The 230,686-nt window shown below is 60.1% G+C and carries 188 protein-coding genes, 3 tRNA genes, 2 rRNA genes and 1 pseudogene (1 of these 194 cut by a window edge); 85 read left to right on the top strand and 109 right to left on the bottom strand.

Annotated features, from left to right (window positions below; genetic code table 11):
• Positions 1-1,515, bottom strand: the 5' portion of a protein-coding gene (locus tag BUE92_RS15000; protein WP_019819976.1) for an OFA family MFS transporter. Its footprint begins 147 nt before the window's first position; 1,515 of the gene's 1,662 nt are visible here — the first part of the coding sequence; its start codon is at positions 1,513-1,515; the stop codon falls past the left edge of the window.
• A gap of 326 nt (positions 1,516-1,841) precedes the next feature.
• On the opposite strand from BUE92_RS15000, the gene BUE92_RS14995 reads away from it, so the two are divergent.
• The 5 genes from BUE92_RS14995 to BUE92_RS14975 all read left to right on the top strand — a co-directional run bounded on the left by BUE92_RS14995 (position 1,842) and on the right by BUE92_RS14975 (position 6,413).
• On the top strand, positions 1,842-4,058 hold the full coding sequence (locus tag BUE92_RS14995) for an AsmA family protein (RefSeq protein WP_073524624.1): 2,217 nt from the start codon (positions 1,842-1,844) through the stop codon (positions 4,056-4,058).
• Positions 4,055-5,122, top strand: coding sequence for an A/G-specific adenine glycosylase (mutY, locus tag BUE92_RS14990; RefSeq protein WP_073524623.1), 1,068 nt, complete (start codon positions 4,055-4,057; stop codon positions 5,120-5,122). Before BUE92_RS14995 ends, mutY begins: the two co-directional genes overlap by 4 nt.
• Positions 5,119-5,391, top strand: coding sequence for an oxidative damage protection protein (locus BUE92_RS14985; RefSeq protein WP_073524622.1), 273 nt, complete (start codon positions 5,119-5,121; stop codon positions 5,389-5,391). The genes mutY and BUE92_RS14985 overlap by 4 nt, the downstream gene beginning before the upstream one ends.
• Before the next feature lie 103 nt (positions 5,392-5,494).
• Positions 5,495-5,570 (top strand) — tRNA-Phe (locus BUE92_RS14980).
• A 171-nt stretch (positions 5,571-5,741) separates the two neighbouring features.
• The gene (locus tag BUE92_RS14975) at positions 5,742-6,413 is read left to right on the top strand and encodes a hypothetical protein (RefSeq protein WP_073524621.1); all 672 of its coding nucleotides are present in this window, start codon (positions 5,742-5,744) and stop codon (positions 6,411-6,413) included.
• Between the two features lie 36 nt (positions 6,414-6,449).
• On the opposite strand, the gene BUE92_RS14970 is transcribed toward BUE92_RS14975, so the two are convergent.
• Positions 6,450-8,057, bottom strand: coding sequence for an ArnT family glycosyltransferase (locus BUE92_RS14970; RefSeq protein WP_073524619.1), 1,608 nt, complete (start codon positions 8,055-8,057; stop codon positions 6,450-6,452).
• An 87-nt stretch (positions 8,058-8,144) separates the two neighbouring features.
• A complete protein-coding gene (locus BUE92_RS14965) occupies positions 8,145-9,110 on the bottom strand; it encodes an arsenic resistance protein (protein ID WP_073524618.1) in 966 nt (321 codons plus the stop codon).
• A 159-nt stretch (positions 9,111-9,269) separates the two neighbouring features.
• Between BUE92_RS14965 and BUE92_RS14960 the strand changes: the two genes are divergently transcribed.
• Positions 9,270-9,683 carry a hypothetical protein gene (locus tag BUE92_RS14960; protein ID WP_014716505.1) on the top strand — a complete coding sequence of 138 codons (414 nt, stop codon included), beginning with the start codon at positions 9,270-9,272 and terminating at the stop codon, positions 9,681-9,683.
• A 119-nt stretch (positions 9,684-9,802) separates the two neighbouring features.
• On the opposite strand, the gene gabP is transcribed toward BUE92_RS14960, so the two are convergent.
• Complete coding sequence (gene gabP / locus BUE92_RS14955) at positions 9,803-11,194, bottom strand: GABA permease (protein WP_034125525.1); 1,392 nt, start codon at positions 11,192-11,194, stop codon at positions 9,803-9,805.
• 555 nt (positions 11,195-11,749) lie between these two features.
• On the opposite strand from gabP, the gene BUE92_RS14950 reads away from it, so the two are divergent.
• The 11 genes from BUE92_RS14950 to BUE92_RS14900 all read left to right on the top strand — a co-directional run bounded on the left by BUE92_RS14950 (position 11,750) and on the right by BUE92_RS14900 (position 21,101).
• A complete protein-coding gene (locus BUE92_RS14950; protein ID WP_010213906.1) occupies positions 11,750-12,523 on the top strand; it encodes an ABC transporter ATP-binding protein in 774 nt (257 codons plus the stop codon).
• Between the two features lie 13 nt (positions 12,524-12,536).
• Entirely contained in the window at positions 12,537-13,289 is a 753-nt protein-coding gene (locus BUE92_RS14945) for an ABC transporter substrate-binding protein (protein WP_014716503.1), read from the top strand.
• A 75-nt stretch (positions 13,290-13,364) separates the two neighbouring features.
• A complete protein-coding gene (locus BUE92_RS14940) occupies positions 13,365-14,060 on the top strand; it encodes an ABC transporter permease (RefSeq protein ID WP_032878373.1) in 696 nt (231 codons plus the stop codon).
• 38 nt (positions 14,061-14,098) lie between these two features.
• Positions 14,099-14,788, top strand: coding sequence for an ABC transporter permease (locus tag BUE92_RS14935; RefSeq protein ID WP_032897644.1), 690 nt, complete (start codon positions 14,099-14,101; stop codon positions 14,786-14,788).
• Positions 14,769-15,956: a methyltransferase gene (locus BUE92_RS14930; protein WP_073524617.1), complete on the top strand. Its 1,188-nt coding sequence runs from the start codon at positions 14,769-14,771 to the stop codon at positions 15,954-15,956. The genes BUE92_RS14935 and BUE92_RS14930 overlap by 20 nt, the downstream gene beginning before the upstream one ends.
• A gap of 464 nt (positions 15,957-16,420) precedes the next feature.
• Positions 16,421-16,496, top strand: a tRNA-Thr gene (locus BUE92_RS14925).
• A 227-nt stretch (positions 16,497-16,723) separates the two neighbouring features.
• Positions 16,724-16,960 carry a colicin E3/pyocin S6 family cytotoxin gene (locus tag BUE92_RS14920; protein ID WP_018606357.1) on the top strand — a complete coding sequence of 79 codons (237 nt, stop codon included), beginning with the start codon at positions 16,724-16,726 and terminating at the stop codon, positions 16,958-16,960.
• 9 nt (positions 16,961-16,969) lie between these two features.
• On the top strand, positions 16,970-17,281 hold the full coding sequence (locus BUE92_RS14915) for a hypothetical protein (protein ID WP_073524616.1): 312 nt from the start codon (positions 16,970-16,972) through the stop codon (positions 17,279-17,281).
• Between the two features lie 17 nt (positions 17,282-17,298).
• Positions 17,299-18,207, top strand: coding sequence for an ImmA/IrrE family metallo-endopeptidase (locus BUE92_RS14910; RefSeq protein WP_073524615.1), 909 nt, complete (start codon positions 17,299-17,301; stop codon positions 18,205-18,207).
• Between the two features lie 62 nt (positions 18,208-18,269).
• Positions 18,270-18,521, top strand: a complete 252-nt coding sequence (locus BUE92_RS14905; protein ID WP_073525027.1) for a hypothetical protein — start codon at positions 18,270-18,272, stop codon at positions 18,519-18,521.
• A 207-nt stretch (positions 18,522-18,728) separates the two neighbouring features.
• Complete coding sequence (locus BUE92_RS14900) at positions 18,729-21,101, top strand: TOTE conflict system archaeo-eukaryotic primase domain-containing protein (RefSeq protein ID WP_073524614.1); 2,373 nt, start codon at positions 18,729-18,731, stop codon at positions 21,099-21,101.
• Between the two features lie 222 nt (positions 21,102-21,323).
• Here BUE92_RS14900 and BUE92_RS14895 read toward each other — a convergent pair whose 3' ends face one another.
• The 4 genes from BUE92_RS14895 to BUE92_RS14880 all read right to left on the bottom strand — a co-directional run bounded on the left by BUE92_RS14895 (position 21,324) and on the right by BUE92_RS14880 (position 25,115).
• Positions 21,324-22,217: a LysR family transcriptional regulator gene (locus BUE92_RS14895; protein WP_073524612.1), complete on the bottom strand. Its 894-nt coding sequence runs from the start codon at positions 22,215-22,217 to the stop codon at positions 21,324-21,326.
• Between the two features lie 84 nt (positions 22,218-22,301).
• On the bottom strand, positions 22,302-23,357 hold the full coding sequence (locus BUE92_RS14890; protein WP_073524610.1) for an alpha/beta hydrolase: 1,056 nt from the start codon (positions 23,355-23,357) through the stop codon (positions 22,302-22,304).
• 287 nt (positions 23,358-23,644) lie between these two features.
• On the bottom strand, positions 23,645-24,418 hold the full coding sequence (locus BUE92_RS14885) for a carboxymuconolactone decarboxylase family protein (RefSeq protein WP_073524608.1): 774 nt from the start codon (positions 24,416-24,418) through the stop codon (positions 23,645-23,647).
• A gap of 229 nt (positions 24,419-24,647) precedes the next feature.
• Complete coding sequence (locus tag BUE92_RS14880) at positions 24,648-25,115, bottom strand: (R)-mandelonitrile lyase (protein WP_073524606.1); 468 nt, start codon at positions 25,113-25,115, stop codon at positions 24,648-24,650.
• Between the two features lie 524 nt (positions 25,116-25,639).
• Between BUE92_RS14880 and BUE92_RS14875 the strand changes: the two genes are divergently transcribed.
• The 3 genes from BUE92_RS14875 to BUE92_RS14865 are packed head-to-tail and all read left to right on the top strand — an operon-like array spanning position 25,640 to position 28,977.
• A complete protein-coding gene (locus BUE92_RS14875; RefSeq protein ID WP_073524605.1) occupies positions 25,640-26,983 on the top strand; it encodes a CHASE2 domain-containing protein in 1,344 nt (447 codons plus the stop codon).
• Between the two features lie 37 nt (positions 26,984-27,020).
• Entirely contained in the window at positions 27,021-27,386 is a 366-nt protein-coding gene (locus BUE92_RS14870; protein WP_073524604.1) for a hypothetical protein, read from the top strand.
• A gap of 13 nt (positions 27,387-27,399) precedes the next feature.
• Positions 27,400-28,977 carry a M48 family metallopeptidase gene (locus BUE92_RS14865; protein ID WP_073524603.1) on the top strand — a complete coding sequence of 526 codons (1,578 nt, stop codon included), beginning with the start codon at positions 27,400-27,402 and terminating at the stop codon, positions 28,975-28,977.
• Positions 28,978-29,060: 83 nt separating this feature from the next.
• Here BUE92_RS14865 and BUE92_RS14860 read toward each other — a convergent pair whose 3' ends face one another.
• Positions 29,061-30,347 carry an OprD family porin gene (locus BUE92_RS14860; RefSeq protein ID WP_073524602.1) on the bottom strand — a complete coding sequence of 429 codons (1,287 nt, stop codon included), beginning with the start codon at positions 30,345-30,347 and terminating at the stop codon, positions 29,061-29,063.
• A gap of 407 nt (positions 30,348-30,754) precedes the next feature.
• On the opposite strand from BUE92_RS14860, the gene BUE92_RS14855 reads away from it, so the two are divergent.
• Positions 30,755-32,830, top strand: a complete 2,076-nt coding sequence (locus BUE92_RS14855) for a TonB-dependent receptor (protein ID WP_073524601.1) — start codon at positions 30,755-30,757, stop codon at positions 32,828-32,830.
• A 386-nt stretch (positions 32,831-33,216) separates the two neighbouring features.
• Here BUE92_RS14855 and BUE92_RS14850 read toward each other — a convergent pair whose 3' ends face one another.
• The 3 genes from BUE92_RS14850 to BUE92_RS14840 all read right to left on the bottom strand — a co-directional run bounded on the left by BUE92_RS14850 (position 33,217) and on the right by BUE92_RS14840 (position 37,805).
• A complete protein-coding gene (locus BUE92_RS14850; RefSeq protein ID WP_073524598.1) occupies positions 33,217-33,432 on the bottom strand; it encodes a hypothetical protein in 216 nt (71 codons plus the stop codon).
• Positions 33,433-33,667: 235 nt separating this feature from the next.
• Positions 33,668-34,774 carry an agmatine deiminase gene (gene aguA, locus BUE92_RS14845; protein ID WP_073524596.1) on the bottom strand — a complete coding sequence of 369 codons (1,107 nt, stop codon included), beginning with the start codon at positions 34,772-34,774 and terminating at the stop codon, positions 33,668-33,670.
• Between the two features lie 121 nt (positions 34,775-34,895).
• Complete coding sequence (locus BUE92_RS14840; RefSeq protein ID WP_073524594.1) at positions 34,896-37,805, bottom strand: aminotransferase; 2,910 nt, start codon at positions 37,803-37,805, stop codon at positions 34,896-34,898.
• Between the two features lie 151 nt (positions 37,806-37,956).
• Between BUE92_RS14840 and rfbB the strand changes: the two genes are divergently transcribed.
• From rfbB to BUE92_RS14805, 7 genes are read left to right on the top strand one after another with little or no spacing between them, the layout of a single operon-like run.
• Complete coding sequence (gene rfbB, locus BUE92_RS14835; protein WP_073524592.1) at positions 37,957-39,039, top strand: dTDP-glucose 4,6-dehydratase; 1,083 nt, start codon at positions 37,957-37,959, stop codon at positions 39,037-39,039.
• The gene (gene rfbA, locus BUE92_RS14830) at positions 39,036-39,911 is read left to right on the top strand and encodes a glucose-1-phosphate thymidylyltransferase RfbA (protein ID WP_003187717.1); all 876 of its coding nucleotides are present in this window, start codon (positions 39,036-39,038) and stop codon (positions 39,909-39,911) included. The genes rfbB and rfbA overlap by 4 nt, the downstream gene beginning before the upstream one ends.
• Positions 39,908-40,453: a dTDP-4-dehydrorhamnose 3,5-epimerase gene (gene rfbC, locus BUE92_RS14825; protein ID WP_047712353.1), complete on the top strand. Its 546-nt coding sequence runs from the start codon at positions 39,908-39,910 to the stop codon at positions 40,451-40,453. The genes rfbA and rfbC overlap by 4 nt, the downstream gene beginning before the upstream one ends.
• Positions 40,450-41,319: a dTDP-4-dehydrorhamnose reductase gene (gene rfbD, locus BUE92_RS14820; protein WP_073524589.1), complete on the top strand. Its 870-nt coding sequence runs from the start codon at positions 40,450-40,452 to the stop codon at positions 41,317-41,319. Before rfbC ends, rfbD begins: the two co-directional genes overlap by 4 nt.
• A gap of 34 nt (positions 41,320-41,353) precedes the next feature.
• Complete coding sequence (locus BUE92_RS14815; protein ID WP_073524587.1) at positions 41,354-43,162, top strand: sensor histidine kinase; 1,809 nt, start codon at positions 41,354-41,356, stop codon at positions 43,160-43,162.
• The gene (locus BUE92_RS14810) at positions 43,159-44,544 is read left to right on the top strand and encodes a sigma-54-dependent transcriptional regulator (protein WP_073524584.1); all 1,386 of its coding nucleotides are present in this window, start codon (positions 43,159-43,161) and stop codon (positions 44,542-44,544) included. Before BUE92_RS14815 ends, BUE92_RS14810 begins: the two co-directional genes overlap by 4 nt.
• A 26-nt stretch (positions 44,545-44,570) precedes the next feature.
• Positions 44,571-45,026: a thioesterase domain-containing protein gene (locus BUE92_RS14805; protein ID WP_034125508.1), complete on the top strand. Its 456-nt coding sequence runs from the start codon at positions 44,571-44,573 to the stop codon at positions 45,024-45,026.
• 105 nt (positions 45,027-45,131) lie between these two features.
• Here BUE92_RS14805 and cysQ read toward each other — a convergent pair whose 3' ends face one another.
• Together cysQ and nudE are read right to left on the bottom strand one after the other, a co-directional pair.
• Positions 45,132-45,968, bottom strand: a complete 837-nt coding sequence (gene cysQ, locus BUE92_RS14800; protein ID WP_073524582.1) for a 3'(2'),5'-bisphosphate nucleotidase CysQ — start codon at positions 45,966-45,968, stop codon at positions 45,132-45,134.
• Positions 45,965-46,531, bottom strand: a complete 567-nt coding sequence (nudE, locus tag BUE92_RS14795) for an ADP compounds hydrolase NudE (RefSeq protein WP_014716485.1) — start codon at positions 46,529-46,531, stop codon at positions 45,965-45,967. The genes cysQ and nudE overlap by 4 nt, the downstream gene beginning before the upstream one ends.
• An 87-nt stretch (positions 46,532-46,618) precedes the next feature.
• On the opposite strand from nudE, the gene yrfG reads away from it, so the two are divergent.
• Positions 46,619-47,284 carry a GMP/IMP nucleotidase gene (yrfG, locus tag BUE92_RS14790; protein ID WP_034125505.1) on the top strand — a complete coding sequence of 222 codons (666 nt, stop codon included), beginning with the start codon at positions 46,619-46,621 and terminating at the stop codon, positions 47,282-47,284.
• 127 nt (positions 47,285-47,411) lie between these two features.
• Here yrfG and lysM read toward each other — a convergent pair whose 3' ends face one another.
• On the bottom strand, positions 47,412-47,852 hold the full coding sequence (gene lysM / locus BUE92_RS14785; RefSeq protein ID WP_056782626.1) for a peptidoglycan-binding protein LysM: 441 nt from the start codon (positions 47,850-47,852) through the stop codon (positions 47,412-47,414).
• Positions 47,853-48,094: 242 nt separating this feature from the next.
• On the opposite strand from lysM, the gene fdhD reads away from it, so the two are divergent.
• From fdhD to BUE92_RS14770, 3 genes are all read left to right on the top strand, one after another.
• Positions 48,095-48,934 (top strand): formate dehydrogenase accessory sulfurtransferase FdhD, encoded by an 840-nt coding sequence (gene fdhD / locus BUE92_RS14780; protein ID WP_073524580.1) that lies wholly within the window; start codon positions 48,095-48,097, stop codon positions 48,932-48,934.
• Positions 48,931-51,279: an FdhF/YdeP family oxidoreductase gene (locus BUE92_RS14775; protein WP_073524577.1), complete on the top strand. Its 2,349-nt coding sequence runs from the start codon at positions 48,931-48,933 to the stop codon at positions 51,277-51,279. Before fdhD ends, BUE92_RS14775 begins: the two co-directional genes overlap by 4 nt.
• A gap of 348 nt (positions 51,280-51,627) precedes the next feature.
• Complete coding sequence (locus tag BUE92_RS14770) at positions 51,628-52,110, top strand: glycine zipper domain-containing protein (protein ID WP_034125502.1); 483 nt, start codon at positions 51,628-51,630, stop codon at positions 52,108-52,110.
• Positions 52,111-52,256: 146 nt separating this feature from the next.
• On the opposite strand, the gene BUE92_RS14765 is transcribed toward BUE92_RS14770, so the two are convergent.
• A complete protein-coding gene (locus BUE92_RS14765; protein WP_073524576.1) occupies positions 52,257-52,688 on the bottom strand; it encodes an acyl-CoA thioesterase in 432 nt (143 codons plus the stop codon).
• A gap of 12 nt (positions 52,689-52,700) precedes the next feature.
• Positions 52,701-54,638 (bottom strand): RecQ family ATP-dependent DNA helicase, encoded by a 1,938-nt coding sequence (locus BUE92_RS14760; protein ID WP_073524574.1) that lies wholly within the window; start codon positions 54,636-54,638, stop codon positions 52,701-52,703.
• A 264-nt stretch (positions 54,639-54,902) separates the two neighbouring features.
• On the opposite strand from BUE92_RS14760, the gene BUE92_RS27980 reads away from it, so the two are divergent.
• The 5 genes from BUE92_RS27980 to BUE92_RS14740 all read left to right on the top strand — a co-directional run bounded on the left by BUE92_RS27980 (position 54,903) and on the right by BUE92_RS14740 (position 58,280).
• A complete protein-coding gene (locus BUE92_RS27980; RefSeq protein ID WP_143169986.1) occupies positions 54,903-55,073 on the top strand; it encodes a YhfG family protein in 171 nt (56 codons plus the stop codon).
• A complete protein-coding gene (locus BUE92_RS14755) occupies positions 55,073-55,672 on the top strand; it encodes a Fic/DOC family protein (RefSeq protein ID WP_073524571.1) in 600 nt (199 codons plus the stop codon). Before BUE92_RS27980 ends, BUE92_RS14755 begins: the two co-directional genes overlap by 1 nt.
• Positions 55,673-55,831: 159 nt before the next feature.
• Positions 55,832-56,602, top strand: coding sequence for a hypothetical protein (locus tag BUE92_RS28920; protein ID WP_256673970.1), 771 nt, complete (start codon positions 55,832-55,834; stop codon positions 56,600-56,602).
• A gap of 277 nt (positions 56,603-56,879) precedes the next feature.
• Positions 56,880-57,236: a DUF1493 family protein gene (locus tag BUE92_RS14745; protein WP_073524569.1), complete on the top strand. Its 357-nt coding sequence runs from the start codon at positions 56,880-56,882 to the stop codon at positions 57,234-57,236.
• 180 nt (positions 57,237-57,416) lie between these two features.
• Positions 57,417-58,280 carry a DMT family transporter gene (locus BUE92_RS14740; protein WP_256673968.1) on the top strand — a complete coding sequence of 288 codons (864 nt, stop codon included), beginning with the start codon at positions 57,417-57,419 and terminating at the stop codon, positions 58,278-58,280.
• Positions 58,281-58,339: 59 nt separating this feature from the next.
• Here BUE92_RS14740 and BUE92_RS14735 read toward each other — a convergent pair whose 3' ends face one another.
• Together BUE92_RS14735 and hslO are read right to left on the bottom strand one after the other, a co-directional pair.
• Positions 58,340-59,881, bottom strand: a complete 1,542-nt coding sequence (locus tag BUE92_RS14735; protein WP_073524564.1) for a phosphoenolpyruvate carboxykinase — start codon at positions 59,879-59,881, stop codon at positions 58,340-58,342.
• A gap of 179 nt (positions 59,882-60,060) precedes the next feature.
• Complete coding sequence (gene hslO / locus BUE92_RS14730; RefSeq protein WP_073524561.1) at positions 60,061-60,963, bottom strand: Hsp33 family molecular chaperone HslO; 903 nt, start codon at positions 60,961-60,963, stop codon at positions 60,061-60,063.
• 124 nt (positions 60,964-61,087) lie between these two features.
• On the opposite strand from hslO, the gene BUE92_RS14725 reads away from it, so the two are divergent.
• Positions 61,088-61,891 carry a phosphatase PAP2 family protein gene (locus BUE92_RS14725; protein WP_073524559.1) on the top strand — a complete coding sequence of 268 codons (804 nt, stop codon included), beginning with the start codon at positions 61,088-61,090 and terminating at the stop codon, positions 61,889-61,891.
• Between the two features lie 136 nt (positions 61,892-62,027).
• Here the strand turns inward: BUE92_RS14725 and BUE92_RS14720 are convergent, their stop codons facing one another.
• Positions 62,028-62,435 carry an RNA-binding S4 domain-containing protein gene (locus BUE92_RS14720; RefSeq protein WP_073524558.1) on the bottom strand — a complete coding sequence of 136 codons (408 nt, stop codon included), beginning with the start codon at positions 62,433-62,435 and terminating at the stop codon, positions 62,028-62,030.
• Between the two features lie 116 nt (positions 62,436-62,551).
• Here BUE92_RS14720 and rimA point away from each other — a divergent pair, with 116 nt between their 5' ends.
• Genes rimA through rimK form a run of 3 tightly spaced genes read left to right on the top strand, consistent with a single transcriptional unit; the run spans position 62,552 to position 64,729 of the window.
• Entirely contained in the window at positions 62,552-63,331 is a 780-nt protein-coding gene (rimA, locus tag BUE92_RS14715; protein WP_073524557.1) for a S6 modification regulatory phosphodiesterase RimA, read from the top strand.
• A 13-nt stretch (positions 63,332-63,344) separates the two neighbouring features.
• Positions 63,345-63,827, top strand: a complete 483-nt coding sequence (rimB, locus tag BUE92_RS14710) for a retropepsin-like aspartic endopeptidase RimB (RefSeq protein ID WP_003187676.1) — start codon at positions 63,345-63,347, stop codon at positions 63,825-63,827.
• Positions 63,824-64,729: a 30S ribosomal protein S6--L-glutamate ligase gene (rimK, locus tag BUE92_RS14705; protein ID WP_003187674.1), complete on the top strand. Its 906-nt coding sequence runs from the start codon at positions 63,824-63,826 to the stop codon at positions 64,727-64,729. Before rimB ends, rimK begins: the two co-directional genes overlap by 4 nt.
• Before the next feature lie 140 nt (positions 64,730-64,869).
• On the opposite strand, the gene BUE92_RS14700 is transcribed toward rimK, so the two are convergent.
• Both BUE92_RS14700 and ompR read right to left on the bottom strand, forming a co-directional pair.
• Complete coding sequence (locus BUE92_RS14700) at positions 64,870-66,183, bottom strand: ATP-binding protein (RefSeq protein ID WP_003187671.1); 1,314 nt, start codon at positions 66,181-66,183, stop codon at positions 64,870-64,872.
• A gap of 117 nt (positions 66,184-66,300) precedes the next feature.
• The gene (gene ompR / locus BUE92_RS14695) at positions 66,301-67,041 is read right to left on the bottom strand and encodes an osmolarity response regulator transcription factor OmpR (RefSeq protein WP_003187669.1); all 741 of its coding nucleotides are present in this window, start codon (positions 67,039-67,041) and stop codon (positions 66,301-66,303) included.
• 356 nt (positions 67,042-67,397) lie between these two features.
• Between ompR and BUE92_RS14690 the strand changes: the two genes are divergently transcribed.
• The 7 genes from BUE92_RS14690 (at position 67,398) to tauD (ending at position 75,570) form a co-directional block, all read left to right on the top strand.
• Positions 67,398-69,722 (top strand): Tex family protein, encoded by a 2,325-nt coding sequence (locus BUE92_RS14690; RefSeq protein WP_073524556.1) that lies wholly within the window; start codon positions 67,398-67,400, stop codon positions 69,720-69,722.
• Positions 69,722-70,105: a PaaI family thioesterase gene (locus BUE92_RS14685; protein ID WP_014716471.1), complete on the top strand. Its 384-nt coding sequence runs from the start codon at positions 69,722-69,724 to the stop codon at positions 70,103-70,105. The genes BUE92_RS14690 and BUE92_RS14685 overlap by 1 nt, the downstream gene beginning before the upstream one ends.
• Before the next feature lie 214 nt (positions 70,106-70,319).
• Positions 70,320-71,903 (top strand): glutamate--cysteine ligase, encoded by a 1,584-nt coding sequence (gshA, locus tag BUE92_RS14680; RefSeq protein WP_073524553.1) that lies wholly within the window; start codon positions 70,320-70,322, stop codon positions 71,901-71,903.
• Between the two features lie 208 nt (positions 71,904-72,111).
• Positions 72,112-73,089 (top strand): taurine ABC transporter substrate-binding protein, encoded by a 978-nt coding sequence (tauA, locus tag BUE92_RS14675; RefSeq protein ID WP_073524551.1) that lies wholly within the window; start codon positions 72,112-72,114, stop codon positions 73,087-73,089.
• A 17-nt stretch (positions 73,090-73,106) separates the two neighbouring features.
• The gene (gene tauB, locus BUE92_RS14670; RefSeq protein WP_073524548.1) at positions 73,107-73,886 is read left to right on the top strand and encodes a taurine ABC transporter ATP-binding subunit; all 780 of its coding nucleotides are present in this window, start codon (positions 73,107-73,109) and stop codon (positions 73,884-73,886) included.
• A complete protein-coding gene (tauC, locus tag BUE92_RS14665) occupies positions 73,883-74,719 on the top strand; it encodes a taurine ABC transporter permease TauC (protein WP_073524546.1) in 837 nt (278 codons plus the stop codon). The genes tauB and tauC overlap by 4 nt, the downstream gene beginning before the upstream one ends.
• A 14-nt stretch (positions 74,720-74,733) precedes the next feature.
• A complete protein-coding gene (tauD, locus tag BUE92_RS14660; RefSeq protein ID WP_056782608.1) occupies positions 74,734-75,570 on the top strand; it encodes a taurine dioxygenase in 837 nt (278 codons plus the stop codon).
• Between the two features lie 127 nt (positions 75,571-75,697).
• Here the strand turns inward: tauD and mgrA are convergent, their stop codons facing one another.
• From mgrA to epsC, 3 genes are all read right to left on the bottom strand, one after another.
• The gene (gene mgrA, locus BUE92_RS14655; protein ID WP_073524544.1) at positions 75,698-76,735 is read right to left on the bottom strand and encodes an L-glyceraldehyde 3-phosphate reductase; all 1,038 of its coding nucleotides are present in this window, start codon (positions 76,733-76,735) and stop codon (positions 75,698-75,700) included.
• A 127-nt stretch (positions 76,736-76,862) separates the two neighbouring features.
• Positions 76,863-78,824 (bottom strand): choline transporter BetT, encoded by a 1,962-nt coding sequence (gene betT / locus BUE92_RS14650; protein ID WP_167514232.1) that lies wholly within the window; start codon positions 78,822-78,824, stop codon positions 76,863-76,865.
• 398 nt (positions 78,825-79,222) lie between these two features.
• Positions 79,223-80,149 (bottom strand): serine O-acetyltransferase EpsC, encoded by a 927-nt coding sequence (epsC, locus tag BUE92_RS14645; protein ID WP_014716464.1) that lies wholly within the window; start codon positions 80,147-80,149, stop codon positions 79,223-79,225.
• A gap of 166 nt (positions 80,150-80,315) precedes the next feature.
• Between epsC and BUE92_RS14640 the strand changes: the two genes are divergently transcribed.
• The 11 genes from BUE92_RS14640 (at position 80,316) to BUE92_RS14590 (ending at position 91,578) form a co-directional block, all read left to right on the top strand.
• Positions 80,316-81,311: a D-cysteine desulfhydrase gene (locus BUE92_RS14640; RefSeq protein ID WP_073524542.1), complete on the top strand. Its 996-nt coding sequence runs from the start codon at positions 80,316-80,318 to the stop codon at positions 81,309-81,311.
• 205 nt (positions 81,312-81,516) lie between these two features.
• Entirely contained in the window at positions 81,517-82,311 is a 795-nt protein-coding gene (gene tcyJ, locus BUE92_RS14635) for a cystine ABC transporter substrate-binding protein (protein ID WP_073524540.1), read from the top strand.
• Positions 82,311-82,976: a cystine ABC transporter permease gene (gene tcyL / locus BUE92_RS14630; protein ID WP_003187646.1), complete on the top strand. Its 666-nt coding sequence runs from the start codon at positions 82,311-82,313 to the stop codon at positions 82,974-82,976. The genes tcyJ and tcyL overlap by 1 nt, the downstream gene beginning before the upstream one ends.
• A gap of 3 nt (positions 82,977-82,979) precedes the next feature.
• Positions 82,980-83,726 carry an L-cystine ABC transporter ATP-binding protein TcyN gene (gene tcyN, locus BUE92_RS14625; protein ID WP_014716461.1) on the top strand — a complete coding sequence of 249 codons (747 nt, stop codon included), beginning with the start codon at positions 82,980-82,982 and terminating at the stop codon, positions 83,724-83,726.
• Positions 83,727-84,097: 371 nt separating this feature from the next.
• Entirely contained in the window at positions 84,098-84,886 is a 789-nt protein-coding gene (locus BUE92_RS14620) for a hypothetical protein (RefSeq protein WP_073524538.1), read from the top strand.
• Positions 84,887-85,071: 185 nt separating this feature from the next.
• Positions 85,072-86,313, top strand: coding sequence for an SfnB family sulfur acquisition oxidoreductase (locus tag BUE92_RS14615; RefSeq protein ID WP_073524536.1), 1,242 nt, complete (start codon positions 85,072-85,074; stop codon positions 86,311-86,313).
• A gap of 40 nt (positions 86,314-86,353) precedes the next feature.
• Positions 86,354-87,547, top strand: coding sequence for an SfnB family sulfur acquisition oxidoreductase (locus BUE92_RS14610; RefSeq protein ID WP_073524534.1), 1,194 nt, complete (start codon positions 86,354-86,356; stop codon positions 87,545-87,547).
• On the top strand, positions 87,547-88,908 hold the full coding sequence (locus tag BUE92_RS14605) for an LLM class flavin-dependent oxidoreductase (RefSeq protein WP_073524532.1): 1,362 nt from the start codon (positions 87,547-87,549) through the stop codon (positions 88,906-88,908). The genes BUE92_RS14610 and BUE92_RS14605 overlap by 1 nt, the downstream gene beginning before the upstream one ends.
• Positions 88,909-89,016: 108 nt before the next feature.
• Positions 89,017-89,832, top strand: coding sequence for a MetQ/NlpA family ABC transporter substrate-binding protein (locus BUE92_RS14600; RefSeq protein WP_073524529.1), 816 nt, complete (start codon positions 89,017-89,019; stop codon positions 89,830-89,832).
• Positions 89,829-90,944, top strand: a complete 1,116-nt coding sequence (locus BUE92_RS14595; RefSeq protein WP_073524527.1) for a methionine ABC transporter ATP-binding protein — start codon at positions 89,829-89,831, stop codon at positions 90,942-90,944. Before BUE92_RS14600 ends, BUE92_RS14595 begins: the two co-directional genes overlap by 4 nt.
• Positions 90,934-91,578: a methionine ABC transporter permease gene (locus BUE92_RS14590; protein WP_003187635.1), complete on the top strand. Its 645-nt coding sequence runs from the start codon at positions 90,934-90,936 to the stop codon at positions 91,576-91,578. The genes BUE92_RS14595 and BUE92_RS14590 overlap by 11 nt, the downstream gene beginning before the upstream one ends.
• Positions 91,579-91,580: 2 nt before the next feature.
• On the opposite strand, the gene BUE92_RS14585 is transcribed toward BUE92_RS14590, so the two are convergent.
• The gene (locus BUE92_RS14585; RefSeq protein WP_073524526.1) at positions 91,581-92,684 is read right to left on the bottom strand and encodes a hypothetical protein; all 1,104 of its coding nucleotides are present in this window, start codon (positions 92,682-92,684) and stop codon (positions 91,581-91,583) included.
• A gap of 176 nt (positions 92,685-92,860) precedes the next feature.
• Here BUE92_RS14585 and BUE92_RS14580 point away from each other — a divergent pair, with 176 nt between their 5' ends.
• Positions 92,861-93,487 (top strand): class I SAM-dependent methyltransferase, encoded by a 627-nt coding sequence (locus BUE92_RS14580; protein ID WP_073524525.1) that lies wholly within the window; start codon positions 92,861-92,863, stop codon positions 93,485-93,487.
• Between the two features lie 103 nt (positions 93,488-93,590).
• Here the strand turns inward: BUE92_RS14580 and BUE92_RS14575 are convergent, their stop codons facing one another.
• From BUE92_RS14575 to BUE92_RS14560, 4 genes are all read right to left on the bottom strand, one after another.
• On the bottom strand, positions 93,591-95,783 hold the full coding sequence (locus BUE92_RS14575) for a glycoside hydrolase (protein ID WP_073524524.1): 2,193 nt from the start codon (positions 95,781-95,783) through the stop codon (positions 93,591-93,593).
• Between the two features lie 218 nt (positions 95,784-96,001).
• The gene (locus BUE92_RS14570) at positions 96,002-99,064 is read right to left on the bottom strand and encodes an efflux RND transporter permease subunit (protein WP_073524523.1); all 3,063 of its coding nucleotides are present in this window, start codon (positions 99,062-99,064) and stop codon (positions 96,002-96,004) included.
• Entirely contained in the window at positions 99,061-100,131 is a 1,071-nt protein-coding gene (locus BUE92_RS14565) for an efflux RND transporter periplasmic adaptor subunit (RefSeq protein ID WP_073524522.1), read from the bottom strand. Before BUE92_RS14565 ends, BUE92_RS14570 begins: the two co-directional genes overlap by 4 nt.
• The gene (locus BUE92_RS14560) at positions 100,128-101,210 is read right to left on the bottom strand and encodes an efflux RND transporter periplasmic adaptor subunit (protein ID WP_073524521.1); all 1,083 of its coding nucleotides are present in this window, start codon (positions 101,208-101,210) and stop codon (positions 100,128-100,130) included. Before BUE92_RS14560 ends, BUE92_RS14565 begins: the two co-directional genes overlap by 4 nt.
• A gap of 121 nt (positions 101,211-101,331) precedes the next feature.
• Between BUE92_RS14560 and BUE92_RS14555 the strand changes: the two genes are divergently transcribed.
• A complete protein-coding gene (locus BUE92_RS14555; RefSeq protein ID WP_073525021.1) occupies positions 101,332-102,492 on the top strand; it encodes an AAA family ATPase in 1,161 nt (386 codons plus the stop codon).
• A gap of 109 nt (positions 102,493-102,601) precedes the next feature.
• On the opposite strand, the gene BUE92_RS14550 is transcribed toward BUE92_RS14555, so the two are convergent.
• From BUE92_RS14550 to BUE92_RS14500, 11 genes are all read right to left on the bottom strand, one after another.
• A complete protein-coding gene (locus tag BUE92_RS14550; protein WP_073524520.1) occupies positions 102,602-103,450 on the bottom strand; it encodes a transporter substrate-binding domain-containing protein in 849 nt (282 codons plus the stop codon).
• Positions 103,447-104,223 carry an amino acid ABC transporter ATP-binding protein gene (locus BUE92_RS14545; protein ID WP_073524519.1) on the bottom strand — a complete coding sequence of 259 codons (777 nt, stop codon included), beginning with the start codon at positions 104,221-104,223 and terminating at the stop codon, positions 103,447-103,449. The genes BUE92_RS14550 and BUE92_RS14545 overlap by 4 nt, the downstream gene beginning before the upstream one ends.
• Positions 104,220-104,879, bottom strand: coding sequence for an amino acid ABC transporter permease (locus tag BUE92_RS14540; protein WP_034125471.1), 660 nt, complete (start codon positions 104,877-104,879; stop codon positions 104,220-104,222). The genes BUE92_RS14545 and BUE92_RS14540 overlap by 4 nt, the downstream gene beginning before the upstream one ends.
• Complete coding sequence (locus BUE92_RS14535) at positions 104,860-105,525, bottom strand: amino acid ABC transporter permease (protein WP_003187615.1); 666 nt, start codon at positions 105,523-105,525, stop codon at positions 104,860-104,862. The genes BUE92_RS14540 and BUE92_RS14535 overlap by 20 nt, the downstream gene beginning before the upstream one ends.
• Before the next feature lie 235 nt (positions 105,526-105,760).
• Complete coding sequence (locus BUE92_RS14530; RefSeq protein WP_073524518.1) at positions 105,761-106,543, bottom strand: MetQ/NlpA family ABC transporter substrate-binding protein; 783 nt, start codon at positions 106,541-106,543, stop codon at positions 105,761-105,763.
• Between the two features lie 106 nt (positions 106,544-106,649).
• Positions 106,650-107,576 carry a sigma 54-interacting transcriptional regulator gene (locus BUE92_RS14525; protein WP_073524516.1) on the bottom strand — a complete coding sequence of 309 codons (927 nt, stop codon included), beginning with the start codon at positions 107,574-107,576 and terminating at the stop codon, positions 106,650-106,652.
• 47 nt (positions 107,577-107,623) lie between these two features.
• The gene (locus tag BUE92_RS14520) at positions 107,624-108,205 is read right to left on the bottom strand and encodes an alpha/beta hydrolase (protein WP_034125468.1); all 582 of its coding nucleotides are present in this window, start codon (positions 108,203-108,205) and stop codon (positions 107,624-107,626) included.
• Between the two features lie 300 nt (positions 108,206-108,505).
• Positions 108,506-108,907, bottom strand: a complete 402-nt coding sequence (locus BUE92_RS14515; RefSeq protein ID WP_073524514.1) for an ExbD/TolR family protein — start codon at positions 108,905-108,907, stop codon at positions 108,506-108,508.
• Positions 108,908-109,630 carry a MotA/TolQ/ExbB proton channel family protein gene (locus BUE92_RS14510; protein WP_143169984.1) on the bottom strand — a complete coding sequence of 241 codons (723 nt, stop codon included), beginning with the start codon at positions 109,628-109,630 and terminating at the stop codon, positions 108,908-108,910. It abuts the gene before it with no gap.
• Positions 109,631-109,655: 25 nt separating this feature from the next.
• The gene (locus BUE92_RS14505; RefSeq protein WP_073524509.1) at positions 109,656-110,468 is read right to left on the bottom strand and encodes an energy transducer TonB; all 813 of its coding nucleotides are present in this window, start codon (positions 110,466-110,468) and stop codon (positions 109,656-109,658) included.
• Positions 110,469-110,703: 235 nt separating this feature from the next.
• Positions 110,704-111,555 carry a LysR family transcriptional regulator gene (locus BUE92_RS14500; RefSeq protein ID WP_054920352.1) on the bottom strand — a complete coding sequence of 284 codons (852 nt, stop codon included), beginning with the start codon at positions 111,553-111,555 and terminating at the stop codon, positions 110,704-110,706.
• A 105-nt stretch (positions 111,556-111,660) separates the two neighbouring features.
• Here BUE92_RS14500 and BUE92_RS14495 point away from each other — a divergent pair, with 105 nt between their 5' ends.
• Complete coding sequence (locus BUE92_RS14495; protein ID WP_073524507.1) at positions 111,661-112,122, top strand: nucleoside deaminase; 462 nt, start codon at positions 111,661-111,663, stop codon at positions 112,120-112,122.
• Positions 112,109-113,296: a CynX/NimT family MFS transporter gene (locus BUE92_RS14490; protein WP_073524505.1), complete on the top strand. Its 1,188-nt coding sequence runs from the start codon at positions 112,109-112,111 to the stop codon at positions 113,294-113,296. The genes BUE92_RS14495 and BUE92_RS14490 overlap by 14 nt, the downstream gene beginning before the upstream one ends.
• Here BUE92_RS14490 and BUE92_RS14485 read toward each other — a convergent pair.
• Positions 113,267-115,582, bottom strand: coding sequence for a TonB-dependent receptor (locus BUE92_RS14485; protein ID WP_073524502.1), 2,316 nt, complete (start codon positions 115,580-115,582; stop codon positions 113,267-113,269). The genes BUE92_RS14490 and BUE92_RS14485 overlap by 30 nt on opposite strands.
• Positions 115,583-115,737: 155 nt before the next feature.
• On the opposite strand from BUE92_RS14485, the gene BUE92_RS14480 reads away from it, so the two are divergent.
• Together BUE92_RS14480 and BUE92_RS14470 are read left to right on the top strand one after the other, a co-directional pair.
• Entirely contained in the window at positions 115,738-116,682 is a 945-nt protein-coding gene (locus tag BUE92_RS14480) for a LysR family transcriptional regulator (protein WP_073524500.1), read from the top strand.
• A gap of 737 nt (positions 116,683-117,419) precedes the next feature.
• The gene (locus tag BUE92_RS14470) at positions 117,420-119,027 is read left to right on the top strand and encodes an alkaline phosphatase family protein (protein ID WP_073524498.1); all 1,608 of its coding nucleotides are present in this window, start codon (positions 117,420-117,422) and stop codon (positions 119,025-119,027) included.
• Between the two features lie 124 nt (positions 119,028-119,151).
• Here the strand turns inward: BUE92_RS14470 and BUE92_RS14465 are convergent, their stop codons facing one another.
• Positions 119,152-120,057 (bottom strand): TauD/TfdA dioxygenase family protein, encoded by a 906-nt coding sequence (locus BUE92_RS14465; RefSeq protein WP_072434701.1) that lies wholly within the window; start codon positions 120,055-120,057, stop codon positions 119,152-119,154.
• Between the two features lie 184 nt (positions 120,058-120,241).
• Here BUE92_RS14465 and BUE92_RS14460 point away from each other — a divergent pair, with 184 nt between their 5' ends.
• Positions 120,242-121,162 carry a LysR family transcriptional regulator gene (locus BUE92_RS14460; protein WP_073524496.1) on the top strand — a complete coding sequence of 307 codons (921 nt, stop codon included), beginning with the start codon at positions 120,242-120,244 and terminating at the stop codon, positions 121,160-121,162.
• A gap of 100 nt (positions 121,163-121,262) precedes the next feature.
• On the opposite strand, the gene BUE92_RS14455 is transcribed toward BUE92_RS14460, so the two are convergent.
• Positions 121,263-122,264 carry an ABC transporter substrate-binding protein gene (locus BUE92_RS14455; RefSeq protein ID WP_073524494.1) on the bottom strand — a complete coding sequence of 334 codons (1,002 nt, stop codon included), beginning with the start codon at positions 122,262-122,264 and terminating at the stop codon, positions 121,263-121,265.
• A 279-nt stretch (positions 122,265-122,543) separates the two neighbouring features.
• Here BUE92_RS14455 and BUE92_RS14450 point away from each other — a divergent pair, with 279 nt between their 5' ends.
• Both BUE92_RS14450 and BUE92_RS14445 read left to right on the top strand, forming a co-directional pair.
• The gene (locus tag BUE92_RS14450) at positions 122,544-124,142 is read left to right on the top strand and encodes an ABC transporter permease (RefSeq protein ID WP_073524493.1); all 1,599 of its coding nucleotides are present in this window, start codon (positions 122,544-122,546) and stop codon (positions 124,140-124,142) included.
• The gene (locus BUE92_RS14445; RefSeq protein ID WP_073524492.1) at positions 124,139-124,954 is read left to right on the top strand and encodes an ABC transporter ATP-binding protein; all 816 of its coding nucleotides are present in this window, start codon (positions 124,139-124,141) and stop codon (positions 124,952-124,954) included. The genes BUE92_RS14450 and BUE92_RS14445 overlap by 4 nt, the downstream gene beginning before the upstream one ends.
• Here BUE92_RS14445 and BUE92_RS14440 read toward each other — a convergent pair.
• Positions 124,941-126,014, bottom strand: coding sequence for a fatty acid desaturase (locus BUE92_RS14440; protein ID WP_073524491.1), 1,074 nt, complete (start codon positions 126,012-126,014; stop codon positions 124,941-124,943). The genes BUE92_RS14445 and BUE92_RS14440 overlap by 14 nt on opposite strands.
• A 101-nt stretch (positions 126,015-126,115) precedes the next feature.
• On the opposite strand from BUE92_RS14440, the gene BUE92_RS14435 reads away from it, so the two are divergent.
• The 3 genes from BUE92_RS14435 to uraH all read left to right on the top strand — a co-directional run bounded on the left by BUE92_RS14435 (position 126,116) and on the right by uraH (position 128,226).
• Positions 126,116-127,120: an AraC family transcriptional regulator gene (locus BUE92_RS14435; protein WP_073524490.1), complete on the top strand. Its 1,005-nt coding sequence runs from the start codon at positions 126,116-126,118 to the stop codon at positions 127,118-127,120.
• Between the two features lie 194 nt (positions 127,121-127,314).
• Positions 127,315-127,788 (top strand): GlcG/HbpS family heme-binding protein, encoded by a 474-nt coding sequence (locus tag BUE92_RS14430; RefSeq protein WP_073524489.1) that lies wholly within the window; start codon positions 127,315-127,317, stop codon positions 127,786-127,788.
• A gap of 27 nt (positions 127,789-127,815) precedes the next feature.
• Complete coding sequence (gene uraH, locus BUE92_RS14425; RefSeq protein WP_014716425.1) at positions 127,816-128,226, top strand: hydroxyisourate hydrolase; 411 nt, start codon at positions 127,816-127,818, stop codon at positions 128,224-128,226.
• Here the strand turns inward: uraH and BUE92_RS14420 are convergent.
• Positions 128,221-128,907 carry a Crp/Fnr family transcriptional regulator gene (locus tag BUE92_RS14420; RefSeq protein WP_073524488.1) on the bottom strand — a complete coding sequence of 229 codons (687 nt, stop codon included), beginning with the start codon at positions 128,905-128,907 and terminating at the stop codon, positions 128,221-128,223. The two genes, uraH and BUE92_RS14420, sit on opposite strands and share 6 nt — an antisense overlap.
• A gap of 83 nt (positions 128,908-128,990) precedes the next feature.
• Between BUE92_RS14420 and BUE92_RS14415 the strand changes: the two genes are divergently transcribed.
• Positions 128,991-129,518 carry an Mpo1 family 2-hydroxy fatty acid dioxygenase gene (locus BUE92_RS14415; RefSeq protein ID WP_073524487.1) on the top strand — a complete coding sequence of 176 codons (528 nt, stop codon included), beginning with the start codon at positions 128,991-128,993 and terminating at the stop codon, positions 129,516-129,518.
• Between the two features lie 107 nt (positions 129,519-129,625).
• Here BUE92_RS14415 and BUE92_RS14410 read toward each other — a convergent pair whose 3' ends face one another.
• The 6 genes from BUE92_RS14410 to dibA form a co-directional block, all read right to left on the bottom strand.
• Entirely contained in the window at positions 129,626-130,594 is a 969-nt protein-coding gene (locus BUE92_RS14410) for a sulfate/molybdate ABC transporter ATP-binding protein (protein ID WP_073524485.1), read from the bottom strand.
• 3 nt (positions 130,595-130,597) lie between these two features.
• Positions 130,598-131,470, bottom strand: a complete 873-nt coding sequence (cysW, locus tag BUE92_RS14405) for a sulfate ABC transporter permease subunit CysW (protein ID WP_073524484.1) — start codon at positions 131,468-131,470, stop codon at positions 130,598-130,600.
• Positions 131,471-131,483: 13 nt separating this feature from the next.
• Positions 131,484-132,302: a sulfate ABC transporter permease subunit CysT gene (cysT, locus tag BUE92_RS14400; RefSeq protein WP_003187564.1), complete on the bottom strand. Its 819-nt coding sequence runs from the start codon at positions 132,300-132,302 to the stop codon at positions 131,484-131,486.
• A gap of 179 nt (positions 132,303-132,481) precedes the next feature.
• A complete protein-coding gene (locus BUE92_RS14390) occupies positions 132,482-133,492 on the bottom strand; it encodes a sulfate ABC transporter substrate-binding protein (protein WP_073524482.1) in 1,011 nt (336 codons plus the stop codon).
• A 148-nt stretch (positions 133,493-133,640) separates the two neighbouring features.
• The gene (gene oscA / locus BUE92_RS14385) at positions 133,641-133,823 is read right to left on the bottom strand and encodes a sulfur starvation response protein OscA (protein ID WP_010565387.1); all 183 of its coding nucleotides are present in this window, start codon (positions 133,821-133,823) and stop codon (positions 133,641-133,643) included.
• 271 nt (positions 133,824-134,094) lie between these two features.
• Positions 134,095-136,008 (bottom strand): phosphodiesterase DibA, encoded by a 1,914-nt coding sequence (gene dibA, locus BUE92_RS14380; protein ID WP_073524481.1) that lies wholly within the window; start codon positions 136,006-136,008, stop codon positions 134,095-134,097.
• A gap of 166 nt (positions 136,009-136,174) precedes the next feature.
• Between dibA and desA the strand changes: the two genes are divergently transcribed.
• Positions 136,175-137,359: a delta-9 fatty acid desaturase DesA gene (gene desA, locus BUE92_RS14375; RefSeq protein WP_073524480.1), complete on the top strand. Its 1,185-nt coding sequence runs from the start codon at positions 136,175-136,177 to the stop codon at positions 137,357-137,359.
• A gap of 188 nt (positions 137,360-137,547) precedes the next feature.
• Complete coding sequence (locus BUE92_RS14370; protein WP_073524479.1) at positions 137,548-138,549, top strand: GGDEF domain-containing protein; 1,002 nt, start codon at positions 137,548-137,550, stop codon at positions 138,547-138,549.
• Between the two features lie 142 nt (positions 138,550-138,691).
• Here the strand turns inward: BUE92_RS14370 and BUE92_RS14365 are convergent, their stop codons facing one another.
• The 11 genes from BUE92_RS14365 to BUE92_RS14315 all read right to left on the bottom strand — a co-directional run bounded on the left by BUE92_RS14365 (position 138,692) and on the right by BUE92_RS14315 (position 147,395).
• Positions 138,692-139,894 carry an HDOD domain-containing protein gene (locus BUE92_RS14365; protein WP_073524477.1) on the bottom strand — a complete coding sequence of 401 codons (1,203 nt, stop codon included), beginning with the start codon at positions 139,892-139,894 and terminating at the stop codon, positions 138,692-138,694.
• A 214-nt stretch (positions 139,895-140,108) separates the two neighbouring features.
• Positions 140,109-141,386 (bottom strand): 4-aminobutyrate--2-oxoglutarate transaminase, encoded by a 1,278-nt coding sequence (gabT, locus tag BUE92_RS14360; RefSeq protein ID WP_056782565.1) that lies wholly within the window; start codon positions 141,384-141,386, stop codon positions 140,109-140,111.
• 177 nt (positions 141,387-141,563) lie between these two features.
• The gene (gene gabD / locus BUE92_RS14355; protein ID WP_003187552.1) at positions 141,564-143,006 is read right to left on the bottom strand and encodes an NADP-dependent succinate-semialdehyde dehydrogenase; all 1,443 of its coding nucleotides are present in this window, start codon (positions 143,004-143,006) and stop codon (positions 141,564-141,566) included.
• A 296-nt stretch (positions 143,007-143,302) separates the two neighbouring features.
• Positions 143,303-143,617, bottom strand: a complete 315-nt coding sequence (locus tag BUE92_RS14350) for a RebB family R body protein (protein ID WP_003187551.1) — start codon at positions 143,615-143,617, stop codon at positions 143,303-143,305.
• 50 nt (positions 143,618-143,667) lie between these two features.
• Positions 143,668-143,982 (bottom strand): RebB family R body protein, encoded by a 315-nt coding sequence (locus tag BUE92_RS14345; protein WP_073524476.1) that lies wholly within the window; start codon positions 143,980-143,982, stop codon positions 143,668-143,670.
• An 83-nt stretch (positions 143,983-144,065) separates the two neighbouring features.
• A complete protein-coding gene (locus tag BUE92_RS14340) occupies positions 144,066-144,377 on the bottom strand; it encodes a hypothetical protein (protein ID WP_073524475.1) in 312 nt (103 codons plus the stop codon).
• A 40-nt stretch (positions 144,378-144,417) separates the two neighbouring features.
• A complete protein-coding gene (locus BUE92_RS14335; protein WP_073524474.1) occupies positions 144,418-145,044 on the bottom strand; it encodes a hypothetical protein in 627 nt (208 codons plus the stop codon).
• Between the two features lie 82 nt (positions 145,045-145,126).
• Positions 145,127-145,699, bottom strand: coding sequence for a hypothetical protein (locus tag BUE92_RS14330; protein ID WP_073524473.1), 573 nt, complete (start codon positions 145,697-145,699; stop codon positions 145,127-145,129).
• A gap of 18 nt (positions 145,700-145,717) precedes the next feature.
• Positions 145,718-145,945, bottom strand: a complete 228-nt coding sequence (locus BUE92_RS14325; protein ID WP_003187543.1) for a RebB family R body protein — start codon at positions 145,943-145,945, stop codon at positions 145,718-145,720.
• 103 nt (positions 145,946-146,048) lie between these two features.
• Entirely contained in the window at positions 146,049-146,591 is a 543-nt protein-coding gene (locus tag BUE92_RS14320; protein WP_143169983.1) for an RNA polymerase sigma factor, read from the bottom strand.
• An 87-nt stretch (positions 146,592-146,678) separates the two neighbouring features.
• Complete coding sequence (locus tag BUE92_RS14315) at positions 146,679-147,395, bottom strand: Crp/Fnr family transcriptional regulator (RefSeq protein WP_073524471.1); 717 nt, start codon at positions 147,393-147,395, stop codon at positions 146,679-146,681.
• A 195-nt stretch (positions 147,396-147,590) separates the two neighbouring features.
• Here BUE92_RS14315 and BUE92_RS14310 point away from each other — a divergent pair.
• Positions 147,591-147,667 (top strand) — tRNA-Arg (locus tag BUE92_RS14310).
• 178 nt (positions 147,668-147,845) lie between these two features.
• On the opposite strand, the gene BUE92_RS14305 is transcribed toward BUE92_RS14310, so the two are convergent.
• From BUE92_RS14305 to BUE92_RS14290, 4 genes are all read right to left on the bottom strand, one after another.
• On the bottom strand, positions 147,846-148,469 hold the full coding sequence (locus BUE92_RS14305) for a LysE family translocator (RefSeq protein WP_073524469.1): 624 nt from the start codon (positions 148,467-148,469) through the stop codon (positions 147,846-147,848).
• A gap of 140 nt (positions 148,470-148,609) precedes the next feature.
• Positions 148,610-149,152 (bottom strand): hypothetical protein, encoded by a 543-nt coding sequence (locus tag BUE92_RS14300; protein ID WP_073524467.1) that lies wholly within the window; start codon positions 149,150-149,152, stop codon positions 148,610-148,612.
• Entirely contained in the window at positions 149,149-149,721 is a 573-nt protein-coding gene (locus BUE92_RS14295) for an RNA polymerase sigma factor (RefSeq protein WP_073524465.1), read from the bottom strand. The genes BUE92_RS14300 and BUE92_RS14295 overlap by 4 nt, the downstream gene beginning before the upstream one ends.
• A 181-nt stretch (positions 149,722-149,902) precedes the next feature.
• Positions 149,903-151,531, bottom strand: coding sequence for a vWA domain-containing protein (locus BUE92_RS14290; protein WP_073524463.1), 1,629 nt, complete (start codon positions 151,529-151,531; stop codon positions 149,903-149,905).
• 219 nt (positions 151,532-151,750) lie between these two features.
• Between BUE92_RS14290 and BUE92_RS14285 the strand changes: the two genes are divergently transcribed.
• A complete protein-coding gene (locus BUE92_RS14285; protein ID WP_073524460.1) occupies positions 151,751-152,674 on the top strand; it encodes a S1 family peptidase in 924 nt (307 codons plus the stop codon).
• 6 nt (positions 152,675-152,680) lie between these two features.
• Here the strand turns inward: BUE92_RS14285 and BUE92_RS14280 are convergent, their stop codons facing one another.
• The 4 genes from BUE92_RS14280 to BUE92_RS14265 form a co-directional block, all read right to left on the bottom strand.
• A complete protein-coding gene (locus BUE92_RS14280; protein ID WP_073524458.1) occupies positions 152,681-153,331 on the bottom strand; it encodes a DUF799 domain-containing protein in 651 nt (216 codons plus the stop codon).
• Complete coding sequence (locus BUE92_RS14275; RefSeq protein ID WP_073524455.1) at positions 153,328-153,690, bottom strand: DUF4810 domain-containing protein; 363 nt, start codon at positions 153,688-153,690, stop codon at positions 153,328-153,330. The genes BUE92_RS14280 and BUE92_RS14275 overlap by 4 nt, the downstream gene beginning before the upstream one ends.
• A 29-nt stretch (positions 153,691-153,719) precedes the next feature.
• Entirely contained in the window at positions 153,720-154,400 is a 681-nt protein-coding gene (locus BUE92_RS14270; protein WP_005783620.1) for a CsgG/HfaB family protein, read from the bottom strand.
• A 514-nt stretch (positions 154,401-154,914) separates the two neighbouring features.
• Positions 154,915-155,607: a hypothetical protein gene (locus BUE92_RS14265; RefSeq protein ID WP_073524453.1), complete on the bottom strand. Its 693-nt coding sequence runs from the start codon at positions 155,605-155,607 to the stop codon at positions 154,915-154,917.
• 254 nt (positions 155,608-155,861) lie between these two features.
• Between BUE92_RS14265 and BUE92_RS14255 the strand changes: the two genes are divergently transcribed.
• Positions 155,862-156,119, top strand: a complete 258-nt coding sequence (locus tag BUE92_RS14255; RefSeq protein ID WP_073525018.1) for a hypothetical protein — start codon at positions 155,862-155,864, stop codon at positions 156,117-156,119.
• 77 nt (positions 156,120-156,196) lie between these two features.
• Here the strand turns inward: BUE92_RS14255 and BUE92_RS14250 are convergent, their stop codons facing one another.
• The 24 genes and pseudogenes from BUE92_RS14250 to BUE92_RS14135 form a co-directional block, all read right to left on the bottom strand.
• On the bottom strand, positions 156,197-156,640 hold the full coding sequence (locus tag BUE92_RS14250; protein ID WP_073524448.1) for a hypothetical protein: 444 nt from the start codon (positions 156,638-156,640) through the stop codon (positions 156,197-156,199).
• Between the two features lie 111 nt (positions 156,641-156,751).
• The gene (comJ, locus tag BUE92_RS14245; RefSeq protein ID WP_073524446.1) at positions 156,752-157,225 is read right to left on the bottom strand and encodes a competence protein ComJ; all 474 of its coding nucleotides are present in this window, start codon (positions 157,223-157,225) and stop codon (positions 156,752-156,754) included.
• A 347-nt stretch (positions 157,226-157,572) separates the two neighbouring features.
• A complete protein-coding gene (locus BUE92_RS14240) occupies positions 157,573-158,241 on the bottom strand; it encodes a hypothetical protein (RefSeq protein ID WP_073524444.1) in 669 nt (222 codons plus the stop codon).
• 160 nt (positions 158,242-158,401) lie between these two features.
• Positions 158,402-158,788, bottom strand: a complete 387-nt coding sequence (locus tag BUE92_RS14235) for an SCO4402 family protein (RefSeq protein WP_081372188.1) — start codon at positions 158,786-158,788, stop codon at positions 158,402-158,404.
• On the bottom strand, positions 158,761-159,432 hold the full coding sequence (locus tag BUE92_RS28915; protein ID WP_256673966.1) for a hypothetical protein: 672 nt from the start codon (positions 159,430-159,432) through the stop codon (positions 158,761-158,763). The genes BUE92_RS14235 and BUE92_RS28915 overlap by 28 nt, the downstream gene beginning before the upstream one ends.
• A gap of 158 nt (positions 159,433-159,590) precedes the next feature.
• Positions 159,591-160,131 (bottom strand): annotated as a pseudogene (locus BUE92_RS28910) (DUF637 domain-containing protein); the annotation flags it as partial.
• Positions 160,132-160,296: 165 nt separating this feature from the next.
• Positions 160,297-160,878 carry an imm11 family protein gene (locus tag BUE92_RS14220; protein WP_256673965.1) on the bottom strand — a complete coding sequence of 194 codons (582 nt, stop codon included), beginning with the start codon at positions 160,876-160,878 and terminating at the stop codon, positions 160,297-160,299.
• A gap of 234 nt (positions 160,879-161,112) precedes the next feature.
• On the bottom strand, positions 161,113-161,469 hold the full coding sequence (locus tag BUE92_RS14215) for a hypothetical protein (RefSeq protein WP_073524436.1): 357 nt from the start codon (positions 161,467-161,469) through the stop codon (positions 161,113-161,115).
• Positions 161,470-161,607: 138 nt separating this feature from the next.
• Entirely contained in the window at positions 161,608-161,886 is a 279-nt protein-coding gene (locus BUE92_RS14210; RefSeq protein ID WP_073524433.1) for a hypothetical protein, read from the bottom strand.
• Positions 161,883-169,760, bottom strand: coding sequence for a two-partner secretion domain-containing protein (locus BUE92_RS14205; RefSeq protein ID WP_256673964.1), 7,878 nt, complete (start codon positions 169,758-169,760; stop codon positions 161,883-161,885). The genes BUE92_RS14210 and BUE92_RS14205 overlap by 4 nt, the downstream gene beginning before the upstream one ends.
• Positions 169,761-169,790: 30 nt before the next feature.
• Entirely contained in the window at positions 169,791-171,512 is a 1,722-nt protein-coding gene (locus BUE92_RS14200; RefSeq protein WP_073524431.1) for a ShlB/FhaC/HecB family hemolysin secretion/activation protein, read from the bottom strand.
• 473 nt (positions 171,513-171,985) lie between these two features.
• Positions 171,986-172,468 carry a poly-beta-1,6-N-acetyl-D-glucosamine biosynthesis protein PgaD gene (gene pgaD / locus BUE92_RS14195; protein ID WP_073524428.1) on the bottom strand — a complete coding sequence of 161 codons (483 nt, stop codon included), beginning with the start codon at positions 172,466-172,468 and terminating at the stop codon, positions 171,986-171,988.
• A gap of 2 nt (positions 172,469-172,470) precedes the next feature.
• Complete coding sequence (gene pgaC, locus BUE92_RS14190) at positions 172,471-173,811, bottom strand: poly-beta-1,6-N-acetyl-D-glucosamine synthase (protein ID WP_073524426.1); 1,341 nt, start codon at positions 173,809-173,811, stop codon at positions 172,471-172,473.
• A gap of 2 nt (positions 173,812-173,813) precedes the next feature.
• Positions 173,814-175,817, bottom strand: a complete 2,004-nt coding sequence (gene pgaB / locus BUE92_RS14185) for a poly-beta-1,6-N-acetyl-D-glucosamine N-deacetylase PgaB (protein ID WP_073524422.1) — start codon at positions 175,815-175,817, stop codon at positions 173,814-173,816.
• Between the two features lie 12 nt (positions 175,818-175,829).
• The gene (pgaA, locus tag BUE92_RS14180; protein WP_073524420.1) at positions 175,830-178,310 is read right to left on the bottom strand and encodes a poly-beta-1,6 N-acetyl-D-glucosamine export porin PgaA; all 2,481 of its coding nucleotides are present in this window, start codon (positions 178,308-178,310) and stop codon (positions 175,830-175,832) included.
• 303 nt (positions 178,311-178,613) lie between these two features.
• Positions 178,614-180,110: a YdgA family protein gene (locus BUE92_RS14175; protein WP_073524417.1), complete on the bottom strand. Its 1,497-nt coding sequence runs from the start codon at positions 180,108-180,110 to the stop codon at positions 178,614-178,616.
• Between the two features lie 252 nt (positions 180,111-180,362).
• Positions 180,363-180,995: a hypothetical protein gene (locus tag BUE92_RS14170; protein ID WP_019819550.1), complete on the bottom strand. Its 633-nt coding sequence runs from the start codon at positions 180,993-180,995 to the stop codon at positions 180,363-180,365.
• An 81-nt stretch (positions 180,996-181,076) separates the two neighbouring features.
• Positions 181,077-182,519: an efflux transporter outer membrane subunit gene (locus tag BUE92_RS14165; RefSeq protein WP_073524414.1), complete on the bottom strand. Its 1,443-nt coding sequence runs from the start codon at positions 182,517-182,519 to the stop codon at positions 181,077-181,079.
• Positions 182,516-183,406 carry an efflux RND transporter periplasmic adaptor subunit gene (locus BUE92_RS14160; protein ID WP_073524412.1) on the bottom strand — a complete coding sequence of 297 codons (891 nt, stop codon included), beginning with the start codon at positions 183,404-183,406 and terminating at the stop codon, positions 182,516-182,518. Before BUE92_RS14160 ends, BUE92_RS14165 begins: the two co-directional genes overlap by 4 nt.
• A complete protein-coding gene (locus BUE92_RS14155; protein ID WP_003187469.1) occupies positions 183,403-183,612 on the bottom strand; it encodes a DUF1656 domain-containing protein in 210 nt (69 codons plus the stop codon). Before BUE92_RS14155 ends, BUE92_RS14160 begins: the two co-directional genes overlap by 4 nt.
• The gene (locus BUE92_RS14150; protein WP_073524410.1) at positions 183,609-185,687 is read right to left on the bottom strand and encodes an FUSC family protein; all 2,079 of its coding nucleotides are present in this window, start codon (positions 185,685-185,687) and stop codon (positions 183,609-183,611) included. The genes BUE92_RS14155 and BUE92_RS14150 overlap by 4 nt, the downstream gene beginning before the upstream one ends.
• Positions 185,684-186,103, bottom strand: coding sequence for a MarR family winged helix-turn-helix transcriptional regulator (locus BUE92_RS14145; protein WP_034125424.1), 420 nt, complete (start codon positions 186,101-186,103; stop codon positions 185,684-185,686). The genes BUE92_RS14150 and BUE92_RS14145 overlap by 4 nt, the downstream gene beginning before the upstream one ends.
• 362 nt (positions 186,104-186,465) lie before the next feature.
• On the bottom strand, positions 186,466-186,732 hold the full coding sequence (locus tag BUE92_RS14140; protein WP_073524409.1) for a DUF2789 domain-containing protein: 267 nt from the start codon (positions 186,730-186,732) through the stop codon (positions 186,466-186,468).
• Between the two features lie 32 nt (positions 186,733-186,764).
• Positions 186,765-188,345, bottom strand: coding sequence for a glycosyltransferase family 39 protein (locus BUE92_RS14135; RefSeq protein ID WP_073524408.1), 1,581 nt, complete (start codon positions 188,343-188,345; stop codon positions 186,765-186,767).
• A gap of 193 nt (positions 188,346-188,538) precedes the next feature.
• Here BUE92_RS14135 and BUE92_RS14130 point away from each other — a divergent pair, with 193 nt between their 5' ends.
• Complete coding sequence (locus tag BUE92_RS14130; protein ID WP_073524407.1) at positions 188,539-190,701, top strand: outer membrane assembly lipoprotein YfiO; 2,163 nt, start codon at positions 188,539-188,541, stop codon at positions 190,699-190,701.
• Positions 190,698-191,402 (top strand): DUF3142 domain-containing protein, encoded by a 705-nt coding sequence (locus tag BUE92_RS14125; RefSeq protein WP_073525013.1) that lies wholly within the window; start codon positions 190,698-190,700, stop codon positions 191,400-191,402. The genes BUE92_RS14130 and BUE92_RS14125 overlap by 4 nt, the downstream gene beginning before the upstream one ends.
• Before the next feature lie 204 nt (positions 191,403-191,606).
• Here BUE92_RS14125 and BUE92_RS14120 read toward each other — a convergent pair whose 3' ends face one another.
• From BUE92_RS14120 to BUE92_RS14080, 9 genes are all read right to left on the bottom strand, one after another.
• On the bottom strand, positions 191,607-192,191 hold the full coding sequence (locus tag BUE92_RS14120) for a hypothetical protein (protein ID WP_073524404.1): 585 nt from the start codon (positions 192,189-192,191) through the stop codon (positions 191,607-191,609).
• A 105-nt stretch (positions 192,192-192,296) separates the two neighbouring features.
• Positions 192,297-193,739, bottom strand: a complete 1,443-nt coding sequence (locus BUE92_RS14115) for an efflux transporter outer membrane subunit (RefSeq protein WP_073524402.1) — start codon at positions 193,737-193,739, stop codon at positions 192,297-192,299.
• Complete coding sequence (locus tag BUE92_RS14110) at positions 193,736-194,794, bottom strand: HlyD family secretion protein (protein ID WP_073524399.1); 1,059 nt, start codon at positions 194,792-194,794, stop codon at positions 193,736-193,738. Before BUE92_RS14110 ends, BUE92_RS14115 begins: the two co-directional genes overlap by 4 nt.
• Before the next feature lie 15 nt (positions 194,795-194,809).
• Positions 194,810-196,345: an MFS transporter gene (locus tag BUE92_RS14105; RefSeq protein ID WP_073524397.1), complete on the bottom strand. Its 1,536-nt coding sequence runs from the start codon at positions 196,343-196,345 to the stop codon at positions 194,810-194,812.
• Positions 196,346-196,594: 249 nt separating this feature from the next.
• On the bottom strand, positions 196,595-197,515 hold the full coding sequence (locus BUE92_RS14100) for a LysR family transcriptional regulator (protein ID WP_073524396.1): 921 nt from the start codon (positions 197,513-197,515) through the stop codon (positions 196,595-196,597).
• Between the two features lie 60 nt (positions 197,516-197,575).
• Positions 197,576-198,448 (bottom strand): TauD/TfdA dioxygenase family protein, encoded by an 873-nt coding sequence (locus BUE92_RS14095; RefSeq protein WP_073524395.1) that lies wholly within the window; start codon positions 198,446-198,448, stop codon positions 197,576-197,578.
• Between the two features lie 215 nt (positions 198,449-198,663).
• The gene (locus BUE92_RS14090) at positions 198,664-200,028 is read right to left on the bottom strand and encodes an HlyD family type I secretion periplasmic adaptor subunit (protein WP_073524394.1); all 1,365 of its coding nucleotides are present in this window, start codon (positions 200,026-200,028) and stop codon (positions 198,664-198,666) included.
• Entirely contained in the window at positions 200,018-202,174 is a 2,157-nt protein-coding gene (locus tag BUE92_RS14085; protein WP_019819525.1) for a type I secretion system permease/ATPase, read from the bottom strand. Before BUE92_RS14085 ends, BUE92_RS14090 begins: the two co-directional genes overlap by 11 nt.
• A gap of 40 nt (positions 202,175-202,214) precedes the next feature.
• A complete protein-coding gene (locus tag BUE92_RS14080; RefSeq protein WP_073524393.1) occupies positions 202,215-203,570 on the bottom strand; it encodes a TolC family outer membrane protein in 1,356 nt (451 codons plus the stop codon).
• A gap of 337 nt (positions 203,571-203,907) precedes the next feature.
• Here BUE92_RS14080 and BUE92_RS14075 point away from each other — a divergent pair, with 337 nt between their 5' ends.
• Positions 203,908-218,445: a retention module-containing protein gene (locus tag BUE92_RS14075; protein WP_073524392.1), complete on the top strand. Its 14,538-nt coding sequence runs from the start codon at positions 203,908-203,910 to the stop codon at positions 218,443-218,445.
• A gap of 149 nt (positions 218,446-218,594) precedes the next feature.
• Positions 218,595-218,933 (top strand): tryptophan synthase subunit beta, encoded by a 339-nt coding sequence (locus BUE92_RS14070; RefSeq protein WP_073524391.1) that lies wholly within the window; start codon positions 218,595-218,597, stop codon positions 218,931-218,933.
• Positions 218,934-219,058: 125 nt separating this feature from the next.
• Here the strand turns inward: BUE92_RS14070 and lapD are convergent, their stop codons facing one another.
• Positions 219,059-221,005, bottom strand: a complete 1,947-nt coding sequence (lapD, locus tag BUE92_RS14065; protein WP_073524389.1) for a cyclic di-GMP receptor LapD — start codon at positions 221,003-221,005, stop codon at positions 219,059-219,061.
• A 14-nt stretch (positions 221,006-221,019) separates the two neighbouring features.
• A complete protein-coding gene (gene lapG / locus BUE92_RS14060; protein ID WP_371915188.1) occupies positions 221,020-221,643 on the bottom strand; it encodes a cysteine protease LapG in 624 nt (207 codons plus the stop codon).
• Positions 221,644-221,962: 319 nt separating this feature from the next.
• Between lapG and BUE92_RS14055 the strand changes: the two genes are divergently transcribed.
• The 4 genes from BUE92_RS14055 (at position 221,963) to BUE92_RS14040 (ending at position 228,126) form a co-directional block, all read left to right on the top strand.
• On the top strand, positions 221,963-222,673 hold the full coding sequence (locus BUE92_RS14055; RefSeq protein WP_073524385.1) for a GntR family transcriptional regulator: 711 nt from the start codon (positions 221,963-221,965) through the stop codon (positions 222,671-222,673).
• A 376-nt stretch (positions 222,674-223,049) separates the two neighbouring features.
• Positions 223,050-223,808: a DUF3050 domain-containing protein gene (locus tag BUE92_RS14050; protein WP_073524383.1), complete on the top strand. Its 759-nt coding sequence runs from the start codon at positions 223,050-223,052 to the stop codon at positions 223,806-223,808.
• On the top strand, positions 223,805-224,752 hold the full coding sequence (locus BUE92_RS14045; RefSeq protein ID WP_073524381.1) for a diiron oxygenase: 948 nt from the start codon (positions 223,805-223,807) through the stop codon (positions 224,750-224,752). The genes BUE92_RS14050 and BUE92_RS14045 overlap by 4 nt, the downstream gene beginning before the upstream one ends.
• The gene (locus BUE92_RS14040; RefSeq protein WP_073524379.1) at positions 224,749-228,126 is read left to right on the top strand and encodes an amino acid adenylation domain-containing protein; all 3,378 of its coding nucleotides are present in this window, start codon (positions 224,749-224,751) and stop codon (positions 228,124-228,126) included. The genes BUE92_RS14045 and BUE92_RS14040 overlap by 4 nt, the downstream gene beginning before the upstream one ends.
• A 62-nt stretch (positions 228,127-228,188) precedes the next feature.
• Here the strand turns inward: BUE92_RS14040 and BUE92_RS14035 are convergent, their stop codons facing one another.
• From BUE92_RS14035 to rrf (BUE92_RS14025), 3 genes are all read right to left on the bottom strand, one after another.
• Positions 228,189-230,069 (bottom strand): methyl-accepting chemotaxis protein, encoded by a 1,881-nt coding sequence (locus tag BUE92_RS14035; RefSeq protein ID WP_073524377.1) that lies wholly within the window; start codon positions 230,067-230,069, stop codon positions 228,189-228,191.
• Between the two features lie 274 nt (positions 230,070-230,343).
• A 5S ribosomal RNA gene (rrf, locus tag BUE92_RS14030) occupies positions 230,344-230,459 on the bottom strand.
• 109 nt (positions 230,460-230,568) lie between these two features.
• Positions 230,569-230,684, bottom strand: a 5S ribosomal RNA gene (rrf, locus tag BUE92_RS14025).
• Positions 230,685-230,686 lie beyond the last annotated feature (2 nt).

The following is a 230,686-nucleotide window of genomic DNA, read 5'->3' as shown; positions in this document are numbered from 1 at the left end:
GTCATGCCCCAGCGCCTGTTCGGCGGCAAGTTCCGCGTCGGTCATGAAGTACTTGTCGGCCACCGGGCGCACCAGCAGGTTGCAGATAAAGCCCAGCACCAGCAGGCCGGCGAGGATATACAACGTGATGTCGTAGGCCGCGGCGCGTTCAACGCCGATGCTCAACTGATATTCACGCAGGTAGTTCACCAGCACCGGACCCAACACGCCCGCAGCGGCCCAGGCGGTCAACAGGCGACCGTGGATCGCGCCTACCATCTGGGTGCCGAACAAGTCGGCCAGGTAGGCCGGAACCGTGGCAAAACCACCGCCGTACATTGACAGGATGATGCAGAACGCAGCCACGAACAGCGCCACGTTACCCAGGTGCCCCAGGTTCGGGATCAGCGCGTACAGGGCAAAGCCCAGGGCAAAGAACACGAAGTAGGTGTTTTTACGCCCCAGGTAGTCGGAGAACGACGCCCAGAAGAACCGGCCACCGATATTGAACAGGCTCAACAGGCCGGTAAAACCAGCGGCAATGGCTGCAATGGAGGCCAACTGGCCCGCATCCAATTGACCAAATGGCACATCGACACCCAGGAGCTTGCCGCCAAACACTTCCTGCAGCAGTGGCGAAGCCATGCCCAGAATGCCGATACCGGCCGATACGTTCAGGCACAGCACCAGCCATACCAGGCGGAACTGCGGGGTTTTCCACGCGACATTCACATGCACATGACGATGAGTGATCATCGCATTGCTGGCTTTTTTCGCCGGAGCGGTCCAGCCCTCAGGCTTCCAGCCGGTTGGCGGCACGCGATACAGCAGGGCGCCACCGATCATGAACACGAAGTAAATCGCCGCCATGACCACAAAGCTCTGCCATACGCCGACGCTGGTCGGTGAAGAGAAATGGCCCATCAGCGCCGCGGCCAAAGGTGCACCCACCATCGCGCCGCCGCCAAAACCCATGATCGCCATGCCGGTGGCCATGCCGCGCTTGTCCGGGAACCACTTGATCAAGGTCGAGACGGGCGAGATATAGCCCAGGCCCAGGCCAATACCGCCAATGACCCCGGAGCCGATCCACATCAGCCAGATCTGGTGGGTATAGATACCCAAGGCCGAGATCAGCAGGCCACCACACCAGCACAGCGCCGAGACAACCCCGGCCTTACGCGGCCCGGCGTGCTCCAGCCAACCGCCCCAGATTGCTGCGGAGCAGCCCAGGAAGATGAAGAACAGGGTGTAGATCCAGCCCAACATGGAGATGGGCCAGTCGCATTGGGACGAAAAGACTTGGGCGATAAAGCTCATGTCCGGCGCGCAGGCCACCGGCGCGGTGATACCCAGCGCCTTGGACAAGGGCAGCCAGAACACCGAGAAACCGTAGGCCATGCCGATGCACAAGTGGATGGCCAGTGCGGCCGGTGGAACCAGCCAGCGGTTGAAACCCGGCTTGGCGATGATGCGCTCCTTGGACAGGAACGCAGGCTGTGCGGCGGCATTGCCGGCCACAGTGCTAGTGCTCATTGGTGTTTCCCCCAGTTATTGGTATGCGTCCGTCAGGCGCTCTCTCCCTCGGCCTTGCACGCAAAGCGTGGCCGTTTTGTTGAGTGAAGCTCCCTTTTAGGCGCGACGTTAAGTCGCAGAAGGCGGACGAACGTGCAGAGATTAGCACCAGTGGATGACAGAAAAATCAAACTGCCACTACCTTTTTTGGATTATCTGTATTTTTCTGACGTCAAAATCCCATTTCCGCGCCGTTGGATACAATGTAACGATCCGTGAACTGACGCCGGCCTTCGGGCGTTATACTCTGCGGCTAAATTTTGAAATCGACATACAAGGACTCGCCCATGAAAGCGTTCGGCAAAATCCTGGGTCTGGTACTTCTCGGGCTGTTGCTGATCATTGTGGCGCTCGGCTTTGCCCTGACCCACCTTTTCGATCCCAACGACTACAAAGAAGAAATTCGCCAGATAGCCCGCGACAAGGCCCACATCGAGCTGACGCTCAATGGCGATATCGGCTGGAGCCTGTTCCCCTGGCTGGGCCTGGAGCTTCATGAAGCCAGCGTCGCAACCCTGACCGCACCGACTCAACCGTTTGCCGACTTGCAGATGCTCGGCCTGTCGGTGCGCGTGCTGCCGCTGCTGCGCCGCGAAGTGCAGATGAGCGATGTACGTGTCGAGGGCCTGAACCTGCGCCTGAACCGCGACAAACAAGGTCACGGCAACTGGGAAGACATCGGCAAGAACCTGCCCGACGAAACCACAGGCGCCCCCGCTCCCGCGCCGGTCGAACCGGTGGCTGAAACCAAGCCGGAAAAACCGCCGCAGCCGATCCGCCTGGACATCGACAGCCTGACCATCAACAACGCCCGCGTCGAATACACCGATGAACAGACCGGCAAGCAATTGAGTGCCGAAAGTATCCAGCTGAGTGCCGGTGCCATTCACGAAGGCGCCAGCATCCCGCTGAAACTCACGGCGTTCCTGGGTAGCAACCAGCCGCTGATGCGGGTCAAGACCGAGCTGAACGGCAACTTGCGCATCCAGCGCGCGCTCAAGCGTTATCAGTTCGAAGACATGCGCCTTAGTGGCGAGGCCACCGGTGAGCCGTTGCAAGGCAAAACCGTGAGCTTTTCTACCCAGGGCCAACTGTTGGTGGACCTGGCGGCCAACGTCGCCGAATGGACCAACCTGAAACTGGCGGCCAACCAACTGCGCGCCCTGGGCGAACTGAAGGCCAATGACCTGGACAAGACCCCGCAGATCAGCGGCGCCCTATCGGTTGCCCAGTTTGACCTGGCCAAGTTTCTTGAGAGCGTCGGCCACCCACTGCCTGCCATGGCCCCAGGCAGCCTGAGCAAGGTCGAGCTGGTGAGCCGCCTCAAGGGCACGCCCACCAGCGTCGCCCTGGAAGACCTGAACCTGAAGCTCGATGGCAGCACCTTCACCGGCCGCGTCGCCGTGGATGACTTCGCCAAGCAATCCCTGCGTGTGCAGCTCAAAGGCGATACCTTCAATGCCGACAATTACCTGCCGGCCAAATCCGAAGCTGCCAAAGGCGCAACTGCCGCACGCCAGGCCGAAGTACAGAGCAGCGAAGCCGGCGCCATGGCGGCAGGCGGCAACACGCCATTGCCGGAGGCGCCGACCAAAGGTGCCTGGAGCAACGACAAACTGCTGCCGCTGACGCGCCTGCGCAGCCTGGACGTGAATGCAGACCTGGCCTTTGGAGAGCTGACCCTGAGCCAGTTGCCCATTCAGAACGCGGTGCTCAAAGCCTCTGGCATTGACGGGCAACTCAAGCTCGACACCCTTAGCGGCGGTCTCTACAACGGCACGTTCCAGGCCAACGGCACACTCGACGTACGCCAGGACACGCCAGTGTTGGCCCTGCAAAGCCACATCAAGCAGGTGCCTGTTGAACGCATCCTGCAGGCCCAAGGGAAAAACCCGCCGGTCAAAGGCCAGCTCACCCTCGACAGTAACCTCAGCGGCAGTGGCAATAGCCAGAAGGCCCTGATCGACAGCCTCAACGGCACCACCAGCATCGTGATCAACAACGGTGTGCTGCTCAATGCCAACATCGAGCAGCAACTGTGTACCGGCATCGCCCTGCTCAACCGCAAGACCCTGAGCACCACACCAGGCGGCAAGGACACGCCCTTCCAGGAACTGCGCGGCAACCTCACGTTCCGTAACGGCGTGGCCAGCAACCCCGACCTGAAAGTGCGCATCCCTGGCCTGACGCTCAACGGCAACGGTGATGTGGATTTACGTGTGCTGGGCATGGACTACCGCGTCGGCATCATCGTCGAAGGCGACAAGCGCGAGGTGCCGGACCCGGCCTGCCAGGTCGGCGCCAACTTCCAGGGCATTGAAGTGCCGCTGCGCTGCCGTGGCCCGCTTGAGCTGGGCGCCAAGGCCTGCCGCCTGGACAAGGACGGCCTGGGCCAGGTCGCCCTCAAGGCGGCCGGTAATCGCCTCAACGAGAAGCTGGAAGAGAAGCTCGACAAGGTTAACCCCAAGCTCAAAGACGCATTGAAAGGCCTGTTCAACCGATGAGAAACGAGCAGTTTTCACAAGCGGTGCTGGACTGGTACGACCGCCATGGCCGCCACGACCTGCCTTGGCAACAGGGCATTACCCCTTACCGGGTGTGGGTGTCGGAGATCATGCTGCAACAGACCCAGGTCAGCACCGTGCTCAACTACTTCGACCGGTTCATGGCCTCCCTGCCGACCGTCGAAGCCCTGGCCACCGCGCCGGAAGATGAGGTGCTGCACCTGTGGACGGGCCTGGGCTACTACACCCGGGCGCGCAACCTGCAGAAGACCGCGAAGATAGTGGTGGCCGAATACGGCGGCGAATTCCCCCGCGACGTGGAAAAGCTCACCGAACTGCCGGGCATCGGCCTGTCCACCGCTGGCGCGATTGCCAGCCTGAGCATGGGCGTGCGCGCACCGATCCTCGACGGCAACGTCAAACGCGTGCTGGCGCGCTTTACCGCGCAAGAGGGCTACCCTGGCGAACCCAAGGTGGCCAAGCAGTTGTGGGCCACCGCAGAGCGCTTCACGCCCTTCGAGCGCGTCAACGCCTACACCCAGGCCATGATGGACATGGGCGCCACCCTGTGCACCCGCAGCAAACCCAGTTGCCTGCTGTGCCCGCTGGAAAAAGGCTGCGAAGCCCACATGCTGGGCCTGGAGACGCGCTACCCGATCCCCAAGCCGCGCAAGACCATCCCACAAAAGCGCACGCTGATGCCGATGCTGGCCAACGCCGAGGGCGCCATCCTGCTTTACCGTCGCCCGTCTACGGGCTTGTGGGGCGGCTTGTGGAGCTTGCCGGAGCTGGACGACCTGCAAGACCTGGATCACCTCGCCAACCAGCACGCGCTGGCGCTGGGCAAGCATCAGGAACTGCCTGGGTTGGTCCACACCTTCAGCCACTTCCAGCTGGCCATCGAACCCTGGCTGGTCCAGGTCGAGGAAACCGCCCATCACGTGGCCGAGGCCGACTGGCTCTGGTATAACCTCGCCACCCCGCCGCGCCTGGGCCTTGCCGCCCCGGTGAAAAAACTGCTGAAGCGCGCGGCCGACGTATTGAACGCAGGAGTTTCGTCATGACCCGCACCATCATGTGCCGCAAGTACAAAGAAGAACTGCCAGCCCTCGAACGTGCCCCTTTTCCGGGTGCCAAAGGCCAGGACATCTACGATAACGTCTCCGCCCAGGCCTGGGCCGACTGGCAAAAACACCAGACCCTGCTGATTAACGAAAAACGCCTGAACATGATGAACGCCGAAGACCGCAAATACCTGCAGGGCGAAATGGACAAGTTCTTTTCCGGCGAAGATTACGCCAAGGCCGAAGGCTACGTTCCACCTGCTCAATAATTGATCAAAAATCGGGGTTGGCACGTAAGCGACGGTAATAATTAAATATTTTTTGAAAACTTGCTTGACGCCCCCCTGAAAAACCCGTTTAATGCGCCCCGTTGCCCAGATAGCTCAGTCGGTAGAGCAGGGGATTGAAAATCCCCGTGTCGGCGGTTCGATTCCGTCTCTGGGCACCAAAATACCGAAAAACCCCAAGGAACAATGTGTTCCTTGGGGTTTTTTATTGCCTGCGATTTAATGCGACTCACGCATTACGGACACGATGTCGCAGCAGGACGATTGAGGGTTATTTTTGGCTGGACTCAATCGTTCAGCCTTTACCCAAATCTCAGTTGTAAGGTTTTTTCATGACCCGCTTCTTGCTTTGCACCCTATTAATACTGACCGCCCTGCTCAGTGGGTGTGCCACGCAGCTGGACGTAGCGATCAACGCAACGCCTGATCCCGACTATCACTTTGACCGCCAGGCAACCGTGCTGGTGACCTCCACTGGCGGCAGTGATGAAAACTCGCTCAATGCCCGCTACTACCTGCGCGACATGGTTCGCGCCATGCAGGACCAGGGCTTTCGCAATGTCTTCACCGACACCACCCTGCCCAAGAACCACGCGCCGATCAAAATGACCGTCACCCTGGATGTCGACAGCAAGCAGGTGACTTATCGCTACACCGCCACCGAATACGGGCAAGTGGCAAACAGCACCACCACCCAATGCAAGAAGAACAAGAAAAAGACCGACCAACTGACCTGTACCAGTACCCCAAACACTTCCTACGGCCCGGTAGGGACCTCGGAGCGCACCGGCTACACCACGCTCACCACCTTCCGGGTCACCGCTCGCGATGAAGTGAGCAGGCGTGCGGTCTACCTGCTACGGGCGTCGTCCTATAACGACGATTGCCAAGCCGCCAAGGTAGAAGCCTTTCTGGTACAGCAGGGTTTGCAGAATCTGAATTTTCAGGACCGCGTGCAGCGCAACTACACGGTCACGATGCCTGAAGGCTTCCGTTGCAAGTAATCAGCTGCTCGGCAGCCCCTTGGCTCAAGGGCCTCCTTACCTGAGCAAAAACACCATCAACGGATTGTCATTCAAGCGCCCCTGATAGCTCGGTGCCAGGTGCTCCACCGGCGAACCCTTCAACAACGCGGTCTCCTTGCGCGACACAATCACCCAGGAGGGCCGGGGCAGCGCCGCCAACTTCTCAAGTTCGTGACGCCCGACAAATAGCGGCTGTTCATCGTGATCCAGGTTCATCATGTAGCGCACCGCCCAGGTATCCCGGGCCAGGTCGACAAACACCAAGGGGCCTGGCTGCGCCTCCCGCAACGCCTCCACTTGGCTGACAAACCGCCGGGTGTCGAATTGCAGGTCCTTGGCCGGCTCTATCACCGTCACCAGCAACAGCCATTGCGCCGCCAGGGCGATCAGACTGAGCCACACCAACCGCCATGCTCGCTGCCAGGCAATCAACGCTGCGGCTTGCAGCACCACCAGCACGCCGATCATCAACGGCAAGGAAATCTCCGGCCAGTAGCCCTGTTTGTGCCAGGCGTGTCGACACACAAACAACACAACCACGCACAACGCCGGCAGCGCCGCGACGAGCCATTCATAGCAACGGCGCACGCCCACCAGCCAGCCTTGCGCATGAAGCAGCCCATAGGCAGCGACAGCCGCAAACATCGGCACCATCGGCAGAATGTAATAAGCGCGCTTGAAATGCGGTACCGACAGGCCGAGCAGAATCATCAAGCCGCAGCCCCCCAAGCGCACCAGCAATTGCAGGTGCTCATTGGCCCAACGCTCGGGCCAGCGATGGCGCAGCATCACCAGGGTCGCCAACGCCAGCGGTACCACCGGGAAGTAGCGGTACAAGCTCAGCTGGAAGTAAAAGTAAAACGGCTCACCCGACTCATCCAGACGCCCACCGACTTGCATCTTGAAGACTTCATCGGCAAAGGCATCGCCACCACTGAACCGCGCAAGCTTCATCAGCAGCCACCAGCACGCTGCGAGCAGCACCAGGCCGACAACGCCGTGGATCAGCACCTGCCGGACACGCTCCCCCGGCTTGCCCAACGCCCAATACACACACACCACCCCGCAGACTTCAATCAACCCCAGCGGCCCACGTATGGCGAAACCCAGGATGAACAGCGGGAACACCGCCAGTTGCCTCAGCCGTGACCCGAGGCGTTCGCCGGTGTGCAACAGGTAGAAACTGCTTACGCATAACAACGCGACCATCTGGTCCAGACAAACCGAGCGCGACTTTTCGAGCAGCTGGGCGGTGAGTAGCGTGAGCAGCACCGTCAGCAGCGACCAGGCACGGCTGTAGGGTGCCAGCAGGCGATACATCAGCGCGATCACCCCCGCCGACGCGAGCGCCGTGGGCAGCACATTCGCCAAGTGGTTCGGCGCGTCGAACAAGCGGGCGAATAGATAACTGAAGAAGGTCGCGGTGCCTGGGTAGTCCGCATAGGGCTGGCCGTAGGTGGTGGGGAAAAGACTCGCGCCGTGGTGATACATTTCCTGCATGAACAGCGCCCAACGCCCGTCAAAACCCTGGGGCTGCTGATCCCAGATGCCTCCTGTGAACAACAAGAGAGCAACCAGGAAAATACCCAGTGACTCCAGGCGAAAACGGTTGCGGTAATCCATCGGGTGACCTGTCAGGTGGGAAGCGCTGGCGTATGGTGCCGAACGCGCCCCTGAATGGCGCCTGAACAGACCTGCACATTCACGTGGTTACCGACTGGTGGGCCACACCACTGCCGGGATCAGGCGAACGTAGAGCAATTCGGCAACCAACTCGATCAGGGTCTGCAGGATCACCACCGTTGCGGCCAAACCGCGCACATCCTCCGGCAGGGCCAGCGCCAGTGGCAAAACCACCAGCGAATTACGCGTCGACGCACTGAACGTCACCGCCCGCGCCGTCACCGCTGGCAGTGCGAACAGCCGCGCAGCCCCAATGCCCATCAACGGCGCCAACAGTACAAACGCCACGTAGATTGGAATGACCGGCAACAACAAGTTGATATCTCGCACCACCGCAGTGATGTGCGAAGCGAGCACGACAAACAACACCAGCGCCATCGCCGGCACCGGCAACCACGCCCAGGCACTGTTCCAATGACTGATGGTGCTCGACCGCCGCGCAAGAGCGCTGGTGAGGACCGCCAGAAGCATCGGCACCACAATCAACCCCACGAACGCCTCGACAAAGGGCCCCGCCACTACCACCACGCTGGATTGCTCGCCCAACATCAGCCCCAGGTATACCGGCAACAGCAACAGTTGCAGCAACAGCAGCAGCGGGGTTGCCGCCAGCATCGACCGCGAATCGCCCTTGCCGATATGGGTAAACACCACCACGTAGTCGATACAGGGCGTCAGCAACACCAGCAGAGCGCCCACCAGCAACGCCGGGCGCTCCACCAGGCCGCGGGTCAACCCCCACACCAGCAAAGGCACCAGGATGAAATTGGCCAGCAGCAAGGCCGCCATGAAGCGCTTGTTGCCCAAGCCTTGGCGCAGCTCAAGAAAGGGGATCTGCAAAAACATCGCATACATCAGCACGGCGATGGCAGGTGTCACCCAAAGGCTGAGGCCCTGAGCTGACAAGGGCCAGAGCAGACCGAACGTGACCGCCACAAAGACAGCAACGAAGTAGATCGGGACCTGATGGTGTTCCAGGGTGTCACGGGTCATGGGCGGGCTCTGGTGGATCATTAGACTGTCAGCCTAAGTACCCGCGCAGATAAGGTCGAGCACTACAGCAATCATTGCCGCCCGAGAAACCCTTGGGATTTACCCCAACCTGCGCTTCAATACACCCTCTAGACCCCAGACCCCAAGGACGTCGAGCCCATGGCCTCGCCAAACAAGCAGCAAAAACGCGCCCACCGGGCAAAAGCCAAGGCCAAGCAAAACCGCACCCAGCGCGCCGTGGCACACAAGCCGGATGCCTTCGCGGGCGACGACAGCCGCATCGACCTTGAGTCGGTGGATTTGACTGAACTGTTCGTCGAAATGCGTACCGCCGGCGAGATCAGCCAGCAGGCGCTGTGTGCGGTGTTCCTGGCGCACCCGTTGCTGGCGTTGGTGCTGGAGCAGGAAGGCGAAGAGGAAGCGACCGACTTTATCCTGGCGGCGCTGATCGAGTATCGGCAGTGGGCGACGGACAGCGATGACGAAGCCGCGGCGTTAGCGTGGATTGAGTCGCCGCAGTTCCAGGCCGATTACGTGGCGGCGTCCCAGGCGCTGGCCAACGCCCCCGACTGACACAAAACAAAAATGTGGGAGCGGGCTTGCTCGCGAATGCGGTAGACCAGTCAATAATTGAGTGACTGTCAGAATGCATTCGCGAGCAAGCCCGCTCCCACAGTTTGAATAGCGGCGTATCAGTTAAGCGCCGCAGCCCCCACTCTTTGGGCCTTGCGACGGCTCGCCACCACCAACCCCGCCAACACCACCAGCAAGCTCAACACACCCGTCGCGATGATCTCGACCCGGTGCGCTTCCTGGAACAGCATGATGGTCAACGTACCGACGATAAACACCATCACCGCGTACGTCAGGCCTGGGAACAGCCACATCTTGAAGACGATCTTCTCGCCCGCCGCCGCACGCTTCTGGCGCATGCGCAGTTGCGACACGGCAATCACCAGGTACACCAGCAACGCGATGGCGCCGGAGCTGGCCAGCAGGAATTCGAACACCGCCGCCGGAGCGACATAGTTGGCGAATACCGCCAGGAATGCAGCGCCGGTAGACAGCAACACTGCCCAGTAAGGCGTGCCGCTCTTGTTGGTACGCTTGGCCACGGCCGGTGCGTCACCGCGACGGCCCAGGGAGAACAGCATGCGCGAGGCGGTGTACAGCGCTGAGTTGAGGCAGCTGGTCACGGCAACCAGCACCACCAGGTCGACAATCAGCTTGGCGTTCGGGATACCCATGCGCTCCAGCACGGTCTGGTAGGAACCTACGGCAGCCAGGGTCGGATCGTTCCAAGGCACCAGGGACACGACGATGAAGATCGACAACAGGTAGAACAAACCAATCCGCCAGATCACCGAGTTGGTGGCCTTGGTGATTTGCTGGCCCGGGTTCTTCGATTCGGCTGCAGCGATGGTGACAATCTCGGTGCCCATGAACGAGAACATGGTGGTCAGGATCGCCGCCAATACGGCGCCCATGCCGTTGGGCATGAACCCTTGGGTATCGAACAGGTGCGAAACACCGCTGACCTGGCTGGTGGGCAAGAAGCCGAAGATCGCGGCCAGGCCGAGGATCACAAAGCCCACGATCGCCACGACCTTGATCAGCGCAAACCAGAACTCGAACTCGCCGTAGTTCTTCACGCTGAACAAGTTGGTTGCGGTGAGCAGCAAGGTAATGACCAGGGTGAACACCCAGATCGCCACGTCGGGGAACCAGGCGTGCAGGATGGTCGCCGCCGCGTTGGCTTCCAGTGGAATCACCAGCACCCAGAACCACCAGTAGAGCCAGCCAATGGTGAAACCGGCCCAGTGGCCGATTGCCCGGTCGGCATAGGTAGAAAACGAACCGGTATCCGGTGACGCAACGGCCATCTCGGCCAGCATGCGCATCACCAAGACCACCAGCGTACCGGCGGCTGCATAGGCCAACAGTACAGCCGGGCCGGCAGCAGCGATCGCATGGCCGGAGCCGACAAACAAACCGGCGCCGATGACACCGGCAATCGACAGCATCGTGACGTGACGCGGTTTGAGCCCCTGTTCGAGGTCATTGGAGCTTTGCGTACTACTCATTGACACACCTTTGCGTGGAATTGCGAAAACGGTTCGCCCGGCTTGCAGCCTTTCTCGTGAAAAGAATCCAACAGGGCGTTCTTTATTTTTTACGCAAGATTTGCGCCAAAATATTTCAGAGCCACAGTTGACGGGGCCTGTAGGACAATTCGCCACCCATCGCAAGTCATTGAGAACAATGGCATTCCGCTATAGCGTTACCGTGCGACTCACATTCACGGCATTGCGACGCACCAAAAACACACACAAAAAGTACGTGACGCCCCATAACCGGGCTGATATGGACCGTTTGCCCGGTTAACCCTTCCAACACCCGGCCAAAGCTGGCACCATCGCGCCCTTTTTTACGCGAAGCCTGTGGATCTTTCCGGCTCAAACGTCTGTAGGTTGTTGATGGCGCGACACACTGCTGCGCCGATGCGACACCCTGCCGCAGACCACCGGTTAACCGTCCGCAGCGCTGTTGGCTGTCATCCAAACGCTATGCTAGCTTGGCGCCTCGCCAGGAAGGCGGCCCAACAGCGAAGATCGCAACGAACACAATGAGGACCGCACATGGCCGAGGCCACGCCCGCGCTTGAAATCCGCAACTTGCATAAACGCTATGGTGAGCTTGAGGTACTCAAAGGTATCTCGCTGACCGCTCGCGACGGCGATGTGATCTCGATCCTGGGTTCCTCCGGTTCCGGCAAGTCCACCTTCCTGCGCTGCATCAACCTGCTGGAAAACCCGCATCAGGGCCAGATCCTGGTGGCCGGCGAAGAACTCAAGCTCAAGGCCGCGAAAAACGGTGAGTTGATGGCTGCCGACGGCAAGCAGATCAACCGCCTGCGCAGCGAAATCGGTTTTGTGTTTCAAAACTTTAACCTGTGGCCGCACATGAGCATCCTCGACAACATCATCGAGGCCCCTCGCCGCGTGCTCGGCCAGAGCAAGGCCGAAGCGATAGAAGTGGCCGAGGCCCTGCTGGCCAAGGTCGGTATCGCCGACAAGCGCCACGCCTACCCTGCGCAACTCTCTGGCGGCCAACAACAACGCGCGGCGATTGCGCGTACGCTGGCGATGCAGCCAAAAGTCATCCTGTTCGACGAGCCGACTTCGGCGCTTGACCCGGAAATGGTCCAGGAAGTACTTAATGTGATCCGCGCACTGGCCGAAGAGGGCCGCACCATGCTGCTGGTCACCCACGAAATGGGCTTCGCCCGTCAGGTATCCAGCGAAGTGGTGTTTTTGCACCAGGGCCTGGTCGAAGAGCAAGGATCGCCACAGCAGGTATTTGAAAACCCGCTTTCGGCGCGCTGCAAACAATTCATGTCCAGCAACCGCTAACGGAGCAACATGCATGCAGACCTATAAGAAATTCCTTCTGGCCGCGGCCGTCTCGATGGCGTTCAGCGCCACGGCCATGGCAGAAACCTTGAAGATGGGGATCGAAGCGGCCTACCCGCCGTTCAACAATAAAGACGCCAGCGGCAACGTTGTCGGCTTCGACAAGGACATCGGCGACGCCCTGTGCGCCAAGATGAAAGTCGAGAAGTGCGAAGTGTATGTGTCCGACTGGGACGGCATCATCCCGGCCCTGAACGCCAAGAAGTTCGACTTCCTGGTGTCCTCGCTGTCGATCACCGACGAGCGCAAGCAAGCGGTTGACTTCACCGACCCGTACTACTCCAACAAGCTGCAGTTCATCGCGCCCAAAGCCACTGCGGATTTCAAGACCGACGCCACTTACCTCAAAGGCAAGGTGATCGGTGCACAGCGCGCAACGCTGGCCGGCACCTACCTGGAAGACAAGCTGCCGGACACCGAAGCCAAGCTCTACGACACTCAGGAAAACGCCTACCTCGACCTGACCTCCGGTCGCCTCGACGGCATCCTGGCTGACAAGTACGTGCAGTACGAATGGCTCAAGAGCAAAGACGGTTCGGCCTATGAATTCAAAGGCGACCCGGTGGTAGAAAGCGACAAGATCGGTATCGCCGTACGCAAGGGCGACCCGCTGCGCGAGCGCCTGAACAAAGCCCTGGCAGAGATCAAGGCAGACGGCACCTACAAAAAGATCAACGACAAGTACTTCCCGTTCAGCATCGAATGATCTGAAACGGCCTGCCCGGCGCGCTCCTGCGAGCGCGCTGGCTTTTAGCAATGCCTGCCGCGATATGAAAACACCATGAATTTCGATCTCTACGGATTCGGCCCGGCCCTCGCCGCCGGCGCGCTGATGACCGTCAAACTGGCGCTCACGGCCCTGTGCCTGGGGCTGGTGCTCGGCCTTGCCGGCGCCTTGGCCAAGACTTCCCCGTACAAGCCGCTGCAATGGCTGGGCGGTGCGTACTCAACCATCGTTCGCGGTATTCCCGAGCTGCTGTGGGTGCTGCTGATTTACTTCGGCACCGTCAACCTGATGCGTGCCCTCGGTGAGTTCTTCGGCAACCCAGACCTGTCGCTGAGTGCCTTCGCCGCCGGCGTCATCGCCCTGGGCCTGTGCTTCGGCGCCTACGCCACCGAGGTGTTCCGCGGCGCGATCCTCGCCATTCCCAAGGGCCACCGCGAAGCCGGCGTAGCGTTGGGGCTGTCGAAGTTTCGGATTTTCACCCGGCTGATCATGCCGCAGATGTGGCGCATCGCCCTGCCGGGCCTGGGTAACCTGTTCATGATCCTGATGAAAGACACCGCGCTGGTGTCGGTGATCGGCCTTGAAGAAATCATGCGCCACGCGCAAATCGGCGTGACCGTGACCAAGCAGCCCTTCACCTTCTTCATGGTCGCCGCGTTCATGTACCTGGGCCTGACCGTGCTGGCGATGATCAGCATGCACTTCCTGGAAAAACGCGCCGCCCGCGGCTTTGCAAGGAGCACCCAATGAGCGGCGACTACAGCTGGCTATCGCACTTTGACCTGGGCCTGAACTGGGCCGTGATCATCAAGTGGCTGCCGAAATTGGCCCAGGGCGCAACCCTGACCCTGGAGCTGGTGGCAATCGCGGTGATCGCTGGCCTGCTGCTGGCGATCCCACTGGGCATTGCCCGCTCTTCGCGCCGCTGGTACGTGAGCGCCCTGCCCTATGCCTACATTTTCTTCTTCCGTGGCACGCCGCTGCTGGTGCAGTTGTTCCTGGTGTATTACGGCCTGGCGCAGTTCGATGCCGTGCGCAACAGCTTCATGTGGCCGTACCTGCGAGACCCGTTCTGGTGCGCCACCGCCACCATGACCCTGCACACCGCCGCCTACATTGCCGAGATTCTGCGCGGCGCGATCCAGGCCATTCCGCCGGGCGAAATCGAAGCAGCGCGGGCATTGGGCATGTCCAAACCGAAAACGCTGTTCTACATCATCCTGCCCCGCGCCTCACGCATCGGCCTGCCGGCTTACAGCAACGAAGTGATCCTGATGCTCAAGGCCAGCGCCCTGGCCAGTACCGTGACCCTGCTGGAACTGACCGGCATGGCGCGCACCATCATTGCCCGCACTTACCTGCCGGTGGAGATTTTCTTCGCCGCGGGGTTGTTCTACCTGCTGATGGCCTACGTGCTGGTGCGCGGTTTCAAACTGCTGGAAAAGTGGCTGCGCGTCGATGCATGCCAAGGACGTTGAGGCACGCTTCCAGGCACTGGATGCATTCCTGACTGAACACCAAGGGCTGTGGCGACCACGGCCCTTTACCCAGTTGCAGTTGCCTTGGGAAACCGAGCATCCCGAGTTATCCCAGTGGCTGCGTCGGCGTTCGTTGGCCGAAGCTGAAGCCAGTCACAACCAACCCCATGAACTGCCGGCACCCGCCCCTTTTCCACAGCTGGCCGCTCACGCGCTGCGCCTGAGTGCTGTGGATAAGTTACCCGTCCACGCCCTTGACCCCGCTCGCCACCGCCTGAACGTGGATGTGCCCGGACGTAAGTGGCAACAGATCGAAGCCTTCGGCGCCGCGCTGACTTTTACCCAAACGCCAGCCCACTGGCTGGACTGGTGCGCCGGCAAAGGCCACCTAGGCCGCCGCCTGCTGCAACCCGGCCAACAGCTGACCTGCCTGGAATACGACCCCGCCCTGATCGCCTCCGGCCAAGCCTTGAGTGATCGCCACGGCCTGCCCGCAACCCATCACCTGCAAGACGTAATGGCGGATGTTGCCATCCAGCCCGAACACACCCCGGTCGCCCTGCATGCCTGCGGCGACCTGCATGTGCGCCTGCTGCAACTGGCCAGCGCCGCCGGCTGCAAACAACTGGCCCTGGCGCCCTGCTGCTACAACCGCATCACCGCCGACCATTATCAAGCCCTCTCCGCCGCCGGGCGCGCCTCCCCGCTGCAACTGTCGATTGATGACCTGGGCCTGCCCCTGAGCGAAACCGTCACCGCCGGCAACCGTGTACGCCAACAACGGGACACCTCCATGGCCCGCCGCCTGGGCTTTGACCAACTGCAACGGCAACTGCGTGGCTGCGACGACTACCTGCCAACACCTTCCGTGCCCGCCAGTTGGCTGGATAAACCCTTTGCCGACTATTGCCGCGAACTGGCAAACCTCAAGGGTTTATCTACAGGTGAACAGGACTGGCCAGCACTCGAAGCCCATGGCTGGCAGCGCTTGGCCGAAGTGCGAAACCTCGAGTTAGTGAGGGGTTTGTTTCGCCGCCCACTGGAAATGTGGCTGGTGCTAGACCGCGCACTGTTTTTGACCGAACAGGGTTACAACGTCCAAGTGGGCACCTTCTGCGAACCAGCACTCACCCCCCGCAACCTGATGGTGCTGGCCCAGCGCGAATAAGGGGCAAAAAATCCTACACATGCCCTGTGGATAACTCTGTTGATGAAATCTTTGCAAAGGCTGTAGCTATCGGCGTTAGACGCCAAAAGCCGTGCTGGTCATTTTTTGTTCACAAAATAAAACGCACACAAAACAGGCAGTTGCAGCGTGTTGAGAACGGCTGCACAAAATGGCTGTTTAGTGACAGCTGTTACCAACCGATTGTGCATAAGCATCTGGCGTTACGCTTATAAAGCGGACTTTAAGGGGGTATTTTTTACGTTTCAGCAGTTGGAAAACCTTGCTAGGCGTCGGATCGCTCAGGTGCGTGCGGTCCTTGGCCTGACGCCAAAGTGATGGCTTTTCACGCTGCGTCACCTTGTGGAAAACACGCTAATCGCAAGAAACCTTGGTTTTTTGCAAAAATAGTCAGAATTCAGGGGTTTACAGAACCTTTCCAATCGCTATAATCGTCGCCCTAACACGCCGGTATAGCTCAGTTGGTAGAGCAACTGACTTGTAATCAGTAGGTCCCGGGTTCGACTCCTGGTGCCGGCACCATACAAGGTTCCAGAGATTGCTTTCAATTCTCTGAAACCCCCGGAAAACCCGCCTTATGGCGGGTTTTTTCGTTTTGGCGATCCCCTGGCCCCTCACCTGCAGCTTGCGATTTCTTGAAACGAATCCGCGCTCCAGCCTGCCGCCCATGCCAAATCCAGCTACGGTATAGTCCCGTCCCTCCTTGGCGAAGATGCCAAGACCAGTTTTCAGGATTAAGGGAACGTCGGATGGGCGGCAAACCGAGGCCTGATCCTTCTATTGTCAGCGGTTTCAGAGTCGCGTATGTAGAGGGTGGCCGTAAGTATTACTTTGATGCCGTAGAGCAACGATACTACTCATGGGATTCGCTTCACGGCGAGTTTGAAGTCTTCGACCGACGTGGCTTTCACCTGGGTTCGGTCTGCCCGGAAACCGGGCTTGCTTTGAAACCTGCCGTACGCGGACGAAGGATCAAACCGAACTGAGAGGTTCATATGAATTTTGTAGAGCTTTGCCTTAAAGGCGATGTGCTGGAAGAAGAGATCGACCAATTCGTCGAGGACTGGCACGAGGGGCGTCAAGGCACCGACATGCAACTGCATGAATATCTGGGCATGAAGTGGGAAGAGTACCAACTGTGGTCAACCACCCCGTCGGTCTTACCTTTTGTGTTGACTGCCCACAAGTACGGCACCTCTCTCAAGAACCAGCTCGATCAAGACAAATTTGCGATTGCTGCGCGCGCGCGATCGGTCGCTGAAGCGACCAAAGTCGAAGCCTGGCTACGTAGCGTGGGCAAGATCTAGTGACACCAGAAGAGAAAATGGCCAGTCGCGTCCTGGCCATCCGCAAGCTGACACCGCCGTACGATCTAGAGCAGCTAGCCTCTGCCTATGGGGAGCTTGAGTACCTTGAACTGCCGTTCGGTGTGGACGGAATCACCATTGGCATTGGTGCTGCTACCAAGCCTCGCATCCTGATCAACTCGAGCGCTCCTGCTACCCGTCGAAAATTTACACTGGCCCATGAAATCGGGCACGTAGTTATCCCATGGCACACAGGCACAATCGTCTCCCACCTGGAGAACCGCGAAGTTGATGCTGCCTACAACCAAATGGAGACCGAAGCCAATCGCTTCGCCGCAGAGCTGCTGATGCCATCCGAATGGCTGCGTGAAACATTCAAAGCCGCATCCAGTGTGGAGCAGTACTTCCGCTCAGTCCTTACCCTCGCCGGGGCATCCAAAGAAGCAACACTCAATAAAATATTGCGCCCGCTTACTCAGCCAGTGATTTGCGTGCAAGTGGACAGCGCATCCAGAGTTCTCAACAGTCGAAGATCCCAAACGGCACCGTATCCTCCAGAACGAAATGCCGAAGTCGGCAGCGAAACCTTTCAGACAGACTGCCGTTTCGAAAGCTTTGAAATAGACGGCCAGCTTTACATGAGCTGGACCTTCATCGGCCGCGACATACGGGAAGTAGACACAAGGCCGTGGCGGGAAGTCTTCACCCACATCCTGAATGACACTGGCATGCAGGGATATTTGCAGAACATGAACGGCATTCTTGCTGCTGCTTACGGCAAAAACAAAACGCTCGACGAGGCAGAAATCTGCGGAGCCGTCATCCGAGCATTCAAAAAATATGAAATGTACGATGCGGTCACCGAGCACCATTTGTTTGAACAGTTTGTGATCAAACGGGTGAGGGAACTGAAGCTGCGGGGTTGAGTGATCAGACAGACGTAGAAAAGAGCGGGCAAAGCACTGTCGTTGACTGCAACCCATTCGATATGGAGATCTTCTTGGCTGGGGCACTGACTGGAGCACATGCCACACGCGAACGTCACATCCGCCAAACCAAGACTATTCAAGCAGCCATTTCTGAACGCTGGAACCGAGATAATCCATGGACATGGGAAAGAAAGCATCTCGTTTGGTTTTTGAACCACCACATGAACTCAAACTCGAAATCGACGCGCTACTACTACCTGCTGACCACAAACCTGATCACTCTGCGCCTAGGAAAATCCTGGAATTTTTAACGTTAACCGAATGCCAGCAATTGCGCGCTCTGCATCCCTAACTGGCAGATTGAGCCAGCCAACAAATTGATTGGGATTAGGGCGGGCCTCTTGAGCCGCTGAACCTAACCTCTGTTGTTTGATAACCTCTATGTTTTACTAATGGACTGAGGGTTGTAGCTCGAGGCTACAGGCTTCCCCTGAGACGTGACGTAGAGGCTGAAGGCGGTGATAGACGCTAGTCTGGTGGCGAAGCTAAGGGCTGAGAATGCAAGATTGGTTGCCTTGCTGGATGCTCATGGCATCGATTGGCGCTCGCCTGCTGAGCCAGTCAAGATAGCGATTGTCCAAGCAGAACAATCACAGCAACTCGATACTGAAGGGAAGCTTGCCCTATTTCGAAGCTTGTTTCGTGGTAGGACGGACGTTTATCCCATCCGCTGGGAAAGCAAGGCAGGCAAATCAGGATACGCACCCGCTTGCGCAAACGAATGGAGGCCTGGCGTTTGTGAGAAGCCCCGAATTAAATGTGGCGACTGCGGTAACCGCCAGCTGCTTCCGCTGACCGATGAGGTGGTCTATCGCCATCTGGCGGGCGAAGTGGTCGTTGGTATCTACCCCCTACTCTCTGATGACACTTGTTATTTTTTGGCGGTCGACTTCGATGAGGCCGAATGGCGTGATGATTCCAAAGCTTTTGTGCAGTCATGCCATGAGCTGAACGTCCCGGTGGAGCTGGAAATATCGCGCTCAGGCCAAGGGGCTCATGGCTGGATTTTCTTTGAGCGTAATGTTCCTGCCTGCGATGCGCGCCGCCTCGGTGCCGCAATCATCAGTCATGCCTGTGAGCGCACCCGGCAGTTGGCGCTCAGCTCCTATGATCGACTGTTTCCAAACCAGGACTATATGCCCAAAGGCGGCTTTGGAAATCTCATCGCGCTCCCTTTACAAAAACGGGCCAGGGCCCAAAACAATAGCGTTTTTGTAGACGACTCGCTTGAGCCTTATCCTGATCAATGGGCTTTCCTGGCATCGATTCAGCGCATGAGTCCAGAAGATATCCAGCCCGTTATTATCCAGGCGATGGGTAATCGGGACCCTCTAGGGGTCGCCTATGTCGATGACGAAGGTGATGCAGAACCTTGGAAAGGTTGTGAATCGAGATCACGTAAATTGACATGCCCGTTGCCTGCTGCTGTCAACATCACGCTGGCTAACTTAATTTACTTTGAAAAGTCGGAATTGCCACAGCCATTGGCAAACCAGCTTGTCCGGCTCGCTGCCTTTCAAAATCCTGAGTTCTACAAAGCTCAGGCCATGCGCATGTCAGTGTGGAACAAGCCAAGGATTATCGGCTGTGCCCAGAACTTCCCCAAACATATTGCGTTACCACGTGGCTGTTTGGATGCTGCGCTGGAGCTTTTAGAGGAAAACGGGGTTGCCCCTATTCTTAAAGACGAACGCTTCGCGGGCGACCCCATCGACGTGAGCTTTCTCGGGACCCTGCGTTCTGATCAAGAGGCTGCTGTCAGCGCAATGCTAAGTCATGACACCGGTATCCTCTGCGCACCGACAGCTTTCGGTAAAACGGTGAGTGCTGCAGCGTTGATTGCCGCACGTGGCATTAACACGTTGGTGCTTGTGCATCGGACGGAACTGTTAAGGCAGTGGCAAGAGCGCTTGCAGGCGTTCTTGGGAGTCGGGAGTGGTGTCGTTGGTACTCTTGGAGGCGGAAAAGCGAAGCTTACAGGCATCATCGACATTGCCGTAATGCAGTCGTTATCGCGAAAAGGCGAGATCAGCGATCAGGTAAAAAATTACGGCCAGATCATCGTTGATGAGTGTCATCACCTATCAGCAGTGTCATTCGAGGCACTACTGAGGAGCGCTACCGCGCGGTACGTACTGGGACTCACAGCAACCCCAGTGCGCCGAGATGGGCAGCAGCCCATTATTTTCATGCAGTGCGGACCGATCCGACATACTGCTGCTCGACCAGTGAGTGCGCCCCATGACCTCTCTGTCGTGCCTCGATTGCTGCCCAAACCAATAGTGGTCCCCGACGGCTTTGGGATTCAGGACGTTTTTCGGCGTCTCGCCGACGACTCTGAGCGGACAGCCAAAATCGTCTCGGAGATTGAGCTGGCGTACAACGAGGGTAGAAAAATTCTAGTGTTAACGGAGCGGACGGAACATGTGGATGCCCTTGAATTAGAATTGAAGCAGCGCGTGCATAACCTTTTCACGCTTCATGGGCGAGTGCCTAAGAAACAGCGAATTTCCCGTATGCATGAGCTTGAGTCCCTTCCCCCTGATGCTCCACGAGTGCTGTTGGCAACAGGAAAACTAGTAGGTGAAGGCTTCGATCATCCGCCGTTGGACACGCTGGTGCTGGCAATGCCCATTTCATGGAAGGGCGTCCTTCAGCAATATGCGGGGCGGTTGCATCGAACGCACGCCGATAAGACCGACGTGCGAGTGATCGACTTCGTTGACGAGGGTAATGTCGCGCTGCTGAGGATGTGGGATAAGCGCCAGGCGGGTTACAAAGCGATGGGCTACCACATGGCTGATTCCATGGCCACCATGGACCTACTCTAACTTTAACGTGGTTGACAGCTGCCCCCAGTGAACTAAAGCTCACCACACGGTAAACGTAGTTTTCAATCCCAGACGCCTACTTTTCTACCGTGGGAACCGAAGCCAACTTTTTCAACAGAATTGACCCATTGCAGCCGTTTTTATACGACTGCAATCGATCCGGATCATCTGCTCATTCGCGGGGTTGTGGGACGGGGTAGAAACTCCCTGGTGGACTATGGCTCATCGTTTATAGAGCAACGCTTCAACCACGACGCCAAATGCTGACGAACCCTCACGGCGATTCGGATAGTAAAGATGGTATCCCGCAAAAGGTTGGCACCAGTCCTCAAGGACTCGCAGCAGACTGCCGTCGGCCAGCTCCTTCGCGACCATGTCTTCTGGCAGAAATCCTAAACCGCATCCCGCCACAGCCGCACGCAGAATCGATACGCTGCTGTTGAAAGTCCATTGCCCCTCGACGCGCGCCTTGAGTTCGTGTCCGTCCTTCTCAAAATCCCATTGCATCAGGCTCCCATGGGTGGGTAGACGCAGATTGATGCAGTTGTGCGCAGCCAGATCTCTTGGTTCCCTGGGAATTTGTCTCTGTTTGAAATACACGGGAGACCCTACGACCGCAATGCGCAACGACGGGCCGATTGGCACGGCGATCATGTCTTTGGCAACCTGATCGCCCAGCCGCACGCCGGCATCGTAGCGCTGTGCGACGATGTCGGAGAGGGCGTAGTCGACGGTGATTTCGACCTTGATATCCGGGTAATCGGGAAGTACTTTCAAAAGCTTGGGCCAAAGAATGTTGTTCGCCGCATGTTCAGAGGCTTGGATCCGCACAGTGCCCGCCGGGGTGTCGCGAAACTCACTGACCGCCGCCAGTTCGAGTTCAATCTCGTCAAAGCGCGGTGCCATGGTTTGATACAAACGTTGACCGGCTTCGGTCGGGGAGACGCTGCGGGTAGTTCGGGTCAGCAGGCGAACCCCGAGCCGGGCTTCGAGTGCGCGCATGGTGTGGCTCAGAGCGGACTGCGAGACGCCCAACTGCGCCGCCGCACGGGTGAAACTGCCTTCGCGGGTAATGACTACGAAAGCTTGCAGATCGTTGAGATTGGCGCGAGACATTGATGAGAACCTCTCATGTGGGGGCGCGTGATTATTCCATGCAAGCATGGTTCCACCTGGATACGCCCCCCTCCGAAGGGCCCATCAAAGGGTTCGTGCGTAGAACTCAGTAAGCTTACCCATTGCCGCGTCGACATAACGCGGGACCCAGTAGGTTTCGATGTGGGTGGCACCTTCGATGATGAATAATTGCTTGTCCTTGGTGCCGGTGGCCTTGGGAAATGCATCCTGAGTCATGTAAAGGCTGTCAGCCTTGCTGCCGGCGATCATCAGCAATGGCTGATTGATCAACTCGATCTGGTTGGTCGCGTCAAAACGCATCAAGTCCAACAGGCTGCTGGTGGTGTACTTGAACGTTGAGTTCGGGTGCGCGTGGGTTTTCCAGTAATACTCGTAGCCCTGGCGGTACAGTTCGAAGGGCAGTTTGGCGATCTGCTCGTCGGTGAGGTTGGCGTCACCCGAGTAGAGCGCGGCGCCGCCGGCCGCTTCCTGGGCGCGCGCAGCGGAAGCCTGTTGCAAGCGTTGCTGAACAGTGTCTAGTTGCGAGTCGTTATAGCCGTTACGGCGCACCCGACCCGCGTTGAACATGCTGATGGTTGCCAGCGATTTGAAGCGCTTGTCGGTTTGCGCGGCGGCCAGCGAGTAGCCCCCACCGCCGCAGATGCCGAGCAAACCCATGCGTTTACCATCAACCCCCGCGTACTGAGTGATGAAGTCGGCCATGCCATGGATGTCTTCGATGCGATACGCCGGTTTGTCGATACTGCGCGGCTGTCCGCCGCTGGCACCTTGGAACGCGGCATCTGCGGTGATTGTGATGTAGCCCTGTTCAGCCAGTCGCTGGGCATACAAACCGGCGACTTGCTCTTTGACGCCGCCGTTCGGATGCGCCACCACCACGGTCGGATAGGCCTTGTTCGCATCGTAGTTGGCCGGAGTGTAAACGTTGGCGGCGATGTCCAGGCCATTGAGCTTGTAGCTGACCGGATGGATGCTGACCGTGCCCGGCTCGTTCTTGGTAATGGCACCGTCGTACGCCAGTGTGAACGGATTCTTTTTGTAATCCGCAGCAGCGGCTTCGCCCGCAGAGAGGCCAACCAGCGCTGACATAAGCGTGGCTTTCATAAGTGTGTTTTTCATTTGAAACTCCAGAACAATCAAAAGAGCGGCAGTTGGAAAATGGATGTGGGCTCTTGGTCAGTCCAGATGCTTTTTTTCAGAAACCCCGACACCAGGTCTGCGATCTGCACGTTGTTCAAATCGGACATGGGAAAGTGGATATTGCCCTTGATACCAATCTCCGGCATATGGAGGCGAAGCTGCCGTGCGGCTGGATCAGTAAAGGGCCAGAACCAATGGGCTGGCTCGCATACGCTGCCGGTAGTCTGAGCAGGGTGATGCTGAGTAAGCGTTTTGCATATTCCATGTTATTTCCCCGAAGCCGCCTGGGCCTGGGACAGCGCCGTTTTTGCTCGTTCGGCGGTCTGTGCATCGCCGTGTTTTTTCAACTGCTCGATGACTTGGCGCAACTGCAATGCGCTGATTCCGACGCGCAGGCTCACCAGCATGTGCGAGCGCAATTGCGATTCCACACCCGGCGTCGCTGCCAGCGCCCCGACGGTCGCCAGTTCGCGGCTTTGCCAGTCGAGATTGTCGCGCTCGAAGATGTCGCCAAACAGATGGGTTTGTAGAAACCGGTTAATCACCGGAGCGAACTCGAACACCGGGCCTTTGACTGGGGCACCGGAAATTTTTGTTTGATTCGCGGCGCCCACCGCCAGCAGGTCATCACCGACTGGAATCGCTCGGTTAGGCTCACGCCCCGGCGCATCGTCGATGCCGCGTTGTTTGCGCGCCTGCACCACGGTCATCAGTTCGTTCAAGGCATTAAGGCTGCGCGGGAAGCCTACGTAAGCGTAGAGCTGAACCAGAATTTCGCGGGTTTCGCTGATGGTCAGGCCGGCGTCGAGGCCTTGATTGAGGGCTGCATTGAGGTTGGGCATGTCGCTGGTAGCCATAAACGCTGCGATCAGAGGAATAGCCTGTTGTTGGCTCGACAGTGTTTCTGCGCTGGCTTGTGTGCTGGTCATGGTTTGCGATGCCTCGGCTGCATGGGTGATAACGCTGAACATCCCCCCAAGGCTCAGACAGAGCGCCATTAGCGCGGGATGGTAGCGGGTCTTGCTTATGTCAGTGGTCATCGTGAAAAGCTCCTTCCATTGCAGGTCACTGCGGTGTCGCTGGATCGTACGGAGGATGGTTGTGGCGATTAACCCCGATAATGCGCATGGGTTCCTGAGCAGAACTCATGAGTCGGCGTTGCAGCCATCACAGAAATCCCGGCGCGCCCCCGAAGAATCGAGGCCTCGAGGTCGCGTGGCCGATTGCCACGAACGTGTCGAGCGAGCAGCTTTGACGCATTTCGTAACTTCATTTACCGGCGTATTGCCCATCCGAGACCTGTTCCGACCAAGTAACGGTCTTGCCATCCTCGGCTTCAGCGATCGCGATATGGGTCATGCCGTTGCTGGCGGTAGCTCCATGCCAGTGGCGGGTATGTGGCGGGATCCAGACAATGTCGCCCGGCCGGATCTCCTGACGCGGGCCGCCCTCTTGCTGCACGTAGCCGACGCCAGCGGTGACGATCAGCGTTTGTCCCAGCGGATGGGTGTGCCACGCCGTGCGTGCGCCGGGTTCGAAGGTCACCGTGCCGCCGCCGATGCGCGCCGGCGGATCACCCTTGAACAGGCCATCCACGCGCGCCGTGCCGGTAAAGTTTTGCGCCAGACCCTGGATCGAGGGCTGGGAGCCGTTCGGTGTTACGCGGATTTCGCTGGCGGCCCGGGCTTCTGCGGCCATGAGTGATAAAGCAACAAGTGGTGCGAACAATCGGTTCATCGGATTAACTCCGGTCAGGTATTGAAGCGGCGCCGCACGCGGCCCCGCATTGGACGGACTCACTCTGGTCATTTTCAGCGCCAATTCCGGCAGGCGTTCGCCGTGCACATGCGTCTGCGCAGGTGTCGCGTGCTTACGCTCAGCGACGGCTTTCACCACGTCGACCAGCGCCAGATTGACAAGCCCAAGGCTGAGGCTTGGAGTGAACTGTTCCCGAGTGTGCGCTTGTGCACTTCGATCTCCCGTCGTTTGCGTTGGGAAACATTAAGTCAGCTAACGAGTGGGGACTAGACGGGTAGATCGGCAAGGGTTAATGAGGGGTGTTCATCAATCCCGCAAAACCGTCCCTCCCGTCGCGGCCATTCGGCGACCGGACCTGAGAACCCAACTTGATGCAGGTGCCTTTTTGCTAAAGGCGTTCCACGGGCCAAGCGCAACATGGCACTTAGCCACTTTTCCAATTGACACCCCCTCCCCACTCCGTTAAAAACCCCGCCTTGCTTGCGCTTTTTATCGAGACATGGATGTTGTCCAACCCCCCGCTGTTCAAATACCGCCGCTATTGGCTGGCGGCCATCATTGTGTTGCTGGCGATTCTTGATCCTTTCGGCCTGGCCAGTTCCAGCGACAAGGCGTCGGCGCAGTGGCTCAATCGTATGTTCGCCAGTCACTACCCGAGCCTTGGGCAGCAGCGGGTGGCGGTGGTGTTGGTCGATGATGCCTACCTGATGCGCAATAACAGCTCATGGCCCATGCCTTATGGCGAGCAGAGCAAGTTGTTCAAGCGCTTGCTGGCGTACAAGCCTCGGGCTGTGTTTGTGGATTTGCTTTACAGCCACGACCACTCGTTGGGCGACCCGACGCGGGGCAGTCAGTTGCTGGCGAATGTGTTTGAGCGTTATCAACGCCAAGGCATCCCGTTGTGGCTGGCCAATACTGGGTTGACTCGCGCAGAGGCGGGCCAGGCGAATACCCTGGCGCCGTTTATGCAGGTGAGCCAGCCGGCCCTGGTGATGTGGGAAGGCGTGGATGACAAGTATCCACTGGCGATGCGTACACAGGCAGGGCTGATGGAAACTCCTGCCCTGTCGCTGTATCGGGTGTTCTGTGCCACGCAGCACTGCAAGCAGCCGCCGGTGGATGTGCAAGCCGCTGCGCAGCGCCAACCCATCGCCGTGCAATGGGGGCTGAAGCTGGCGCCCGAACAGGCACGTATTGCCGATATCCGCCACTGCGCGCCGGCACGGCATTTTTTGCTGGATGGGGTGGCGCAGTTATTTCAGGCGGTGTTCTGGAAGCTCGACGACTCGGCCCAGGCGCGCTGCCCTTATACGCTGACGTTGTCGGCCAGTGACTTGGAGGTCAGCGACCCCGACGACCAGGCACTGGTCGCCGAGTTGCTGCGCGACCGCCTGGTGTTGGTGGGCGCCAATATCGCCTCGACAGGGGACCTGGTGGAGTCGCCGGTACACGGCCAACTCCCCGGCGTTTACCTGCACGCCATGGCGCTGGACAACCTGATCAACGCGGGCATGGACTACGACCATGAACCGGCCAATTTCCCCCACCTGCCGTTCAATTGGCTGGACCTGCTGGAGCTCGGGCTGTTGGCATTGATCGCCGTGCTCAAGGCGCTGCACGCCCGGCGCCTGGCGGGCCATCGCACTTGGAGCCGGTGGCGGCGCCAGGAAATCTGGTTCTTTACCTCGCCGTGCCCGTCGTGGCTGTTGGTGATGTCGATGTTGGCGGGGGTCAGTGTGTTGCTGAGCCTCAATGACATCACCCCGGTCAACGTGCTGGGCATTGTGTTGCTGTCGTTGGTGCTGTTCAGCGAGCGGATCGAAGCCTTCTTCGACCGCGGTCGCTGAGTGCACCGCTCTGCTATCTGACTCAAGGAAACCAAGGATGAACAGAAACCTCATCGTCTTGCTCGCCGCCCTCTTCACCCAGGGCGCCTGGGCAGAAACCCACAGTATCAAGGCGTTCCTCGCCGACCCGGTGACAGTGCTGGACGAGCAGGGCAAGCAACAACGTGAGCTGGCGAAAAAAGACGCGCCCACCCAGCCCCTGCCGGTGTTGCAGTACAACCAGGCGCTGGACCTGGTGCAGGTGGAACTGGCAGGCCAGAAGGTGTGGCTGGACACCATGGATTTGCGCATCGAGCCCCCGCTGAACGTCGTGGACCTGCCCTGCCAGGGCCTGACCAAAAGCCAGGCCAAGGACAGCCGCAACAACTCCACCATCGGTTTTGGTGCCGGCTGCAATCAATAAAAGGAGCGTTGCGGTGAAGGGATATCTAGTAGCAGCCAGCCTGTTGGCCAGTTCGGTGCTCAGTGGTTGCGCCACCTTGAAAGGCGCAGACCAGGCGTTTATGAACCTGGTGGGGCCCTCGACCCAGTCCCGGGTTCAGGGCCATTACGTGGATAACAGCGACGTACGCCAGTATTACAAGCTTGATCCACAGCGCCAGAGCCAGCAGCGTTTGAGCTACGACGGGCATGCGGTACCGGCCGCTGAAGCGCGCCAGCAGAACCTGGTGGATATCCCGATGCTGCAAGGCTACTTGCAGGGTATCGTCACGCGCTTGTCCAAGGGCTGGCCGGGGGAGTTGCCGCTGCTGCAGGTGAAGATCACCGACAGCTATGGGTTCGGGCCGTCGGCAGACCCCTACGGCAACCTGTTCGTGCCGCTGGGCATGCTGGACAACGTCGCCAGTGAAGATGAAATCGCCGCGATGCTGGGCCATGAAATGAGCCACGTATTGCTGCATCACCATGACCGCATGGCCGCTTTCCAACAGCAAAAAGAGATGTTCACGACGGTGGCCTCCACCGTTGCCTTGGCCACTATGGCGGCCGACACCGGCGTGGACCGCAGCAGCGGAACCATGAAGCTGTTCAGTAAAGACCCGGCCGGCACACAAAAGACCATCGGTAACACCGTCCTGTACACCGCCCTGGCCAATACCTTTTCCGATCAGGTATGGAGCACCGCCTGGGGCCGCAGCCAGGAAGACCAGGCCGACTTGCTGGGCACCGACTTGATGATCCGCGCCGGCTACGCGCCGCGAGCTGCCACCCATAGCCTGGAGCGCCTCAACGACTTCCAGGGCAAGCAGAAGCCCTTGCTCACGGGGTTCCTCACGGCGCGCAAGAATGCCATGCAGGATTCGCTGCAGCAGTTCAATCTCAACCAGTTCACCAAAGAGCTGGACGTGCTGGTCAAGGATGGCTTGACCACCGGCATCACCGCGACCAGCCAATACTTCAACCGCTCACATATGTCGGCCATGGACCGCGACACCGAGCTGCGCCAGTACTTGCAACGCGAATACCGCCAGGAACGCCGCGCCCGGGTCAACCCGCAAAGCTGGTCGAAAATGAAGAATACGCCCCAGGTGGCGAAGGCTTTGCAGGGCTATAAAGACGCGTACTTCGCGATTGATGCCCTGGAGAAAAACAAGGTGCCGGATGCTGACAGTTTCATCCGCAAGGCCCTGGCCTCGCCGGTAAAAGACCAGCCGAGCATTCGGCGCACCGCCTATACCGTGCGCCTGGCCCAGGGCAAAAACAGCGAAGCGGTGAAAGAGTTGCAGGCGATCAAGGACTGGTCCCTGGCAGGGCCTTCCACCTATGACTTGATGATCAGCTACCACCTCAAACGCGGTGACGGGCAATCGGCACTAGCGATGATCGACAAGGCAGAACGCAACCTGGGCTCGGAAGAACTGTTTATTACCGAGAAGCTGTTGGCCAACCAGCAACTGCAGAATGCGCAGCAGGTGCAAAGCGTGCTGCGCAAATGCGAGCAGTACCCGACGCGCAAAGAGAACTGCAAAAAGCTCGCACCGGTCAAAGCCTGACCCCCCCCCGCGAGCGGACAATAAAAAACCCCGAACCAGTCGGGGTTTTTTATCGCCTGGCATCAGGCACGACATTCGATCAATTAGAAAACGTTGATCGGGTAGTCGGCGAACAGACGGATTTCGTTACCGCCTACGTTGTAGTTGCTGGCGTTGTTGGAAACGCGCAACCACGAGGCACGGGCACGCAGGCTCAGGTCTTTGGCTGGGCCGCTCTGTACCACGTACTTGAACTGGTTCCAGATTTCACGCTCGGTGCCATCGCCACGGCCAGTGCCGTCGTCGATGTTGGTGCCGCGCACGTAGGCAATGTTGTAGGTCAGGCCCGGTACGCCGAAGGTGGCGAAGTCGATGCCATAACCTGCTTGCCAGGAGCGCTCGTCCTTGCCGTTGAAGTCGGACCAGTAGGAGTTCGCCAGCAGGATGGTATTGCCGCCGTCGCCAATGCCGCCAGCGTTGCGGTAGCCACCGTACAGGTAGCCGGTGTCACCGGTGCTGCGCTGGTGAGCGATGGTGAAGCTGTGCGCGCCCACGGCCCAGGTAGCGCCCAGGCTCCAGATCTTGTTGTCGCGAGCGTCCGCATCACCTTGGTTTTCCAGGGCGAAGCTGCGGTCCAGCTTGGTCTTGTAGCCGTTGAAGTCAAACGTCAGCGACTGTTGTTCTGGCAGGGCCAGCACGTAGTTGACGTTGACGTATTGCTTCTTCAGCACGTCCTGCATGTCGGAGGCGTACAGCGCGGCCGATAGGCTTTCGGTGAATTTGTAGCTACCACCGATGTAGTTGATGCTCTTCAAGCGGCCGCTGTCGCTGCCCTCGGCGCTCTTGCGAGCTTCCTTGGTGAAGTGACCGGCATCCAGTTGCAGGCCGGCGATCTCTTTGGAAACGATCGAGGTGCCCTCGTAGGTTTCCGACAGCAGGCGCGAGTTGTCGTATTGCAGGACCGGCACGGCCGGCATCTGCTGACCGTACTTGATCACGGTGTTGGAGATACGCGCCTTGACGGCTGCGCCGCCTTTGGCCAGGTCGTTGGCGGCTTCGCCGCTGTCACCTTGCTTGAAGAAGTCGATACCGCCAGCACCGCTGCGACCTTTACCACCGTCCAGACGGATAGCGTATTGGCCAATCACATCCACACCCACACCGACGGTGCCTTGGGTGAAGCCGGACTCGAACTTGCCGATGAAGCCTTGGCCCCATTCAGCTTTGTCCTGCTTGCCGTTTTTGTAGTCACGGCTGATGTAGGCGTTACGTGCTGCGATGTTCAGGTGGCTGTCTTCAACGAAACCCTTGGATTGCTCCTGGTCGTTTGCCATTGCTGTCGATGCGCTCAAAATCCCCAGAGCGATCAGACTCATCCGTTGCTTCAACATTTTCTTATATTCCTTATTACGGGTTGAGTACGCGCTGTGACACCAGGCTCCTGTTGCTTTTCTGGTGTCGACCTTGCCAGCAAAAAGAAGGCCCGCGGACGACTGAACTGCCGCGGGCCTTTTTTTATTGGATTTAGTCATGGTGGTTAGCCACAGGCGTTGGACGCAATCCTATGCGGGCGTTGAACTATGTGTCAATTTCGTGAATCGTCTGTATTTAGGCGATATTCGTCTAAGGGGCGAGCTAAAGCACTACGCTGAAAACGATTGAATGACCTATGTCACCCGTAGAAAACACATAAAGTAACAAATCTGACAGCGGACACGACAGGGAATAGCTAACACGCGCAAATGCAAAGCATTACCATTCGCGCAAATTTTCCTGCCCAATCTGTTGGATAACCCCCATGCCCACCCCTTGCCTGACGCCCATCGCCCTTGGGCTCTCCATGCTGCTGTCTGCCGGTTTTGCCTGTGCGACTACGGTATTGCCCGAGACCTCGATCAATGCCGAAGCAGACGAAGACGACCCACGGGTCAAGGAGACCAGCACCGCCACACGCACCGCGACGGCTGTTCGCTACGTGCCCCAGGCGATCGACTCAGTCAAAACCGAAAGCCTGCGTTCCTATGGCACCAACGACCTGGGCCAGGCGTTGAGCGGTATCCCCAACGTCAGCAGCGGCGCCGATACACGCTTCGACAGCCTGCGCATACGCGGTTTCGACGCCAGCAATGACTTCTATCTGGATGGCATTCGCGACGACAGCCAGTACGTACGTGATCTGCATAACATCGAGCGTATCGAAGTACTCAAGGGACCGGCCGCCGTGCTTTACGGGCGAGGCGGCCAGGGTGGGATCGTCAACCGGGTGAGCAAACTGCCCACCCCAGGGCAAAAGTCGAGCATCGAAGCCCAAGGCGGCAGCAACGATTTGCGCAGCCTGTATGCCGACCTGAGTACCGACCCCACCGATAACATCAGCCTGCGCCTGAACATGGGCAACCAGGACAACAACAGTTTCCGCGATGGCGTGAGCGGCAACCGCCAGTTGTTCGCGCCGTCGATGAGCTGGCAGCTCACTCCCGAGCTGAACTGGCTGGTGCAATACGAATACAGCCGCTACAACCGCACCCCAGACCGTGGCATCCCTGGCGTCAACGGGCGCCCGGCGGATGTGAGCCGCAGCACCACTTACTTTGATCACGGCGATTACATCGACGATAAGTCCCAGTCCCTGCGTTCCAGACTCGCCTACGAGCTCAACGCCGACTGGCAACTGCGCCACACCCTCGGCGTGTTCAAGCTCGACAGTGATTTCGACAATACCTACCAGACCGGCTATGACCCGAAAACCAACACCGTCAGCCGCCAACACTGGCAGCAGGACCTGACCACCCGCAATGTGTTCAACAACCTGGAGCTGGAAGGCGGTTTCGACACCTTTGGCCTGGAACACCGCCTGCTCACCGGTATTGAGCTGGGCAGCCAGCGCCGTGATCCGAAGCTGTACTCCGCTCGGGATGGCAAGACGGTGCCGAGCCTAGACCTCAACCAACCCAATCGCCGCCTGAGCCACACCGGGAGCATGAGACTGTCGAGCAACAACCACACCGAAGTCGAAAGCCGCGCCCTGTACGTGCAGGACCAACTGCGCCTGAATGACCAGTGGCAACTGCTGGGCGGGCTGCGTTACGACCGCTTCGAAGTGGACACCACCAACAAGCTGCTCGACATCCAACAGAACGTGAAGAGCCACAGCACCAGCCCGCGCGTCGGCCTGGTGTGGACGCCCCTGGAGCATCACTCGTTCTATGCCTCGTGGAGCAAGACCTTCACACCAGCCGGCGGCGGCCTGATCGGCATCACGCCGAACGCCGCCGGCAACGTCAATGACCTGAGCCCTGAGCTGACCAAGCAAAAGGAAATCGGCGTGAAGAGCGACTGGTTCGATGAGCGCCTGAGCACCACCCTGGCTGTGTACGAGCTGGAACTCTACAACCGCCGCACCAGCGACCCGCTGGACCGCACCATTACCCTGCTCACCGGCGAGCAACGCTCACGCGGCGTGGAGCTGACCGCCACCGGCAAGATCGTCGACAACTGGTATGTGCGCGGCGGCGTGGGCCTGCAGGACGCCAAGGTCGAGAAGGACAACAATGGCTTTGAGGGCAAACGAATCAGCGACGTGGCCAAGCGCAACGCCAGCCTGTTCATCACCTGGAAACCGGAGATGGGTTGGTACGCGGAAACCGGTTTGACCCTGGTGGGCGATCGTTACGCCGACAACCTCAACACCGTGGTACTGCCAGGTTATGGCCGCTGGGACGCGCTGGCCGGGTTCCGTCAGAAAGAATGGGACGTGCGGGCAGCACTGAACAATATCGCCGACAAACACTACTACGCCTCGGCGACCAGTGTGGCGCAGATTCAACCGGGAGAGCCACGAAGCCTGGTGGTCACCGGTACCTACAGCTTCTGACATTCCTCATGTGAAACAAAGCTTGTGTGGGAACTGGCTTGCCTGCAATTGCGGGGGCCTGCTCCCACACTGGTTATGTATTGCCCACAAAATCAGCGTCTGGCGCAGATCCCTGTGGGAGCGGGCTTGCCCTAATGCCGTTCAGTTAAGCGTATATCGCCCTCTGTAGGAGCGAGCTTGCTCGCGAAAAACGTCAACGATAACGCGTGTTTACTGATAGAACGCGGCGCCTGTGAGTTTTTCGCGAGCAAGCTCGCTCCTACAAAAAGCCTTAACTGAACGGCATTAGGGCTTGCCCGCGAAAGCGGCGTGCCAGTCACCGAATCTTCAACTGAACCACCGCCTTCGCAGGCAAGCCAGCTCCCACAGTTGGTTTTAGGTGTTCTTTAGTTACTCATCAACTCGCACAACGCCTGCACTTCATCCTCCGTGAACAACCCCACCGGGTAGCGCTCACTCATCACGCTGCGCAAATCAGGCAATTGCCTGACCTGTCGCGAGCCGTTGGCCTTCAACCAAAGCGCCAGCGCATGGATCGCGTCACCGTCGACCCGCAAAGGGTGGAACGTACGCGTGTTCATCAGGTGGACATCGGCATTCATTTCAGCGCTCTCTCCTGCTGCGTGAGCGGCTAACTTACTCAAGGTTTGTGACAGAACTGCGCGGTCACTCCCCTTGGGCCACTGTAACCACAGCGATACAAGAGCTATGCCAATGTGCCCTGTTCACCGGCATACAGGCATGAAAAAGCCCGCGACCGGGCTGGGTCGCGGGCTTGCGGGGAACACTGCAAAGGCGCAGTGCTCGCACGCCATCAAGGCGCTGTTACAACTGCACTCACTTTCGCTGCGGGGCTGGCTGCTGTTGGGTCAGGCAATGGATATTGCCCCCACCCAGTAACAATTCGCGGCCCGGCACCATCACCACTTCATGCTGTGGGAACAGGTTCTGCAGGATTTGCTTGGCCTGGTCGTCCAACGGGTCATTGAAACTCGGGGCGATGATGCCGCCGTTGACGATCAGGAAGTTGACGTAGGAACCGGCCAACCGCACGGTCGGATTACGCTCCTGGCTGCCGTCTACCAGATCCACCCCAGCGCACTCTTCCTCGGTGGCGTACAGCGGACCCGGGATCGGCATTTTATGCACGATGAACGAGCGGCCCTGGGCATCGGTGCTGCTTTGCAGCACGTCCATGGCTGCGTGGCAGCGTGGGTAGTTCGGGTCTTGCGGGTCATCGGTCCAGGCCAACAGCACTTCGCCCGGGCGCACGTAGCAGCAGAAGTTATCCACATGGCCGTCGGTTTCGTCGTTGAACAGACCATCCGGTAACCAGATGATCTTATCCACAGCCAGGTTATCGCTGAGCACCGTCTCAATGGCCGCACGATCAAGGTGCGGGTTGCGGTTGCGGTTCAACAGGCATTCTTCGGTAGTGATCAGGGTGCCTTCGCCGTCGACATGAATCGAACCGCCTTCAAGCACGAACCCTTCAGTACGATAACGCGGTGCGCGCTCCATCTCGAGGATCTTGCCTCCCACCTGGGAATCGCGGTTCCACGGCGAATACAGGCCGCCGTCAAAACCACCCCAGGCGTTGAAGTCCCAGTTCACACCCCGTACTTCACCACTGCCGTTGATCACGAAAGTGGGGCCGGTGTCCCGGACCCAGGCGTCGTCATTGGACATTTCCACCAGACGGATATTGGGTACGTCCAGCCGGGCACGGGCGTTTTCGTACTGGCCGGCGGAAACCGCGACGGTCACCGGCTCAAACCGCGCGATGGCCTTGGCCACCGCCACATGGGCCGCCTGCGCAGGCTTGCCGCCCAGGCGCCAGTTGTCTGGGCGCTCGGGCCAGATCATCCAGGTCTGGGTCTGGGGCGCCCATTCGGCAGGCATGTGGAAGCCATCGGCGCGAGGCGTGCTGTGCAAGGTGGTCATGGCGATCAGGGCTCCGAATGGGGTGAAGGGCAACTTTATAATGGATAAAAATCGGCTTTAACAGACAAAAAACATGATAGGTGCTCGGGTCTGCAAAAAATAGCCGATAACAATCGATAAATCATAGCTGCTCATCCAGCACTTTCGACAGCATGTCCACAAAGAAGTCCACGCTGCGCCTGGACGTCACCATCGGCGGCTTGATCTTGAGGATATTCAGATAATCACCGGTAGGCTGCATGAAAATCCCCAGCTCCCGCAGCCGGTCACACAACAAGGCGGTTTCTGCAGTCGCAGGTTCGAGGGTCTGGCGATCACGCACCAGTTCAAGGCCCAGATAGAAACCCGAACCGTGCACGGCACCGACGAGTGGATGGCGATCGATCAATTCCTCCAGCCGGGCCTTGAAATGCCCACCTACCACTTGGGCGTTTTCCCACAGTTTTTCCTCTTCCATCACATCCAGCACCGCCATGCCGATCCGGCAACTGACCGGGCTGCCTCCTGATGAGGAGAAGAAGTAACCCTCGGCTTCCAGCGCCTCGGCAATTTCTCGGCGGGTGATCACCGCACCCAACGGCTGGCCGTTGCCCATGCCTTTGGCCATGGTGATGATGTCGGGCACTACACCCTGCTGTTCAAACCCCCAGAAAAAATGCCCCATGCGGCCGTAACCTACCTGCACCTCATCGGCGATGCACACGCCACCCTGGGCACGCACCAAGCCATACACCTGTTGCAAGTAACCCGGCGGCAGGGAGATGCCGCCGGCATTGCCGTACACCGGCTCACAGATGAACCCGGCCAATTGACGCTGGCTCGCGGCGATTTTCGCCAGGTTATGCTCCACGCTTCGTACATAGTCCGGCGCGCTGTCCGGCCCGCGGAACTCACCGCGGTAGGTATTGGGTGCGGTCACCGGGTGCACCCAATCCGGGCGGCTGCTCAAGGCCTGGGGGTTATCGGCAATCGACGTGGACACGGCATCCGCCGCCACCGACCAGCCGTGATAGGCCTCCAGCACGCTGAGCATGTCGCGCCCGCCGCTGTAGGCCCAGGCCAAACGAATCGCCAGGTCATTGGCTTCAGTGCCGCTGTTGACCAGGAACACCCGGTCCATGCCCTCCGGCGCCAACGCCAGCAGGCGCTCGGAGAACTCGGCAACCGCCGCGTAGTGAAACCGCGAGTTGGTGTTGAGCAACGACCACTGCCGAGCCGCCACTTCAGCCATGCGCGGGTGGCCATGGCCCAGCACGGCCACGTTGTTGAGCATGTCGAGGTAGGATCGGCCCTGCATATCGATCAGGTGGTTACGCCAGCCCCGCTCGATACGCGGTGGGTCGGCGTAGTAGTGCTTCTGGGAGCGGGCAAAGCTGGCATCACGCCGGGCCAGCAGGGCCTCTGGGTCCAGTTCCGGCTCCGCATCACAGGCCAGGCCCAACAGCGCTGCGGGTGAAGGGCACAACGCCTGCCACGCCAACGCCCGGGAAGGTGTGCAGAACAGCGGTGGCTCAAGGTCGGCGCGGCACAACTGCACGGTCAACGGCGCATGAACCTCGCCCAGCACCTGCCCTTTGACCAACGTTGCGCCCGGCTTGAGTGATGTGCGCACGCCCCACAGGCGCAGGCTCAGGCCGCTGACGTGCAAACACAGCAAGCCGTCGGTACCTTCGCGCAGCATTCCCGCAAAGGGTGCTTCCAGCACCGTGCCGTGGGGCAGATGCAGTTCGACATGCAGGGGGAAGGTCTCGGGCTCTAGCGCACTGTCGGGGCGGGTGCGCGACAAGCGGTATTGCCCATAACGACTGGCCGCCAGCCCATGCACCGTCGCCGCTTGATCCAGCAAGCGCCGATCTATGCCGGGAGTCTCCCAATTGCCAGCCTCGAAATGCGGGCTGAGTACGCCCAGGTCGATCAGCGCAAACTCGCGTCCCACCAAGCCTGGCAATAAAGGCGCGAAGTCTTGGATGGCGACGGGCGGTAATGTTTTGCTGACGCTGCGCAGAATCGCCGCGTGCATGAGTTCAAAGGACACCGACGTGGCGATATGGAAGATTTCCCACTCGTGTTCGGCGTTTTTCTTTAGATAAACGTTATCCGGGTCCAGGCGTTGCTGCTGCTCACTGCTGAGCACCAACACCGCCGCGCGAGCGACGATCAACGGCCACAACACCTCCAGCTCTTCGCGCTGCAACGGCGTGACCGCGTGGCAGGCCTGGATCGCCGGCAAGAGGGCAAAGGGATCACCGTCGGCATGGTGCAACAGCGCCGCGCAGGTCACCGACAGGTCAGCAATCCTCCAGGTACGCACCAGATCGCCAAAATCAATCACGCCTTGTATACGCCAGTGCCGCTGGGCACCACGCTGCCACACCACGTTGTCATCGGTGATGTCCATGTGCACCGCTTGCCAGGGCAGGTGTGCCGCCAACGGCTGGACATGCGCCTCGACCTGCCTGGCCACCTGCTCCAAAGCAGCGCGCTGCGGCAGGTCGGGCAAGGTTGCCAGCAGGTGGGTGATCAATGCTTGCGCGTGGCGCGGGTCCCATTGCAGGGTGCGCGCAAGGCCAGGGTGCTCGAAACCTGCGAGCGCGAGGCTCATCTGCCCGCACAACTCACCAAAGCCCTCGATCACGGTGCGACTCAGGTGGGGTAAATGCGTCAGGGGCTGGCCGTCGATGTAGTCCAATAGCCGCAGGTGCAGGGTTTGGCCATCGACGTTGACCGTCAGCAACTCTTCGCCCTCCACGGTCTGGATGACCTTGGGCACGCGCAGGCCGGGATGCGTGCCCAGGCTGTTGAGGGCCGCGTGCTGGGCCTGGAGTTCAACCGCGGCGTAGTCACCTCGGCAGATCTTCAGAACGAAGCGGCCCCGAGTGCTGTCAATTCTATAGTTGAGATCTTGTTGACTGCCCAATGAGCGTAATTTGCCCGTCATTCCATAATGTCGCTCGAGCAGGTGTGCTGCCTGCTCGGGGGTTACTTGTGGGCAAGGCAAGCTGGCACGGTGGGTCAACGTGGCTAACGACATTGTGACGACCTTTGTTTTTTCAAGCGTCTATATCGCCATTGTTCTGTGGCGTTAATCAACCCCTTCTGCTCACGGTGCTTGCGCCAGCCCGATTCACAACTCAAGCTATGCTACTTTCGCCCAGTGTCCGTCTAAGGAAAAGGCCCTCGACATGCGCATTCTCATCACCGGCGGTGCCGGATTTATTGGCTCGGCCCTGATCCGGCACTTGATTCAACACACTGAGCATGAAGTGCTCAACCTGGACAAGCTGACTTACGCCGGCAACCTTGAGTCGCTGGCCAGCATTGCGTCCAACAGTCGCTATGAGTTTGTCCAGGCCGATATCATCGACCAAGCCACCGTCAGCGCCGTGCTCGCACGCTTCGAACCCGATGCGATCATGCACTTGGCGGCCGAGTCCCATGTCGACCGTTCCATTGACGGCCCGTCGGATTTTATCCAGACCAACATCGTCGGCACCTACAGCCTGCTGGAAGCCACGCGCGCCTATTGGCAGAAGCTGGCAGAGCCGGCAAAAAGCGCGTTCCGTTTCCACCACATCTCCACTGATGAGGTGTATGGCGACCTGCACGGCGTGGACGACCTCTTCACCGAAACCACGCCTTACGCCCCCAGCTCGCCTTATTCCGCGAGCAAGGCAGCGTCCGACCACCTGGTACGCGCCTGGCAGCGCACCTATGGCCTGCCGGTGCTGTTGACCAACTGCTCGAACAATTACGGGCCGTTCCATTTCCCCGAAAAATTGATCCCGCTGGTGATTCTCAACGCCCTGGCGGGCAAGCCACTGCCGGTGTATGGCGATGGTTTGCAGGTACGTGACTGGCTGTTTGTCGAGGATCATGCCCGTGCGCTGCTCACAGTGGTCACCACTGGGGTTGTGGGCGAGACCTACAATATCGGCGGCCACAACGAACAGAAGAACATCGACGTGGTACGTGGCATCTGCGCCCTGCTGGAAGAACTGGCGCCACAACGCCCAGCCAACGTGGAGAAATTCACTGACCTGATCACCTTCGTCAAGGATCGCCCAGGCCACGACCAACGCTACGCCATCGACGCCAGCAAGATCGAACGCGAACTGGGCTGGGTCCCGGAAGAAACCTTCGAGACCGGCCTGCGCAAAACCGTACAGTGGTACCTCGATAACCTGGAATGGTGCCGCAGGGTCCAGGACGGCAGTTATCAGGGGGAACGATTGGGCAACACCGACTTGAAGGATCTAATCGCATGATGAAGGGAATTGTATTGGCTGGCGGCTCCGGCACGCGCCTACACCCCATTACGTTGGGAGTGTCCAAACAGCTGTTGCCGGTGTATGACAAGCCGATGATCTACTACCCGATATCCGTGCTGATGCTCGCAGGCATCAAGGACATTCTGGTAATTTCCACTCCGGTAGACCTACCGCAGTACCGAAACCTGCTGGGAGATGGCAGCCAGTTTGGCGTGCGTTTCACGTATGCCGAACAGCCTTCCCCGGATGGGCTGGCTCAAGCATTTATCATTGGCGAAGAGTTCATCGGTGATGACGCGGTGTGCCTGATTCTGGGGGACAACATCTTCCACGGCCAGCATTTTGGCGATCAGTTACGCACCGCAGCCGAGCGCTCCTCGGGCGCTACTGTTTTCGGCTATTGGGTGAAAGACCCGGAGCGTTTCGGTGTGATTGATTTCGATAAAGAGGGTCGCGCCCTTTCCATCGAAGAAAAACCGGCAAAACCCAAGTCACCGTATGCCGTGACCGGCCTGTACTTCTACGACAACGACGTGATCAAGATCGCCAAGGCGGTCAAGCCTTCGCCACGCGGCGAGCTGGAGATCACCGACGTCAACAATGCCTACCTTCAGCGTGGCGATCTGCACGTTGAACGCTTCGGCCGTGGGTTCGCCTGGCTCGACACCGGCACCCATGACAGCCTGCTAGAAGCCTCGACCTACGTTCAGACCATCGAGCACCGCCAAGGCTTGAAAGTGGCCTGCCTGGAAGAGATCGCCTATGAAAACGGCTGGATCGATCGTGATTATCTGCTGGAGCGCGCCAAGTACTTTGGCAAGACCGGCTACGGCCAATACCTCTACTCGCTTGCCGGAGAGACCCAGTGAATGTAGTTGAAACCACACTACCCGGCGTACTGATCCTCGAGCCAAAGGTATTCGGCGACGAACGCGGTTTCTTCTACGAAAGTTTCAATGCGCGTGCCTTTGAAGCGGCCACCGGGCTCAAGCGTAATTTCGTGCAGGATAATCACTCACGCTCGCAAAAAGGCGTGCTGCGGGGTTTGCACTATCAGCTTGAACACACTCAAGGCAAGCTGGTGCGTGTCACCTACGGTGAAGTGTTGGACGTAGCGGTCGACATCCGTCGCAGCTCACCCAACTTTGGCCAGTGGGTGGGTGTCCGCTTGTCGGCACAGAACCATCGCCAACTCTGGGTGCCGGAAGGCTTCGCCCACGGTTTCGTGGTGTTGAGTGAGTACGCAGAGTTCCTGTACAAAACTACCGACTACTACCAGCCAAGCGCCGAGCGCAGCATTCTCTGGAATGACCCGACGCTGGCCATCGACTGGGAGCTGGCCGAACCGCCGCAACTCTCCGCCAAGGATCAGGTCGGCAAACTGCTGATGGAAGCTGACCTGTTCCCATGAAAATCCTCATCACCGGCCAACACGGCCAAGTCTCCCAGGAGCTGCAACAGCGGCTCAAGGGCCTGGGCGAACTCCTCGTCCTGGGCCGCGACCAGCTTGACCTGGCAGACGCAGACCTTATCCGCCAGCAAGTGCGCACCCATCGCCCTGACCTGATCATCAACGCGGCGGCCCACACCGCCGTCGATCTGGCCGAGAGCGAGCCGGACGCTGCGTTCGCCATCAATGCCATCGCCCCCGGCATCCTCGCCGAAGAAGCCAAGGCCCTGGGCATCCCGCTGATTCACTACTCGACCGACTACGTGTTCGACGGCACCAAACCTGCCCCGTACACCGAAAGCGACACGCCGAACCCATTGGGTGTCTACGGCCAGAGCAAGCTGGCGGGTGAGCGGGCGATTGCGGCTGCAGGCGGCGAGTACCTGATCTTGCGCACCAGTTGGGTCTATTCGAGCCACGGCAAGAACTTCCTGCTGACCATGCAGCGCCTCCTGCAGGAAAAACCGCAGATGCGCATCGTGGCCGACCAGATCGGTGCGCCGACCTGGGCCGGGACTATCGCCAACAGCACCCGCGTGCTGATCGAGCAGTGGCAGGCCGGTAAGGCAGGGGATTGGGGTGTTTACCACCTCACTGCCCAAGGTGAAACTTCATGGTTCGGCTTTGCCCAAGCCATTGGCGAGCAACTGCGCGCCGAGGGCAAGGCCTGCGCCGAGCTGGAGCCGATCCCTTCCAGCGCCTACCCGACCCCCGCCAAGCGCCCGCTGAACTCGCGCCTGGACTGCACCCGCCTGCAACAGCAATGGCACGTCAGCCAGCCACAGTGGCAAGACGCATTGCACGAGTGTCTTGCACAGCAGCACTAGGCATAATGCGCCTGTACCCACAGGCGCGACTTCCATGACCCCACCCCTTGCGCGAAGACCCCGCTGGCGCAGCCTCGCACTGCTGGCTCTGTGCCTGGCGCCGCTGTTGTGGCCGCTGGAGCATTTGGCCGAGCGCTATTACCGCAGCGAGCTGGCCGGGCAAAACCGCCAGACCCTCGACCTCTACGTCGCCAACTTGCTGGGCACCCTGCACCGCTACGAAATACTGCCGCAGATCCTCGGGGACTTACCGGCCCTGCGCACGGCATTGGACGCGCCCCACGTCAGCACGCACCTGGTCAATGCCAACCAGTTGCTCAAGGATGTCGCCGCCCAGGCCGGGGTAGAGGTGATGTATCTGATGGACACCACCGGCAAGACCCTCGCCGCGTCCAACTGGGACAAACAAGACAGCTTTGTGGGGCGCAACTTCTCCTTCCGTCCGTATTTCAGCGAAGCCATGGCCGGGCGCCTCGGCCGGTTCTTCGGCCTGGGCACCACCTCGGCCAAACGCGGCTACTTCTTCGCCGCCGCGGTGCGTGACGGCAATACCGTCATCGGGGTGCTGGTGGTGAAGGTCGACCTGGATCACACCGAAAGCCTATGGGGCAATACCCCAGAACAGTTGCTGGTCACCGACCACAACGGCGTGGTGATCCTCACTTCGCGCCCGCAATGGCGATTCCGCGCCACTCGGCCACTGACCGCCGAAGAACGCCAGGCCATCATCGCTATCCAGCCCTACCCCACCCGGGACCCGCAGCCGCTGAGCCTGAGCAGCAGCGCTTGGCTGCGCCAGTCCACGGCTATCGCCGAGACCGGCTGGAACGTGGAAATTCTCGCGCCGCGCTCGCTGATCAACCGTCCGGTGCGCACGGTCGTCGCCGTGGGCGGCGCCACCTTATTGGTGCTGATGCTGTTGCTGGGGTTACTGATGCAGCGCCGCCGGCACTACCTGGAACGCATCGCCTTCGAAGCCAAGGCCCGCCGCGAGTTGGAAATGCGCGTGGCAGAGCGTACCAGCGACCTGGAGGGCCTTAACCGGCGCCTTAAACAGGAAGTGCTGGAGCGCGAGCATGCCCAGCAAGAACTGGTGCGCGCCCAGGACGATTTGGTCCAAGCCGGTAAACTCTCGGCGCTGGGCACCATGTCGGCGAGTATCAGCCATGAATTGAATCAACCACTGGCGGCGATTCGCAGCTATGCCGAAAACGCCGAGATCCTGCTCGACCATGAGCGCACCAACGATGCCCGCGGCAACCTCAAGCTGATCAGCGAATTGACCGGGCGCATGGCCTCGATCATCGCCCACCTGCGCGCCTTCGCCCGCCGTGACCGTCACGCGCCGGAGAGCGTAGCCCTGCAACCGGCACTGGATGACGCCCTGGCGTTGTTGGCCAAGCGGCGGCGTTCGATGGAAGTGGAATTGATCCGCGACCTGCCGGAGGCGACCTTGTGGGTGCAGGCCGGTGAAACCCGCCTGCGCCAGGTGCTGGGTAACTTGCTGGCCAATGCCCTGGATGCCCTCACCGAAAAAGGCCCGCCGCGCAAACTCTGGCTGAGTGCCGAAACCACGCCCCATGGCGTCAACTTGTATATTCGCGACAACGGCCCGGGCTTTTGCATGGAAGCTCTGGGCCGCGCCAGCGAGCCGTTCTACACCACCAAGACGCGCACCCAGGGCCTGGGCCTGGGCCTGGCGATCTGCGACACCCTGATGCGCGCCTTCGGTGGCGAACTGTTGTTCGCCAACCACAAGGAGGGCGGCGCGCTGTTAACCTTGAAATTGCGTGCCGGTTCGCCGGGCGTCAGTCTGCAACCGTCCGAGGACCGCAGTGTATGAGTATCGACAACTCGATTCAGGTGGTATTGATCGACGACGATCCACACCTGCGTCAGGCCCTGTGCCAGACCCTGGACCTGGCCGGCCTGAAAGTCCTGCCCCTGGGAGAAGCCAACGGGCTCACCGCACGCCTGTCCCGTGACTGGCCGGGCGTGGTGGTCAGCGACATTCGCATGCCCGGCATGGACGGCCTGGAACTGCTGACTGAATTACACGGCCAGGACCCCGACCTGCCGGTGCTGCTGATCACCGGCCACGGCGATGTACCGCTGGCAGTGCAGGCCATGCGTGCCGGCGCCTATGACTTCCTGGAAAAACCCTTCGCCAGCGACGCGCTGCTCGACAGCGTGCGCCGGGCACTGGCCCTGCGCCGGCTGGTGCTGGACAACCGCAGCCTGCGCCTGGCCCTCAGCGACCGCCAGCAACTCAGTACGCGCCTGGTAGGGCACTCGCCACAGATGTTGCGCCTGCGCGAGCAAATCGGTGCGCTGGCCGCGACCAAGGCCGATGTGTTGATCCTCGGCGAGACCGGCGCTGGCAAGGAGGTCGTCGCCCGCGCCCTGCACGACCTCTCAAGCCGACGCAGCGGCCCGTTTGTCGCGATCAACGCCGGGGCACTGGCGGAATCGGTGGTGGAAAGCGAACTGTTCGGCCATGAACCCGGCGCGTTTACCGGCGCGCAAAAGCGTCGCATCGGCAAGTTCGAGTTTGCCAATGGCGGCACGCTGTTTCTGGATGAAATTGAAAGCATGAGCCTGGATGTACAGGTCAAGTTGCTGCGCCTTTTACAGGAGCGCGTAGTGGAACGCCTGGGTGGCAATCAGCTGATCCCGCTGGATATCCGCATTATCGCCGCCACCAAAGAAGACCTGCGCCAGGCCGCCGACCAGGGTCGTTTCCGTGCCGACTTGTATTACCGCCTCAATGTGGCGCCGTTGCGCATTCCGCCCTTGCGTGAGCGGGGAGAGGATGCGCTGATGCTGTTCCAGCACTTCGCCGACGAGGCCAGCAGCCGCCACGGCCTGCCCTTGCACGAACTGCAACCGGGCCAACGTGCGTTGTTGCTGCGCCACAGCTGGCCGGGCAATGTGCGGGAGCTGCAAAACGCCGCGGAGCGTTTCGCCCTCGGCCTGGAGTTGGCCCTGGATAACACCCAGGATCACCCCGCCGCCGGCGTGCTGACCTCCACGCCCGGAGGCCTGAGCGAGCAAGTCGAACAGTTCGAAAAAAGCCTGATCGCCGCCGAACTGACCCGCCCCCACAGCTCCGTGCGCAGCCTCGCCGAAGCCCTGGGCGTGCCGCGCAAAACCTTGCACGACAAACTGCGCAAACACGGCCTGAACTTCGCCGACAGTGCCAGCCAGAGCGCCGATGACGAATGACATCGTCCACCTACAAAGAGGCCGCCATGAGCCGTGATAGCCGTTACCTGGAATCCATCCTTCACCACGACATCCCACTCACCCGGGAAATGGGCCTCAGGGTGCTCGACTGGCAGCACGACCAACTGCAACTGCACCTGCCCTTGCAGGCCAATATCAACCACAAGAGCACCATGTTTGGCGGCAGCCTCTACTGCGGCGCGGTGCTGGCGGGTTGGGGTTGGCTGCACCTGAAGCTGCGTGAAGCCGGGATTGAAGACGGGCATATCGTGATTCAGGAGGGGCAGATCAGCTATCCGCTGCCGGTGACCCAGGACGCGACAGCCATTTGCGCGGCACCGGATGAAAAGATTTGGAAGCGCTTTGTGGCGACCTATCAGCGCTATGGGCGGGCGCGGTTGGCGCTGGAGACGTGGATTGTGAATGAAGGCAGTGCAGAGCGTGCCGTCGTCTTTACCGGCCAATACGTCTTGCATCGCTAGCAGCCACTGCCAGCGCCCTGTAGGAGCGAGCTTGCTCGCGAAAAACGCCAACGATAACGCAGCGCTCTCAGATTTTTCGCGAGCAAGCTCGCTCCTACATGGGTGTTAAGATCTGGCCAGGGTCAACAGCCGCTCACGCCACGCTGCCTTGGCTGGCAACGCCAGGAAGAACGGATTTAGCAGCGACTCCCGCGCCGGGTAGCTGAACGGCTTGCCATTCAACTCCAATACTTCACCCCCCGCCCCTTCCAATACACCCTGGGCCGCTGCGGTATCCCACTGCGAAGTCGGCGCCAGGCGCGGATAGCAATCGGCACTGCCCTCGGCCAGCAAACAAAACTTCAACGAGCTGCCGATATTCGCCAGTTTCAACTCGCCCAAGCCTTCACTGAGGCCATTCAGCAGGCGCTCCTGCTCAGGGCTGGTATGACGACGGCTGGCCACCACTGTAAAGGCCTCGCCCGAGGCCGGGGCCTGGCGTACTTGAATCTGCTTGGGCGCTGCATTGACGTCCGAGCGCCATGCCCCCAGGCCCGCGCCGCCGAAGTAGCAACGGCCAGTGGTCGGTATCGACACCACGCCGAACACCACGCGGCCCTGTTCGATCAATGCAATATTTACGGTGAATTCTTCGCTACCAGAAATGAATTCCTTGGTGCCATCCAGAGGGTCCACCAACCACCAACGATGCCAGCCGGCACGCACACTCTGATCGATATCGGCGTCCTCTTCGGACAACACAGGAATGCTCGGGTCCAGCGCGGTCAGGCCTGCGAGAATCAGATGGTGGGCAGCCAGGTCGGCAGCCGTCACGGGAGAATCATCCGCCTTGGAGGTCACGGCTACCTCGGCACGCCAGTATGGCAGGATGGCTTCACCCGCCTGCCGAGCCAGTTCAATGACCGGTGCGATAAACGGGTGGCCTAAAAACAGTTCGCTCATGCGGTGAACGCTCCACGCTGGGTCAACAGGTCTCTTACCAGATACAGCGCAGCCAGGGCGCGACCTTCGCTGAACTGCTCGTTTTGCGCCAGCGCCGACAGCTCACGCAGGTTGACCCGGTCTACCCGCATTGGTTCGGGTTCATCACCTTCAAGACGCTCTTCGTAGAGATCGGTAGCCAACACCACCTGGATCTTCTGGCTCATATAGCCAGGCGACAATGACAGCTCGGTGATGTGCTCCAACTGCCGTGCACCGTAGCCGGCTTCTTCCTTGAGTTCGCGGTCTGCCGCTGCAAGCACGTCTTCGCCAGGCTCGATCAGGCCTTTGGGCAACGACAATTCATACTCGTCAGTGCCGCCGCAGTATTCTTCCACCAGCACTGCATGATCTTCATCGATCATCGCCACAATCATCACGGCGCCATAGCCCGTGCCACGCCCGACAAGACGCTCATAGGTCCGCTCAACGCCATTGGAAAAGCGCAATTGCACTTCCTCCACGCGGAACAAACGGCTACTGGCGACTATTTCGCGGGCGAGGACAGTGGGTTTCTGGCGCATAAACGGCTCCTTGGCGTGATCGGGTTACTATACCGTGGCTTTTCCGATTGTCTGTGTCGGATATTTTTACTTACATGAGACCCCACCATGCCCTCTCTGCCCTGGCACGCCATCGACACTGTCCTGCTGGACATGGACGGCACCCTGCTCGACCTGCATTACGACAACCACTTCTGGATGGAACACCTGCCGCAACGCTATGCCGAACTGCACGGTGTAAGCCGAGCCATGGCCGAGATGGAGTTGCAACCGCTGTTCGAGCGTAACGCCGGACAGTTGCAATGGTATTGCCTGGATTTCTGGAGCGCCGAGCTCAAGATCCCGGTGCGCGAGCTCAAGTTGGAAACCGCCCACCTGATTGCCTTGCGTCCGGATGCCGATACGTTCCTGGCGGCGATCAAACAGGCCGGCAAGCGCGTGATCATGATCACCAACGCTCATCGTGATTCGCTGTCATTGAAGTTGGAGCGCATTGAACTGGCGCCGTATTTCGAGCGATTGATCAGCTCTCACGACTACGGCTTTCCCAAGGAAAACCCGCAATTTTGGGAGGCCTTGCAAGCGGATATCCACTTTGACCCGGCCCGTAGCCTGTTTATAGATGACACTTTGCCGATCCTGCGCAGCGCCCGGGATTTCGGCGTGGGACATTTACTGGCAGTGAAAGAACCTGATAGCAAAAAAGGCTCAAAGGACACCGCAGAATTTGCAGCCGTCGGGGATTATCGAGAACTCATTGCCGGGCTTATGTAGGAGCGAGCTTGCTCGCGAAAAACGTCAACGATAACGCGTGCTTCCTGGATAAACGCGGTGCCTGTGAGTTTTTCGCGAGCAAGCTCGCTCCTACAAAAGGGCGAGCTTGCTCATTTTATCCTGCGTATTACTCAGGGATGCGCAGTGTCTGGCCTGGGTAGATCTTGTCCGGGTGCGACAACAGTGGCTTGTTAGCCTCGAAAATCTTGTTGTACTTATTCGCGTCGCCATAGACCGTTTTAGAGATTGCGCTGAGAGTGTCACCGCTTTTCACAACAACAAAGCGTGAAGCCACCACGACTGGACCACTGACAGTAATCTGGTCATCCACACTTGCCACGCCGGCAATGTTGCCCAGAGCCAACAGGATCTTTTCTTTCTCTTCCTGCGTGGCCACTTCACCGGTCACCGTGACCTTGTCGCCATCCACCGTGGTCTGCACGTTTGGATTACCCAGGCCCACCTTGCTCACATGCTCCTTCAACTGCTCACTGGCGTTCGCATTACCCGGCGTCAACAGATCGATCAACTTCTCGCCGGCTTCCTTAACAAAGCTTAATAGACTCATGGTGCGCTCTCCTTGGGGTTTATTTGTCAGATGCCCAAGACTAGACCAGTCCTGCCGACTTGGGTTCCAGACTGGCTAAAGACTCAAAAGTATCCCAATCACCCCTGCCTGGAATAAGCCTGACGAGAACGCGGGTGAACCTTGATCGACGCCCTCTATCAATAGATCAATACTGGCGATTAGACGCGACCCTTTGTCGCGCCTAGTCTAATCACTGATCAATCCGCCGGTGGTACTGCCCCATGAACGCCAAGCGCCCTCACTGCGCGGCGCCCGCTCTCGAATCGACCGCGCCCGTCGCCAGCCAGAGCTATCACTATTGCAATCTTGAACACACTGAAGTCGCCAGCACTGCGCTGGCCGAAGAAGTGGCGTTGGCGATTGCCTACAACGACATCAGCCAGGCGGTGATGCTGGTGACGCCTACGGACTTGGAAGACTTCATTGTAGGTTTCAGCCTCGGCAGCGGCATTATCACCGAAGTTAACGACATTTATGACCTGAAAATCAGCGGTTCAGGCGCAGCCCAGTACGCCCAGGTGCAGGTTTCCAGCCGTGCGTTCTGGAACCTCAAGCAGCAACGCCGCCAATTGGCGGGCACCAGCGGCTGCGGCCTGTGTGGCGTGGAAGCGGTAGAGCAAGCATTGCCCGACCTCCAGGTACTGCCCGGCGCGCCCTTGCCGCCGGCGCAGTGGCTCGACGGCCTGCGCCAGCGTATCAGCGCATTCCAACCCCTGGGCCAGCACAGCGGCGCCGTGCATGCGGCGGTGTTTATGAACGGCCAGGGCGAATTGTTGATGAGCCGCGAAGACATCGGCCGGCATAACGCCCTGGATAAGTTGATTGGCGCGTTGATCCGCCAAAAGATTCCGACCGACGGCGGCCTGGCGATTGTTACCAGCCGCTGCAGCCTTGAATTGATTCAGAAAGTATTGCGCGCGGGCATCCAGACCCTGGTCAGCCTGTCGTCGCCCACCGGCCTGGCCTTGCAATGGGCACGCCGGCACAACCTCAACCTCATCCACCTGCCGCAAAAAAGCGCGCCACGGGTCTATAGCCCTGCGATGGAGCACCAGCCATGAGCCTTCACCACCAAGCCGACCAGACCCCAACCCCACGCTACAAGCCCTACAAAGGCCCAGCCGGTGGCTGGGGCGCCCTGATCAGTGTGGCGCAAGCCTGGCTGACCAGCGACAACGCCCTGAAAAACCTGCGCATGATGCTCAAGACCAACCAGAACGGTGGCTTCGACTGCCCGGGCTGTGCCTGGGGCGACTCGCCGGAAAGCGGCATGGTCAAGTTCTGCGAAAACGGCGCCAAGGCGGTCAACTGGGAAGCCACCAAGCGCCGCGTCGATGCGGCCTTCTTCGCCAAGCACAGCGTCACGGCGCTGCTGGAGCAAAGCGACTACTGGCTGGAGTACCAGGGCCGCCTGACCGAGCCGATGCGCTATGACGCCGAGACCGATCGCTACCTGCCCATCAGTTGGGATGCAGCGTTCGACCTGATCGGCAAGCACCTCAACGCGCTGCCCAGCCCGAACATGGCCGAGTTCTACACCTCAGGCCGCGCCAGCAATGAAGCCGCCTACCTGTACCAGCTGTTTGTACGCGCCTATGGCACCAACAACTTCCCGGACTGCTCGAACATGTGCCACGAAGCCAGCGGCGTAGCCTTGGCGCAGAGTGTCGGCGTGGGCAAAGGTACCGTGACCTTTGATGACTTCGAACATGCCGATGCCATTTTCGTCTGGGGCCAGAACCCTGGCACCAACCACCCACGCATGCTCGAGCCTCTGCGTGAAGCGGTGAAACGCGGCGCTCAGGTAGTGTGTATCAACCCGCTGAAAGAGCGCGGCCTGGAGCGCTTCCAGCATCCGCAACATCCGCTGGAAATGCTCACCAACGGCGACAAGCCGACCAACACCGCCTACTTCCGCCCGGCGCTGGGTGGCGATATGGCTATCTTGCGGGGCATGGCCAAGTTCCTGCTGCTGTGGGAACGCCAAGCCCTGGCCGAAGGCAAGGAAGCGGTGTTCGACCACGACTTCCTCAATGAGCACACTGCCAACGTCCTGGAATACCTGGGTCAGATCGACGACACCTCGTGGGAGGAGATCGTCGAGCAGTCCGGCCTGACCCTGGTGGAGATCGAGCAAGCGGCACGCATGTACGCCAAAGGCAAGAATGTGATCATGTGCTGGGCGATGGGGATTACCCAGCACCGCCACTCGGTGCCGACCATCCAGGAAATCGCCAACCTGATGCTGCTGCGCGGCAATATCGGCCGCCCAGGTGCCGGGCTGTGCCCGGTGCGTGGCCACAGTAACGTGCAGGGCGACCGCACCATGGGCATCAACGAACGCCCACCGGTGGCGTTTCTGGACGCGCTGGAGCGTCGTTTCCAGTTCCAGGTGCCGAGAGAAAACGGCCACAACGTGGTGGAAGCGATTCACGCCATGCTTGAAGGCCGCTCCAAAGTCTTTATCGGCCTGGGCGGCAACTTTGCCCAAGCCACGCCAGACAGCACGCGCACCTTTGAAGCGCTGCGAAATTGCGACCTGACCGTGCAGATCAGCACCAAGCTCAACCGCAGCCACCTGATGCACGGTAAAGATGCGTTGATCTTGCCGTGCCTGGGCCGCACCGACATAGACATCCAGGCGGACGGCCCGCAAGCGGTGACGGTGGAAGACTCGTTCAGCATGGTCCACGGCTCCAACGGCCAACTGCAACCTCTGTCGAAACTGATGAAGTCCGAGCCGGCGATCCTGGCGGGCATTGCTGCCGCCACCCTGGGCAGCAAGCCCGTGGATTGGAACTGGCTGGTGGCCGACTACGGGCGCATCCGCGACCTGATCGCCGACACCATCCCAGGCTTCAAGGACTTCAACGAGAAGATCAAACATCCAGGCGGCTTCTATCTGGGCAACTCCGCCGGCGCACGCCGCTGGAACACTCCATCAGGTCGCGCCAACTTCCGCCCGAACATTTTGCCCAAAGACCTGATCCACGAGCGCACCCACGCCACGGGCCGGGTGCCGGACCTGATCATGCAGTCAATGCGCTCCCATGATCAGTACAACACCACCATCTACGGCCTGGACGACCGTTATCGCGGGGTCAAAGGCCAGCGTGACGTGCTGTTCGTCAACGAAGCCGACATCATCCGCCTGGGCTTCAAGCCGGGGCAGAAGGCGGACATCGTGTCGCTGTGGGAAGACGGTCGTGAGCGCCGCGTGAAAGGCTTTACGCTGCTGGCATTTGATATTCCGGCGGGGCAGGCGGCGGCTTACTACCCGGAAGTGAACCCGTTGGTGCCGCTGGAAAGCACTGGCGACGGTAGCCATACGCCGACGTCCAAGTTTGTTGCGATTCGCTTGGAAGCGGCGAGTGACAATGGGTTGATCATGGCGCGCTCGGCCTGACTTGATCCGAGATGCGTGCTGCTTGAACTACCGCTTTCGCGGGCAAGCCCGCTCCCACACTGGGATGGGTTCACAATTACAACTATGTGAACCGATCTAATGTGGGAGCTGGCTTGCCCGCGAAGAGGCCAGCACATTCACCGCATATTCTGCAGGCACAAAAAAGGCCGCTGTTGCATAAAAGCGGCCGTTCCGAAGTAGCTAAAGACCCGTAAAAACGACTTAAGTTCCCCATACAAAACAGCAGCTTAGCAAATTGTATACAACCTGTGCCGCCGGTCGGATTTCGATTGTCAGCGACCCGATACAACCTCAGGATCGCGCCGTCATCCCTTGAGGTTTCCCTGAATGAAGTTCTCCTCGATTCTCTTGTTGTCCCTTGGCCTGGTCAGTGGCGCAGCCATGGCAGGCGGCACCACCGAAGCCGGTGTAGGCGGCGCATTGGGTGGGGTTCTAGGTTCCGTTGTCGGCCAGCAGCTGGGCGGCAACACCGGTTCGACCATCGGCGCGGCCCTCGGCGGCGCAGGCGGTAGTGCAGTCGGCGCCGACAAACGTAGCCGTGGCGAAGCAGCCATTGGTGGCGCACTGGGCGCAGCCGGCGGTAACGTCGTAGGGCGCAGCGTTGGCGGCAGCACCGGCGCACTGATCGGCTCCGCGGCCGGCGGTGGCGCGGGCGGCGCGCTAGGCAACTACATGGGTAACGAAAGTGATCGCGACAGCCGCCATTACCGCGATCGCGACCGTGACGACCGTCGCTACTACCGCGATGGCCACCCAGGTCGCGGCCATGCCTATGGGCATCGCAAGAACAAGCATCGTTATCGCGACTGATAAACCCGCGCTCTGACGAACACATCCGATGTGGGAGCCGGGCTTGCCCGCGATAGCAGTGAATCAGGTTTAGACGTACTGCCTGATACAGCGCCATCGCGGGCAAGCCCGGCTCTCACATTTGGTCTGAGCTGCTTGTAGGTTCGTCAAACCACCAAGCGCTGCATCGCCTCGCGCAACATCCCCGGAATCGGCACTGGCTGGTTCGAGGCTCGGTCCACAAAGACATGGACAAAGCGCCCCGCCGCACACGCCTCCTGCTCGCCCGCCTTGAATACCGCCAGCTCATACTGCACCGAGCTATTGCCCAGCTTGCCCACCCGCAGACCGACCTCAATGCGCTCGGGAAAAGCGATCGAGGCGAAGTAATCGCAGGCCGAACTCACCACAAACCCCACCACCTCACCGTCATGAATATCCAGCCCGCCCTGTTCGATCAGGTAGGTATTAACGGCTGTGTCGAAGAAGCTGTAATAAGTGACGTTATTCACATGGCCGTAGGCATCGTTGTCGTGCCAACGCGTGGTGATCGGTTGGAAGTGGCGGTAGTCGTCGCGCACAGGCGTTGAGTCAGGCATCGGCAAGTCTCGTCAAAGTAGATCCAATTGAGCGTGGGCCCAGTCGCGCACCTCGGCGTAGGGGTAGTCTTCCAGTGCAGCAAAACCGGGAATGCCTCGCGCCTTCAACTTGGTAAACAACGGTACGCTGATACCACCAAGGAAACGCGTCAAACGCTCCGCATTCGGCAATTGCCCCGTGTGCTCATGATGCCTGTGGATAAAATCACCGCACAGTCCCATGAAGTTTTTATCCACAAGCGGCGGCAGGCTCGGCGGCGCCGGTAGATGGGCGACCTGGCCGTGGCATACCGAACAATGCCCGCAACGCTGGGGTGCATTTTCATCACCAAAGTAGCGAGCCAGGCGTTGGCCCAGGCAGTGGTCGGTGGCGAACAGGTCGAGCATGGCGTGAATCCGCGCGACCTCCGTCACTTCATGCTGCTTGAAGCCTGTGTATAACTCGGCGCTTAACGCGTGCGGGTCGAAATGGGTGTCGAGCAAACTGTAGACCTCAGTCATCTGCTTGCTTTCGAGTTCGATCAGGCCCTGCTCCTGAAAATAATCCAGTGCCTTCACCACCCGGCTACGCTCGGCATTGTGCTGTTGATAAAGCGCATCGAAATCGACCGTCGCCCAGGTTTTAGCGCGCTTGCACACCTGGATGATCGCCGCGACAAACTGCTGTCGTTCGCCGGAAAAGCGTGCCAACAAGGCCTCGGGCTCGATCAGGTATTTGAAACGGTATTCCGCATAAAACGCATAGCGCGGCGCGATCACGCCCTTGAGCTCCAACTGCACCAAGAGCGTCTTGAGCGGCAGCTCGCGAATATTGCTGTGGTCCGACAGCGACCTGAGCAGGAACTCCCACTGCCCTTCGCTACGCGCCGCCTGTAACTCCTCCAGTACGCGAAAAATGCCTTCCTGCTCCGGCGTGTCACCGTACACGAAGTTTTCCAGCACATTGAGGCTGTCGCGGTTGGCCAACACCAGGCAATCCGACGGTTGCCCGTCACGCCCAGCGCGGCCGATCTCCTGGCTGTAGTTCTCGATTGACTTGGGCAGATCGAAGTGCACGACATTGCGGATATCACTCTTGTCGATGCCCATGCCAAACGCGATGGTTGCGACAATGCAATTGGAACGCCCGCCCATGAAACGCTGCTGGATAGCCTCGCGTTTTTCGTGGGGCAGCCCCGCGTGATAAGCCTCGGCCTGAATGCCGTGGCGGTTCAGATGCTCGGCAATCTGCTCGGCGGTTTTCTGCAGGGTGACGTAGACGATACTCGGCTGATTGGCCCGCTCTTTCATCCACTCCACCAGCCTACGGCGCTTGTCGTGGCCGCTGACCGGTTCCACCAGCAGGTTGAGGTTGGGCCGATAGAAGCCCGTGGTCACTACATCTTCGGCAGCAATGGCGAACTTGGCCTGCATATCGGCGATCACCTTGGGCGTGGCCGTGGCCGTCAGCAACAGCGCCTGAGGGATGTTGAACTGACGCTGGTAGTCCGGCAGCTTCAAATAGTCTGGGCGGAAGTTGTGGCCCCATTCGGAAATACAGTGCGCCTCGTCTACCACCAGCAACGAGATCTGCACGCTGTTCAGGAAATTACGGAAACGCTCGTTCTTTAAACGCTCTACGGAAATCATCAGAATCTTGAGCTCGCCCGATCGCGCACGGGCCATTACATCATTGGCCTCATCACGGCTCTGGGCCGAGTCGATACTGCCCGCCGAAATGCCATGGCGCTGCAGGAAACCCAACTGGTCCTGCATCAACGCCAGCAGAGGCGACACCACCAGCGTCAGGTGCGGCAGCAACACGGCCGACAACTGGTAACACAAGGATTTGCCCGACCCCGTAGGGAAAATGGCGGCGGCAGATCGCCCAGCCAGAACGGCGCTGACCGTCTCTTCCTGGCCCAAGCGAAAGTGTGGGTAACCAAAGACCTGCCGGAGGGTGTCGTGCATAAGGCTGTCACTCCATTGACCGCTGAGTTGGCTCAAAAACATAGCCCGGGATTCTCAGCGAATCGAGAAAGGTCGCAAGGAAAAAGAGACAGGATGATACACAGGCAAAGGATGGCCCTGGGCCGGAGAGGAGGATTCCGAAAATTTACACTGAATTAAGATCGTCGACGGAATTCTATACAGGTAACAAGGTGGTTTTTATCCTGCCTTCCCCCTGATGCATTGCGCTACAATCACAGCCTTGCTACCCAGGAGTACGCTGTAATGAGCGAACTGACGTTTGAGCAAAAACAGGATCACTATCACAAGATCCGCCGTTCCAATTACCTGGCCAGCCTGCGCCTGGAAGGGTTCGACACCCAACCTTCCGACGTCGACAAACCCCTGCCGACACGCGAAGCCGTCCTTGCCAAGTACCGCAACACTTCACGCTGATGCTCGACAAATACGGGGTGGGCCAGGACCCGTACTGCTATCCCGATAGCAGCGTTCTGCGCAACCGCCTCGATTTGCTCGATGAACACCGCCTGCATCAGGCCGAGCGGGAATTATCCGAAATCGCCGTAGGCAACCTTCCACTCTTTCCGCCGCCCTACGACCTTGATCGCTTGCAACACATTCACCGCATCCTGTTCGGTGACATTTATGACTGGGCCGGCGAACTGCGCAGCGTCAACATCCAGAAAGGCGACACGCTGTTTTGCACCCCGGAGCGTATTCCCCCGGAAGCGGCGAAAATCGTCCGACATATGCAAGACGCCAATTGGTATATCGGTGCGACTCAGGCTGATCTTGTGCGCCAAATCGCTGAAGCTTATGGCGACCTGAACGTCATTCACCCCTTCCGCGAGGGGAATGGACGGGCGCAGCGGATCCTGTTTGAACAGATCATCGTGAATGCGGGGTTTTCAGTGAATTGGTGGCTGGTAAAACATGGGGCATGGATACCCGCGAATATTGATGCGGTGGCGTGTGACTATCGAGGATTGGAAGCGATTTTTGAGCGGTGTATCGGTAGGCCTCTCAGTGCCTGATCGAACTTCGAACGACTAAACCATCTTATTGCTCGAGAACAAACTCACTTTTAAGGTTCGGCTCGTCGCTGCCAATTCAGCGACCGACCAGCCACCACACAGCAATCCGCTACACAGCTAAACCTGTGGGGGCAAGCCCTAATGCCTGTAGGAGCGAGCTTGCTCGCGAAAAACGTCAACGGTAACGCGTGCTTCCTGGATAAACGCGATGCCTGTGAATTTTTCGCGAGCAAGCTCGCTCCTACAAAAAGCCTTAGGGCAAACCCGGCGCCCACATTTGCTCGGTTCTGCCAGCAAAATAGGTATCAAGTCATAAATGCAGGAAGGCATTGTAAGAAACCAAAAAACGGCGCGTCGTCCGTTTCCCAAACTGCTTCAAACAGTGCCTCGCCCCTCTACAGAAACGCCCTTTGCCTGGCCGAAACTAGCTCCCTCTCCAAACTCTGTCGGCATAATTTTGTGAACACCGAAAGGACTCAGCATATCGGCCACTATGGCGTCACCTTCACTGTGATTCGCTTTACTGTTGCGCCGGACAATCGGCACTTTTTCGCCAACCTATGCCTGCTTGAAGCAAAAACGGCAGCCCAGCGGGTGCGTGATCAACTGCGTAGGCTGTACGAAAAAATGCTGGCCCAAGATTTACCATGCGACATGGCAGTTGCGATTTCCCATCCGTTGAGACGGAGTCAGGCGGATCGGTTAAACGACCAAAACGTGCTCATCAAACGAATAATTTCCGAAGCGATTAAAGCGCCGGGGGCTGTCATTTCAACCGTAACCGCTGGTTTCGTTGGCGATACGATTTCCGGCAAGCTTCGCAGATATCACGTTGGGGACATCATCATCGGTCTGGATGCCAGTGTGAGGGGAGGCATAGGACCTCAGCGTTCAACACACTCAATACATGTCTACTCGGACGAGTATTAGTAACATGGCTTTGTACTTTCAATCGGCTTCTTTTTTCATCATCTATCTGGTGCTGCACTACCAAATCACAGACCCCGTACTCAGAATGCGTGTCGCACTCACCTGTCTCGCGACAGGTCTAGTTTTGACATTCCTGCTGCCCTATGTAGCCGTGATTCTCAGAATGCCCTGGCTACCTGTCTTTGTATGCCTGATAGGCTTGGCTCTCTTCATCACCCGAAACAAATACCGCCTGCAACGTGACAGGCCCCCTCACCCACTCCTGCGTGCCCCCACCATGAACCTGGCCCCCAACTTCCCAGAAGACCCTGTCATGCAGCAACTTCTGCAATTGCTGCATGAAGAAATCGGCTTGCCAAAACACAAGACCATCGGCCTGCACACCTCACTGAACTTCGACCTCGGGTGCGATGGCGCTGAGGCCAAGCAATTCATGGAGGCGCTTGAACAGGATTTCGGGGTCGACCTGGGTGACTACGACGCTTATCGTTATTTCCAGCCGCCGGTGTTCGACGTGTTCCTGAAACGGCGCGCCAAGGGCCGTGGTGACAAGCTCCCGTTGACCATCGGCATGCTCTACCTGGCGATCAAGACCCACAGCTGGGACACGCAAACGCTGGAGAACCTGAGCTGATCCAATGTGGGAGGGGGCAAGCCAAGGCTCTTTGTAGGAGCGAGCTTGCTCGCGAAAAACTCACAGGCGCCGCGTTTATTCAGGAAGCACGCGTTATCGTTGACGTTTTTCGCGGGCAAGCCCGCTCCCACACTGGATCTGCGCTAATCTGGCGAGCCGTATAAATAACAAGGACCTTACATGGACGTAACAATGGGCCTACTGGCCGCTCTGCTCTGGGGTGGCACGGACTTTCTGGTGGGCCTCAACGCCCGAGCCGTTGGCGTTAAACGCGCGGTGTATTTTGGCCAAGCCCTCGGCTTTTTGATCATGACCCTCCTGCTGGTCATTTTCCCGGTCTTCCTTTTCAAATCCCTTGATGCACCGTTAAGCGTTTGGCTCCTGGGCGTCGCCGCCGCTCTGCTGACGGTGTCCGGCGCCCTTGGGCTGTCCAAAGCCTTTGCCTTGGGCAAAGCGGCCATCGTCGCGCCATTGGTGACCTCCTATGGGGTCGTGACCACCTTGCTGTCCTGGGCCAGCGGTGAACACATCAGCCTGATACAACTGGGCTGCATCGCCCTGTGCGTCATCGGCGTTGTGCTGTCCAGCATCCACAAGGACAACGGCACGCCCCACAACAACCCGCGCCTGTCCATTGCCTACGCCATGCTCGCCGCAGCCTTGTATGGCACCAGTTTCTGGCTGCAAGGTCGCTACACACTGCCGGCGCTGGGGCCAGTCACCATGTTGTGGCTGGGTTACCTCGTGGGCCTGTGCGTGTTGGTGGTGATGGTGTTGAAGATAAAGGATGGCCTGAAGATCCCGCCGCTGAAGAACTGCGCGACGTTGACCGGGGCGAGCTTGATGAACCTCGGCGGGTTCTCGGCGTTTTCGTGGGGCGCAATGGCCGGCTCGGTGTCGGTGGTGACGGTGATCAGTACGCTGTCAGGAGGGATTGCCGCGATCCTGGGATTTGTGTTTTTCAAGGAACGATTGTCAGCGGTGCAGGTGGCAGGCGTCATACTGGTGCTAGTCGGCGCAGTGGTACTGCACATCGCCGACTAATCGCTCGCACATAAAAAAGCCGCCTACTTAAGAGGCGGCTTTTTTACAACCGGCGAAACTTACAACTTAGGACCCGCCGCCTTGATCGCATCGCTGACTTCAAACTTCTTGAAGTTTTCGATGAACAGGCCAGCCAGCGCTTTCGCGGCTTCGTCGTAGGCAGCCTTGTCAGCCCAGGTGTTGCGTGGGTTCAACAGGCCGGTTTCAACGCCCGGTACGGCCAACGGCACGTCGAGGTTGATGGTGTCCAGGTGTTCGGTTTGCGCACCGATCAACGCACCGCTCTGGATCGCTGCAATCACGCCGCGAGTGGTCGGGATGTTGAAGCGTTTGCCAACGCCGTAGCCGCCGCCGGTCCAGCCGGTGTTGACCAGGTAGACCTTGGAGCCGAAACCACGGATGCGCTTGATCAGAAGCTCTGCGTATTCGCCAGCCGGACGTGGGAAGAACGGCGCGCCGAAGCAGGTGGAGAAGGTCGACTTGATGCCGCTGCCCGAACCCATTTCGGTCGAGCCCACCAGAGCGGTGTAGCCGGACAGGAAGTGGTAGGCCGCTTGTTCTTCGCTGAGGATCGACACAGGCGGCAGTACGCCGGTCAGGTCGCAGGTCAGGAAGATCACCGCGTTTGGCTCGCCGCCCAGATTCTTCTCGGAGCGCTTGGCAACGTGCTCCAGCGGGTAAGCGGCACGGCTGTTCTGGGTCAGGCTGACGTCGGCGTAGTCGGCGTGCTTGGCCTCGTCGATCACGACGTTTTCCAGTACCGCGCCGTGCTTGATGGCTTTCCAGATAACCGGCTCGTTCTTCTCGGACAAGTCGATGCACTTGGCATAGCAACCGCCTTCGATGTTGAACACCACGCCTTCGCCCCAGCCGTGTTCGTCGTCACCGATCAGGTAACGGCTTTCGTCGGCGGACAGGGTGGTCTTGCCAGTGCCAGAGAGGCCGAAGAACAAGGTTACGTCGCCTGCTTCGCCGATATTGGCGGCGCAGTGCATCGGCAGCACGTCGGAAGCCGGCAGCAGGAAGTTCTGCACCGAGAACATGGCTTTTTTCATTTCACCGGCGTAACGCATGCCGGCGATCAGTACTTTTTTCTGTGCAAAGTTGAGGATCACGCAACCGTCGGAATTGGTGCCGTCACGCTCTGGCACGCACTCGAAGTTGGCTACGTTGAGCACTTGCCACTCTTCACGGCCGGCCGGGTTGTACTGGGCCGGGTTGATGAACAGGCAACGACCGAACAGGTTCTGCCAGGCAGTCTGGGTGGTCATTTTCACGGCCAGGTAGTGGTCTTCTGCGGCCCCTACGTGAACATGGGAAACGAAATGCTCTTGCGCGTTATTGAAGGCCTCGACGCGAGCCCACAGGGCATCGAACTTGTCGGCCGGGAACTTGCGGTTGATCGGGCCCCAGGCAATGGCGTCCTGGGTGGAAGGCTCTTCAACGATGAAACGGTCCACCGGCGAACGACCGGTGCGGTGACCGGTTTCGACAACCAGCGCGCCAGTATCGGCAAGCACGCCTTCACCGCGCTGCAGGGCTTCTTTGACCAGATCGTCAACACTCAGATCGGTGTATACGGCGTTATTGGCTTGCGTCATGAGGTTCCCCGTCGGCCTATGGCCGAGTGCTCCAAACGTTTTGTAGTAGAAAGTTGCGCACTACTACCGCGAAAAAAGTGGGCCGGATTATGCCAGAAAAGCCCAAAAAGAGTAGGGCCCTCCCGTCAGAACACCTCTAATCCGGCGTTTGTCAGGTGATTTACCTGTGCTTAAACGTTTTAGTGGCGGGTGTCGGAAGGGGTGTCGATGCCTGCTCCAGCGAACAATTGCGCTACATCAGCCGCATCGAACAGGTAGCGCTGGTTGCAGAACTGGCAGTCGATCTCGATATGGCCGCCATGTTCCGCCACCAGGTTTTGCGCATCTTCCAGGCCCAGGCTGACCAGGGCATTTGCGGAACGCTCGCGCGAGCAGCTGCAATTGAAGCGCAGGCCTTGTTCGTCAAACAGGCGCACGGCCTCTTCGTGGTACAGACGATGCAAGATGGTTTCGTTGTCCAGGCCCAGCAATTCTTCAGCGGTCAGCGTACCGGCCAGAGCGGTCAGCTTGCGCCAGCTGTCGGTGCGCTCATCGTCGTCCTTGATGCGGTCGGCCGGCAGTTGCTGCAACAGCAGGCCGCGGGCGCGCTTGCCGTCGGCATTGAGCCAGAACTTGGTGCCTACTTGCTGGGACATCACGAAATAGTTGGTGAAGCAGTCCGACAGGGTTTCGCCGTCGAGGTCGACGATGCCTTGGTAGCGCTGGCCTTCCGTGGGGTCGACAGTGATTGCTAGTACACCGTCGGCCATCAGGTCGGCCAGGGTAGCGTCAGGCGCGATCCGCTCTGCGTCGTAACGGGCCAGGCCTCGGATTTCTCGCTCGCTGGAGCACTCGATCATCAGCATCGGCACCGGGCCTTCGGAACGCGCCTGCAGGATGAGCAAACCGTCGAATTTCATCGTACCTACCAGCAGCGCAGCCGCCGCCATCAACTCACCGAGCAGTTGCGCGACCGGCTCCGGATAAGCGTGCTTGGCGAGGACTTCGGCATAGCTGCGCTCCAGGGAAACGAGTTCGCCGCGGGCGTCGTTCTCGTCGAAGATGAAGCGTTGGGTGAAGTCGGTATCCGGTAGATCAGTCATAGGTCTGGGTATCTGAAGTGATGACAAAATGATTACAAGGTTTATAAAATTAAACGCTTTAGCACCATCTTGGTGCGACTTCTCCTGAATTCAAGGAGCGCAATAGAGCGATGAGGGACAGTTTATGAACAATCCGGGTTTGTTCCAAGCCAACTGGAACCTCCGGCGATGGGCTCTTTGCAATCTACTCGCTATCGCGCTGCTGTGTTTTTGGCTGTGGCCCACGGGCCAGATGCTCTGTGTGATTTTCGACGAGTGGCTGTTTCATCTGCTCAATGGCCCATTGGCCACGAACTCGACCTGGCTGCATGGGTGGGCCGTGGCGAGCCTGCGGCCGTTTGATGCAGTGGTCGGCGTGATTTTGCTGGCGCTGCTGATTCGCGGCGACTGGGTGTTCAAGGCCGTACAGGTGCGCCAGGCGTTTTTTGGCTTCCTTGGCATTCTGCTGCTGTTGCTGTTTATCCGCATGCTGTTCTCCAAACTGGCGGCGCACATGGGCTGGCAGCACAGTAGCCCGTCGATGGTCATCAGCGGCGCGATTCAAATGAGCGACTTTTTCCCAGGGCTGGAGAAAAGCTGGGAGTTGAAAGACCGCTCGAGCCAGAGCTTCCCCGGCGACCATGCTTCGGTGCTATTGATCTGGGCGATGTTCATGAGCGTGTTCGCCCGACGCATCGGCCAGGTGCTGGTGATCTGGGGCCTGGCGCTGCTGTTCATGATGCCGCGGCTGGTAGCCGGCGCGCACTGGGGCCAGGACGATTATATCGGTGGCGTACTGCTGGCTCTGTTGGCACTGGGCTGGGGGTATTACACGCCGTTTGCGGCGAAGGTGTCGGGCGCCTTGTTACGGATGACGGCGCCGCTTTTCGGGCTACTGAGCAAGTTGCCCGTTATTCGGCGGTTGAGTGTCATGCGCACAACTCCGTAACCCCCCAAGGCTAAAAGTGGGAGCGGGCTTGCTCGCGAATGCGGGGTGTCAATCAATGCATCTGTGCCTGACCCACCGTATTCGCGGGCAAGCCCGCTCCCACATTTGATCGCGTTTGCATGGACGACTCGTGCAATCAATTGTCATTGCCGCTGCCGCGAAACTTGAACAGATCGCGGCGCTGCTTCTTGCTCGGCTTGCCGTCAGTGGTCAGGCCTGAAGCCCCTGCCTTGCGCATGGCCGCAGCGTTTTCACGCTTGGCGATGCTGGCTTCGGTCTCGGCATACAGTGCCTGCGCTTCAGGGGCGCCCCGGCGCACAATGGAAAGCGCCAGCACCACGACAGTCTTTTCATCAAACCCTGTACGAATCTGAAACTCATCGCCGATACGTGGCTCTTTGCCCGGTTTGCAGCGCTCGCCGCGATGATGCACCTTCCCACTTTCAATCGCGGCCTTGGCCAGGGCACGGGTTTTGTAGAAGCGTGCCGCCCACAACCACTTGTCCAGCCGGACCTTCTCTTCCTCTTCCTGCTTTTGAGCCACTTGAATTCCTCGCTCTGAAAAATGTCGCAACTTTACCGTTGAAACCCTTCGACGCATAAACCCCAAGGCTCACCTAAGATACGCCAGGTAGCACCCTGTTTTCGCGAGGATACGCTGTGACCGACTTTCCCCTTTCACTCACCTCGCCCAACCAGCGGTGCGTGGGTTGCCAGCAAAGCGAGCCTCTGGGGTTCGACTTTGCGTTCGCCTACCAGCCTATCGTAGACCTGCGTGACCATTCGATCTTCGCCAACGAAGCCTTGGTGCGCGGTCCCCAGGGAGAAGGCGCGCTGTCGGTGCTGGCTCATGTCAACGAAACCAATCGCTACCGCTTCGACCAGCGCTGCCGGACCAAGGCCATCGCCGGTGCCGCTGCCCTGGGCATGCAGACTCACCTTTCCATCAACTTCATGCCCAATGCCGTATATCGCCCGGAACTGTGTATCCGCAGCACTCTGGAGGCCGCCCGGGCGCACAATTTCCCGCTGGACCGGCTGATTTTCGAGACCCTGGAAAGCGAGCACGTAGATAACTATCGCCATTTGACGAATATTCTGCGTGAATACCGCGAATTCGGCTTCAAGACCGCCATCGACGATTTCGGCGCGGGCTATTCGGGGCTGAACCTGCTGGCCGATTTCCAACCTGACTTGATCAAGCTCGACATGGCGCTGATTCGCGATGTCGACCAGGATCGTGTCCGTCAGGTGATCGTCCGGGGGATTGTCACAATCTGTGAGCAGTTGGGGGTTACTGTCATCGCCGAGGGCATCGAAAGTGCCGGCGAGCGCGACTTCCTATCCGACTGCGGAATATTTCTGATGCAGGGCTTCTGGTTCGCCAAGCCTGCATTCAAAGCGTTGGCTGAGGTATCTCCTCAAGCCTGGGCGAATTGACCGGTTAACCATATTGAAGACATTTGACCATTTGACCGTTGTGGGTCTGCGTGAGTGGGTGGCACTTCCCGACTTGGGAGTAGCAGGCCTGCGGGCGAAGATCGACACCGGTGCCAGTACCTCAAGCCTGCACGCCACCGATATCGAGCCCTTTGAGCGCGACGGTGAAAAGTGGGTGCGTTTTACCGCGCACCTGGGCAGCGTGGTGCAATTGCGTCACCGCCGCTGCGAAGCGCCCCTTGTGACGATGAAAACCATCAAGAGCTCCAACGGCCATGCACAAGTGCGCTACGTAATCAGCACCACCCTGGCCCTGGGTGATCGGGTATGGCGGGTAGAATTCACCCTCGCCTGTCGCAAAGCCATGCGTTACCGCCTGCTGCTGGGCTCCAAGGCGCTGATTGACGGCCAGTTGGTGGTCAATCCGGGCCTCAAGTACGTTCAAGACAAGCCGGTGTTCCCGGTCTCCACTATTTCTGCCCCAGGTGCTGCATGAAGATTGCTGTGCTGTCGCGAAACCCGCGTCTGTATTCCACCCGCCGCCTGGTCGAGGCCGGCACTGAACGTGGCCATGAAATGGTGGTGATCGACACGTTGCGTGCCTACATGAACATTGCCAGCCACAAGCCGCAGATCCACTACCGGGGCAAACCCCTGGAAGGCTTTGATGCGGTAATCCCGCGTATCGGCGCTTCGGTGACGTTCTATGGCTGCGCGGTATTGCGCCAGTTTGAAATGATGGGGGTGTTTCCGCTGAATGAATCCGTGGCCATTGCGCGCTCGCGGGACAAGCTGCGCTCCCTGCAACTGCTGTCGCGCCGGGGCATCGGCCTGCCGGTCACCGGTTTTGCCCACTCTCCGGATGACATTCCCGACTTGATCGAGATGGTCAATGGCGCACCGCTGGTGATCAAGGTGCTGGAAGGCACCCAGGGCATCGGCGTGGTGCTGTGTGAAACAGCAACGGCAGCGGAGTCGGTGATTGAGGCGTTCATGGGCCTCAAGCAGAACATCATGGTGCAGGAATACATCAAGGAAGCTGGCGGCGCGGACATTCGCTGCTTCGTTGTGGGCGACAAGGTGATTGCGGCCATGAAGCGCCAGGCCAAGCCCGGTGAGTTCCGCTCCAACCTGCACCGTGGCGGCAGCGCCAGCCTGATCAAGATCACCCCGGAAGAACGCATGACCGCGCTGCGGGCGGCCAAGGTGATGGGGCTGAGCGTGGCGGGTGTGGACATCCTGCGCTCCAACCATGGCCCTCTGGTGATGGAAGTAAACTCATCGCCGGGCCTGGAAGGGATCGAAACCACCACCGGTAAGGATGTGGCGGGGATCATCATTCAGCATCTGGAGAAGAATGGCGGGCCGAATATGACTCGGACCAAGGGAAAGGGCTGAATACCCACATCTGCCACACGCCGCAAACCACTGTGGGAGCTGGCTTGCCTGCGATGACGCCGGTACATTCAACATCGTTGTTGACTGAACTACCGCTATCGCAGGCAAGCCAGCTCCCACATTCGCATTCATATTGCTGGTTAGACAGCGTCTCTAGGTAGCATCAACCCCAGCGGCAGCCGCACCCGCGCTTCCAACCCGCCGCCTTCACGGTTGCGCAACTCCACATTGCCGCCATGCATCGACGCAATCCGCCGCACAATCGCCAACCCCAATCCGGTGCCCTTGCCTCCTCGAGCTCGGTCACCACGGGTGAAGGGGTTGAAGATACCTTCCAGCTCAGCCGGGTCGATTCCTGTGCCACGGTCCATCACGCTCAGCACCACGTAAGGTGCGGCGCTGTCGCCAGAAACGTACGCCGCCACTTCCACATCGGAACCGGCATGGTGCAAGGCGTTGCCAATCAAGTTGTTCAGCAGGCGCTTCATCGACACCCGGCGTAATGCGAACGGCTGGATCGGCTCCAGGCGCGTGCGCACCTGCTCACCATTCTGGTTATAGGGCGCAACCACCTCACGCACGAGGTCGGTGAGGTCGACCTCCTCGACCACTTCATCTCGCCCGTCACGGATGAACGCCAGGAACTGGTCCAGAATGGCGTCCATGTCCTCGATGTCACGCACCATGTCATCGGTGAGGTCGGTATGGTCCCCCATCAACTCCAGGGACAAGCGCAATCGCGTCAGCGGCGTGCGCAAGTCATGGGACACCCCCGCCAGCATCAACTCGCGTTCGCGCCCGGCCTGTTCGACGTCTTCTGCCATCTGGTTGAAGGCGCCGTACACCTCGGTCATCTCACTGGGCGTGTCGCTGACCGGCAGGCGCACACTGCGCCCCTGGCCCAGTTGGCGAGCGGCAAACACCAGGCGCTTGAGGGGTTGGTTGAGCTGGCGGACGAAAATCCACGCGGACGCCGTTGAGAGCAAGCCAATGGCCAGGAACCAGCCCAACACGTTCCAGATTTTTTGCCCCCGCAGCGGGTGCGGATAAAGCGGAACCTTGATCCAGGCATCCCCCAGGCTTGGCGCTCGCACCCACAGCGCAGGCGAAACATGCATACGCAGCCGCACCTCGGTGTCGGCGCCCAACTCAGCCTGCATCTGGCGCTGGTAAATCTCGCTGTAAGGCCAATGTTGCTCGCCTTCAGGCACACCAGCGCCGTCAACCCGAGTCAGCGTCGACGCCTTGGCTACTTTTTCGCGGTTCTCAGGGTCTACCGCCCAATAACCACGCAATGTCAGGGCGACACCATGGCTGTACTGCCGGTCCACCAGCACGTCTTCGTTCATCAACAGATAAACCAGCGTGAGCGCTTTGGAAAACAGAACGACAATAAGCACCAACCAGAGGGTGCGGGAGAAGAAACTTTGTGGGAACCACAGCGGGGTTTTCATAGATGAAAGCTGCACACCTTGCAGAAACGAGCGGCGCTCGCAGAATTGCAGACGCCGGGCATCCCGTCGACCCTCATGGAGTCAAACGCCAGGATACCCGCCCCTGCAAATCATCGGTCACTTGGTTGCGGTGCCATCCGGCACAAACACATAACCCACACCCCACACCGTCTGTATATACCGCGGCTTGGACGGGTCTGGCTCGATCATCCGGCGCAGTCGGGAAATCTGCACGTCGATGGAGCGCTCGAGGGCGTCCCACTCCCGGCCACGGGCCAGGTTCATCAGCTTGTCACGGGTCAGCGGCTGGCGAGCGTTCATCACCAAGGCCTTGAGCACCGCGAATTCGCCGGTGGTGAGCATGTGCACTTCTTCACCGCGCTTGAGCTCACGGGTGGCCAGCGACAGTTCGTAGTCGCCAAAGGTGACGCTTTCGTCTTCGCTACCCGGTGCGCCCGGTACCGCCGGTGCCTGGCGACGCAACACGGCCTTGACCCGCGCCATCAGCTCATCGGGGTTGAACGGCTTGGCCAGGTAGTCATCAGCACCCAGTTCCAGGCCCTTGATGCGGCTCAGTTCATCGCCCTTGGCGGTGAGCATGATGATCGGGATCTGGTTGTTAGCACCGCGCAGGCGCTTGCAGGCGGTGAGGCCGTCTTCACCGGGCAACATCAGGTCGAGTACGACCAGGTTGAACACTTCACGCCCTAACAGGCGGTCCATTTGCTCGGTGTTCGGCACCGCGCGCGCACGATAGCCCTTGGAGTTGAAAAAACGCTCCAGCAGGCTGCTCAGCCCCGGATCGTCATCAACGATGAGAATTTTTTCGCCTTCAGCAGTTTGTGCGGTGCTGCTCATTGGATGCTCCTCTTATCTCGGCGCGCATTATGGCGTAGCTGCCGTTATACGCACCGTGTGCATTGTTAGCAGATTTTTCATCTACTGCCAGCGAACCCGCGCCCTACAACCGTTGGCGCAGTACCCCCCAAGGGCAGAACGCTGGTTATAATGCGGCGCCTGCGTGCAGGGCAACGTCAGATCGTTACCCTTTACTGCCGGGCTTTTTTTTACCCGCTTGTCGTGAATTTTTCGATTTCGAGGGTCAATAGCCAGCCTCTTGACCCAGGCAGCGGCGCCAGTCGGGCCGCTCAACCAGCCTCGCCGGCCTTTTTCTATGGGCCGGCGCGCTGATTTTAAGAATTTCAGGTGGTTTTATGGACAGCATCAACAGCCGCATCGCCGAGGAACTCGGCGTACGCCCACAACAGGTCGAAGCGGCCGTCGCTCTACTGGATGAAGGCTCCACGGTGCCTTTCATCGCCCGTTACCGAAAAGAAGTGACCGGCAGCCTCGACGACACCCAACTGCGGCACCTGGAAGAGCGCCTGCGCTACCTGCGAGAACTCGACGAACGGCGTATCAGCATCCTCGCCAGCATCGAAGAACAGGGCAAGTTGACCCCGCAACTGGAACGCGACATCAAGCTCGCCGACACCAAGACCCGCCTCGAAGACCTTTACCTGCCGTACAAACAGAAACGTCGTACAAAGGGCCAGATCGCCCTGGAAGCCGGCCTGGGTGATTTGGCCGATGGCCTGTTCAACGACCCGTCGCTGACGCCAGAAACCGAAGCCGCACGCTTTATCGATGCTGAAAAAGGCGTCGCCGACGTCAAGGCCGCCCTCGAAGGCGCCAAGTACATCCTGATGGAGCGCTTCGCCGAAAACGCCAGCCTCCTGGAAAAACTGCGTACCTACCTCAAGCAGGAAGCCATCCTCAGCGCCCGCGTCATCGCCGGCAAAGAGGAAGAAGGCGCCAAGTTCCGCGACTACTTCGAACACGACGAGCCGCTCAAAAGCATGCCGTCCCACCGCGCCCTGGCGATTTTCCGCGGCCGTAACGAAGGCATTCTCAGCTCCGCGCTGAAAGTCGGTGACGAGCTGCCGGGCACCATGCACCCGTGCGAAGGCATGATCGGTCAACAATTCGGCATACAGAACCAGAACCGCCCGGCAGACAAGTGGCTTGGCGAAGTGGTGCGCTGGACCTGGAAGGTCAAGCTCTACACCCACCTGGAAACCGACTTGCTCGGCGAGCTGCGCGACGGCGCCGAAACCGAGGCGATCAACGTGTTCGCCCATAACCTGCACGACCTGCTGTTGGCCGCACCGGCTGGCCCGCGTGCCACCCTGGGCCTCGACCCGGGCCTGCGCACCGGTTGCAAGGTCGCGGTGGTCGACGCCACCGGCAAGCTGCTGGACCACGCCACGGTGTACCCGCACGTTCCTCACAACAAGTGGGACCAGACCCTGGCGATCCTGGCCGCCTTGTGCGCCAAGCACGCGGTGGACCTGATCGCCATCGGCAACGGCACCGCCAGCCGCGAAACCGACAAGCTGGCCGCCGAGCTGATCAAGAAATACCCGGCCATGAAGATGACCAAGGTCATGGTCTCCGAAGCGGGCGCTTCGGTGTACTCGGCATCGGAGCTGGCCTCCAAGGAGTTCCCGGACCTCGACGTGTCGATCCGTGGCGCCGTGTCCATCGCCCGTCGCCTGCAAGACCCGCTGGCCGAACTGGTGAAGATCGACCCTAAATCCATCGGCGTCGGCCAATACCAGCACGACGTGTCGCAGCTGAAACTGGCGCGCGGCCTGGATGCGGTGGTGGAAGACTGCGTAAACGCCGTGGGGGTGGATGTGAATACCGCGTCCGTAGCCCTGCTGGCGCGGATCTCCGGCCTCAACGCCACCCTGGCGCAGAACATCGTCAGCCATCGTGACGAAAACGGCGCGTTCAAAACCCGCGCCGCGCTGAAGAAGGTCGCACGCCTGGGTGAAAAAACCTTTGAACAGGCTGCTGGTTTCCTACGCGTCATGAACGGCGACAACCCGCTGGACGCCTCTGCGGTTCACCCGGAAGCCTACCCGCTGGTGCAACGCATTGCCGCCGAGACCGACCGCGATATCCGTTCGTTGATTGGCGATGCCGCGTTCCTCAAGCGTCTGGACCCGAAGAAATACACCGACGAAACCTTCGGTGTGCCGACCATCACCGATATCCTGCAAGAGCTGGAGAAACCGGGTCGCGACCCGCGCCCCGAGTTCAAGACCGCCGAGTTCCAGGACGGCGTCGAAGACCTCAAGGACCTGCAACCGGGCATGATCCTCGAAGGCGTGGTGACCAACGTGACCAACTTCGGCGCATTCGTGGACATCGGCGTGCATCAAGACGGTTTGGTGCACATCTCCGCGCTTTCGGAGAAGTTCATCAAGGACCCTCGCGAAGCAGTGAAAGCCGGTGACGTGGTCAAGGTCAAGGTCATGGAAGTCGACATCCCGCGCAAACGCGTGGGCTTGTCGATGCGCATGAGCGACACCCCCGGCGAGAAGATCGACGGTGCCCGTGGCGCTCGCCCGGGCTCGGCACCGCGCCAGTCGCAGAACAACGCGCCGCGCAAGGAAACCGCCACCGCCGCGCCAAGCAGCAACGCCATGGCGTCGCTGTTTGCCAACGCTAAACAGCTGAAGAAGCGCTGATGGAGATTCCGGCCGGTTTGACCCAGAGCGCATTCAGCGAACTGATCGGCTGCCGCCTGCAACGCCTGGAAGAGGGCGTTGCCGAGGTGGCCCTGACCCTGGAGCCGCACCTGCGCAACCGCGCGGGCAAGCTCCATGGCGGGGCGATTTTCAGCCTGGTGGACATCACCATGGGCCTGGCCTGTTCCAGCGCCCATGGCTTTGACCAGCAGAGCGCCACCATCGAATGCAAGATCAACTATATCCGCGCTGTGGAAGACGGTGATGTGCTGTGCACCAGCCGGGTGATTCATACCGGTCGCCGCACCTTGGTGGTCGAGGCAGACGTGTACCAGGGCGAAAGACTTGTCGCAAAAGCACAGGGCACGTTCGCTGTCCTATAGCTCCCCACCCCCGATTTGAGTTAATTTCGGCGCTGCGATAACAGCGTCGGAATTTTCCCGCTGCGCTGTAGCCCAATTCATGGAGTGAAGTCGGCAAATTCAGAACGGGTCAAATCGACTCAAAACCAGGCGATCACGCCAGTTTCAACTTCACCCTTGTAGACCGTCCTGCCCACCCCCATATTGGGGCGACTGACGCGTGAAGGAATCCAACTTGAGCGAACTTCTCAACCGCCGCCTGGCCCTGCTCGGCAAGCGCGAACACCTCTCCCTGCTAGAGCAGTGCTTGCACGGCATCGAGCGCGAATGCCTGCGCGTCACCAACGAAGGTCGCCTGGCGCAAACGCCGCACCCCGAAGCCTTGGGCGCCGCGCTGACTAATGAACAGATCACCACCGACTACTCGGAATCGCTGCTGGAGTTCATCACCCCAGCCCTGCCGAACCCGGCCGATACCTTGAGCAGCCTGGACAAGATCCATCGCTTTGCCTACACCAAGCTGGGCAGCGAATACCTGTGGAGCCCCTCGATGCCGTGCCCGTTGCCGGCCGAGGAAGATATTCCGATTGCCTACTACGGCACCTCCAATATCGGCCAGCTCAAGTACGTGTACCGCAAGGGCCTGGCCCTGCGTTACGGCAAGACCATGCAGTGCATCGCGGGCATCCACTACAACTTTTCCCTGCCGGAACAGTTGTGGCCGTTGCTCAAGGAAACAGAAGGATTTGTCGGCACCGACCGTGACTATCAGTCAACGGCCTACATCGCTCTGATCCGTAATTTCCGTCGCTACAGCTGGCTGTTGATGTACCTGTTTGGTGCCTCGCCCGCCCTGGATGCCGGCTTCCTGCGCGGGCGCTCGCATCAGCTTGAAGTCCTCGACGCCGACACCCTGTACCTGCCCTACGCCACCAGCCTGCGCATGAGCGACCTGGGTTACCAGAGCAACGCCCAGGCCGGCCTGACGCCGTGCTACAACGATTTGGCCAGCTACACCGACAGCCTGCGCGAAGCGGTGGCAACGCCCTACGCGCCGTACGTTGAAGTCGGCACGCACAAGGATGGCGAGTGGGTTCAGCTGAACACCAACATCCTGCAGATCGAAAACGAGTACTACTCCAACATCCGTCCCAAGCGCGTGACCTACACCGGTGAGCGGCCGATCCAGGCGCTGATGGCCCGCGGCATCCAGTACATCGAAGTACGCTGCCTGGACATCAACCCGTTCCTGCCGATGGGTATCGACCTGCCGGAATCACGTTTCCTCGACGCGTTCCTGCTGTACTGTGCACTGAACGACAGCCCGCTGTTCGCCAACAACGAGTGCGGCAACGCCACCTCCAACTTCCTCAGCGTGGTCAAGGAAGGCCGCCGTCCGGGCCTGCAATTGCAGCGTGACGGCCAGCCGGTGGACATGAAGGAGTGGGCGGCCGAGTTGCTGGAGAAGATTGCCCCGCTGGCCGCCCTGCTCGACCAGAGCCACGGCATCACCGAACACAGCGAAGCACTGGACGCGCAGTTGGCCAAGGTCAAGGACCCGTCCCTGACACCGTCGGCCCAGGTGCTGGCGGCCATGGCGGAGCGCAAGGAAAGTTTTGCGCAGTTCTCCCTGCATCAAAGCGAAGTGCATGCTGAATACTTCCGCAAGGAGCCTTTGCCGGCTGAGGAACAAGCGCGCTTTGAAGAACTGGCCCGCGCGTCGCTGGCGCAACAGGCAGAGCTGGAGCAGAACGAAGTGGGCGATTTTGATGTGTTTGTCGGCTCGTACCAGGCAAGCATCCTCGCCATCAGCAACTAAGTAGCACCCTGTAGGAGCGAGCTTGCTCGCGAAAAACCCACGGACACCGCGTTCATCCAGACTGATCGCGTCACCGTTAACGTTTTTCGCGAGCAAGCTCGCTCCTACAGTTTTAAGCTAATTCGAAAAAGTTATTTATTTTCGAATTCTTAGATCATTTAGTCTCCTCTCACGCCGACCCTCGGCCGCCTGATTGAGGAGCTTCCCCTTGAAACTGCTGACCCCTCTGCGCCTGCTGGCCGCATTGTCCCTGGCCGGTGCCAGCCTGTTTGCCCAGGCGGCGGATGTGACCATTGCGTACCAGACCACCGTGGACCCGGCCAAAGTCGCCCAAGCCGACGGCGCCTATGAAAAAGCCACCAACGCCAAGATCGACTGGCGCAAATTCGACAATGGCGCCGATATCATCGCCGCCATCGCTTCGGGCGACGTGCAGATCGGCTACCTCGGTTCCAGCCCGCTGACCGCCGCAATAACCCGCAAAGTCCCGGTGCAGACCTTCCTCGTCGCCACCCAGATCGGCGGCGCCGAAGCCCTGGTGGCGCGTAACGGCTCGGGGATCAACAGCCCTCAGGACCTGATCGGCAAAAAAATCGCTGTGCCCTTCGTTTCCACCGGCCACTACAGCCTGCTCGCCGCGCTGAAACACTGGAACATCGACCCGGCCAAAGTCACCATTCTCAACCTCGCCCCACCGGCCATTATCGCCGCCTGGAAGCGCGGTGATATCGACGCCACCTATGTCTGGGACCCAGCGCTGGGCGTGGCCAAGGAAACCGGCAAGGTGCTGATCACTTCCGGGGAGCTGGCCAAGTTCGGCGCGCCGACGTTCGATGCCTGGATCGTGCGCAAGGACTTCGCCGAGAAGCACCCAGAGATCGTCACCGCCTTCGCCAAGGTCACTCTGGATGCCTACGCCGCCTACCGCAAAGACCCACAAGCCTGGCTCGCCGATACCGGCAACGTCGACAAACTGGTGAAACTCTCCGGCGCCAAGGCCAGCGATATCCCGTTGCTGCTGCAAGGCAACGTCTACCCGTTGGCCGCCGACCAGGTCACCCTGCTGGGCGCACCGACCACCAAGGCCGTCACCGACACCGCTGCGTTCCTCAAGGAACAGGGCAAGGTCGATGCCGTGCTGCCCGACTACGCCCCTTACGTTAGCGCGAAGTTCATTACCAACTGACCCAGGAGTTCACTGCGATGGCCTTGCTACAACTGGAGCGCATCAGCGCACAGTACCCAGGCGCCCCGGAACCGGTACTGTCCGATATTTCACTGGAGCTTGGGCCCCAGCAATTGCTGGTCGCCCTGGGCCCGTCCGGCAGTGGCAAGACCTCGTTGTTGAACCTGATTGCCGGCTTCGTCGAACCGTCTGCCGGGCGTATCACCCTGGATGGCGTGCCGGTCAAAGGCCCCGGCGCCGAGCGCGGCGTGGTGTTCCAGGACGATGCCCTGCTGCCCTGGCAGGACGTGCTGGCCAATGTGGCTTTCGGCCTGGAACTGGCCGGCGTGCCCAAGGCGCAGCGCGACGTGCGGGCGCGTGAAATGCTCGCGCTGGTGGACCTGGCCGGTTTCGACAACCGCCGCATCTGGCAACTCTCCGGTGGCCAGAAGCAACGCGTCGGCCTGGCGCGTGCGCTGGCGGCCGACCCGCGTGTACTGCTGATGGACGAACCCTTCGGCGCCCTGGATGCCTTCACCCGTGAACAGATGCAGGAGTTGCTGCTGCAAGTGTGGCGGCGCACGGCCAAGCCGGTATTTCTGATTACCCATGACATTGAAGAAGCGGTGTTTCTCGCCACCGACTTGATCTTGCTGGCGCCCAACCCCGGCCAGATCGTCGAACGCCTGCAGCTGGATTTCGGCCAACGTTACGCCGCCGGTGAATCAGCCCGCGCAATCAAATCCGACCCGCGCTTTATCGAAACCCGTGAACATGTGCTGGGCAAAGTGTTCTCCCAACGGCAGGTGTACGCATGAGCAGCTACGAACTTCCCGCCACGGCCACCAAGCCTGGGACTCATGCCGTGATCCCGCTGCGCCGTCGCCTGAGCACGCGCTGGATCAGCCTGCTGACCCTGGCGGCCTTGCTCGCCCTCTGGTGGGCCGTCACCGCCACCGGATTGATCGAGCCGCTGTTCCTGCCGCCACCGTCGGCCGTGCTGCAAAAAGGCTGGCTGCTGGCGACCACCGGCTACATGGATTCCACTTTGTGGCAGCACCTGGGCGCGAGCCTCAGCCGCATCGGCCTGGGCCTGGGCTTTGCAGTACTGACCGCCGTGCCGGTGGGGATCGCCATCGGTGCCAACCGTATCGCCCGTGGCATTCTCGATCCGCTGATCGAGTTCTACCGGCCGATTCCGCCCCTGGCCTACCTGCCGTTGATCGTGATCTGGTGCGGCATTGGCGAGCTGTCCAAGGTGCTGCTGATCTACCTCGCTATCTTCGCCCCGATTGCCATCGCCACCGCCACTGGGGTGCGCACCGTCGACCCGGCCAAATTGCGTGCGGCGCAGTCATTGGGTGCCACCCACGCGCAACTGATTCGCCATGTGATCCTGCCAAGCGCCCTGCCCGATATCCTCACTGGTGTGCGTATCGGCCTGGGTGTGGGCTGGTCGACCCTGGTCGCCGCCGAGCTGATTGCCGCCACCAGCGGCCTGGGGTTCATGGTGCAGTCGGCGGCGCAGTTTCTGGTCACTGATGTGGTGGTGCTGGGCATTCTGGTCATCGCCCTGATCGCCTTCGCCATGGAAATGGGCCTGCGTGCCTTGCAGCGTAAATTAGTGCCCTGGCATGGCCAGGCACACTGAGTGAAGAATCCACAATGAGCAGCCTGACCGTTACCCCATTAAGCACCGCCCTGGGCGCCCAGATCAGTGGCGTCGACATCACTCAGCCGCTGAACCCTGAGCAGCGCGACGCCATTGAACAGGCGTTGCTCGACTATTCGGTGTTGTTCTTCCGTGACCAGCCGATCACCCCGCAGCAACAGGCACGCTTCGCGGCCAATTTTGGCGACCTGCACATCCACCCGATCTACCCCAACGTGCCGGAACAACCAGAAGTACTGATCCTCGACACCGCCGTTACCGACGTGCGTGACAACGCGGTGTGGCACACCGACGTGACCTTCCTGCCCACGCCTGCTCTGGGCGCAGTGCTCAGCGCCAAGCTGTTGCCAGCCTTCGGCGGCGATACCTTGTGGGCCAGTGGGATTGCGGCGTATGAGGCGTTGTCCGAGCCGTTAAAGCGCTTGCTCGATGGCCTCACCGCCACACACGATTTCACCAAGTCGTTCCCGCTGGAGCGCTTTGGCAACACCGCCGAGGACCTGGTGCGCTGGGAGGCAACCCGCAAGAAAAACCCGCCGCTATCGCACCCAGTCGTGCGCACGCATCCGGTAAGTGGGCGCAAATCGCTGTTCGTCAGCGACGGCTTCACCACCCGAATCAATGAGCTGGAACCGGCCGAAAGCGAGGCCATTCTCAAGCTACTGTTCGCCCACGCCACCCGCCCGGAATTCACCATCCGCTGGCGCTGGCAGGAAAATGACGTGGCGTTCTGGGATAACCGCGTTACCCAGCATTACGCCGTGGATGACTACCGGCCGCAGCGGCGGGTGATGCACCGGGCGACGATTCTTGGCGACGTGCCGTTTTAGGATCCAGCCAAGATCAACTGTGGGAGCTGGCTTGCCTGCGATAGCGGTGGATCAGCCACTGCACTTATTGGCTGAAAAACCGCTATCGCGGGCAAGCCCGGCTCCCACATTTACCGAGTTCGGCAGGTTATTCAGCGGTGGATGGCTTTTCCCACAAGTTGATCCCACCTTCCTGCGCAAACCGATCAATCTCCGCCAGTTCTTCTGCACTGAAGCTCAAATTCTTCAACGCCCCGACGTTCTCGATGATCTGCTCCGGCCGGCTTGCACCGATCAGCGCACTGGTTACCCGTGGATCACGTAATGTCCACGCCAACGCCAACTGGGCCAGGCTCTGGCCACGGCGCTTGGCGATTTCATTCAGGCCCCGTACATGGGCGATGTTGGCCTCGGACAGGTGCTGGGCCTGCAACGAGCCACCACCCGGACGATTGACCCGCGCATCGGCCGGTACCCCGTTGAGGTATTTATCGGTCAACAAACCCTGGGCCAGCGGCGTGAACGCGATCACTCCAGCACCGAGTGCTTCAGTGGTCTCCAGCAGGTCTTTTTCCACCCAACGGTTGAGCAGGTTGTAGGCCGGCTGGTGGATCAACAGCGGCACTTTCCACTCGTTGAGCAAGGCTGCGATTTCGCGGGTTTTTACCCCGGAGTAAGACGAGATGCCGATGTACAGCGCCTTGCCTTGTTGCACGGCGGTTGCCAGGGCGCTGGCGGTCTCTTCCAGGGGCGTGTCGGGGTCAAAGCGGTGGGAGTAGAAGATATCCACATAGTCGACGCCCAGGCGTTGCAGGCTCTGGTCCAGGCTGGCCAATACGTATTTACGCGAACCACCACCCTGGCCGTAAGGGCCGGGCCACATGTCCCAACCGGCTTTGCTGGAGATGATCAATTCATCGCGATAGTGCTTGAAGTCTTCGCGCAGCAAACGGCCGAAGTTGATCTCGGCGCTGCCGTAGGGCGGGCCGTAGTTGTTGGCCAGGTCGAAGTGGTTGATACCCAGGTCGAACGCCGTGCGCAGCAGAGCGCGCTGGGTGTCGATCGGGGTGCTGTCGCCAAAGTTGTGCCACAACCCCAGGGACAGTGCCGGCAGCACCAATCCACTGCGGCCTACGCGGCGATAAGGAATAGATTCATAGCGGTTTTCGGCAGCAATGTACGTCATCGAATCCTCTCTTGATCTAGGGCAAATAAGGCCCGGGAATAGGCATATTCCCGGGCCTTTCAAGCAGCTGAATCGCTTAAGTCTGCCTCTTCCTTTTACAGCAAAGACCTACTTGAGAGGAATGCTATCAGCGCACCATGTGCAAGAACTGCAGGTGTCGCTCGTACTGGTCGAGGATGTCATTGATGATCTGCTCCTTGGTGTAGCCCACCAGGTCATAGTCCTGGCTGCCCTCACTCAAGTGCACTTCGGCCCGATAGTAGCGGCGGTTGTTGATCTCTTTCTTGCCGATGCCGCCCAGGGCGAACGACGGTGTGAAATAGCCACGCATCTGCACCTGGTAGATGAACGGACGTTCTTCGCCATGGCCGATTTCGAGGCTGACGCTGTCGTTGGACGGGTCAGGCTGGGTCACCACCGTAAGGCCCTTCTCGACAAACACGGCCGTCACTTCTTCAATCGCCGGGCGCACCGTGGTGTCGAGGAAACGGTACACCTCATCGCGCGATGGGAAATGCACCGCCTGGCTCAAACGTTGGCGCCAGCCGCCTCGGCCTTTGCGCGAAGCGGAGATCGGCGCCAGGGAATGCAACTGCGCGATCTGCTTTTGCGACTCCAGGTAGAACGCCTTGTGCAGCCCCCACATCATCAGCAGCAGGATCAGCGAGAACGGCAGCGAGGTCAGTACCACCGCAGACTTGAGCGAGTCGATACTGCCGGCGAACAGCAACGCACTGGTGACCAGGGCGGTCATCGCGCCCCAGAACACACGCAGCCACTTCGGCCCGTCTTCATCCGCGTTGCCGCCTTTGGACGAGAGGGTGGAGAGCACCACAGTGCCGGAGTCAGCCGAGGTCACGAAGAACACAAAGCTGATGAACACCGTGACCGCGATCACCGTCTTGCTCCACGGGTAGGTTTCCAGCAGCAGGTAGAGGCTCATCGATGGGTCATCGATCGCCGACTGGCCCAGTGCAGCCATGCCATGGTTGAGCACCTGGTCGATGGCGCTGTTACCGAAGATCGACATCCACGCCAGGGTGAAGCCCAGCGGAATCAGCAGCACGCCAAACACGAATTCGCGGATGGTGCGGCCACGGGAAATACGCGCGATAAACAGGCCCACGAACGGCGACCATGCGATCCACCAGGCCCAATAGAACACCGTCCAGCCGCCCAGCCAGTCGCTCGGCTTATTGTAGGCGTACACATCAAAACTCTTGGTGGGCAGCGCCCCCAAATAGTCACCGATGTTCTGGATCAAGGTGTTGAGCAGGTGCTGGGTAGGCCCGGCGAACAATACGAACAGCAGCAGCGCACAGGCCAGCAGCATGTTGATGTCAGACATCACCCGCACGCCCTTGTCGACGCCGGCCACGGCCACGATGATCGCCGCGCCCATCATCAGGGTGATCAGGCCCACCTGGATCCACTGGGTATGGGCAATGCCAAACAGGTAGTCCAGGCCGGAATTGAGGTGCAGCACGCCAAAGCCCATGTCGGCGCCCAGGCCGAACACCGTGGCAATGATGCCAAAACCATCCACCGCGTAACCGATAGGGCCATTGATGCGCTTGCCGATCAGCGGGTACAGCGCCGAGCGCAACGCCAGCGGCAGGTTATGCCGGTAGGCGAAATACGCCAGGGCCATGCCGACAAACGCGAACACGCCCCAGCCATGCAGGCCCCAGTGCAGGAACAGCACCTGCATCGCCTGGCGCGCCGCATCGGCGTTCATTGCTTCGCCCTGGGGCGGCTGCACCAAGTGCGTCAGCGGCTCCGAGACGCAAAAGAAAAACAGCGTGATGCTGATCCCGGCGGCGAACAACATGCCGGCCCAGGACAGGTAACTGAATTCGGGCTCGTCGTGGTCGGCACCGAGTTTTATCTTGCCGTAGCCCGATAGCGCGGTGACCACCACGAAGACCAGATACAGCGTCATCGCCAGCATGTAGTACCAGCCGACCGTGTTGGCCGCCCAGTTTTGCGCCGCCAGCAGCCAGGCACCGGCCTGTTGCGGGATAGCGATGACCGTGATGCCGAACAGCAGGATGACGGTCGCGGCAAAGTAGAAAACGGGCGCATTCATGCGCACCATGCCGCTGGAAGGGGTGGACGATGCACTCATGAACGATGCACCTCAAGGTTGCGGGATATGGCTGTAAAAAACGGACTCAGCAAAGGTAAGCCTCCTGTTGTGAGCGGGCAGCGAACCACCGGTTTAACTTGAACGAACGTTCAAGTTAAACATGAATCGGGGGTCTGGGACTAATCGCAGGGCTGAGTGGTAGGTGTTTCTTACACTAGCTCAGGGATGGGTATGACGGATGAAGGAAGCAAATCGTTCAGCGATACAAATTGGAAATGGGGATAAAAATGTGGGAGCGGGCTTGCTCGCGAAGGCGGTGTGTCAGCCAACACATACATCAACTGGCACGCAGCCTTCGCGAGCAAGCCCGCTCCCACAGGGGGTTGTGCAATCTTCGGCTACTTCTGCGCCCCATCATCATGCTGCAAGTTCGCCTGGGTGATATTCGCCCCGGCCGGCACGCTGCGGGTCAGCCACACATTGCCGCCAATGGTCGAACCCTGGCCAATGGTGATCCGCCCCAGGATCGTCGCCCCGGCGTAAATCACCACATCATCTTCAACAATAGGGTGACGCGGGTGGCCTTTCTGCAATTGCCCATCTTCATCCGCCGGAAAGCGTTTGGCGCCCAGTGTCACGGCCTGATAGATGCGTACCCGCTCGCCAATGATCGCCGTCTCGCCAATCACCACGCCTGTGCCGTGGTCGATAAAGAAGCTCGGGCCGATCTGTGCGCCGGGGTGGATATCAATGCCGGTGGCCGAGTGGGCGATTTCCGCACTGATCCGCGCCAGCAGCGGCAGGCCGGCACGGTAAAGGTGGTGGGCCAGGCGATGGTGGATCACCGCCAGGATGCCCGGGTAGCACAGCAGCACTTCATCCACACTGCGTGCGGCCGGGTCGCCGTGATAGGCAGCCAGTACGTCGGTGTCCAGCAGGCTGCGCAAGGATGGCAACGCCAGGGCGAAATCCTGGATCAGGCGAATGGCGTGGGCGTTGACTTCACTGTCGTCCTCACCGCTCTGACGCGCGGCATAGCGCAACTCCAGGCGCGCCTGGGCGAGCAAGGCGTTGAGCGCGACGTCGAGGGTGTGGCCCACGTAGAAGTCTTCGCTTTCTTCGCGCAGGTCCGCCGGGCCCAGGCGCATCGGAAACAGGGCGCCGCACAAGGCCTCAAGAATCTGCGCCACCGCCTCGCGGGACGGCAACTCGCGGCCACCATGCTCGCCACTCAAGCGCCCGTTGCGCGTTCGCCACTGGTCGCGGGCGCCGCGCAGCTGGCTGACGATGGTCTGCAATTGCCAATGACTGGAACGCTCACTCACGGTATTCACTCCTGACGAAATGGCCATCACTTTACGGTATGCACCCAGGCAGCTCTTAAGAACCAATGGTGCGAGCCTAAGAACCTTTCGTCATAAGCGATTGACGGTTGCCCGAAGAAAAGTGCCTGCCTATAGTCCCCCCATCACTCAGCCACCGTGCGAAACCATGATCAAACAACAGCTCGACCGTTTTAACCGTCTGGAACTACTGGGCAGTGCCACTGCCCTGGAAAAACTCGAGCGGCTGTCGGCCTGGCTGGGCAGGGACGTCTACGTCAAACGCGATGACACCACGCCGCTGGCCATGGGCGGCAACAAGCTGCGCAAACTTGAATACCTGGCTGCCGATGCCATCGCCCAGGGCGCGGACACCCTGGTCACCGCCGGCGCGATCCAGTCCAACCATGTTCGCCAGACCGCCGCGCTCGCCGCCAAGCTCGGCCTGGGCTGTGTTGCCCTGCTGGAAAACCCTACCGGCACCGACGATCCCAACTACCTGGGCAACGGCAATCGCCTGCTGCTGGAGCTGTTCGACGCCAAAGTGGAGTTGGTGGAAAACCTCGACAACGCCGACGACCAACTCAACGCCCTCGCCGACCGCCTGCGCAGTAACGGCAAGAAGCCGTACCTGGTGCCTATCGGCGGTTCCAACGCACTCGGCGCGCTGGGCTACGTACGCGCCGGGCTGGAGTTGGCCGCGCAAATTGAAGACAGCGGCATTCAATTCGCCGCCGTGGTGCTCGCCTCTGGCAGTGCCGGTACCCACAGCGGCCTGGCCCTGGCCTTGAGCGAAGCACTGCCGCAGTTGCCGGTGATCGGCGTCACGGTGTCGCGTACCGAGCAAGCGCAATTCCCCAAGGTGCAGGGCTTGGCCGAACGCACTGCCGAGTTGCTCGGTGTGGCTATTCCCGACGCCTTCAAGGTCACCCTGTGGGACGAGTATTTCGGGCCGCGTTATGGCGAGCCAAACGCCGGCACCCTCTCGGCGATCAAACTTTTGGCCAGCCAGGAAGGTCTGTTGCTGGACCCGGTGTATACCGGCAAGGCCATGGCCGGTTTGCTGGACGGCATCGGGCGCCAGCGCTTTGAAGAGGGGCCGATCATTTTCCTGCATACCGGTGGCGCGCCGGCATTGTTTGCCTATGACTCAGTATTCAACTGATTGGATACGGTCAATGTGGGGCTGGCTTGCCACATAAGGCGAACATATTCCCAAAAGGAATATGAAATTGTATTTTTATTATTTTCAAGACTTAAAGACCCACCTTATCATCGCGCCGAAGGCGAAGACGCGCTTCGCGCTTTAGGGCAGGATACGACTACCGCGTCACCTGCTTCGCTCACCATAAAAAACACAGGGGCTCTCCATGACTATTTCTGTATTTCGTCGCACGCTGCTGGTTGGCACATTGGGCCTGGCGCTGGGCGCTGGCTGGCTGGGCCAGGCGGTTGCCGGCGAGCAGCTGAACACCATCAAGAAGGCCGGCGAGATCAAGATCGGCCTGGAAGGCACCTACCCACCGTTCAGCTTCGTTGATGAAAGCGGCAAGCTCAGCGGTTTCGAAGTGGAACTGTCCGAGGCACTGGCCAAGGAGCTGGGCGTCAAGGTCAAGCTGCAAGCCACGCCATGGGACGGCATCCTCGCCGCGCTTGAATCCAAGCGCCTGGACGCCGTGGTCAACCAGGTGACCATCTCCGAAGAGCGCAAGAAAAAGTACGATTTCTCCAAGCCTTACACCGTGTCCGGCATCCAGGCGCTGGTGCTGAAAAAGAACGTCGACTCGATTAAGAAAGCCGACGACCTGGCCGGCAAGAAAGTCGGTGTAGGCCTGGGCACCAACTACGAACAATGGCTCAAGGACAACCAACCAAAAGCCATTATCAAGACCTACAACGACGACCCGACCAAGTTTCAGGACCTGCGCATCGGCCGCATCGACGCCGTCCTGATCGACCGCCTGGCCGCCCTGGAATACGCCAAGAAAGCCCCCGACACCGCCGCTGCCGGCGACGCCTTTTCCCGTCAGGAATCCGGTATCGCCCTGCGCAAAGGTGAGCCCGAGCTGCTCGACGCGGTGAACAAGGCTCTGGACAAGCTGCGCGCCGATGGCACCTTGAAGACGCTGTCCGAGAAGTACTTCAACGCTGACGTCACGCAATAATGGAAGCAGGTTTCCAACTCGCGCTGGACTCCGCGCCCTTTTTGCTCAAGGGCGCGTACTACACGGTAATCCTCAGCCTGGGCGGGATGTTTTTTGGCCTGCTGCTGGGCTTCGGCCTGGCCTTGATGCGCCTCTCGCGCTTCAAGCTCTTGAGCTGGACCGCCCGGGTCTACGTATCGTTTTTTCGCGGCACGCCGTTGCTGGTGCAGCTGTTCCTGATCTACTACGGCTTGCCGCAAGTGGGTATCGAGCTGGACCCGATCCCGGCCGCCATGATCGGCTTTTCGCTGAACATGGCTGCCTATGCGTGTGAAATCCTGCGGGCCGCCATCGCCTCCATCGAGCGTGGCCAGTGGGAAGCCGCTGCCAGTATCGGTATGACCCGTGCGCAGACGTTGCGCCGGGCCATCCTGCCCCAGGCGATGCGCACGGCGTTGCCGCCTTTGGGCAACAGCTTTATTTCACTGGTCAAGGACACGGCGCTGGCCGCCACCATCCAGGTGCCCGAGCTGTTCCGCCAGGCCCAACTGGTGTCGGCACGTACCTTCGAAATTTTCACCATGTATCTGTCCGCAGCCCTGATCTACTGGATCCTGGCGAGCATCCTGGCGCATCTGCAGAATCGTCTGGAAGACCGGGTCAACCGGCATGACCTGGAGTCTTGAAGCATGATCGTGGTTGAAAAACTGACCAAACAATTCAACGGCCAGGTGGTGCTCAACGGCATCGACCTGGAGGTCAAGGAAGGCGAAGTAGTCGCCATCATCGGCCCCAGCGGTTCCGGCAAGACCACCTTCCTGCGCTGCCTGAACTTCCTCGAAGAACCCACCAGCGGCCGTATCAAGGTGGGTGACATCGAGATCGACAGCAGCAGGCCGCTCAACCAGCAACAGGGCCTGGTGCGGCGCCTGCGCCAGCATGTGGGCTTTGTGTTCCAGAACTTCAACCTGTTCCCCCACCGCACCGCGTTGGAAAACGTCATCGAAGGCCCCATCGTGGTCAAGAAGATGCCACGGGAAGCGGCGGCCGAACTGGGGCGCAAGCTGTTGGCCAGGGTCGGCCTGGCGGGCAAGGAAGCGTCCTATCCTCGGCGCCTGTCCGGCGGCCAGCAACAGCGTGTGGCGATTGCCCGCGCATTGGCCATGGAGCCGGAGGTGATCCTGTTCGACGAACCCACCTCGGCCCTCGACCCGGAACTGGTGGGCGAAGTTCTGGCGACCATTCGCAGCCTGGCCGAAGAAAACCGCACCATGGTCATCGTCACCCACGAGATGAGCTTTGCCCGTGATGTGGCCAACCGGGTGATCTTTTTCGACAAGGGCGTAATCGTCGAACAGGGCGAAGCCAAGGCGCTGTTTGCCAACCCCAGGGAAGAACGTACCAAGCAGTTCCTGAGCAAATTCCTCGCCCACTGACGCCTCCCACTGTAGGAGCGAACTTGCTCGCGAAGAACGTTAACGATAACGCGGTGAATCAGATTGACCGAGTTGCCTGGGCGCTCTTCGCGAGCAAGCTCGCTCCTACAACGGGCTGCAGGTTGAGCGCGTAAAAGCCCCCGTCGCAAGCGCCTTAAAATCCCCCTCCCCGTCAGACCCGTCTGAATCTCTCCAAACCCGCCGTTTAGCCCTTTGCCTCCATTGACGCTCCTCGGCCAACCCTCTTATCTAGCGTCTTGAGGATTGGATCCTATCCCGGCTACTGACTGAATCGTGCCTTTCGAACCCCCTTGCGCCTGTGCGTCTAGGTTTCGGAACGATTGCTGCTGGCTGCATCAAGGAGATTACTTATGACACACACTCAAATCCCGGCCACGCTCAGTGCCCCAAGGCTTCCCCAGGCTATTGGAAACGGCATCGGCGCCCTGGCCGCCGCCCACTTGCAAGTCGACATTTCACCCTACCCGAGCATGGAGGAAGGCGACCTGATTGAACTGTTCTGGAACAACTGCTTCGCCGCCTCGCGCAAGGTGACGGCGTGCAAGATCGGCACGTGCACCCACCTGTGCGTACCGCAGAGCTTTGTGCAGGACGGACCGGCACGCGTCCATTACCAGGTCTTGCAGATCGGCCATGGCCCGATGCGCTCGGCGGTGACGCTGGTGCGGGTCAAGACCTGCTACCCCGGCGGTCAGCCTTCGCCGCGCCTGAACCCTGAAGGCGACAATGAGAACCAGAATCTGGCACCCGTGAACCTGCCCGAGACGATCCGCCGCCACGGCGTCAACAGCAGCCAGGTAAGGCGCGGCATTCCGCTGACCATCGAGCCTTACCTGAACATGAGCACGGGCGACGCCATCACGTTGCGCTGGGGCGATGTACGCTTGGACCTACCCCGCATCCAAGCCAACAGCGTCGGCCTGACGGTGCAGGTGTGGGTGCCGCCCCACGTGATTGTCGAAGCCGGCGACGACTGCCGGTTGGAAGTCACCTACTGCATTCTCGACCGCGTGGGTAACAACTCCCGCTGGGCGCCCGCCCGCACGCTGCGCATCGCCGCCTGCACACCGCCCCGCCCTGCCTCGCCCGCACCGGGCTATCAACCGCGCCGCTTCGGCTCACCCTGTGAACCGGGGTGACAGCCCTTCTATGCATATTCCTAAAAGTTAGTTTATTTAAATAATTAACACGCTTAGGGTATATGCACCGGACCACCGGACATTCCTGATTTTTCTGTTTATTTCATTGAATGCGAGGTCGGTATGGTCAGAATTACCCCGGTGCGCAACGCCAGGGCATTGCGTGCAGCCAAGGAGCGGCGCTGATGTCTAACTTGGCTCTAACACCCCCCCAGAGTGATCTGGACGTAGCCCCCCTGCTGTTGCCCTCCACGGTGCTGCGCAACGACGCCCAGGCGTTGAGCGCCGCCCACGAGTTGGCCCAGGCTGCGCGCGCGCAGGCCGCCCAGCGCGACCAGCAACGCAAACTGCCCTGGGCGCAGCTCGAACAGTTCACCCGCAGCGGCTTGGGCAGTATTTCCATTCCCCGTGAATACGGCGGCCCACAGGTGTCGTTTGTGACCCTGGCCGAAGTCTTCGCGATTATCAGCGCGGCCGACCCGGCACTCGGGCAGATCCCGCAGAACCATTTCGGCATCTTGCACGTATTGCAGGGCACCGCGACCGAGCGTCAGAAAAAGCAGCTGTTCCAGAGCGTGCTCGACGGCTGGCGCATCGGCAACGGCGGCCCGGAACGCGGCACCAGAAATACCCTTGAGCTCAAGGCGCGCCTCACGGCCGAAGGTGACGGTTACGTGCTCAGCGGGCAGAAGTTCTACTCCACAGGCGCCCTGTTTGCCCACTGGGTGGCAATCAAGGCCCTGAACGATGACGGTAAGCAGGTCATGGCCTTTGTGCGTCGCGGCAGCGAAGGGCTGCGCATCGTTGATGACTGGTCCGGCTTTGGCCAACGCACCACCGCCAGCGGCACCGTCTTGCTTGACCGCGTGGCCGTGGAGCCGGAACTGGTCATCGACAACTGGCGCCTGGGCGAAAGCCCGAATATCCAGGGTGCCGTGTCACAACTGATCCAGGCCGCCATCGACGCCGGCATCGCCCGTGGCGCCCTCGACGACGCCATTGCCTTCGTGCGTGAACGTTCACGCCCGTGGATCGACGCCAAGGTCGAGCGGGCCAGCGATGATCTGTATGTGATCGCCGATATCGGCAAGTTGAAGATCGAACTGCACGCCGCCGAGGCACTCTTGCGCAAGGCTGGCCAGGTGCTCGACCAGGTCAGCGCCGCGCCGATCACCGCGCAGTCCGCCGCCCACGCCTCGATTGCCGTGGCCGAGGCCAAGGTGCTGACCACCGAAGTGGCGTTACAAGTCACCGAGAAGCTCTTCGAATTGGCTGGCAGCCGCGCCACCCTGGCCGAATTCAACCTTGACCGTCACTGGCGCAACGCCCGGGTGCACACCCTGCACGACCCGGTGCGCTGGAAGTATCACGCCATCGGCGCCTATCGACTCAACGGCACCTTGCCGGCTCGTCATTCCTGGATTTAACCAACCAGAACACTTTTTCCACGAGCTTCTGGAGAAACTCATGACCCTTTCTCACCCCGTCGCGCTCATCACCAGCGACGAACAAGCGCTTATTGTCGCCAGCGATCTTGCTGAAGACTTGCGCCGCGACAGCGCCCAACGCGACCGCGAACGCCGCCTGCCATTGCCCGAACTGGACGTGTTTTCCCGCTCTGGCCTGTGGGGCATCAGCGTGCCCAAGGCCTACGGCGGCGCGGGCGTGTCCAACGTCACCCTGGCCAAGGTCATCGCACTGATCGCCCAGGCCGATGGCTCTTTGGGCCAGATTCCGCAAAACCATTTCTATGCCCTCGAAGTACTGCGGGTGAACGGCAGCCCCGAACAGCAGCAACGCCTCTACGCCGAGGTATTGGCCGGCCAACGCTTTGGCAACGCCTTGGCGGAACTGGGCACCAAGACCGCCCACGACCGTATCACCAGCCTCACCCGCGACGGCGACGGTTTTCGCATTAACGGGCGCAAGTTCTACGCCACCGGCGCGATCTATGCCCAGCGCATCCCCACCTCGGTGGTGGATGCAAATGGCGTGCAGCAACTGGCCTTCGTCCCGCGCGACAGCGCGGGCCTGACGGTGATCGACGACTGGAGCGGCTTCGGCCAGCGCACCACCGGCAGCGGCTCGGTGGTGTTCGACAACGTGTGGGTCGCGGCGCAAGACGTGATGCCGTTCCAGAGCGCCTTCGAACGCCCGACCACCGTCGGCCCGCTGGCGCAGATCCTCCACGCAGCCATCGACACCGGCATCGCCCGCGCAGCCTTTGAGGACGCCTTGCATTTTGTGCGCACCAAGACCCGCCCGTGGATCGACGCCGGCAACGACAAGGCCACCGAAGACCCGCTGACACTCAAGAGCTTCGGCCACCTGAGCAGCCGCCTGCACGCCGCCGAAGCCTTGCTGGAGCGCTCGGGTGAATTCCTCGACCGCGCCCAGGCCGACAGCAATGCCCAGACCGTCGCCGCAGCCTCCATCGCCGTTGCCGAAGTGCGCGCCCTGAGCACCGAGATCTCCCTGGCGGCCGGCAGCACCCTGTTCGAACTGGCCGGCAGCCAGGCGACCCTGGCCGAACATGGCCTGGACCGCCACTGGCGCAACGCCCGGGTGCACACTCTGCACGACCCGGTACGCTGGAAGTACCACGCGGTCGGCAACTACTACCTCAACGATGAAAACCCGCCGCTGCGGGGGACCATCTGATGAGCAAAAAAAAGATCCTGCTCAATGCCTTCAACATGAACTGCATCGGGCACATCAATCACGGTTTGTGGACTCACCCACGGGACACGTCCACCCAATACAACAGCATCGAATACTGGACTGAACTGGCGCAGATCCTGGAGCGCGGGTTGTTCGACGGTTTGTTTATCGCTGATATCGTCGGCGTGTATGACGTGTACCAAGACTCCATTGACGTGCCGCTCAAGGAGTCGATCCAGTTACCGGTCAACGACCCGCTGCTGCTGGTGTCGGCCATGGCCGCCGTCACCAAGCACCTTGGCTTCGGCCTCACCGCCAACCTCACCTACGAACCGCCGTACCTGTTCGCCCGGCGCATGTCGACGCTGGATCACCTGAGCCGTGGCCGGGTGGGTTGGAACATTGTCACCGGCTACCTCGACAGCGCCGCCAAGGCCATGGGCCTTACCGAACAGGTCGAGCATGACCGGCGCTACGACCAGGCCGATGAATACCTGCAGGTGTTGTACAAGCTCTGGGAAGGCAGCTGGGAAGACGACGCGGTGCGCAACGATCGCCAGGCGCGGGTGTATGCGCAACCGGGCAAGGTGCACAAGGTAGAGCACCACGGCGAGTTCTATCAGGTGGAGGGTTATCACCTGTGCGAGCCCTCGCCCCAGCGCACGCCGGTGCTGTTCCAGGCCGGCAGTTCCGAGCGTGGCTTGCTGTTCGCCGGACGGCACGCCGAGTGCGTGTTTATCAGCGGGCAAAACAAAGCCGCGACCAAGCGCCAGGTGGACAAGGTGCGCGCCAGCGCAGTGGAGGCTGGGCGCAACCCGGACGACATCAAGGTGTTCATGGGCCTTAACGTCATCGTTGGCGCCACTGAAGAGTCGGCCTGGAACAAGCACGCCGAGTACCTCAGCTACGCCAGCGCGGAAGCCGGCGTGGCGCATTTCTCGGCCTCGACCGGGATTGATTTTTCCCAGTACGCCTTGGACGAGCCGATCCAGTACGTCAAGAGCAACGCGATCCAGTCCGCCACCCAGAACCTGCAGAACAACGACTGGACCCGGCGCAAATTGCTCGACCAGCACGCCCTGGGCGGGCGCTATATCACCCTGGTGGGCTCGCCTGAACAGGTGGCCGATGAGCTGGAATCCTGGATCAGCGAAACCGGGCTGGATGGTTTCAACCTGACGCGCATTGTGACGCCGGAGAGCTATGTGGATTTCATTGAGCTGGTGATACCGGAGTTACAACGGCGGGGCTCGTACAAGACGGAATATGCGCAGGGAACGCTGCGGGAAAAAGTCTTCCACGACACGGCTCGCTTACCCAACCAACACACCGGCTCTACCTACCGCCACCACCCTCTGTAGGAGCGAGCTTGCTCGCGAAGACCGTCAACGATAACGCGGGCCGCCTGGTAACCCGAGGCGCCCTCCAGTTTTTCGCGAGCAAGCTCGCTCCTACAATTGGAAACCACTATGAAAAAGACATTCTTAAACCACCCAGTCAAAGCACTAGCCCTGGCCTTCGGCTTATTCAGCTCGGCGGTATTCGCCGCCAATGCACCGTTGAAAATCGGCACCACCGCTGCCTTCGCCATCCCCCTGGAAGCCGCCGTAGAAGAGGCCGGCAAGCAGGGCCTGAAAGTCGAACTGGTGGAGTTCACTGACTGGATCGCGCCCAACGTCAGCCTCGCCGCCGGCGATATCGACGTGAACTACTTCCAGCACATCCCCTTCCTGGAAAACGCCAAGGCCGCCGCCGGGTTTGACCTGGTGCCGTATGCGCCAGGCATCATCAATAACGTCGGGCTGTATTCGAAAAAGTACAAAAGCTTCAACGAGCTGCCCGCAGGCGCCAGCGTGGCGATAGCCAACGATCCGATCAACAGTGGTCGCGGCCTGCAACTGCTGGCCAAGGCCGGGCTGATCACCCTCAAGCCGGGCGTGGGCTACAAAGCCACCGAAGAAGACATCATCGCCAACCCGAAAAACATCAAGATCCTGCAAGTGGAAGCGGTGCAACTGGTGCGCGCCTATGACGACGCCGATCTGGTGCAGGGCTACCCTGCGTACATCCGCCTGTCCAAGACCTTCGATGCCGAGTCGGCGCTGCTGTTCGACGGCCTCGACCACCCCGAATACGTGATTCAGTTCGTGATCCAGCCCAAGAGCAAAACCGACCCGCGGGTGATCAAGTTCGTCGATATCTACCAACACTCGCCGGTGGTGCGTGCGGCTTTGGACAAGTCCCTCGGCAAGCTCTACCAGGTCGGCTGGGAAGCTAAACCATGAAGGCCGCCAACGCCCGATTGCACGATCTGGCCCCTGCGCCCAGCCACGCCGAACAGACTGAACTGCACCCGGACTTGAACCGTGCCCATGTGCGGTTCATCAACCTGGGCAAAACCTATGACGGCACGGTGCACGCGCTGCAAGGCATTGACCTGGCGATCCAGCGGGGTGAAGTGTTCGGCATCATCGGCCGCAGCGGCGCCGGCAAGTCATCGCTGATCCGCACCATCAACCGCCTGGAACAACCCAGCAGCGGACGGGTGCTGATCGACCAGGTGGACATCGGCAGCTTCGATGAAGACCACCTGGTGGCGCTGCGGCGACGCATCGGCATGATCTTCCAGCACTTCAACCTGATGTCGGCCAAGACCGTGTGGCAGAACGTTGAGTTGCCGCTCAAGGTCGCCGGTGTGCCCCAGGCACAACGCGCGCGAAAGGTGCATGAACTGTTGGAGCTGGTAGGCCTGCAAGACAAACACAAGGCGTACCCGGCGCAGCTGTCCGGCGGGCAGAAACAACGCGTCGGCATCGCCCGAGCCTTGGTGCACGACCCCGAGATTCTGCTGTGCGACGAAGCCACCTCGGCCCTCGACCCGGAAACCACCCAGTCGATCCTCGGCCTGCTGCGCGAGATCAACCAACGCCTGGGCCTGACCATCGTGCTGATCACCCATGAGATGGCGGTGATCCGCGACATCTGCGACCGCGTGGTGGTACTGGAACACGGGCGTATCGTCGAGCAAGGCCCGGTGTGGCAGGTGTTTGGCGATCCGCAACATGAGGTCAGCAAGACCCTGCTCGCACCGCTGCAACACGGCTTGCCGCCAGAATTGCAAAGCCGCCTGCAACCCACGCCAGCCTCGGCCGACGCAGCACAGGTGCTGCGCTTGCAGTTCACCGGCAGCGACACCCTGGAGCCAGACCTCGCGGCGCTGTTCAGTGCTCTCGGCGGCCGTGTGCGTTTACTGCAAGGGGGCGTGGAACGCATCCAGGGGCATGCCTTGGGGCAACTGCTGCTGGCGGTGAACGGATCGCCGCACAACGCCGAAGAACTGCGCAAACGCGCGGCGAATTGGGCACAACAGGTGGAGGTGCTGGGCTATGTGGTTTGATCGTTTAGTGCAGGGCGCCATCGACACCTTGTTGATGGTGGGGGTGTCGTCGCTGATCGCGCTGCTGGTGGGCATTCCGCTGGCGGTCTTCCTGGTCACCAGTGACAAGGGCGGCATCTACCAGGCACCGGCCCTTAACCGCGTGCTGGGAGCGTTCGTGAATCTGTTCCGCTCCATTCCGTTCCTGATCCTGATGGTGGCGCTCATCCCGTTCACGCGCCTGATCGTCGGCACCACCTATGGCGTCTGGGCGGCAGTGGTACCGCTGACCATCGCCGCCACGCCGTTCTTTGCACGCATCGCTGAAGTGAGCCTGCGCGAGGTCGACCATGGCCTGATCGAAGCCGCACAGGCCATGGGGTGCCGCCGCTGGCACATCATCTGGCATGTGCTGCTGCCGGAAGCCCTGCCGGGGATCGTCGGCGGCTTCACCATCACCCTGGTGACCATGATCAACTCATCGGCCATGGCCGGGGCGATTGGTGCCGGTGGCTTGGGCGATATTGCCTACCGCTATGGCTACCAGCGGTTCGATACGCAGATCATGCTCACGGTGATTGTGCTGCTGGTCGTGCTGGTAGCGGTGATCCAACTGAGCGGGGACCGGCTTGCGCGGGTATTGAACAAGCGCTGAGGTCACGGGCACTCATCCAGTTGGGCAACACTGGCGCGGGGCACGAAGGTGATGGTTTTTTCCTTGGCCTGCCAGGGTCGCACGATATAGCTGCCGTCCGAGTCGGCCATTACCCTCAGCTTCACGCTGCGCTTGGGGTTGTCGGCGTCTACCAGCACGCCGGGGACCTTGGCCTCTGCCGCCCAGGTCATCAACGTACAAATGCGCCCTCCCGAGGCGGAGCCTTGCAGCGGCAGGCCGCCCAACTTGGCCCCGCTCGCCGGGATCAGCCCAAGTAAAACGATGAGCGCAAAGGCCGCCATCGAGGCGAACGCAACCGGGTTTTTTTGATCGCGCATGCACGCCACCAGACAGGCGGCGCTCCCCTGGATCAGAAACAGCACTACCAGTTCGGCGGCCATGAAAGGCGCGAAGAACACGGCGCTATCGGAATACTCACGGAAGGCGCGGGAGACCGGCACCGTCACCATCAGAATGACCACCATTTGAACGACCCCGGCGCCAGCACTGGCCAGCCAGAACTCGCCGGTCAGCTCACGCAGGGCAACATCGGCGGGCCGGGCACGAAGGATGATGCCGACATAGGCCACTATCGCCGCCATGAATGCGACGATCCAGCTGAAGGTCAGCCAAAACCCACTTTCGGCGTTCACAGACAGGTATACAGCGGACATCCAGAAAACACCCATTACGACCAGACTGGCAATCCAATGCCCCAATAAGCGCCTATGCTGGGCCGTCTCCTGCGGCGACTGCGGGGTGAGATTGAGTTGATCACTCAGACGCACACCCGTGCAGTTCAGGCGCGTGAACAAGATGAAGGTAGGGATCAGGATCGACGCGCCCATCATGCCGATCACAAATACCAACATGGCGAACATCGCCGGCAACGCAGTGAACGCTGACGCCGACAAGATACTCAGCGGTACCTCTTCGACCTGGATGTACTGGTACAGGTACAAGCCTGCTACCGAGAGAATCCCCACCGTCAGCGGCCAGGCCCGCTCATTGAGCCAGAACAGGCCATTGCTCAATCTCGTGGCATATTGGTCTACCTTGTTCGGCGCGGTGTTGTCGCCAACGGTTGGACGTTTTTCCTCTTCCATGGATGTATAACCCTCGTCAAATGAGGGCCGAATCTTACCCAAAATTATTCATGGCGGTCTGTCGGATGCGCACACTGCGAAGGCCGTGAAGCGCCCTACAACGGATACACGGTTTTCAACTCGCTAGTGGGCCGAGGTATAGTCCAGCTACCTCAGCCGCAGCCGTGCGCCATGCCATGAAACTTGCTCCCGACGACCTCACCCAGATCACCGCCACCACCCTCGGCCATTACAACAAAGTGGCCGAAGACTTCCGTGACGGCACCCGCGATCACGATGTGAGCCAGAACATCGACGCGCTGCTGCGGCATATCCAGGGTTCGGCGCCCTTTACCGTGCTGGATTTCGGCTGTGGGCCGGGGCGGGATTTGCAGGCGTTCACGCGCAGAGGGCATATCGCCGTAGGGCTCGATGGTTCCGAGCGTTTTGCGCAGATGGCCCGTGAAGACAGCGGCTGTGAGGTGTTGCAGCAGGACTTTCTCAAGCTGGACCTGCCCGCTGCGCGCTTTGATGGGGTGTTTGCCAATGCGGTGCTGTTCCATATTCCCAAGCAGGAACTGCCGCGCGTTCTCAAACAACTGCATGGCACGTTGAAGCCTGGGGGCGTGCTGTTCAGCTCCAACCCTCGGGGTGAAAACCAGGAAGGCTGGAATGGGCCACGGTATGGCTCTTATCACGACCTGCAGGCCTGGCAGGCCTTGCTGACCGCGGCCGGGTTTGAAGAGTTGGAGCATTACTACCGGCCGGCCGGGTTACCGCTGGACCAGCAGCCTTGGTTGGCGAGTGTGTGGCGTAAAATTTAGCGCTGTGTTGTTCGGGCTGACGCCTTCGCGAGCAAGCCCGCTCCCACATTTTGGAATGCATTCCCCTGTGGGAGCGGGCTTGCTCGCGAAGCCCTCACAGACGCTACTGATTCACCTGATACACCATCGGCTCCTCACCCTCCACCACTACCGTCACACTGCGCCCGGAATACCCCTCTTTTTCCAACGCCGCGAAATTCGCCACCAACCGCGTCCCATCAGCGAAGGTGGTCTGCTGCACCTGCTTGTCCACTGTCAACCAAGCAAAATCAGTCATGGCCTGGGTCGCCAAGCGCTGGTGCAGCGGTCGGAAGAAGCGGTCCTGGCGCTGAATGATCGGCAGCCGCTCCTTGAGCGTCGCAGCACTGAGGTGATACAGCGGCGGCACGTTATAGAGCAGTTGGGCCAGTTCATTGTCTCCCTGCACATTGCTCAGTTTGAGGCTGTCGAACAGCCAATGATGGGTGGTGATCACCGAGCCGTGGAATACCGCCTGATACAACGGCAAGCGCATCGTCGGCTCGAAATACACCGTGCGGAACGGCTCTTTCAGCGGCACGGGCTTGAAGAACACCGTCGGTTGCTCCGGTGGGAACCAATTGCCGACGAAGTACGGCGACTGCTTGTCCCGGGTCATCTCGCGATCCCCCCAACCAATCACCGGGGTCTGCATACCGTGGGCAAACAGGATGCCCTGGGCAGTGATCGCGTTACCGTCTTCAGAGCCTGTGACCAGCTTAGGCACGGTGTTGATCCAGCGGGAGGCCTCGATGTTACCCTCAGCGTTTTGCGCCTGGGTCATGCTGGCGTCGCTGCGGTAGCTGTCAAACAACATGCTGGTGGCGTAGGCATCGAGAAACCAGGCGTTGAAACCAGCCTTGGCTTGTACCGCCTTCACTCGCGCCTCCAGCAACGGCCGCACACAACGCGGGTCCGTGTAGTGGCCGGACTGCTGGAAACCGGTTTTCGAGGTGCCGTCTTTCAATATGATCGCGCAGTCGCGATAGGCCTTGGCGCCCAGGTGGGCGGTGGTCCAATCGGGGTTTTCCGTGGCGGACAGGGCCGTTTCATAGGAGTCGTAAGGCGCCATCAGAAAACCGGCATCTACCCCCGCGCGAATCGCTTCGGGATGCCAGAGGCCACCCTCCCAACCTTGGCCCAAGGTCAGCAGCAGACGCTGCAGCCCGGCGTCGCGCAGGGTTTGAATGGCGCTACTGCCCCAGGTTTGCGGGCTGTCACTCAAGGCTCCCGCAAAGTCCACGGCCAGTTCACTGCGCAGCTCACCGTAGCGGGCGGCAAGGCGGGTCATGTCTGGATCTTCGACTTGCCAGGCCTGCCGGGCCTTGGTGTTGATCGCCGCGTTGAGGCCGCGCAGCAGCACGGTTTGCTCATAGCGATTCAATGCAGTGGACTGCGCCAGCAGCTGTGCGCTCTCTTTGTCCATCAGCGTCTTGAGTTCATGGCTGCGCAGCCGTTTGATCAGTGTTGGCCAATCACGCACATCGCCCAAAGCCAGCAGGCCGTTATCCCAGAGGTACACATGGCTGGCGCCCAGCAGCTTCTGGGCTTCAGGTGTTTGCCGCAGCTTGTCCGCCAACGGTTCATAGCGGCCCTGCTCCACCAGCCACTGGCGGTAGCGCTTGGCGCCAGCCAACGGGTCGGCATCGCCCAGGTACAGGCGCAGCGTCATCGGCACGTCGGGCGCCAGCGTGGTGAATTCATGGGACGCAGTCAGTGCCAGGCCCTGCCCGTCCGCTTGCCATTCAAGGCGATTGTTGTAGGGGTTGGTCAGCAGCCAGTTGAGCGTGAAGCGCCCGTGATCCACACCCCACAGCGGCAGGCTCAGGTCCTGGGTGGTATTGAGTTCACCCCGCTCCAGCAGAAACGCCTTCCAGATGGCATTGCCGGCAGGCACGTAATGCCCCTCGGCCAATGGCCAGATCAACCCTCGCCCCATGGCTTCGGCAGGCTGGCGCAGCAGGGCCAGCTCACCGGGCTCGCGAGCGTTGATGGTCAGGGCCAGGTCGCGCTGTTGCAGGCGGGCGGTCAGGCGATAGGCGCCGTTGTCCCATTGCCAAGTGGCTTGGTCAGTCGTGTTCTGCAATTGGCTGACGGCATGCGCAGCCACACCGCTGGATACCTGCACCGAGGCCTGGCCCGTCGGTGTCACGCGCAGCGCCAGGGTGGCGGGGTCGAGTTCGACGCGCCATAAGGCGTTTTCCAGTACGGTGGCGGCGAAGGTGGGCGGCGCAAGGAGTAACGCGCAGAACAGCAAGGTGAAACGCAGGCACTGCATGAGGATCGACCTGGGTTTGGAATGAGCGCCAGAGGGTACAACATGCAGTAGCCAGCCAGGACGGCATGGGCATTTTTCAGAAGCTTCACACAGCCTCAGTCAGTTAAAGCTTTTTTGTAGGAACGAGCTTGCTCGCGAAAAACTCACAGGCGCCGCGTTTACTCAGGAAGCACGCTTTATCGTTGACGTTTTTCGCGAGCAAGCTCGCTCCTACAGAATTAATCCTGTTGTGGCTGTTCCTGTTTCGGCTCGCGGATTTTGTACCAGGCCACATACAACGCCGGCAGAAACAGCAACGTCAGTAACGTCGCAATGATGATCCCGCCAATCATCGCGTAGGCCATCGGCCCCCAGAACACTTCTCGCGCAATCGGGATCATGCCCAGGCTCGCGGCGGCGGCCGTCAGCAGGATCGGTCGGCGTCGGTGCTCGGTGGCTTCCACCACCGCATCCCACGGCGTGTAACCGGCCTCTTCATACTCGTGGATCTGTGTCACCAGAATCACCGAGTTACGGATGATGATACCGATCAGCGCCAGGATCCCCAGGATCGCCACAAAGCCCATGGGCGTGCCCGTGGGAATCAACGCCAGCACCACGCCGATCAGCCCCAATGGCGCGACGCTCGCCACCAGGAACATCTTCTGCACGCTGTGCAACTGGATCATCAGGAAGGTGGCCATCAGGAACAGCATCAACGGCACCACCTTGGCGATGGGCCCCTGGGCCTTGCCACTTTCTTCCACGGTGCCGCCGGTGGCGACTTTGTAGCCCACCGGCAAGCCCTCGCTGAATGTCTCGATGGTCGGGGCCAACTGCTTGACCAGGTCGGTCGGCTGCATCTCATCGCGCACGGCAGCCTTGATGGTGATGGTCGGCTTGCGGTCGCGGCGCCACACCAGCGGCTGCTCCAGCTCGTAACGCACGGTGGCGAACGCCAGCAGTGGAATCGAGGTGCCGTTGGGCGTGACGATCTGCAGGTTCTGCAAGGTTTCCGGGGTGCCTCGCTCGGCATCTTCGGCGCGGCCGACCACGTTGATCAGGTAAATATCGTCGTGCACCTGGGTCACTGCTGCGCCGCTGACCACGCTGTTCATCAACTGCGCCACGTCTTCCGAAGACAGCCCCAATTGCCGCGCCTTGTCCTGGGCGATGTCCACCCGCAGGACTTTGCCCGGCTCGTTCCAGTCGTAGATGATCTCGCCCAAGTGGGTGTTCTGGTCGAGCAAAGTCGCCAGTTCGATAGCGTGCTTGCGCACCTGGTCGATATCGTTGCCAGACACGCGGTACTGGATCGGCCGCCCTACCGGCGGGCCCATTTCCAGCGGCTGCACGAAGCTGCCGATGCCGACAAAATCATCGCGCAGGCGCTGTTGCAGGCGAGCGATCAGGGCGCCACGCGCTTCCAGGCCCTTGCTCACAATCACCAGCTGCGCGTAGTAAGGGTTTTCCAACTGCTGGTCCAGGGGCAGGTAGAAACGAATCGCGCCCTGGCCGATGTAGGTGCTCCAACGGGCGATGTCCGGGTCGTCCTTGATGATCGCTTCGAGGCGGTCGACGGCCTTGCGCGTCTCGTTGATCGAGGCGTTTTGCGGCAGGTTCAGGTCGACGAGGATTTCCGGGCGGTCCGACGATGGGAAGAACTGGTTCTGCACAAACTGCATGGAAAACACCGAGGCCACGAACAGCGCCACGGTGATGCCAATCGCCCACCAACGGTTACGCATGGCCCACAGCATGCCGCCATTGAAGGCCCGGCCAATGCGCCCTGGCTCGGCGTTGTGCGGTTTCACATTGGCGCTGAGGATGTGCACGCCGATCACTGGCGCAAACAGCACCGCCACCACCCACGACACCAGCATCGCCACGGCAATCACCGCGAACAAGGTAAAGGTGTACTCGCCCGCCGAACTGGCGTTGAGGCCAATCGGCACGAAGCCGGCCACGGTCACCAAGGTACCGGTGAGCATCGGGAATGCCGTGGAGGTATAGGCGTAGGTCGCCGCCTGTTCCTTGGTTTCGCCTTTTTCCAGGCGCGTGATCATCATCTCCACGGTGATCATCGCGTCATCCACCAGCAGGCCGAGGGCGATGATCAACGCGCCCAGCGACACGCGCTGCATGGTGATGCCGCTGTATTCCATGAACACGAATACCAGCGCCAGCACCAGCGGGATCGAGCACGCCACCACCAAACCGGCGCGCATGCCGAGGCTGATAAAACTCACCACCAGCACGATGATCACCGCCTCGAACAATGCGCTGGTGAAGCCGCCGACGGCCTCCTCCACCACTTCGGCCTGGTCGGACACCTTGTGCACGCCCACGCCCACCGGCAGGTCGGCGGTCAACTCGTCCATGCGCCCGTGCAGGGCCTTGCCGAACGACTGGATATTGCCGCCTTTCTGCATGGCGATGGCCAAGCCAATCGCCGGTTTGCCGTTGAAGCGAAACATCGGCCGCGCCGGGTCCACATAACCACGGCTGATGTCGGCGATGTCCGCCAGCCGATAGAAACGGTCATTGAGGCGCAGGTTGACGTTGGCCAGGTCTTTCTCCGAGGCGAACTGCCCCGAGGTGCGTACGGAGATGCGTTCCGGCCCGGCCTCGATCACTCCGGCGGGGGTCACGGCGTTTTGCGACTGCAGGCTTTGCACCACCTGGCGCTGATCAATCCCCAAGGCCGCGAGTTTGCGCGTGGAGAAGTTCAGGTAAATCACTTCGTCCTGCTGGCCGATCATCTCGACCTTGCCCAGCCCCGGCACCGAACGGATCTCGGCGCGCACCTGCTCCACGTAGTCACGCAGCTGGCGCATCGACAGACCATCGCCGGTAAAGGCGTACACCGAGCCGAACACGTCACCAAATTCATCGTTGAACGACGGCCCCTGCAAACCCTGTGGGAAGGTGCCGCGAATATCGTCGATCTTCTTGCGGACCTGGTACCAGATCTCCGGGATGGTCTTGGCACTGGTGGTGTCCTTGAGGAACACGAACACCGTGGACTCGCCCGGTCGGGTGTAGCTTTTCACGTAGTCGAGGGAGTCGAGTTCCTCGAGTTTTTTCTCGATGCGGTCGGTAACCTGCTTGAGGGTTTCTTCCTGGGTCGCGCCCGGCCAGCGGGTCTGGATCACCATGGTTTTGATGGTGAACGACGGGTCTTCTTCACGGCCCAGATTCATGTACGAGAACACGCCCATCAACAGCGCGACGAACATCAGGTACCAGACGAAGGACTGATGCTTGAGGGCCCAGTCGGATAAGTTGAAGCTCCCTTTCATCGCGGGCTGTCCTCGTCGATTTTGACTTTTTGCCCAGGTTTCAGGCTGTTCACGCCGGCGGTGACAATGCGCTCACCGGGTTTGACGCTGCCATTGAGCAAGGCGCTGTGGGCATCACGGCTGATGACCGTGACATCCCGGGGTTGCACGGTCTGGCTTTGGGTGTCGAGCAGCCAGATGCGGGTCTTGCCGTCGACTTCCTGCAAGGCGCTCAGGGGCAGCTCGACGCGCGGGGCGATGGCGGTGCTCAAAGTCACGCTGATTGCCGTGCCCAGGCGGAACGCAGGCGGTGTTTCAGCCAGGCTCAGACGCGCGCGACGGGTGCGCGTGGCGCTTTGGGCCTGGGGCTCGATCTCGCGCACGACGGCGGTGGTGTGCACGCGGGGGTCCAGTTGGACGGCGACCAGGAACACTACATCGGCAGGCAGGCGCTCAGCCAGGCCGGCGGGCAGGTCGATCACCGCTTCCTTGATATCAGGACGGGCCAGGGTCACTACCTGCTGGCCGGCGCTGACCACCTGGCCGGCCTCGGCATTCCAGGCGGTGACGATGCCGGCATGGTCGGTGCGCAGTTCGGCGTAGTTGAGTTGGTCCTTGGCCTGGTTGACCGAGGCCCGGGCCTGGTCGAGGGTCGCCTGGGTGGTTTTCAGGTCGGTCTGGGCCACATCCAGTTGCGCCTGGGCGCCCACGCCACGGTTGAACAGTTCCTGTTGCCGGCGAGCGTTGGCCTGGGCGTTGATGAACTGCGCCTGTACGCGCGCCAGGTCGCCCTGGGCGGCGCGCAATTGGTTCTGCTGGTCGGTGGGGTCAAGCACGGCGAGCAGGGCGCCCTTCTCCACTTCGGCGCCGACATCCACGGCGCGACGGGCGATGCGGCCAGGCACACGGAAACCCAGGTTGCTTTCGTAGCGGGCCTGGATGGTGCCGGCGAAACGACCGAGGTTTTGCTGGTCTTCGGCCTTCACTTCCATGGACAGCACCGGGCGTATGGGTTCGGGCGGCGCCTCTTCCTTGGAGCAGGCCATGAGCAACAGGCTGGCGGCGACAATGAGCGTCAGTTGCTTCATGGTTGCGCTCCGGGTTGGGCGATCTCGACGACCATGCCGGGGTGCAGCAATTGCCCACCGGCTATCACGACTTTCTCACCGCCTTTGAGGCCCTCGCCGATGATCACTTTGCCGGTGAGGTAGCGCGCCACCGTAACCTTGTGCAACTGCGCCTTGCCTTCGCCGTCCACCAGCCACACGGCGGGTTCGCTGAGGTCTTTGGTCAGGGCCGACCAGGGCAGCTCGATGCTCGCCTTGGCTGGGCCGTTGGCGGTGGCGCTCACCACCGAACCCAGCTCCATGCCCTTGGGCAGGCTTTGCAGGGCGATCTTCACTTGGACAGTGCCGGTATTGGTGGCCACGGCGGGCGTGACCTCGCGGACTTTGCCCACGGCCTTGATGCTCGGGTTGTCCAGCAGGCTCACCGTAATCGGCGCGTCGGGCGGCGGCTCCACCAGGAGGGACTCATACACGTTGAACACGGCGTCACGTTCTCCATCGCGGGCCAGGCTGAAGATCGGCACCGTGGCTTGTACCACTTGGCCGACTTCGGCCTGGCGCGCCGTGATGATCCCCGGCGCATCGGCAATTAACGCGGTGTAGCCCAATTGTTCGCGGGCATTGGCCAACTGCGCCTGAGCGGCGGCCAGGGCACTTTGGCTGCTGCGCAGCGCGGCCTGGGCGGCGTCATATTCGCTGCGGCTGGTATAGCCTTTGGGCAAGAGCTTTTCCTGGCGCACAAAGGCGGCGGCGGTCTGCTTGACCCGCGCCTGCTCGGCCACGACCTGAGCCTGGGCCGAATCGACGTTGGTTTGCAGGTCCTTGGGGTCGAGCTTGGCCAGGACTTGCCTGGCCGTGACGCGATCGCCCACGTCGACCATGCGCTGGATGATCTTGCCGCCCACGCGAAAGGACAGATCGGTTTGCACCCGCGCCTGGATATCGCCGGTCAGCGTGACCGCCGCAGCGAAATCTGCCGACTGTACGGTCTGCACGAACACCCGCGAATGCTGCTTGGGCTCGGCTTTGTCCTGGCCACAGCCGCTGAGCAGCGCCAGGAGGCCAAGGCTGAAAATAAATGTCGAGGTGCGACCGCCCATGCAGGCTCCTTTTGCGTGATGCCGACGTTCAAGTGTGTATGCGACTGTGAGCTTAGATCAGGGTTCCTTATCTGCATGGAGGATCCCATACTCCAATGGTTCCCATGCGGACTAAATGCACATGCTTAAAACCCTCGCGGTGGCCAATTACCGCTCGATCAATAAATTGGTGGTGCCCCTGGACCGGCTGAACCTGGTGACCGGGCCCAATGGCAGCGGCAAGTCCAACCTGTATCGCGCCCTGCGCCTGTTGGCCGAAACCGCCCAGGGCGGGGTGATCAATGCGCTGGCCCGTGAAGGCGGGCTGGGTTCGACCTTCTGGGCCGGGCCGGAAAACATCAGCCGGCGCATGCGCAATGGCGAAGTACCGGTGGAAGCCGCGGTCGCCCAAGGCGTCAAACGCTTGCGCCTGGGCTTTGCCGGGGAGGACTTCAGCTACGCCATTTCCCTGGGATTGCCGGAACCCTCCGAGTCGTTTTTCAGCCTCGACCCAGAGGTAAAGAAGGAATGCATCTGGGCCGGCCAAGTCTACCGCCCGGCCAGCCTGTTGGTGCAGCGCTCCGGGCCGATGGTGCGTGCCCGCGAAGGCCGTGCCTGGGATGTGCTGGCGCAACACACACCGAACTACCACAGCCTGTTCGATCAGGTCGGCAGCCTGCGCGGCTCGCCGGAAGTGCTGCTGCTGCGCGAAAGCATTCGTGGCTGGCGTTTTTACGATCACTTTCGCAGCGACGTGGACGCGCCAGTGCGCCAGCCACAGTTGGGCACACGAACGCCGGTGTTGCACCACGATGGCCGCGATTTGGCGGCCGCGTTGCAGACCATCCGAGAGATTGGCGATCCCGAAGCGCTGCAACGTGCAGTCAGCGATGCGTTCCCCGGAGCGCGCTTGAATATCCAGCCCTTGCAGGGCGGACGCTTTGCCATCGAGTTCTATCAGGAAGGCTTGCTGCGCCCGTTGTCGGCGGCGGAACTGTCCGACGGCACCCTGCGCTACCTGCTGCTGATCGCCGCGCTGCTGACGCCACGGCCACCGACCATGATGGTGCTGAACGAACCGGAGACCAGCTTGCATCCGGACCTGTTGCCGGCATTGGCGCGCTTGATTATCCAGGCGTCGAAGCAGTGCCAGGTGTGGGTGGTGTCCCATGCCAGCCGGTTGATTGCGGCGTTGCAGCAGGATGAGGGGTGTAATTCGATTGTGTTGGAGAAGGTGATGGGGGAAACGCGGATGGTGGGGCAGGGGATTCTGGATGCGCCGGCGTGGCATTGGCCGGAGTAGGAGCGAGCTTGCTCGCGAAAAACGTCAACGATAACGCAGCGTTATCTGGCAGCCCGCGTTGCCTGTGCGTTCTTCGCGAGCAAGCTCGCTCCTACAAGGACGTGATCAATCAGCCCTGCCACTTTCCGCCTTCAACAATCACACTCTCAGGCTTGGTGTCATCGCTCAGCTCTTTACGCACATATTGGTCATACAGCTTGAGCAGGAACTTCTCCTCCCCCAACTTCGCCAGCTCGGCATTCACCCAGTCGCGCAGTTCGGTATTGCCCTTCTTCACCGCCGGGGCAATCGGTGCTTCATCGCCCAGCTTCTCTTCCAGCACGCGGTAGCCTGGGTTCTGCTTGGCCCAGCTGAACAGCACCAGGTTGTCTTGCGCGTAGGCATCCCCACGGCCAGCCGACAGCGCCTGCAGCGACTCGGAGTTCTTCTCGAACTTGAGCAGTTTCCAGTCCGGGTGGTTCTTGGTCAGCCAGATGTCGGCGGTGGTGCCGGTGGTGACGATGGTGGTGCGGGTTGCCAGGTCATCCAGGCTTTTGACTGCGCTGTCGTTGGGCACCAGGGCCTGGACCGCGACTTTCAGGTTGGGGTTGGTGAAGTCCACCGCTTCCTTGCGCTCAGGGGTCACGGTCATGTTGGCCAGGATCAGGTCGACCTTGTCACTTTGCAGGAAAGGAATGCGGCTGGCCGGTTCCACGGCAACAAATTCCACCTTGTTTTCATCGCCCAGCAGGTCCTTGGCGAATTGACGGCCAATGTCGGTATCGAAGCCGACATAACGACCCGCTTCATCCACAAAGCCGAATGGCGGCTTGTCGGTAAACACGCCGACAATCAGCTTGTCCCGCGCTTTGATTTTGTCGATGTAGCTCACAGCCGCGGGTTTTACCGGCTCTTCGGTCGTTTTATCGCAGCCGGCCAGCAAGGCGACGGCAAACAGTGGCAGCAGTAACTTTTTCATATCAGCTCCAGTTCCTTGATCTTTTTGGGCAGTGTTGAAACAAAGGAGAACTTCTCCAGGAACTGCTGCGCGCGTGCGGTTTGCGGGTTCGTAAAGAATGCCTCGGGGGTGTTGTGTTCGAGGATGCGACCGGCCTCCATGAACACCACGCGGTCGGCGACGGCGCGGGCGAAGGCCATTTCGTGGGTGACGATCAGCAAGGTCATGCCATCGCGGGCCAGGCCCTGGATCACATCCAGCACTTCCTTGACCATCTCCGGGTCGAGAGCGGCGGTGACTTCGTCAAACAGCATGACCTGAGGGTTCATGCACAACGAGCGGACGATGGCGATGCGTTGTTGCTGGCCGCCGGAGAGTTGGCGTGGGAAGGCGTCGCGCTTGTCGGCCAGGCCCACTCGCTCCAGTAAGTTTTGCGCCTGCTCACGGGCCTCGCGGGAGTCGCGCTTTTGTACTTTGAGCGGTCCGAGCAGGATGTTGTCGAGCACGCTCATATGCGGGAACAGGTGGTAGCTCTGGAACACCATGCCAATGTCCTGGCGTACCTGGCGCCAGTCGGTGGTTCTATCCAGCAGCTCAAAACCTGCAAACCGCAGACTGCCGCTGTGTGCCACTTCCAACCCGTTCAAACAACGCAGCAAGGTGCTTTTGCCACAGCCGCTGGGGCCGAGGATCACCACCACTTCGCCGCGCTGCACGCTCAGGTCGATGCCCTTGAGCACCTGCGCCTCGCCGAAGAATTTGTTGAAACCCTGGAACTCGATCAATGCGCTCATGCTTGGGCCCAGCGCCGTTCCAGCACCTTGGAGGCGGCTGACAACGGGTAGCAGATAAAGAAGAAAAACAGGAACAGCGCACCGTAGATCAATACCGACTCATAGGTGCGCTCGATGATTTGCTGGCCGACCTTGATCACATCCACCACGCCGATCAGCACCGCCAGGGAGCTGGTCTTGATGATGCGCGTGTACACGTTGATGGTCGGCGGCGTCATGCGCTTGAGGGCCTGGGGCAGCAGTACATAGCCGTACAACTGTGGGCCGGACAGGCCAATCGACAGGCCGGCCTCGCGCTGGCCACGGGGCAGCGAATGCAACGCGCCACGCACCACTTCGCCCACCTCGCTGGCGCCCCACAACGACAGCACCAGCACCGCGCACCAGAAACTCGGGATGCTCAGGCCGAAGAAGATCGGCACGCCAAAAAACAGCAGGTACAACCACACCAGCACCGGAATGGCGCGGAACAGTTCCAGGTAGACCCGCAACACGCCGTTGATCGCCTTGTTATTCAAAGTGCGCAGCACGCCGTAGAGCACGCCGCCAACCGTACTGAAGGCGATGCTCAAAAACGAAATCGACAGGGTTTGCGCAGCGCCCTTGCCCAGTTGCGGCAACGACACCCAGAGCAACTCAAGACCCGAACTGGCCATGTTGGAGCCTCCTTTCCAGGCGGCTGAGCAACAGCGACAACGGCAGGAACAGCAGCACGCAAATCAGCGTCAGCACAGCGAGCATTTCGTAGGTCTTGTAGTAGAGGGCGATGTAGCTCTTGGTGGTGTAGAGAATTTCCGGCACCGCCACCGCCGACACCACGGTGGTTTCCTTGAGCAGGAAAATGAAATTGGCGAACAGCGCCGGCAGGCTGAGGATGCCGGCCTGGGGCAGAATCACGTGACGCAGCAGTTGCCAGTCGGACAGGCCAATGGACTTGCCCGACTCGATTTGCGCCAGCGGCACCGCTTCCACACCGGCGCGCAGCACCTCGGTGAGGTAGGCGCCGCCCAGAAAGGTCATGGTGATGATCGCCGCCCAGAACCCGGAAATATTGAAACCCAGGGCCGGCAGCGCGAAGTAGACGAAGAACAGTTGGATCAACAGCGGCGTGTTACGCGCCAGCTCCACATAGAGCGCCACCAGGCGCGACAGGTAAGGCGTGCGAAACACCAGCAGCGCAGCGTTGATCAGCGCCACCAGCAAGGACGTGGCAATGGCGATCAGGCCGACTTGCAGCGTCACACCCACGGCCTTGAGGAACGCCGGCAGCGTGCTGAGAATAAAAGCGAAATCGAAGGTCATGTGCAGTCCATATCGCCGCATGGGTAATGCCGCGAGCGCAGTCCGTTCCGACGTGGATAACGTCGGGTAGCGCGAACTTTAAAGGTATAAAAATCAAAATTTAAATACCAAAATAGCATATTGATATCACCCAAAAACCTAACCCCTGTGGGAGCTGGCTTGTATTTCAGATAAAAAAACGCCGACGCTGTAGTAGCCGTCGGCGTTGAAACCTTGAAGGGGGTTTTGGCTTACATCAGAACGCTGGCACCACCGCGCCGTTGTACTTCTTCTCGATGAAAGCTTTGACTTCCGGGCTGGTCAGGGCCTTGGCCAACTTCTGGATAGCATCGCTGTCCTTGTTGTCCGGGCGTGCCACCAGGAAGTTCACGTATGGCGACTTGGCGTCTTCGATGATCAGCGCATCCTTGGCCGGGTTCAGGCCAGCTTCCAGGGCGTAGTTGGTGTTGATCAGGTCCAGGTCAACCTGGTCCAGCACCCGTGGCAACAGGGCCGATTCCAGCTCTTTGAACTTCAGATTCTTCGGGTTGCTGGCGATGTCTTTCGGCGTGGCCAGGGCGTTGGTCGGGTCTTTGAGGGTGATCACACCGGCCTTTTGCAGCAGCAGCAGGGCGCGGCCGCTGTTGGAGCCTTCGTTCGGGATCGCCACGATGGCGCCGTCTTTCAGGTCTTCGATCTTCTTGATCTTTTTCGAGTAGCCGCCGAAGGGCTCGACATGCACACCCACCACGGTAATCAAGTTGGTGCCCTTACCCTTGTTGAAGTTTTCCAGGTACGGCAGGGTCTGGAAGTAGTTGGCGTCCAGGCGTTTCTCAGCGACTTGCACGTTCGGCTGTACGTAGTCGGTAAAGACTTTGATCTGCAGGTCCACGCCTTCCTTGGCCAGGGTTGGCTTGATCAGCTCGAGGATTTCAGCGTGCGGGACCGGCGTAGCGGCCACTACCAGCTTCTCGTTGGCCTGGGCAAAGCCAGCAGTCAGGGCAGCCGCCAGCGCGGTAAACAACAGAACCTTTTTCATGCAATGTCCTTCTAACGACCGTTTTTATGTGAGGTGCCAGCGAAGTGCTATCGCGGCGTGGAAAGGACAATACCTAGATTTTTTATTCCCGAACAATATCTTTTCTTCACGTTGATATTCCATTTTGCTCATACAGGAATTTACGCACCGATTCCTGCTCGGCCGGGCTGGCGCTGGCCAAAATTCGTCGCACTTGCTCCAGCGGCGAACCCGCCACCGGCAAGTTCAAATGCTCGGGCAAGATTTCATCGCCGCTGCTCACCAGCAAAGCAAAGTGAATGACGTTTTCCAATTCACGGGTATTGCCCGGCCACGAGTGCTGTTCCAGCAGCTGCTGGGCGGCGTCGCTGATCAGTGGCACCGGCAGGTCCAGGCGCTGGCTGTAGATGCCGAGGAAATATTCGGCCAGGGACAAGATATCCCCCACCCGCTCGCGCAACGCCGGCAGGTCCAGCCGGCCCTCACTCAAATAATGGAACAGACGCTCGTGAAACTTGCCCACGGCCACGGCCTGGGCCAGGTCGATGCTGGTGGCGGCCACCAGGCGCACATCCACCGGGCTGGGCTGGTGGGCACCGACGCGGGTGACTTCGTGGTTTTCCAGGGCTGCGAGCAATTTCACCTGGATCGGCAGCGGCAAGTCGCCAATCTCATCCAGGTACAAAGTGCCGCCATTGGCCGAGCCAAACCAACCCGCGCGGCTGCTCGCCGCGCCACTGTGACTGCCGGCGGCATAGCCGAACAACTCGGCATCGGCATAGGTGGGGCTGATGGCGCCACAGTTGACCGAGACAAACAGGCCAGTACGGTCACTGCCACGGTGGATGTGCCGCGCCAGCAATTCTTTACCGCTGCCGGTTTCTCCTCGAATCAATACGGGTAAGGCGCGCGGCGCAAGGCTTTCCAACTCTTCACGCAGTTGGCGTGAGCGTGGGTCGACGAACACCAGCGCCTTGGCGCGGATGCTCAACGGGCTTTTTTCAGCATCGGGAAAGGTCAGCAGCGGCTGGCCGAAGGTTTCATGCAGACTCATGTCAGGCTCCCGCCCCAATCCACGCAGGGACGGGGCGTTGAAAAATATTAGGCGCTGCGCCGAGCGTGGTGCTCGAGCCGATGTTGCAGGCGATAGAGGTAAGCAAACCCTTGCTCCCAGCGCCGGTGGCCGGACTTCACATTGATATGCCCGGCGCCCGACAGGATGCCGGCTTCGGCGCCCCACTGACGCGCCAGTTCCAGAGCCCTGGGGGCACTTACGGCACTGTCGTTGTCGGAGCTGACCACCTGGCTGGGGAATGGCAATAAATCGGTGGGAATCGGCGCGAAGTTACGCAAGGCGGGCGCACACGCAGGGCGCTCGACATCCGCCGGCGCCACCAGCAACGCGCCGCGTACCTGCCGCAAAAAATGCACGGGGGCGGTGGCCGCCCAGTGGGCCACGGTGATGCAACCCAGGCTATGGGCGATCAGGATGACCGGCGTGCTGTCGGCAGCGATGGCCTCGGCCAGTGCGGCTACCCAGTCCTCGCGACGCGGTGTCAGCCAGTCGGCCTGCTCGACCCGTGCGCTGTTGGGCAAGCTGTTCTGCCAATGGGTTTGCCAATGATCTTCTGGCGATCCTTGCCAGCCCGGCACGATCAGATAACGAATCGACTCGCTGTGCATGGGTGTGCCCTCCTGCAGCGTTTAGCGTTGCTGACCAGTATAGGGACGAGGGTTATATTCGTTAAGGAATAAGAAGCTATTTATTAATAACCAAAAAACCAACTCTATCGAATATCAAACTGTGGGAGCGGGCTTGCTCGCGAATGCGGTCTTTCAGTAGCAGATAGGTTGACTGATACACCGTATTCGCGAGCAAGCCCGCTCCCACAGGGTTGTTGGGGTGCCACCTCAATCGCAGGCAAAAAAAAGGCCGCACCCTGCCAAGGAAAGCGGCCCGAAAACTGTCGAGTCTTTTTGAAACTAACGTGCGGTGATCACCGACAACTTGATAATGCCCGCACGCTCAATCGACGCCATGGCTCGTGCCACTTCGCCGTAGTTCACCCCATCGTCAGCCTGCAGTTGCACCCGCACATCGGGGTCCTTGGCCTTCGCCGCCTGCAGGTTGAACTCCAGCAAATCCGGCTGAATTTCGTCCTTGTTGATAAACAATTTGCCGGCGCCATCGATGCTCACCACCAGTGGATCCTTCTGCTCAACCGGCGCCACGGCCTGGGTCTTGGGAAGGTTGATCGGGATCGAGTTGGTCAACAGCGGCGCGGTGACGATAAACACCACCAGCAGCACCAGCATCACGTCCACCAACGGCGTGACGTTGATCTCGCTCAGCACCTCATCACTGTCTTGCGTAGAGAAGGCCATTCAGGACGCCTCCTTCACTTTCTGCGGGCTGCCGGCGCTGGCCTTGGCCAACGTCGGGTGCAGCAGCACGCGGAACGCGTTTTTCTGCGCCAGGCTGTAGAAGTCGTGGGCAAAGTCATCCAGGTCCGCCGCCGTCAGTTTCAGGCGGCGCAGAAAGTAGTTGTAGACCAGCACCGCAGGCACCGCGACGGCGATCCCCACGCCGGTCGCGACCAACGCCGCACCGATCGGCCCTGCCACCGTTTCCAGGCTGGCGGACCCGGCGGCGCTGATCCCCTTCAGTGCTTCCATGATCCCCCACACGGTGCCAAACAGGCCGATAAACGGCGAGGTGCTGCCGATACTGGCGACCACGGCCAGGCCGGTTTCCAGGGAGCGACGTTCACGCACGATTTGCTGGCGCAGGGCGCGTTCGAGGCGGTCCTGGTGATTGATCGCCTGGCTCAGATCTGCAGCGTGGGCGGTATCGCCCACCTGGATCGCGGCATAGCCAGCCTGGGCTACACGGGCGGCGGCGCCAGGCTGGGTTTCGGCGAGTTCGGCGGCCGAGTCGAGGCTCGATGCCGCCCAGAACTGTGTGTGAAACCTGCGATCCTGGGCCTTGAGGCGTCCGAACTGCACGCCCTTGAGCAAGGCCAGGCCCCAGGTGGCGACCGAAAAGGCCACCAGCAGCCAGATCACCGCGCTTTCGATGGATTCAAGTGGAGATGCCAATGCCATGATGTTTTCCCTCTGCGCCGCTGAATAATTAATGAATCTTGAAGTCGATGGGCACGCTCACCCAGCCGTTCTGGGCCACATCGCCCTGCTTGGCCGGCACGAAACTCCAGCGCTTCACCGCCGCCAATGCCGCGTCATCCAACTGCTGGCGACCGCTGCTTTTTTGCACCTGGATCTCACCCGGTTTACCGCTGGCCAGCACCTGCACCCGCAGCAACACCGTGCCTTCCCAGCCGCGACGCTGAGCCAGTGATGGGTATTCCGGCGCAGGGTTCTTCAGGTACGCGGCGTTGGCCGAAGCAGGCGTCACCGGCGCGGGCGCCGCAGGTACAGGCGCAGCGGGTGGCGCGGGTGTCGGCGCCGCAAGCGGTGGCTCGACGGCTTTGGGGACCGGCTTGGGTTCAGGTTTAGGCACGGGCTTGGGCTTGGGTTTCGCAATGGGCTTGGGCGGCGCCGGCTTGGCCGCCAACTCATCCACCACCGGCGGCGGTGGCTCGACCACAGGCGGAGGCGGTGGTGGCGGTACCGGCGGAGGCGGTTCAACCACCGGCGGCGCCGGCTGGGAAAATTCGATGGTCATCGGTGGGATTTCCGGCGGCACAATCGGCAGCACCGGGGTGGGTTTCTGGCTCACCCAATAGATCACTGCACCGTGCAGCGCCAACACCAGCAACCCGAGCAAAATCCCTTCGCGGCGGCTGGAAAAACGCTTCGGGGTTTTCTGCAGGCGCAATTGACCCAACGGCGCGCGATGCGGCCGGCCAAGGTCGACCAACTCACCACTCGGTGCCTGGCGCCACTGCGCCTCGGGTGCACTGGCGGCGGTCTGGACATTGCCCATTGATTCACTCCCTGCGGTTTTGAAAAACCGACGGGGCCTACGTGAAGGCCCGTCGAGGGCTGAATCATCGGGGCCAGACACTTATCTCTTAAAGTAATCTTTATAGTTATATATAGAACAAAAATGCATAACCGAAACAGCCGATCACGCCAAAGCCACGTGGTGCGTGGCCTGGCTTCAAGCCGTCGTTTTTCAATGCCTTAAAGGCATACAAAATATTCAGCAAAGGTATGGCTCAGTGCGGGTTTCCACTGCACAAGGCCAGCAATTCATCCAGCAAACTCTGGCCCGCTGCGCCCAAACCACTGCGGCCATACAGGGCCAATCGCACGCCATGAACAGGTGGCAAGCCACTCTCTGGGCCGAGTATTCGATGGCCCGGTTGCAACACCCGTTCCGGCAATAAACTGATGCCCAAGCCTGCCGCCACCGCCGAACACACACTGGCCAGGCTGGCGCTGGAGTAGCCGATGCGCCAACGCCAACCGGCGCGCTCAAGATGGTGAAGCATGTCGTTGCGGTACAGGCCGCCTACCGGAAAGGCAACCAGCGGCAGCGGGTCGCGGCCCAGGGCCGGGGTGCTCAGGCTGTCGACCCAATACAAGGGCTCCGGCCACGATGCCACGCAGTCGTCGCTGTCGCCCATTTGCTTGACCAGCAACACGTCGAACTCACCGCCCCGGTACTGGCGCTGCAGTTCAGGCCCCAGCCCGCTGGTGACTTCCAGTCGCACCCGTGGATAAGCCACGACAAACGCCGAAAGCAGCGGCATCAGGCGCTCGGCAGCAAAGTCCTCCGGCACGCCGAGGCGCAACACGCCGTCGCTTTGCTGGTTGATCAGCACATCGGCGGCTTCTTCGTGCAGCGCGAGGATGCGGCGCGCATACGCGAGCAGGCGCTCACCCTCGGCGGTTGCCACTACCCGGCGCTGGTCGCGGTCGAGTAACTGACACGCCACTGCGTCTTCCAGGCGGCGGATCTGTTGGCTGACGGTGGACTGGGTCAAGTGCAGGCGCTCGGCGGCGCGGGTGAAATTGCCGCAGTCCACCACGGCGACAAAGCTGCGCAACAACACGGGATCGAACAACGTCATCACCATTTCGTTTGCCACTGGTTGGCATGTTTATATTTAATTTCAGCATACCTTGCTGGCTGACCATACTTCACCTTCCATCGCATCCGGGGGCCTTGTATGACCAACGATCAACCACACCTGCAACGTGCTATTGCCTTGGCCCGCGCCAACGTCGCCCAAGGTGGCCGCCCCTTCGGCGCGGTGCTGACGCGCAACGATGAGGTGCTGGTGGAAGCCGTGAACGAGATCCACCTGACGCAGGATCCCACCGCCCACGCCGAGCTGCTGGCGATCCGCGCAGCGAGCCGACTACTGGGTGCACGCTTGGAAGGGTGCGTGATCTATGCCAGCGGACAGCCTTGCCCAATGTGCTTGAGCGCCATGTACCTGTGCGGTGTAGAACGCGTAGTGTTTGCCGCCAGCAACGAAATGGCCGAGCCGTTCGGCCTGTCCACCGCAGCCATTGGCCAACAGGTCGGCCTGCCTATCGGCGCGCAACGCCTGCCCATCCAGCACCTGCCCGATGCCGCAATGACTGCGCTGTATCATCAGTGGAAAACCCTGCATGACCCTGAATAAATCCCTCGCCGGTTGGGGCCTGCTGGTGGTGCTCGGCCTGAACCTGCGCCCCATCCTCAGCTCCATCAGCCCGCTGCTCGGCGAAATTCGCCAGGCCACCGGCCTGAGCTTTCAGAGCAGCGCCCTGCTCACCAGCCTGCCGGTGATCTGCATGGGGTTGGTGGCACTGGTGGGCGTACGCGTGGAGGCGCGCTTGGGCGAGCGTCGCGGCATCGCCCTGGGCTTGTTGATGATTCTGCTGGCGTGCCTGGCGCGCTGGCTGATGGGCCAGGCCTCGGCACTGCTGGTCACCGCGCTGCTCGGCGGCGCAGGCGTGGCGCTGATCCAGGCGTTGGTGCCGGCGATGATCAAGCGCCAATTCCGTCACCGCGTGCCGGTGGCGATGGGCGTGTATTCGGCTTCGCTGATGGCCGGCGGCGGGCTGGCGGCGCTGCTCAGCCCGGTGGTGGCCACGCACTTCCAGCAATGGCAGGCAGGCCTGGGGGTGTGGCTCCTGCCGGCGCTGGGAGCGTTGCTGCTGTGGGCCTGGCTGCCGCTGGGCGCCGCACGCAATCCACAGCAGGCGCCTGCGTTCAAAGGGTTGCGCAACCGCCGCGCCTGGCTACTGGCGCTGTATTTCGGCCTGGTCAATTGCGGCTACATGAGCATGGTCGCGTGGCTGCCCGCCTACTATCAGCAACTGGGCTGGGGCGTGCTGCTCAGCGGGTCGTTGCTGGCGTTCATGACCATCTTCCAGGTGATCGCCGCATTGCTGATGCCCGTGCTGGCACAGCGCGGCATTGACCGGCGCCCATTGCTCAGCATCAGCCTGCTGGCGCAAACCATCGGCTACCTCGGCCTGATCATTGCGCCGCAGGAATATCCCCACCTGTGGGTGGCCTTGTGCGGCTTCGGCCTGGGCGCCTGTTTCGCCCTGAGCCTGCTGCTGACCCTCGATCACCATCGCGACCCACGCCAAGCCGGGCAACTGGCGGCGTTCGTGCAAGGCGTGGGCTTTTTGATCAATGCAATTTCGCCGTGGCTGACCGGCTGGCTGCGCGAGCTTACCGGCAACTTTGTCAGTGCCTGGGTGGTGCTGACGATAACGGTGGTGGTGATGCTGCTGGTGACGCGGCTGTTCAGCCCGGCCACCTATCGCACCGACCTAGAAGTCGTAGCGCCCAGTCACGCCTAGGGTGCGCGGCGTGCCCAGCAGGCCCTCGTAACCGCCGTTACCGCCGGTCCACAGGGTGGTGTAGTAGGTTTTGTCGAAGGCGTTCTTCAGCCACAGCGACACATCCCACTGCCCCTGGTCATAGTCGCCGCGCAAACCGGTAGACAGGTTGACCACCGCATACGCCGGGATCTGCCCGTAGTCAGAATCCTCTACCGTGCCCACCGCCTTGGAACGGAACGCGTAGCTGGCGGTGACGTAGGGTTCAAAGCCGTTCGCCAGGTTCCACTTGTACTCGCCGTTGGCGTTGGCGATCCACTTGGACGCGCCCACCACCTGATGGCCGCTCAAGTCGCAGGACGCCGGGGCACCGGGACGCAAGCTGGTTTCAGGCGGGCATGGCGCATCCTTGTAAGACAGGTACGTCACGTCATTGAAGGAGCCGTTGATATTCAGGGTCAGGCCCTTGATCGGCACAAGGGTGCTTTCCACTTCCACGCCCCGCGAGCGCACCGAGCCGGCGTTGGTCAGGTACTGCACGCGGTTGTCCTGGTCGTAGGCGTTGGTCTGGTAGCCGTTGACCTGGGTCCAGAACAGGTTGGCATTGAGCTGCAGGCGGCGGTCCCACAGCGTGCTCTTGAAGCCCAGCTCGGCGTTGTTGGCGCGCTCGGTGCCGATCAGCAACGAGTCGGCTCCGGCTGTCGGCGCAGAGCCCACCGCCAGGTTCACACCGCCGGACTTCTCGCCATGGGACAGCGTCGCGTAGCCCAGCAGGTTTTCATTGAAGTGATAACTGAGGTTGAGCAGCCCCGACGGCGTGGCGCTGTATTGCGACAGGTCGCCCGAGTCATAGGCCCCGGTACGCCCACGCCGCGCCGTGGCGGCGGCCCCGCTGACCGCCGCGCCACCGACTGGCGCATTGCGCGTGACCCAGGCGCTTTTCTCTTCGTAGGTGCCGCGCAGGCCGGCGGTGAAATCCAGGCGCTCGGTCAGGTGCCAGGTGCCTTGGGCGAACAGCGCGAAGCTGTCGGTGCGGATATGCCCGTTGCCCACGCTGCTCACATTGCTCAACGCACCGGCAGGCGTGCCGTTCCAGATATCGGCCTTGGGCCCGTAGTAGGCAAAGGATTTGTTATCCAGGTCGGAGCCGAAGTAGTAGGCGCCGAGCACGTAATCGAAGAAACCACCGCTGGGCGACGCCAGGCGAAATTCCTGGGACCACTGCTTATCTTCCACCGAAACCCCGGCGTTATACGACGCCGGTACGTTGAGGCCGTCATCGTTGCGCGGGGTGAAATTCCACCAGCGGTAAGAACTCACCGAGGTCAGGGTGAAGTCGCTGGGCAGCGTCCAGTTGGCTTCCAGCGACGTACCGCCCTGGAACACCGTGACGTGCTGGTCGTTGTCCAGGTTGACCTTGCGATGGGTGCCGTCCACCAAGGTTGCGCCCGCCGCGTTGGCCCGGGATTGATACAGGTTGGTGCCATTGATGGTCGGCCCGGTGCTGTACAGCACGCGGGTGCCGGCGCTGGAGTCTTCTTCGTTGTAGTCGCCGATCCAGCGCAGGTTGAATGCCTCGCTGGGCTTGTACAACAGTTGCCCGCGAAAGCCCTGGCGTGAACCGCCGTTCAGATCATGGCCGTCGTGTTCATTCTTGATGTCGCCGTCGCTGCGCGTGCGATAGGCCGAGAAACGCCCCGCCAGCTCATCGGTCAGGGGGCCGGAAATCGTGCCTTTGGTCTGGAAATAACCGTCCTCGCCCAGGGAGGTCTCGATGCTGCGCTCCGGGGTGAAGCTCGGCGCACGGGTGCTGATATTGATCACGCCAGCGGTGGTGTTCTTGCCGAACAACGTGCCCTGGGGGCCGCGCAAAACCTCAAGCTGCTCAATGTCCATCAGGTCGAACACCGCCATGCCCGGGCGCCCGAGGTAGACGTTGTCGATATACAGCCCCACGCTGCCTTCCAGGCCGTCGCTGGCCGGGTTGTTGCCCAGGCCGCGGATCGACACGCTGGACTGGCGCGCATGCATATAGGCGACGTTGACGCTGGGCACCAGTTGCTGCAAATCCTGGATGCGGTACACCCGCTGGGTTTCCAGGGCCTGGCCGCCGACCACGCTCATGGGCGTCGGCACAGCCTGGGCACTTTCGGTCCGCCGCCGGGCAGTCACCGTCACGGTTTCCAGTTGGCCACTGGCGCGCTCGCCCTCGCCGGCAGGTGCGGATGTTTCAGCGGCCTGGGCCGGCGACCAACTGGTGCTGCCGGCCACCAACATCGCCAGGGGCAAGGACTTGAACAGACTCATAAGCGGCTCCAAAACCCCGGAATATTCGTCGCCTTATATTCCCAAAGGTTATTTATTTAGGTTTTTACGAATATTTACTGCATAAGAGATAGCCTTTATAAGGAGTCGACCTAATGCATAGCCAATGCATTTCCCGGATATTTTTGATGTGAAAAATGCATATCGACCTGCGCCAGCTTCGCCACTTCATCGCCCTTGCCGAGCAACGCAGTTTTGTCGCGGCAGCCTTGGCCGTGAACCTGTCGCAGTCGGCGTTCAGTCGCAGCATCCAGGCCCTGGAACACAGCGCCGGCTGCCAACTGGTGGACCGTGGGCGCAAAGACCTGGCGCCCACCAAACAAGGCCAGGTACTGCTCGAACATGCACGGCGCCTGGTCAGCGGCGCCCAGCAATTGGCCAACGAGATCAGCCAGTTCAACGGCCTGGAAGCCGGTGAACTGCGTTTCGGTTGCGGCCCGGCGCCGGCAGGAGGGCTGATCCCCCGCGCCATCGGCAGTTTTATCGGGCGCTACCCCAAGGCCCGTGTGCAGTTCCAGGTGGACGACTGGCAAAGCCTGGGCAAGCGCCTGCTCAGCGAAGAGTTCGAATTCTTCGTCGCCGACACCCGCCACTTCGAAGCCCACCCCGACTACCACACCTTCCGCCTGCGCCCACGCCGTTGGTATTTTTGCTGCCGCGCCGGGCACCCCCTGGCCGGGCGCGAAAGCATCCGTGCCGACGAGCTGATGCGTTATCCGCTGGCGGTCACCATCCGCCCGCCGAACCTGCGCAAGGTCATCGTCGACCTCAGCGGCAGGCCGGATTACCAACCCAATGTGGAATGCGAAAACGGTTACAGCCTGATGGGCGTGGTGCTGCGCTCGGACGCCATCGGCATCGTCAGCGCCAACAGCGACGTGCTGCACATGGCGCGGGGCGAGCTGGTGTGTTTGCAGATTGAAGGGCTGGATGAAAACCTGGAGGAGCGATACACCCGCTACGGGATCGTCAGCCGTGCGGGGTATCGGTTGTCGCCGTTGGCGCAGGCGATGATTGAGCAGATCAAGCAGATTGATGCCTTGGATGAAGAGGTGTATGCGCTGGAGAATGTCGCCGTTTGAACTGGCCCTTTCGCGAGCAAGCCCGCTCCCACATCTGGAATGCATTCCCCTGTGGGAACTGGCTTGCCTGCGATGACCATAGGTATCTACACAACTCTGAAGCGCTCAACGGTAACCACGATGCGAAGCGAGCCGCTCTTGATCTGCTCTTGATCTTGATCTCAGGCGCCCCGTTAAACCACGCTGGCCGGAATTCGACAGGGATTTGGGGGGTAAACCGGCAGGGATGCCGGTTTAGCCGCCCCGCGCCATGGATGGCGCGTGGCGGCGGCCCCCCAAATCACTGGCGGATTACGGGCACACCGAGCCTAAGCGAGGTGCCGAGTGGTGGGGCAAGAGCGTTTTGCTTACTTTTGTCTGGGCCGGCATTCCGGCTTTTCAAAAGTGAGCCGCCGTCAGGGCGGAACCCTAGGTGGCCGTTACCTAAATAACGGATATGTACGCGGTCTGATCCAACATCCTGGTCGGCTGTAAGGCCGCCTTCGCGAGCAAGCCCGCTCCCACAGTTGGATCGCGGGACGTCAGATAGATGTGGGTCGGCTGTCAGGCCGTCACGGGAGCAAGCTCCCTCGCCACAGGTCCAGCGTCGCGCCGAAGTTGTGTAGATACCTATGCTGCGATGACGCCAGCAGCCACCCCCATGCATTCACTGCATAAAATCCAGACCTCAAATGCACTTGCCAGCCCCCCCTGCGAACGGCGAAAAAACCCACCTGTCCTCCGTTCGGTAAATTCCCATGTCTGACCCCAAACCCGTGCGCAACGTGCTCTACATCATGTGCGACCAACTGCGCCGCGACTACCTGTCCTGCTACGGCCATGCCCATTTGCATACGCCGAATATCGACCGCCTGGCCGCCGCTGGTGTGCGTTTCAGTCGGGCCTATACACAGGGCACCATCTGCGGCCCGTCGCGCATGTCGGCCTACACCGGGCGCTATGTCAGCAGCCATCAGGTGGCATGGAATGCGGTGCCGCTGCCGCTGGAAGAGCTGACGATTGGCGACTACCTGCGCCCTCACGGCATCCGCACCGCCCTGGTGGGCAAGACCCACGCCACGCCGAACCTTGAGGCCTTGCAGCGCCTGCAGATCGACCCCGACAGTGCCCAGGCCGAGACGCTCAATGAAGTCGGCTTCGACGCGTATCTGCGTCACGACGGCATCTACCCCGACAGCCCGCTGTTTGACGATAAGCGCGAGTCCGCGCCCTACACCCAGTACTTGCGCGATCACGGCTACGGCGGCCGCAACCCGTGGCACGAATGGGCCAACGCCGCCGAAGGTGAGAACGGCGAAGTGCTCAGCGGCTGGCATATGCGCAACGCCGGCAAACCCGCACGGGTGGCCGAAGAACATTCAGAGACCGTCTACACCACCGACCGCGCCATCGACTTTATCGACGAACAAGGTGAACAGCCTTGGTGCCTGCACCTGTCGTATATCAAGCCGCACTGGCCCTACATCGCGCCGGCGCCTTATCACGCGCTGTACGGTACCGAACATGTGCAGGCGCCGATTCAACCTGAGCACACCAACGATCACCCGGTGTATCAGGCATTTCGCCAACACCAGGAGAGCGTGAACTTTTCCCGTGACGAGGTGCGCCTCACGGTGATTCCGACCTACATGGGCCTGATCAAACAGATCGACGATCAACTCGGTCGGCTGTTCGACTTTCTGCAAAGCGCTGGCCGCTGGGACGACACGCTGATCGTGTTCACCAGCGACCACGGCGACTTCCTCGGCGATCATTTCCTCGGTGAAAAAGAATTCTTGCTGGAGCCTGCGGTGGGTATTCCGTTGATCGTGCGCGACCCGCGTGCCAGCGCCGATGTCAGCCGCGGCACCGTGGACGAGCGTCTGGTGGAAACCATCGACGCCCTGCCCACCTTCCTCGACGCCTTGGGCTTGCCCGCCGCCGACCATCGCCTGGAAGGTCGCTCATTGATTCCATTGCTGCAGGGCGCACAACCCACCTGGCGCCGCTATGCCATTGCCGAATACGACTACGCCTTCCAGGCCCCCGCTCGCGAGCGCCTGGAGCAACCCATCGACCGTTGCCGCATGACCATGGTGCGCAGCGAGCGCTGGAAGTACCTGGCGTACGACGGCTTTCGCCCGCAACTGTTCGACCTGGAAAACGATCCGCAGGAACTGCACGATCTGGGCAGCGATCCGGCCTATGCCCAGGTGCGCGAGACCCACCTGAGTTATCTGTTCGACTGGCTGCGCGGGTTGAAGCGGCGTACCACCATCAGCCACACGGAGGTTGAGGTGCGCGGGCAATGGTTTCGTTATGGTGAGCCAGAGGCAGAGAAAGTAGTGAAGATCGGAGTCTGGTAAACGCCACAAATCAAATGTGGGAGCGGGCTTGCTCGCGAATGCGCAGTGTCAGTCGACGTATTCATCAACTGACCCACTGCATTCGCGAGCAAGCCCGCTCCCACATTTTTAATCCTCACCCGGCTTAAAGACCTTTAGTGGTTTTGCTTGATTGCCCCTGCACCCCCACCGGCACATCCCCCTTGAGCGTAACCCGGCGCACGATGCGCTCCTGGGTGCCATAGTCGTCCACCGCGTAATGCTGGGTGGCACGGTTATCCCAGATCGCCACGTCACCGGTGTTCCAGCGCCAGCGCACGGTGTTTTCCAGGCGGGTGACATGGCCTTGCAGCAGGTTGAACAGCTGCGCCGACTCTGCCTGGGAGTAGCCTTTCAGACGTTTGACGAAGTGCCCCAACAGCAGGGTTTTCTCACCGCTGACCGGATGCACGCGCACCACCGGGTGTTCGGTTTCGTACACCGTGGAAGTGAAGACTTTGCGGTATTCCTCCAGCTTCTCCACCGCCACATCCGGCTTGCGGGCGGCATAGTCGTATTCGTTGCTGTGCACCGCCCACAGGTGGTCAGCCAGTGCGCGCAGCTCCACGCTGAGGTCGTTGTAGGCAGCGGCTGTGTTGGCCCATACGGTGTCGCCGCCGGACGCAGGCGCCAGCACCGAACGCAGGATCGAGGCCTTAGGGTAGGCATCGACGAACGTCACGTCGGTGTGCCAGGAATTGGCGCGCTGGCCACGGGTGCCATCCAACTCCATCAGGAACCGCGTGCCGTCCCGCACCGGCACCGTGGGGTGGGCGATGGGCTCGCCGAGCAGGTGAGCAAAGGCTTCCTGGCTCTGGTCATCGAGATGGGTTTGTTCGCGGAAGAAGATCACCTTGTACTGCACCAGCGCCTGCTGAATGGCCTCGACGGTGGCGGCATCCAGCTCACCGGACAGTTTGATGCCACGGATTTCGGCGCCGATCCGCCCGGCTACCGGGTGAATATCGAGTGGTTGGGCGATGGGTTGAACGGCTAATGCGGCGTTGCTCATTGTGATGACCCTCATGTGCCTGCGAAACGGTGGGGGGACGCTTCCAGCAACGCTCTATCCATATGCAATTTAGGTCTAGCAAATGAATGAATGCTTCGTTGACGGAATAAGAGCTTGCATTTAAAACCTCAGCTTGCTCGGTCGCAAATGCCTTCGACCTATTTTTAAAATGCCGGGAAAGCATATGGATCTTCGCCAACTGCGCTACTTCATCGCCCTCAACGAACACCGCAGTTTCGTACGTGCCGCGGACGCCATGGGCATCACCCAACCAGCGTTCAGCCGCAGCATCCAGGGGCTGGAACAGGAGTTCGGTTGCGTGTTGGTAGACCGTGGTCACAAGGACTTGCGCCCCACGCCGGAAGGCCAGGTGGTGTTGCAGCACGCCCTGAGCCTGGTGCATGGCGCAGCGCTGCTGAGCAGTGAGGTGACGCGCATGACCAAGCTCGACGCCGGCGACCTGCGCTTCGGCTGCGGCCCGGCACCAGCGGTGAAACTGGTGCCGGATGCGGTGGCGCGGTTTATCAACGCCCACCCGAAAATCCGTACCACGTTTCAGGTGGATAACTGGGAAACCCTCAGCCGCCGCCTGAGCCGTGAAGAGATCGAATTCTTTATCGCCGACATCCGCCAGTTCGAGGCCGACCCGAATTTCCAGACCCGCGCACTCACCCCCAAACGCGGGGTGTTTTTCTGCCGCCCTGGGCATCCTTTGCTGGCCAAGGACAGCCTGTCCACCAACGATATGTTCGATTACCCGCTGGCGGCCCCGCTGATCTCCCAGGGCATTCGCAAACAGCTGGCCAACCTGAGTGGGCGCATGGATTTTTCCCCGAGTATCCAGACCGAGCACTTCCCGGCGCTGGTGAACATCGTGCTGCAAACCAATGCCATCGGCGTGGGCACTGAAGAAGCCTTTGCCGAGGACATTGCCAGGGGGGCGCTGGTGCTGCTGCACTGGCGCAACCTGCCGCAGCACATGGATACCCTGAGTGCACGCTGCGGGATTGTCAGCCGCACCGGGTCGCGGTTGTCGCCGGCGGCGAAGGCGATGATTGAGACGTTGGTGGAGGTGGATAGTCAGCCGGTAAGTGTGGCGGTTTGAAGGGCCCCTTCGCGAGCAAGCCCGCTCCCACAGGTTGGAATGCATTCCAAATGTGGGAGCGGGCTTGCTCGCGAAGACGGCAGTACAGGCAACAACAAAATCAGAGCCCCGCCGCCACCAATCCCGGCACCACCCAATCACTCACCTGAAAAGACTTGCGAATCAACTTCTCCCTGGACGCCAGGTCCACCGCATCCTGCAATTTTCCAAGGAACACCGGGTCGAGTGTGGAGGGGAAGACTTCGCTGAGTTTCTGGTCTTTCAAATCATTGGTGAGGATCACCGGCGGGTAACTGGCCAGCCCGGACACCAGCGCGATGTACGCCTGTTTGTTGTTGTCATCGGTCAACCACTGCACCGCTTGCTGCTGAGCCTTGAGCAGCTTGGCCACGGCATCTGGGTGTTCGTCGACAAACTTGGCGCTGCCCACCAGCACGGCCTGGATGCTGCCGGCATCGCCCAGGTCCCTGGTGGTCAGCGGTATCTCTGCCAAGCCTTTGGCCTGCAACGCCGTCAGGGTGGAACCGCCCCAGGTGGCGTCAATCTGCTTGGCGGCCAGGGCGGCAGCGGCCGCGTTGAAGTCCAGATTGATCACCTTCAGGTCCTTCTCGCTCAAGCCCTGGCTGGCCAATGCGCTGTCGAATGACAACTGGCTGGCCGTGCCGCGGAACACCGCCACGCGCTTGCCCTTGAGGTCTTGCAGGGTCTTGATGCCGGAGCCCGGCACCACGCCGAGGTAGTGTTTCACTCCCCGTGCGGAGGCGCTGAGCAGCCGCGTATCCAGGCCATTGGAGCGGCCGATGATCGCCGCCAGGTCGCCCAGATAGGCCAGGTCTACCTGGCCGTTGGCGAAGGCTTCGTTGATCACGGGGCCGGCGCCCTTGAAGTAATTCCATTGGATCTGGATGCCTTGGTCGGCAAAGGCTTTCTCAAAGATCTGCTGTTCACGCAACACGTCGGTGATGCCACCGCCGCTGTGCTGGCTGCCGGCACTGAGGTCGGGTACCGCGATGCGGATTTCCTTGAGGTCAGCGGCATGCACCAACCCGGCCAGGGCGGTGCCGGCGAACAGGCTGATCAGACGTTTGAAGGGCAGTTTCATAAGCGCAGCTCCTGGTGGGCGACGGTCGCCTGGGGAGCAAAAAATAGGCACAGGCTGAACAAAACTTTAAATACTATAAATTCACAATTTAATAGCTTTTAGAAATATGCAAGCTAACCCGCAGCCTCCAGAGGCGTATGCATAAACAGCATCGAAAATATTCTTCGAATGCATTGGATGCGTGGCGGCGTGAGGCTTTAAATGACTTTTCTTATCTCACAATCATCTTGATCACGCTTTTGTAAGATCGAAATTACATAACGCATTCGGAGGTCTTCCATGGCCCGGATTTCACTTCTGAGCCTGCCGCTGGCGGCCCCGTCCAAAGGCGTCGCGCCGCGCTGGCCGCAGCTGGGCCAGCGTTTATTGCCGTGGCTGCTGCCATTCACGCTGTTTGCCTTATGGTGGCTGGCCAGCCGCAATCATTGGATGAGCGAGCAGATTCTGCCCACCCCCGCCCTGGTGTGGAGCAGCGCGGTGGAGTTGGCCGGCGGCGAGTTATGGAGCCATCTGGCGATCAGCTTGCAGCGTTTGTTCTGGGGCCTGCTGGCGGGTATCGGGGTGGGCGCGATACTCGGCGCGATCCTGGGTTTCAGCGCCCGCGCCGAGCGTTTGGTATTCCCGACGTTCAGCGCGCTGTCGCAGGTGCCGACCCTGGCGTGGATCCCGCTGTTCATGGTGTTTTTCGGCATTGGCGAAACCTTGAAACTGGTGGTGCTGGTCAAGGCCATCGTGGTGCCCGTCACCCTGCATACCCTGGTGGGCGTGCGCGATGCCCAACCCAACCTGCGCGAAGCCGCCCGCGTGTTGCGCTTGCCCAGCCACTTGCTGATTCGCCGACTGATTCTGCCCGCCACGCTACCGGCGTTCATGGCCGGGGTACGCCTGGCCCTGGCGGCGGGCTGGACGTCATTGCTGGCAGTGGAGTTGCTGGCCTCCAGCGAAGGCATCGGCTACCTGATGGTATGGGCGCGCCAGTTATTCATGCTCGATATTGTTTTTGTGTGCATCGTGGTCATCGGCGTGCTGGGCGTGGTGATGGACCGCGGCATCGGCTGGCTGGACCGCAAGTGGGTGCACTGGCCCCATCCGGCGACTGCGCAGATTCGACGCGGGCCACGCTACGAAGGCTGGCAGCGCTTGCAACCCTGGCTGTTGCCGCTGCTGCTATTGGCGTTATGGCAAGTAGCGACTCAGCAGGATTGGGTCGATCCAAACATTCTGGTCAGCCCCTGGGCGGTGCTGCAAAGCAGCGTGGCGGGCGTGCTGGATGGCAGCCTGACTACGGCGCTGGGCAAAAGCCTTGGCCGGGCCCTGGGCGGCTTGCTGCTCGGCGGCAGCCTTGGCTTTGCCGTGGGTTTGTGGCTGGGGTTGTCGCGGCGCAGTGAGCGACTGCTCGGCCCAACCTTGTCCGCGCTGCGTCAGATTGCGATTTTCGCCTGGGTGCCACTGCTCACCGCCTGGTTCGGCCTGGGTGAGTTGGCCAAGTGGGTGTTTATCGCCCTCGCCGCCTTCTTCCCGTTGTTTATTGCCACCCAGCGCAGCGTGCTCAACCTGTCGCCCCAGCTGCGCGAAGCCGCGCAGGTGCTGCGCCTGAACCTCTGGCAACGCCTGCGCCGCCTGGTGCTGCCGGGCGCCGCGTCGGGGATTTTCGCCGGCCTGCGCCTGAGCCTGATCTACGCCTGGATGGGCACCCTCGGCGCCGAATACTTCATGCCGTCCAATGGTGGCATCGGCAGCCTGATGATCGGTGCCCAACAGTTGCTGCGCATGGACCTGATCATGAGCGGCATGCTGCTGGTCGGCCTCACCGGCGCCACCCTCAACCTGCTCGGCCAACGCCTCGAAACCCGCGCCACCCGCTGGAGACACGCATGAACGCACCGATTGTCAGCTTCAACCACGTGGGCAAGTCCTTCGACGTCGATGGCTTCGAACTGGAAGCCATCCGCGAATTCAACCTGGAGGTGGCCGAAGGGGAGTTTGTTGCGATTGTGGGCTCCAGCGGTTGCGGCAAGTCCACCCTGCTGCGCCTGCTGGTGGGGCTCGATACGCAGTATCGCGGCGAAATCCAGGTGGATGGCAACGCCGTCAACGGGATCGGCGGCGAACGCGGCATTGTGTTCCAGGAGCACCGTCTGTTTCCGTGGCTGACCGTGGCGCAAAACATCGGCCTGGGCCTGGTCAACGAGCCGCTGAGCGAAGCAGAACGCACGCGGCGCATCAACGATTTTATCGAGCTGGTGGGCCTCACCGACTTCACCCGCGCCTACCCCCACCAACTCTCCGGCGGCATGGCGCAACGGGTGGCGATTGCCCGCGGCCTGGTGGCCAGCCCGCGCATCCTGTTGCTGGACGAACCCTTCGGCGCCCTCGACGCGCTGACCCGCCAGCAGATGCAGGATGAGCTTTTGGCAATTCGCGCCCGCGCCAGGATCACCACGGTGCTGGTCACCCATGACGTGGAAGAGGCGATTTTCCTCGCCGACCGCGTGGTGGTGATGGAGCCCAGGCCCGGGCGCATCAAGCAAGTGGTGAACATCGCCCTGCCCCATCCGCGCCAGCGCAGCAGCTTTGAATTCCACCAACTGCGCGAAGAACTGCTGCATGAACTGATCAGCGATGACCACTACCAACCGCCCGTGCGCGAACAGATTCGCGATTTGCCCCTGGCGTTTATTGCCTGCTGAGGGGAGCTAAATCGCTGTGTGCCTGCTCAAGTCGCTCAAAGCGATTGGCGCGGGCAAAGGTGCCTAAATCATTGAAGCGCACGCCCATCTCGGCCATGACCTTATGCGCCACCTTGGCGGTCATCTGGCGGATGTAGAACGGCTCTTTGACCACAAAGTGATGGATGCCATGGGTGCTGCCGAAGTTGACGCAGAACGCCTGCAACGGCCACAGCCACCAGGGGTTCAACACCTGGGTTTGCTGGATCACATTGCCCAGCTCCACATCGCCGTAGTAATGCATGTTGGAGCTGACAAAGTGCAGGCAGAAGGTGCGCAACACGTTCGGGCCGATGATCACCACCGCAGCGATATCGATCACCTGCATCACCTGCAAGGTACCGGCTGACCACTGAATGGGTGCGCCCAACAAACTGGCAATGCCATTGGCGGCATGAAAGCCCAGGAAGACGTACCACGCGCCCCAATGCAGCAAGGCCAGCGGTGCATACACCAGCAGCACGCGCTTGAGGATGCTGAACCTGTGCGGCCAGGTCTTGGCGCGCAACAGGCGGATCAAGGCCGACATCATGTTGTCCCCCACCATCAGCAACCGCGCGATGCCCCAGGGTTCGCCATTGGTGATCGCGCGCTCTTCCATGTCGGCTTCGGTGCCCGAGACCTTGTGATGGTTGAGGTGCAAATGCCGGCGTATCCACGGGTTGATGGTGCTTGGCCGCGCCAGCCACACCAGGCCCATCATCACGTTGTGGGGCACGCGCTGTTTACGAAAGTACATGCTGTGGATCAGGTCGTGTTCCAGCTCGTGGGTGAGCGAGGCGAAGAAGGCATTGAGCAGCAGACACACCCACCAGGCCATATGACCGCTGATATAGAGCGCTGCCGAGCCGAGCATGCCCAGCAGGGCAAAGGCCAGGATGCCCGCGCCCAGCGCGTCCTGATGCAACAACCAGGGGTGCCGCTGGCGCAGGCGCACGCCTTCGGCCATCACGACCTCGCGGATATGCGCCGAACGCTGTTGCGCGTTCAACGGCTGGGGGCTTGCAGAAGTACCGTCCATGCTTCCATTCTCTTGTGAAGTGATGCCTGAATCCTGCACCTAACCCTAGCGCAGGACGCTAGCCGCGCACGCCAATCTGTTGACCACAAGCGCCAATTGCCATGACCGAACCCACGTCCCTCGCCAGCTGGACCCGTGCCCTGCGCAAGCAGCTCGACGCCCTGGGCCTCGACAGCGCCGCGCTATGCGCCGAGGCCGGGCTCGACCCGCAGCAGATGGACGACCCCAACGCCCGCTACCGGTTGTCGGCCACCACGCGCCTATGGGCGCTGGCGGTACAGGCCAGTGGTGACCCTGCAATTGGGCTGCGGGTGTCGCGGTTTGTCAGCCCCACCACCTTTCATGCGCTGGGTTACGCATTGGTGGCCAGCGGCAGCTTGCGCGAGGTGTTCGAGCGCATCGTGCGCTATCACCAGGTGGTCAGTGATGCCTTGGACCTGGAGCTGAGCCGCCACGGCGACGTCTACCGTTTTCGCCTGCTCCAACCCCAAGGAAGCCCTGCGCCCGCGCCGGAAGCGATCGATGCCTTTGCGGCGATCTACGTACGCACCTGCCGCAACCGCCTCGGGCGCGACTATGCACCGTTGGCCGTTTACCTACGACGCCCGGAACCCGCCGACCCCAAGCCGTGGCATACGGTATTTCGCTCGCCGGTATTTTTTGCCGCCGAAGAAGACCGCCTGGAGTTCGCCGCCCACGACTTCGACAGCCACCTGGACGACGCCAACCCGGAGCTGGCCGAACACAACGAAACCGTGCTCAAGCGCACCCTCGCCCAACTGCAACCGCTGACCTGGGAACGCAAGGTACGCGCCGCCATCGAAGCGCAATTACCGGACGGCGAGCCAAGCGCCGAACGCATTGCCCAAGCGCTGCACTTGAGCCTGCGCAGCTTGCAGCGGCATCTGGCCGATGAAGGGTGTCGGTTTGACGCCTTGCTCAATGAGTGCCGGCAAAACCTGGCGTTATTGCACCTGCGCGACCCGCAGTGCTCATTGGCCGAGATCAGCCATTTGCTGGGGTTTGCCGATACCAGCAGTTTCAATCGTGCGTTCAAGCGCTGGACGGGGATGACGCCGGGGCAGTTTCGCGACGGGTTGCAGTAGGAAGGGCCTCATCGCAGGCAAGCCAGCTCCCACAGGAGAATGGGTTCACATCATGTGGGAGCTGGCTTGCCTGCGATGAGGCCAGTACAACCACCACAAACCCCTGAGTTTGATTACAAACCTGTCATCCAATTGTGCGGCTTTTGTCCGCGTGCGCTGGTTACCGTGACGGCCTGCTTTCTGGAGCCCTCACTATGTACCGCACTGCCTTGTTCCTGAGCCTCGCCGTGGCCACCGTTGCCCACGCGGCGCCACAATTACCACGCCACGCCGAGCTGGATCTGCACACCGCTCGCCAACTGGCAGACGCCAGCCTGGCCCACTGCACCGCTGCGCTGACCGTACTCGACCGCGGTGGCAACCTGTTGCTGGGCCTGCGCGCTGACGGTGTCGGCCCGCACAACAGCCTCGCCAGCCAACGCAAGGCGTACACGGCGCTGTCGACAAAAACCCCGACCCGGCTGTTTGCCGAACGGGCGCGTAATAACCCCGAGGCCGCCAACCTCGACAGCTTGCCCGAGCTGCTGTTGCTCGGCGGTGGCGTGCCGCTGTTTGCCGACGCCGAACTGGTCGGTGCGCTGGGCATCGCCGGTGCCGGTGGCGCCGCGCAGGATGAAGCCTGCGCCGTACAGGCCGCCGAGCAACTGGGCTTGAAAATCACCCCTTGATTCCACTTCCCTCAAAAGGACTTCGCGATGAAAACCTTGAGCATGACCCTCGCCGCACTGAGCCTGAGTGGCCTGTGCAACCTGGCCCTGGCAGACGGCAACCCCCTGAGCGTGCACGTTCTCAACCTGGAAAATGGCCTGCCAAGCGCCGGGGTCAATGTCACCCTCGAACAGCATGTGGGCGATAAATGGCAGTCGCTGTCTGAAGGTGTGACCAACCAGCAAGGCCGCATCGCCGAGCTGTTCCCGGCCAACCGCAGCATGCAGCCGGGCGAGTACCGCGTGGTGTTCAAGACCGGCGATTACTACAAGAAGGCGAACCGCGAGACGTTCTTCCCCGAGGTGCCGGTGATTTTCCAAGTCAAGCAGGCCGACCAGCACTACCACATCCCGCTGCTGCTCAGCCCTTACGGCTTCTCCACCTATCGCGGTTCATAGGCCCGCGGCCAGCCGCAGCCCATTGAGGTCGCGTATCTCGATGGCGCCGTAACTCAAGCCGATAATGCCCTGTTGCTCCAGCGCCTTGAGCAGACTGTTGATGGTCTGGCGTGACAGGCCAAGCATCGCCGCCAGATCCTCCTGAGGCAGTTGCAGCACGCGGCGCGCCTGATCCACTTCGCCGTAGCCTTGGGCAATCATCAGCAACCGATGGGCCAGCCGCTTGGAGGCGGGCATCAGGCTTGTCTGTTCGATATTGATCAACGACAGCCGCAGTTTATGGCTCATCAACAGCGCCATCTCCCGCCAGAACAGCGGATGCTGCTCGAGAATGCCGAGCATCGCCGCCTGCGGCACCTGCAACAGCCTGCATGCGCCGGTGGCCAGGGCATCGTGGGTGCGCGGCAGGTTGTCGAACAGGCAGATCTCGCCGAACCAGTAGGGCGTTTCCACCAGGCTCAGCACCGCTTCCTTGCCTTGGGCACTGACCGCACTGATGCGCACCGTGCCTTCCAGCACCGCATACACGCCGCACGGCGGGTCACCGCGCTTGAACAGGTACTGCCCCGCCGTCAGCACACGCAACCGCGCCGCCTCCAGCAAGCTACGCTGCAAGTCAGGCGGCAAATGGCTGAACCAATGACCGCGAGCCAATTGCGCGTGCCATGTCGCTGTGTCCATGCGAACTCCGAAGATTGTCGCCCAGTTGACAGTTAGGCACCGACTGACAGGGCATGATCAAACATCCTACAGGAGGAACAACAATGAAAAGCCTCGTCGACCACCTCAGTCAATACGCCGCGTACCACCGCGACCCACGCAACATCACCAGTCACTTCATCGGTATTCCGTTGATTGTGGTGGCGGTGGCCGTGCTGCTGTCGCGCCCCGAATGGTCGGTGGGTGGGCTGTGGCTGTCACCTGCGGTGCTGTTGGCGCTGTTTTCGGCGTGGTTTTACCTACGCCTGGAACTGGCCCTGGGGGTGCTGATGACGGTGCTGATGGGCTTGTCGGTGTGGGCCGGGCATGTGCTGGCGGCGCAAAGCACGGCGGTGTGGCTGAGCAGCGGCGTGGGCATGTTTGTAGTGGGCTGGGTGATTCAGTTCGTCGGGCATTACTACGAAGGCAGGAAGCCTGCGTTTGTGGACGATGTGTCGGGGCTGATCGTGGGACCGTTGTTTGTGGTGGCGGAGTTGGCGTTTTTGCTGGGGTTGCGGCAGGGGCTCAAGCGGCAGATTGAAGAGCGTTCGGGGCCGGTGGCTCGCCGCGATCTAAAGCCAAGCGAGGTCTAAATGTGGGAGCGGGCTTGCCTGCGATGGCGGTGTGTCAATCAATGCATCTGTTATTGCACTACCGCTTTCGCAGGCAAGCCAGCTCCCACAAGGGTTTTGTGTTGGGCTCAGGTTTTGGGTTTGAAGAACAGGGTCTCGCCACGGGCCAGGCCGGTGAGGCTGTCATGGTCTTTCACCACTTCGGCCTCGATCAATTCACTCTGGCCTTCAACCTTCAAGGTCACGCGAGTCGTCGCACCCAACGGCCGAATATCCCGCACCTGCGCCGCATGGTGGTCCTCCAGCTCATGGCGCGACAGCGACACTTCGTGAGGGCGGAACAGCACGTGCTGGTCCTCCCCCAGGTGCAAGCGGTTGGAGTCCCCCAAGAAGTGGTACACAAAGTCGCTGGCCGGGTTTTCGTAGACGTCGCCCGGTGAACCGATCTGCTCGATCACGCCCTTGTTCATCACCACGATACGGTCGGCGACTTCCATGGCCTCTTCCTGGTCGTGGGTCACGAAGACCGAGGTCAGGTTGATGTCTTCGTGCAGGCGCGCCAGCCAGCGGCGCAGTTCTTTGCGCACCTTGGCGTCGAGGGCGCCGAAGGGCTCGTCGAGCAGCAACACCTTGGGCTCCACCGCCAGGGCGCGGGCCAGGGCGATACGCTGGCGCTGGCCGCCAGAGAGTTGTTCCGGGTAACGGTCCGACAACCAATCAAGCTGCACCATGTTCAGCAGTTCATGAACCTTGCTCGCGATCTGGCTTTCGGTGGGGCGTTGGTTTTTCGGCTTCATACGCAGGCCGAAGGCGACGTTGTCGAACACGGTCATGTGGCGAAACAGCGCGTAGTGCTGGAACACAAAGCCCACGTTGCGATCACGCACATCGTGGCCGGAGACGTCTTCGCCGTGGAACACAATACTGCCGGTATCCGGGGTTTCCAGGCCGGCGATGATGCGCAGCAGCGTGGTCTTGCCGCAGCCGGACGGGCCCAGCAACGCCACCAGCTCGCCACTCTGGATATCCAGGTTGATGCTGTCCAGGGCCTTGAAGGCGTTGAAGTTCTTGCTGACATTACGGACTTCGATCGACATGACTTATTCCTCACCCGCGCTGTTGCGCAGGCGGTTGATTCGGTTCTCGCTCCACTGCTTGAGCAGCAGGATAAAGAGCGCCAGGATCAGCAACAGGCTGGCCACCGCAAACGCGGCAACGTGGTTGTATTCGTTGTAAAGAATCTCGACATGCAGCGGCAGCGTGTTGGTGACGCCGCGAATGTGGCCGGACACCACCGACACCGCGCCGAACTCACCCATGGCCCGCGCCGTACACAGCACCACGCCGTAGATCAGGCCCCACTTGATATTCGGCACGGTGACATGCCAGAACATCTGCCAGCCATTGGCGCCCAGCAGGCGCGCGGCTTCTTCTTCCTGGGTGCCCTGCTCCTGCATCAGCGGGATCAGCTCACGGGCCACGAACGGCACGGTGACGAAGATGGTCGCCAGCACGATGCCCGGCAGGGCGAACACGATCTGGATGTCATGCTCTTGCAACCACGGACCGAAAAAGCCCTGGGCGCCGAACATCAACACGTACACCAGGCCGGCGATCACCGGTGAAACCGAAAACGGCAGGTCGATCAGCGTGACCAGGATGCTCTTGCCACGGAACGAGTACTTGCTCACGCACCAGGCGGCGCTGACGCCGAACACCAGGTTGAGCGGTACCGAAATCAGCACGGCGATCACCGTGAGTTTCAGCGCCGACAGCGCGTCCGGTTCAAGGATCGCGCTGAAGAAGGTACCGAGGCCGTTCTTCAAGCCCTGGGACACTACCACCAGCAACGGCAGCAGCAGGAACAGCACGAATACCAGCCAGCCAAGGCCGATCAGGATACGTCGCGAGGTCGCACTGCCACGCCGGGCGGCGTTGGCCGAGGACGCGGCGGAAATAGACGATTGGGACATGTTCCGCGCCTCCTTATGGACGTTCGATGCGCCGCTGCAGCAAGTTGATCAGCAGCAGCAAGACAAAGGACACCACCAGCATCAGCACACCAATGGAGGTGGCGCCGCGGTAGTCGTATTGGTCGAGCTTGACCATGATCAGCAATGGCAGGATTTCGGTTTTCATCGGCATGTTGCCGGCGATGAAGATCACCGACCCGTACTCACCCACGCCTCGGGCAAACGCCAGGGCGAAGCCGGTCAGCCAGGCGGGCAACAATGCCGGCACGAGGATGTAGCGGAACACTTGCAACGGCTTGGCGCCGAGGCAGGCGGCGGCCTCTTCGATTTCCCGGGGGATATCGGCCAGTACCGGCTGCACCGTGCGCACCACGAAGGGCAACGTGACAAAGGTCAGCGCCAGGGTGATACCAAGGGGGGTGTAGGCGATCTTGAAACCCAGGTCGGCGGCAAACTGGCCGACCAGGCCGTTGGGCGCGTACAGCGCCGTCAGCGCGATACCGGCGACGGCGGTGGGCAGGGCGAACGGCAGGTCGATCATCGCATCGATGACCTTGCGCCCGGGGAAGGTGTAGCGCACCAGCACCCAGGCCAGCAGCGTGCCGATCACGCCGTTGATGAGTGCGGCGTACAGCGCGGTGCTGAAGCTCAGCTTCAAGGCCGCCAGTACGCGAGGTGCGGAAATGATGTTCCAGAACTGATCCCAGGTGAGTTGAGCGGCGTGTACAAACATCGCCGCCAGGGGGATGAGTACGATCAGGCTGAGGTACACCACGGTGTAACCCAGCGTCAGCCCGAAGCCGGGTATGACGGGGGAGATACGACGCGACATAAGAGTCCTTGGTTAGCGGAACGAATATGCAAAACCCGCAAGCAAATGCGGGCTCTCCTGACCACTGTAGGAGCGAGCTTGCTCGCGAAGATCGTCAACGATAACGCGGGCAGTCTGTTTGCACGCGGTGCCTTGAAGTTTTTCGCGAGCAAGCTCGCTCCTACAGTGATCGGTGTTGGTTATTGCGCCGTGTAGATCTGGTCGAACACGCCACCGTCGTTAAAGAATTTCGGTTGGGCAGTTTTCCAGCCGCCGAAGTCTTTGTCGATAGTCACCAGGTCCAGTTTCGGGAACTGCTGGGCGTACTTGGCGGCGACTTTCTCATCCCGTGGACGGTAGAAGTTCTTCGCCGCAATCTCCTGGCCCGCCGGGCTGTACAGGTGGTTGAGGTACGCAGTGGCGATCTCGGTGTTGCCCTTTTTCTCGGCGTTCTTGTCGACCACGGCCACAGGCGGCTCCGCCAGGATCGACAGGGAAGGCACGACGATGTCGAACTTGTCGGCGCCGCCGTCTTCTTTCAAGGCCAGGAACGCCTCGTTTTCCCACGCCAGCAGCACGTCACCCTGGCCGTTGTTGACGAAGGTAATGGTAGAACCGCGTGCGCCGGTGTCCAGTATCGGGACGTGCTTGAACAGCTCTTTGACGTATTCCTGGGCCTTGGCTTCGCTGCCGCCCGCCTTGAGGCCGTAGGCCCAGGCGGCGAGGAAGTTCCAGCGCGCACCGCCGGAGGTTTTCGGGTTAGGCGTGATCACCGACACGTCTTTTTTGATCAGGTCGCCCCAGTCCTTGATGCCCTTGGGGTTGCCCTTGCGCACCAGGAACACAATGGTGGAGGTGTAGGGCGTGCTGGCGTCCGGCAGGCGAGTCTGCCAGTTCTCCGGCAGGGTCTTGCCCAGCTTGGCGATTTCGTCGATGTCACCGGCCAGGGCCAGGGTGACGACGTCGGCGCGCAGGCCATCGATCACCGCACGAGCTTGCTTGCCTGAGCCACCGTGGGACTGCTGGATCTTGACGTTGTCGCCGGGGTGGGACTGTTTCCAGAAGCTGGTGAATTCAGCGTTGTAGTCCTGGTACAGCTCACGAGTGGGGTCGTACGAAACGTTGAGCAACTCGTAGTCCTTGGCAACGGCGGAACCGGCAAACACGGCACTGGCCAATGCGGCCAAGGCATAACGGCGAATCGACGACATAGAAGCTCCTGAAATTCTTGTATGTTGGCGCAACCCTGTAGGAGCGAGCTTGCTCGCGAAAAACCCAGGAGCACCGCGTTAAACCTGATGCGCTGCGTTATCGTTGGCGTTTTTCGCGAGCAAGCTCGCTCCTACCGGTGGCTTATTCTTAGGCGGGTTTGTTACCGGGGTTCTGCAGACGGAATTTTTCCTTGCGTTCGATCTGTACCACTTGGGCGTTGTGTACGGTGATTTCCACCGCGCCAAACCGCAGGTCGCGCAGGGCGCTCTGGATTTCACGCAAAATGGCTGCTTCGTCCTGGCCGTCAACGCTACGTAGAGATGCGCTCATGGTCTCGCTCCTGAAAATGAGTAGTGCCTGGCAGTGGCGGCACTGCTTGCGGCGTGAGGGCGATAGTAGATAAGCGCGGATATTCTTAAAAATACTATTTAAGAATGTTTATATAACCAGAAAGAATTTTCTGACAGAACGTAGGGTTGCGTGTGGATGCGATCCAAATGTGGGAGGGGGCTTGCCCCCGATAGCGGTGGGTCAGCCAAGTTTTTCTAACCTGATACACCGCCATCGGGGGGCAAGCCCCCTCCCACATTTTGACAGCATTTCAAGTCTGGATTGGGGGGGCTCGGGTCCAGTCGATAGCATCGGCTGGCATCGGTCGCCCAAACCAATACCCCTGGCCCATGTCGCATTCCTGATCCAGCAGGAACCGCGCCTGTTCCACCTGCTCGATCCCTTCGGCGTGCACCTGCATGCCCATGCTTTTGGCCAGGGCGATCACCACGCGCACAATCGCCGCGTCGTCTTCGTCCCACGGCAAGCCCGCCACAAAGCCCTGGTCGATCTTGAGCTTCTGCACCGGCAGGCGTTTGAGGCGCAACAACGAGGAATAGCCAGTGCCAAAGTCGTCGATCGCCAGGCGCAGGCCCAGTTCGCGCAGGCGGTGCAGTTGCTCCAGCGCGACTTCCGGGTCGTCCATCACTGCGCTCTCGGTGACTTCCAGCTCCAGGAAGGCCGGATCCAGCCCAGTGGCGTGCAGCACTTGGGCCACTTGCTCATACAGCTCGCGCCGGGCAAACAGGCGGCTGGAGACATTGATTGCGATAAAGCTCAGCGGCGCGCCGTCGGCCAGCCATTGGCACATCTGGCGGCAGGCCTGGTCCATCACCCACGCATCGATGTCGGCAATCAGCCCGGTGCGCTCGGCGATGGGGATGAATTCGCCCGGGGGTACCAGGCCGCGTTCCGGGTGCTGCCAGCGCACCAGTGCTTCAACGCCGACCAAACGGCTGTCGTGCAGGTCGTGCACCGGCTGGTAATAGACGCGCAGCTCATGTTGGTCGAGGGCGCGACGCAGCTCGCCGGCGATTTCCACCCGATGCTGGGCGTGGGCGGTCAGCTCTTCGGTATACAGCGCGTAGCCTTCGCGCCCGGCGCTCTTGGCCTTGAACAACGCGGAATCGGCGTTGCGCAGCAGTTGCTCGGCGCTCAGGGCGTCACTGGGGAACAGGCTGATACCGATACTGGCGCTGATAAACAGCTGGTTGCCGTCAAAAATGAACGGATCCTTCATGGCGTTGAGCATGCGCTGCGCCAAGGCCGCCGCTTGCACCACCTGCGGGCAGCTTTCTGCCAGCACGGCAAATTCATCGCCCCCCAGGCGCGCCAGGGTAACCCCCGGCCCAAACAGGCCGCTCAGGCGTTCGGCCACCAGCTTGAGCAACTGATCGCCGACGTTATGGCCGAGGCTGTCGTTGATGATCTTGAAGTGGTCCAGGTCCATCAACAGCAGAGCGCAGCCACGCTTATGCACCTGCGCGCAAGCCAGGGCCTGCTCGGCGCGATCGGTGAACAGCAGGCGGTTGGGCAGGTCGGTGAGCGGGTCGTGATGGGCCAGGTGTGCCAATTCGTGCTCGGAGTTCTTGATGGCGCTGATGTCCGAGAACACTGCAACGTAATGGCTGACCTTGCCCTGGTCATCGTGAATCACGCGGATGGTTTGCCATTGGGGGTAAACCTCGCCGCTTTTACGTCGATTCCAGATCTCACCGCTCCACTCACCGGTGCGTTCCAGTGTCTGGAACATTTGCTGGTAGAAATGCGCCGAGTGGCGCCCGGACTTGAACAGGCTTGGCCGTTGGCCCATGACGTCTTCGCACTGGTAACCGGTGATCTCCATGAAAGCGCGGTTGACGTGCACGATCAGCCCCTGGGTATCGGTGACCAGCACCCCTTCCCGGGTGCAATCAAACACCGCAGCGGCCTGGCGCAGGCGCTCGCGATTCTCTTTCAGGGGTTGTTGCAACGCATGGGCACGGGCAAAACGCCGGCCTATCCAGTAAATAAGCAACGCGCTGAGGCTGACCCACACATAACCGCGTGCTTGCAGCCAGCGCCCCAGCTCCATGGGTTCATCGATAAAGTTGATTAATAGGTAATTGCTGAGCTGGAGCCAAAGGATGGAAACCAGCAGGTATACCAACCCCGCACGTAGGGCACCTCGGTATGAAAACAGCATATGCTTAGTAATCCTTACTAAATAACCAGAATCGCCCTACAAAGGATCAGGATTATAGAATAGGAAACACTTTGTAAGTCTTATCTGAAACGGTGACTGGTTTTATCTGCAAAGGAAGTGATAATGCGGGTGCTGTTTTTTTCTTTATCTGAGGGCCATACAGCCTATGTGGTACAACGGTTTTCTTGATCTGTCCGCCTGGCAACTGGTGGCAGTCACGCTGTTGATGACCCACGTGACCATTATTGGGGTCACTGTCTATCTGCACCGTTATTCGGCCCATCGCTCGCTCGAGCTCAATGCCGGCCTGAAACACTTCTTCCGCTTCTGGCTGTGGCTGACCACGGCGCAGAACACCCGCGAGTGGACCGCCATCCACCGCAAGCACCACGCCAAGTGCGAAACCGTCGATGACCCGCACAGCCCGGTGATCAAGGGCCTGTCCACCGTGCTGCGCAAAGGTGCCGAGCTGTACCGCGCCGAGGCGGAAAACCCCGAGACCCTGCGCATCTACGGCAAGAACTGCCCGGACGACTGGATCGAGCGCAATCTCTACACGCGCTACCCGCTGTTGGGCGTGGCGCTCATGGGCATGATCGACCTGCTGCTGTTCGGCACCATCGGTATCACCATCTGGGCGATCCAGATGATGTGGATCCCGTTCTGGGCCGCCGGCGTGATCAATGGCCTGGGGCATGCCGTGGGCTATCGCAACTTCGAATGCCGTGACGCCGCCACCAACCTGGTGCCGTGGGGCATCATCGTCGGCGGCGAAGAGCTGCACAACAACCACCACACCTACCCTAACTCGGCCAAGCTGTCGGTGAAGAAGTGGGAGTTCGACCTGGGCTGGGCCTGGATCAAGGTATTCAGCTTCCTGCGCCTGGCCAAGGTTCAGCGTGTAGCGCCCATCGCCCACCGGGTGGAAGGCAAAGGCCACCTGGACATGGACACGGCCATGGCGATCCTCAACAACCGTTTCCAGATCATGGCCCAATACCGCAAGTTGGTGATTGGCCCGCTGGTCAAGCAGGAGCTGGAGAAGGTCGATCATTCGGTACGCCACCAGTTCCACCGCGCCAAGCGCCTGCTGTCGCGGGAAACCAGCCTGCTGGAAGACCGCCACCACTTGCGCATCCAGAGCATGCTGGAACACAGCCATGCCCTCACCGTGATCTACGAAAAGCGCCTGGCGCTGCAGCAGATCTGGCTCAAGACCAGTTCCAACGGCCACGACATGCTGGCCGCGATCAAGGAATGGGTGCATGAAGCCGAGGCCAGTGGCATCCAATCCCTGCGCGATTTTGCCCACCAGTTGAAGACTTACTCGCTGCGTCCTACAGCGGTCTGAGAGCGTCGTGGGAGGGCTCGCCCTCCCACGCACTGGCTTTCTGGCGCCATTTTCCGGGCACCGTCAATCCACGCCGATCACGGAACTTCACCGCAATTCCCCTCTCTCAAAGAACACTTCGCCATCATGGTGACCCCTTGTAGTGACCGCTTTTGCACCCTGCGGCGCGCCCAGAGAGAGTTGTACCGATGGTTCACGAACAGCCCAGCCTGCCCGATGTGCCCACCGCAGAGCCGCCGCGCCCGGCCGCGGCGGCGACCCTGTTGGCGCTTATGCATGCTCAAGGTGAAGTCGAGCGGCTGAGTGAGCGTGAGCAACTGCTCAGTTCCCTGCTGGTCAGCGTGAACGCCGTGCTCTGGGCCATCGATTGGGAAACACGCCGCGTGCTGTATGTGAGCCCGGCGTACGAGCGCCTGTTTGGCCGCTCCGCCGGCCTGCTGCTGGCCGACCACCGGGAATGGCGCAACAGCGTCCACCCCGAAGACCTCGACTATGCCGAACACAGCCTGGCCCGTGTGCTGGAACAGGGCGCCGTGGAGGACCGCGAGTACCGCATCATCACCGCTGACGGGCAGATCCGCTGGTTGAGCGACAAGTGCTACATCAACCAGCAGGTGGTGCCCGGTGAAGCGCTGATCGTGGTCGGCATCGCCGAAGACATCACCGAAAAGAAGCAACTCGAGCTGGAACTGCATCGTCTCGCCACCACCGACGTACTGACCCAAAGCAGCAACCGCCGACACTTCTTCGAACTCGCCAACCAGGCGTTCGACCATGCCTGCGCGCAGGGCACCCCGCTGGCGTTCCTGTTGCTGGACATTGATGATTTCAAAGACATCAACGACACCTACGGCCACCTGGAGGGCGACCAGGTGCTGCGGCGCATCGCGGAGAGCGGTCGTGGGGTACTGCGCCGTGGCGACCTGTTCGGGCGCGTTGGCGGCGAAGAATTTGCCGCCGTCCTGCCGGGTTGCCCACCGGAGATGGCCCTGCAGGTTGCCGAGCGGTTGGGCAAGGAAATCCAGGCATTGGTGTTCAGCTATGAGGGGCATGAATTCAATGTGACCGTCAGCCAGGGCCTGGCCGGCCTGCGCGAAGATGACTCCACCCTCGACAGCCTGTTTGCGCGAGCGGATGCGGCGATGTACGAGGCCAAGCGCCAAGGTAAAAACCGCGTTATCGCCGGTTAACACCGCTTGGCATTTATGCCTTTTTGTAGGAGCGAGCTTGCTCGCGAAAAACTCATCGACGCCGCGTTCATTCAGGAAGCCCGCGTTATCGTTGACGTTTTTTCGCGAGCGAGCTCGCTCCTACATGCGTTCGGTGTGTGCTTCAGGTTTTGCGCACTCGGGTCAGTTCCGGCAAGCCTACCTTGAGCAGCCGCGCGGTCTTGCCGCCCGCCAGTTCTTCCAGCCCTTCATGCTCGGTCAGCCGCGCCATTTGCACCGCCAGGTTCACCACCAGGGCTTCGCGCGAATACACCCCGCCTTCAAGTGAATAGATCCCCGCGATCAACTGCCGCAACTCCAGGGGCAAGCGCCAACGCGTGCGCAATGCCGAGCCGTAGGCGGCGCCAAAGGCGTCGAGGGATTCGCCTATGGCTTCGTCATCCAGGGCGCCGCCGCCCTGGCGCCAGTCTTCCAGGCAGCGCAACAAGGCCAGGTCGCCCAAGCGATGCAGGATGCAGGCGCTGTAGCAGCGCTGGTGATCGAGCTCCAGCATGCGCGCCAGGCGTCGGGCGTAGTCGGCGCTGTCCTGGGACAGTTGCCAGTGCCGCTCGGCGTAGGCCACCAGCCCTGGGTCACCCAGTACCACGTTGTGCTTGAGCGCCAGGCCCAGGATGAGGTTCATGCTCTGGCCGGGCACCAACTTATGCAGGGCCTCTGGCAGGGTCTGCACCGGCGTGCCGTGGTAGCCGGCGCTGTTGGCGGCGGCGATCAGTACGGCGGTGATTTGCGGGTCGCTGTGCACCAGCGCTTCCAGCTGCTTGAGGTCCAGGCCTTCGGGGCCCAGGCTGCGTTGAACGGCGGCTTTCACATCCACGCGTAGCGGCGCGCCATCGCAAACCTCGCGGCGCCGCTCCAGGAAGGCTGGCAGGGTCATTCCCGGCGCCAACGGCGGGATCTCGCAGTACACGCTTTCGCCTTCGTTGAGCAGCAGGTCTTGCAAGCGCTGGGTCAGGCTTTCCATGTTCAGCGGGCGGGTCAGGTAGGCGGTGGGCGCCAGGGGCAAGGCTTCGCGCACGCTGGCGCTGTCGTTGCGACTGCTCAGCAAGATAAACGGCAGCGAACGGCGCTTCTGGCGCACGCTGCGCAGCAGGCTCAGGCCATCCACGCCCGGCAGCTCCCAATCTGCCAGGATCAGGTCATAGGTTTTTTCGCCCAACAGCGTGGCGGCGTGCTGCCCATCGGCGCACACATCCAGCCGTGCGTCACAGCGCACATTCAACAGCACTTGCTTGAGCAGGTCCCGCGACCAAGGGTCTGCTTCGGCGATTAACACTCGGGGTACAGCGGGTAAATCAACAGCAGTCATCCAGCACGCTCCATCGGCAATGCTTGCACCTTAGACAATGCAGGCGCGTGCGTACAATGAAGCAGATACAAAAAAACCGCCGAAGCGGTTTTTTTGCTTTTTCTTTTTGTAGGAGCGAGCTTGCTCGCGAAGGTCGTCAACGAAAACGCGGGCAGCCTTTGAAACGCGGTGCCTGGGGTTTTTTCGCGAGCAAGCTCGCTCCTACAGGGGCGTGTCAGAGTTCGGAGAAGCACTCTTCGATGATCGCCAAGCCCTTGTCCAATTGCTCGTCCGGCGAGGTCAGGGGCACCAGTACGCGCAATACGTTGCCGTAGGTACCGCAGGACAGCAGGATCAGGCCCTTGTCACGTGCCTTGGCCACCACGGAGGCAACGGCGGCAGCGTTTGGCTTGTGGGTGTCGCCGTCTTCGAACAGCTCGACCGCGATCATCGCGCCCAGGGCACGCACTTCGCCGATCACCGGGTACTTGGCCTGGATGGCCTTGAGACCAGTCACCAGGCGCTCGCCCACGGCCTTGCAGCGGTCCAGCAGGTGCTCTTCTTCGAACACTTCCATCACGGCCAGGGCTGCTGCGCAGGCAATCGGGCTACCGGCATAGGTGCCGCCGAGGCCACCTGGGGCGATCGCGTCCATGTACTCGGCCTTGCCGCACACACCGGCCAGCGGGAAGCCGCCCGCGATGGATTTGGCGAAGGTGGTCAGGTCGGCGGCAACGCCCATCTGTTCCATGGCGAAGAAGGTACCGGTACGGCCGGCACCGGTTTGCACTTCGTCGGCAATCAGCAGGATGCCGTGCTTGTCGCACAGTTCGCGCAAGCGCTTCATGAAGGCTTTCGGCGCAACGTAGAAACCGCCCTCGCCCTGCACCGGTTCGATGATGATGGCGGCGATATCACGCGGCTCGGCATCGTTTTTGAAGATGCGCTCGATGCTGGCGATGGAGTCGTCAACGCTCACACCGTGCAGTTCGTTGGGGTACAGCGCACGGAATACACCGCCTGGCATCAGGCCCATGCCGGCCGAGTAAGGCACGACCTTACCGGTAAGGCCCAGGGTCATCATGGTGCGGCCGTGGTAAGCACCGGTGAAGGCGATCACACCAGCACGGCCCGTGGCGGCGCGGGCGATTTTCACGGCGTTTTCTACCGCTTCGGAACCGGTGGTGACCAGCAGGGTTTTCTTGGCGAAATCACCCGGCACCTTGGCGGCGACTTTTTCGCACACTTCTACGTAGGGCTCGTAGGCCAATACCTGAAAGCAGGTGTGGGTCAGCTTGTTGAGTTGCTCGGTCACGGCCGCGATGATTTTCGGGTGCACGTGGCCGGTGTTGAGCACGGCGATACCACCGGCGAAATCGATGAACTCGCGACCTTCAACGTCGGTCACGGTGGCGTTCTTCGCCGACTCGGCGAAGATCGGGTGAATCTGGCCAACACCGCGCGGTACAGCGGCTTCGCGGCGTTTCATCAGGGAAGCGTTAGTCTTGCTCATAAAGTCCTCATTCGCCGCTCATCGGGCGGCGTGGCTCAAGGATAGGTGGCGGGGAGGCAACTACGGCAGCATGCGATGATCGACTGCCACAGCTTTCCCGGCCACTGCGAATAACCATGTGAAACACGCAAAGGGACAGCGCTCTCGTGCCCTCTGCGTTTACTGCAATCCCGAGCCTTAGATACCCAGGCAGAGGTATTTGATTTCCAGGTAATCCTCGATCCCGTACTTGGAGCCTTCACGGCCCAGGCCCGAGGCCTTGATGCCGCCAAACGGCGCCACTTCGTTGGAGATCAACCCGGTGTTGACGCCGACCATACCGTATTCCAGGGCTTCAGCCACACGGAACACACGGCCCAGGTCGCGGGCATAAAAGTAGGAGGCCAGGCCGAACTCGGTGTCGTTGGACATGGCGATCACTTCGGCTTCGTCTTTGAAGCGGAACAGCGGCGCCAGCGGGCCGAAGGTTTCTTCCTTGGCCACGGCGGCGTTTTTCGGCACGTCGACCAGGATGGTCGGCTCGAAGAAGTTGCCTTCCATCACCTTGCCACCGGCCAACAACTTGGCGCCTTTGCTCAGGGCATCAGCGATATGTTCCTGCACCTTGGCCACGGCTTTTTCGTCGATCAGCGGGCCGGTGGTGGTGCCGTCTTCCAGACCGTTGCCGATCTTCAGTTTGGTCACCGCCACCTTGAGCTTTTCAGCGAAGGCGTCGTATACCGAATCCTGAATGTACAGGCGGTTGGCGCAGACGCAGGTCTGGCCGTTGTTGCGGTACTTGGAGATGATCGCGCCCTCGACGGCCTTATCCAGGTCGGCGTCGTCGAACACGATGAACGGTGCGTTACCGCCCAGCTCCAGGGAGACTTTCTTGATGTCCTTGGCGCATTCGGCCATCAGCTGGCGACCAATTTCGGTCGAGCCGGTGAAGGACAATTTACGCACGATGGGGTTGCTGGTCAGCTCGCCGCCGATGTCGCCGGCGCTGCCGGTGACCACACTGAGCACGCCTTTGGGGATACCGGCGCGGTGCGCCAGCTCAACCAGGGCCAAGGCGGAGAACGGGGTTTGCGAAGCTGGTTTGATCACCATGGTGCAACCAGCGGCCAGGGCGGGGCCGGCTTTGCGGGTGATCATCGCCGCGGGGAAGTTCCACGGGGTGATGGCTGCGGTCACGCCGATTGGCTGCTTGATCACGATCAGGCGCTTGTCGGGCTGGTGGCCGGGGATCACATCACCGTAGATGCGCTTGGCTTCTTCGGCGAACCACTCGATAAAGGATGCGGCGTAGACGATTTCGCCCTTGGCTTCGGCCAGCGGCTTGCCTTGTTCGAGGGTCATCAGGCGACCGAGATCGTCCTGGTTTTCGATCAGCAGTTCGAACCAACGGCGCAGCTTGTTGGCGCGCTCCTTGGCGGTGAGTGCACGCCAGGCTGGCAGGGCCTTGTCGGCGGCTTCGATGGCGCGGCGGGTTTCCGCGGCACCCATCTTCGGCACGGTACCGAGAATTTCGCCCGTGGCCGGGTTGTTGACCTTGATGGTTTGACCATTGTCCGCATCGACCCAAGCGCCATCGATAAAGGCTTGCTGGCGGAACAACTGGGTATCTTTGAGCTGCATGTCGGCTTTCCTTAACAGCACCGCGCGCACGCGGAGCGAATTAGAGTTGTTGAAAGGCGCCTTGTGGGCTGCCGTCAGGGAAATCAGCCCCAGCGCGCGGAAGAAATAAAAGAGCGCACGGGAGACAGAGCGTTTGAAATCTCAAACGAATCCTAGGATCAATGGGGGTGCAGGGCAATAGCCTGTTCGAAAAAAAGAACGAATATGGCGCATCTGGTTCATCTTTCGGATCAAGCGCACACACGAAAACAGCCCCGGAGCCTTGTGGGCGCCGGGGCTGTTGGGGACCTCGCAGCTTAAGGTTGGAACGACTTGAGCACGGCCAGCAGGCTGGTCAAGTTGTCGGCTACGCCGCCTTGGGCGACTTTTTCGGTGGCGGCGGCGCCAGCGGTAGTGTCGACACTGTAGATCTGCATCACGCCTTGGTTGGTGGCCGCCTGGGCCAGGGTGTTTTGCTGCTGTTGAGCCGAGACCGAGTTCTGGAACAGGATCGCCGTGGCCTGGCCCATGGATTGGTAGATCGTGCTCATGGCCATCGCGGGGGATTCGGCAACCACCTTGACGTTGGTCTGGGTGACGGCATCAGTGATTTGCGGGCTGACAGTACTCATGGTTGAAACTCCTGGTTTGAGAAAGAACAACTTCCGTTATTGCTCAGTGCTTAAGGCTGGAACGACTTGAGCACGGTCAACAGGCTGGTGAGGTTATCCGACACGCCGCCCTGGGCGGCTTTCTCGGTAGCCGCCGCACCTGCGGTGGTATCGACGCTGTAGATCTGCATCACGCCCATGTTGGTGGCCGCCTGGGCCAGGGTGTTTTGCTGCTGTTGGGCCGACACGGCGTTCTGGAACAGAATCGCTGTGGCCTGCGCCATGGATTGATAGATAGTGCTCATCGCCATCGCTGGCGATTCGGCCACCACTTTGACGTTGGTCTGGGTGACCGCGTCGGTAATTTGCTCGTTGACTAATGGCATGATCAATTTCCTTATTTAGTACACGGTGCATTCCGTGTTCATCAATGAACGTTGCGAAACAAGGGCTGTGAAGCCGTTGTGATTCAAGGTTTCGCAGTCGGGCCCAAAGCCGCCTCAATCTGCGTGATCAAACCCTGGATCAGCGCCTGCACTTCCTTGCGTTGCGCCTCATTACCCAAGGCCGTGCCGTTCAGCATTTGGCGCAGCGCAGCCTCACGCTGCTCGGCGGCGGTTTTCAGCGCTTGCTCGTTGGCCTTCGATTGCTCAAGCACCTGGGTGGCGCGCTTGAGGGTTTCTTCGACGATGGCTTGTGGCGTTCCGGCGAAGATCTGCGGGTTGCGCAGCATTGCTTCGAGCCGTTGGCGGTCGTCGGTGGACAGGACCGAGGGTTGCATATCGACCTCCTCAGGGGATGCCTTGGCGGCGACACGCCCGCTAAAGCCGCACCTCAACGTTGTCCTGCCAGAAACCTGCAAAGTAAAAGTGCGGCGAGGAATCACAGAAGGTCGCCAACTCCGCAGGCGTTATGGCGCTGGGCTGGTTGGGGAAAATGGCAGGCGGAGGCGGTAGCAGATTGGCCTCGTTGTAGAGGTTGCCGACTTCATAGCAGTTGGCCGCGAACTGCGAACAAAACGACCCGCTGCCGATGTCGATGGACTCGTTGATCCGCGTCACCAGGCTGGTATCGGAAGTCCAGCGCCGAAAGGCTGAGATCATCGCGTTCCACACGCTGTAGCGGCCCCGAATATCACCGCCGATCTTGTCGAAATAGAACTGCTTGGCAGCCACCGTCGCCGCCTCGCCCAGCTCGATATCCACGCAGGAAAATACCATTGCCGAGCGCGGCGGCTTTTCTAGACTCAGGTCGGTCAGAGCCAGGCCACTGCCGACACTTTCGATCACCATCGTGTCGCTCACCGCAATCGCTGGGTGAACCACATTCAGGTACGTCGTGTCCTGCGAGAACACCTTGGCCTTGACCAACTGACCGGCTTTGATAAACGCCCGCGTTGCGCTGTCGTCATCTTGTTTGACAGAAAAAATAATATCTCCAGGCTGCATGATGTCGCTCCTCGCTCAAGAAAAGTTGCTTTCAAGTTGCTGTCGCACCGCTCCAGCAGAACGCTGGAGCGCTGTGCTCGGTTCAGGCCGCTGGCGCGGCCCGGTTGGCCAGGGTGCTCGCGTACTTGGCGATGCTCTGGTCGATCTTGTCGATGGCCACGCTGGCCGCCTCGGCTTCCATCGCTCCGGCAGCGGCGGCTACAGCGGCAGCGGCGCCCACCAGCAAGTCGGTGGCTAACGCGCCCAGGGCATCCTCGGCGGCGCCCGGCAGGTTGTTCTTGACGATGTTCTCGGTCATTTGCTGGAGCAGCACGGCCTGGGCCGCCAACGCGATCTTGCTGACCCCGTCGAAGTACCCCGCCGCCGCCTGCGCCACCAGCCCGGCCGCCTGGCTGATCATCATGTCGGCCGGCACCGCGATCTGCGCCGGCGCATAGGCAAAGTTCTGCGAATTGGTGAACTGCACCGCCTGCACGATCTGGCTATTGAGCGCCGCCGTGCTGTCGGGCGACGGCGTGCTCACCTGGTTGAGCAGGTGCTCGTTCATGCGCGCCATGATCGAGCCCGAGGCCGGTGCGGCGGGCGCCGGCGCAGGTGGATCGGCGGCGGGCATTGCTTGGGAGGCGGCGGGTTTCTTTCTGCTGAACCACGACATAATCGATCTCCCGAGGGCTCAGCCCTTCTCGCCAATCTGCATGATCAGCGCCACGGCCTTGGAGATCACCGCATTGGAAATCTGATTCATCGCCTGCTGGCTGTTGACCGCGTTCTGCAACGACAGGCCCGCCGCGCTGCTGGCCACCTGGTACAGCGACGCGATGGCCTGGGCCGGCGCCTCGGCCACCACCTTGACGTTGGTTTGAGTGACCGCGTCGGTGATCTGGCTGTTGACCTCTGTCATACATCTCTCCTTGATGGCATTCACCCAGGTTTGGGTGTGGATAGCGGCGGCGTGCTGCGCTCATACCACTAGAACGCCCCACGCCAACATGTGTGAATCACCTTCAGCGCAAAGCACTGCGCAGCAGTTGCACACGCTTGCGCACCAGCGGCAGCTTGACGTGCAACTCGGCGGCGATTTGTGTGTAAGGCAGGTCATCGACAAAACGCATCTCGAACAAGCGCTGCTGCAAAAGGGGTAACCGTGCGACGTGCGCCTCGATCTGCTCCAGGCGCTCATAACATTCCACCCGCTCCAGCACCGAGGCGCAGGGGGCGGCGAGCGCGGCCAGGTGATCGTGTTCAAGGTCCACCGAATCATCGAACAGCCGCCCCTCGCGCTTGCTGCGCCGCAAGCTGTCGAGAAACACATGGTCGAGCACCAGAAACAGAAACCCCTCAGGGTCACGAATGCGCTCGGGCGAGCGCCGAAAAAACAACAGGGCCTTGATCGCCGTGGCTGCTAGCCACTCCTGGCCCTGATCCAGATTGCCCTTGGCCCGCCGCAACGCCCGGCGCCTGAGCTCGCCGTGCACAGCGCGCCAACTCGCTTCGAACAAACGGTCATCGGCGGCCCATTGATCCTTGAACTGAACAGTCATCCCCATCGCCCGCACTCCTGTGCATCCTTGATGAAGGGCCAGTCTGCGAGGGCGGGACAGGGGCGCGCTGTTACCTGGGGAACACGCCCACGACTAATTCAAGGCAAACGCCTTGCGCCGCAAATGCTCAAGATCGTTGATCACCATGCGCTCCAGCTTGCCGCTGATCAGCCCACTGCGACGCCACAGTTGCAGCTGTACATTGAGCTTGGGGCGACTGGTGTTGAGCATCGACGCCAACACCCCTTGGCTTGCGGGCAAAGACACACAAGGGATGGCCAGCGCCAGGTCGATCTCGCCCAGGTTGGCCAACAGAAACCGCGCCAAGCGCGACTCCAGCCGATGCAGGCACACCAACTCCAGCAACTCGATGGCATGCAGCAAACGCAGCATCATCAACATCAACAAACGCCGCAGAAACGCCGGCTCCTCAAACAACACAGCAAAATGCCGGCTACCCAACTGCAACAACCGCGTGGGCCCGCTGGCAAAGGTGGAAGACTCGCGCCCATGATCCTTGATCAACGCCGTCTCCCCCACCACCTGCCCGGCCCCGGTACTGCCGATAATCTGCTCGCGCCCATCCGGCCCATGCACCACCGAATAAATCCGACCCTCGACCACCAGTGCAATGAATTCGAGGGTGTCGTCCTTGAAATACAACAGCTCGCGATCATCCAGCGTGCGCTCCACCATATGGGTGGCAACGTAGCGCAAGAGATGCTCCGGCATACCTCGAAACAAATCGGAGCGAGCCAGCAGGGTTTGTCTGAGCGGGAGATCGAGCATCACGGTTCCTTTGGAATGCATGCGTTCACCTGAGGAATTGCGGCGTAGAAGCGGTGTAAAGCCACAAGAGCAAAGCAAACAAAGGGACGTGCGGCGCGGGGAGTTGTGAATGAGGGTGGCGATTAGCCATTTTTTGTCGGAAATGGGCGACAGGGGGCGGGGGAAATGCCGGAATGGACGCATCAGGTCGACATGGGTATGATGTCGCCCGCACAAGCATCCGTAGCTCAGCTGGATAGAGTACTGCCCTCCGAAGGCAGGGGTCGTGGGTTCGAATCCCGCCGGGTGCACCAGATAGAAATGAAAAAGCCTCAGGTCGAAAGACCTGGGGCTTTTTTGTGGGCGCTCAGCAGGCCCATTTGAAGTCTCGAAAAACCACAACCCTGACGGGCGCTCCCGGCGCACAGTAAGCCTTGCCCCGGACAGCCTGCAATGACGCCGCGTAATTGATACCCGACCCGAAGGCAAACCTCATCGACTGGCGATCAGCACAGGAATGGCGTTGTTCAGTGAAAACGCCACCAGGAATACGGCCAGCCCGACGTCGATCTGCCGGGTGTACTTGAGGAACAGCGCCTTGATCGGGCCTTGGCCGAACAGCAGCGCCACCACGCAATACCAGATGACTTCCAGGGTCGAGCACAGCATCACCACCAGCACTTTGTCGCTCTCCGAGCGCGGCACAGAAAGAAAGCCGGCATAGATACTGATCATGAAAGCGATGGTTTTCATGTTGCTGATATTGGTGATCACCCCCACGCGGTAGGCCTTGGCGAAGCTGGTCGCGCCCGGTGCGGTGCTTTCGGCCGTGCCGGTGTTCTTGGCCAGCACGCTTTTGATGATGCTGTACGCGATGTACAGCAGGTACGCCGAACCGCATAACGTGGCGACTTTGGAAAACGCCGGGTATTGGTGCAACAACGCCGCCAGGCCCAGCAACGAAATCGTCGAGAAAAACACACCGACCGTGCAGATGCCCAGGGTCGCGCCGATGCCGGTCGACACCGAGCCCAGCGAGGCGAAGCGGCTGACAATGATGAAGTTGGGCCCCGGGCTTATCACCGCCAGGATGTAGATCAATGCTGCTGTAAACATGGGAACTCCTTGTATGAGGCAGCAGCTCTCCAGGCAAACTAGCAGTAATTGCACATCCCATTACCGACTATAAATTCATATGCTTATGACCCGTTGCAGCCAGGCCGGCGATGGTATCGCGCGATACCATCGCCACTGGGTCAGTGCGGCGGCAGGGCTTTGAGGCGTTCCTCCAGGTTTTGCCCAGGGAAGCGCTTTTGCAACTCGGCAAGTTTCGCTCTCGCCCCAACCTCATCCCCTGCCGCGCGCAGGCGTGCTACTTCCTGCAAGCCAAGCTCAAGGGGTTGCGGCGCGGCGCGCTTGGCCAGCTTGCCTTGGGGCAAGGCATCGCTGCTCATTTGGGCACTGTAGGACTCGGCACGGGGCGGCGCGCTCATCGGCGCAGGCGCGGAGAACGCTGCCGGGGCGGCGAGACGTGTGTTGTGTACCGGGTCCAACTCGGGGGTGCGGGTGATCACGCCCACCAGCAATGCCACACCGGCCAGGCTGGCGAATGCCATTTGCCAGCGCGGTTGCTGGCATGCACGCAGCCAGCGCTGCCACAGGTTGGGCGCAGGCTTGGGGGCTTCGCGGCGGGCAGCGTTGAGGATGAACGCGTCGAGGGACGCGGGCGGTTCGCCCGTGCTGTGTTGACGATAGTGCTGGAGCAGCGCGTCGTCTGGGGTGTGTCGGGAGTCAGTCATACGGGTACCTCCTCGGCCAGCAGGCGCCGCAATTTTTGCAGGGCGTAGCGCAAGCGGCTTTTTACGGTTTCCAGCGGGGCGCCGGTGAGGGTGGCGATTTGCGGTACTTCGAGCTCGCCGTGCAGGCGCAGCAGGAAGACTTCGCGCTGGTCTTCGGGTAGGTCTTGCAGGGCGGCGTCGAGGCGCGCCTGGTCGCGGCTCAGGCTCAGTTGTTGCTCGGGGCCGTCGCTGTCGTCAGCCTGGGCGTGCAGCTGTTCATCGTAGCTGTCGTGCAAGGGGTTGTGGATGCCGTGCTTGCGCCAGTGGTCGATCAGGCGGTTGCGGGCGATCTGGAACAACCAGGTACGAAAACTCGCCCGACCTTGTGGCTGGGTGCTGCTGCGGATCAGGCTGAGCCAGGTGTCCTGGTAGATTTCCTCGGCCAGTTCGGCTTTGTTGCACAGGGACACGAGGAAGCGGTACAGGCCCTGGCGGTGGCGCGTGTACAAGGCTTCGAAGGCGGCAGCATCACCGGTTCGGTAGCGGGCCAGCAGCGATTCGTCGCTGGGTGAGTCATCTGGAACGGCCATGTAGTGGGCGAACTCCTTTTGGTCAGCCGAAGCAGTGTGGAAGGGACTGGCCCTCATTCCGTAGGAGCGAGCTTGCTCGCGAAAAACTCACAGGCGGCGCGTTTATTCAGGAAGCACGCGTAACGTTGACGTTTTTCGCGAGCAAGCTCGCTCCTACATTGGATGGTTGTTGTGGTGGAGATCAGGGCTTGAGGCTTTGGGCCAACTCCACCAGTTGCACGAATTCGTTGCGCAGCCCGAACGGGTCATCGCCGCGGGCCGAGCGCGCCAATTTGGCGGTGTCTTGCAAACTCATGCTGCCAGTGTAGCGGCCATCGCCCTTGAGCTGCTGGGCGAAGGCGGCCACGGCAGACGAGAAGCGCAGATCATCGCTGGCCGGGGTGGTTTGGTTGGCGATGGGGCGTTCGATCAATTGGCTATTGCCGCCCGCAGCGGGCTTGTAGCGCACCCGTAGCATCGCAAGCTCCGCGGATTGGCTTGCGTCCGCAGGCGCAGCGGCATAGCGCAGAGGCTCCAACCAGCCCTTCTCGCCCTTGGGCACGATTTCATACAGCGCCGTCACCGTATGCCCCGCGCCAATCTCGCCGGCATCAACCTTGTCGTTGCTGAAATCCTCACGTTTCAAGGCGCGGTTTTCATAGCCCAGCAGGCGGTATTCGCTGACCTGGGCCGGGTTGAATTCCACCTGCAGTTTCACATCCCGCGCCACCACGGTCAGGGTCGAGCTGAGTTGCTCCACCAGCACTTTGCGCGCTTCGCGCAGGTTGTCGATGTAGGCGTAGTTACCATCGCCCGCGTCGGCCAGTTGTTCCATCAGATGCTCGTTGTAGTTATCCACACCAAAACCGAGGGTAGTCAGGGATACGCCGCTTTTGCGCTGGACCACGGCCATTTGCTTGAGGCTGTCGAAGTCGCTGATGCCCACGTTGAAGTCACCGTCGGTGGCCAGCAGGATGCGGTTGATGCCGTTGTCGATAAAGCCTTCGCGGGCCATCTGGTAGGCCAGTTCGATACCGGATGCGCCTGCGGTGGAGCCACCGGCGGTGAGTTGGTCGATGGCGTTGCGGATCTTGGCTTTTTCACTGCCCGAGGTGGGCTTGAGCACTACGCGGGATTCACCGGCGTACACCACTAGTGACACACGGTCCTGATCACGCAGTTGATCGACCAGTAACTTCAGCGTGCTTTTGACCAGCGGCAAGCCTTCGCGGCGGTCCATGGAGCCGGACACGTCCACCAGGAACACCAGGTTGGCGGGCGCCAGTTCGGCCACGGTTTTATCGGAAGCCTTGATGCCAATGCGCAGCAGTTTTGTGCGCGGGTTCCACGGGGTAGCGGCCAGCTCGGTGGTCACGCCAAAGGGGGAGCCATCGGTGGGCAATGCGTAGTGGTAGGGGAAGTAGTTGACCATTTCCTCCAACCGCACCGCGCCTTCGGGCGGCAGGCGGCCTTGGTTGAGGAAGCGCCGTACGTTGGCGTAGCTGCCCGTGTCGACATCCACGCTGAAGGTAGAGACCGGGGTTTCGGCGACGCGATGCACGGGGTTGTCGGGCAGGTTGGCGTATTGCTCGCGGGGTTCGCTGCGGTAGTCCATCGTCGCCATTTCTCGCACCGCCATGGGTGTCGGCATCGCCATTCGCTTGACCACAGCGTTTTGGATCGGCGCGCTGTGCAGCTCGGCGCGAGGCGCAGGTTCAATCGGCTTGGCGACCTGGGGTGGAGATGACGCCCCACACCCAGCCAGCGCCACCAACAGCGTAACGGCAAAGCCTCGGGTAGTAGGACGCAGCATGAGCAAAGGGCGGGACATGGGCTGAACCTCGTGAGTGAATGAGCCGTTCAACAGCTCAGACGAGAGGCGGCGCTCATACGGGTTAAACACTTTCTCCACCCGATTGCTGCCTCACACTTAGAGACACAACCGACTGAACCGGCCGTCACCAGCAACCACATATCGAGAGCTCGCCTCCCAGTCAGAACCGTCTATTTCTTGAGCTTCCTGGAGGCTTTTCACATCAGAGAAACCACGATGACCTTCGTAAGCAACAACCTCACCCACCGCTATGAGCATCCCGCAGTCTGCCAACGAGCCAGTTACGCCAGCGCGTCGGCACGCGCAAGCAATGCGCCAACCTGGGCCGCCCAGGTCAGGCCTCAACCGCCGACGCCAGCGCAGGTAGCACCGTACACGCCTCGCCCCGAACAAATGGCCGTGTCGCAACAAGCGCCGTTTTCCTTGCAGAACTACGCCAATGCAACCCTTAAAGGCACACCGATGCATACAGCCGCCAGGGCCGTGGGCACTGTTCGCGAAGTGAGCATTACACGTGACTCATGGGGTTACGAACGTGTGCATACGCGCTCGTTGGGAACCGGCTCGCTGATCAACGATGGCAACAGCGTGCTGACCAACCAACACGTGCGCGACGCGCTGGCCAAAGGCAGCAAGCTCGAACTGTGGCTGGGGTATGAACAAGACAGTAGCGGCCGGATGAAGGTAGCGCGCAAGGTGCCGCTGGATCCCACGCCGCTCAGTGGCGATACACGGTTGGACTACGCCGAGCTGCGTGTCGACTTGCCCGTCGGCGAGAAAAAAGCCTTGGCCGAGCAGTTCCGGCCGCTCAAGTTGGCCTCCGGCCCCCAAGCATCGCCTGGGCAGAAAGTCTTTATGCCCAACCATGGGCAAGAGGCCCTCGGCATTTCATTTCTAAATACCAAGGGCGAACCCACCACACTCAAGGGATACGACGAAGACAGCCGTAATCAGGGCACGGTCTACCATGATGCCTTCAAGAAACCCGGCACTTCCGGCTCACCGCTGATCAGCGTCGACACCGGCGAAATCGTTGCCTTGCACAACGGCTCCATCGGCGCCAACGTGAACGGGCAGCGTGACTCCATGGGCACGGCCACCCGCATCGACTTGATCCAACAGCACCGTCGTCAGAGGTGACGCGGTTCAGTCCGTGCCGTACTTGGGGTTACGCGGGCCGTACAAAATCCCGGTGCGTTGCCCCGCCGACAGCAACCGCGCACTGGTGATACCGGCAATCGGGTGCGCCGCATCGGTAGAGCTGTTGATCACCTGCTTGACCGCCGCCGTGATCAACATACCCACCAGGCCGCCACCGTTGTTGTTGCCCTCCTCGCTCGACGCCCGCGCCGAACCGGTCCACAGGGTGGTGCCGGTGCGCAGGTCCACCAGTTTGGCCGAGGCCGTTACAGAGGTATCGCTGGAGATCAGCATGTATTTGGTGCCGTACTCGCTGACGGTGATGTACAGCGCCGCGTCCGCACCAAAGATGTCATGCAGCTTGGCCGGTTGTACGGCCTGGATATCGTTGGCGGTGGTCAGGCCGTTCTGGCGGAAGGTTTCGTCCACCAGGGCAATCGGCAACACGTAGTAGCCGGCTTCGGCCAGCGGGTAGGTGACTTGCGACACCAGGCTGTAGGACGCCTGCACTTCCGGCGATTCATTGATCGGCGGCAGTACCAGGATCGACTTGGGCCGCGCCTGTTTGTACGCCGAATAATCAACCGTCTTGGGTGCGGCGCAACCGCCGAGCAACGCCAGGGCCAGCAAGGCGCCGGTGAGTTTTAACAGGCTCATTTAGTGGCGACTCCGGCTTTGGCGTTTTTCAACAGAAAGTCCATGTACGCAGCAGACTCGGGGAACAGGGCCTTCTCGGTGCGAAACTCCTGCACCATCTGGTCGTCCTTGCCCATGTTCATGTACAGCATGCCCAGGTGCGCGTGGTAACCCGGCGGCGCCTTGCGGCCACTGGCGTTGATCTTCTGCAGATCGCGCTCCAGTGCTTCCACCTGCGCTTCCTTGGGCTCGCCCTTGAAGTACTCGTAAACCTGCGGCTGGTAGCTCTCCCATTGATACAGGGGCTGGGGCGCCGTCTGGCACCCGGTGACCGCCGCGATTGCTGCCAGCGTCAGCGCCAACTTCACTGCCTTGCTCATCCGTGTACTGCTCCTTGTGGTGTGGCTGATCAGTTACGCGGGTTCCAGGCGCCGGCGTTGATGCCGTCGACCAGGCGGTTGATCGCTTCGCGCATGGCCAGGTCCAGCACCTTGCCATTGAGGGTGGAGTCGTAGCTGGCGGTGCCGCCGAAGCCGATCACTTCACGGTTGGACAGCGCGTACTCACCGGCGCCCTGGGTGGAATACACCACTTCGGAGGTGTTGATGTTGACGATATTCAACGCGACTTTGGCGTAGGCCACTTGGGTCTTGCCACGGCCGAGGATGCCGAACAACTGGCGGTCGCCGGTTTCTTTACGGCCGAACTCGGTCACATCGCCAGTCACCACATAGTCAGCGCCCTTGAGCTTCTGCACGGTGCCTTTGATTTTGGCTTCCTGGGAGATTTCGCCCATGTTGTCGCGGTCCAGCACGCTGAAGCGGTTGGTCTGCTGCAAGTGGGTGATGAGGATGGTCTTGGCCTGGCCACCGAGACGGTCAACGCCATCGGAGAAGATGCCGCGCATGTAGCTGGAGCGGTTATCGAACTTGCCCACGGCAATTGGCACACGCACGCCGGAATAGGCCACGTGGGCGCTGGCGACTTGCTCCACCGGCATCGCGCGGTTGCTCTCGGTGGCACAACCGGCCACGGTCAACAGCGCCGCGGCGGTGAGGCCCGACAGCAGGATTTTGGACAGTGTCTTCACGTGTTGCTCCTAAAGTGAGAAATCAGCAGAGCTTGGCGCTGCGGCAATTTTCAAGGAGGGAAACACGCGCTTCTGTGTTCATCCCTGAACGTCGTACCGCAACGGCTGCGGCATTTTACGGGGTTGAGAGCGGTTCTCAAGGTGTTTCGGCCATACACAGGCCCAAATGTGGACGCTGGCGTGCCCTGATGCCGAACGCAATGCTCAAAGCAACGAAGATCCAATGTGGGAGCTGGCTTGCCTGCGAAAACGGTAGTGCAGCAACAGATGCAGCGACTGACACACCGCCTTCGCGGGCAAGCCCAATGCCGATCAATTAAACGAACGCAATGCCCAAAGCAACGAAGATCAAATGTGGGAGCTGGCTTGCCTGCGAAAGCGGTAGTGCAGCAACAGGTGCAGCGACTGACACACCGCCTTCGCGGGCAAGCCCGCTCCCACAGGGGAACTGCGCTAACCCTGACTGGCATTAAGACAGACCCGCCCACCAACAACTGCGAGCCTTCGCACAGCCCTACTTGAGCTCCTTCACCAGATACTGCGCAGAAATCTGCGTAATCCCGGTCAACGCCCGGCGCAAGGCCTCTGGGTCTGTGCGGTAAGTGAGCGGCGTGTAGCCATAGACATTCTGACCATTGAACGGCGTGACCGCTTCAAAGGTGCGCCAGATCATCTCATCGCCCCGATCCATCTGAGCTAACACGTTAAGGGTCGGATAAATCACACTGCTGAAACCCTGGGTCAGGCGAAAGCCCCACTCGGACACGGTCAGCTGAATCTGCGCATCGGCGGGCTCATCATCGCCGACCACCTTGAGCGTCGAAGTCTTGCCCAACTCATCGACAAAGCCCTGCTTGAGCAACACGCCTACATCGAGTTTTTCCGCCTCCATCACCGTGAGAATAGCCACCGGCGTCGGCATCTCGGCCAACTGCCCGAGCTTCATGCCGCCGGCAAACCCGGCGCCACTCAACGCCGCAGTACCCAGCTTGGACGCCCCGCTGGCCATGCCAACACCCGCGCCAACCCCGGCACCCAGGGCTGCGCCCCAGGCCTGTTCGCGGCCGAAGTACACCATGTTCTTTTCCCACTTCACGGGCAGGACTTTGACGGTCTTGATCTGCGCGCGGTTTTCGGGGGTGAGGGGGTGGCTGACGCAACCGCCGAGGATGAGGGTGGAGAAGAGAATGAGGAGGAGGTTTTTCACATTGGTCCTTTAATGTTTGGGGTGAGGCTTTCGGATTTGCGTAGTCGTAGTGCGTTTGTTCGTGGGCAGTATGTCGGCAATGGGTGGCAAGACGTTAGTGGCTGCGGGCACGCTCCGAAGCAGCGGCATTTTGATGCCTTGCGCGGGCTTGATGGTGCGGCTTATAGTCCGGCCGTCACTCAAAAGGTGACCGGGTTTGGCGACCCGAAGAACGAGCCCTCAATAATCCAGAGAGCTTAATGATGAATCGATACATTCCCCTAACCGGCCACGACTGCACCGTCCCAGCCCTGATCATCGACACCCAGGCACCTCTCGACGTCCTTCACGACGCCGCCGTGCACCGCATTCGGGCCGTCACCCAACTGCTGGAAAACCTGGCCTTCCGCGAACAACTCAGCAGCGATGCCATCGTGCTTTCAGACTTCGCCCATTTGCTGGCTATTCCGCTGCGCGATGGGTGTGATTTGCTGGATGTCATCAGTCGCAGGCTTAATGCCGATCCGTCCTGAGTTAAAATCGGGCGGCCTTAGTGTCGCCCGCTTTGTGCGTGAGCAATCCAACCAAATAAACCGGTCCACTTTTTTCGTCATTTCACGCAGCAAACTTGATCATCAGAAAGATAATAAAGCCCCTCCAGTGTGCCGCAAATGGAAGGAAGACCAAAAATCGGTTCTGAGGCATAAGAAATAGGCAGCTCGGATCTAATCAAACCGGCGAGCTCCGAACTTTCCCACGCTGGAGTGACTATACCGCTCCAAAAACTTACTGCGTCTCCCTTATCAGACAATATAACAGGCTTTACGTATTCAATTGCGGTATTGGAGTCCCAATATAAATAACCGCGATACACAGCGCCACTTTCACCAAGAAAATCAGTTCGAACGATAATCAGAAAATCTGAGCACGTTTCCTGTTCTGCGAGGGGGCGTACAGTTGATTCATCCTCCACGGTTTCGTCCATCGGAAAAAACCAAACACTATAGCTATCAAGATCATCAATCGTTAGCTCATATACTTGTTTGTCCGACACAAATCGCCCCCTATGTAATTAAATACAACAAAAGGGGACAGAATTACTTAATAGGCCTCTCAACTCTAATTTAAATAAATCTGTCCCTTTTCTACCCATTCCTCCGAATTTTTATCCCGCAGGCACCGCATCGATATCAAACTCACCTTGTTCGTCAATTTCGGCGTCTGCTCTCAACACCTCAAAATCGCAGCCCCCTGAATTCAAATGGACATTTATTGAATACACTCCACTTGAGGAGGGTCTTATAAATTCGACCTGAAGAGAATAATCTCCTTCAGGCAGTTCTAGAGGAACCGTACTCGAAATACTACCAACCTCAATATTTCTATCTCTCACCGCGAAGGGAACTTTAAAGGCCCGAACCACGTCTGCGCTTATAGCGGGCACTTGTTCGTTAATGGAAAGGCTAATTATATGGTCCCCTTCGTCAATCAAAGCTCTAAAAGAGACACTCCCTAACCTCCACGCAAATCCTTGCGCATAACTACGATCACTCCAATCATTATACGGATGATCAAGCGAACTCAAAAACACGCAAAATTGCGAATAAGACAAATATATACTTTCTCTAAAGCTAGCCATTAGTCCACCACCTTAATTCCGACCTTCTCACCATCGCGAATGAAAAGGGGACAGTTTTATTTAATAACTGGCATTTAGGGAGAAGATCAGCAACTGTGCGATTATGTTGCATGTTCTTGCGCTATTTCTGGCTATCCCGCTGAGGGACGGGTGTGATCTGCTGGATATGATTGGACGGAAATTAAACGCGAAGATCTAAAGCAGAATCTGGGCAGTTAACTCATAACTGCCCGGCCGACTTATACGAAACCATTTTGTTAAAGAGCCACCAAAACAGAACTTTTACACCAACTCAACCAAGCCCAATCAAAACTGTAATACACCAACCAATTTGACCAGACAAAAAATCAAACCACTAAGCTCTTTAGTCGATCACCCTCATTGAGTAGTTCGTCGGCAGAAAGCGGAGTATAACTAATTACAATCAAAACCCCGCCTTCAAACTCACACACTTCTTCTACATAACCATTCAACAAATCAACAAGTTCACGAGGCTCTTTTCCAAAAGCGCGAAAACACAATTCCTTATCGAAATAATTAGCTGCATTTATACGAAAAACGCCATCCCTACCATTAACGTCTTTTTTTGTAGCGTCACAAGCTTCCAACACTAAAGGCCAATCGCTCCTCGTAACATTCCAATCATGTAAAGCTGAGCGATAGGAGCCAAATGCCTTTATATAAGCTGGAAAAACAACCTTCAACAAATACGAATAGTCGACTTTGGAATCTGTAAATTCAATAAATAGCGCATCGTCAAACTGCGCATCATCTTGGAGATACTTCTGATCTCGCAGAGCATATGAAATTCGACCTTTAACGCCGACTGGAAGTAGCTTATCCAATGACACCGAGGTCACCAACTCGCTTCCAATAGGGGAAACTTCAAGGGCATCGTTTTTCAAATTCCAAGGAGCGCCAAAATCTCCTATAGCCGTCAAAAAATCTTTATGCCTCTCTTCGATAGAGTCTGAAACACTAGGTCTATGTCGAAATTCGAGTTTATATGTGGTCATCACCGTGCCGCCCTTACAGAAATATTTCTGATATTTTGCTCATTAAGGATATCTATTAACAAAAGGAGAGAGATTTATTTAATGCGCCCTCAAACTCTAATTTAAATAAATCTGTCGCCTTTTCTCGTCTCCTTTTCTCTCTCCCCCGCCCGACTCTCTTCTATTTTGAAAGCAGAATACTTAGAGCGTCCTTAGATGCGTTAACCACCCACGACCACTCTTTTTTCTCTAAATATTCTTTGTCAGAAAGTTCTGTACCATACTTATCAAAAATCACATCAAGTGCACTTACTACATTTGCAACGGACCTTGCTTCTTTTTCATCCTTCAGGACCAAACCTATCCAATCGGAAGCGTTTTCAGCTAGCCCCGTATCATCGTATAAAAAATGTACTGTGTAATTTAACTCGTCATAATCTAAACCCGGCGATGACCGTTCTACCCAAGCCCGGTACTGATAGTCAAGGTCTGACAACCCACTCAAGTATGAGATAAGCTCCTCTCTCATACTAGGGAATTTTAGTTCGGAGAGTTCCAGCTTTTCCATTTTTTATATTCGCTCAGAGGTATATGGACTTGTTCCGCATGTTCCTTAATCGATCCACTAACAGGCTTTCCGTCCCTACCTATCACTCGACCATTGGACCTCACAATAACATGATCCACTTGCTGCGTAGGTTGGCTGATATCAGGTTCGCCCTTGTCTATCCGTACGCCATTGCCTTGATTTTTCGGATCTTGCCATCTAAACCCTACTCCTTTCTTATTGGGCGTTACTGCCCAAGTATCTGGAAACTTGGCAATTGTAGTGTCTGGAACGTCCCAAATTTTCGGCAATTCGCTCTGCGTTGGTTCAGAGTCTGTCTTCGCACTCGTAGGGTTATGATTTTTCGTCGGAGCATTTTTCCCTGCACTAGCTACCGCACGTTTGTATGCCAAGGCACCAGCAGCTGTACCTAAGCCAACGGCAAGAGCGACTTTCAGATCGTTAGTGATCTCTTGCGCCTGCGCGTCACTAAGGTTCCATTTCGCTTTAAGCGTATCGACCATAGCTCCTACAGTGTGCTCAGTCGTCGCTGTTGCTAGCATCTCCTGGAATTCAAAGTTTGAGTTAATGAGGTTCTGTACTGCTTCTCGAGCCTTCGGCGAGCCATATTCCACAATATCTTTGATGGGATTCAGGTCTGCCATGGTATTGGCGACTTCTTTCGACCGTGCCGCACAAGTCGAAGGATCAGCCTTACAGCCCGCTATCGCTTCAATATCCTGCTGAAGACTTAACTCCTTAAATTTACGAGTGGTGTCTTCAATGCAGGAGGTATCCGTGCACGCGGCTATTTTCTTGGCGGCTCTTTCAAGTTGATTGTGATTTAGATAGTTGTATTGCGTTCCGTTCTGAGCGACCCAACTGCCCTTCTCAAGCTAGGACGCATCGACATCCCCTTGTGCTGCTGCAGCTAGCACACCGACGATTTGCGAACTCATCGTAAGCAAGTCATCGTCGCCTTTGACCAAGGAGTCCAGATGAGTGACTAGAGCCTCGCTTGCACCTGCTGCCAATGCTCCGGTTTTGAAGTCTCCACCAGTGGCCTCCGCTAACAGCCCACCTACCATGGCATGAATCGCGACCTTTGGTGCCGAACCATCTGCGAACACATTTTTCGTGTAATTACCCAACAAATTGAAACTGGCAGCCGCCAAAGTGTTAAACAACGCATTTTTAAGCGCATCGCTGGCACTGCCACCTTGCCCGAGCGCTTTGCTCAACAACATGGAAGTGCCACTTTGCAGCGTTTGGTTAGCCGCAAATTGGCCGACACCCCGCCAGCTATTCAGTATTCCTGGCGTTGTGATTTTCCCTGTTGCCGTGTTTGTCTCGGTTCCAGTCCAATCACAACAAAAGGGGACAGATTTATTTAATACGCTTATCCCAGTACAAGTTTAAATAACTCTGTCCACTTTTCGTCTAAATAAATCTGTCCCCTTTTCGTCCTTTTCGTCCTTTACCACCACGAATTAAACAAATTCGCTGCCTTCCCCCAACTACCTGACCAACTAGGTAACGGTTTCTTGATCACCATTAACAGAATCAAACAGTACGCCGTCAACACCAGCCGCCATAAATCGCCGTTTCACTTCTTCACTTACTATGACCGCACCCAAATATTTTTTAAGTCTAAATATATGACTTGATCCGACCCTGCCCGGGTCAACCACTAAATTGTAGAAAGCACGATAGTTGCCGGCCATATCTGGCCTAACAGGATCATCTACCTCAAACTTTTTATAGCGCGAGCGCTTTTCATCCACGCAATCGATTTGCGTTTCTATAATCATCAAAAAATAGCTCTGGCAAACCACTTTATTGTTTATCTTCACCGGCTCAAAAACGACCTTTTGATAAGGTTCGTTTACCTCTGGCAAACCGGTGAGCGAATTTTTTGCGCTCTCGCTTAAAACAGAAACACTGGCGTATCCAGCGAGGGAATAATCAACTTCTTTACCGTCGAATTTTACATCGAGAGTATATGTGCCTGGCTCCATAAAATTAACTGGAGGATCACTGAAATGCCAGTTATCTACATGATGTACATCTCCGAGCACCCACCTATCGCAGACAGTTACATCTTGTCGCATTAAGTAATATCTCATTTCAGTCCTTCGCAAGCCATTTATTAATTTCACTACCCACGATTACTGCTTCTGACTTAATCCCTTCCAATGTTTTTGTCACGAATCAACGAAAAAAGGGGACTGTCTAGTCCTGATATAGGTTTACACCTGTTTCAGGACTAGACAGCCTTTAAACTCTAATCTAGATAAATCCGCCCTCTTTTCTTGTCCCTTTTCCTCAGCCCCCACTTCTTCAATTTATTCATCATCCCAGAACTGCCCCGGCGGCGCATAGTTGCCATATTCCAAGATGCTGCACCATCCAAAAAGCCTATAAAATATTTCAAGATCCAATATCTGGTAGATATCAGTATCAACTTTTTTTAACGACACCCGACCGTGTGCATAGTGAGAGTATTGCCCACCTACCCCACCTATCGCTCTTTTTTCAAGTTCTGCACGATCCCACTCCAGAACGGTCCCTACAGCTTCTGGCAAAGGGTCCAAAAATTCAACTTCAAACTCCGTTGCAATTTTGCAAATGCAAGGAATCAACCTTTGCTCGAGCAGGCTTTGGGTTAACAAATTCTCGGGAAACTTAATGCTTAATTTCATTTCAAAGCACCCTTTGGAACAACAACACAACCTGAAAAATTCTTTTCAAAAGTAGTCACAGGGCTAAAATACTGCTTACCATGAGGATCACGAATTGCTGCAAACAAAAGGGGACAGATTTACTCAACGTTTTTCTTCTCAACTTTCTTGACCTGGCTCTCGACCTTTAGTCTTACTTTGCTTACGAGTTTTCAACCATGACAGTATCCAAATCCCCACACCAACAGGAATCGCGTAAGCGAAAACACCTGGAAACAGATCTACAATATCAGCCCAACCAAAATCCCAAATCCCAACCTTCAAATAACTAACCAACGACCCAATGAACTTCGCAACAACCCCCATCAACAAAAACAAAAAAACCACATAAATCAACAACAATGTAAATGCCTGCAACTTTGACTTTGGCTTGATCACTTTTTCTCTCCTGCAGCACTTATAGTTCCATTAATAACTTCAGAGCCGTAGCCACCAATGGTATTACCAAGAATTTCCGACGAGCCACCTATATATGGCTTCAATTGGTTTGTTATGATTTTGCCGCCTATAAAACCTACAGACCCACCTACTGCGGTGCCCAAAAGTGGATATGTAGGATCCTCGCCTTTGATCAGGCTGCCTAGATAAGACCCGCTCAATCCATATCCCTGAGTCAGGAAAAATCCTTTCCCTTGAGTCAGAGCACCTACACCACCGGCAATAGATAAATCGGTGTAATTAATTGATTTCCCTGTAGACAACTGATAACTAAAATTCGCACCGCCAGAAATCAAACCACCCATCGCTAAACTTCCAACACCGACAGCTGGCGCTTCAACTGCAGCTAGTGGAAGCCCAACCATCATTGACCAGGCTTGAACAAGGGCATTGGCGGGCATCCAGCCATCATATCCATCACCGTGATTTTGCGATCTTATTGCCGTTGATACCTCGCTTGCATTGGCGCCGTCTTTAACCATTTTTTCGCCTAAACTACCCGACGCAGCTCCCCAACCTCCATCAATATGCAGCATGTCGTTGTAACGCTGAGCATTACCTGCAACCCAGCTGGCAGTTTCAGGATCACCATCGACTGTTGCACCCGCCATAATCCCTATGATCTGGGCGGTGCCAACCTTGAACTGATCATTCGTTGCAAATTGGGAGTCCAAATACTTACTCAAGTTCTCGGTTGCCCCAGCAGTCAAGCCTTCCGCCGCCGCACCGGCTAGCGCTCCGGTTTTGAAGTCACCGCCCCTGGCGGCAGACAGCGCGCCACCCAAAATAGCATGAAGGAAAACTTTCTCTGCCGAACCATTGCTCAGTTCCATGTAATCTGCAAAGTCCCCGAGATTCTTGTTCCCGACAGCGGCCGCTAAGTCAAAGCCTTCCGACACTAAGGCGGATCCCAGATTGTCCTTCAAGCTACCGCCATTGATCGCAGTAGAGATGCCGCTTTTGATGACCGCATGTGTACCGCTGCGCAGAACAGTATCTTGCGCTTTAGGCCAACTGAGCCATTCACTGGAATAGCCTGGGTTTGGCACCGGTCCCGAAGTCGTTACTTGCGCCCCCGCACCATTGGCCGGGCTAGCCCCCTGAAACCAGTTGCTGTCCGCGTAGTTCAGCACGCCCGTTGTCATCGCACCAATAGCGGCATTTTTTAAGCTATCGCTGCTAAAAGTGTCCTTGAGTGCCGTACCAAGATTACCTTTATTGTTTATGACACTAACCGCACCGGTGCTGGCCAGCGAGGTCAATGCGGCAGTGGCCATCATGTTTCCAAACCCGGCTGCGGTGGCTGCGGTTGCCGCAGTGGTTGCCGTTGCAGCGGTCGCTGCGGTGCCGGCGGCCATGGCGGTCCCGGAGCCCGCTGTCGCCCCTGCGGCACCACCTGCCAAAGCACTCGCGCCCCCTGCCGTCAGTACGGTGACGATAATGATGATCGCCAGCATCGCAGCCTGGCCCATGCCCGAATTGCTGTATTTGAACGAGTCGTGCAGCTCTTTAACCTGCCGCCAATCCACATCCCCGCGTTTTTCGGCCTCTTTGATCCAGGCCAATTGCGGTTCGGCCTTGACCATCGCGTCGATGGTCTGGCTGACGGTTTGCTGGTCGACTTGCTTGATGTCGATTTTCAAGCCGTCGACGGCCTGGATGACGGTTTGACCCTGTGCTACCAGCTCACTCTGACGCAAGGTCTCATCGGTCTTGCCTTTGCCCTTCATCGAGAACCAAGCCATGTTGCTTTTGCTCTTGGTATGGCTCTCGTCGTGATAGTCCTTCACGCCTTCGAAGGTGATGGCCCCGCCGCTTTTCAGAATCAGGTCGTTGCCGCTATTGAGCTTGGCGACCTGGTAACGCTGGTCGCCGTTGCTGACCAGCGTCAGGTTGCCGGCGGTTTTGATTTCGGTGCCGACGTTGGTGGTCTGGGTGACTTCGTCGCGCTTGGCTTTTTTCGCGCCCCAGCCTCCCTTCTCCTTCATGTCGTAAAGCGTATGCGTGCTGTTCTGCGCCGCCAACAAACTCAACTTATCCCCGCTATACAGATAAGCCTCATTCCCCGCACTGATCCTGCTCGCCACAATCGTGGTATTACGCCCCGCCTGGCTGACAAAATCCCCACCCGCCGTCAGCACGCTCGCCACTTGGGTGGTCTGGTCGTCCGAGGTCTTGATGCGTTTTTTGCCGTCCTTTTCCTTGCCCTCGACGTTGTGCATGTCGCTGACCGAGGCGACGTTGAGGTCGCGGCCGGCGGCGATGTTGAGGTCTTTGCCGGCGGTGGCATTGCTGCCGATGATGTTGACGTCTTGCCCGGCCTGCATGTTGAGGTTGCCGCCTGCCGTGACGCTGGCGGCGAGGTTTTTGACGTCGGTGGTGATGGTGGATTTTTCGCCGCCGTCGCGGCTTTCGTGTTTGACGCTGGTGTCGCTGGCGGCGATGAGGTTGAGGTCGCGGCCGGCGGTTAAGTTAGCGTCGTTGCCCGCTACCAGTGCGCCTCGGTTGGTGAGGTCGCGCCCGGCGTCGATGGCGAGGTTTTCGCGGGCGACGATGGTGCCGGCGCTGGTGTCGGTGAGGGTGCGCATGCCGGCGCCGTCACGTACCTGGATGGCGGTGGTTTCGTTGGTGATGTCGCCTTTGAGCGCCGTGAGGCTGACTTGCTTGCCGCGGATTTCGCCGGCCATGGCGTTGCGGATGCTGTCCTGGGCCAGCAGGTTGAGGTTGTTGCCGGCTTCGACCAGGCCGCCGGTGTAGATACTGCCGCTGCTGATAGCGGAGAGGTTGTTGCTGGCGCGCAGGGTGCCGACGTTGATCAGGTCGCCGCCGGTGACCAGGTTGAGGTCGCGGCCTTGGATGAGGCTGTTGCCGCGCACGTTGCGCGAGTCGGCCTGGGCCAGGTACAGCACCGGCACGAGAACGGTCTGGCCGTCGATGACGCGGTTTTCCATCCACACGATGTCGTGGGTCAGGGCGCCGACTTGCTGGTCGGTGAGGGCCACGCCCAGGCTCAGGCGCAGGGCGTCTTTGCTGGCAAGGCCGTTGTCCATCAGGTAGCGGAACTGGTCGGCGTCGCTGTACAGGCCGCCGGCGAGGAAGCGTTGGCCGGTTTGCGCGAGGACGGCGTCGCGGATCAGGCGGGTTTCGTACTGGCCGTCACCGAGGCGGCGCCAGGCGTTGTCGGCGGTGAAGCCGAGTTTGCCGAGCATGTAGTCGGAGCTGAAGAAGCCCGACACCGAGGTGAATTCGGGGTTGGTCTCGATCAGGTAGTGGCTGGTGGGGTCGGCGTTTTTGACGAACAGGCCGTACTCGCCCTTGGGCAGTTGGAAGGTGGGCGAGGTGGTGGGGTCGACTGGAGCAAACGCGGTGCCGGTGTAGTCCACGGGTACGAAGCCGCCACCAGGGGCCACGCCTACCACGGGCAATACGCTGCCGGGCGCCTGGGCGCTCGGGTCGTTGGCGTGTTTGCTCAGGTTGATGTTGATGCCGCCGACGGGGATGCCGGTCTGGTCGTCGCCGAGGGTGCCAGTCAATTGCGCCAGAGTGTTGTTGTGCAGCGTGCCGTTTTGCAGGGTGCGGGCGACGTTGAGGTTGACCGTGCCGCCCGCTTGCAGGGTGGCGTCGTAGCCGGGGCCGCTGTTGTTGGTCCAGGTGGTGACGTCACTTGCGTAGGCGAACGGCAGGCTATTGGGTGAGCGGCTTTTGAGTTCTTCGAAGCGCGCCTTGTCGAAATTCCCGGCCGCGGTGGCCGCATTGAACGCGGGCACGTCGACATATTGCATGCGTTCAAACAAATCGTCGGAGACGTGACCTGGCGTGCCGATGACAAGCTTGCGCTGGCCCGTGCGCGTGGCGGCGCCCTGGTTGAGCAGGTCACCGGCAGTGATGCTCAGGTCGCCATTGGCGGCCATCAGGCTGTAGCGGTTCTGCACAGTGTCGCCTTGCAGCAGCATGTTTTTGCCAGCCACCAGGCGCGCCGCGACCGAGTCCTTGGTCGCCGCCTCAAGGTACGTTTCGTAGATGGTGATCTCGCCGCGTTCCCAGCTGTCGCTCTCGCCGCAGTGCTGGCCACAGATCCAGCTCAAGCTGCCGGTGGTCAGCGTTTGCCCGAGTTCGAATTCATCTTTGGCGTTTTCGATAAAGCCTGCATTGATGCCGATCGAGCCTTCGCTTTCCACGGTGCCGGAGCGGTTGCTGAACAGCACGGCACGCCCTCCATCGCGGGCGGCGAAGCTCAGGTTGCCTTTGCTGTAGACATCGCCATAGCTGTTGCTGAAGCCATTGCTGCGCAAGGTCATGTCGCCGCCGCTGAACAGCAGCGTGTTGGCGGCATTGGTGATGCCGTTGACGGCGGTGAGGTTCACTGCACCCTGGGCACCGAGGGTGCCACGGTTGTTGATTTGCGCGGCGGCGATGTCCAGTTGCTGGCGGGCGGTGAGGAAACCGAGGTTGTCCAGGGTGCCGCCCAGGGTCAGGCGCGTATTGGTGGCCGCCAGGCGGCCGCCGTTCTGGCTGAGGTTGTTGGCGGCGACGGTGAGTGTTTGCAGGGCCGAGACGCGGCCGCTGTTGGTGATATCGCCGGTGGTGATGCTGATGTCGCCGTCGCTGAGCAGTTCGCCGCCGTTGTCCAGGCTGGCCACGTTGAGGATCAAGCCCTTGGCGCTGGCCATGCGGTCGCCGGCCTTGAGGGCCAGCCCTTGGTCGCTCTTGTAGGTGAGCACATCGTTGAGTTGCACGCGGCCCAGGCCGTCGACTTTACCGAATGCCCAGTCGGCGCTGCCCATGCCCTGGATATTGCCCTGGCTGCCTTCGAGACTGGCGGTGTTGAGGTGGAACAGGCCGGTGCCGGCGTGTTGCAGCATGCCGTTCTGGTTGTTGACGCTGGCGGCGTCAAGGCTGAAGGCCTGGCTGCCGAATTCGAGGGTGCCGTTCTGGTTGTTCAACGCACCGCTGAGGTTGACGCGGCTGCTGGCGCCGCCCAGAGCACGCAGTTGGCCGTTGGCGCTGTTATCGAGGTTGCCGCCAGTGAGGGTCAGGCCCTGGTTGGCTTCGACCAAACCGCCCTGGTTGGTGAGGGTGTCGCGTGAGGTCAGGTTGATCTGATTGCCGCTGATCTGGCCGCCCGCGCTGTTGTCGAGGGTGGCGCCGCTGACGGTCACTTGTTCTTTGCCGAACAGCTTGCCGCCACGGTTGGCCAGGGCTTCGACAGTCAGTTGCAGGTTGCCGACCAGGCTTGCCATCAGGCCGCCGCTGGCGTTGTCGACGCTGTTGGCGGTGACGGTCAGGCTGTCGCCCTGCACAGTGCCGCCCTGGTTATCCAGGCGGGTAGTGTTCAGTTCGGTGAGCGCGCCGCCGCTGAGGATCAGGCCCTTGCGGTTGCTCACATCCTGGCCGCTGTAGCTCAGGCCTTCGGCGCCGGCCAGCAGCTGGCCGTTGTCGTTGTTCAGGTGCTGGGCGGCGATGTCCAGGCGCTTGCCGCGCAGGGTGCCGCCGTCGTTGTTGAGGGTGGTGAGTTGCTTGACCAGCACGCTGCGTTCGCCCGCATCGATCTGGCCGCCGATATTGGTGAGCAGGTCGCTGACCTTGAGCACCACGTCGCCGCCATCGCTGACCAGCGCGCCTTTGTCGCTGTTGTTGAAGGTCTGCGCGGTGACGTCGATGGTCTGGCCCAGCAGGATGCCGGCGCTGTTGTCCAAGCGCTCGCCTTGCAGTTGCAGCAGGCCTTCGCTCTGGATGCGGCCCTGGGCGTTGAGCAACTGGCCCGGGCCTTTGAGCAGCAGGCTTACGCCCTGGGCGCCACCGGCGAGCAGGCCGGCGTTGCGGTTGTCGAGGCCGGAGGCGCGTACGTCGAGGTGGTCGCCCAACACGCGCCCGGCGCGGTTGTCGATATTGCCACCGGCCACGTCGATCAGCAGTTGCTTGCCGACGATCGTGCCGCTCTGGTTATCAAGGCTCGCGGCGTGCAGTTCGATATCGCCCTGCCCGGCCTGCAAGCGGCCCTGGGCGTTGTTGAGCTGTTGCGCGGCGGTGAGGGTGAGCTTGCCGGTGTCGGCGCTCAGTACGCCGCCTGCGTTGCTGCTGAGGGTGCCGGCCGTAACGTTCAGATCGGTGCTGGCCTGGGCGAACCCCTGACTGTTATTGAAGGTGTTGGTAACGGCGAGGTTGAGCGCGCCACCGTCAGCCTGGATCAAACCCTTGAGGCTGTTGTCGAGGTTGCTGGCAGTGACGGTGGCGGTCTTGGCCACCAGCACGCCGTTCTGGTTGTTCAGGTTGCCGGCGTTGACGGTCAGGTCGTTGGCGATGACTTGCCCGCCGCTGTTGTTCAGGTTGGCGCTGGTGAGCACCAGGCTGCCACCGGCCATTTCGATACGGCCCTGGCGGTTGTCCAGGGACGCGCTGTTGAGCGTGGCGGCCTGGCCTTCGCCGAAGCGGATCAAGCCGCCAAGGTTGACGATGGCCGGCGAGTTGATCGCCAGGCTCTGCTCACCGAACAGGCGGGCGCTGGCGCCCTGGTTAGTGAGTTTGGCGCTGCTGACCTCGACGCTCTTGGCCTGGATGATCGCGCCCTGGTTGGTCAGCGCCTGCGCGGCGGTGATCGACAGTGCACGGCTGGCCAGCAGGTTGCCGCTGGTGGTGACGGTTTGCGCGTTCACCACCAGATCGCCGGTGGTGTTGCGGCTGTTATCAGCGGCGACGCCGGCTTCGATGATGCCGGGGTTGTTCACGCTGGCCGCGTTGATCTCGATGCGCTGGCCGGCGGCGATGCTCTTGCGGTTGACTAAAGCCTGGGCGCTGGTGACCTGCACGTTGCCGTTGGCGTAGACCTTATCGGTGAGGTCGATGTTTTGCGCGGTGACTTTGACGCTACCGGTGGCCACCGTTTGCGCCATGCTCAGGCGCCCGTTGGCGTCGAGCTGAATATCGCCACCACTGGCCGCCAGGGTGCCGTCGAGCTTCACACCCACACCGGCCTCGGTGCCCACCAGTTTGATCGCGCCGGCATACATGCCGCCCAGGGCCGAGGAGTCGATCGCCAGCTCCGGCTTGGCGCTGCCGTCATCGGCGCGGGGGGTGGTTTTCAGGCTTTGCGCATCGACGTCGTTGCGCCCGGCGATCACGTTGAGTTCGCGGGCGTTGATTTGTGCGTTGATCTTGGCCGAGCGGGTGATGATGTCGAAGCGTTCGACGTTGCTGGCGTTCAAGCCTTCGCCGTCGATGGTCACGGCGCCGCCATCCACTTCATAGCGCTGCAACTGGCCGCTTGCATCAAGCACCGGTTTGCCGGTGGTGAGGGTGACGTTGGGGGTGTTGATAAAGCCGCAACCGCTGCACGTCACGCCGTACGGGTTGGCGACGATGACCTTGGCCGACTGCCCCGCCACTTCGGTATAGCCGCGCAACTGGCTGGGGCTGCCGCCGTTGACTTCGTTGAGGATGACGTTCGCCGCGCCGCCCTTGAGGTTGGGGTTGCCGACAATGATCCCGCCCAGCTGGGTGTTAACCATGGCGCCGTTGCCGTTGTTGAGGATCACGCCGTTGGGGCCGACGTTGTAGTCCTTGAACTGGTTATGGGACAGGCCCGCGCCATTGGGGGTGGCGATGTTCACCACCGGCACGCCATTGCCCGCCGCGCCCACGGTGGTGCCCGGCGCACTGACCACAATGCCCTCGGCCTGGGCCAGCAGCGGCTGCCAGAACAGTGCGTTGGCAAGGATCAACGCCAGCCCGCGCTTGGGCAGGCCGAAGAACGCGTCCCGACGCTTCAGGGCGGCAGAAGGTTGGCGGGCCAGGAAGGCGAATTGGCGAACATCCATTGTCAGGCTCTCATGCAGCGGGGCGTTGAATTACAGGAAAAAATCCATGCGGAAGTAGATCGGTGCTTCGCGCTCGGTAACCACACCGGGTCTTTCTAAGGAGTGAGCAAAGGTCACGCTGGTGCTGACGTGTTTGCCACGGGCGAACAGCTCCAGGGAGTTGCTGGACACCCGTCCGTGAACGTTGTCGTTGTAGCGGTCGTTGCGGATCACGCCTTGGTCATAACCGACGCTGGCGCCGTATTCGGCGAAGGCCGGGCGCATCCAGTCGAGGGTCACCGGGCGTGCCCAGCGCACTTCGTTGCGCCAGTAGCCGCCGCTGTCGCCGGTCAGCAACTGGTCCTTGAAACCGCGCACCGAGGCCGAGCCGCCGAGGCTCATGCGCTGGGGCGAAAACAGAATGTCTTCGCTGCGTTGGCCGGTGGCCAAACTGCTGAAGCTGAACGACTCGCCCCACAGGCTGAACGGTTGCAGGTAGCTGACGGTGGCGGTGTATTTGCGGTAGCGCGAATTGGGCTGACGCCGACCGAGCGGGTCACGCTCGTCTTGAGACTGGGCGTCGAGCAGGCCGATGCCGCTTTGCATGTCCAGGTCCAGGTTGACGAAGGCACTGCCGATGCGCCGACCGTGGTTGACGCCCAGTTGCAGTTCGCTGAGGCGGTTGCTGCTGGGCGCGGTGCGCACGTCGAGGATGTAGTTGTTGGTGCGCAGATGCGCCAAGCCGACGTTGACCGAGGTCTTGCTCACGTCATCGCGGTGGATCACCCGTTCGGCGCGCAGTTGGTGGTTCTGGTTGTCGCCGTCCTGCTTGTATTTGAAGCCGTCGGTCACGCCGTAGGTGCGGTAGTCGCTCTCGCTGTAGGTGTAGCTGAAGTTCCACCAGCCCCAGGGCACGTTGTAGTAGAGCATGGTGTTTTTCGAGGTTTTCTGGCGGTCGCTGATGGCGTCGTGGCCGCCGCGCAGCATCAGTTGGTCACCCAGGCCCAGCGGGCTGTCCCACTCAAGGCCCGCGCCCCATTGCTGTTCGCCGGTGCTTTTCTGCCCGTCGTTATTGCGCGAGAGGCTGGCGCGCCAGGGCTTTTGCGCGGTGTTCTTGACCACCACGTCGCTGCCGCCCACTTGCTGGCCGGGGGTGAGTTCCATCTGCGCCTGTTTGGACGGCAGGCGGTTGAGCTGGTCCACCAGTTGCTCGATTTCACGCAGGTTCAGCGCTTCGCCGACCTTGCCGGGAAAAGCCATGGCCAGCTCGCGGTCGGTCACCGTGCTGCCTTCGGCGCTGCGCAGGGCTTCGAGCTTGCCCTCCACCACCAGCACTTGCAGATGGCCGGTGGAGAGGTCTTGCTGCGGCAGGTAGGCACGGCTGGTGACGCGGCCTTTGCCGAGGTAATAGTCGGTGATGGTTTTGAGCAGGTCATTAAGCTGCGACACGCCCAGGCACTGGCCGATGTAGGGCTTGAGCAGGCGCTCGCGATCGGGTGCCGGCAGGCTGTCGGCGCCTTTGAGTTCGATGGTTTTGATTGGGAAGCAACGGGTGTCGGCAGGGGTTGCCGGGGCTTGGGGCTTGTCCGCTTTGCCGGGCAGGTCTTGGAGTTCTTGGAGGCGCCGCTGCTGCTCTTCAAGCAAGCGGTTCTGCCGGTCGCGGATCAGGTCCTGATCGCCGGGCGTGGGGGCGGCGGATGCACTGTTCAGGCCCACGCAAGTAAGCAGGAAGGTGCAGAGCAGTAACCGGGTCCGTGGCAATAACGAAGACATGTTCGATCCATCGAAAATCAAGGGCCGCGAAACTAACATCGAACTTCCAGCTCGCCTAGAAACGGGCGACGTGGGGCCGTTCGACTGATTAGTTTTCTAACCTGTTGATTATTAATAATAATTTTTCATCAAAAAAGTTTAAGTCGGGCACTTGCGGTGATTATTCCGACAAGTGGCAACTGTTTTGATGGCGATTCGACGAATGACTTTTTGATTGCCATTATTTAGCCATCAAGCGTTCGTCGAGTTAGGTTAGTACCGGAGAAAGGGGAAAAGTTCGCGGGCGTTTTGTGAATTGGATCCCATTTATCGGAATTCCAGTAAACGTGTTGAACCACTGCCATCAAGGGCTGATGGGCTTGCCCTCTGTAGGAGCGAGCTTGCTCGCGAAAAACGTCAACGATAACGCGTACTGCCTGAAGAAAACGCGGCGCCTACGGGTTTCTCGCGAGCAAGCTCGCTCCTACAAAGGTCTAGCCAATGCCTTTGTCTTTGTCGGCGTCGGGTACCAGGGTCAGGCCGGGGCGTTCGACGTCGCGGGAGACGTGGGATTTCACTTCTTCGACGCCGCCCTCTTCATCGTTGTGAATCACCAGCACGCCGGGGCGGCGCAGTTGTTCGAGGTCGCCGTCGCCCAAGTTGAAACTTTCACTCAGGTGCTGGTCGCTCAGCGCATTGGCCTCGGCGCGGCGCTGGGCGAATTTGCGCCCGCGATGCTGCTGATAGCGCGCCCAGCTGATCAGGATCACCGCGTTGAACAACGCGATCCACAGGTAAACCTGCAAGGTGTTGAGCGCGGCAAAGATAGGCGCCTCGATGCGCGGGCCGCCGTGGGTTTCAAGCATGGCGCTGATCCCTCGCGCCAGCAGCCAAATCAACCCACCCCAGGCCAGCAGGGTCAGCAGCACATCGACGATCCACATCAGTGTGTTTTGGCGAGTTCTGACCAGTTTCATGCTCACGCCTCCTCTTGTGCAGGTTTGATACCGCGGTCCGGGCTGACCCAGCGGGCGCGCTTCTGGTGTTGGTTGAACAACACCTTGGGAAAGCTGACCAGAGTCGTGAACAGGCTCACCAGCCAGAACACCATCGGGTACCACACGGTCCAGAACAGGGTTTTCCACAGGTCTTTTTCGTAACGCCGGTCGATCAGGATGCTCACCGCAAACTGCAGCAGGCACACCATCGCCAACACCAGGCCGGTGAACGCGGGCGGCACCAATGAATCCACGGTGATTGCCGCCGGCAGCGTGACGAATTTACCCACGGCCCAGAAGATCACCGACAGCAGGAAGGTGAAGGCCCAACCGGTGGACAGGCAGTATTCGAACAGCAGCGGCCACAGGTAGCGGTGGCGCCATTGCCAGATGCCACGGATGTTCTTGAACAGCACTTCGGCACCGCCCTGGGCCCAACGCAGACGCTGTTTCCACAGGCCGCCGACGGTCTCGGGCATGAGGATCCAGCACAGCGCGCGCGGCTCGTAGAAGATCGCCCAGTGATCGAGTTGCAGCTTCCAACTGACATCGATGTCTTCGGTGATCATGTCGGTGCTCCAGTAGTCAATGCGGTCCAGGGCCTTCTTGCGAAACGCCACCACCACACCCGAGACCGTGAAGATCCGGCCAAACACCCGCTGGGTACGCTTGATCAAACCGATGATCGAGGAGAACTCGCCCACCTGCACCCGGCCGATCAGGGTCGAGCGCGTACGAATGCGCGGGTTGCCGGTGACGGCGCCCAGGCGTGGGTTGTCGAGCATCGGCGCGACCATGTAGGCCGCCGCGTTCTTGTCGAGCAAGGCATCGCCGTCGATGCACACCAGGTATTCGCTGCGGGCGGCCACGGCGCCCATGCGCAGGGCCACGGCCTTGCCCTGGTTCTGCGCCAGGTGCAGCACGCGCAGGCGTGGGTGTTGCAACGCCAGGGCATCGAGTACCGCGGCGGTGTTGTCACTGGAGCCGTCGTTGACAGCGATCACTTCGATGTTCGGGTACACCTGGCCGAGGGCCGCGCCAATGGTGTCGGCGACGTTATCGCCCTCGTTGTAGCAAGGAATGATGATCGAGATCAGCGGCTCGCCGGCCAGGGTCGGCGCCGGCGTGTCTTCTTCCCACAGCCAGTGGCGTTCCCAGTGCAGCCAGAAATACAGGCCACCGGCGATCCATAGTGCCGACATGAACAACGGGTAGAAGAACACGAAGTCCATCAGGAACTGCCCGGTCACCAGGAAGATCAGGCCCAGGGGCAAGCCCAGTACCAGTGCCAACACGAATATAGCCAGGATTCTGTCGAACATGATCAAGGGTTCCACTGGTTGGAAAGGGCCGGACGTATGGTCTTCAAGTCCGGGGAGTTTTCCAGGAAGTTGTCCGGGTAGTAGCCGAAACTGGTGACGCCCTGGCGTTTGAGCACGCCCATCCATTGCGCCAGCTGCTCGGCGCTGATATCCGGCGCAGCCTGGGTGCGCCAGTCTTTGGCTTGCAGTTCGAAAACGGTTTTTTCCAATGCGCCGGGACGTGCCTTGACCGTGGCCACGAGTTTTTCCAGCCAGGCATTGGAGTTTTTCAACGACTCGCCTTCCATCAGCGGCATGGCCATGGGCGCGGTCCAGTCGTAGGTCTGGAGGAAATCATCGAGGTTCTGCGCGAACCAGGCTTCGCTGCCAGGGTTGAGCATCGGCTCGGCGAACAGATTGCGCGCGGTGAGTACCTGCGGGCCGCGAATGGCGCGCACCTTCACGGTCAACTCGTTGGTGAAGTCGATCAGGTAGCGGCTCTTGAAGCGTGTCCAACGCTGCATCACGGCCGGGTCGGCGCGCAGGGCAGCGATGCTGTTCGGCAGGCCCTGGGCAGCGTAGGCCTTGAGCGCAGCGGGGCTGGCGTCTTCAAAGTCGCTCAGCAGCGCATCGTCGTGATAGAGCACGCCGTCGATGGCACTGTTGCTGGTGCGCGCCAGGTCTTCGTAGATCTCGCCGATGAGCTGCCGCACTTTGGGGTCAAAGGGTGACAGGCGCTTGTATTGGTCCGGGTCGACAGCAACCTGGCCCGTCTCCGGGTCCCACCGGGTGACGCGTGGCAGCTTGTCGTCGAGGGCGAAACTGAGCACCGGCATCCACGCAAAGACGCTGGCGTGGGCGCGGGTATGCAGCTGCCAGGAAACACGGTTGAACAGGTCGGCACGCATTGGCAAATGGCGATTCGGAAAATACAGCGAATGCACCAGGCCGTCGCCCTTGGGGTCAGCGTAAGCTTGCAGGAACACCGTGACCGCGCCCATGTCCACCACGCGTTGCACCAGCACGTCGAGGTTGCGCGCCTGTTGAGCCGGGTCCGGGTCATAGACGTGATCCAGATCCACATGCACGACGCGCAACGGTGCCTTGGCCTGGACCGAAACCATGCTGCTGGCGAAGTGTTCACCATCCGGGTCGGAAGCGACCAGGAAGCGCGGGCTGCTCATCAGCTTGTTGGAATCATCCAAACCGTCGTCCAGCGTCAGCGCCATCTCATAGCCGTGCTCGCCCACCACGGCCAGGGTGGTGCCGTCGGCTGCGCCATACGGCCACACCCATACCCGTGGAGCCTTGCCAGTGACAGTACGGATTTTATTGGAGATGGCCGCTACGTCAGTGCGCATGCGTGCCTGGAATTGCGCTTCGGTTTCATAGCTGCGAGTCGCCGGGTCATAACGGCGTGTGGTAGCGGCCGGCTCCAGGTTGCCCTGTGGGTTGGCGAGTATGCCTTTGTGATTGGCGTCGGTATGGGCGGCGATTTCCACCAGGCCCGAACGGGACACCTCGCGAATCTGCTGCCAGGTCAGGAAGTCTCCCCGTGGGCGTGGCGTACCGGCGAAGTCCACCGGTTGGTTCAACGGGGTATCGATCCAACTGCCTACCGGCGCCAGCACGGCCGGCCAGTTGTAGGCCCGCAGAATCGGCATCACACGGGTGTAGAAGCTGGAATAACCGTCGTCGAAGCTGAGCATTACCGCCTTGGGCGGCAACGTCGGCCCACCGCGACGCGCGGAGAGAACCTGGTCCACGCTGACTGCCTGGTAGCCGTTCTCCCGCAGCCAGGCCAACTGCTCGATCAAGCGTTCGGTGCGCACCCCCACCACGGCCTGGTCGGGGTCGGTATCCGAGACGTCGTGGTAGGCAATGCCCAGGAAATGGTTCTTCGGCCACGGCGCTTCGCTGGCCAGTGTCGGCCGCTCGGCAGGTGGAACGAATGGCGCGGGTTGCTGGGCGCAGGCGGCGGCCAGCATTACACCCAGGACCAAAAAGCAACGGCTGAGGAGGGTCATGGTCAGGCTCTTCTAGAAACGGTAGGTGAGGTCGAGGAGCAGGCGCAAATCGCGTTCGCGCTCGCCGTCGTAAGGTCGGCTGACCAGGCTGAGGTTGGCGCCGGCTTCCAGCACGTCATTCCAGCGAAAGCGTTGGCCGTAACCGATCAAGCCGACGCCGCCGGTGGAATAATCTTTCTGGCTATAAGTACCCGCACCAAGCTGGAACTGCTGACTCCACTGGGTTTCGTAGCGGTGATAGAGCACATGGTTGACGTTGACGGTGGGCAATACGCTGAAGTCGGACTTGGGGTTGAAGTAGATCGTGTCTTCCTTGCTGTTGCGGCTGGCGCCCACCTCCAGGCCTAACTCCACCTGCACCTTGGGCGAGCTGTAGATGCCTTCGCGGCCCGTCAGCAGGGCTTCGACACGGTCGTTGCCATCGCTGAAATGGGACGGGCTGATCGCCAGTTTCCACTCGCGGCTTTCGTTGGCGCGCCAGCGGATAAACCCACTGCCGCCGTTGGCCGTGACCCCGTCATTCAACGCGCGCAGCGGCGTGCTGTTGAGGAGGTAGCCAAGGCTGGCGCCGTACTGCCAGTGGTCGTTGATGTCGCGGGCAATCGACACGCTTGCGCCTTGCTTGGCGCCATCGCCATAAGAATGGTTGGACACTTCGGCTTCGATGGTCATGTCGCGAGTACGCCGCTCCACGCCTACACGCTGGAAACGGTGATGGCCAGTGCCTTCGGCAAAGTCAGCGGTGCCATAACCGACACCCGCGAACAGCCGCCAGTCCTCGTCGATGGGCGGGGTATAGATCACGCTTTCTATGCCCCAGTCACGGCTACCCGACACCGCGCCGGCCTCTTGATTGTTGCCGCCACCGAAGCTTTTGCCGGTGTAGGCTTCCACCCGCACTTCGGCCATGTCGTGCACGTCACGCAAGCGTTTGAGGCGCTGTACCTGGCGGTTTTCCGGGGCGCGGGCGACGACGTCGTCGGTGAGCAGGTCGAGTTGACGCCATTCCTGCAGGTCCAACGCGGTGAAGCCTTGGGACATTTCTACGCCAATGTCGCGGGGGCTCTGGTTTTCGGCTTCCTTGAGAGAGTCTTCTGCACGCCTTGGCCAATCACGGGCTCGGTACATTTCCGCCTGCGCCAAACGCACGCCGATGCTGCCGGGCGCTTTGCTGCCCAGGTTTTCCAGCGCCTGTTCGCTGGCATTCAGGTCAGCGCCATAGGTACCGGCCTGGGCCGCCAATTGCTGGGCGTCCATCCATTCATCGTTAGGGTTGCCCAGGGGCAAGCCCTTGAGTTCAACCCGAGGCTTTTCGGTGCTGGCCAATTGCGTGGCAACGGCACGCGCCTCGTCCACCTGGTCGTTTTCCAACAAGGCGTAGAACAACGCAGAGCTGTCTTTGACATGATCACCTACGTCGGCGTCAGCGGCGGTCAGCGCCTGGCGATACAGCGGCGCGGCCTTCTCCGGCAGGCGCTGGTCGAGGTAGGACGCGGCCACCCAGCGCACGGCGTAGGTCGGCAACTGCACACCTTTGGCGGTGAGGGCTTCGTACTCGCGGATCACCTCTGCGGTACGCGACCGCGCCTTGAGCGCGCCCAGGCGGTCGATGCGCCAGCGGATGACGTCGTCCTGGGCCGTGGCGTCCGGGGTCCAACGGCTGATCAGTTTGTCGTAATCCTGCAAGGCACGGTCAGCGATGACGTAGCGTTCCTTTTCGCTGCGCGTGGCGAACTCGGCCATGCGCACACGTTCGGCGGCAAGGTCGCCTTCCAGGCGGCGCTGGGTGACCGCGTCCACCAAACCTGGGCGCTGGGCGGACAGCCGCAGTGCTGGCTGCGGCATGCGCGCCTTTTGCAGGGCGACGATGTATTCGCGGGCCACTTCCGGCTTGTCTCCGGCGCGGATGAAGGCCTGGTCAAACTCGAACAGTGCGTCGTAGTTCAAACCGGCGCGCGTCAGCGCATAGCCCAGGGCCATGCGGCGGTTGGGGTCATTGGGCTGCGCCGCCACCAGCGTGCGCAGGCGTTGCACCGCCTCGTTGGCTTTGCCGCCATCGGCCTGGGCCAGGGCCAGGCCCAGTTGCAGGTCGATATTATTCGGTTCACGCAGCAGCGCCTGGCGATAGACCGCTTCGGCCTGAGCCCATTGTTTTTGATTGCGGTAAGTACGCGCCACCGTGGCGAGTGCCTGGGTGGTGAGGTTGCGATGCTTGCCTTGCGCTTCGTACACCTTAAGCACTTCGGCGTCTTGCCCGGCCCAGCCGGCGATCACCAGGTGGTCGCTGACCTGGCCTGGGGTCTGGCGCTCGGCGGAGAGTTGGCGCAATTGGGTCAGCGCCGGCGTGAAGTGACCGTTGCGGGCCTGGATGATCAGAGCGTCGTAGGCAGGGTCGGCAAACGCAAGGCCTGGGACCAGCAATTGGCTGCACAGGGCGGCCCCGATAAGCAGACGCAACCGGCCTGAGGCACTGTAGGAGTGGTTTCGCAGCATATCGTGAGCTTCCTTACACACGGAAAGCCCTAACGATAGATGGTCCTGAGCGAAACGCTTCAGGGTGTCGGCGTCTCGGGACCCGACCTAGCTTTCCTGTAGGAACTATCTCTTAGCGAAGTAGGGGGAAGTACAATTCAGAACAATTGTTCAGAATTGTATGATCACGATTTTTTTCCATGTGCAGAAACAACTGTGGGAGCGGGCTTGCTCGCGAAAGCAGTCTGTCAGTTCATACATCATCGACTGACACTCTGTCTTCGCGAGCAAGCCCGCTCCCACATTTTTTACCGCATTTCAGGTTTATTGGGCGCCGCTGACCGCACCGACCTTGGACATTACGAAGCTAAGGAACTGCTCAACGGTCATCTTCTGGCCGTTGAAGGTCACTTCGTTGTTGGCGTAGTGCAGCTTGGAAACCACGTCGGTGCCCACCAGGGTCGCCAGTTGAGTGCCGACCGCCATGCTGCTGACCATCTCGGCCGCCATCTGCGATTGCTGTTCGATGGCTTGCGGGTCGGTCACGCCGCCCACCTGGGCTTGCAGGGCCGCCACGTCGCTGATCATCGGCTTGGACAGGGTCAGGTTGGCATCCAGCAGCGAGACCATTTGCTTGCCCAGTTCAACCGGCGGCAGCTCCATGGACGTTGGCTTGGTCAGGTCCACCACCAGGTTGAACTTGCTTTCGCCACGGGTGGTTTTGAGCGACAGGTTTTCCACAGCCAGTTGCGGCTTGGCGGCCAGCACCTGGTTGACGTTGGCTTCCGCCAGGGCTTGCTCGGCTTCGGTCATTTGCAGCTCCGGCACCGGTTGACCGGCAGCAGCGGCGGCTTGCACCGGTTGCATCTTGTCCTGGTAGAGCTTGGTCAGCACCAGCATCGCCGGAATGTCGACGTTCTTCATGCTCACGGCCATGGCGGCCGAGCCTACCGCTTTGCCCTGGTAGCCGATCTCGTCGATCTTGTAGTCGACGCGGCCAGCCAGGTTGTTGTCCTTGGTTTCGCTGGAATCTTTCTGCTCGAAACCCTTGAGGGTCAGTACGGCTTTCTGCGGACCGAAGGTGACCTTGGTGTCGGTCAGCTCCACGGTGTTCTGGCCGGTGTAGAAACCGAAGGTGGTTTTTTCCAGGTTGCTGGCGACGGTCAGGCCGGCCAGTTGCGCTTCGAACGGTGCGCCTTCGGCGTCCACTGCGGCAACTTTGAGGCTGTTCATGAAGCCTTCGGCCTTGACCTTCTGGCCCTCGGCGCTGCTGTCGAAGTTGAGGTTGGCGCCGGAGAAGCTCACCGAGGAGGTGGCGTCCTTGAATTCCAGGGGCAGCAATTCGATGTTGCCGCTCACCGAACGGCTATAGCCGATATTCGCCACGCCTTTGAGCGGCGACACGTCTTTGCTGGCGGCGAACCATTTTTCGGTGGTGGGGTTCTTTTCCAGTTCGTAGTGACTGGTGGCCATGACTGGCAACCACTTGAGAGTCACCAGGCGCGAGAACGGCAGCGGGCCGTGTTCGATATGGTCGACGAACAGCAACTCGGGGTTCGGGTTGTCTTCGCCGAACACGCTGCCTTGGCCCTTGAGGCGATAGTGTGCGGTGCTGCTGAACACGCCACGGTCCAGGGACACCAGCTCCAGGGTCACGCTGCCATCGACGCCGGCCATGGAGGTCTGCAGTTCTTTATTGGCGCTCTGGATAGCGGTTTGCAGGACCGGCTCCAGTTGTTTACCGGTGTACCAGGCACCGCCCGCACTGACGGCGCCGACGGCGACAACAAAACCCAAGAAAACAACGGCTGGCTTATTCATGAAGTGACCTGATCAAATCCTGTGAGAAGTGGGCTGTCTTCCTTGAACCCTGTAGGGGTTCCTGTAGGAGCGAGCTTGCTCGCGAAGAACGCATGGGCACCGCGTTCATTCAGAATGCGCGCGTTCTCGTTGGCGTCTTTCGCGAGCAAGCTCGCTCCTACAGTCGTGGCCCGTGTGGCCAAAGGCTGGGGAAGATTAGCACTGGCGGGCGTAAACGGCCCAGCCTTTCAGAGGGACCAGTTCAGCAGGAGTTCAGGAGTATTCCTGTTCGACTTCATCCAACTGGTGATCAAAACTCTTCAAGCGTGCGGTCCAGGTGTACACCAACACCTCGAACTCGCGGTGGATCACGGCATTGCCCGGGGTATCGGCCTTGGGGTCGCAAAAGTCCAGCTGGTAGCGCTCGCGGGCCATTTGCGTGGCTACGTCGGACAGTTCCCGCGCGTTATCCAGCCAATGCCTGCCGTCGGCGACCTGTCGATCCAGCAGCACGCATTGTTTTTTCAGGACTTCGAGGCTTTTCTCCAGCGGCGTGCCGGTGAGGTCGCCCATGACTTCCTGGAACGTGCGCCCCGGCTGCCAGTAGCTGCCCCAGAAATAGCGGTCGAACACGGTTTCGACGCGGCGCAGGGCGACCTTGGTGTCCCAGATCGCCACGCGGGTCTTGCCCTGTTCGAGGAGCTTTTTCTTCACCCGCTGGTTTTGATACGACGCCCAGGCCACCACGCCAATGGACAAGGTGCCGATCACCAGGCAGGCGCTATCAAGGAACACCATGGCCTTGTCGAGTTGATGGGCGAGCATGACGCCATAAAAATACGCGGCCGATAGCAGGACCAATGCAAAGAGCACGCACCAGAAAGCCGGAGCATAAGGGTTTTTCATCATTGGCATCCCCATGAGCAAACGCGAGCTTTGTCGGGCGAGGCGCCACCGGGCCTCACCCAGGAAAGCATAGCAATCACCTCACGGTTTGCCGGGTTTTGTCCCTTGCGTTCGTCCGTTTTCCCAGCCGCCGCCCAGGGCCAGGAACAGGTCGATCTGGCTCATGGCAACCTGGGTGTTGGCCGCCGCCAGTTGTGCACGCATAGCGGTGTAGGTGCGTGTGGCTTGCAGGTCGGCCAGGAACGATTCGCGGCCAGCCTGAAAGAAGCGATGGGTCTGGCCTGCCGCTTCGCGGGCCGACTGTTCGGCTTCGGCCAGGGCGTCGCGGCGTTGCAACACAGCAGTGTATTGCGCCAGGCCGGTCTGGGTTTCGCGGATGGCGTTGAGCACCACGCCGTCGAAGTGGGCCAGCGCACCCTGGGTCGCGGCTTCGGCTTCATGCACGCGGGCGCGGGCGCCGTTGGTCGGTACGGTCCAACTGATCATCGGGCCAAAGCCCCAACGGTTGGCGGCAGGCGTACCGAGGTTCTCCAGCAACCCAACGGTGCCGACCGTCGCGCCGATGCTGATATCCGGGTACAGCGCGCCGGTCGCCACGCCGATACGTGCGGTGGCGGCAGCCAATTGGCGTTCAGCCTGGCGCACATCCGGGCGGCGCTTGAGCAACGCGGCACCGTCGCCCACCGGCAGCAGTTGAGCGATATGTGGCAGCTCGGCGCAGGTGCCGGTGCCGGCGGGCAACTGGTCGACAGGTTTGGCCAGCAACATCGACAACCGGAACAGCCCGGCCTGACGTGAGGCTTCATAGCGCGGGATGTCGGCGCGCAGGGATTTGTATTGGGTTTGCGAGCGGGTCACCTGGGTCTCATCGCCACGCCCGGCATCGCGCAGGCGCTGGGTCAGCTTGGTGCTCTGGGCTTGCAGGTCGAGGGACTCGTTGGCAATCGCCAGCTCTTCGTTGGCCGCGCACACCTGGGTGTAGGAACGCACCACATCGGCCACCAAGGTGATGCGGGCGATATCCGCCGCAGCCTGGGCGGCGTCGGCGCTGGCCTGGGCGCTTTCGATGCCACGCTGCAAGGTGCCGAACAGGTCGAACTGGTAAGACGTAGTGATGCCGACACTGCCGATATTGCCGACCGGGACTTTGTCCGGCAGCAGGAAGGCCTCGCCAGACTCTTGCAAACGCTGGGCCTCGGCCTTGGCGCCGGCACTCCAGCCGCCAGCGGACTCAGCTTGCTGCACCTGGAAACGCGAGCGCTGCAGGTTGGCGGCGGCCACGCGCAGGTCGGTGTTGGAGGCCATGGCCTGGCGCACCAGTTCGTCCAGGCGCGGGTCTTTATACAACTTCCACCAATCGGCCGGCACCGGTGCCGAGACCACATTGCTGCCCTCGCCCATGATCGGCCCTTGCAGGTCGCCACGGTTGACCGCAGCCTGTTCCGGCAGCTTGTAATCGGGCCCCACCACCTGGCAGGCCGACAGCAACAACCCTAACGCAGCGGTTGCCAGAAGCCGCTTCATGGTTTGTCCCCGTCTTTGACCTTATCGGCGATGATCGACACCGTCGCGGTGCGCCCGGCGATCATGCGAAAGTCCGCCGGCACTTCATCAAAGGCAATACGCACCGGGATCCGCTGGGCCAGGCGCACCCAGCTGAACGCCGGGTTGACGTTGGGCAACAGGTTGGAGCCGCTGCTGCGGTCGCGGTCTTCGATCCCGGCGACGATGCTCTGCACGTGGCCATGCAGGCGCGCGTTGTCGCCGATCACACGGATGTCCACGCCCATGCCGACGTGGATGCCGTCGAGCTTGGTCTCTTCGAAGTAGCCGTCGATGTGAAAGGAATTGCTGTCCACCACCGACAGCACCGGGCGCCCGGCGGTGACGAATTCCTGGGTACGCGGTGCGCGGTCGTTGACGTAGCCATCCACGGGGCTGCGGATCACCGAGCGGTCGAGGTTGAGCTGGGCGGAATCCACCGCCACCTGGGCTTCGGCCAGGGCCGATTGGGCGCGGGCAACGCGGGACTGGCTCTCTTCCAGTTGCTCGCTGGGCACCAGGTTGCCCAGGCCCCGGTTACGCTTGTACTCGCGGCTTGCCTGGGCCAGGGTTTCCTGGCGGTCGGCCACGGCGGCCTGGGCTTGGCGCAGGGCCAGCTTGAAGCGGTCCTGGTCAACGGCGAAGAGCACCTGGCCCTTGGTCACCAACTGGTTGTCGCGCACGTCCACGCGCTGAATCAGCCCGGACACGTCCGGAGCAATCTGCACGATGTCGGCGCGGATGTGGCCGTCACGGGTCCAGGGCGCAAACATGTAGTACATGACCATGCGCCACACGACGACGACCGCGAAACTCACGACCAACAACGTCAGGACGACACGGCCGATAGTCAAAAAAGGTTTTTTCATGTCATCAGATATCGACTGAGTGAGTCCACAGCGCCCAGCAACAGCGCGTAGAGCCCCACATTGAACAATGCCCGGTGCCAGACCAGGCGATAGAAGTGCATGCGCGTCAACAGCCCGTGCACCACCAGAAACAACACATAAGTAATGCCCATCAGCACCAGCAGCGTGGGCAGGAACACCCCGCTGATATCCAGGTCACCGATCATAAAGGCGCTCCATCAGGTAACGGCGCTTCCATCTCTGTACCGCCAATGAACTCCACACCTGGCAACAGCGCCAGGCGCAGGCCGGCCAAGGCGTGCAGCAGATGCAGGCGCGTGTCGTCTTCGTCTTGCAGGCCCTGGCCGTTGAGGGCGCGACGCGTGCGGTCCAGGGTCATCAGCAGACCGCTGGGCGCGGGCAAGCGTTCACCGGCCTTCAGGCAGGCCTTGAAGTAACCGCCCACGCCTTCTACCACCTGGTTGAGCAACACCCGTGGCACACCGAGGATGCGTGGCGAGTAGGCCAGCAGGTCGAGCAGGTTCAGCGCCACGCGCAGGTCGCGCAAGGCAATGCCGGTGTCCTGCCCGGTGAGGGCCAGGCGCGGCAGGTGTTGCATCAGGCGGTCGAGCATTTGTGCGGCCATGTGCCGGTGCTCGGCCAGGGTGGCGGGCTCGGTGAGGCTGACGATGTCGCGCCAGCTGAAACGGGTGAGGCGCTTGGCCGCCAATTCAGCGCCGAAGGGTCGGGCGATCAACGTCCACACGAACGCGAACAGCAGGCCCACGGGCCCGGCCAGGTTGACGTTGGCGAAGTTGAGAAAGTCCGCGTCATAGGCGCCCTGGATACTGATGAAGGACGACGTATTGACCAACGTCAGCAACATGCCCAGGTAGAAGCGTGGCTGCACGGTGAGGGTGCCGATGCAGATAAACGGCACGGCGAAGGCCAGCACCAGCATGGGGAAATCGTGCAGGTTGGGCAGCACCAGAAACAGGTACAGGCTGGCGAACAGCACCGACATGGCGGTCCAGAAAAAGAACCGGTAGATCTGCGGTGCCGGGTCGTCCATCGAGGCGAAAAAGCTGCACGCCACGGCGGCGAGGATCACGGCGCTGCCGCCGTCGGTCCAGCCCAGCAGAATCCACAATACCGACGCGACAATGATTGCGGTGACGGTGGAGAACGCCGAGTAGAACATCAGCCCACGGTCGAGGAACGGCGTGAGCCGGCCCAGGCGCCAGTGGCGGTAAACGGCGCGCCAGGTGTCCTGGCTTTCGCACTGAATGGCGGCTTGCAAGCTGCGGCAGTCTTGCCACAGATCAACCCATTCGCCCAGGCGGTACAGCGCGTTGGAGAACAGCAACGTATGACGGTCATCCAGCGCTTCGCCTTGGGGTTGCGCGGCGTCGACCTTGTCGCGCAGCTCGCGCCAGCGCTCCAGGGGCGCGGCTTCGGTGGTGCTTTGCAGCCAGGCGCTGGCCTCTTCCAGTAGCGGCGTGAGCTGATCGAGAAACTCCGGCGCCCGATGCTCAATGGCGTACACCGCATCATCCAGAGCGTCGATCACTGGCAGCAGGTGAATCATGCGCCCGCGCAGTTCTTTAGTGTTGCGCACGGTCTGCGGACGCGCGCCTTCGTGGGGCAACTGGCCGATCATCAACTCAAGGGTATTGAAGGTGGCGACCATGCCGCCGCGCAAGTTGCTGACCTCTTCCGGGTCGACCTTGCGACTGAGAAAGCGCTGGCTGTAAACCTGGGCGTCGCTGAACCACTTGGCCACCGAGCCATCGAACACCGGCATCAGGCGCCGAGGCCAGAACATCGCGCCCACCACCGCCGCGACCGCGATGCCCAGGAAGATTTCTTCGGTACGCGCCTCCGCCACATCCCAGACCGCCAACGGGTTATCCACCACCGGCAAGGCGATCAGCGGCAAGGTGTAGCCGGCCAGCATCAGGGCGTAGTTATTCGCGGTGCGCAGGTGCATGGACAAGAACAGCAAGGTGCCGGTCCACAGCGCAATCACCACCACGAGAATGTAGGGTGACTGCACGAACATCGGCACAAACAGCACCGCCGCCGCCGCGCCCATCAAGGTGCCGATGGCGCGGTACAGGGCTTTGGAACTGGTAGGCCCGACAAACGGGCTGGAGACGATATACACCGTGGCCATCGCCCAGTACGGACGCGGCATTTGCATGAGCATGGCGATATACAGCGCGATCATCGACGCGGCGAAGGTACGCACCCCGTAGAACCAGTCGCGAGCAGGCGGGAAGCCGGTAAAAAATCCGTTCAAGGCGACACAGCCTCGGCCGCTTCGAAGGCGCGCAATACACGCAGTGCCGCTTGCAGATCGTCGGGGGCGATATCCGCCAACACATCCTTGCGCAGACGCACCAGTTGCGCCTCCACCGCCTGCACCAACTCACGGCCGCGCTCGGTAAGGCTCAGGGCCTTGGCGCGACGGTCGTGGATGTCTTCGGTGCGGCAGACGTAACCGTCACCGCACAGCCGATCGAGCAGGCGCACCAGTGATGGGCTTTCCATACCGGAGGCCTGGGCTACTTTGACCTGGTGCACACCATCGCCCAAGCGACCGATCATCAACAACGGCACGGCGCAGGCTTCGGAGATGCCATAGCTCACCAGCGTAGTCTGGCAGATTTTGCGCCAATTACGGGCGCCCACCACCATGCTGCTGCTGAGGCTCATCTGGAGTTGTTCGAGGGATTGAGGCACTGGATAGTTCGCATACAGTTAGTTTGCTAACTATTAATATGGTGGAGGGAGGAAGTGCCGTCAAGTTTTGAAACAATTTCACGGATGAGTGGCGGGATGCGGGTTCGCCATGCGACAAACAAAATGTGGGAGCGGGCTTGCCTGCGAAAGCGGTGGTTCAGTTGAATATTCTGTGACTGACACGCCGCCTTCGCGGGCAAGCCCGCTCCCACATTAGGTCAGCGTCGGCTTCATGCCTGCTGCTCAGCCTGCCCATCCAGACGACGTAGTCTCCCGCGCACAACCGCCATAGAACCCAATGCCTTCATCCAGGGAAAACGCACCGGGTATGAACGCTATAACGCGTCAGCATTTTTTTTGCTCCATCGCCCACCCCGCAACATCAGATTCAACTCATCCACCACCACCGCCCAATCCGCATCGTCCAGAATCTCCTCACGCAAAAATGCCTTCTGGGCGTCGCTCCAAAAAAACGCATCCGCCAGTTTCAATTCAGGTTTGAGCGGCGAATGAGAGGCGACAAATTGCTCAATACTGACCGGGTCATCCGGCAGGCCAAGCTGTTTGAACAAAGCCGGCAAGCTGTGCACTGGCGATTCCATGGAAGGCTCCTCATAAGTAGGTTGATGTGAGTCTAGCGGCAGCCTCCAGGTTGCGGCGCCGGTGCGTTGCATAGCACGAACAACCGCGCCCTGGCGCCACCGCCGTCCTGGCGACTGAGTTCGCGCCAGCTGTTGGGCAGCGGCGCGAATTCATCCGGGGCTTCGTTGCTGCTGATCAACCATACCCGTCGCGTTTGAGCAGGCAGTGCTGAGAGGCGGTCCAGATAGATGCGGCCACCGTCCTGGTCCACCAGTGTGCCGAAACCATAGGCGTTCGGGCGAGTGGCAGTGCCGTCGGCTTTGGGCGGCGTGTAGAGCTGCAGTTGGGCGTCGGTCTGGTCGTAATACACGTAGCTGAGGTACCACATCATGTCACTGAGGACGATGCGGTCGCCTTCCTGGTAGTTGCGATTGACGAACTCCACCGGCACGTTGAACTGGTCGTGCTCATCCACCTCGAAGTTGTTCTTTAACCCCAGCAGCTCTACGCCAACAAACAGCGCAAACAACGCCACGCCCAGCCAGGACAAACGCGACGGCAAACGGTCGACGGCAAGCGCCAGGACTATCGGCAGGCCTAACGCATACACCGTGAGGTAGCGCTCGATAAACACTGGCGAGATAAAGGACACGCCATAGACCAGCAGCAGCGGCAGCAGGCAAAACAGTGCCGGCAGGCGCGCCGCGTGATTGCGCCAGGCCGTCGATACAACCACCACGGCCAGCAGCAGGGGTAACAGCCAGAACAGCGGCGACCACAGGCCGAGACCTTCGTCCTGCAACACGAACTGCCAGATCATCGAGGGCAGGGATAGCAGGTTGAGCGGCTCTTCCCAACCAATGTCGCCGCCGACTTTGAGCTGTTCGATGTGCTGCACCAAATCCAGCAAGTTGGGCAGCCAGGGCAGATACAACAACACTATCGCCACGTTGGCCGCCCACCAGGCAGGCCGCGTGATCAAGCGTTGAGCTGGCGCCTGCAATCCCAGGTACGCCCAATGCACCAGCACGCACAGCGCGGTGAAGTAGTGGGTATAGAACCCGGCGCTCATCAACAGCACATACACCGCCCCATAGCGCGCGCGTTCGGGCTGCCTCACCCAGTACACCAGCGCCAACGTGGCCCCCAGCAGCCACACGCCAAGCAGCGAATACATGCGCACTTCCTGGCTGTAGCGCACTGCCGTCGGCAGCAGTGCCAGCAGGATCCCCGCCAGCACGGCCGCGCGTCGGGTGGACAGTTGCCGTGTCAGCCAGATGCCCAGGCCCACGACGGCCACGCCGGGGATTGCGCTCAGGCTGCGAATCGAGCCGATGCTATCGCCGAACACCTCGATCCAACCGCGCAGCAGCAAGAAATACAGCGGCGGATGCACATCATGGGCCGCGTGAAACCACAGGTCGGCCAGGGCGTATTCGCTGAGCAACAGGCTGGAGCCTTCGTCGCCCCAGATCGCCGCTGAGGTGAGGTGGTAAAAACGCAGGGCCATGGCCAGCGCCAGGATCGGCACCCACCACAGGCGGCTGAGCCAGCCGGCACCTTCCCAGCTCAAACGATGGAAGGTCGGCAATGCTGCAACTTTTTCGTTTTGCTCTACCGCAGACCGACGCATATCGACTCCGCTACTACTGCCCTCTTACAGGACAAACACTGCGCATGCGCAAACACCGCCACTCTAGGCCAAAAGCCCTGGCCTCGCCGCTGGAATCGGACAAATCAGCAATTTGCGTAGGCCTTCACCGAAGCATTCGCCGGATCAGGCTATTATTGCCCCTTCTCCAAGGACTCAGGATCAAGGAAACGTTATGCGCATCGGTTTGCTGTCACCTCTGGCCCTGGCCTTGTTGGCCGGTTTTTCCCTCCCGGCCCAGGCCAGTTCTGACGACTCGTGCTACCCCGACTGGCGGGTATCGCGTGACAGCTACGAGCCGTGCAGCAACCAGCCGTTTCTCAGCCCGGGCAACGACAGCCGGGTGAACCTGCGCCTGTTGCTGGCCGACAAAAAGGCCGCGCCCCTGGCTCCCAATGCCTTGGGCGAAGACGATTTGGCGCAAGGGTTCGGCCCGGTGCCGTTTCCGGTGTATCGCCTGGTGCCGGCTCCGGCCAAGAATGAGGAGCCTGACAACAAGGCTGACGATTCGCGCACGGCCGAACTCGACGCGCTGCTCCAGCCCCTGGGCATCAAGCGCGAGGAGTACAAGACCGCAGGCCAGGCCTTCCTGAATGGCGAAGGCAGCCGTTGCCGCAGCAATGACGATGACAGCGCCACGGCGTTTATCAGCCAGGTGATCAAAGCCCAGATGCCGCCCGCCGAGCGCGATGTGTTGGTAAAAGCACGCCTGCAGCTGCTGACCACCTGTGACTGGAGTCGCCAAGTGGTGGACGTGCAGTTGACCCCCTCGGCCAACGCCCAGTTGTTTCGCACCTATTTGCAGGCCGCCGGCGATTTCTACAGCGGCCGCTTCGTTTACGCCGAGCGCGGGTTTGCCGCCGCCTCGACCAGTGAGGTGCCTTGGCTGAAAGACACCGCGTTCTACATGACCGCACGTACCTCGTTGAACAGGGCCCAGGCCGAGGCCTTCGACGAATACGGCATGCCACAACGCGAGCATGTGGATAAGTCGGCTTTGAGCGATGCCGAGCAAGGTTTTCTCAGTTACTTGAAATATTATCCACAAGGCGATTACGTTGCGTCCGCCCGTGGCCTGTTGCGCCGCGTGCATTGGTTGGCGAACGACGATGCCAAGCTTGCCGAAGACTTCACCTGGCAATTCACCGAGGCTACCGACGCCCAGCGTAACGTGAGCGTCGACGAGTTGGTGGAAGAAGCCGACCTCAAGTTGCTGATGGTCGGCAACAAAGCGGCGAACAGCCCGATGCTGCAAGTGGTCAGCGACCTGATGGCGATGCGCGCCCACACCCCGCCTCTCTTGAGCCGCGAAGACCTGGATAAACAAAAGAGCACCTTCGCCACTGAGCCAGCGCTGTTTGACTTCCTGCAAGCGAGCTATGCCCTGTACGTCGAACACCAACCCGACGCGGCCTTGAAGCACCTGCCGGTGGATGTGCCGTCGAGCCTGGATTACTTCGCCTTCAGCCAACAGACCCTGCGCGCCCTCTCCCTGGAAGCCAAGCAGGACTGGAAGGCCGCCGAGGCCCTGTGGCTGCAACTGCTGCCGCTGGCCAAGCTACCGCTGCAACGCGACCAACTGGAACTGGCCCTGGCCATGAACTACGAGCGCAGCGGCCAACTGACCAAGGTGTTCGCCGCCGACTCACCGATCAGCGCCAAGCAAGTGCGCTACATCCTGCTGCGCAACGTCGCCGGCCCCGACCTGCTACGTCAGCAGATCGCCAACGCCAGCGACCCGATCGAGCGTCAGAGCGCGCAATTCGTGCTCCTCTACAAAGACCTGCTGCGCGGCCAGTACGCCACCTTCGCCGATGACCTCAAGCAGGCCTCGCTCTCTGACGACAAACTCGGCACCAGCCTGGGCTACACCTATACCAGCGGCCAGACCTTGAAGCTGTTCCAATGGAACGGCGACAAGGCCGAATCTGGGTACGCGTGCCCAAGCATCGCGCAAACCGCGGCGACCCTGCAGAACGAGGCCAAAAACCCGCACGCGTTGAACTGCTTCGGTGAATTCATCCTGCGCAACGGCCTGGACGGCATACCGTTGGAACAACCGCGCGCCGCCGGCAGCCTGGGTAGTACCGCCTCGGACTTCAAGGGTGAAACCTTCTCGCGCCTGGACGGCTACAAACAGGTGATCGCCAACGCCAAGGCGCCGAAAACCGACAAGGCCTATGCACTGTTCCGCGCCATCAACTGCTACGCGCCGGCCGGCTACAACAGCTGCGGCGGCGAAGACGTTGCGCCGGCGGTGCGCAAAGCCTGGTTCCGCCAACTCAAGAGCGGTTTTGCCGATACCCAATGGGGCAAATCGCTGCAGTACTACTGGTGAAATCGCTGTGGCTAGGCTTGCTGTTGCTGGCAAGCCCGGCTTTTGGCGCCGTCGACGCCCGCGACTATGACGCCTTCTGGCTGTGGAGTGGTGTCACGCCCCAGCCGGTGATCAAGCAGGCGAAAACCCTGTACATCCTCCAGGGCCAGATCAACTCTACTCGCCGCACGCCCCAACGCGGCGTGCAACTGATCGCCCAGGGCATCAGCGTACCGCGCATTACCCAAGGCGAAGTCTGGGTGGTCTACCGTGCCCACACCCTGCACTGGCCGGAACAGGTCTACACCCAACTGCTTGGTCAGGTGCAACGCTGGCGTGACGCTGGCAACCCGGTGATCGGTATCCAGATCGACTTCGATGCCCGCACCCAGTACCTGCACGAATACGCCGATTTCTTGCGTGACCTGCGCCAACGCCTGCCCGCCGACCTGCGCCTAAGCATCACCGGGTTGATGGACTGGAGCAGCAATGCCGACCCGGCCGCCATCGCCCAGCTCAAGGGTGTGGTGGATGAATTGGTGGTGCAGACGTATCAGGGGCGGCACAGCATCCCTGACTATGCCGCGTATTTGCCGCGGATGAATCGGCTGGGGATGCCGTTCAAGGTCGGCTTGATTCAGGGAGGCGAATGGCAAGCGCCGGGGTATTTACAGGAAAGTGAGTGGTTTCGAGGGTATGTGGTGTTCTTGCAAAACCCGTGAAGGCTGAATATCAACTGTAGGAGCGAGCTTGCTCGCGAAAGACGTGAACGATAATGCAGCGCTATCAGATAGCCCGCGCCGCCGATACGTTCTTCGCGAGCAAGCTCGCTCCTACAGTGGGTGAGGCTCGCAAGTTCATCGCCAGTTTCACGCCTTTGCGCTTGAGCGGCGAGGCGCTCAGGTCGTTGCTCAAGGTCGCTTTTATCACTGCTCCACAACGAACGCCCACAGGCCGAGCGCGGAGCTGATCGCAATCACCCAGAAAGACACGCCGAGGCAGATCCAAATACCGTTGGCCCACGTTAGGCGGTGGTTGGCTTGGCCTGTCGAATCATTTTCCAAGTGGTTCACCGCGTGCTGAATCTGCACGCTCATCGCGACCTGCGCGATTGCAAAGCACAGGCCCACCTTCAATGCGGTAAGCGACGAGACGAACCACACATAGGTAAAAGGCAGGAAAGCGCAGATTATCCAGCCAAGCACAAAGCAGCGAGGCCACCACCGATAAGCCGGGTCTTTCAGATCAAGCGCCTGCTTGATTTTCATTACGAGCGCATACACAAAAAAAATCGAAAAAAAGGCCCGGACAAGCGGCAATATACGGGTCCCCGTTGCGGTGCGATAAGCGCTCCAATGCTTGTATAACCAGTAGAACGTATAAAAACCTTGGGACAGCAGCACCATCAATACCAACTTGCGCGGTGCGACGATAAAAAAGGTCGATGCGCCAGTTGATGGCGTTTTGAGATCAGCTTGGGGTGATGCGTAGGGGTTTTCAGGTATGAACATAAGGACGACTCTTGAGGGCAGTCCCGCAAGATTAATGCTCATGCTCCTGGCTATTGCCCCCACCTCGAAAACAGGAACATTCCTACGCTCGACTTCACGCAATCGTTACTGAGCGACTTGCAACGGATACACCGACTCCCACCCTCCTCCCAGCGCTTTGTACAGCCCGACCATGGCCAGCGACACGCCGGTAGAGCTTTCTACCCACTGCTCCTGGGTCGCCAGTAGCGCGCTCTGCACGGTGAGTACGTTGACGAAATCCGCCACGCCTTCGACGTACTGGTGTTGGGCGGTGGTCAGCGCGATCTGGTTCTGGCGCACGGCTTCAGCCAGGCTGTCACGGCGCAGTTGGCTGGCGTTGTAGCGGGTCAATTGGTCGTCGATTTCATGCCAGGCACGCAGCACGGTTTGTTGGTAGGCCAGCGCCGCTTCCTGTTGCTGGGCTTCCCGTAAATCCACCATGCCTTGCAGGCGCCCGCCGTTGAACAGCGGCAGGCTCAATTGCGGGCCGAAGGCAAAGGCGCGGGAACCCCAGGAACCGAAATCCGAGAGCTGCATGGCTTGGGAACCCAGGCTGCCGGACAGGGTGATGCGCGGGTAGAAGTCGCCCTTGGCCACGCCGATGCTGGCCGTGGCGGCGTGCAGGCGGGCTTCGGCCTGGCGAATGTCGGGGCGGCGTTCGGCGAGTTCCGATGGCAGTCCGATCGCGACCTGGCGCTGGGTTTGCGGTACAGGGGCGTCTTTGGACAGCTGCGCGTACAGCGCCTGGGGTGGCTCGCCCATCAACAGGCTCAGGGCGTTGATCAACTGGTCCTGGCGCTGCTGCAGATCCGGCAGGCGCGCTTCAATCGCCGCGACCTGAGCGGCGGCTTCGGCCACGTCCAGGTCGGTGGCCACGCCGTCGGCCAGGCGCAGTTGCGAGAGCTTGAGGCTGTGGCGAGCAACATCGAGGTTTTGCTCGGTGACGGCACGGGTGTTTTGGACGCCGCGCAGTTGGATATAGTCCTGGGCAGTCTCGGCCAGCACCGACAACAACACGGCGCGACGGTCGTTTTCGGCAACTTCCAGCGTGGCGTCGGCGGCCTCGGTCTCGCGCTTTACCCGGCCCCAGAAGTCCAGCTCCCAGGCGGCAGAAAAGCCCATATCCCATTGGTTGAAGGCCGAGCGGCCGTTCTCGCCGGAAGGGTCGTTCAAGCCTTTGCCGCTGCTGCGCTTGCGCTGGTAGGCGCCGCCGACATCGACGTTGGGGTAGCGCTCGGCCGTGGTCACCTGGCGGATAGCGCGGCTTTGTTGCAGGCGGCTGCTGGCCAGTTTCAGGTCGAGGTTATCGCTGAGGGCGCGACGCGTAAGGGCCGAGAGCTGCGCATCGTGGAACACGTCCCACCAGCGCTCCTGCAAAGAGTCGCTGACGGCGCGGCTGGCGGCCTGACGGCCCTGGGGTTCGCTCCACTGATTGATCTGCGGGCCCTGGGGCCGCTGGAAATCCGGGCCGACGGTGCAGGCACTCAGACTGATCAGGCTCAAGGTGAACCAGGCGAGGTGTTTCATTGCTGGGCCACCTCACGCTGTTGCGCGACCGGCCGGGTATCGACACTGGCTTCCACCGACATGCCGACGCGCAAGCGCTCGGTCAGTGGCTGGTTCGGTTCGAGGACGATCTTCACCGGAATACGCTGCACCACCTTGGTGAAGTTGCCGGTGGCGTTGTCGGGCTTGACCGAGGCGAAGGTCACCCCGGTGGCAGGCGCCAGGCTTTCGAGGTGGCCATTGAGCAATTCGCCGTCGAGGCTGTCGACCCGTACCTGAACGGCTTGGCCTGCGTGCATATGGGACAGTTGGGTCTCTTGGAAATTGGCCACCACATAAGCTTGGGCCAGTGGCACCACCGCAAGGATCTTGCTGCCCGGTGTCACATAGGCCCCGACCCGCACCGCACGCTCACCGACCATGCCATCCACCGGTGCGACGATGCGCGTGTAAGACAGCTGATAACTGGCCATTTCCAGCGCGGCCTGGGCGCGCTTGAGCCCACCTTCGGCGGCGTCACGCTGGGCGGTGAGAATCTCCACCTGCTTGCGTTCGGCGGCCAGCACGGCGGTGGATTTGGCCAGGCGCGCAGTGGCCTGGTCGATGCGCGTCTTGGCTTGCTGGGCGTTCTGCACGGTGCCCGCACCGACGCCAGCGAGGTGGTTGTAGCGGTTCAGCTCATGTTCGGCAAAGGCCACTTCGGCGCGATCTGCTGCCACGGTAGCCTGGGCCTGGGCGATCACCGAGCTTTGGCGCTCCAGGGTCGCGCTGGCGTTTTTCAACTGGGCCTGGGCAACCAGGGTGTCGGCATCGGCGGCCTGGGCGGCGGCGCGAAAGTCGCGGTCGTCGATCAACGCCAGCAGTTGGCCGGCCTTGACGCGCTGGTTGTCTTCCACCAGCACTTCCTTGATGAAGCCTGCCACCCGCGGCGCCACCAGGGTGAAATCGGCGGCGACGAAGGCGTCGTTGGTGGTCTGGTGCTTGCTGCCCAATACGCCCGGCGCAACCAGGTAAACCAGCACGCCGACGGCAAATACGGCGATAACGGAGACGGCAATTTTGTCTTTGCGTTTCATGGAAAGTCCTTGAGGTCAGGCCGGAGTGCGAGGCGGATAGATCCGCGTGGGCATCCAGAAAATCAGCAGGATCAACGCCACCGCGACACCGGCCATGACGACGTAAAGATCCGAAGAGGTCAGCACCACGGCCTGCTCGTGCAAGCGGTGGGCGAGGCCCGGCGCGTCAGCGTCGGCAAGGGGCGAATTGCCCAGGCGGTCCACCAACATGGTTGAATGGAAATGCCCGCGCTGGGTGGTCAATGTATCCAGCACCGCAGTGGCGATCACAGCAGCCAGGCCCTTGACGGTATTGAACCAGGCCGAGGCGAACGGCCCTTCGATGGGCTGGATACTGCCGGTGGACAGCATCAGCAGCGGCAACACGGCCATCGGCTGACCGAAAATCTGCAGCAGGTACCAGCCATAAAAGTCGTCACGAATCCACGCCGAAGTCAGGTGGGAACTGCCGATGCAGCACAGCACCAACATGCTCAGGCCAATGCCCAGCACCCAGCGGCAATCGACCCAGCGCAGGTTGCACAGCGCCGCCACCAGCGGCAGCGCAATCAGCTGCGGCAGCGCCATCAGCAGCATCACCGGCGCAGTTTGCAGCGGCCGGTAACCCTGGACCTGGGCGAGGAAACTGGACGGGATGATGATCACCGAGGTCAGCACCATCAGCACGCCTGCCAGCACGATCAGGGCGAAGGCCAGGTTGCGCAGGCCGAGCATCTGCAGGTTGAAGAAAGGCAGCGGCTGTGACCATTCGTTGAACATGAACAGCACCAGCAACAATGTGCCGCCACACAGCAGGAAGGTAATCAGGCCCGACTCGAACCAGTCCAGGCGATTGCCCTGCAACAAGCCGATCACCAGCATGCAAATCGCCGGGAAGCCCAACAGCAAACCACGCCAGTTGAACTGCTTGAAGCGCTCCAGGCGCAGCGGGTCTTGTGGCAAGCCATAGGCCACGGCCGCCATGGCCAGCAGGCACGGCGCGACGATCTGCCAGAACGCCCATTGCCAACCGACGTACTCGGTCCACAACGCCGCCAGCGGCGTGCCCAGGCTGGGGCCGAAGGTGGCGGTCAGTGCGTAACCGGCCAACCCGTACAACTTGACGTTGGCCGGCAAGAAACGCAGCGCCACGGTCATCAGCATCGGCGGCAGCGCGCCACCGGCCAGGCCTTGCACGGTACGCAGCAGCAACAGGCTTTCGTAGTTCGGCGCGAACGGGCAGAGGATGCCCAGCACGGTGAACAAACCGATAGCGCACAGGGTGAAGCGACGCAGGGAAAACGTCACCGAACACCACGGCGCGAAGGCCATGGCTGCCACGGACGTGGCGGTGTAGGCGGCGACCAGCCAGGTGCCTTCATCAAAGCCGATGTACAGCGCACCGCGAATATCGGCGAGAGCAACCTTGGTGACCATCTCGTTGAGACCAGACACCAGCACGGCCAACAAAACGCCAAGCAGGCCGATGATGATGCGCGGGCCGAACACGGGTGGGCTCAGGGCCGTAGGTTTGGCTGCAGCCTGGAGGACGGGGGCAGCGAGGGACGTCATGAACAGGTAACTCGGAATAAGAAATACCTGAGCAGTTTAATCAGGCACTCTCATGACAAAAAGTTACTTGTTGGCAGGTTATAAGTGCGTCAGACGCAATTCATAACAGCCCAAGGCTCAAAATTATGGAAAGGGCTTGTCCCCTTGTAGGAGCGAGCTTGCTCGCGAAAAACCCATAGGCGCCGCATTTATCCAGGAAGCACGCGTTATCGTTGACGTTTTTCGCGAGCAAGCTCGCTCCTACAGATTTCAGGTGGGCTGCGCTTCCAGCCAGGTGGCGTGGCAGCTCGAGCGCATGGTTTCGCGCAGCCATTTGTGCGCAGGGTCTTTGTCGAAGCGCGGATGCCAGGATTGCGCTAGGACCAGGGTTGGCAGTGAAATCGGCAAGGCAAATGCGCGCAGTGGCAGGTTCAGCCGCTTGGCGCTCAGGAGGGCTTCCTTGGGCACCGGCAGCAGCAGGTCGGAATCGGGCAGCATGAACATCGCACCGTGAAAGCCTGGGGCGATCATTGCCACGCGGCGCTCCAGGCCCTGTTCATTCAGCGCGGTGTCGATCGGCCCACGAGCGATGCCGCGGCGCGAGATGCTTATGTGGGAATAGCTGGCAAAGCGTGCCGCCGTGATTTCTCCGTCGAACAACGGGTGGTCTTGCCGTGCCAGGCCGACAAAGGTGGTGGAGAACAGGTTCTGCACCTTCACTTCCGGGCTGGCCGGCATGGTGTTGCTCACCCGCAAGTCCAAACGCCCTTCGCGCAGGGCTTCATCGTCGGTGTCGCCTTCGGGCACGAAGCGCAGTTCACACAGCGGCGCCACGCGCTCCATGGTGTCGAACAGCCGACCGCCATACACGCCAATGAAAAAGTCATTGGCGCGCACGCTGAAGCGGCGGCGCAAGGTGCTCAAATCGACTTGGTCCGCCGAACGGAACAGCAACGCGGCCTGCTCCACCACATTGCGCACCTGGCCTTGCAGCTCAAGCGCCTTGGGCGTCGGCACCAGGCCACGGCCGGCACGCACCAGGATCGGGTCTCCGACCGCTTCACGGATACGCGTGAGGGTGCGGCTCATGGCGGCCGGGCTGAGGTTCATCCGCCGCGCGGCGCCCACCACACTGCCCTCGTCGAGCAACGCGTCGAGGGCGACCAGCAGGTTCATGTCCGGTAGTTGCATGCCCAGCACTCGTGATCCGTTGGGAGTGAACTGGGCGCAATCCTAGCAGGCTTTATCGGGTTAGAAAGGCGCATCACCCTGAATCGTGGTGCGGTACAACTTGCGGCGCAGGTGGCTTGGGCACCCGGCGGCCAAGTGGATCAGCGAGCGGTTGTCCCAGAACACCAGGTCGTGGGGCTGCCACTGGTGGCGGTAGATGTTTTCCGGCAGCACGCTGTAGGCGTAGAGCTGGGCCAGCAGGTCACGGCTTTCGTCATCGGGCAGGCCGACGATACGGGTGGTGAAGCCCTCGCTGACGAACAGCGCCTTACGGCCGTTTTCCGGGTGGGTGCGCACAACGGGGTGCACCACTTCGGCAACCTGAGCGAGTTGTTCCGGGGTGAGGGTTGGGCGCCAGTTGCCTTCGAATTTGGTCTCGCTGTAGCGCGCCGTGTAGGAGTGCGCGGCGCTGCGGCCTTCGATGGCGTTGCGCAGGTGGGCTGGCAGTTGCTCCCAGGCTTTGTGCATATCGGCGAACAGGGTGTCGCCGCCTTCAGATGGCAGTTCCTGGGCATGCAGCATCGAACCCAGGCTGGGCAGTTCTTTGTATGACAGGTCCGAATGCCAGAACTTGCCCGCATCCCCCAGGCCGATGGATTGGCCGTTCTCGATGATATTGGAGACGATCAGGATTTCGGGGTGGTTGGCCAACAGGAACTGTTTGAGCACATGGATCTGCAACACGCCAAAACGGCGGCTGAAGGCGATCTGTTGTTCGGGGGTGATGCGTTGATCGCGGAACACGATGACGTGGTGGTCCAGGTGTGCGCGATGGATGCGGGCGAAGTCCTGCTCGTTGACTGGACGGGATAAGTCCAGGCCGATGATCTCGGCGCCGACACTGCCGGGGAAGGGGTGGATGTCGAAGGTTTGGAGGGCGGTGGTGGCAGGCATTTGATTCATTCCCGGCGGTCAGGGGAGTGAATTTATAGGTATAACAACCGGAATTTAAATACCGTTAGAGCATATTGATATGGCGTTTTGAGGTAGGCATTTTATACGCGGTGACGCTGATGGCCCTTTCGCGAGCAAGCCCGCTCCCACATTTGGAATGCATTCCAAGGTGGGAGCGGGCTTGCTCGCGAAGGCGTCAGTACCAGCGATAAAAATCAACGCTCGTGCAACGCCTCGGCCCGCGCCTTGATGATCGGCTTGAGCAGGTAGCTGAGGATGCTTTTCTTGCCGGTGATGATATCCACCGAAGCAACCATGCCGGGGATGATCAGCAGCGGCTTCTCATCCGTGCCCAAGTGGCTGCGGTCGGTGCGCAGAGTGATCATGTAGTAGGTGGTCTTCTTGTCTTCATCAGTGATGGTGTCGGCACCGATGCGTTCGAGCTTGGCCTTGAGGCCACCGTAGACCGTGTAGTCGTAAGCGGTGAACTTGACCACCGCTTCCTGCCCTGGGTGCAGGAAGGCGATGTCTTGCGGGCGGATCTTGGCTTCTACCAGCAGGGTGTCATCCAGCGGCACGATTTCGACCATGTCGCTGCCCGGCTGGATCACACCACCAACCGTGTTGACCAGCAACTGCTTGACGACCCCGCGCACTGGCGAGGTGACCAGGGTGCGACTGACCCGGTCTTCCAGCGCACGGCCGGTGGACTCGGCCTTGTTCAGTTCAGTACGGGCTTCGTTGAGTTGGGTCAGGGCTTCGCTGCGGAATTTGCCGCGGGTTTCATCGATCTTGCGTTGCACTTCCTTGATCGCCGATTCAGCACGCGGGATCGCCAGGGTGGTGGCGTCCAACTGCCCGCGGGTTTCCATTTCGGCGCGCTTGAGGCGCAGCACTTCTACCGGCGACACCGCGCCCTGGGCCACCAGCGGCTCGGACATGTTGATTTCCTGGCGTTGCAGGGACAACTGGCTGCGGTATTGGCCCTGCTTGGAGGTGAACTCGCGCAGTTCCTGCTGGCGCTGTACCAGTTGCTCCTGCAAGCCGCCGACTTCGTCTTTCAACTGCTGGCGGCGGCTTTCATACAAGGAGCGCTCGTTGGCGGCCTGGCTCGGCGCGGCCTTGAGCACCTCGTCAGGGATGTTCAGCGGGCGATCATCCACCTGCGCGCTCAAACGCTCGACGCGCAGTTGCATGGCCAGGCGCAGGGCTTCGGTTTCCCCGGCGTTGGAGACAAACCGCGTGTCGTCGAGACGAATCAACGGCGCGCCGGCCTCTACGATCTGGCCTTCCTTGACGTACAGCTCGGCGACGATACCGCCTTCCAGGTTCTGGATTTTCTGCAACTTGGACGACGGAATCGCCTTGCCGTCGCCACGGGTCACTTCGTCGATCTGGGAGAAACCGGCCCACACCACCAGGAATACAAAGAACGCGATGATTGCCCAGATGGTCAGGCGGATGACCCGTGGCGCATCTTCGATCAGCGCCTTGTTGACCTCGGGCAGCGGCTGGCCCTGCAGCGAATCGGAGCCTTTGAAGTAGCGGCCGACCGCACTCTTGATGGAGTTAAGCAACACTGATCTGCCCCTTCTTCAACGCTTCCATGACCACGGCTTTGGGGCCGTCCGCGAGAATCTGCCCACGGTCGACCACCAGCAGGCGGTCGACCAGGGAGAGCAGTGAGGCTCGGTGCGTGACCAGCACCACGGTCTTGTTTTGCACCACGGCTTGCAGGCGTTGCTTCAAGCGTTCTTCACCGGTGTTGTCCATGGCGCTGGTGGGTTCATCCAGCAACAGCATGGGCGGGTTGAGCAGCAGCGCACGGGCCAGGGCAACGTTCTGACGCTGGCCACCGGACAGGTTCTGCCCACGCTCGCCGACTTGCAGTTCGTAGCCTTGGGGATGCAGGCGGGCAAATTCATGCACGCCGGCCAGTTCGGCGGCTTGCAGGACCATTTCATCCTCGACGTAACGCGCACCGCTGACCAGGTTGTCGCGCAGGGTGCCGGCCAGCAATTGAATGTCTTGGGCGACATAGCCAATGTTGTGGCGCAGCTCGCTCACGTCGATCTGGCGCACGTCCACGCCGTCCACCAGCAAGGAGCCGGAGTCGGGCTGGTAAAGGCCGACGATCAACTTGGCCAGGGAGCTTTTGCCCGAGCCGCTGCGGCCGATGATGCCGATTTTTTCCCCTGGCTTGATCACCAGGTTGATGTTTTTCAGCGCCAGGTTCTGCTGGTTCGGGTAGGTAAAATTCAGGCCCCGGCACTCGATGGCGCCTTGCAGGGTGCGACGGCTCATGGGGCGCTCTTCGAAATTACGCTCTTGGGGCAGCTCCATCATCTGGTCCACCGAGGTCATGGTGACCTTGGCTTGCTGATAGCGCGTCAGCAGGCCCGACAGCGAGGCCAGCGGGCTCAAGGCGCGGCCACTGAGCATGTAGCAGGCAATCAGGCCGCCCATGCTGAGGTTGCCGTCGATGATCTGGTACACGCCGAACACGATCATGATCACGCCGGCCAGTTGCTGGATCAGCAGGGTCATGTTCATCGACAGGCCCGACAGCAACTTCACCCGCAGCTCAAGCCGGCTCAGGGTGCCGATGGTCTGTTCCCAGCCGTACTGACGCTCGCTCTCGGCGTTGTTGACCTTGACCGCATCGAGCCCGGCGAGGGTTTCGATCAGGCTCGACTGGCGCTCGGCGGCCAGGGCCATGGTGCGCTCCATGGTCGCTACCAGGGGCTTTTGCAAGGCGTAGCCGATGCCCAGGGCCAACGGGAACGCCAACACCGGGATCCACACCAGGTGCCCACCGAGGATGGCGATGACCAGGAAGATCAGCAGCGTAAACGGCAGGTCGATCAGGCTGGTGAGGGTGAGCGACGCGAGGAAGTCGCGCAGGCTTTGAAACTCGTGGATGTTCTGCGCGAAGCTGCCGACCCGCGCCGGGCGGTATTTCATGGACATGCCAACGATGCGCTCGAACAACGTGGCCGAGATGATCAGGTCGGTTTTTTTACCGGCCAGGTCCAGGCACAGGCTGCGCAGGCTTTTGAGGATCAGGTCGAACAGGTAGGCACCGCAGATGCCCACGGCCAGCACCCACAGGGTGGCGGTGGCCTGGTTCGGCACCACGCGGTCGTACACGTTCATCACGAACAGCGGCGCGGCCATGGCGATGATGTTGATCAGGAAACTGGCAGCGATGGCGTCGGTGTAGAGCCAGCGCGAACGCATGAGGGTGTCACGGAACCACGAGCGCGCCCGCGGAATCAGGCTGCCGTGGTTGACGTCGAACTTGTGCTGCGGCTGTGCAAAGAAGACTTTGCCGATGTAGTCGTCGGCCAGTGCTTCGCGCTTGATCAGCACTTCACCGCCATCGCTTTCGCTGAGCAGGATCCGCGCTTGATCTTCGCCCTCCCAGCCCACCAGCACGGTACTGCGACCGTCCTTGAGCAACAGCAGCGCCGGCAGTGCAATGGTCGGGATCTGTTCCAACTTGCGTTGCAGCAGCCGACCCTGCAGCCCGGCCCGCGCAGCGGCACGCGACAGCAACTCGGCACTCAACCGTTGCGAAGGCAGCGGCAGGCCGGTGGTGAGCATGGCCGCACTGGCCGGTTTTTGATGCAGGGCGCAGAGCGCCAACAACCCGTCGAGTAACGGGTCGTCGTGCAGTGCGCGCGGATCATGACTGAGATGAACTCGACTGACTTCAGGTTCCACGCGGGCACTCTCGACTAACAGATGGGGCTATTGGGGTGGCTCAATTCATCCCAGGCAGTTGGACTTTAGGTTTCACGTCGTTCTGCACGACGGAGGCCATTGGTGCAACCACTCCCTGGCTCTTGAGCAATTCGCCCATGGTCGCCTTGATTCGGTACTGAGTAAATAACTGAATGTTCTTGATTTCTTCCAGGCGGCGGGAAGCGGTGAACAATTCATTTTCGCTGTCGAGCAAATCCAACAGGGTACGTTGGCCAAGGCTGAACTGTTGCTGGTAGGACGTACGTACGCGGGTGCTGTGATCCACGTACTGCTGGGCGACCGGCAATTGCGCATTGGCGTTGTTCAGGGCGTTCCAGGCCAAGCCTAGCTCTTCATTGAGTTGGCGCAAGGCGTTGTTACGGATGTCCAGCGCCTGGTTGGCCTGGTAGGACTTCGATTGCAGGTCGGCCTTGTTGCTGCCACCGGCGAACAGGTTGAAGCGCATGCGCACCATGGCTTCCCAACCGTTGCTGTGGTTCGGATCACCGGAGACGTTGTTGTCGGCGTTGGTGCCCAGTTCAGCGTCAAAACGCGGGTAGAAGGTGGATTTGGCGGCGTCGTACTGCTTCTCGGCGGCGGAGATATCCGACTCGGCCGAACGCAGGATCGGGCTGTTGTCGAGCATCTGGCGACGCGCTTCATTCAGGTCTGCCGGCAGCATGGCCATGAACGGGGCCGGGCGCTCGAGCTGGTCGGGCATCTGGCCGACGGCGCTGAGGTAATTGACCTGCGCATCCGCCAGGTTGGTTTGCTCGGTGATCAAGTTGTTGCGGGCCTGGGCCAGGCGGGCTTCGGCCTGGTCCCGGTCGGCACCGTTGCCGACGCCGCGCTCGGTGCGCAACTTGATCTGGTCGTAAATGCGCTCGTGGTTGCGCAGGTTGTCTTCGGCCAGACGCACGAACTCACGACGGGTCAATACTTCCAGGTAAACCTGGGCAACGGTCAGCGCTGTGCGCTCCGAAGTCCCCAGCAAGGAGTAAGCGCGGGAATTAACGTTGGCTTGTTGACGCCCGACTTCGCTGGAGGTGGCGAAACCGTCAAAAATCATTTGCTGCAGGCGCAGGCTGGATTCACCGCGGTTGAGCGTGTCCCAGTGATTGCCGCCAGGGTTGTTGGCGCGGGTGGTGGCGTTGTCGGTTCCTTGGCGGCCGTAACCGGCGTTCAGGTCGACACGCGGCAGGTAGCCACCTTGTGCGGCGCGCAATTGGTAATCGGCGGCGATGCGGCTGTTAACACCTGCCTGGATTTCCGGGTGGACATCCAATGCCTGTTGCATGGCTTGGGGCAGTGTCTGGGCTTGTACGAAACTGGCGGCGAGAGCGAACGGTATTGCCATGAACAGGTGCAGACGCATTTAAAATTTCCCCAAGACTTCTTGTCTCAAATCACAGCGATTGGCACCGCTGCGTCGGATAATGGCTACCGTAATGACCGTACGTCGGAAAGTTCAAAAAGCGGAACTGCTTCACACATGTAGGACGGTTCGCCGCATAAATATCAATGTGACATTACGGGGGCGATTGTTTAGGATGGCGGCCATAAGGTCAATACTTTGGCACAAACTAGATTATTAAAAAATCTAGCCAAATATTTGACGTCAATGCATTTATAGACTACGCCCCCCCAATTGGCAGCGCTAATAGCACGCTGTGAAATGGATTTGTCGAAACGGATCACCGGAGAAAATTTTAATGAGCAGTGTTGTTGCCATCGTCAAAAGCATTGTTGGTCAAGTTTTCGTTATTTCTCCGGGAAGTGCTCGCCGCGTTCTCGTTGAAGGTGATCGCTTGTTCGCGGGCGACCAGATCGACACCGGTATGTCGGGTGCCGTGAGCCTGGAACTGGCCGACGGGCGCATCCTGGACCTGGGCCGCTCCACCCAGTGGAGCGCCGACCTGCCGGACTCCAGCCTCGACCTCGCCGCTGCCAGCGAGCAAGCCGCGCCTTCGGTTGCCGAGCTGCAACAAGCCATCGCCGCTGGCGCCGACCCGACCACCGACCTGGAAGCCACCGCCGCCGGCGCAAACGCTGCCGGTAACGGCGCCGCCGGGGGTGGCCACAGCTTCGTGGTGCTGGATGCGACCGCCGGCCGTGTCGATCCGACCATCGGCTTCCCAACCGGTACGCTTGGTCAGGGCACTTCGGCTCTCAACGCGCTGACCGGTGCCCCAGGCTCCGCTGACGCGGGCAACCTGGTGCTGCAGCCTTCGACCCTGTCCCTGAGCGCAACCCCCACCATCACTGAAGCCGGTGGCGTGCTGACCTACACCGCGACCGTGACGCGGCCATCCAGCAGCGACCTTACCGTCACCTTGTCCAATGGCGCGGTGATTACTATCCCGTCAGGCCAACTGACCGGTACGGTCAACGTACCCCTGGCTCCCAACGACACCCCGTACAACGACCCTAGCCAGATCAGCGTGGGCGTTACGGGCACCACCGGTGGCGGCAACCTGGTATTGACCATCGACCCTAACCCGGCCGTGACGCAGATTACCGATACCATCGACACCACCACGGTCACTCTGACCGCTGGTTCGACCGTAACCGAAGGCGGCCAGATCACCTACACCGCCACCCTGACCAACCCGGCGCAGACGCCGGTGAACGTCACCTTGAGCAATGGCTCGGTGATCACCATCAAGGCCGGTGAGTCGACGGGGACCGTTGTGGTCGATACGCCGGCCAACGACGTTTACAACAATGGTTCCACCGTCAGCACCACCATCACGGGGGCAACGGGCGGCAACTTCGAAAACCTGGTGCCCAATACCACGCCTGCGGTCACTACCATTACCGATTCGATCGACACCACCACCGTCACCCTGACCGCTGGTTCGACCGTGACCGAAGGCGGTCAGATCACCTACACCGCCACCCTGACCAACCCGGCGCAGACGCCGGTGAACGTCACCTTGAGCAATGGCTCGGTGATCACCATCAAGGCCGGTGAGTCGACAGGCAGCGTTGTGGTCGATACGCCGGCCAACGACGTTTACAACAATGGCTCGACCGTCAGCACCACCATCACCGGTACAACGGGCGGTAACTTCGAGAACCTGGTACCGAATACCACGCCTGCGGTTACCACCATTACCGATTCGATCGACACCACCACTGTGACGCTGACAGCGCCAACCGAGGCGAACGAAGGTGGTCAGGTTACGTATACCGCCACTCTTTCGAATAAAGCGGGCACTGATGTCACGCTGAAGCTGGATAACGGTTCATCGATCACCATCAAGGCTGGCGAGACCGTTGGCACCGTGACTGTCCCTGCGCCTAGCGATGATGTGTTCATCGACAAGAGCACGCAGACGGTCAAGATCACTGAGACCTCTGGCGGCAATTTCGAGAAATTGGAAGTTGCGGGCGATGGTGCGACCACCACGATCAACGACACCCTCGATAAGGTTGATGTGGTGCTGACGGCGACTACTACCGTTGGCGAAGGCGGAAACATCGTCTACACCGCTAGCCTTGTGGATAAAAACGGCGCGCCGGTAACTAACATCACTAACCCGTTGACCGTCACTTTGGATAACGGTCAGATCATTACTATCGGTGTTAACCAATCCAGCGGCACCGTTACCACCGTGGCGCCAGACGATATTTTTAAAGGCGATCAGACCGTCACCGCTGCTATCAAGGGTGTGACCGGCGGCGAGCATTTTGAAAATCTGGTTCCAGGTACTACCCCAGTTAGCACGACCGTTACCGATACACCGGGCACCGATAACACCACTACCGTGACACTGACGGCTCCGACCGAGGCGAATGAGGGTGGCCAGATCACGTACACGGCGACCTTGAGTAACAAGGCTGGTACTGACGTCACGCTGAAGCTGGATAACGGCTCGTCGATCGTCATTAAGGCTGGCGAAACTGTTGGCACTGTGACCGTCCCTGCGCCTACCGATGATGTGTTCATCGATAAGAGCACGCAGACCGTTCAGATCACTGAGACTGCTGGCGGCAACTTCGAAAAACTCGAAGTCGCAGGCAACGGCGCGACCACCACGATCAACGACACCATCGATAAAGTTGATGTGGTCCTGACCGCTACCACCACCGTTGGCGAAGGCGGCAACATCGTCTACACGGCCAGCCTTGTGGATAAAAACGGCGCACCGGTGACTAACATCACCAATCCGCTGACCGTTACTTTGGACAACGGTAAAACCATCACCATCGGCGTAAACCAATCGAGCGGTAGCGTTTCGGTTGTTGCTCCTGATGACGTGTACAAGGGCGACCAGACCGTCACCACTGCTATCAAAGGCGTGACCGGTGGCGAGCACTTTGAAAACCTAGTGCCAGGTACTACAGCGGTGAACACCACTGTTACGGACACACCTGGTACCGACAATACAACGACTGTCACACTGACCGCGCCAAGTGCGGTTAACGAAGGTGGCCAGATCACCTACACCGCGACCTTGAGCAACAAGGCCGGCACTGACGTCACGCTGAAGTTGGATAACGGCTCGTCGATCGCCATCAAAGCTGGCGAAACCGTTGGCACCGTCACTGTCCCTGCGCCTACCGATGACGTGTTCATCGATAAGAGCACGCAGACCGTCAAGATCACCGAAACCACCGGCGGCAACTTCGAAAAACTGGAAGTTGCAGGCAGCGGCGCAACGACCACGATCAACGACACCATCGACAAGGTCGATGTGGTCCTGACGGCCACCACCACCGTTGGTGAAGGCGGCAACATCGTCTACACCGCTAGCCTTGTGGATAAAAACGGTGCGCCGGTGACTAACATCACCAATCCGCTGACCGTCACCCTCGATAACGGCAAGACCATCACCATTGGTGTGAATCAGTCGAGTGGCTCTATCACCACCATCGCGCCGGATGATGTGTACAAAGGCGATCAAACTGTCACTACCGCCATCAAAAGCGTGACCGGCGGCGAGCACTTCGAAAACCTGGTCCCTGGCACGACGGCAGTGAACACTACTGTCACCGATAACCCTGGCACCGATAACACCACCACCGTTACGTTGACGGCCCCGGCTGAGGCAAACGAAGGTGGGCAGATTACGTACACCGCCACGCTTTCCAACAAAGCGGGCACTGACGTAACACTGAAGCTCGACAACGGTTCAAGCATCACCATCAAGGCCGGCGACACCGTTGGCACCGTAACCGTGCCTGCGCCTACCGATGACGTGTTTATCGATAAGAGCACGCAGACCGTTCAGATCACCGAGACCACTGGTGGCAACTTCGAAAAACTGGAAGTCGCAGGTAATGGCGCAACCACCACGATCAACGACACCATCGACAAGGTCGATGTAGTCCTGACCGCGACCACCACCGTTGGCGAAGGCGGCAACATCGTCTACACCGCCAGCCTTGTGGATAAGAACGGCGCACCGGTGACCAACATCACCAACCCGTTGACCGTGACTTTGGATAACGGCCAGACCATCACCATTGGCGTAAACCAATCGACCGGTAGCGTTTCGGTTCTTGCTCCTGATGATGTTTACAAAGGCGACCAGACCGTCACTACTGCTATCAAAGGCGTAACCGGCGGCGAGCATTTCGAGAACCTGGTCCCTGGCACGACGGCAGTGAACACCACTGTCACCGATACCCCCGGTACCGACAACACAACGACTGTCACCCTGACTGCGCCAAATGCAGTTAACGAAGGTGGCCAGATCACGTACACCGCGACCTTGAGCAACAAGGCTGGCACTGACGTCACCCTGAAGCTGGATAACGGTTCGTCGATCACGATCAAAGCTGGCGAAACTGTTGGCACCGTAACCGTGCCCGCGCCTACCGATGACGTGTTCATCGACAAGAGCACGCAGACGGTCAAGATCACTGAGACCTCTGGCGGGAATTTTGAGAAGTTGGAAGTTGCGGGCGATGGTGCGACCACCACGATCAACGACACCATCGACAAGGTCGATGTGGTCCTGACCGCCACTACCACTGTCGGCGAAGGCGGCAACATCGTTTACACCGCCAGCCTTGTGGATAAAAACGGCGCACCGGTGACTAACATCACCAACCCGCTGACCGTCACCTTGGACAACGGCAAGACAATCACCATCGGTGTGAATCAGTCGAGCGGCTCCATCACCACCATCGCGCCGGATGATGTTTACAAAGGCGACCAGACCGTCACCACCGCCATCAAAGGCGTGACCGGCGGCGAGCACTTTGAAAACTTGGTCCCTGGCACGACGGCAGTGAACACCACCGTTACGGATACACCGGGTACCGACAACACCACCACCGTTACGCTGACGGCTCCGGCCGAAGCAAACGAGGGTGGGCAGATTACGTACACCGCGACCTTGAGCAACAAGGCTGGCACCGATGTCACTTTGAAGCTGGATAACGGCTCGTCGATCACCATCAAAGCTGGTGAAACTGTTGGCACCGTGACCGTCCCTGCGCCTACCGATGACGTGTTCATCGATAAGAGCACCCAGACCGTCAAGATCACTGACGCTTCTGGCGGCAACTTCGAGAAGTTGGAAGTTGCAGGCAACGGCGCAACGACGACGATCAACGACACCATCGACAAGGTGGACGTTGTTCTGACCGCCACCACCACTGTCGGCGAAGGCGGCAATATCGTCTACACCGCCAGCCTTGTGGATAAAAACGGCGCACCGGTGAGCAACATCACCAATCCGCTGACCGTTACTTTGGATAACGGCAAGACCATCACCATCGGAGTGAATCAGTCGAGCGGCAGTGTTTCGATTGTTGCTCCTGATGATGTGTACAAGGGTGATCAAACCGTTATTACCACTATCAAAGGCGTGGCCGGTGGCGAGCATTTTGAAAATCTGGTCCCAGGTACCGATAACGTCACTACAACTGTGACTGACACACCGGGTACCGACAACACCACCACCGTGACGCTGACGGCTCCGTCCGAGGCAAACGAAGGTGGTCAGATTACGTACACCGCAACGCTTTCCAATAAAGCGGGCACTGACGTAACGTTGAAACTCGACAACGGCTCAAGCATCACCATCAAAGCCGGCGAAACCGTTGGCACCGTAACCGTGCCTGCGCCTACCGATGACGTGTTCATCGATAAGAGCACCCAGACCGTCAAGATCACTGAAACTGCTGGCGGCAACTTCGAAAAACTCGAAGTGGCAGGCAATGGCGCAACCACCACGATCAACGACACCATCGATAAGGTTGATGTAGTTCTGACCGCCACCACCACCGTTGGCGAAGGCGGCAACATCGTCTACACCGCCAGCCTTGTGGATAAAAACGGCGCACCGGTGACTAACATCACCAATCCGCTGACCGTGACTTTGGACAACGGAAAGACCATCACCATTGGTGTTAACGAATCGAGCGCCAGCGTTTCGGTTGTTGCACCGGATGATGTGTACAAAGGCGACCAAACTGTCACCACCGCTATCAAAGGTGTCACCGGCGGCGAGCACTTTGAAAACTTGGTCCCTGGCACGACGGCAGTGAACACCACCGTTACCGATACACCAGGCACCGATAACACCACCACCGTGACGCTGACAGCTCCGGCCGAAGCAAACGAGGGTGGGCAGATTACGTACACCGCCACGCTTTCCAATAAAGCGGGCACTGACGTAACGTTGAAACTCGACAACGGCTCAAGCATCACCATCAAAGCCGGCGAAACCGTTGGCACCGTAACCGTGCCTGCGCCTACCGATGATGTGTTCATCGATAAGAGCACGCAGACCGTTCAGATCACTGAGACTGCTGGCGGCAACTTCGAAAAACTCGAAGTGGCAGGCAATGGCGCAACCACCACGATCAACGACACCATCGACAAGGTCGATGTGGTCCTGACCGCCACCACCACCGTTGGTGAAGGCGGCAATATCGTCTATACCGCCAGCCTTGTGGATAAAAACGGCGCACCGGTGACTAACATCACTAACCCGCTGACCGTGACCTTGGATAACGGCAAGACAATCACTATCGGTGTGAACCAGTCGAGTGGCTCTGTCACCACTATCGCGCCGGATGACGTTTATAAAGGCGACCAGACCGTCACTACCGCTATCAAAGGCGTCACTGGTGGCGAGCACTTTGAAAACCTGGTGCCGGGTACTACAGCGGTGAACACCACCGTTACGGACACACCGGGTACCGATAACACCACCACGGTGACGCTGACCGCTCCATCCGAAGCAAACGAAGGTGGTCAGATCACTTATACCGCCACGCTTTCCAACAAAGCGGGCACTGATGTAACGCTGAAGCTGGACAACGGCTCGTCGATCACGATCAAGGCTGGCGAAACTGTTGGCACCGTAACCGTACCCGCGCCCACCGATGACGTGTTCATCGACAAGAGCACGCAGACCGTCAAGATCACCGAGACCACTGGCGGCAACTTCGAGAAGTTAGAAGTCGCAGGCAACGGCGCAACCACCACGATCAACGACACCATCGACAAGGTCGATGTAGTCCTGACGGCCACTACCACTGTCGGCGAAGGCGGCAACATCATCTACACCGCCAGCCTTGTGGATAAAAACGGCGCACCGGTGACTAACATCACCAGCCCGCTAACCGTCACCCTCGATAACGGCAAGACCATCACTATTGGCGTCAACCAATCGAGTGGTAGCGTTTCGGTTCTGGCTCCTGATGATGTGTACAAGGGTGATCAAACCGTTACTACTGCTATCAAAGGCGTGACCGGCGGCGAGCACTTTGAAAATCTGGTCCCAGGTACTACGCCGGTTAACACCACCGTTACCGACACACCAGGCACCGATAACACCACCACCGTGACGCTGACAGCTCCGGCCGAAGCGAATGAGGGTGGACAGATTACGTACACCGCCACGCTTTCCAACAAAGCGGGCACTGACGTAACGCTGAAACTCGACAACGGCTCAAGCATCACCATCAAGGCTGGCGAGACCATCGGTACCGTGACCGTGCCCGCTCCTACCGATGACGTGTTCATTGATAAGAGCACCCAGACTGTCAAGATTACTGATGCTTCCGGCGGCAACTTCGAAAAACTCGAAGTCGCAGGCAGCGGCGCAACCACCACGATCAACGACACCATCGATAAGGTCGATGTGGTCCTGACGGCCACCACCACCGTTGGTGAAGGCGGCAACATCGTTTACACCGCCAGCCTTGTGGATAAGAACGGCGCACCGGTGACTAACATCACCAACCCGTTGACCGTCACCCTCGATAACGGCAAAACCATCACCATCGGCGTAAACCAATCGAGCGGGAGCGTTTCGGTTGTTGCTCCTGATGACGTGTACAAAGGCGACCAAACTGTCACCACCGCAATCAAAGGCGTAACCGGTGGCGAGCACTTTGAAAATCTAGTGCCTGGCACGACGGCGGTGAATACCACCGTCACGGACACACCGGGTACCGACAACACCACTACTGTGACGCTGACAGCGCCTAACGCTGTTAACGAAGGTGGGCAGATCACCTACACCGCGACCTTGAGCAACAAGGCCGGTACTGACGTCACGCTGAAGCTCGATAACGGTTCGTCGATCACCATCAAGGCTGGCGAAACTGTTGGCACCGTCACTATTCCTGCGCCTACCGATGATGTATTCATCGATAAGAGCACTCAGACCGTCAAGATTACTGACGCTTCCGGCGGCAACTTCGAAAAACTCGAAGTGGCAGGCAATGGCGCGACCACCACGATCAACGACACCATCGACAAGGTTGATGTAGTTCTGACCGCCACCACCACCGTTGGTGAAGGCGGCAACATCGTTTACACCGCCAGCCTTGTGGATAAGAACGGCGCGCCGGTGACCAACATCACCAACCCGTTGACCGTCACCCTCGATAACGGCAAAACCATCACCATCGGGGTGAATCAGTCGAGCGGCTCTATCACCACCGTAGCGCCAGACGATGTCTACAAAGGCGACCAAACCGTCACCACCGCCATCAAAGGCGTGACCGGTGGCGAGCACTTCGAAAACCTGGTCCCTGGCACGACGGCAGTGAACACCACTGTCACCGATACCCCCGGTACCGACAACACAACGACTGTCACGCTGACTGCGCCAAGTGTGGTTAACGAAGGTGGCCAGATCACCTACACCGCGACCTTGAGTAATAAAGCCGGTACCGACGTCACGCTGAAGTTGGATAACGGCTCAAACATCACCATCAAGGCTGGTGAAACCGTTGGCACCGTCACTGTCCCTGCGCCTACCGACGACGTGTTCATCGACAAGAGCACCCAGACCGTCAAGATCACCGAGACCACTGGCGGCAACTTCGAAAAACTCGAAGTGGCAGGCAATGGCGCGACCACCACGATCAACGACACCATCGACAAGGTTGATGTAGTTCTGACCGCCACCACCACCGTTGGCGAAGGCGGCAACATCGTCTACACCGCCAGCCTTGTGGATAAAAACGGCGCACCGGTGACTAACATCACCAATCCGCTGACCGTGACTTTGGATAACGGCAAAACCATCACCATCGGTGTGAATCAGTCGAGCGGCTCTATCACCACCGTAGCGCCAGACGATGTGTACAAGGGTGATCAAACCGTTACAACCGCCATTAAAGGCGTCACTGGCGGCGAGCACTTCGAAAACTTGGTTCCTGGCACGACGGCAGTGAACACCACTGTCACCGATACCCCCGGTACCGACAACACAACGACTGTCACGCTGACTGCGCCAAGTGTGGTTAACGAAGGTGGCCAGATCACCTACACCGCGACCTTGAGCAACAAGGCCGGCACTGACGTCACGCTGAAGTTGGATAACGGCTCGTCGATCACCATCAAGGCTGGCGAAACCGTTGGCACTGTGACCGTGCCTGCTCCTACCGATGACGTGTTTATCGACAAGAGCACTCAAACCGTCAAGATTACTGACGCTTCTGGCGGCAACTTCGAGAAGCTGGAAGTTGCAGGCAACGGCGCAACGACCACGATCAACGACACCATCGACAAGGTTGATGTAGTTCTGACCGCCACGACCACCGTCGGCGAAGGCGGCAACATCGTCTACACCGCCAGCCTTGTAGATAAAAACGGCGCACCGGTGACCAACATCACCAATCCGCTGACCGTTACTTTGGATAACGGTAAAACCATCACCATCGGAGTGAATCAGTCGAGCGGCTCTATCACCACCGTAGCGCCAGACGATGTGTACAAGGGCGACCAAACTGTCACCACCGCTATCAAAGGCGTGACCGGTGGCGAGCACTTTGAAAACCTAGTGCCAGGTACTACAGCGGTGAACACCACCGTTACGGACACACCGGGTACCGACAACACGACTACTGTCACCCTGACTGCGCCAAGTGCCGTTAACGAAGGTGGCCAGATCACCTACACCGCAACCTTGAGCAACAAGGCTGGCACTGACGTCACGCTCAAGTTGGATAACGGCTCGTCGATCACCATCAAGGCTGGCGAAACCGTTGGCACCGTCACTGTCCCTGCGCCTACCGATGACGTGTTCATCGATAAGAGCACCCAGACCGTCAAGATCACCGAGACCACTGGCGGCAACTTCGAAAAACTCGAAGTGGCAGGCAATGGCGCAACCACCACGATCAACGACACCATCGACAAGGTTGATGTAGTTCTGACCGCCACCACCACCGTTGGCGAAGGCGGCAACATCGTCTACACCGCCAGCCTTGTGGATAAAAACGGCGCACCGGTGACTAACATCACTAATCCGCTGACCGTGACTTTGGATAACGGCAAAACCATCACCATTGGTGTGAATCAGTCGAGTGGCTCCATTACCACCATCGCGCCAAACGACGTCTACAAAGGCGATCAAACCGTCACCACCGCCATCAAAGGCGTGACCGGCGGCGAGCATTTCGAAAACCTGGTCCCTGGCACTACGGCAGTGAACACTACCGTCACCGACACTCCGGGCACCACCGACCTGACCACCGTCACCTTGAGCGCCCCGACCGCCGTGAACGAAGGCGGACAGATCACCTACACCGCCACCTTGAGCAACAAGGCCGGCAGCGACATGGTGGTGCAGCTCGACAACGGTTCCAGCATCAACATCAAAGCTGGAGAGACCGTGGGCACAGTGACCGTCCCGGCGCCTACCGATGACGTGTTCATCGACAAGAGCACCCAGACCGTCAAGATCACCGGCACTACAGGCGGTAATTTCGAAGGTGTGACCATCACTCCAGCGGGCGCCACGACCACCATCAACGACACCATCGACGACGTGACCGTGGTACTCAAGGCCACCGGTTCTGTCAGCGAAGGCGGGCAGATCGTCTACACCGCGTCGCTGGTCGACAAGAACGGCGCGGCAGTGAACAACGTTGGCTCCGACTTGGTGGTAAGGCTGGATAACGGCTCGACCATCACCATCGGCAACGGCAAGTCCACCAGCTTCACGACGGCCACCGCACCGAACGATGCCTATCTCGGCGCCAATGATGTCAGCGCGAAGATCACCAACGTGGTCAGCGGTGGCGACAAGTACGAGCATTTGATTGTTGACGGCAGCCCCGTGGTCACCAAGGTCACGGATGTGGTGACGGATACCAAAATCAGCATAACGGGCGACGGCTCGGTCACTGAAGGTGGCACCGCGCATTACACCCTGACCTTGACCAACCCGCCGCAAACCGACGTGACCGTGACGCTAAAATACAGCGGCACCGCCACTGACGGTTCGGACTTCACCGGCGTGTATACCGTGAAGATCCCGGCGGGATCCAGCAGTGTGCCGTTTGATATCCGCACGCTCGACGACAAGATTACCGAGCCTACGGAACAGATCGTTATCACCATCGACAAGGTCACCGGAGGCAACTTCGAGAACCTGGTGATCGACAAAGGCACCGTCACTACCAACATCCTCGACAACGATGCACCGCCGGTGATCGACCTGGATGCCAACAACTCCAGCGGCGCGGTGGGTGCCGACTACAAGACCACCTTCACCGAAGGCGGCACCGGTGTGTCGATTGCTGACACTGACATCAATATCACCGACCCGGACAGCACCCAACTGACCGGCGCCACCGTGGTATTGACCAACAGCCAGCCAGGCGACTCGCTGAACTTCAGCGGCGTGAGCGGCATCCTCGTGACCCCGACTACCGACCCTGTCACCGGCAAAATCACCTTGACCTTGACCGGCACCGCGTCGCTGGCCGACTACATGCAGCAGATCAAGAACATCACGTTCACCAACAACAGCCACGACCCGAGCACCACGCCGCGCACCATCACCGTGACGGTGACCGATGGCGGCAACTACTCCAACGTTGCCACCACCACCGTCAATGTGGTGGCAGTCAACGATGCGCCAGTGGCGACTGGCGGTGCCGTGACCGGTACGGAAGACACCGCGCTGTCCCTGACCTGGGCCAACTTCGGCGTGAGCGATGTGGACTCGCCACAAGCCAGCCTCGGGGTGAAAATCACCGAGCTGCCGGTAGCCGGCAAGATGCAATACCTGGCGGCGGACGGCAGCACCTGGACCAACGTGACCAGCGGCCAGACCTTCACCAAGGCCCAGATTGATGGCGGCCAACTGCGCTTTACGCCGAACGCCAACGAGTCCGGCGCCGACGGTTACGGCGGCACTGGCGTGGGTAACAAGCAGGCGGATTACGCGCAGTTCAAGTTCCAGCCAACCGATGGCAAGGACCTGGGCACCAGCGCTACGGTGAAAGTTGATATCACCCCAGTGGCCGACGCACCGACCCTCAGCGTGGCAGACAACAACGTTGCCTCGACCGGGCTGGTCAAACAGGGCTGGAACAGCATCGCCGGCCTTGGAAACAACGGCAACGGCGCTGCGCCAGACGTACTGAAAAAAGCCATCGACAACGCGGGCACACCCAACAGCACCTCTGTGGTGACCAACGTCGAGTCCGTCGACAACGTCGCCGCCGGCTCTGGTTCCAAGATCTCTGGCCTGATCTACATGGAAGCGGGCAAGAGCTACACCTTCAGCGGTATCGCCGATGACAGCGTGGTGGTCAACGTTGGCGGTAAAGATGTTGCCAGCGGTTTGTGGGGCACCAACAGCGGCAAGTTCAGCGGCTCGTTCACGCCAACAACCACGGGTTACTACAGCCTTGAGATCTACCAGGCCAACCAGGCGGGCCCAGGCAGCTTCGACGTCAACCTGTCGGTCAACGGCGGGGCGGTGCAGAACTTGAGCACCAGCACCGTGCCGTTGTACACCGGCCTTACCGACCTGACCAACGCCGGCGTAACGCTTTCCGACCTGCATGGCAGCAACGGCGACGGTTACTACGTGGGCTACAAGCTCAACGAAGGCCAGGAAAACGGCACGGTCAAGTTGTCCAAGGTCACCACCGCGCTGACCGATACCGACGGCTCCGAAACCCTGAGCGTGAAGATCAGCGGCATTCCGGCAGGCTCGGTGCTTACTGATGCGTCGGGGCACACCTTTACTGCGGGTAAAACCGTGGGCGAAGTGAATGTCACCGGCTGGGACCTGAACACCCTGACCATCAAACCGCCGACCTACTACAGCGGCCAGTTCAACCTGACGGTCACTTCGACTTCCACCGAGAGCATCGGCGGTTCAGCGACCACCACCGCGCAATTGCCCGTCACGGTGCATCCGGCGACCTACAACCCGGTCACCGGGACGTCTGGCAGCGACACCATCAACGGTACCGATGGCAACGACATTGTCGTGGCCGACATTGGTGGCTTGAACGTGGTGCAGGGCAAGAACTACAACATTGCATTCATGATCGATACATCGGGCAGTATGGGTGCGGACTCGATAGCAGCAGCGAAAACCTCGCTGACCACCACGTTCAACTCGCTGAAAAACAGCATCGGCGCCAGCACTTCTGGCACCGTAAATATCTTCCTCGCGGATTTCAGCGACCAGGTCAATCGCACGGTGACAGTCAACCTGAAAGACCCAGGTGCATTGGACTCGCTGCAGAAAGTCCTGGATTCCATGGTGTCTACCGGCGGCACCAACTACGAAGACGTGTTCAAGGCCGCATCCAACTTCTTCAAAAGTGCCCAGGCGACTGGCAACACTGGCGCTATCAATACAACGTACTTCATCACCGATGGTCAGCCGACGTTTTACCAAGGGTCCGAGCAGACCAACCCGTACTTGTACGGCAACGTCAGGCTCGATGATGTCGTCACCATGAACAACTACACCATAGGTACCGCCACCCGGATCAGCATCGATTCGAATAACTACCTGGATATCAACTCTGCTGGCAAGGTAACCCTCTGGTCCTACGGCTGGGGCTACAACAAGGGGATCATCCACGCCCAAGGGGATGGTACCTATGAAATATCGGTACAAGGCGGCCTCGGCTACGATACCGACTACTACACCACTGCCAACTCCAACAGCGCGTTCGCACTGCTCAAAGGCCTGTCCACAGGTGGCGTAGAAGCCATTGGCCTCAACAGTGGGGTCAGCTTGAATCAGTTGGCACCGTACGACAGCGATGGCAAGCCGCAAGCCAACATCGATCCGAAGGACCTGGCCAACGCAATCCTCGGCCACACCGAGGCAACGTTGCCTGGCGCAGACACCATCAACGGTGGCGACGGCAATGACATCCTCTTCGGCGACCTGGTGAGCTTCAGCGGGATCAACGGCGAGGGTTACAACGCACTGCAGGCCTTCGTCGCACAGAAGACCGGCGTGGCTGTCTCGGCGGTGACGGCCTCTAACGTTCACCAATACGTCACCGAGCACTATCTGGACTTCGGCGCCTCCGGCGCCAAAGATGCCGGCGACTCACTGCTGGGCGGTGCTGGCGATGACATCCTGTTCGGCCAGGGCGGCAACGACACGCTCGATGGCGGCAAAGGCAATGACATCCTGCTGGGTGGCACCGGCAACGACATCCTGATCGGTGGCTCGGGTTCCGACACCTTTGTGTGGAAGGCAGGTGACATCGGCAACGATGTGATCAAGGACTTCAAGGCGTCCGAAGGCGACCGCATTGATCTGCGTGATTTGTTGAAAGGTGAGACCGACAGCACCATCGACAACTACCTCAAGATCACCACGGTAGACGGCGTGTCGACCCTGCAAGTGAGCAGCGAAGGCAAGCTCAACGCCGCCGGTGGCCTGGCCAATGCCGATGTGACGATCAAGCTGGAAGGCAACGATTGGTCCCATGCCAGCATCAACTCGCTGATCAGTGGTGCCGACCCGACCATCAAGATCGACCACACCTAAGACGCGATTATCGGCCGCCCTTCCAGGCGGCCGATCTTTTGGCCTACGGGTCGCTGGCCCTGGCGGACGGTGCATCGCATACTCACGCCCATACACGCAGCGTTGACTTATGCTGTTGAACGCCTGTGGCGCATTTTCGAGGGGTTGTTATGTTTTATGTGCAACGTAATGCACAGGGCGCGCTGGTTCGCGTAGAGGCTATCGCCTTTACCGAATCCACTGAGACCCTACCGGCCGATCACCATGAGATACAGGCCTGGTACGCCAACGAAGCGGTGGAAAACAGCCTGGCCCAGCTCAAGCAGAGCGACTTGGAGATGATCCGGGTGCTGGATGACTTGATCCAGGTGCTGACCCGCAAAGGGGTGATCAGCGTGACCGACCTGCCGCCTGCAGCCCAGGCCAAGTTGATGGACCGTAACCAGGCGAGGGAAGCGTTGGGTGGGTTGAGCCAGTTGATCGATGATGACGAGAAAGGATTGATTTGATCCAACCGCCCCTACGCACTGTAGGAGCGAGCTTGCTCGCGAAAAAACTGAAATCGCCGCGGGGTGTCAGGCTCTGCGCGTTACCGTTGGCGATTTTCGCGAGCAAGCTCGCTCCTACAGGTAAATTATTTCCAGGGCGCGGGTTCACCAAATAATTGGCCCTGCACCCCGAAAATCCCCATCTCACGAATCACCTTCAGTTCGCCCTCGGTCTCTACACGCTCGGCAATCAGCGGCAGGTCGATGCTATGGGCCGCTCGCTGGATGGCCTCGATAAACAGGCGCTTGTCACTTTCCTGGTCGATGGCGCGAATGTAGCTGCCGTCGATCTTCAGATACGCCAGGCCCAGGCGCGCCAGGTTGCCGATCATGCTGAAGCGCCCGCCGAAACGTTGCAGGCTGAGAGAGAAGCCCAGCTCGCGCAGGCGCTGGGTCATCTGTTCCAGCACGGGCTGCTCGGGCAGTTGCTCTTCACCGATCTCCAGAGTGAGGCGCGGGCCCAGGTTGCTGTGCTGGCGTAGCAGGTCATAAATGCGGTTCAGGGCCTGGGGGTCCTGCAAGGTCGCGGCCGAGAGGTTCAGCGCCAGGTTCTCGGTGTGGCTGGCCATCTGCTTGAGCACCTGCTCCAGCATCAGGCGGTCCAGGCGGGCCGACCAACCGAAGCGCTCAAGCCACGGCAGGAAGCGCCCGGCCGGTATCGTGTGGCCGTTTTCGTCCTGCAAGCGCGACAGCACTTTGTAGTGCAAGACCAATTGTGGATCCTGGCTGGCCACCACCGGCTGGAAGTACAGCTGGAAGCGCTGCTGGGTCAGGGCCTGGTCCAACAAGGTATGCCAGGCATGGTGATCGTCACCGACGCTGGCGGCGGCGCTGCGGTCCAGGCACACCCAACTGGTGTCGCCTTGCGCTTCGGCCTGGGCCAGGGCCTGATCGGCCAGGGTCAGCAGGGCTTGGGGCGCGTCGCCATGGCTGAACGGTGCCAGGCCGATATAGGCGACTGGCGTAACGTCGCTGGCGCCGGTCGCCTGCAGGCTGAGCAAAGTGCTTTCGAGGTTTTGCGCCAGTTGCACCGCTTCTTCACGCATCAACCCCGGCGCCAGCACGGCGAACTCACCGCCACGAATACGGGTGACGAGGTTATGGGTTTCCGGGTACGGCGCGCACTGGCGCAGCAGTTGTTCGCCAACCGCTTGCAGTAACTGGTCGGTGCGCTGGCCACCCAGGCGCTGGTTGAGGCCGGCCAGGTCCTTGACCCGCAGCAACAGCAGGTAGCCGGAGTTGGTCTCTTCCGGGTTACTGACGCGGGCGTTGAGCTGCATCTCGAAATAACGGCGGTTGGCGAGGCCGGTGAGGTTGTCCTGATAGGATTCGGTGCGCAATTTTTCGCTACGCTCAGCCTGTTCCTGGAACAGTGCCTTGAGCTTTTCCACCATCTGGTTCATGGCCTGCACTACCCGCCGCAGCTCTGGCGTACGAGGCAGGTCGGGCAGGCTGAGGAACTCGCGGCGGGCAATGGCGTGGGACTGTTTGACCATATAGTCCAACGGCTTCAATTGCCGGCGCAGCAACAGCCCACCCAGCACCACGCTGACCGCGCCGCACAGCAGCAACCAGCCCAGGCTACCCAAGGCGCTTTGCCAGAGCTTGGCCAGGGCGAACATCGGATGGCTGACCACTTCGACCCGCGCCGCCTGTTCCCAGCCACGGCTGACCAAGGCATCACCACCGGCTGGCTCCAGGCCGATCAGCTTGACGAACCAGTTGGGCACGCCGTTGTTGTCAGGAATACCGCTGCGCTCGACGATGGTTTTGTCGGTGGCCAGGTCCACGACGCGGATGCTGGCGTAGTAGCCGCTGTCGAAGATCGAGCTGACCAGCAGTTCTACCATGGCCGGGTCGTCGATATTCGGGGTCAGCGACAGCGCCAACGCCGTCGCAGCATCCTGGGCGTGGGAGCGCAGTTGGTTGACGTATTGGGTGCGCGAGCTTTCCAGGCTGACCATGAAGCTGCCGCTGAAGGCGACCACCAGGAATAGACAGATTGCGATCAATAGCTGTTTGAACAGAGACATCCGATCAGTTACTCCTAGTTGGCAGGCTCGGCCGGGAAGCCTTCCGCACGCATTTTTCTCAACACATCCTGCCAGCGCGACAAGCGTTTGGTATCACCGACTTTTTTGTTGCCCTTGGCACCGGGCAAGTACAGCCCCTCGGCGTTGAATGAGTACACCGGGACCAAGTCGGTGCGACGGGTAGCCGGCAGGATCTCATCCATCAGGCTGTCGAGCACCAGTGGGACAGCGTCGGGGCTCGAATAATAAGTCAGGACCATGTGCGCCCGATTCTGCCGCAGGGCCTTGACGTAGGTAATGCGCAATTTGTCGCTGGACACGCCTAGGTGACGCAAACTGAAATACTTTGCGATGGCGTAGTCTTCACAGTCACCAGCACCTTTCCAGAGTGCCTCGACGGGCGTCTCCCAGTAATCGACAACCTGCCAGAGATCGATGTCTTCCACGTAGGTCATTTGCTTGTTGAAGAACAAATTGACGACCTTGAGCTGCTCCTGCTCGCTGACCTGTTTTTCGCTTGCCAATAACCGCTGCCAGGCGTCGATACGCTGCTGGCCTTGACCCAAAGGCCCGTAGACGGCGGTAGCCTTGCGGCTGATTTGCGAGAAATCCCAATCGGCACGCAGCCCGCCGAGCATCAGGCCGGCCAGTAAAGTTGCTGATAAAAGCCAGCAAAGCAGTCGATAGGGAATAAAACTTACCGCCAAAGTGTTCAGTCCGTGAAAGAGACGGAATTTCCAGGGATGGTGAAGCCTGGCCCTACAAAAAACAATGGCACAGTGCAATCATCACAGGAGGCGGCGTTTTTATAACCGCCCTTGTCAGAAACACAAAGTATGCTGCGTGAGCCCTTACAAACGGAAACTCTGGCTGTTTGACAAGCACCTGGCCCATCTTTAGTGTTCTTTGGATCCAATTAGCCCAAACTGTTATTCAAGAAAGGAGGATAGCGCAACCGTGACGCAGAAGCCGAACCCATTAAGCAGCATCAAAATCAGCGGGCCTATTCCCGCCCATCTTGCGCGCTCCGTTATCGAAGAAACGTTGCGTAATGCCATCCTTGATGGGCGATTGCCCTGTGGCACCGCCATGCGCCAGCAAGAACTGGCCAGCCTGTTCGGCGTCAGCCGCATGCCGGTACGCGAAGCGTTGCGCCAGCTGGAGGCGCAATCCTTGTTGCATGTGGTGACTCACAAGGGTGCCGTCGTTGCCCCCTTGATCGAGGACAATTCGGCTGAGACCTATGCCCTGCGCATGCTGCTGGAGTCCGAGGCCCTGCGCCTGTCGATTCCATTGCTCACCGATGCGGACCTAGCTCAAGCCGAAGCGTGTATCAATGCGCTGGAAAGCGAGAAAGACTACACCGAGATTGGTCGGCTCAATCGCCTGTTTCACATGGTGTTGTACGGCAAGGCGCCCAACCAGCGGCTGCTCACTTTGGTCGAGCACGGATTGAATGAGGAGGAGCGCTTCCTGCGCTTCAACCTTGAGGCGATGGGGCTGGGGGAGATTTCCCAGGAGGATCACCGCGAACTGCTGAGCCTGGTGGCGCAGAAGAAGGTCGAGGAGAGCATCCTGACGCTGCGTAACCACTTGATGCGAGGCATGGAGGTGATCGCGACCTATCTCAGCGGCCTTGAGAGCGCCGACAAAAAAGCCGTGCAGTAGTTTTTTTCGCTTTTGCCCTTAATCCTTAGGTGATGTAGCAACTTTCTTATTCAGGGATTGTTGCTCCATCAGAAAAAACAAAGAACTTAAGTAATAATTAAAGCCGACTCAGCGCACAGAAAAATCCCACGTATAGCTGGGTAAATTACCGCACACATAAACATCGGGAAAAACATCTAATACATTTGTACACCGCTTCAAATATTCAATCCGCTTATTATCTTCTCCCAGCAAGCCACACCCCTCACTCCGCTGCGCCTGCCTAGTTAAAAGGTCGCGCCGTGCGCGTGGCCGCGCTCAAGTTAGTCTTGCGCTCACGACTATAACATTCCAACACTGCTTTTAGAGCACTCGCGACAACCCATAGGCGTCAACCATGTACCCACATTCTCTCGCGCAAAAAAAACAACAACTTCTTGATCATCCGTTATTTATAGAAATAACCAGCCTCGGCAAGTTACAACACTTCATGAAACACCATGTATTTGCTGTCTGGGATTTCATGAGCCTGACCAAACGCCTGCAACAGGACCTCACTTGCATGCAGATACCCTGGCTCCCCTCCACTGACCCGCAAGCCGTCCGCTTGATTAATGAAATCGTGCTGGCGGAAGAGTCGGACGAACACCCGACACGGGGCTATTGCAGCCACTTCGAGCTGTACCTGGACGCGATGACGGAAGTGGGCGCCAGCACGGCCGCAATCACTCGCTTCATCGACCTGCAGAGCCAGGGGGTGGAAGTAAGCGCGGCCTTGCAGATGATCGATGCGCCCCCGGGCGTGGCCCGCTTCGTCGACAGCACCTTACAAATTGCCCTGAGCACTCCCACCCACTGTGTGGCGGCGGCGTTCCTGCATGGCCGCGAGAGTGTGATTCCGTCAATGTTCGAAAGGCTTTTGCATAGCCACGCTTTCATAGGTCGCCAGGCCCCTACGTTATGTCACTACCTGCGCCGCCATATCGAAATAGACAGCGATGATCACGAGCCTGCGGCGCAACAGTTGCTACAGCGCCTGATCGACGCAGACCCCAGTCGTCAGCAACAGGCCGATAACGCCGCCTTGGGCGCCGTAGAAAATCGTATTACCCTCTGGGACGACGTGCTGGCCTCGATGCAAGAGGTACGTCCGTGAACGCCGCCCACTACCAATCCTTTGCCGATGACTGGGAGCGTCGCGCAACTATCCGCACACGCCCCCGGCGGATGTTGGAAGACGACGACAAACCCATCTTCCCCCTGTGCCGTCAGCCTCTGGTGCTGAGTGCAACCTTTCTCAAGCACTGCCCGCAATGGCGCGACTTCGTGCTGGTGCAAAGCTTCTATAAATTCATCAATGACGTGGTGATTTTCGAAACCGAGATCGTCGACAAAACCGCGCGCAGCATCGCTAAAAATCGCTTCTCCCTGCCCTTCCCGCTCGCCTGCCGCTACGACGCGATGACGGTCGTTGTCGACGAGGATTACCATGCGCTGGTCGCGCTGGATTTCCTGCAGCAAGCCGTGGAGATGACCGGAATCCAACCGCTCGATCTACCCGGGCAAATTGAATTGAGCCGCGCGCTGCCGACAGCCCAGGCACAGGTACCGACATACTTGCACGATGCCGTTGAGCTGATTGGCGTCGCCATCGCTGAGAACACCGTCACCCATGACGTCGCAGCGTTTTCCAAAGATGGCAGCGTCAAATCCTCTGTCCGCGGCCTGATGGCCGATCATCTGTTTGATGAAGGGCGGCATGCGCGGTTCTGGACACAGTTGGTGCGCCTCTACTGGCAATCGGCAAGCTCTGAAGATCGCGACCACATTGCTCAAGCCCTGCCCGTGTTCCTGACGCACTACCTGAACAACGACCTACAGAAAGACTTCGATCTGCAACTGATCGAACACTTGGCTATCAGTGGCGACACTCGCCTGGCACTGCGCGACGAAATCCAGGCGCTGGACTTTCCCATCACCCACCAACATCCGCTGGTGGCCAATATCATGGGCTTTCTGCAACACAGCGGTGTACTGCAAACCCCCAGCGTGGCACAGGCCCTGAGCGACTACCTGCCCGTATCGAGGAGGTTGGCATGAGGCGCTTGCAGATCGAGTGGCGTGGTACCAGTAGCGCTCTGGCGGCGCTCAGGCAGGAGCTGGAGCAATATGGGCATGTGGCAGGAACGGGATCTGTGGATCTGGTTATTGAAGACGGGAGTCAGCCGCTGCCGCCCTCGCCCGCCAGTGCGCCATGGTTAAGCTTGCGCGTGGGTATCGGCCCGCTCGGCGAACACGGGCTGCCCTCACTGCAATTGCGCTGCTATGACCGTGAGTGGCGCCTGCTGACCGTGCACGACGTTGCCCAGGAGCCCAGCGGCAATGGGCAGCGGTTGCGTCAGCAGGCAACGAATGCAGTGGTGGAGTGGGCTGCTTTGTTGGTCTGCGGTTTTTCAAGAGACCCCGCTTATTTCTCGGCAACGGCCACTGCTAACGCCTGGCCTGAACAGGGTCTGCAAGAGTTGGATGCCTTGGCTTTCATACATCGATTCAACCGTACGGCGAACCCCGCCCTACTGCAGGCCGCCCAGGTACCCCTGATCGAACGGCTGCAGGCCAGCCTCAATACCTTCGCGCATCGAACAGCGCTGAACATCGCCGGTCATGTGCTGACTTATCGGCAGCTCCAGCACCAGGCCATGGCAATCCAACAACGTCTGTTTCCCCTGCTGGAGGGTGTCGAGGCACCACGAGTAGTCGGTGTATGCCTGGAGAAATCCGCCGAGCTGTACGCCAGCATTCTTGCGGTGCTTGGCTGTGGCGCCGTGTATTTGCCGCTGGTACCGGACCACCCGGAGCAACGCCAGCACTGCATGCTGACCAGCCTCAAGGCCTGTGTGCTGCTGGAGAATGGTCAGCACCCATTGCGAGAGCGTTTCGTTTCACTTGATGTGAGCCAGGTTGCCGCGCACAGCGCCGACATGACGCAACCGCTAATGCGCCGTCGTCCCCGTGCCGACGAGCCGTGCGTGGCACTGTTCACCTCGGGTACGACTGGCCAGCCCAAGGGGGTATTGCTTAGCCAATACAACCTGGCGCATTTCACGGCCTGGCTCGTCAGTTGCGTGGCGTTGGATCAACACAGCCGTGTCCTGCAGTTTTCGCCACTGGGCTTCGATTCGTCACTGATCGATATTTTTCCGGCCTTGATCGCCGGCGCCGAGTTGATTGTCCCCAGCCCAGACCAACGTCACGACCCTCAGCAACTGGTAGAGCTGATCGGCAAGCAACGCGTCTCTCATGGGTTTGTGCCACCGGCACTGCTCAGCATCCTGCCGCTGGATCAGCCATTGGGTATGGCTCATTTACTGACCGGAGGTGATTTCTGCGAGCCCTGCGTGATCGAACAACTGGCCGGTCAATGCCAGCTGCATAACCTCTACGGGCCGACCGAGGCCACTGTGTTGGCGACCCATCGGGTATTCCAACGAGGTGACAGCCATCGCAATATCGGCCTCCCCATCGCTAACAGCCAGATGCTGATTCTCGACGAAAACCTGCAGCCCGTGGATGAACAGATAATGGGCGACTTGTACATTGTCGGTCCCGGCGTAAGCCTGGGTTATTCGAATACACCGTCGCGGCCCGACAATCCGTTCGTGACGCTGACACTGCCAAATGGCCAAGTGCTACAGGCTTATCGCAGCGGCGACTTGGCGAAATGGACGCAAGAGGGCATCGAACTGGGCGGCCGTGGGGATGAGCAAGTCAAGATCCGCGGGTTTCGAGTTCAGCCTCAGGATATTGAACAGTGCTTGCGCGATAGTCGCTTGTATCGCCAAGTGGCAGTGGTGATCGATACGGCACACAGAGTCATCGGCTTTGCCGCCCAGCCGAAATCTGGCGCTACACTGGCAAGCCTGAAGGAACATGCTCGACAGTGGTTGCCCGTGCATATGCAGCCCAGCGCTTGGAGCGAACTGGCATGCATGCCCCGTTCGAATAACGGCAAGATCGATCGCAAGGCCTTGCTGGCCATGCCAATACCCATACCCATCGGGATGGATCGCTGTCGCATACAAGACCCTTTGCAGGCACAACTGGCTGACGTGTGGGGTGAGCTGCTGGGATTACCCGCAGGCGAACTCTCGATCGATGAGAGTTTTTTCAACCTCGGTGGCCACTCCATCCTGTTGTCGACCCTGTTGTTACGCCTGCGCGAGCAGTTTGGCCGTAGCTTCTGCCTGAGCCCCTTCTTTGAGACGCCGACCATCCGCACATTGGCCGCACTCATGGATGGCAGTGCGCTGCCGGATACACCGTCCGACCAGATGGAGCAAGATGCGACGCGAGCACTGGAGGTCGAGATGCTGCCCGAGACCCTTGCGGGAGACTCGCGCAAAGCCATCGTCACCGGGGCGAACAGCTTTGTCGGGGTTCATATCGTCCAGGCACTGCTGGCTGGCGGGGCGAAGGACGTGGCATGCCTGGTGCGCGAGTGGCCCGGCCATTCGGCGGCGGCAAGGTTCGCTCAGGCAGTGCGTGAATACCGCTTGGAACATCTGGACCTGAGCCGAGTGCAGGTATACGCCGCTGATATTCGTAAACCCCGCCTGGGCTTGGCCGACGACGTGTACGAGCACCTCGCCCGTCATTACGGCGTGGTGGTGCATAACGCCGCGCAGGTCAATCACGTGATGGATTACGCCTCACTCGCCAAGGACAACGTCGAGCCGGTGCTGGAGTGCCTGCGTCTTTGCGAGACCCATTGCAAGAAGGTCCTGACTTTCATCTCGACGCTGTCAGCCTGCAGCAGCGTGGATACCGACGGGTACGTTCTTGAAACACCTGCGAGGCGCACACTGCCAATCTACGTGAAAAACGGCTACAACCTCTCCAAGTGGGTAGCCGAGCGGCTATTAGGACGGGCAGTCGAGCAAGGGGCCTGGGTAAACATTCACCGGCCGGGAAATATCAGTTTCAACAGCCAGAACGGTGTCTGCCAGCCACAGAAAAACCGCTTGATGTTGATGCTCAAAGGGTCTCTGCAATTAGGGATGGCCCCGCGACTGGACGCCAATTTCGATCTGATGCCGGTGGACTTCCTGGCACGTTTCATCGCATTCCACAGCGCGCACTTTGACCCTGGGCGAAATGTGTTCAACCTGCACAACCCGCTACCCTTGAGTTGGGACCAGTACCTCGACGCCTTCAGCGAGGCTGGGCACGCTTTTGACCGAGTAAGCATTGAACACTGGCAACGGGCGCTGCGCAAAGTGAGCCGCGATAACGCCTTGTTCGGAGTGCTGGGCTTTTACCTGGACGGACTGGGCGAAGACATCGGTGACACGTCGATGATCCGTTACGACAATGCCCGGTGGGGCTTGGAAAAAATGGGGATGTGCTATCCACCCAAGAGCCAAACGCTGTTACGCAAAGGCTGCGACTATCTGAGCGCTATTAGCTTCCTCTGAATAGCACCCTGGAAGTGGGACCACCGGTCGGAGCGAGAGGCCTCGCTCCGATGCGGTCAGGATCAGATCTTGAAGCTATCGACCAATTGCTTCAGTCGGCTGGCCTGCTGGGACAGCGCATCGCAGTCCTTAAGCGTCTCGTTAAGGTTGGCCACACCCTGCTGGTTCAGCAAGTTGATCTGGTTGATATCGACGTTGAGGGTTTCAACCACTGCAGTCTGCTCTTCAGTGGCGGCCGCGACGGATTGGTTCATGCCATCGATCTCAACGATGCGTTGCGTCACGCTGACCAGGCGCTCACCTGCCTGGTTAGCGACTTCGACGCTTTCTTCGCTGGAAGCCTGGCTGGCGTTCATGGTGGTCACGGCTTCACGCGAACCCACTTGCAGCGAAGTGATCATCTTGTGGATTTCTTCTGCCGACTCCTGGGTACGGTGCGCCAAATTACGCACTTCATCCGCCACCACGGCAAATCCACGCCCGGCTTCGCCAGCACGGGCCGCTTCGATCGCCGCGTTGAGGGCGAGCAAGTTGGTTTGCTGGGAAATACCTTTGATCACATCCAGGATGTGTCCGATGTTATCGGTACTGGCATTGAGTGTTTCGATCTGCGTGCAGGACAAGCTGATCTTTTGCGACAACTCAGACATCGCCTGAATGGTTTGCTCCACCACTTTACGACCATCGTCAGCTTGTTCGCTGGCACCACTGGCATGCTGGGACGCATCAGCGGCGTTGCGCGCGATTTCCTGGGTGGCGGCCCCTAGTTCGTTGATGGCTGCGGCCACGCTGTTGGTACGCGCGCTCTGTTCGTCAGAACCGATGATCGACGCATTGGATGAAGCCATCACACGCTGGGACAAATCGTGCACCTGGCGCGTTGCCGAAGACACTTCGGAAATCGACGCGTGAATTCGCTCGACGAACTGGTTGAATGCGCTGCCGACCTCGCCGAATTCGTCTTTGCTGGTCACGTCGAGACGTCGGGTCAAATCACCTTCGCCTTGGGCAATGTCCTGCATAGCCACACCCATGGTGGTCAACGGGCGCAACAGTACTTGAATCAACAGGCTCAGGAGTACCGCAATAGCCACAACGGCAATCAACATCGCAATCAAGGCCGAAGTACGGAATTTGCCCAGTGGGGCATAGGCTTTTTCTTTGTCGATCGATAAGCCGATGTACCAGTCAGCGCCAGGCAAACCGCTGATAGGCGTGAAAGAGAGAATACGATCCTGTCCGTTGAGTACGACGTCCTGATTGAGCTTGTCAATGCGTACGTTGGTGCCGGGGTAGATGTCCTTCAGATTTTTCATCACCTGGTCCTGGTCTGGACTGACGATGACCTGGCCATCACCGCTGACCAGGAAAGCATGGCCGATACCACCGAAGTCTACGGAGTTGATGATCTTCACCAATGTCTGCAGGCTCAGGTCACCACCGACAACACCCAACAACTCGCCGTTCTTTTTCACCGGCATGGCAATTGTCACGATCTGACCGCCCACAGCCGCCATATAAGGCGGTGTAAGCATGGTTTTGTCCGCCAACACTGCTTGCTTGTACCAAGGGCGCTGACGAGGGTCGTAGTCGTCAGGCATCTTCGCGTCAGGGCGCTGGGTGAATACCCCGTTGGTTTGTCCCACATAGGTAAACTGGAAATTGGTGGTGAATGCTGGCTGATCGACCAAACCTGGGAGGTCGGCGGCGCTGCCCTGGTGGGCAACGTTCTGCGCCAGGTTCTCGAGCACCAGGATGCGACCACTGAGCCAGTTCTGCACACTGCTAGCGGTGAGTTCGCCGGATTGCTGGATGGACGACGTCAGGTTTTGCCTGATGGTGCTGCGCTGCAGGTAGTCGTTGTAGAGGGTGAATAACGCGAAGGCTAAAACCACGACGCCTGACGCGGCCAACAGAATTTTATGACTGAACTTGAGATTCATTTCATCGACTTCTTTTGCCAAAGGGGGGTGAGCGTGCCGAGTGGAACATTCCATGTAACGGGATAGGCAGACTCTGCGGTCGCTCTATTTCGGTGCACGCATGGCTCGTCAGGCTTTCGGCCAAACTCCGACAAATCTTAGGAATTTGTGAGAAGCATCTTCTTTTAACGTAGGAAATCGACAGGCGGTAGCAGTAAGGCAGATTTGCTGCGGTGGGCCGCCCTAAACGACAAAACCCCTGTCTGCGTTAGCAGACAGGGGTTTTGGAATTCAATCTTGACGATGACCTACTCTCACATGGGGAAACCCCACACTACCATCGGCGATGCATCGTTTCACTGCTGAGTTCGGGATGGGATCAGGTGGTTCCAATGCTCTATGGTCGTCAAGAAATTCTGTGTACCAGACCGTTGCGTTGGCAACGTGCCGGTGAAATTCATGAGCTTCTACATAAACAAAACCCCTGTCTGCGTTAGCAAACAGGGGTTTTGGAATTTAATCTTGACGATGACCTACTCTCACATGGGGAAACCCCACACTACCATCGGCGATGCATCGTTTCACTGCTGAGTTCGGGATGGGATCAGGTGGTTCCAATGCTCTATGGTCGTCAAGAA

The sequence above is a fragment of the Pseudomonas fluorescens genome (assembly GCF_001902145.1).
In the GTDB taxonomy this organism is placed as follows: Bacteria; Pseudomonadota; Gammaproteobacteria; order Pseudomonadales; family Pseudomonadaceae; genus Aquipseudomonas; species Aquipseudomonas fluorescens_BV.
Note: the sequence above shows the minus strand (reverse complement) of the source record. Positions and strands in the feature narration are given on the sequence as shown.

What these genes read in the sequence shown, in the direction of transcription:
- BUE92_RS14995 (WP_073524624.1), top strand. Translation starts at nt 1,842, where the DNA reads ATGAAAGCGTTCGGCAAAATCCTGGGTCTGGTACTTCTCGGGCTGTTG.
- mutY (WP_073524623.1), top strand. Translation starts at nt 4,055, where the DNA reads ATGAGAAACGAGCAGTTTTCACAAGCGGTGCTGGACTGGTACGACCGC.
- BUE92_RS14985 (WP_073524622.1), top strand. Translation starts at nt 5,119, where the DNA reads ATGACCCGCACCATCATGTGCCGCAAGTACAAAGAAGAACTGCCAGCC.
- BUE92_RS14975 (WP_073524621.1), top strand. Translation starts at nt 5,742, where the DNA reads ATGACCCGCTTCTTGCTTTGCACCCTATTAATACTGACCGCCCTGCTC.
- BUE92_RS14970 (WP_073524619.1), bottom strand. Translation starts at nt 8,057, where the DNA reads ATGGATTACCGCAACCGTTTTCGCCTGGAGTCACTGGGTATTTTCCTG.
- BUE92_RS14965 (WP_073524618.1), bottom strand. Translation starts at nt 9,110, where the DNA reads ATGACCCGTGACACCCTGGAACACCATCAGGTCCCGATCTACTTCGTT.
- BUE92_RS14960 (WP_014716505.1), top strand. Translation starts at nt 9,270, where the DNA reads ATGGCCTCGCCAAACAAGCAGCAAAAACGCGCCCACCGGGCAAAAGCC.
- gabP (WP_034125525.1), bottom strand. Translation starts at nt 11,194, where the DNA reads ATGAGTAGTACGCAAAGCTCCAATGACCTCGAACAGGGGCTCAAACCG.
- BUE92_RS14950 (WP_010213906.1), top strand. Translation starts at nt 11,750, where the DNA reads ATGGCCGAGGCCACGCCCGCGCTTGAAATCCGCAACTTGCATAAACGC.
- BUE92_RS14945 (WP_014716503.1), top strand. Translation starts at nt 12,537, where the DNA reads ATGCAGACCTATAAGAAATTCCTTCTGGCCGCGGCCGTCTCGATGGCG.
- BUE92_RS14940 (WP_032878373.1), top strand. Translation starts at nt 13,365, where the DNA reads ATGAATTTCGATCTCTACGGATTCGGCCCGGCCCTCGCCGCCGGCGCG.
- BUE92_RS14930 (WP_073524617.1), top strand. Translation starts at nt 14,769, where the DNA reads ATGCATGCCAAGGACGTTGAGGCACGCTTCCAGGCACTGGATGCATTC.
- BUE92_RS14920 (WP_018606357.1), top strand. Translation starts at nt 16,724, where the DNA reads ATGGGCGGCAAACCGAGGCCTGATCCTTCTATTGTCAGCGGTTTCAGA.
- BUE92_RS14915 (WP_073524616.1), top strand. Translation starts at nt 16,970, where the DNA reads ATGAATTTTGTAGAGCTTTGCCTTAAAGGCGATGTGCTGGAAGAAGAG.
- BUE92_RS14910 (WP_073524615.1), top strand. Translation starts at nt 17,299, where the DNA reads ATGGCCAGTCGCGTCCTGGCCATCCGCAAGCTGACACCGCCGTACGAT.
- BUE92_RS14905 (WP_073525027.1), top strand. Translation starts at nt 18,270, where the DNA reads ATGGAGATCTTCTTGGCTGGGGCACTGACTGGAGCACATGCCACACGC.
- BUE92_RS14895 (WP_073524612.1), bottom strand. Translation starts at nt 22,217, where the DNA reads ATGTCTCGCGCCAATCTCAACGATCTGCAAGCTTTCGTAGTCATTACC.
- BUE92_RS14890 (WP_073524610.1), bottom strand. Translation starts at nt 23,357, where the DNA reads ATGAAAAACACACTTATGAAAGCCACGCTTATGTCAGCGCTGGTTGGC.
- BUE92_RS14885 (WP_073524608.1), bottom strand. Translation starts at nt 24,418, where the DNA reads ATGACCACTGACATAAGCAAGACCCGCTACCATCCCGCGCTAATGGCG.
- BUE92_RS14880 (WP_073524606.1), bottom strand. Translation starts at nt 25,115, where the DNA reads ATGAACCGATTGTTCGCACCACTTGTTGCTTTATCACTCATGGCCGCA.
- BUE92_RS14875 (WP_073524605.1), top strand. Translation starts at nt 25,640, where the DNA reads ATGTTGTCCAACCCCCCGCTGTTCAAATACCGCCGCTATTGGCTGGCG.
- BUE92_RS14870 (WP_073524604.1), top strand. Translation starts at nt 27,021, where the DNA reads ATGAACAGAAACCTCATCGTCTTGCTCGCCGCCCTCTTCACCCAGGGC.
- BUE92_RS14860 (WP_073524602.1), bottom strand. Translation starts at nt 30,347, where the DNA reads ATGTTGAAGCAACGGATGAGTCTGATCGCTCTGGGGATTTTGAGCGCA.
- BUE92_RS14855 (WP_073524601.1), top strand. Translation starts at nt 30,755, where the DNA reads ATGCCCACCCCTTGCCTGACGCCCATCGCCCTTGGGCTCTCCATGCTG.
- BUE92_RS14850 (WP_073524598.1), bottom strand. Translation starts at nt 33,432, where the DNA reads ATGAATGCCGATGTCCACCTGATGAACACGCGTACGTTCCACCCTTTG.
- aguA (WP_073524596.1), bottom strand. Translation starts at nt 34,774, where the DNA reads ATGACCACCTTGCACAGCACGCCTCGCGCCGATGGCTTCCACATGCCT.
- BUE92_RS14840 (WP_073524594.1), bottom strand. Translation starts at nt 37,805, where the DNA reads ATGTCGTTAGCCACGTTGACCCACCGTGCCAGCTTGCCTTGCCCACAA.
- rfbB (WP_073524592.1), top strand. Translation starts at nt 37,957, where the DNA reads ATGCGCATTCTCATCACCGGCGGTGCCGGATTTATTGGCTCGGCCCTG.
- rfbA (WP_003187717.1), top strand. Translation starts at nt 39,036, where the DNA reads ATGATGAAGGGAATTGTATTGGCTGGCGGCTCCGGCACGCGCCTACAC.
- rfbD (WP_073524589.1), top strand. Translation starts at nt 40,450, where the DNA reads ATGAAAATCCTCATCACCGGCCAACACGGCCAAGTCTCCCAGGAGCTG.
- BUE92_RS14815 (WP_073524587.1), top strand. Translation starts at nt 41,354, where the DNA reads ATGACCCCACCCCTTGCGCGAAGACCCCGCTGGCGCAGCCTCGCACTG.
- BUE92_RS14810 (WP_073524584.1), top strand. Translation starts at nt 43,159, where the DNA reads ATGAGTATCGACAACTCGATTCAGGTGGTATTGATCGACGACGATCCA.
- BUE92_RS14805 (WP_034125508.1), top strand. Translation starts at nt 44,571, where the DNA reads ATGAGCCGTGATAGCCGTTACCTGGAATCCATCCTTCACCACGACATC.
- cysQ (WP_073524582.1), bottom strand. Translation starts at nt 45,968, where the DNA reads ATGAGCGAACTGTTTTTAGGCCACCCGTTTATCGCACCGGTCATTGAA.
- nudE (WP_014716485.1), bottom strand. Translation starts at nt 46,531, where the DNA reads ATGCGCCAGAAACCCACTGTCCTCGCCCGCGAAATAGTCGCCAGTAGC.
- yrfG (WP_034125505.1), top strand. Translation starts at nt 46,619, where the DNA reads ATGCCCTCTCTGCCCTGGCACGCCATCGACACTGTCCTGCTGGACATG.
- lysM (WP_056782626.1), bottom strand. Translation starts at nt 47,852, where the DNA reads ATGAGTCTATTAAGCTTTGTTAAGGAAGCCGGCGAGAAGTTGATCGAT.
- fdhD (WP_073524580.1), top strand. Translation starts at nt 48,095, where the DNA reads ATGAACGCCAAGCGCCCTCACTGCGCGGCGCCCGCTCTCGAATCGACC.
- BUE92_RS14775 (WP_073524577.1), top strand. Translation starts at nt 48,931, where the DNA reads ATGAGCCTTCACCACCAAGCCGACCAGACCCCAACCCCACGCTACAAG.
- BUE92_RS14770 (WP_034125502.1), top strand. Translation starts at nt 51,628, where the DNA reads ATGAAGTTCTCCTCGATTCTCTTGTTGTCCCTTGGCCTGGTCAGTGGC.
- BUE92_RS14765 (WP_073524576.1), bottom strand. Translation starts at nt 52,688, where the DNA reads ATGCCTGACTCAACGCCTGTGCGCGACGACTACCGCCACTTCCAACCG.
- BUE92_RS14760 (WP_073524574.1), bottom strand. Translation starts at nt 54,638, where the DNA reads ATGCACGACACCCTCCGGCAGGTCTTTGGTTACCCACACTTTCGCTTG.
- BUE92_RS27980 (WP_143169986.1), top strand. Translation starts at nt 54,903, where the DNA reads ATGAGCGAACTGACGTTTGAGCAAAAACAGGATCACTATCACAAGATC.
- BUE92_RS14755 (WP_073524571.1), top strand. Translation starts at nt 55,073, where the DNA reads ATGCTCGACAAATACGGGGTGGGCCAGGACCCGTACTGCTATCCCGAT.
- BUE92_RS14745 (WP_073524569.1), top strand. Translation starts at nt 56,880, where the DNA reads ATGAACCTGGCCCCCAACTTCCCAGAAGACCCTGTCATGCAGCAACTT.
- BUE92_RS14740 (WP_256673968.1), top strand. Translation starts at nt 57,417, where the DNA reads ATGGACGTAACAATGGGCCTACTGGCCGCTCTGCTCTGGGGTGGCACG.
- BUE92_RS14735 (WP_073524564.1), bottom strand. Translation starts at nt 59,881, where the DNA reads ATGACGCAAGCCAATAACGCCGTATACACCGATCTGAGTGTTGACGAT.
- hslO (WP_073524561.1), bottom strand. Translation starts at nt 60,963, where the DNA reads ATGACTGATCTACCGGATACCGACTTCACCCAACGCTTCATCTTCGAC.
- BUE92_RS14725 (WP_073524559.1), top strand. Translation starts at nt 61,088, where the DNA reads ATGAACAATCCGGGTTTGTTCCAAGCCAACTGGAACCTCCGGCGATGG.
- rimK (WP_003187674.1), top strand. Translation starts at nt 63,824, where the DNA reads ATGAAGATTGCTGTGCTGTCGCGAAACCCGCGTCTGTATTCCACCCGC.
- BUE92_RS14700 (WP_003187671.1), bottom strand. Translation starts at nt 66,183, where the DNA reads ATGAAAACCCCGCTGTGGTTCCCACAAAGTTTCTTCTCCCGCACCCTC.
- ompR (WP_003187669.1), bottom strand. Translation starts at nt 67,041, where the DNA reads ATGAGCAGCACCGCACAAACTGCTGAAGGCGAAAAAATTCTCATCGTT.
- BUE92_RS14690 (WP_073524556.1), top strand. Translation starts at nt 67,398, where the DNA reads ATGGACAGCATCAACAGCCGCATCGCCGAGGAACTCGGCGTACGCCCA.
- BUE92_RS14685 (WP_014716471.1), top strand. Translation starts at nt 69,722, where the DNA reads ATGGAGATTCCGGCCGGTTTGACCCAGAGCGCATTCAGCGAACTGATC.
- tauB (WP_073524548.1), top strand. Translation starts at nt 73,107, where the DNA reads ATGGCCTTGCTACAACTGGAGCGCATCAGCGCACAGTACCCAGGCGCC.
- tauC (WP_073524546.1), top strand. Translation starts at nt 73,883, where the DNA reads ATGAGCAGCTACGAACTTCCCGCCACGGCCACCAAGCCTGGGACTCAT.
- tauD (WP_056782608.1), top strand. Translation starts at nt 74,734, where the DNA reads ATGAGCAGCCTGACCGTTACCCCATTAAGCACCGCCCTGGGCGCCCAG.
- mgrA (WP_073524544.1), bottom strand. Translation starts at nt 76,735, where the DNA reads ATGACGTACATTGCTGCCGAAAACCGCTATGAATCTATTCCTTATCGC.
- betT (WP_167514232.1), bottom strand. Translation starts at nt 78,824, where the DNA reads ATGAATGCGCCCGTTTTCTACTTTGCCGCGACCGTCATCCTGCTGTTC.
- BUE92_RS14640 (WP_073524542.1), top strand. Translation starts at nt 80,316, where the DNA reads ATGATCAAACAACAGCTCGACCGTTTTAACCGTCTGGAACTACTGGGC.
- tcyJ (WP_073524540.1), top strand. Translation starts at nt 81,517, where the DNA reads ATGACTATTTCTGTATTTCGTCGCACGCTGCTGGTTGGCACATTGGGC.
- tcyL (WP_003187646.1), top strand. Translation starts at nt 82,311, where the DNA reads ATGGAAGCAGGTTTCCAACTCGCGCTGGACTCCGCGCCCTTTTTGCTC.
- tcyN (WP_014716461.1), top strand. Translation starts at nt 82,980, where the DNA reads ATGATCGTGGTTGAAAAACTGACCAAACAATTCAACGGCCAGGTGGTG.
- BUE92_RS14620 (WP_073524538.1), top strand. Translation starts at nt 84,098, where the DNA reads ATGACACACACTCAAATCCCGGCCACGCTCAGTGCCCCAAGGCTTCCC.
- BUE92_RS14615 (WP_073524536.1), top strand. Translation starts at nt 85,072, where the DNA reads ATGTCTAACTTGGCTCTAACACCCCCCCAGAGTGATCTGGACGTAGCC.
- BUE92_RS14610 (WP_073524534.1), top strand. Translation starts at nt 86,354, where the DNA reads ATGACCCTTTCTCACCCCGTCGCGCTCATCACCAGCGACGAACAAGCG.
- BUE92_RS14605 (WP_073524532.1), top strand. Translation starts at nt 87,547, where the DNA reads ATGAGCAAAAAAAAGATCCTGCTCAATGCCTTCAACATGAACTGCATC.
- BUE92_RS14600 (WP_073524529.1), top strand. Translation starts at nt 89,017, where the DNA reads ATGAAAAAGACATTCTTAAACCACCCAGTCAAAGCACTAGCCCTGGCC.
- BUE92_RS14595 (WP_073524527.1), top strand. Translation starts at nt 89,829, where the DNA reads ATGAAGGCCGCCAACGCCCGATTGCACGATCTGGCCCCTGCGCCCAGC.
- BUE92_RS14590 (WP_003187635.1), top strand. Translation starts at nt 90,934, where the DNA reads ATGTGGTTTGATCGTTTAGTGCAGGGCGCCATCGACACCTTGTTGATG.
- BUE92_RS14585 (WP_073524526.1), bottom strand. Translation starts at nt 92,684, where the DNA reads ATGGAAGAGGAAAAACGTCCAACCGTTGGCGACAACACCGCGCCGAAC.
- BUE92_RS14580 (WP_073524525.1), top strand. Translation starts at nt 92,861, where the DNA reads ATGAAACTTGCTCCCGACGACCTCACCCAGATCACCGCCACCACCCTC.
- BUE92_RS14575 (WP_073524524.1), bottom strand. Translation starts at nt 95,783, where the DNA reads ATGCAGTGCCTGCGTTTCACCTTGCTGTTCTGCGCGTTACTCCTTGCG.
- BUE92_RS14570 (WP_073524523.1), bottom strand. Translation starts at nt 99,064, where the DNA reads ATGAAAGGGAGCTTCAACTTATCCGACTGGGCCCTCAAGCATCAGTCC.
- BUE92_RS14565 (WP_073524522.1), bottom strand. Translation starts at nt 100,131, where the DNA reads ATGAAGCAACTGACGCTCATTGTCGCCGCCAGCCTGTTGCTCATGGCC.
- BUE92_RS14560 (WP_073524521.1), bottom strand. Translation starts at nt 101,210, where the DNA reads ATGGGCGGTCGCACCTCGACATTTATTTTCAGCCTTGGCCTCCTGGCG.
- BUE92_RS14555 (WP_073525021.1), top strand. Translation starts at nt 101,332, where the DNA reads ATGCTTAAAACCCTCGCGGTGGCCAATTACCGCTCGATCAATAAATTG.
- BUE92_RS14550 (WP_073524520.1), bottom strand. Translation starts at nt 103,450, where the DNA reads ATGAAAAAGTTACTGCTGCCACTGTTTGCCGTCGCCTTGCTGGCCGGC.
- BUE92_RS14545 (WP_073524519.1), bottom strand. Translation starts at nt 104,223, where the DNA reads ATGAGCGCATTGATCGAGTTCCAGGGTTTCAACAAATTCTTCGGCGAG.
- BUE92_RS14540 (WP_034125471.1), bottom strand. Translation starts at nt 104,879, where the DNA reads ATGGCCAGTTCGGGTCTTGAGTTGCTCTGGGTGTCGTTGCCGCAACTG.
- BUE92_RS14535 (WP_003187615.1), bottom strand. Translation starts at nt 105,525, where the DNA reads ATGACCTTCGATTTCGCTTTTATTCTCAGCACGCTGCCGGCGTTCCTC.
- BUE92_RS14530 (WP_073524518.1), bottom strand. Translation starts at nt 106,543, where the DNA reads ATGAAAAAGGTTCTGTTGTTTACCGCGCTGGCGGCTGCCCTGACTGCT.
- BUE92_RS14525 (WP_073524516.1), bottom strand. Translation starts at nt 107,576, where the DNA reads ATGAGTCTGCATGAAACCTTCGGCCAGCCGCTGCTGACCTTTCCCGAT.
- BUE92_RS14520 (WP_034125468.1), bottom strand. Translation starts at nt 108,205, where the DNA reads ATGCACAGCGAGTCGATTCGTTATCTGATCGTGCCGGGCTGGCAAGGA.
- BUE92_RS14515 (WP_073524514.1), bottom strand. Translation starts at nt 108,907, where the DNA reads ATGGCCTTCTCTACGCAAGACAGTGATGAGGTGCTGAGCGAGATCAAC.
- BUE92_RS14505 (WP_073524509.1), bottom strand. Translation starts at nt 110,468, where the DNA reads ATGGGCAATGTCCAGACCGCCGCCAGTGCACCCGAGGCGCAGTGGCGC.
- BUE92_RS14495 (WP_073524507.1), top strand. Translation starts at nt 111,661, where the DNA reads ATGACCAACGATCAACCACACCTGCAACGTGCTATTGCCTTGGCCCGC.
- BUE92_RS14490 (WP_073524505.1), top strand. Translation starts at nt 112,109, where the DNA reads ATGACCCTGAATAAATCCCTCGCCGGTTGGGGCCTGCTGGTGGTGCTC.
- BUE92_RS14485 (WP_073524502.1), bottom strand. Translation starts at nt 115,582, where the DNA reads ATGAGTCTGTTCAAGTCCTTGCCCCTGGCGATGTTGGTGGCCGGCAGC.
- BUE92_RS14480 (WP_073524500.1), top strand. Translation starts at nt 115,738, where the DNA reads ATGCATATCGACCTGCGCCAGCTTCGCCACTTCATCGCCCTTGCCGAG.
- BUE92_RS14470 (WP_073524498.1), top strand. Translation starts at nt 117,420, where the DNA reads ATGTCTGACCCCAAACCCGTGCGCAACGTGCTCTACATCATGTGCGAC.
- BUE92_RS14465 (WP_072434701.1), bottom strand. Translation starts at nt 120,057, where the DNA reads ATGAGCAACGCCGCATTAGCCGTTCAACCCATCGCCCAACCACTCGAT.
- BUE92_RS14460 (WP_073524496.1), top strand. Translation starts at nt 120,242, where the DNA reads ATGGATCTTCGCCAACTGCGCTACTTCATCGCCCTCAACGAACACCGC.
- BUE92_RS14455 (WP_073524494.1), bottom strand. Translation starts at nt 122,264, where the DNA reads ATGAAACTGCCCTTCAAACGTCTGATCAGCCTGTTCGCCGGCACCGCC.
- BUE92_RS14450 (WP_073524493.1), top strand. Translation starts at nt 122,544, where the DNA reads ATGGCCCGGATTTCACTTCTGAGCCTGCCGCTGGCGGCCCCGTCCAAA.
- BUE92_RS14445 (WP_073524492.1), top strand. Translation starts at nt 124,139, where the DNA reads ATGAACGCACCGATTGTCAGCTTCAACCACGTGGGCAAGTCCTTCGAC.
- BUE92_RS14440 (WP_073524491.1), bottom strand. Translation starts at nt 126,014, where the DNA reads ATGGACGGTACTTCTGCAAGCCCCCAGCCGTTGAACGCGCAACAGCGT.
- BUE92_RS14435 (WP_073524490.1), top strand. Translation starts at nt 126,116, where the DNA reads ATGACCGAACCCACGTCCCTCGCCAGCTGGACCCGTGCCCTGCGCAAG.
- BUE92_RS14430 (WP_073524489.1), top strand. Translation starts at nt 127,315, where the DNA reads ATGTACCGCACTGCCTTGTTCCTGAGCCTCGCCGTGGCCACCGTTGCC.
- uraH (WP_014716425.1), top strand. Translation starts at nt 127,816, where the DNA reads ATGAAAACCTTGAGCATGACCCTCGCCGCACTGAGCCTGAGTGGCCTG.
- BUE92_RS14420 (WP_073524488.1), bottom strand. Translation starts at nt 128,907, where the DNA reads ATGGACACAGCGACATGGCACGCGCAATTGGCTCGCGGTCATTGGTTC.
- BUE92_RS14415 (WP_073524487.1), top strand. Translation starts at nt 128,991, where the DNA reads ATGAAAAGCCTCGTCGACCACCTCAGTCAATACGCCGCGTACCACCGC.
- BUE92_RS14410 (WP_073524485.1), bottom strand. Translation starts at nt 130,594, where the DNA reads ATGTCGATCGAAGTCCGTAATGTCAGCAAGAACTTCAACGCCTTCAAG.
- cysW (WP_073524484.1), bottom strand. Translation starts at nt 131,470, where the DNA reads ATGTCCCAATCGTCTATTTCCGCCGCGTCCTCGGCCAACGCCGCCCGG.
- cysT (WP_003187564.1), bottom strand. Translation starts at nt 132,302, where the DNA reads ATGTCGCGTCGTATCTCCCCCGTCATACCCGGCTTCGGGCTGACGCTG.
- BUE92_RS14390 (WP_073524482.1), bottom strand. Translation starts at nt 133,492, where the DNA reads ATGTCGTCGATTCGCCGTTATGCCTTGGCCGCATTGGCCAGTGCCGTG.
- oscA (WP_010565387.1), bottom strand. Translation starts at nt 133,823, where the DNA reads ATGAGCGCATCTCTACGTAGCGTTGACGGCCAGGACGAAGCAGCCATT.
- dibA (WP_073524481.1), bottom strand. Translation starts at nt 136,008, where the DNA reads ATGCTGTTTTCATACCGAGGTGCCCTACGTGCGGGGTTGGTATACCTG.
- desA (WP_073524480.1), top strand. Translation starts at nt 136,175, where the DNA reads ATGTGGTACAACGGTTTTCTTGATCTGTCCGCCTGGCAACTGGTGGCA.
- BUE92_RS14370 (WP_073524479.1), top strand. Translation starts at nt 137,548, where the DNA reads ATGGTTCACGAACAGCCCAGCCTGCCCGATGTGCCCACCGCAGAGCCG.
- BUE92_RS14365 (WP_073524477.1), bottom strand. Translation starts at nt 139,894, where the DNA reads ATGACTGCTGTTGATTTACCCGCTGTACCCCGAGTGTTAATCGCCGAA.
- gabT (WP_056782565.1), bottom strand. Translation starts at nt 141,386, where the DNA reads ATGAGCAAGACTAACGCTTCCCTGATGAAACGCCGCGAAGCCGCTGTA.
- gabD (WP_003187552.1), bottom strand. Translation starts at nt 143,006, where the DNA reads ATGCAGCTCAAAGATACCCAGTTGTTCCGCCAGCAAGCCTTTATCGAT.
- BUE92_RS14350 (WP_003187551.1), bottom strand. Translation starts at nt 143,617, where the DNA reads ATGAGTACTGTCAGCCCGCAAATCACTGATGCCGTCACCCAGACCAAC.
- BUE92_RS14345 (WP_073524476.1), bottom strand. Translation starts at nt 143,982, where the DNA reads ATGCCATTAGTCAACGAGCAAATTACCGACGCGGTCACCCAGACCAAC.
- BUE92_RS14340 (WP_073524475.1), bottom strand. Translation starts at nt 144,377, where the DNA reads ATGCAACCCTCGGTCCTGTCCACCGACGACCGCCAACGGCTCGAAGCA.
- BUE92_RS14335 (WP_073524474.1), bottom strand. Translation starts at nt 145,044, where the DNA reads ATGCAGCCTGGAGATATTATTTTTTCTGTCAAACAAGATGACGACAGC.
- BUE92_RS14330 (WP_073524473.1), bottom strand. Translation starts at nt 145,699, where the DNA reads ATGTCGTGGTTCAGCAGAAAGAAACCCGCCGCCTCCCAAGCAATGCCC.
- BUE92_RS14325 (WP_003187543.1), bottom strand. Translation starts at nt 145,945, where the DNA reads ATGACAGAGGTCAACAGCCAGATCACCGACGCGGTCACTCAAACCAAC.
- BUE92_RS14320 (WP_143169983.1), bottom strand. Translation starts at nt 146,591, where the DNA reads ATGGGGATGACTGTTCAGTTCAAGGATCAATGGGCCGCCGATGACCGT.
- BUE92_RS14315 (WP_073524471.1), bottom strand. Translation starts at nt 147,395, where the DNA reads ATGCATTCCAAAGGAACCGTGATGCTCGATCTCCCGCTCAGACAAACC.
- BUE92_RS14305 (WP_073524469.1), bottom strand. Translation starts at nt 148,469, where the DNA reads ATGTTTACAGCAGCATTGATCTACATCCTGGCGGTGATAAGCCCGGGG.
- BUE92_RS14300 (WP_073524467.1), bottom strand. Translation starts at nt 149,152, where the DNA reads ATGACTGACTCCCGACACACCCCAGACGACGCGCTGCTCCAGCACTAT.
- BUE92_RS14295 (WP_073524465.1), bottom strand. Translation starts at nt 149,721, where the DNA reads ATGGCCGTTCCAGATGACTCACCCAGCGACGAATCGCTGCTGGCCCGC.
- BUE92_RS14290 (WP_073524463.1), bottom strand. Translation starts at nt 151,531, where the DNA reads ATGTCCCGCCCTTTGCTCATGCTGCGTCCTACTACCCGAGGCTTTGCC.
- BUE92_RS14285 (WP_073524460.1), top strand. Translation starts at nt 151,751, where the DNA reads ATGACCTTCGTAAGCAACAACCTCACCCACCGCTATGAGCATCCCGCA.
- BUE92_RS14280 (WP_073524458.1), bottom strand. Translation starts at nt 153,331, where the DNA reads ATGAGCCTGTTAAAACTCACCGGCGCCTTGCTGGCCCTGGCGTTGCTC.
- BUE92_RS14275 (WP_073524455.1), bottom strand. Translation starts at nt 153,690, where the DNA reads ATGAGCAAGGCAGTGAAGTTGGCGCTGACGCTGGCAGCAATCGCGGCG.
- comJ (WP_073524446.1), bottom strand. Translation starts at nt 157,225, where the DNA reads ATGGCTAGCTTTAGAGAAAGTATATATTTGTCTTATTCGCAATTTTGC.
- BUE92_RS14240 (WP_073524444.1), bottom strand. Translation starts at nt 158,241, where the DNA reads ATGACCACATATAAACTCGAATTTCGACATAGACCTAGTGTTTCAGAC.
- BUE92_RS14235 (WP_081372188.1), bottom strand. Translation starts at nt 158,788, where the DNA reads ATGGAAAAGCTGGAACTCTCCGAACTAAAATTCCCTAGTATGAGAGAG.
- BUE92_RS28915 (WP_256673966.1), bottom strand. Translation starts at nt 159,432, where the DNA reads ATGGCAGACCTGAATCCCATCAAAGATATTGTGGAATATGGCTCGCCG.
- BUE92_RS14220 (WP_256673965.1), bottom strand. Translation starts at nt 160,878, where the DNA reads ATGCGACAAGATGTAACTGTCTGCGATAGGTGGGTGCTCGGAGATGTA.
- BUE92_RS14215 (WP_073524436.1), bottom strand. Translation starts at nt 161,469, where the DNA reads ATGAAATTAAGCATTAAGTTTCCCGAGAATTTGTTAACCCAAAGCCTG.
- BUE92_RS14205 (WP_256673964.1), bottom strand. Translation starts at nt 169,760, where the DNA reads ATGGATGTTCGCCAATTCGCCTTCCTGGCCCGCCAACCTTCTGCCGCC.
- BUE92_RS14200 (WP_073524431.1), bottom strand. Translation starts at nt 171,512, where the DNA reads ATGTCTTCGTTATTGCCACGGACCCGGTTACTGCTCTGCACCTTCCTG.
- pgaD (WP_073524428.1), bottom strand. Translation starts at nt 172,468, where the DNA reads ATGAAACTGGTCAGAACTCGCCAAAACACACTGATGTGGATCGTCGAT.
- pgaC (WP_073524426.1), bottom strand. Translation starts at nt 173,811, where the DNA reads ATGTTCGACAGAATCCTGGCTATATTCGTGTTGGCACTGGTACTGGGC.
- pgaB (WP_073524422.1), bottom strand. Translation starts at nt 175,817, where the DNA reads ATGACCCTCCTCAGCCGTTGCTTTTTGGTCCTGGGTGTAATGCTGGCC.
- pgaA (WP_073524420.1), bottom strand. Translation starts at nt 178,310, where the DNA reads ATGCTGCGAAACCACTCCTACAGTGCCTCAGGCCGGTTGCGTCTGCTT.
- BUE92_RS14175 (WP_073524417.1), bottom strand. Translation starts at nt 180,110, where the DNA reads ATGAATAAGCCAGCCGTTGTTTTCTTGGGTTTTGTTGTCGCCGTCGGC.
- BUE92_RS14170 (WP_019819550.1), bottom strand. Translation starts at nt 180,995, where the DNA reads ATGAAAAACCCTTATGCTCCGGCTTTCTGGTGCGTGCTCTTTGCATTG.
- BUE92_RS14165 (WP_073524414.1), bottom strand. Translation starts at nt 182,519, where the DNA reads ATGAAGCGGCTTCTGGCAACCGCTGCGTTAGGGTTGTTGCTGTCGGCC.
- BUE92_RS14160 (WP_073524412.1), bottom strand. Translation starts at nt 183,406, where the DNA reads ATGAAAAAACCTTTTTTGACTATCGGCCGTGTCGTCCTGACGTTGTTG.
- BUE92_RS14155 (WP_003187469.1), bottom strand. Translation starts at nt 183,612, where the DNA reads ATGATCGGTGACCTGGATATCAGCGGGGTGTTCCTGCCCACGCTGCTG.
- BUE92_RS14145 (WP_034125424.1), bottom strand. Translation starts at nt 186,103, where the DNA reads ATGAGCCTCAGCAGCAGCATGGTGGTGGGCGCCCGTAATTGGCGCAAA.
- BUE92_RS14140 (WP_073524409.1), bottom strand. Translation starts at nt 186,732, where the DNA reads ATGGAATCGCCAGTGCACAGCTTGCCGGCTTTGTTCAAACAGCTTGGC.
- BUE92_RS14135 (WP_073524408.1), bottom strand. Translation starts at nt 188,345, where the DNA reads ATGCGTCGGTCTGCGGTAGAGCAAAACGAAAAAGTTGCAGCATTGCCG.
- BUE92_RS14130 (WP_073524407.1), top strand. Translation starts at nt 188,539, where the DNA reads ATGCGCATCGGTTTGCTGTCACCTCTGGCCCTGGCCTTGTTGGCCGGT.
- BUE92_RS14120 (WP_073524404.1), bottom strand. Translation starts at nt 192,191, where the DNA reads ATGTTCATACCTGAAAACCCCTACGCATCACCCCAAGCTGATCTCAAA.
- BUE92_RS14115 (WP_073524402.1), bottom strand. Translation starts at nt 193,739, where the DNA reads ATGAAACACCTCGCCTGGTTCACCTTGAGCCTGATCAGTCTGAGTGCC.
- BUE92_RS14110 (WP_073524399.1), bottom strand. Translation starts at nt 194,794, where the DNA reads ATGAAACGCAAAGACAAAATTGCCGTCTCCGTTATCGCCGTATTTGCC.
- BUE92_RS14105 (WP_073524397.1), bottom strand. Translation starts at nt 196,345, where the DNA reads ATGACGTCCCTCGCTGCCCCCGTCCTCCAGGCTGCAGCCAAACCTACG.
- BUE92_RS14100 (WP_073524396.1), bottom strand. Translation starts at nt 197,515, where the DNA reads ATGCAACTACCGGACATGAACCTGCTGGTCGCCCTCGACGCGTTGCTC.
- BUE92_RS14095 (WP_073524395.1), bottom strand. Translation starts at nt 198,448, where the DNA reads ATGCCTGCCACCACCGCCCTCCAAACCTTCGACATCCACCCCTTCCCC.
- BUE92_RS14080 (WP_073524393.1), bottom strand. Translation starts at nt 203,570, where the DNA reads ATGCGTCTGCACCTGTTCATGGCAATACCGTTCGCTCTCGCCGCCAGT.
- BUE92_RS14075 (WP_073524392.1), top strand. Translation starts at nt 203,908, where the DNA reads ATGAGCAGTGTTGTTGCCATCGTCAAAAGCATTGTTGGTCAAGTTTTC.
- BUE92_RS14070 (WP_073524391.1), top strand. Translation starts at nt 218,595, where the DNA reads ATGTTTTATGTGCAACGTAATGCACAGGGCGCGCTGGTTCGCGTAGAG.
- lapD (WP_073524389.1), bottom strand. Translation starts at nt 221,005, where the DNA reads ATGTCTCTGTTCAAACAGCTATTGATCGCAATCTGTCTATTCCTGGTG.
- lapG (WP_371915188.1), bottom strand. Translation starts at nt 221,643, where the DNA reads ATGCTCGGCGGGCTGCGTGCCGATTGGGATTTCTCGCAAATCAGCCGC.
- BUE92_RS14050 (WP_073524383.1), top strand. Translation starts at nt 223,050, where the DNA reads ATGTACCCACATTCTCTCGCGCAAAAAAAACAACAACTTCTTGATCAT.
- BUE92_RS14040 (WP_073524379.1), top strand. Translation starts at nt 224,749, where the DNA reads ATGAGGCGCTTGCAGATCGAGTGGCGTGGTACCAGTAGCGCTCTGGCG.
- BUE92_RS14035 (WP_073524377.1), bottom strand. Translation starts at nt 230,069, where the DNA reads ATGAATCTCAAGTTCAGTCATAAAATTCTGTTGGCCGCGTCAGGCGTC.